The 219,485-nt window shown below is 64.5% G+C and carries 235 protein-coding genes, 3 tRNA genes, 1 pseudogene and 1 riboswitch (2 of these 240 only partly in view); of the genes and pseudogenes, 152 read left to right on the top strand and 87 right to left on the bottom strand.

The window, feature by feature from the left end; translation table 11 throughout:
* A protein-coding gene (gene purC, locus BSL82_RS06605; protein ID WP_072596572.1) for a phosphoribosylaminoimidazolesuccinocarboxamide synthase crosses the window boundary here: on the bottom strand, window positions 1–240 show its start. 543 nt of this gene lie to the left of the window's left edge; only the first 240 of its 783 coding nucleotides appear in the window; the start codon lies at window positions 238–240; its stop codon lies off the left edge, out of view.
* 233 nt (window positions 241–473) lie between these two features.
* On the opposite strand from purC, the gene BSL82_RS06600 reads away from it, so the two are divergent.
* From BSL82_RS06600 to BSL82_RS06580, 5 genes are all read left to right on the top strand, one after another.
* Window positions 474–797 carry a DUF1476 domain-containing protein gene (locus tag BSL82_RS06600; RefSeq protein WP_072598640.1) on the top strand — a complete coding sequence of 108 codons (324 nt, stop codon included), beginning with the start codon at window positions 474–476 and terminating at the stop codon, window positions 795–797.
* An 11-nt stretch (window positions 798–808) separates the two neighbouring features.
* Window positions 809–1,042, top strand: coding sequence for a BolA family protein (locus tag BSL82_RS06595; protein ID WP_072596571.1), 234 nt, complete (start codon window positions 809–811; stop codon window positions 1,040–1,042).
* A gap of 11 nt (window positions 1,043–1,053) precedes the next feature.
* On the top strand, window positions 1,054–1,389 hold the full coding sequence (grxD, locus tag BSL82_RS06590; protein WP_072596570.1) for a Grx4 family monothiol glutaredoxin: 336 nt from the start codon (window positions 1,054–1,056) through the stop codon (window positions 1,387–1,389).
* Window positions 1,389–2,975 carry a DUF389 domain-containing protein gene (locus BSL82_RS06585; protein WP_072596569.1) on the top strand — a complete coding sequence of 529 codons (1,587 nt, stop codon included), beginning with the start codon at window positions 1,389–1,391 and terminating at the stop codon, window positions 2,973–2,975. Before grxD ends, BSL82_RS06585 begins: the two co-directional genes overlap by 1 nt.
* Window positions 2,976–3,198: 223 nt before the next feature.
* The gene (locus BSL82_RS06580; protein WP_158010726.1) at window positions 3,199–3,993 is read left to right on the top strand and encodes a hypothetical protein; all 795 of its coding nucleotides are present in this window, start codon (window positions 3,199–3,201) and stop codon (window positions 3,991–3,993) included.
* On the opposite strand, the gene BSL82_RS06575 is transcribed toward BSL82_RS06580, so the two are convergent.
* Genes BSL82_RS06575 through BSL82_RS06565 form a run of 3 tightly spaced genes read right to left on the bottom strand, consistent with a single transcriptional unit; the run spans window position 3,969 to window position 5,871 of the window.
* On the bottom strand, window positions 3,969–4,577 hold the full coding sequence (locus tag BSL82_RS06575) for a GNAT family N-acetyltransferase (RefSeq protein ID WP_072596567.1): 609 nt from the start codon (window positions 4,575–4,577) through the stop codon (window positions 3,969–3,971). The genes BSL82_RS06580 and BSL82_RS06575 overlap by 25 nt on opposite strands.
* Window positions 4,578–4,580: 3 nt before the next feature.
* Complete coding sequence (gene hemF, locus BSL82_RS06570) at window positions 4,581–5,426, bottom strand: oxygen-dependent coproporphyrinogen oxidase (protein ID WP_072596566.1); 846 nt, start codon at window positions 5,424–5,426, stop codon at window positions 4,581–4,583.
* Window positions 5,419–5,871 (bottom strand): tRNA (cytidine(34)-2'-O)-methyltransferase, encoded by a 453-nt coding sequence (locus tag BSL82_RS06565; RefSeq protein ID WP_072598639.1) that lies wholly within the window; start codon window positions 5,869–5,871, stop codon window positions 5,419–5,421. The genes hemF and BSL82_RS06565 overlap by 8 nt, the downstream gene beginning before the upstream one ends.
* Before the next feature lie 164 nt (window positions 5,872–6,035).
* On the opposite strand from BSL82_RS06565, the gene petA reads away from it, so the two are divergent.
* The 5 genes from petA (at window position 6,036) to BSL82_RS06540 (ending at window position 10,210) form a co-directional block, all read left to right on the top strand.
* The gene (gene petA / locus BSL82_RS06560; protein WP_072596565.1) at window positions 6,036–6,599 is read left to right on the top strand and encodes a ubiquinol-cytochrome c reductase iron-sulfur subunit; all 564 of its coding nucleotides are present in this window, start codon (window positions 6,036–6,038) and stop codon (window positions 6,597–6,599) included.
* A gap of 11 nt (window positions 6,600–6,610) precedes the next feature.
* Window positions 6,611–7,912: a cytochrome b gene (locus tag BSL82_RS06555; RefSeq protein ID WP_072596564.1), complete on the top strand. Its 1,302-nt coding sequence runs from the start codon at window positions 6,611–6,613 to the stop codon at window positions 7,910–7,912.
* A 15-nt stretch (window positions 7,913–7,927) separates the two neighbouring features.
* Window positions 7,928–8,740 carry a cytochrome c1 gene (locus BSL82_RS06550; RefSeq protein ID WP_072596563.1) on the top strand — a complete coding sequence of 271 codons (813 nt, stop codon included), beginning with the start codon at window positions 7,928–7,930 and terminating at the stop codon, window positions 8,738–8,740.
* A 67-nt stretch (window positions 8,741–8,807) separates the two neighbouring features.
* Window positions 8,808–9,671: an S-methyl-5'-thioadenosine phosphorylase gene (gene mtnP, locus BSL82_RS06545; protein ID WP_072596562.1), complete on the top strand. Its 864-nt coding sequence runs from the start codon at window positions 8,808–8,810 to the stop codon at window positions 9,669–9,671.
* Window positions 9,671–10,210, top strand: coding sequence for an adenine phosphoribosyltransferase (locus tag BSL82_RS06540; RefSeq protein WP_072596561.1), 540 nt, complete (start codon window positions 9,671–9,673; stop codon window positions 10,208–10,210). Before mtnP ends, BSL82_RS06540 begins: the two co-directional genes overlap by 1 nt.
* Window positions 10,211–10,225: 15 nt before the next feature.
* Here BSL82_RS06540 and BSL82_RS06535 read toward each other — a convergent pair whose 3' ends face one another.
* The 4 genes from BSL82_RS06535 to BSL82_RS06520 all read right to left on the bottom strand — a co-directional run bounded on the left by BSL82_RS06535 (window position 10,226) and on the right by BSL82_RS06520 (window position 12,790).
* On the bottom strand, window positions 10,226–10,561 hold the full coding sequence (locus BSL82_RS06535; protein ID WP_072596560.1) for a DUF2794 domain-containing protein: 336 nt from the start codon (window positions 10,559–10,561) through the stop codon (window positions 10,226–10,228).
* The gene (epsC, locus tag BSL82_RS06530) at window positions 10,561–11,265 is read right to left on the bottom strand and encodes a serine O-acetyltransferase EpsC (RefSeq protein WP_072596559.1); all 705 of its coding nucleotides are present in this window, start codon (window positions 11,263–11,265) and stop codon (window positions 10,561–10,563) included. Before epsC ends, BSL82_RS06535 begins: the two co-directional genes overlap by 1 nt.
* A gap of 375 nt (window positions 11,266–11,640) precedes the next feature.
* Window positions 11,641–12,162, bottom strand: a complete 522-nt coding sequence (gene ahpD, locus BSL82_RS06525) for an alkylhydroperoxidase, AhpD family (RefSeq protein WP_072596558.1) — start codon at window positions 12,160–12,162, stop codon at window positions 11,641–11,643.
* An 85-nt stretch (window positions 12,163–12,247) separates the two neighbouring features.
* Window positions 12,248–12,790, bottom strand: a complete 543-nt coding sequence (locus tag BSL82_RS06520; RefSeq protein ID WP_269466292.1) for a peroxiredoxin — start codon at window positions 12,788–12,790, stop codon at window positions 12,248–12,250.
* A 115-nt stretch (window positions 12,791–12,905) separates the two neighbouring features.
* Between BSL82_RS06520 and BSL82_RS06515 the strand changes: the two genes are divergently transcribed.
* The gene (locus BSL82_RS06515; RefSeq protein ID WP_072596556.1) at window positions 12,906–13,802 is read left to right on the top strand and encodes a hydrogen peroxide-inducible genes activator; all 897 of its coding nucleotides are present in this window, start codon (window positions 12,906–12,908) and stop codon (window positions 13,800–13,802) included.
* Window positions 13,803–13,824: 22 nt separating this feature from the next.
* Here the strand turns inward: BSL82_RS06515 and BSL82_RS06510 are convergent.
* Together BSL82_RS06510 and BSL82_RS06505 are read right to left on the bottom strand one after the other, a co-directional pair.
* A tRNA-Leu gene (locus tag BSL82_RS06510) sits at window positions 13,825–13,913 on the bottom strand.
* A gap of 106 nt (window positions 13,914–14,019) precedes the next feature.
* Window positions 14,020–15,513, bottom strand: a complete 1,494-nt coding sequence (locus tag BSL82_RS06505; RefSeq protein ID WP_072596555.1) for a helicase HerA domain-containing protein — start codon at window positions 15,511–15,513, stop codon at window positions 14,020–14,022.
* Window positions 15,514–15,628: 115 nt separating this feature from the next.
* Between BSL82_RS06505 and BSL82_RS06500 the strand changes: the two genes are divergently transcribed.
* From BSL82_RS06500 to dnaE, 6 genes are all read left to right on the top strand, one after another.
* Window positions 15,629–17,227: a peptide chain release factor 3 gene (locus BSL82_RS06500; RefSeq protein ID WP_072596554.1), complete on the top strand. Its 1,599-nt coding sequence runs from the start codon at window positions 15,629–15,631 to the stop codon at window positions 17,225–17,227.
* Window positions 17,228–17,592: 365 nt separating this feature from the next.
* A complete protein-coding gene (gene proS / locus BSL82_RS06495; protein WP_072596553.1) occupies window positions 17,593–18,906 on the top strand; it encodes a proline--tRNA ligase in 1,314 nt (437 codons plus the stop codon).
* A 145-nt stretch (window positions 18,907–19,051) separates the two neighbouring features.
* Window positions 19,052–20,305, top strand: coding sequence for a lipoprotein-releasing ABC transporter permease subunit (locus BSL82_RS06490; RefSeq protein ID WP_072596552.1), 1,254 nt, complete (start codon window positions 19,052–19,054; stop codon window positions 20,303–20,305).
* Window positions 20,298–20,969 carry an ABC transporter ATP-binding protein gene (locus tag BSL82_RS06485; protein ID WP_072596551.1) on the top strand — a complete coding sequence of 224 codons (672 nt, stop codon included), beginning with the start codon at window positions 20,298–20,300 and terminating at the stop codon, window positions 20,967–20,969. The genes BSL82_RS06490 and BSL82_RS06485 overlap by 8 nt, the downstream gene beginning before the upstream one ends.
* 43 nt (window positions 20,970–21,012) lie before the next feature.
* Entirely contained in the window at window positions 21,013–21,663 is a 651-nt protein-coding gene (locus BSL82_RS06480) for a hypothetical protein (RefSeq protein WP_158010725.1), read from the top strand.
* A gap of 190 nt (window positions 21,664–21,853) precedes the next feature.
* Entirely contained in the window at window positions 21,854–25,339 is a 3,486-nt protein-coding gene (gene dnaE / locus BSL82_RS06475; RefSeq protein ID WP_072596549.1) for a DNA polymerase III subunit alpha, read from the top strand.
* 12 nt (window positions 25,340–25,351) lie between these two features.
* On the opposite strand, the gene BSL82_RS06470 is transcribed toward dnaE, so the two are convergent.
* Genes BSL82_RS06470 through BSL82_RS06450 form a run of 5 tightly spaced genes read right to left on the bottom strand, consistent with a single transcriptional unit; the run spans window position 25,352 to window position 29,740 of the window.
* Window positions 25,352–25,648, bottom strand: a complete 297-nt coding sequence (locus BSL82_RS06470; RefSeq protein WP_072596548.1) for a hypothetical protein — start codon at window positions 25,646–25,648, stop codon at window positions 25,352–25,354.
* Between the two features lie 29 nt (window positions 25,649–25,677).
* Window positions 25,678–26,754, bottom strand: a complete 1,077-nt coding sequence (locus tag BSL82_RS06465; protein ID WP_072596547.1) for a PA0069 family radical SAM protein — start codon at window positions 26,752–26,754, stop codon at window positions 25,678–25,680.
* Between the two features lie 31 nt (window positions 26,755–26,785).
* Window positions 26,786–27,325: a molybdenum cofactor biosynthesis protein B gene (gene moaB, locus BSL82_RS06460; protein WP_072596546.1), complete on the bottom strand. Its 540-nt coding sequence runs from the start codon at window positions 27,323–27,325 to the stop codon at window positions 26,786–26,788.
* A complete protein-coding gene (locus BSL82_RS06455; protein ID WP_083579078.1) occupies window positions 27,315–29,099 on the bottom strand; it encodes a lytic transglycosylase domain-containing protein in 1,785 nt (594 codons plus the stop codon). The genes moaB and BSL82_RS06455 overlap by 11 nt, the downstream gene beginning before the upstream one ends.
* Complete coding sequence (locus BSL82_RS06450) at window positions 29,099–29,740, bottom strand: uracil-DNA glycosylase family protein (protein WP_072596545.1); 642 nt, start codon at window positions 29,738–29,740, stop codon at window positions 29,099–29,101. Before BSL82_RS06450 ends, BSL82_RS06455 begins: the two co-directional genes overlap by 1 nt.
* Window positions 29,741–29,852: 112 nt before the next feature.
* On the opposite strand from BSL82_RS06450, the gene BSL82_RS06445 reads away from it, so the two are divergent.
* From BSL82_RS06445 to ilvD, 5 genes are all read left to right on the top strand, one after another.
* Window positions 29,853–31,505 (top strand): electron transfer flavoprotein-ubiquinone oxidoreductase, encoded by a 1,653-nt coding sequence (locus tag BSL82_RS06445; RefSeq protein ID WP_072596544.1) that lies wholly within the window; start codon window positions 29,853–29,855, stop codon window positions 31,503–31,505.
* A gap of 13 nt (window positions 31,506–31,518) precedes the next feature.
* The gene (locus BSL82_RS06440; RefSeq protein WP_083579077.1) at window positions 31,519–33,141 is read left to right on the top strand and encodes a tetratricopeptide repeat protein; all 1,623 of its coding nucleotides are present in this window, start codon (window positions 31,519–31,521) and stop codon (window positions 33,139–33,141) included.
* On the top strand, window positions 33,138–33,980 hold the full coding sequence (locus tag BSL82_RS06435; RefSeq protein ID WP_072596543.1) for a 4-(cytidine 5'-diphospho)-2-C-methyl-D-erythritol kinase: 843 nt from the start codon (window positions 33,138–33,140) through the stop codon (window positions 33,978–33,980). The genes BSL82_RS06440 and BSL82_RS06435 overlap by 4 nt, the downstream gene beginning before the upstream one ends.
* Window positions 33,981–34,229: 249 nt before the next feature.
* Window positions 34,230–34,961 carry an N-formylglutamate amidohydrolase gene (locus tag BSL82_RS06430; RefSeq protein WP_072596542.1) on the top strand — a complete coding sequence of 244 codons (732 nt, stop codon included), beginning with the start codon at window positions 34,230–34,232 and terminating at the stop codon, window positions 34,959–34,961.
* A 70-nt stretch (window positions 34,962–35,031) separates the two neighbouring features.
* A complete protein-coding gene (gene ilvD, locus BSL82_RS06425; RefSeq protein ID WP_072598636.1) occupies window positions 35,032–36,756 on the top strand; it encodes a dihydroxy-acid dehydratase in 1,725 nt (574 codons plus the stop codon).
* Here ilvD and BSL82_RS06420 read toward each other — a convergent pair.
* Window positions 36,753–37,085: a hypothetical protein gene (locus tag BSL82_RS06420; protein WP_158010724.1), complete on the bottom strand. Its 333-nt coding sequence runs from the start codon at window positions 37,083–37,085 to the stop codon at window positions 36,753–36,755. The genes ilvD and BSL82_RS06420 overlap by 4 nt on opposite strands.
* 31 nt (window positions 37,086–37,116) lie before the next feature.
* Between BSL82_RS06420 and BSL82_RS06415 the strand changes: the two genes are divergently transcribed.
* Complete coding sequence (locus BSL82_RS06415; RefSeq protein WP_072596540.1) at window positions 37,117–38,541, top strand: bifunctional ADP-dependent NAD(P)H-hydrate dehydratase/NAD(P)H-hydrate epimerase; 1,425 nt, start codon at window positions 37,117–37,119, stop codon at window positions 38,539–38,541.
* A complete protein-coding gene (locus BSL82_RS06410; RefSeq protein WP_072596539.1) occupies window positions 38,529–39,746 on the top strand; it encodes a class I SAM-dependent RNA methyltransferase in 1,218 nt (405 codons plus the stop codon). The genes BSL82_RS06415 and BSL82_RS06410 overlap by 13 nt, the downstream gene beginning before the upstream one ends.
* 53 nt (window positions 39,747–39,799) lie before the next feature.
* On the opposite strand, the gene BSL82_RS06405 is transcribed toward BSL82_RS06410, so the two are convergent.
* From BSL82_RS06405 to glpD, 6 genes are all read right to left on the bottom strand, one after another.
* Window positions 39,800–40,171: a hypothetical protein gene (locus tag BSL82_RS06405; protein ID WP_072596538.1), complete on the bottom strand. Its 372-nt coding sequence runs from the start codon at window positions 40,169–40,171 to the stop codon at window positions 39,800–39,802.
* Between the two features lie 405 nt (window positions 40,172–40,576).
* Window positions 40,577–41,650, bottom strand: a complete 1,074-nt coding sequence (locus BSL82_RS06395) for a 1,9-bis(guanidino)-5-aza-nonane synthase (protein ID WP_072598635.1) — start codon at window positions 41,648–41,650, stop codon at window positions 40,577–40,579.
* Between the two features lie 141 nt (window positions 41,651–41,791).
* The gene (locus BSL82_RS06390; RefSeq protein WP_072596536.1) at window positions 41,792–42,985 is read right to left on the bottom strand and encodes a type III PLP-dependent enzyme domain-containing protein; all 1,194 of its coding nucleotides are present in this window, start codon (window positions 42,983–42,985) and stop codon (window positions 41,792–41,794) included.
* A 234-nt stretch (window positions 42,986–43,219) separates the two neighbouring features.
* A complete protein-coding gene (locus tag BSL82_RS06385) occupies window positions 43,220–43,462 on the bottom strand; it encodes a hypothetical protein (RefSeq protein WP_072596535.1) in 243 nt (80 codons plus the stop codon).
* A gap of 64 nt (window positions 43,463–43,526) precedes the next feature.
* On the bottom strand, window positions 43,527–43,781 hold the full coding sequence (locus tag BSL82_RS06380; protein ID WP_072596534.1) for a hypothetical protein: 255 nt from the start codon (window positions 43,779–43,781) through the stop codon (window positions 43,527–43,529).
* 72 nt (window positions 43,782–43,853) lie between these two features.
* Entirely contained in the window at window positions 43,854–45,359 is a 1,506-nt protein-coding gene (glpD, locus tag BSL82_RS06375; RefSeq protein WP_072596533.1) for a glycerol-3-phosphate dehydrogenase, read from the bottom strand.
* Window positions 45,360–45,399: 40 nt separating this feature from the next.
* Here glpD and BSL82_RS06370 point away from each other — a divergent pair, with 40 nt between their 5' ends.
* The gene (locus tag BSL82_RS06370; protein ID WP_072596532.1) at window positions 45,400–45,579 is read left to right on the top strand and encodes a hypothetical protein; all 180 of its coding nucleotides are present in this window, start codon (window positions 45,400–45,402) and stop codon (window positions 45,577–45,579) included.
* 11 nt (window positions 45,580–45,590) lie between these two features.
* Here the strand turns inward: BSL82_RS06370 and BSL82_RS06365 are convergent, their stop codons facing one another.
* Window positions 45,591–46,766 carry a vWA domain-containing protein gene (locus tag BSL82_RS06365; protein ID WP_072596531.1) on the bottom strand — a complete coding sequence of 392 codons (1,176 nt, stop codon included), beginning with the start codon at window positions 46,764–46,766 and terminating at the stop codon, window positions 45,591–45,593.
* A 102-nt stretch (window positions 46,767–46,868) separates the two neighbouring features.
* Between BSL82_RS06365 and BSL82_RS06360 the strand changes: the two genes are divergently transcribed.
* Window positions 46,869–48,284: a methyl-accepting chemotaxis protein gene (locus BSL82_RS06360; protein ID WP_083579076.1), complete on the top strand. Its 1,416-nt coding sequence runs from the start codon at window positions 46,869–46,871 to the stop codon at window positions 48,282–48,284.
* Between the two features lie 8 nt (window positions 48,285–48,292).
* On the opposite strand, the gene BSL82_RS06355 is transcribed toward BSL82_RS06360, so the two are convergent.
* The 6 genes from BSL82_RS06355 to BSL82_RS06330 form a co-directional block, all read right to left on the bottom strand.
* Window positions 48,293–49,135, bottom strand: a complete 843-nt coding sequence (locus BSL82_RS06355; RefSeq protein WP_072596530.1) for an AAA family ATPase — start codon at window positions 49,133–49,135, stop codon at window positions 48,293–48,295.
* 79 nt (window positions 49,136–49,214) lie between these two features.
* Complete coding sequence (locus BSL82_RS06350) at window positions 49,215–49,862, bottom strand: DUF6975 family protein (protein ID WP_072596529.1); 648 nt, start codon at window positions 49,860–49,862, stop codon at window positions 49,215–49,217.
* A gap of 212 nt (window positions 49,863–50,074) precedes the next feature.
* A complete protein-coding gene (gene rpoD / locus BSL82_RS06345; protein ID WP_072596528.1) occupies window positions 50,075–52,123 on the bottom strand; it encodes an RNA polymerase sigma factor RpoD in 2,049 nt (682 codons plus the stop codon).
* Between the two features lie 41 nt (window positions 52,124–52,164).
* Entirely contained in the window at window positions 52,165–53,964 is a 1,800-nt protein-coding gene (gene dnaG, locus BSL82_RS06340) for a DNA primase (RefSeq protein ID WP_072596527.1), read from the bottom strand.
* Entirely contained in the window at window positions 53,961–54,362 is a 402-nt protein-coding gene (locus tag BSL82_RS06335; protein WP_072596526.1) for an endonuclease domain-containing protein, read from the bottom strand. Before BSL82_RS06335 ends, dnaG begins: the two co-directional genes overlap by 4 nt.
* Before the next feature lie 40 nt (window positions 54,363–54,402).
* Entirely contained in the window at window positions 54,403–54,855 is a 453-nt protein-coding gene (locus BSL82_RS06330; protein ID WP_072596525.1) for a GatB/YqeY domain-containing protein, read from the bottom strand.
* A gap of 135 nt (window positions 54,856–54,990) precedes the next feature.
* Here BSL82_RS06330 and carA point away from each other — a divergent pair, with 135 nt between their 5' ends.
* The 5 genes from carA (at window position 54,991) to BSL82_RS06305 (ending at window position 61,153) form a co-directional block, all read left to right on the top strand.
* On the top strand, window positions 54,991–56,223 hold the full coding sequence (gene carA / locus BSL82_RS06325) for a glutamine-hydrolyzing carbamoyl-phosphate synthase small subunit (RefSeq protein ID WP_072596524.1): 1,233 nt from the start codon (window positions 54,991–54,993) through the stop codon (window positions 56,221–56,223).
* The gene (locus BSL82_RS06320) at window positions 56,220–56,489 is read left to right on the top strand and encodes a hypothetical protein (RefSeq protein ID WP_072596523.1); all 270 of its coding nucleotides are present in this window, start codon (window positions 56,220–56,222) and stop codon (window positions 56,487–56,489) included. Before carA ends, BSL82_RS06320 begins: the two co-directional genes overlap by 4 nt.
* 108 nt (window positions 56,490–56,597) lie before the next feature.
* Window positions 56,598–59,954 carry a carbamoyl-phosphate synthase large subunit gene (carB, locus tag BSL82_RS06315; RefSeq protein ID WP_072596522.1) on the top strand — a complete coding sequence of 1,119 codons (3,357 nt, stop codon included), beginning with the start codon at window positions 56,598–56,600 and terminating at the stop codon, window positions 59,952–59,954.
* Window positions 59,955–60,032: 78 nt separating this feature from the next.
* Window positions 60,033–60,512, top strand: coding sequence for a transcription elongation factor GreA (gene greA, locus BSL82_RS06310; protein ID WP_072598633.1), 480 nt, complete (start codon window positions 60,033–60,035; stop codon window positions 60,510–60,512).
* Window positions 60,513–60,529: 17 nt separating this feature from the next.
* On the top strand, window positions 60,530–61,153 hold the full coding sequence (locus BSL82_RS06305; RefSeq protein ID WP_083579075.1) for a rhomboid family intramembrane serine protease: 624 nt from the start codon (window positions 60,530–60,532) through the stop codon (window positions 61,151–61,153).
* Between the two features lie 13 nt (window positions 61,154–61,166).
* Here the strand turns inward: BSL82_RS06305 and BSL82_RS06300 are convergent, their stop codons facing one another.
* The 5 genes from BSL82_RS06300 to BSL82_RS06280 form a co-directional block, all read right to left on the bottom strand.
* Window positions 61,167–61,397 carry a DUF4170 domain-containing protein gene (locus BSL82_RS06300; RefSeq protein ID WP_072596520.1) on the bottom strand — a complete coding sequence of 77 codons (231 nt, stop codon included), beginning with the start codon at window positions 61,395–61,397 and terminating at the stop codon, window positions 61,167–61,169.
* A 73-nt stretch (window positions 61,398–61,470) separates the two neighbouring features.
* Complete coding sequence (locus BSL82_RS06295) at window positions 61,471–62,082, bottom strand: MlaC/ttg2D family ABC transporter substrate-binding protein (RefSeq protein WP_072596519.1); 612 nt, start codon at window positions 62,080–62,082, stop codon at window positions 61,471–61,473.
* 84 nt (window positions 62,083–62,166) lie between these two features.
* Window positions 62,167–63,015: a hypothetical protein gene (locus BSL82_RS06290; RefSeq protein ID WP_158010723.1), complete on the bottom strand. Its 849-nt coding sequence runs from the start codon at window positions 63,013–63,015 to the stop codon at window positions 62,167–62,169.
* Window positions 62,999–63,457 (bottom strand): phage holin family protein, encoded by a 459-nt coding sequence (locus BSL82_RS06285; RefSeq protein WP_072596517.1) that lies wholly within the window; start codon window positions 63,455–63,457, stop codon window positions 62,999–63,001. Before BSL82_RS06285 ends, BSL82_RS06290 begins: the two co-directional genes overlap by 17 nt.
* Window positions 63,444–63,920 carry a hypothetical protein gene (locus BSL82_RS06280; protein WP_072596516.1) on the bottom strand — a complete coding sequence of 159 codons (477 nt, stop codon included), beginning with the start codon at window positions 63,918–63,920 and terminating at the stop codon, window positions 63,444–63,446. Before BSL82_RS06280 ends, BSL82_RS06285 begins: the two co-directional genes overlap by 14 nt.
* 170 nt (window positions 63,921–64,090) lie before the next feature.
* On the opposite strand from BSL82_RS06280, the gene eno reads away from it, so the two are divergent.
* The 7 genes from eno (at window position 64,091) to lpdA (ending at window position 72,915) form a co-directional block, all read left to right on the top strand.
* Window positions 64,091–65,368, top strand: a complete 1,278-nt coding sequence (eno, locus tag BSL82_RS06275) for a phosphopyruvate hydratase (RefSeq protein WP_072596515.1) — start codon at window positions 64,091–64,093, stop codon at window positions 65,366–65,368.
* Window positions 65,369–65,409: 41 nt separating this feature from the next.
* Window positions 65,410–65,721 (top strand): FtsB family cell division protein, encoded by a 312-nt coding sequence (locus BSL82_RS06270; RefSeq protein ID WP_072598632.1) that lies wholly within the window; start codon window positions 65,410–65,412, stop codon window positions 65,719–65,721.
* Window positions 65,722–65,821: 100 nt separating this feature from the next.
* Entirely contained in the window at window positions 65,822–66,907 is a 1,086-nt protein-coding gene (gene pdhA / locus BSL82_RS06265; protein ID WP_072598631.1) for a pyruvate dehydrogenase (acetyl-transferring) E1 component subunit alpha, read from the top strand.
* Entirely contained in the window at window positions 66,907–68,319 is a 1,413-nt protein-coding gene (locus BSL82_RS06260) for a pyruvate dehydrogenase complex E1 component subunit beta (RefSeq protein WP_072596514.1), read from the top strand. Before pdhA ends, BSL82_RS06260 begins: the two co-directional genes overlap by 1 nt.
* Window positions 68,316–70,088 (top strand): GGDEF domain-containing protein, encoded by a 1,773-nt coding sequence (locus tag BSL82_RS06255; RefSeq protein ID WP_072596513.1) that lies wholly within the window; start codon window positions 68,316–68,318, stop codon window positions 70,086–70,088. The genes BSL82_RS06260 and BSL82_RS06255 overlap by 4 nt, the downstream gene beginning before the upstream one ends.
* Before the next feature lie 58 nt (window positions 70,089–70,146).
* Window positions 70,147–71,460 (top strand): pyruvate dehydrogenase complex dihydrolipoamide acetyltransferase, encoded by a 1,314-nt coding sequence (locus tag BSL82_RS06250; protein ID WP_072596512.1) that lies wholly within the window; start codon window positions 70,147–70,149, stop codon window positions 71,458–71,460.
* Window positions 71,461–71,517: 57 nt separating this feature from the next.
* Window positions 71,518–72,915 (top strand): dihydrolipoyl dehydrogenase, encoded by a 1,398-nt coding sequence (gene lpdA, locus BSL82_RS06245; RefSeq protein WP_072596511.1) that lies wholly within the window; start codon window positions 71,518–71,520, stop codon window positions 72,913–72,915.
* Between the two features lie 67 nt (window positions 72,916–72,982).
* Here the strand turns inward: lpdA and BSL82_RS06240 are convergent, their stop codons facing one another.
* Window positions 72,983–73,666: a carbonic anhydrase gene (locus BSL82_RS06240; RefSeq protein ID WP_072596510.1), complete on the bottom strand. Its 684-nt coding sequence runs from the start codon at window positions 73,664–73,666 to the stop codon at window positions 72,983–72,985.
* Between the two features lie 67 nt (window positions 73,667–73,733).
* Here BSL82_RS06240 and lipA point away from each other — a divergent pair, with 67 nt between their 5' ends.
* Both lipA and BSL82_RS06230 read left to right on the top strand, forming a co-directional pair.
* The gene (gene lipA, locus BSL82_RS06235) at window positions 73,734–74,651 is read left to right on the top strand and encodes a lipoyl synthase (RefSeq protein WP_072596509.1); all 918 of its coding nucleotides are present in this window, start codon (window positions 73,734–73,736) and stop codon (window positions 74,649–74,651) included.
* A 1-nt stretch (window position 74,652) separates the two neighbouring features.
* Entirely contained in the window at window positions 74,653–75,147 is a 495-nt protein-coding gene (locus tag BSL82_RS06230; protein ID WP_072596508.1) for a type II toxin-antitoxin system RatA family toxin, read from the top strand.
* On the opposite strand, the gene BSL82_RS06225 is transcribed toward BSL82_RS06230, so the two are convergent.
* Both BSL82_RS06225 and BSL82_RS06220 read right to left on the bottom strand, forming a co-directional pair.
* Entirely contained in the window at window positions 75,075–75,605 is a 531-nt protein-coding gene (locus tag BSL82_RS06225) for a CinA family protein (RefSeq protein ID WP_072596507.1), read from the bottom strand. The two genes, BSL82_RS06230 and BSL82_RS06225, sit on opposite strands and share 73 nt — an antisense overlap.
* Entirely contained in the window at window positions 75,602–76,765 is a 1,164-nt protein-coding gene (locus BSL82_RS06220; RefSeq protein ID WP_226998652.1) for a bifunctional 2-C-methyl-D-erythritol 4-phosphate cytidylyltransferase/2-C-methyl-D-erythritol 2,4-cyclodiphosphate synthase, read from the bottom strand. The genes BSL82_RS06225 and BSL82_RS06220 overlap by 4 nt, the downstream gene beginning before the upstream one ends.
* A gap of 82 nt (window positions 76,766–76,847) precedes the next feature.
* On the opposite strand from BSL82_RS06220, the gene dusB reads away from it, so the two are divergent.
* The 7 genes and pseudogenes from dusB to hflX all read left to right on the top strand — a co-directional run bounded on the left by dusB (window position 76,848) and on the right by hflX (window position 85,821).
* Window positions 76,848–77,861, top strand: a complete 1,014-nt coding sequence (dusB, locus tag BSL82_RS06215) for a tRNA dihydrouridine synthase DusB (protein ID WP_072596506.1) — start codon at window positions 76,848–76,850, stop codon at window positions 77,859–77,861.
* Complete coding sequence (locus BSL82_RS06210) at window positions 77,837–78,976, top strand: two-component system sensor histidine kinase NtrB (RefSeq protein ID WP_072596505.1); 1,140 nt, start codon at window positions 77,837–77,839, stop codon at window positions 78,974–78,976. The genes dusB and BSL82_RS06210 overlap by 25 nt, the downstream gene beginning before the upstream one ends.
* A complete protein-coding gene (ntrC, locus tag BSL82_RS06205; RefSeq protein ID WP_072596504.1) occupies window positions 78,973–80,418 on the top strand; it encodes a nitrogen regulation protein NR(I) in 1,446 nt (481 codons plus the stop codon). The genes BSL82_RS06210 and ntrC overlap by 4 nt, the downstream gene beginning before the upstream one ends.
* Window positions 80,419–80,474: 56 nt before the next feature.
* Entirely contained in the window at window positions 80,475–82,751 is a 2,277-nt protein-coding gene (locus BSL82_RS06200; protein ID WP_226998651.1) for a sensor histidine kinase, read from the top strand.
* Window positions 82,741–84,132 carry a nitrogen assimilation response regulator NtrX gene (gene ntrX / locus BSL82_RS06195; RefSeq protein ID WP_072596503.1) on the top strand — a complete coding sequence of 464 codons (1,392 nt, stop codon included), beginning with the start codon at window positions 82,741–82,743 and terminating at the stop codon, window positions 84,130–84,132. The genes BSL82_RS06200 and ntrX overlap by 11 nt, the downstream gene beginning before the upstream one ends.
* A gap of 118 nt (window positions 84,133–84,250) precedes the next feature.
* A pseudogene (gene hfq / locus BSL82_RS06190) lies at window positions 84,251–84,490 on the top strand (RNA chaperone Hfq); the annotation flags it as partial.
* Window positions 84,491–84,501: 11 nt separating this feature from the next.
* The gene (gene hflX, locus BSL82_RS06185; RefSeq protein WP_072598628.1) at window positions 84,502–85,821 is read left to right on the top strand and encodes a GTPase HflX; all 1,320 of its coding nucleotides are present in this window, start codon (window positions 84,502–84,504) and stop codon (window positions 85,819–85,821) included.
* Window positions 85,822–85,836: 15 nt separating this feature from the next.
* On the opposite strand, the gene mazG is transcribed toward hflX, so the two are convergent.
* Window positions 85,837–86,607, bottom strand: a complete 771-nt coding sequence (mazG, locus tag BSL82_RS06180) for a nucleoside triphosphate pyrophosphohydrolase (RefSeq protein ID WP_226998650.1) — start codon at window positions 86,605–86,607, stop codon at window positions 85,837–85,839.
* A 173-nt stretch (window positions 86,608–86,780) separates the two neighbouring features.
* Between mazG and BSL82_RS06175 the strand changes: the two genes are divergently transcribed.
* Together BSL82_RS06175 and BSL82_RS06170 are read left to right on the top strand one after the other, a co-directional pair.
* The gene (locus tag BSL82_RS06175; RefSeq protein WP_072596501.1) at window positions 86,781–88,376 is read left to right on the top strand and encodes an alpha-amylase family glycosyl hydrolase; all 1,596 of its coding nucleotides are present in this window, start codon (window positions 86,781–86,783) and stop codon (window positions 88,374–88,376) included.
* Complete coding sequence (locus tag BSL82_RS06170; RefSeq protein ID WP_072596500.1) at window positions 88,376–89,392, top strand: glycosyltransferase family 4 protein; 1,017 nt, start codon at window positions 88,376–88,378, stop codon at window positions 89,390–89,392. The genes BSL82_RS06175 and BSL82_RS06170 overlap by 1 nt, the downstream gene beginning before the upstream one ends.
* 3 nt (window positions 89,393–89,395) lie before the next feature.
* On the opposite strand, the gene BSL82_RS06165 is transcribed toward BSL82_RS06170, so the two are convergent.
* Both BSL82_RS06165 and BSL82_RS06160 read right to left on the bottom strand, forming a co-directional pair.
* The gene (locus BSL82_RS06165) at window positions 89,396–89,875 is read right to left on the bottom strand and encodes a DUF421 domain-containing protein (RefSeq protein WP_072596499.1); all 480 of its coding nucleotides are present in this window, start codon (window positions 89,873–89,875) and stop codon (window positions 89,396–89,398) included.
* Window positions 89,875–90,375, bottom strand: coding sequence for a hypothetical protein (locus BSL82_RS06160; protein ID WP_072596498.1), 501 nt, complete (start codon window positions 90,373–90,375; stop codon window positions 89,875–89,877). The genes BSL82_RS06165 and BSL82_RS06160 overlap by 1 nt, the downstream gene beginning before the upstream one ends.
* Before the next feature lie 277 nt (window positions 90,376–90,652).
* Between BSL82_RS06160 and BSL82_RS06155 the strand changes: the two genes are divergently transcribed.
* From BSL82_RS06155 to BSL82_RS06145, 3 genes are all read left to right on the top strand, one after another.
* Window positions 90,653–91,036, top strand: a complete 384-nt coding sequence (locus BSL82_RS06155; RefSeq protein ID WP_072596497.1) for a hypothetical protein — start codon at window positions 90,653–90,655, stop codon at window positions 91,034–91,036.
* Window positions 91,037–91,150: 114 nt separating this feature from the next.
* The gene (locus BSL82_RS06150) at window positions 91,151–91,738 is read left to right on the top strand and encodes an SRPBCC family protein (protein WP_072596496.1); all 588 of its coding nucleotides are present in this window, start codon (window positions 91,151–91,153) and stop codon (window positions 91,736–91,738) included.
* Window positions 91,738–92,925 carry a zinc-dependent alcohol dehydrogenase gene (locus tag BSL82_RS06145; RefSeq protein WP_072596495.1) on the top strand — a complete coding sequence of 396 codons (1,188 nt, stop codon included), beginning with the start codon at window positions 91,738–91,740 and terminating at the stop codon, window positions 92,923–92,925. Before BSL82_RS06150 ends, BSL82_RS06145 begins: the two co-directional genes overlap by 1 nt.
* Window positions 92,926–92,954: 29 nt before the next feature.
* Here the strand turns inward: BSL82_RS06145 and BSL82_RS06140 are convergent, their stop codons facing one another.
* The 7 genes from BSL82_RS06140 to BSL82_RS06110 all read right to left on the bottom strand — a co-directional run bounded on the left by BSL82_RS06140 (window position 92,955) and on the right by BSL82_RS06110 (window position 99,300).
* Window positions 92,955–93,629, bottom strand: coding sequence for a Crp/Fnr family transcriptional regulator (locus BSL82_RS06140; protein WP_083579073.1), 675 nt, complete (start codon window positions 93,627–93,629; stop codon window positions 92,955–92,957).
* A 233-nt stretch (window positions 93,630–93,862) separates the two neighbouring features.
* Window positions 93,863–94,906 (bottom strand): Gfo/Idh/MocA family protein, encoded by a 1,044-nt coding sequence (locus BSL82_RS06135; RefSeq protein ID WP_072596494.1) that lies wholly within the window; start codon window positions 94,904–94,906, stop codon window positions 93,863–93,865.
* The gene (locus BSL82_RS06130; RefSeq protein WP_226998649.1) at window positions 94,903–95,862 is read right to left on the bottom strand and encodes an MDR/zinc-dependent alcohol dehydrogenase-like family protein; all 960 of its coding nucleotides are present in this window, start codon (window positions 95,860–95,862) and stop codon (window positions 94,903–94,905) included. Before BSL82_RS06130 ends, BSL82_RS06135 begins: the two co-directional genes overlap by 4 nt.
* Window positions 95,859–96,980, bottom strand: a complete 1,122-nt coding sequence (locus tag BSL82_RS06125; RefSeq protein ID WP_072596493.1) for an inositol-3-phosphate synthase — start codon at window positions 96,978–96,980, stop codon at window positions 95,859–95,861. Before BSL82_RS06125 ends, BSL82_RS06130 begins: the two co-directional genes overlap by 4 nt.
* A 12-nt stretch (window positions 96,981–96,992) precedes the next feature.
* Complete coding sequence (locus tag BSL82_RS06120) at window positions 96,993–97,916, bottom strand: glycosyl hydrolase (protein ID WP_072596492.1); 924 nt, start codon at window positions 97,914–97,916, stop codon at window positions 96,993–96,995.
* Complete coding sequence (locus BSL82_RS06115; RefSeq protein WP_072598624.1) at window positions 97,913–98,710, bottom strand: TIGR04290 family methyltransferase; 798 nt, start codon at window positions 98,708–98,710, stop codon at window positions 97,913–97,915. Before BSL82_RS06115 ends, BSL82_RS06120 begins: the two co-directional genes overlap by 4 nt.
* Window positions 98,711–98,715: 5 nt before the next feature.
* Window positions 98,716–99,300, bottom strand: coding sequence for a histidine phosphatase family protein (locus tag BSL82_RS06110; protein ID WP_072596491.1), 585 nt, complete (start codon window positions 99,298–99,300; stop codon window positions 98,716–98,718).
* A gap of 206 nt (window positions 99,301–99,506) precedes the next feature.
* Here BSL82_RS06110 and BSL82_RS06105 point away from each other — a divergent pair, with 206 nt between their 5' ends.
* From BSL82_RS06105 to BSL82_RS06075, 7 genes are read left to right on the top strand one after another with little or no spacing between them, the layout of a single operon-like run.
* The gene (locus tag BSL82_RS06105) at window positions 99,507–100,631 is read left to right on the top strand and encodes an NAD-dependent epimerase/dehydratase family protein (protein ID WP_072596490.1); all 1,125 of its coding nucleotides are present in this window, start codon (window positions 99,507–99,509) and stop codon (window positions 100,629–100,631) included.
* On the top strand, window positions 100,628–101,728 hold the full coding sequence (locus BSL82_RS06100; RefSeq protein ID WP_226998648.1) for an SDR family NAD(P)-dependent oxidoreductase: 1,101 nt from the start codon (window positions 100,628–100,630) through the stop codon (window positions 101,726–101,728). The genes BSL82_RS06105 and BSL82_RS06100 overlap by 4 nt, the downstream gene beginning before the upstream one ends.
* Window positions 101,725–102,837 (top strand): glycosyltransferase family 4 protein, encoded by a 1,113-nt coding sequence (locus tag BSL82_RS06095; RefSeq protein ID WP_072596488.1) that lies wholly within the window; start codon window positions 101,725–101,727, stop codon window positions 102,835–102,837. The genes BSL82_RS06100 and BSL82_RS06095 overlap by 4 nt, the downstream gene beginning before the upstream one ends.
* Window positions 102,834–103,949 (top strand): CgeB family protein, encoded by a 1,116-nt coding sequence (locus BSL82_RS06090; RefSeq protein ID WP_072596487.1) that lies wholly within the window; start codon window positions 102,834–102,836, stop codon window positions 103,947–103,949. Before BSL82_RS06095 ends, BSL82_RS06090 begins: the two co-directional genes overlap by 4 nt.
* The gene (locus tag BSL82_RS06085) at window positions 103,946–105,037 is read left to right on the top strand and encodes a CgeB family protein (protein ID WP_072596486.1); all 1,092 of its coding nucleotides are present in this window, start codon (window positions 103,946–103,948) and stop codon (window positions 105,035–105,037) included. Before BSL82_RS06090 ends, BSL82_RS06085 begins: the two co-directional genes overlap by 4 nt.
* A complete protein-coding gene (locus tag BSL82_RS06080; RefSeq protein ID WP_072596485.1) occupies window positions 105,034–106,116 on the top strand; it encodes a CgeB family protein in 1,083 nt (360 codons plus the stop codon). Before BSL82_RS06085 ends, BSL82_RS06080 begins: the two co-directional genes overlap by 4 nt.
* A 43-nt stretch (window positions 106,117–106,159) precedes the next feature.
* A complete protein-coding gene (locus tag BSL82_RS06075; RefSeq protein WP_158010722.1) occupies window positions 106,160–107,194 on the top strand; it encodes a UDP-glucuronic acid decarboxylase family protein in 1,035 nt (344 codons plus the stop codon).
* 10 nt (window positions 107,195–107,204) lie between these two features.
* Here BSL82_RS06075 and BSL82_RS06070 read toward each other — a convergent pair whose 3' ends face one another.
* Window positions 107,205–107,384 carry a hypothetical protein gene (locus BSL82_RS06070; RefSeq protein ID WP_072596484.1) on the bottom strand — a complete coding sequence of 60 codons (180 nt, stop codon included), beginning with the start codon at window positions 107,382–107,384 and terminating at the stop codon, window positions 107,205–107,207.
* A gap of 224 nt (window positions 107,385–107,608) precedes the next feature.
* Between BSL82_RS06070 and BSL82_RS06065 the strand changes: the two genes are divergently transcribed.
* The 10 genes from BSL82_RS06065 (at window position 107,609) to BSL82_RS06020 (ending at window position 116,407) form a co-directional block, all read left to right on the top strand.
* The gene (locus BSL82_RS06065) at window positions 107,609–107,881 is read left to right on the top strand and encodes a hypothetical protein (RefSeq protein WP_072596483.1); all 273 of its coding nucleotides are present in this window, start codon (window positions 107,609–107,611) and stop codon (window positions 107,879–107,881) included.
* Window positions 107,882–107,937: 56 nt separating this feature from the next.
* Window positions 107,938–108,552 (top strand): retropepsin-like aspartic protease family protein, encoded by a 615-nt coding sequence (locus BSL82_RS06060; RefSeq protein WP_072596482.1) that lies wholly within the window; start codon window positions 107,938–107,940, stop codon window positions 108,550–108,552.
* A 235-nt stretch (window positions 108,553–108,787) separates the two neighbouring features.
* Window positions 108,788–110,044 (top strand): tyrosine-type recombinase/integrase, encoded by a 1,257-nt coding sequence (locus tag BSL82_RS06055; protein ID WP_072596481.1) that lies wholly within the window; start codon window positions 108,788–108,790, stop codon window positions 110,042–110,044.
* 142 nt (window positions 110,045–110,186) lie between these two features.
* Window positions 110,187–110,459, top strand: coding sequence for a helix-turn-helix transcriptional regulator (locus BSL82_RS06050; RefSeq protein ID WP_158010721.1), 273 nt, complete (start codon window positions 110,187–110,189; stop codon window positions 110,457–110,459).
* Entirely contained in the window at window positions 110,456–110,782 is a 327-nt protein-coding gene (locus BSL82_RS06045; protein ID WP_072596480.1) for a hypothetical protein, read from the top strand. The genes BSL82_RS06050 and BSL82_RS06045 overlap by 4 nt, the downstream gene beginning before the upstream one ends.
* Window positions 110,775–113,192 (top strand): bifunctional DNA primase/polymerase, encoded by a 2,418-nt coding sequence (locus tag BSL82_RS06040; protein WP_072596479.1) that lies wholly within the window; start codon window positions 110,775–110,777, stop codon window positions 113,190–113,192. The genes BSL82_RS06045 and BSL82_RS06040 overlap by 8 nt, the downstream gene beginning before the upstream one ends.
* Before the next feature lie 315 nt (window positions 113,193–113,507).
* The gene (locus tag BSL82_RS06035; protein WP_072596478.1) at window positions 113,508–113,975 is read left to right on the top strand and encodes a hypothetical protein; all 468 of its coding nucleotides are present in this window, start codon (window positions 113,508–113,510) and stop codon (window positions 113,973–113,975) included.
* Window positions 113,968–115,353, top strand: a complete 1,386-nt coding sequence (locus BSL82_RS06030; RefSeq protein WP_072596477.1) for a phage terminase large subunit — start codon at window positions 113,968–113,970, stop codon at window positions 115,351–115,353. Before BSL82_RS06035 ends, BSL82_RS06030 begins: the two co-directional genes overlap by 8 nt.
* A gap of 14 nt (window positions 115,354–115,367) precedes the next feature.
* Complete coding sequence (locus BSL82_RS06025) at window positions 115,368–116,195, top strand: hypothetical protein (RefSeq protein WP_072596476.1); 828 nt, start codon at window positions 115,368–115,370, stop codon at window positions 116,193–116,195.
* Window positions 116,192–116,407 carry a hypothetical protein gene (locus tag BSL82_RS06020; protein ID WP_072596475.1) on the top strand — a complete coding sequence of 72 codons (216 nt, stop codon included), beginning with the start codon at window positions 116,192–116,194 and terminating at the stop codon, window positions 116,405–116,407. Before BSL82_RS06025 ends, BSL82_RS06020 begins: the two co-directional genes overlap by 4 nt.
* A gap of 315 nt (window positions 116,408–116,722) precedes the next feature.
* On the opposite strand, the gene BSL82_RS06015 is transcribed toward BSL82_RS06020, so the two are convergent.
* The 7 genes from BSL82_RS06015 to BSL82_RS05985 form a co-directional block, all read right to left on the bottom strand.
* Complete coding sequence (locus BSL82_RS06015) at window positions 116,723–116,920, bottom strand: hypothetical protein (RefSeq protein WP_072596474.1); 198 nt, start codon at window positions 116,918–116,920, stop codon at window positions 116,723–116,725.
* A complete protein-coding gene (locus BSL82_RS06010; protein WP_072596473.1) occupies window positions 116,917–117,192 on the bottom strand; it encodes a hypothetical protein in 276 nt (91 codons plus the stop codon). The genes BSL82_RS06015 and BSL82_RS06010 overlap by 4 nt, the downstream gene beginning before the upstream one ends.
* A gap of 262 nt (window positions 117,193–117,454) precedes the next feature.
* Window positions 117,455–119,377, bottom strand: coding sequence for an AAA family ATPase (locus BSL82_RS06005; protein ID WP_072596472.1), 1,923 nt, complete (start codon window positions 119,375–119,377; stop codon window positions 117,455–117,457).
* A gap of 22 nt (window positions 119,378–119,399) precedes the next feature.
* Window positions 119,400–119,476, bottom strand: a tRNA-Arg gene (locus tag BSL82_RS06000).
* Between the two features lie 139 nt (window positions 119,477–119,615).
* Window positions 119,616–119,897, bottom strand: a complete 282-nt coding sequence (locus BSL82_RS05995; RefSeq protein WP_072596471.1) for an ETC complex I subunit — start codon at window positions 119,895–119,897, stop codon at window positions 119,616–119,618.
* A gap of 54 nt (window positions 119,898–119,951) precedes the next feature.
* Window positions 119,952–122,405, bottom strand: coding sequence for an ATP-dependent helicase HrpB (gene hrpB / locus BSL82_RS05990; protein WP_072596470.1), 2,454 nt, complete (start codon window positions 122,403–122,405; stop codon window positions 119,952–119,954).
* Window positions 122,402–123,415, bottom strand: coding sequence for a polyprenyl synthetase family protein (locus BSL82_RS05985; RefSeq protein WP_072596469.1), 1,014 nt, complete (start codon window positions 123,413–123,415; stop codon window positions 122,402–122,404). The genes hrpB and BSL82_RS05985 overlap by 4 nt, the downstream gene beginning before the upstream one ends.
* A gap of 162 nt (window positions 123,416–123,577) precedes the next feature.
* Here BSL82_RS05985 and BSL82_RS05980 point away from each other — a divergent pair, with 162 nt between their 5' ends.
* Complete coding sequence (locus BSL82_RS05980; protein ID WP_072596468.1) at window positions 123,578–123,868, top strand: chorismate mutase; 291 nt, start codon at window positions 123,578–123,580, stop codon at window positions 123,866–123,868.
* 11 nt (window positions 123,869–123,879) lie between these two features.
* Here BSL82_RS05980 and BSL82_RS05975 read toward each other — a convergent pair whose 3' ends face one another.
* The 3 genes from BSL82_RS05975 to BSL82_RS05965 all read right to left on the bottom strand — a co-directional run bounded on the left by BSL82_RS05975 (window position 123,880) and on the right by BSL82_RS05965 (window position 126,464).
* Window positions 123,880–125,286 (bottom strand): sensor histidine kinase, encoded by a 1,407-nt coding sequence (locus BSL82_RS05975; RefSeq protein WP_072596467.1) that lies wholly within the window; start codon window positions 125,284–125,286, stop codon window positions 123,880–123,882.
* Window positions 125,234–125,896, bottom strand: coding sequence for a response regulator transcription factor (locus BSL82_RS05970; RefSeq protein WP_072596466.1), 663 nt, complete (start codon window positions 125,894–125,896; stop codon window positions 125,234–125,236). Before BSL82_RS05970 ends, BSL82_RS05975 begins: the two co-directional genes overlap by 53 nt.
* 271 nt (window positions 125,897–126,167) lie before the next feature.
* Entirely contained in the window at window positions 126,168–126,464 is a 297-nt protein-coding gene (locus BSL82_RS05965; RefSeq protein ID WP_226998645.1) for a hypothetical protein, read from the bottom strand.
* Between the two features lie 81 nt (window positions 126,465–126,545).
* On the opposite strand from BSL82_RS05965, the gene BSL82_RS05960 reads away from it, so the two are divergent.
* Window positions 126,546–128,327, top strand: a complete 1,782-nt coding sequence (locus BSL82_RS05960; protein WP_072596464.1) for an ABC-F family ATP-binding cassette domain-containing protein — start codon at window positions 126,546–126,548, stop codon at window positions 128,325–128,327.
* Between the two features lie 80 nt (window positions 128,328–128,407).
* Here BSL82_RS05960 and BSL82_RS05955 read toward each other — a convergent pair whose 3' ends face one another.
* The 3 genes from BSL82_RS05955 to BSL82_RS05945 all read right to left on the bottom strand — a co-directional run bounded on the left by BSL82_RS05955 (window position 128,408) and on the right by BSL82_RS05945 (window position 131,475).
* Window positions 128,408–129,430, bottom strand: a complete 1,023-nt coding sequence (locus BSL82_RS05955) for a GGDEF domain-containing protein (protein ID WP_158010720.1) — start codon at window positions 129,428–129,430, stop codon at window positions 128,408–128,410.
* 134 nt (window positions 129,431–129,564) lie between these two features.
* Window positions 129,565–130,953: a DEAD/DEAH box helicase gene (locus BSL82_RS05950; RefSeq protein ID WP_072596462.1), complete on the bottom strand. Its 1,389-nt coding sequence runs from the start codon at window positions 130,951–130,953 to the stop codon at window positions 129,565–129,567.
* An 84-nt stretch (window positions 130,954–131,037) separates the two neighbouring features.
* The gene (locus tag BSL82_RS05945; RefSeq protein WP_158010719.1) at window positions 131,038–131,475 is read right to left on the bottom strand and encodes a hypothetical protein; all 438 of its coding nucleotides are present in this window, start codon (window positions 131,473–131,475) and stop codon (window positions 131,038–131,040) included.
* A gap of 127 nt (window positions 131,476–131,602) precedes the next feature.
* Between BSL82_RS05945 and BSL82_RS05940 the strand changes: the two genes are divergently transcribed.
* The 4 genes from BSL82_RS05940 (at window position 131,603) to BSL82_RS05925 (ending at window position 135,647) form a co-directional block, all read left to right on the top strand.
* Window positions 131,603–132,625 (top strand): IS1595 family transposase, encoded by a 1,023-nt coding sequence (locus BSL82_RS05940; protein ID WP_048575010.1) that lies wholly within the window; start codon window positions 131,603–131,605, stop codon window positions 132,623–132,625.
* A gap of 174 nt (window positions 132,626–132,799) precedes the next feature.
* Window positions 132,800–134,218, top strand: a complete 1,419-nt coding sequence (locus BSL82_RS05935) for an FAD-binding oxidoreductase (RefSeq protein ID WP_072596460.1) — start codon at window positions 132,800–132,802, stop codon at window positions 134,216–134,218.
* A gap of 81 nt (window positions 134,219–134,299) precedes the next feature.
* The gene (locus BSL82_RS05930; protein ID WP_072596459.1) at window positions 134,300–135,118 is read left to right on the top strand and encodes a SapC family protein; all 819 of its coding nucleotides are present in this window, start codon (window positions 134,300–134,302) and stop codon (window positions 135,116–135,118) included.
* On the top strand, window positions 135,102–135,647 hold the full coding sequence (locus tag BSL82_RS05925; RefSeq protein WP_226998644.1) for a cytochrome b: 546 nt from the start codon (window positions 135,102–135,104) through the stop codon (window positions 135,645–135,647). The genes BSL82_RS05930 and BSL82_RS05925 overlap by 17 nt, the downstream gene beginning before the upstream one ends.
* Before the next feature lie 159 nt (window positions 135,648–135,806).
* Here the strand turns inward: BSL82_RS05925 and BSL82_RS05920 are convergent, their stop codons facing one another.
* Window positions 135,807–136,712: an N-formylglutamate amidohydrolase gene (locus BSL82_RS05920; RefSeq protein WP_072596457.1), complete on the bottom strand. Its 906-nt coding sequence runs from the start codon at window positions 136,710–136,712 to the stop codon at window positions 135,807–135,809.
* Between the two features lie 100 nt (window positions 136,713–136,812).
* Here BSL82_RS05920 and cpdR point away from each other — a divergent pair, with 100 nt between their 5' ends.
* Entirely contained in the window at window positions 136,813–137,187 is a 375-nt protein-coding gene (gene cpdR / locus BSL82_RS05915; RefSeq protein ID WP_072596456.1) for a cell cycle two-component system response regulator CpdR, read from the top strand.
* A 65-nt stretch (window positions 137,188–137,252) separates the two neighbouring features.
* Window positions 137,253–137,327 (top strand) — tRNA-Val (locus BSL82_RS05910).
* A gap of 34 nt (window positions 137,328–137,361) precedes the next feature.
* Here BSL82_RS05910 and BSL82_RS05905 read toward each other — a convergent pair.
* The 12 genes from BSL82_RS05905 to BSL82_RS05860 all read right to left on the bottom strand — a co-directional run bounded on the left by BSL82_RS05905 (window position 137,362) and on the right by BSL82_RS05860 (window position 143,125).
* A complete protein-coding gene (locus tag BSL82_RS05905; protein ID WP_158010718.1) occupies window positions 137,362–138,657 on the bottom strand; it encodes a phage integrase SAM-like domain-containing protein in 1,296 nt (431 codons plus the stop codon).
* A gap of 154 nt (window positions 138,658–138,811) precedes the next feature.
* Window positions 138,812–139,249, bottom strand: coding sequence for a DUF4326 domain-containing protein (locus tag BSL82_RS05900; RefSeq protein ID WP_072596455.1), 438 nt, complete (start codon window positions 139,247–139,249; stop codon window positions 138,812–138,814).
* Window positions 139,242–139,502 (bottom strand): hypothetical protein, encoded by a 261-nt coding sequence (locus tag BSL82_RS05895; RefSeq protein ID WP_072596454.1) that lies wholly within the window; start codon window positions 139,500–139,502, stop codon window positions 139,242–139,244. Before BSL82_RS05895 ends, BSL82_RS05900 begins: the two co-directional genes overlap by 8 nt.
* The gene (locus BSL82_RS05890; protein WP_072596453.1) at window positions 139,499–139,954 is read right to left on the bottom strand and encodes a hypothetical protein; all 456 of its coding nucleotides are present in this window, start codon (window positions 139,952–139,954) and stop codon (window positions 139,499–139,501) included. Before BSL82_RS05890 ends, BSL82_RS05895 begins: the two co-directional genes overlap by 4 nt.
* On the bottom strand, window positions 139,951–141,027 hold the full coding sequence (locus tag BSL82_RS05885) for a phage Gp37/Gp68 family protein (RefSeq protein ID WP_072596452.1): 1,077 nt from the start codon (window positions 141,025–141,027) through the stop codon (window positions 139,951–139,953). The genes BSL82_RS05890 and BSL82_RS05885 overlap by 4 nt, the downstream gene beginning before the upstream one ends.
* Window positions 141,020–141,316 (bottom strand): MarR family transcriptional regulator, encoded by a 297-nt coding sequence (locus BSL82_RS05880; RefSeq protein ID WP_072596451.1) that lies wholly within the window; start codon window positions 141,314–141,316, stop codon window positions 141,020–141,022. The genes BSL82_RS05885 and BSL82_RS05880 overlap by 8 nt, the downstream gene beginning before the upstream one ends.
* Window positions 141,309–141,869: a 3'-5' exonuclease gene (locus tag BSL82_RS05875; RefSeq protein ID WP_072596450.1), complete on the bottom strand. Its 561-nt coding sequence runs from the start codon at window positions 141,867–141,869 to the stop codon at window positions 141,309–141,311. Before BSL82_RS05875 ends, BSL82_RS05880 begins: the two co-directional genes overlap by 8 nt.
* A complete protein-coding gene (locus BSL82_RS05870; RefSeq protein WP_072595878.1) occupies window positions 141,862–142,095 on the bottom strand; it encodes a hypothetical protein in 234 nt (77 codons plus the stop codon). The genes BSL82_RS05875 and BSL82_RS05870 overlap by 8 nt, the downstream gene beginning before the upstream one ends.
* Window positions 142,092–142,343, bottom strand: coding sequence for a hypothetical protein (locus tag BSL82_RS05865; RefSeq protein ID WP_072596449.1), 252 nt, complete (start codon window positions 142,341–142,343; stop codon window positions 142,092–142,094). The genes BSL82_RS05870 and BSL82_RS05865 overlap by 4 nt, the downstream gene beginning before the upstream one ends.
* Window positions 142,336–142,491: a hypothetical protein gene (locus BSL82_RS20410; RefSeq protein ID WP_158010717.1), complete on the bottom strand. Its 156-nt coding sequence runs from the start codon at window positions 142,489–142,491 to the stop codon at window positions 142,336–142,338. Before BSL82_RS20410 ends, BSL82_RS05865 begins: the two co-directional genes overlap by 8 nt.
* 11 nt (window positions 142,492–142,502) lie before the next feature.
* A complete protein-coding gene (locus tag BSL82_RS20405) occupies window positions 142,503–142,670 on the bottom strand; it encodes a hypothetical protein (RefSeq protein ID WP_158010716.1) in 168 nt (55 codons plus the stop codon).
* Window positions 142,670–143,125 (bottom strand): hypothetical protein, encoded by a 456-nt coding sequence (locus BSL82_RS05860; protein ID WP_072596448.1) that lies wholly within the window; start codon window positions 143,123–143,125, stop codon window positions 142,670–142,672. Before BSL82_RS05860 ends, BSL82_RS20405 begins: the two co-directional genes overlap by 1 nt.
* A 120-nt stretch (window positions 143,126–143,245) precedes the next feature.
* Between BSL82_RS05860 and BSL82_RS05855 the strand changes: the two genes are divergently transcribed.
* The 3 genes from BSL82_RS05855 to BSL82_RS05845 all read left to right on the top strand — a co-directional run bounded on the left by BSL82_RS05855 (window position 143,246) and on the right by BSL82_RS05845 (window position 144,553).
* The gene (locus BSL82_RS05855; RefSeq protein ID WP_072596447.1) at window positions 143,246–143,614 is read left to right on the top strand and encodes a hypothetical protein; all 369 of its coding nucleotides are present in this window, start codon (window positions 143,246–143,248) and stop codon (window positions 143,612–143,614) included.
* A 61-nt stretch (window positions 143,615–143,675) separates the two neighbouring features.
* Entirely contained in the window at window positions 143,676–144,062 is a 387-nt protein-coding gene (locus BSL82_RS05850; protein ID WP_072596446.1) for a hypothetical protein, read from the top strand.
* On the top strand, window positions 144,059–144,553 hold the full coding sequence (locus BSL82_RS05845) for a hypothetical protein (protein WP_072596445.1): 495 nt from the start codon (window positions 144,059–144,061) through the stop codon (window positions 144,551–144,553). Before BSL82_RS05850 ends, BSL82_RS05845 begins: the two co-directional genes overlap by 4 nt.
* A gap of 26 nt (window positions 144,554–144,579) precedes the next feature.
* On the opposite strand, the gene BSL82_RS05840 is transcribed toward BSL82_RS05845, so the two are convergent.
* Together BSL82_RS05840 and BSL82_RS05835 are read right to left on the bottom strand one after the other, a co-directional pair.
* On the bottom strand, window positions 144,580–144,900 hold the full coding sequence (locus BSL82_RS05840) for a helix-turn-helix domain-containing protein (protein WP_072596444.1): 321 nt from the start codon (window positions 144,898–144,900) through the stop codon (window positions 144,580–144,582).
* Window positions 144,901–145,199: 299 nt separating this feature from the next.
* Window positions 145,200–145,637, bottom strand: a complete 438-nt coding sequence (locus tag BSL82_RS05835; protein WP_158010715.1) for a helix-turn-helix domain-containing protein — start codon at window positions 145,635–145,637, stop codon at window positions 145,200–145,202.
* A gap of 111 nt (window positions 145,638–145,748) precedes the next feature.
* Here BSL82_RS05835 and BSL82_RS05830 point away from each other — a divergent pair, with 111 nt between their 5' ends.
* From BSL82_RS05830 to BSL82_RS05640, 40 genes are all read left to right on the top strand, one after another.
* Window positions 145,749–146,003, top strand: a complete 255-nt coding sequence (locus tag BSL82_RS05830; RefSeq protein WP_072596442.1) for a transcriptional regulator — start codon at window positions 145,749–145,751, stop codon at window positions 146,001–146,003.
* Window positions 146,000–146,182 carry a hypothetical protein gene (locus BSL82_RS05825; protein WP_072596441.1) on the top strand — a complete coding sequence of 61 codons (183 nt, stop codon included), beginning with the start codon at window positions 146,000–146,002 and terminating at the stop codon, window positions 146,180–146,182. Before BSL82_RS05830 ends, BSL82_RS05825 begins: the two co-directional genes overlap by 4 nt.
* The gene (locus tag BSL82_RS05820; protein WP_072596440.1) at window positions 146,179–146,646 is read left to right on the top strand and encodes a hypothetical protein; all 468 of its coding nucleotides are present in this window, start codon (window positions 146,179–146,181) and stop codon (window positions 146,644–146,646) included. The genes BSL82_RS05825 and BSL82_RS05820 overlap by 4 nt, the downstream gene beginning before the upstream one ends.
* Before the next feature lie 19 nt (window positions 146,647–146,665).
* On the top strand, window positions 146,666–147,313 hold the full coding sequence (locus BSL82_RS05815; RefSeq protein ID WP_158010714.1) for a PLP-dependent aminotransferase family protein: 648 nt from the start codon (window positions 146,666–146,668) through the stop codon (window positions 147,311–147,313).
* Window positions 147,310–147,741 (top strand): YfdP family phage-associated protein, encoded by a 432-nt coding sequence (locus BSL82_RS05810; protein WP_072596438.1) that lies wholly within the window; start codon window positions 147,310–147,312, stop codon window positions 147,739–147,741. Before BSL82_RS05815 ends, BSL82_RS05810 begins: the two co-directional genes overlap by 4 nt.
* A gap of 13 nt (window positions 147,742–147,754) precedes the next feature.
* Entirely contained in the window at window positions 147,755–148,696 is a 942-nt protein-coding gene (locus BSL82_RS05805; protein WP_072596437.1) for a DUF2303 family protein, read from the top strand.
* Window position 148,697: 1 nt separating this feature from the next.
* A complete protein-coding gene (locus BSL82_RS05800; protein ID WP_072596436.1) occupies window positions 148,698–149,042 on the top strand; it encodes a hypothetical protein in 345 nt (114 codons plus the stop codon).
* Between the two features lie 3 nt (window positions 149,043–149,045).
* Entirely contained in the window at window positions 149,046–149,939 is an 894-nt protein-coding gene (locus BSL82_RS05795; RefSeq protein WP_072596435.1) for a hypothetical protein, read from the top strand.
* A gap of 4 nt (window positions 149,940–149,943) precedes the next feature.
* Entirely contained in the window at window positions 149,944–150,159 is a 216-nt protein-coding gene (locus BSL82_RS05790; RefSeq protein ID WP_072596434.1) for a hypothetical protein, read from the top strand.
* Window positions 150,156–150,449, top strand: coding sequence for a hypothetical protein (locus BSL82_RS05785; RefSeq protein ID WP_072596433.1), 294 nt, complete (start codon window positions 150,156–150,158; stop codon window positions 150,447–150,449). Before BSL82_RS05790 ends, BSL82_RS05785 begins: the two co-directional genes overlap by 4 nt.
* Window positions 150,446–150,604: a hypothetical protein gene (locus BSL82_RS20400; protein WP_158010713.1), complete on the top strand. Its 159-nt coding sequence runs from the start codon at window positions 150,446–150,448 to the stop codon at window positions 150,602–150,604. The genes BSL82_RS05785 and BSL82_RS20400 overlap by 4 nt, the downstream gene beginning before the upstream one ends.
* Complete coding sequence (locus BSL82_RS05780) at window positions 150,601–152,505, top strand: DNA cytosine methyltransferase (protein WP_072596432.1); 1,905 nt, start codon at window positions 150,601–150,603, stop codon at window positions 152,503–152,505. Before BSL82_RS20400 ends, BSL82_RS05780 begins: the two co-directional genes overlap by 4 nt.
* Window positions 152,502–153,077: an MT-A70 family methyltransferase gene (locus BSL82_RS05775; RefSeq protein ID WP_226998643.1), complete on the top strand. Its 576-nt coding sequence runs from the start codon at window positions 152,502–152,504 to the stop codon at window positions 153,075–153,077. Before BSL82_RS05780 ends, BSL82_RS05775 begins: the two co-directional genes overlap by 4 nt.
* A complete protein-coding gene (locus BSL82_RS05770) occupies window positions 153,077–153,415 on the top strand; it encodes a helix-turn-helix domain-containing protein (protein ID WP_083579068.1) in 339 nt (112 codons plus the stop codon). Before BSL82_RS05775 ends, BSL82_RS05770 begins: the two co-directional genes overlap by 1 nt.
* The gene (locus BSL82_RS05765; protein ID WP_072596431.1) at window positions 153,412–154,269 is read left to right on the top strand and encodes a hypothetical protein; all 858 of its coding nucleotides are present in this window, start codon (window positions 153,412–153,414) and stop codon (window positions 154,267–154,269) included. The genes BSL82_RS05770 and BSL82_RS05765 overlap by 4 nt, the downstream gene beginning before the upstream one ends.
* On the top strand, window positions 154,241–154,726 hold the full coding sequence (locus BSL82_RS05760; RefSeq protein ID WP_072596430.1) for a hypothetical protein: 486 nt from the start codon (window positions 154,241–154,243) through the stop codon (window positions 154,724–154,726). Before BSL82_RS05765 ends, BSL82_RS05760 begins: the two co-directional genes overlap by 29 nt.
* A gap of 166 nt (window positions 154,727–154,892) precedes the next feature.
* Window positions 154,893–155,249 carry an HNH endonuclease gene (locus tag BSL82_RS05755; RefSeq protein WP_226998642.1) on the top strand — a complete coding sequence of 119 codons (357 nt, stop codon included), beginning with the start codon at window positions 154,893–154,895 and terminating at the stop codon, window positions 155,247–155,249.
* A 115-nt stretch (window positions 155,250–155,364) separates the two neighbouring features.
* Entirely contained in the window at window positions 155,365–155,946 is a 582-nt protein-coding gene (locus BSL82_RS05750; RefSeq protein WP_072596428.1) for a P27 family phage terminase small subunit, read from the top strand.
* Between the two features lie 3 nt (window positions 155,947–155,949).
* A complete protein-coding gene (locus BSL82_RS05745; RefSeq protein WP_083579067.1) occupies window positions 155,950–157,644 on the top strand; it encodes a terminase large subunit in 1,695 nt (564 codons plus the stop codon).
* Between the two features lie 88 nt (window positions 157,645–157,732).
* On the top strand, window positions 157,733–158,917 hold the full coding sequence (locus BSL82_RS05740) for a phage portal protein (RefSeq protein WP_226998641.1): 1,185 nt from the start codon (window positions 157,733–157,735) through the stop codon (window positions 158,915–158,917).
* A complete protein-coding gene (locus BSL82_RS05735; RefSeq protein ID WP_072596426.1) occupies window positions 158,895–159,737 on the top strand; it encodes a head maturation protease, ClpP-related in 843 nt (280 codons plus the stop codon). The genes BSL82_RS05740 and BSL82_RS05735 overlap by 23 nt, the downstream gene beginning before the upstream one ends.
* A 12-nt stretch (window positions 159,738–159,749) precedes the next feature.
* Window positions 159,750–161,036, top strand: a complete 1,287-nt coding sequence (locus tag BSL82_RS05730) for a phage major capsid protein (protein WP_072596425.1) — start codon at window positions 159,750–159,752, stop codon at window positions 161,034–161,036.
* Between the two features lie 74 nt (window positions 161,037–161,110).
* A complete protein-coding gene (locus tag BSL82_RS05725) occupies window positions 161,111–161,548 on the top strand; it encodes a hypothetical protein (protein WP_072596424.1) in 438 nt (145 codons plus the stop codon).
* Between the two features lie 61 nt (window positions 161,549–161,609).
* Window positions 161,610–162,011, top strand: a complete 402-nt coding sequence (locus tag BSL82_RS05720) for a hypothetical protein (RefSeq protein ID WP_072596423.1) — start codon at window positions 161,610–161,612, stop codon at window positions 162,009–162,011.
* Window positions 162,012–162,026: 15 nt separating this feature from the next.
* Window positions 162,027–164,537, top strand: a complete 2,511-nt coding sequence (locus BSL82_RS05715; RefSeq protein WP_072596422.1) for a hypothetical protein — start codon at window positions 162,027–162,029, stop codon at window positions 164,535–164,537.
* Entirely contained in the window at window positions 164,534–164,824 is a 291-nt protein-coding gene (locus tag BSL82_RS05710; protein ID WP_072596421.1) for a phage fiber-tail adaptor protein, read from the top strand. The genes BSL82_RS05715 and BSL82_RS05710 overlap by 4 nt, the downstream gene beginning before the upstream one ends.
* On the top strand, window positions 164,821–165,366 hold the full coding sequence (locus tag BSL82_RS05705) for a head-tail connector protein (protein ID WP_072596420.1): 546 nt from the start codon (window positions 164,821–164,823) through the stop codon (window positions 165,364–165,366). Before BSL82_RS05710 ends, BSL82_RS05705 begins: the two co-directional genes overlap by 4 nt.
* A 16-nt stretch (window positions 165,367–165,382) precedes the next feature.
* Window positions 165,383–165,883 (top strand): hypothetical protein, encoded by a 501-nt coding sequence (locus tag BSL82_RS05700; RefSeq protein WP_072596419.1) that lies wholly within the window; start codon window positions 165,383–165,385, stop codon window positions 165,881–165,883.
* A gap of 6 nt (window positions 165,884–165,889) precedes the next feature.
* Window positions 165,890–166,213 carry a phage head closure protein gene (locus BSL82_RS05695; RefSeq protein WP_158010710.1) on the top strand — a complete coding sequence of 108 codons (324 nt, stop codon included), beginning with the start codon at window positions 165,890–165,892 and terminating at the stop codon, window positions 166,211–166,213.
* Window positions 166,213–166,725 (top strand): HK97-gp10 family putative phage morphogenesis protein, encoded by a 513-nt coding sequence (locus BSL82_RS05690; protein ID WP_072596417.1) that lies wholly within the window; start codon window positions 166,213–166,215, stop codon window positions 166,723–166,725. Before BSL82_RS05695 ends, BSL82_RS05690 begins: the two co-directional genes overlap by 1 nt.
* Window positions 166,725–167,120 carry a DUF3168 domain-containing protein gene (locus tag BSL82_RS05685; RefSeq protein ID WP_072596416.1) on the top strand — a complete coding sequence of 132 codons (396 nt, stop codon included), beginning with the start codon at window positions 166,725–166,727 and terminating at the stop codon, window positions 167,118–167,120. The genes BSL82_RS05690 and BSL82_RS05685 overlap by 1 nt, the downstream gene beginning before the upstream one ends.
* A gap of 60 nt (window positions 167,121–167,180) precedes the next feature.
* On the top strand, window positions 167,181–167,618 hold the full coding sequence (locus BSL82_RS05680; RefSeq protein WP_072596415.1) for a phage tail tube protein: 438 nt from the start codon (window positions 167,181–167,183) through the stop codon (window positions 167,616–167,618).
* On the top strand, window positions 167,618–167,974 hold the full coding sequence (locus BSL82_RS05675; protein WP_072596414.1) for a phage tail assembly chaperone: 357 nt from the start codon (window positions 167,618–167,620) through the stop codon (window positions 167,972–167,974). The genes BSL82_RS05680 and BSL82_RS05675 overlap by 1 nt, the downstream gene beginning before the upstream one ends.
* 50 nt (window positions 167,975–168,024) lie before the next feature.
* Window positions 168,025–168,297, top strand: coding sequence for a phage tail assembly protein T (locus tag BSL82_RS05670; protein ID WP_072596413.1), 273 nt, complete (start codon window positions 168,025–168,027; stop codon window positions 168,295–168,297).
* Complete coding sequence (locus BSL82_RS05665) at window positions 168,294–169,844, top strand: phage tail length tape measure family protein (RefSeq protein WP_072596412.1); 1,551 nt, start codon at window positions 168,294–168,296, stop codon at window positions 169,842–169,844. The genes BSL82_RS05670 and BSL82_RS05665 overlap by 4 nt, the downstream gene beginning before the upstream one ends.
* A 21-nt stretch (window positions 169,845–169,865) precedes the next feature.
* A complete protein-coding gene (locus BSL82_RS05660; protein WP_072596411.1) occupies window positions 169,866–170,579 on the top strand; it encodes a hypothetical protein in 714 nt (237 codons plus the stop codon).
* The gene (locus BSL82_RS05655; protein WP_072596410.1) at window positions 170,576–171,133 is read left to right on the top strand and encodes a hypothetical protein; all 558 of its coding nucleotides are present in this window, start codon (window positions 170,576–170,578) and stop codon (window positions 171,131–171,133) included. Before BSL82_RS05660 ends, BSL82_RS05655 begins: the two co-directional genes overlap by 4 nt.
* Window positions 171,134–171,532 carry a DUF6950 family protein gene (locus tag BSL82_RS05650; protein ID WP_072596409.1) on the top strand — a complete coding sequence of 133 codons (399 nt, stop codon included), beginning with the start codon at window positions 171,134–171,136 and terminating at the stop codon, window positions 171,530–171,532.
* Window positions 171,529–173,334, top strand: a complete 1,806-nt coding sequence (locus BSL82_RS05645) for a phage tail protein (protein ID WP_072596408.1) — start codon at window positions 171,529–171,531, stop codon at window positions 173,332–173,334. The genes BSL82_RS05650 and BSL82_RS05645 overlap by 4 nt, the downstream gene beginning before the upstream one ends.
* A gap of 64 nt (window positions 173,335–173,398) precedes the next feature.
* Complete coding sequence (locus BSL82_RS05640; protein ID WP_072596407.1) at window positions 173,399–174,823, top strand: hypothetical protein; 1,425 nt, start codon at window positions 173,399–173,401, stop codon at window positions 174,821–174,823.
* 7 nt (window positions 174,824–174,830) lie between these two features.
* On the opposite strand, the gene BSL82_RS05635 is transcribed toward BSL82_RS05640, so the two are convergent.
* Entirely contained in the window at window positions 174,831–175,589 is a 759-nt protein-coding gene (locus BSL82_RS05635) for a class I SAM-dependent methyltransferase (protein ID WP_072596406.1), read from the bottom strand.
* Window positions 175,590–175,695: 106 nt separating this feature from the next.
* Here BSL82_RS05635 and BSL82_RS05630 point away from each other — a divergent pair, with 106 nt between their 5' ends.
* From BSL82_RS05630 to BSL82_RS05610, 6 genes are read left to right on the top strand one after another with little or no spacing between them, the layout of a single operon-like run.
* Window positions 175,696–176,859 (top strand): right-handed parallel beta-helix repeat-containing protein, encoded by a 1,164-nt coding sequence (locus tag BSL82_RS05630; RefSeq protein ID WP_072596405.1) that lies wholly within the window; start codon window positions 175,696–175,698, stop codon window positions 176,857–176,859.
* 26 nt (window positions 176,860–176,885) lie between these two features.
* On the top strand, window positions 176,886–177,245 hold the full coding sequence (locus BSL82_RS05625; RefSeq protein WP_158010708.1) for a hypothetical protein: 360 nt from the start codon (window positions 176,886–176,888) through the stop codon (window positions 177,243–177,245).
* A complete protein-coding gene (locus BSL82_RS21540) occupies window positions 177,238–177,366 on the top strand; it encodes a hypothetical protein (RefSeq protein WP_257786822.1) in 129 nt (42 codons plus the stop codon). Before BSL82_RS05625 ends, BSL82_RS21540 begins: the two co-directional genes overlap by 8 nt.
* The gene (locus tag BSL82_RS05620; RefSeq protein ID WP_072596403.1) at window positions 177,353–177,952 is read left to right on the top strand and encodes a glycoside hydrolase family 19 protein; all 600 of its coding nucleotides are present in this window, start codon (window positions 177,353–177,355) and stop codon (window positions 177,950–177,952) included. The genes BSL82_RS21540 and BSL82_RS05620 overlap by 14 nt, the downstream gene beginning before the upstream one ends.
* Window positions 177,949–178,269, top strand: coding sequence for a hypothetical protein (locus BSL82_RS05615; RefSeq protein ID WP_072596402.1), 321 nt, complete (start codon window positions 177,949–177,951; stop codon window positions 178,267–178,269). Before BSL82_RS05620 ends, BSL82_RS05615 begins: the two co-directional genes overlap by 4 nt.
* Complete coding sequence (locus tag BSL82_RS05610; RefSeq protein WP_072596401.1) at window positions 178,266–178,691, top strand: hypothetical protein; 426 nt, start codon at window positions 178,266–178,268, stop codon at window positions 178,689–178,691. The genes BSL82_RS05615 and BSL82_RS05610 overlap by 4 nt, the downstream gene beginning before the upstream one ends.
* A 114-nt stretch (window positions 178,692–178,805) precedes the next feature.
* Here BSL82_RS05610 and BSL82_RS05605 read toward each other — a convergent pair whose 3' ends face one another.
* On the bottom strand, window positions 178,806–179,492 hold the full coding sequence (locus tag BSL82_RS05605; RefSeq protein WP_158010707.1) for a hypothetical protein: 687 nt from the start codon (window positions 179,490–179,492) through the stop codon (window positions 178,806–178,808).
* 64 nt (window positions 179,493–179,556) lie between these two features.
* Here BSL82_RS05605 and BSL82_RS05600 point away from each other — a divergent pair, with 64 nt between their 5' ends.
* On the top strand, window positions 179,557–179,904 hold the full coding sequence (locus BSL82_RS05600; RefSeq protein WP_226998640.1) for a hypothetical protein: 348 nt from the start codon (window positions 179,557–179,559) through the stop codon (window positions 179,902–179,904).
* 7 nt (window positions 179,905–179,911) lie between these two features.
* Here the strand turns inward: BSL82_RS05600 and BSL82_RS05595 are convergent, their stop codons facing one another.
* Entirely contained in the window at window positions 179,912–180,505 is a 594-nt protein-coding gene (locus tag BSL82_RS05595; protein ID WP_072596398.1) for an SOS response-associated peptidase family protein, read from the bottom strand.
* Between the two features lie 470 nt (window positions 180,506–180,975).
* Here BSL82_RS05595 and BSL82_RS05590 point away from each other — a divergent pair, with 470 nt between their 5' ends.
* Window positions 180,976–181,725 carry a sulfite exporter TauE/SafE family protein gene (locus tag BSL82_RS05590; protein ID WP_072596397.1) on the top strand — a complete coding sequence of 250 codons (750 nt, stop codon included), beginning with the start codon at window positions 180,976–180,978 and terminating at the stop codon, window positions 181,723–181,725.
* A 9-nt stretch (window positions 181,726–181,734) separates the two neighbouring features.
* Here BSL82_RS05590 and greB read toward each other — a convergent pair whose 3' ends face one another.
* Complete coding sequence (gene greB, locus BSL82_RS05585; protein ID WP_072596396.1) at window positions 181,735–182,214, bottom strand: transcription elongation factor GreB; 480 nt, start codon at window positions 182,212–182,214, stop codon at window positions 181,735–181,737.
* Window positions 182,215–182,228: 14 nt separating this feature from the next.
* Complete coding sequence (locus BSL82_RS05580; RefSeq protein ID WP_226998639.1) at window positions 182,229–184,292, bottom strand: lytic transglycosylase domain-containing protein; 2,064 nt, start codon at window positions 184,290–184,292, stop codon at window positions 182,229–182,231.
* 117 nt (window positions 184,293–184,409) lie between these two features.
* On the opposite strand from BSL82_RS05580, the gene dapA reads away from it, so the two are divergent.
* The 6 genes from dapA to alaS all read left to right on the top strand — a co-directional run bounded on the left by dapA (window position 184,410) and on the right by alaS (window position 192,924).
* On the top strand, window positions 184,410–185,288 hold the full coding sequence (gene dapA, locus BSL82_RS05575; RefSeq protein ID WP_072596394.1) for a 4-hydroxy-tetrahydrodipicolinate synthase: 879 nt from the start codon (window positions 184,410–184,412) through the stop codon (window positions 185,286–185,288).
* A complete protein-coding gene (gene smpB / locus BSL82_RS05570) occupies window positions 185,288–185,770 on the top strand; it encodes an SsrA-binding protein SmpB (protein ID WP_072596393.1) in 483 nt (160 codons plus the stop codon). Before dapA ends, smpB begins: the two co-directional genes overlap by 1 nt.
* A 17-nt stretch (window positions 185,771–185,787) precedes the next feature.
* Window positions 185,788–186,333, top strand: coding sequence for a DUF2062 domain-containing protein (locus BSL82_RS05565; RefSeq protein WP_072596392.1), 546 nt, complete (start codon window positions 185,788–185,790; stop codon window positions 186,331–186,333).
* A 93-nt stretch (window positions 186,334–186,426) separates the two neighbouring features.
* On the top strand, window positions 186,427–188,871 hold the full coding sequence (locus tag BSL82_RS05560; protein ID WP_083579062.1) for an ATP-binding protein: 2,445 nt from the start codon (window positions 186,427–186,429) through the stop codon (window positions 188,869–188,871).
* A gap of 103 nt (window positions 188,872–188,974) precedes the next feature.
* Window positions 188,975–190,054, top strand: a complete 1,080-nt coding sequence (gene recA, locus BSL82_RS05555) for a recombinase RecA (protein WP_072596390.1) — start codon at window positions 188,975–188,977, stop codon at window positions 190,052–190,054.
* Window positions 190,055–190,254: 200 nt separating this feature from the next.
* On the top strand, window positions 190,255–192,924 hold the full coding sequence (gene alaS, locus BSL82_RS05550) for an alanine--tRNA ligase (protein WP_072596389.1): 2,670 nt from the start codon (window positions 190,255–190,257) through the stop codon (window positions 192,922–192,924).
* A 2-nt stretch (window positions 192,925–192,926) separates the two neighbouring features.
* On the opposite strand, the gene BSL82_RS05545 is transcribed toward alaS, so the two are convergent.
* Entirely contained in the window at window positions 192,927–194,726 is a 1,800-nt protein-coding gene (locus BSL82_RS05545) for a cation:proton antiporter domain-containing protein (protein ID WP_072596388.1), read from the bottom strand.
* Window positions 194,727–194,881: 155 nt separating this feature from the next.
* Entirely contained in the window at window positions 194,882–196,102 is a 1,221-nt protein-coding gene (locus BSL82_RS05540; protein WP_072596387.1) for an NADP-dependent isocitrate dehydrogenase, read from the bottom strand.
* A 164-nt stretch (window positions 196,103–196,266) separates the two neighbouring features.
* Here BSL82_RS05540 and BSL82_RS05535 point away from each other — a divergent pair, with 164 nt between their 5' ends.
* From BSL82_RS05535 to fabZ, 13 genes are all read left to right on the top strand, one after another.
* Window positions 196,267–196,998, top strand: a complete 732-nt coding sequence (locus tag BSL82_RS05535) for a phosphatidylserine decarboxylase (RefSeq protein WP_072596386.1) — start codon at window positions 196,267–196,269, stop codon at window positions 196,996–196,998.
* Between the two features lie 24 nt (window positions 196,999–197,022).
* Window positions 197,023–197,856: a CDP-alcohol phosphatidyltransferase family protein gene (locus BSL82_RS05530; protein ID WP_072596385.1), complete on the top strand. Its 834-nt coding sequence runs from the start codon at window positions 197,023–197,025 to the stop codon at window positions 197,854–197,856.
* Between the two features lie 331 nt (window positions 197,857–198,187).
* Window positions 198,188–198,952 (top strand): 30S ribosomal protein S2, encoded by a 765-nt coding sequence (gene rpsB, locus BSL82_RS05520; protein ID WP_072596383.1) that lies wholly within the window; start codon window positions 198,188–198,190, stop codon window positions 198,950–198,952.
* Between the two features lie 91 nt (window positions 198,953–199,043).
* Window positions 199,044–199,967 (top strand): translation elongation factor Ts, encoded by a 924-nt coding sequence (gene tsf, locus BSL82_RS05515; RefSeq protein WP_072596382.1) that lies wholly within the window; start codon window positions 199,044–199,046, stop codon window positions 199,965–199,967.
* A 115-nt stretch (window positions 199,968–200,082) separates the two neighbouring features.
* Window positions 200,083–200,805 (top strand): UMP kinase, encoded by a 723-nt coding sequence (gene pyrH / locus BSL82_RS05510; protein ID WP_072596381.1) that lies wholly within the window; start codon window positions 200,083–200,085, stop codon window positions 200,803–200,805.
* A 3-nt stretch (window positions 200,806–200,808) separates the two neighbouring features.
* Entirely contained in the window at window positions 200,809–201,366 is a 558-nt protein-coding gene (gene frr, locus BSL82_RS05505) for a ribosome recycling factor (RefSeq protein WP_072596380.1), read from the top strand.
* Window positions 201,363–202,103 (top strand): isoprenyl transferase, encoded by a 741-nt coding sequence (locus BSL82_RS05500; protein WP_072596379.1) that lies wholly within the window; start codon window positions 201,363–201,365, stop codon window positions 202,101–202,103. The genes frr and BSL82_RS05500 overlap by 4 nt, the downstream gene beginning before the upstream one ends.
* Window positions 202,100–202,882 carry a phosphatidate cytidylyltransferase gene (locus tag BSL82_RS05495; RefSeq protein WP_226998638.1) on the top strand — a complete coding sequence of 261 codons (783 nt, stop codon included), beginning with the start codon at window positions 202,100–202,102 and terminating at the stop codon, window positions 202,880–202,882. The genes BSL82_RS05500 and BSL82_RS05495 overlap by 4 nt, the downstream gene beginning before the upstream one ends.
* Window positions 202,883–204,040 (top strand): 1-deoxy-D-xylulose-5-phosphate reductoisomerase, encoded by a 1,158-nt coding sequence (locus BSL82_RS05490; protein ID WP_072596378.1) that lies wholly within the window; start codon window positions 202,883–202,885, stop codon window positions 204,038–204,040.
* 12 nt (window positions 204,041–204,052) lie between these two features.
* Window positions 204,053–205,192, top strand: coding sequence for an RIP metalloprotease RseP (rseP, locus tag BSL82_RS05485; protein WP_072596377.1), 1,140 nt, complete (start codon window positions 204,053–204,055; stop codon window positions 205,190–205,192).
* 90 nt (window positions 205,193–205,282) lie between these two features.
* Window positions 205,283–207,928: an outer membrane protein assembly factor BamA gene (gene bamA / locus BSL82_RS05480; protein ID WP_072596376.1), complete on the top strand. Its 2,646-nt coding sequence runs from the start codon at window positions 205,283–205,285 to the stop codon at window positions 207,926–207,928.
* Window positions 207,928–208,509, top strand: a complete 582-nt coding sequence (locus BSL82_RS05475) for an OmpH/Skp family outer membrane protein (protein ID WP_072596375.1) — start codon at window positions 207,928–207,930, stop codon at window positions 208,507–208,509. Before bamA ends, BSL82_RS05475 begins: the two co-directional genes overlap by 1 nt.
* A 3-nt stretch (window positions 208,510–208,512) precedes the next feature.
* Complete coding sequence (fabZ, locus tag BSL82_RS05470; protein WP_072596374.1) at window positions 208,513–208,983, top strand: 3-hydroxyacyl-ACP dehydratase FabZ; 471 nt, start codon at window positions 208,513–208,515, stop codon at window positions 208,981–208,983.
* Here the strand turns inward: fabZ and mobA are convergent.
* Window positions 208,949–209,506: a molybdenum cofactor guanylyltransferase gene (mobA, locus tag BSL82_RS05465; RefSeq protein ID WP_226998637.1), complete on the bottom strand. Its 558-nt coding sequence runs from the start codon at window positions 209,504–209,506 to the stop codon at window positions 208,949–208,951. The genes fabZ and mobA overlap by 35 nt on opposite strands.
* A 6-nt stretch (window positions 209,507–209,512) precedes the next feature.
* Complete coding sequence (locus tag BSL82_RS05460) at window positions 209,513–211,396, bottom strand: TonB-dependent receptor plug domain-containing protein (protein ID WP_072596372.1); 1,884 nt, start codon at window positions 211,394–211,396, stop codon at window positions 209,513–209,515.
* Between the two features lie 106 nt (window positions 211,397–211,502).
* Window positions 211,503–211,695: riboswitch (cobalamin riboswitch) on the bottom strand.
* 105 nt (window positions 211,696–211,800) lie between these two features.
* Between BSL82_RS05460 and rpmE the strand changes: the two genes are divergently transcribed.
* From rpmE to BSL82_RS05435, 5 genes are all read left to right on the top strand, one after another.
* On the top strand, window positions 211,801–212,031 hold the full coding sequence (rpmE, locus tag BSL82_RS05455; RefSeq protein ID WP_072598616.1) for a 50S ribosomal protein L31: 231 nt from the start codon (window positions 211,801–211,803) through the stop codon (window positions 212,029–212,031).
* Between the two features lie 90 nt (window positions 212,032–212,121).
* Window positions 212,122–212,517, top strand: coding sequence for a cell envelope integrity protein TolA (gene tolA / locus BSL82_RS05450; protein ID WP_072596371.1), 396 nt, complete (start codon window positions 212,122–212,124; stop codon window positions 212,515–212,517).
* A gap of 54 nt (window positions 212,518–212,571) precedes the next feature.
* Window positions 212,572–213,156, top strand: a complete 585-nt coding sequence (locus tag BSL82_RS05445) for a TetR/AcrR family transcriptional regulator (protein WP_072596370.1) — start codon at window positions 212,572–212,574, stop codon at window positions 213,154–213,156.
* Between the two features lie 104 nt (window positions 213,157–213,260).
* Window positions 213,261–214,994, top strand: coding sequence for an acyl-CoA dehydrogenase C-terminal domain-containing protein (locus BSL82_RS05440; RefSeq protein WP_072596369.1), 1,734 nt, complete (start codon window positions 213,261–213,263; stop codon window positions 214,992–214,994).
* 165 nt (window positions 214,995–215,159) lie between these two features.
* Window positions 215,160–216,935 carry an SLC13 family permease gene (locus BSL82_RS05435; RefSeq protein WP_072596368.1) on the top strand — a complete coding sequence of 592 codons (1,776 nt, stop codon included), beginning with the start codon at window positions 215,160–215,162 and terminating at the stop codon, window positions 216,933–216,935.
* A 144-nt stretch (window positions 216,936–217,079) separates the two neighbouring features.
* On the opposite strand, the gene BSL82_RS05430 is transcribed toward BSL82_RS05435, so the two are convergent.
* Together BSL82_RS05430 and BSL82_RS05425 are read right to left on the bottom strand one after the other, a co-directional pair.
* Window positions 217,080–218,657 (bottom strand): cisplatin damage response ATP-dependent DNA ligase, encoded by a 1,578-nt coding sequence (locus BSL82_RS05430; protein ID WP_072596367.1) that lies wholly within the window; start codon window positions 218,655–218,657, stop codon window positions 217,080–217,082.
* Window positions 218,657–219,485, bottom strand: the 3' portion of a protein-coding gene (locus tag BSL82_RS05425) for a ligase-associated DNA damage response exonuclease (RefSeq protein ID WP_072596366.1). The gene runs 173 nt beyond the window's last position; 829 of the gene's 1,002 nt are visible here — the last part of the coding sequence; its start codon lies beyond the right edge, outside the window; it ends in the stop codon at window positions 218,657–218,659. The genes BSL82_RS05430 and BSL82_RS05425 overlap by 1 nt, the downstream gene beginning before the upstream one ends.

Below are 219,485 nucleotides of genomic sequence, written 5' to 3'. Positions count from 1 at the left end.
AAGCTGCTCGCGCATGTTGAGACGGCGGATGAAGTGGGTGGGCACGCCGATGCCGCCGAGCAGCGTGAAAATATGCTCCGAAATCCGGTTGTTGAGCACGCCCTTGCCGGAAATCGTCCCTTTTTTCTGTGCGTTGAAGGCGGTCGCGTCGTCCTTGAAATACTGGATCAGCGTCCCGGGCTCGGGGCCTTCATACAGGATCTTGGCTTTGCCTTCATAGATCTGGCGGCGGCGCGACATCAGCTTCAGCTCCTCACCCGGACACGGCCCGCGCCGGTCTCGGCGAAAATGCTCAAAAAATAAGCACGCCCCGGACGCGGCGTCGAATCTGACGCGCAGCCGAGGCGGACGGCCGGAGCCTATACATGAGCGGCGCCCCGCTGGCAATCCGGCCCTTTTCGCGTCCCTTGCCGTTGCGCTTGCGGCGTGCCGTGCTTATCTCGGGCCACGGGTTTCAACTTAAGGGCGGCAGCATGACCACGTTCGACAATCGCGAAAAGGCATTTGAGGATAAGTTCGCGTATGACGCGGAAACCGCTTTTCGCATCGCCGCGCGTCGCAACCGTCTGCTGGGGCTCTGGGCTGCAGAACAGATGAAGCTCACCCCCGAAGAGGCCGACGCCTATGCCAAGGCCGTGGTTCAGGCCGATTTCGAGGAAGCGGGCGACGACGACGTGATTCGCAAGCTGGTGGGCGATCTGACGGCGGCCGGGATCGATGTCACCGACCATGCGGTCCGCCGCGCGCTTGAGGAAAAGACGGTGGAGGCGCGCCGTCAGCTCCTCGAGTCGAAATAGGGGCTGATCCGATGGCGATGGCTGCCGAAGACATAGAACGGCTGATCCGCGAGGGGATTCCCGACGCGCGGGTGGAAATCACCGATCTGGCGGGCGACGGCGACCATTATGCCGCCCGCGTGGTGAGCGCCTCTTTTCGGGGGCTGCCCCGCATCAAGCAGCACCAGCTGGTTTATGGCGCACTGGGCGGCCGCATGGGCGGGGCGCTGCACGCGCTTCAGCTGACCACTGCGGCCGAAGATTGAAGGACAGGAACATGACGGACGACATTCATCAGCGGATTCGGGAAGCGGTGGACAGCTCGGACGTGCTGCTGTTCATGAAAGGCACGCCGCTGTTCCCGCAGTGCGGCTTTTCCAGCCGCGCCATCGCGATCCTTGATCACCTGGGCGTCGATTACGACACGGTGGACGTTCTCCAGGACGCCGCGATCCGCAACGGAATCAAGGTGTTCTCCGACTGGCCCACCATTCCCCAGCTCTATGTGAAGGGGGAGTTCGTCGGCGGGTCGGACATCATGATGGAAATGTTCGAGGCCGGTGAGCTGCATACGCTGATGGAAGAGAAAGGTGTTGCGCGCTCAGCCGCCTGATGCGGGGGGCGGGGGATTTGGAGGTCCAGTCCTGGAACGCCAGGGTTGAGCGCTATTGGGCGCGCGCGCCCGCCTGGATAAGACTGATCAGGCGGCGCTGGCGCGACCGGGTGGTGGAAACGGTCGACCATGCCGGCGTCATTGTCGCGGTTCGCGACACCGGTGGCCTCACGCACCGCTATATATTGATGACGATCGCGTCGGCCGGGATCGCCATCCTCGGCCTGCTCCAGTCGTCGCCGGCCGTCGTCATCGGCGCGATGCTCGTGTCGCCGCTGATGGGGCCTATCGTCGAGTTCGGCTTTTCCTTCGCCGTCTTCGACCAGCGCCAGCTCCGGCATTCGCTCAAGACGATTGCCGTAGGCGCGGTCCTCGCGGTGGGGCTCTCGGCGATCATCGTCGCGCTGTCGCCGCTTGCCCAGGCCACGACCGAGATCATGGCCCGCACCCGCCCCACGTTGCTGGACCTGCTGGTGGCGGTCTTTTCGGCGGCGGCAGGCGGCTATGCCACGGTGCGGCGCAAGTCCGACACGCTCGTCGGCGTTGCCATCGCCACCGCCCTGATGCCGCCGCTGGCGGTCGTCGGCTTCGGCCTATCGACTCGCGACTGGCCGATCTTCCTCGGCGCATCCTGGCTGTTCATGACCAATCTGCTGGCGATCGCCCTCACCATCGCGATTGTCGCCCGCTGCTATGGGTTTGGCAGTCAGAACAGTCCGCGCCAGTCGCTGTGGCAGCTGGGCGTCCTCGCTTCGACCTTCCTTCTGCTGTCGATACCGCTCGGCATTACGCTCCGGGATCTGGCGCGCGACGGCCAGCGCAGCTTTGCCGTGCAGGCCGCCTTGCTCGACACGCTGGGCGCGGGCGCGCGAATCAATTCGCTGTCCGTCACCCCCGGTAGCGATGGAGGGGTGCGCGTCGAGGGCATCGTCTTCGTTCACAAATATCGGCCGGAGGCGGGGGCGAAGCTTCGCGATGAAATCGCCCGGAGGCTCGATGCGCCCGCCGAGGTCGCGGTCGAACAGGTGGTGATCGCGGCCGGTGCAGAGCCGGTTCTTCGCGCCTCCGCGACGCAGCGCACCGAAACGATCGACAGGCAGGTGGCGCGGCGCATCGCCAGCCGCTCCGGCATCAGCATTGCCGACATAAAGGTGAACCTCGACAGCCGCGAAGTGCTGTTGCGGCCAACCGGGACAGACCGCACCATTGCCGAATGGCGCGAGCTGGAACGCGATCTCGCGCTCGCCGAGCCCGGCTTTGCAGTGAAGATCATACCCGCTTCGGGCACGCGCCTTGCGGTGCGGTTCGAGAATGGCAGCACCGAGGCCGATCCGGCCGCCCTGTCGCTCCTCCAGTGGATGATGACGCGGATGGATCACCCTCCGGTCGATCTCGTCAGCTATCCTGATTTCGCCACGGGGAGCCGGAACGCCAATCTGCGCATTGCCGACCGCCGGGCGGAAGAGGTGGCGCGGTTCCTGCGCGCGTCGTCGGAACGCAATACGGTGCTTGCAACGGTGATCGTGCGCGACGAAGAGGAACTGCTCGCCGGTTTGCCGCGTAGCGTGGAGATCAGGGTGAGGTAGAAAAAAAGGGCCCGGTTTCCCGGACCCTCCCCGCACGAAACGGGCAGACCAGACGAGCAACAGGCAGCAATAAACGTGCCATCGCATTGGGCTTATATGAAGACACTGAATTATCCGGATTTTTGCAGGAAATCGAATTGCTGCGGCGATCATGATGTAAAACTTCTCGACAGAAGTCGTGCCCGATATTCCGACGACAGCAGACGCCAAGGATGACCGGCGAATGACACAACGGCTTCGCCCCTCCGCCCTGTGGGACCGGACCGCCGCCTGCCTGCGCGAGAATCTGACGGTCCTGCTGCCGGTGGGGGGCGTGTTCTTCTTCCTGCCCTCCGTCATCATGGCCCGCCTGATGCCCGCTGGGCCGGTGGGATCGCTGGACCTCGGCATATTGCTGCCGATCGGCGTCATGCTGCTGTTTCAGACGATCGGTCAGCTCACGGTCCTGCTGATGGTGCTCGATCCGCACAAGCCGACCGTTCGGGAAGCGCTGAACGGCGCGATGCGCGCCCTTGCGCCCGCCATCGGCGTGCAGTTCGCGATCCTGTCGGTGGTGTGCGCCTTTCTGATCGTGGGGCAGTTGATCGCGATGTTGTTCGCGGGCGGCGCGGCGCAGGCCGGCGACACGGCGGCGATGACCCGGCTTGCAGTGATCGGGATGGTGATCGCAGGCCCGGCCATTCTCTATGCGCTCGCCCGGCTTGCCGTGGTGTTTCCCGCGCTGCTGCTGGAGCGCCTCACCCCGCTCGAGGCGTTGCGCCGCGCCTTCCGCCTCACTTCGGGAAGCGCAGTGCCGATCCTGGCGCTGATCCTGGTTGCGACCTTCCTTTATCTCTTCCTCCAGCTTGCACTCGGCACGGCGGTGGGCGGCGTGTTCATGCTGCTGGGCCGTTTGATCGGCGTCGAGTCGCTGGGCCTGCTCTTCACGCTGGTGTTGACCGCGGCGCTTGGAACCGTCGCCAATCTCGTGATCACCGTCGCGCTTGGTTTCGCCTATCGCGAGCTTGCCCGCACCTGACCGATGAGCGGCAGTCCGGGCGCGGCCGTCTCGGGAAGGATGCCCGCCACGCGGGGATCGGCAAAGCTTTCCACCGCGCGCGCATAGGGGGCAAAACCATGCGCGCGGTAGAAGTCCAGCGCGGCGGGGTGGTCGAGCGTGCAGGTGTGGACATGGACGCGGCGGATGTTATCCGTCCAGGCGAGGGACAGCGCGCGCTGCATCAGCCATTTGCCATGGCCGCGCCCGGTCATTTCCGGCACCAGTCCGAAGTACGCCAGTTCGCATTCGCCGTGTTCCCGGAAATCAAGCTCCAGCAGGCCAAGCTCCGCTCCCGAGCGGTTGGTCACGGCGTGCACATGGACATCGGGGTGGTGAATGATCGCCGTCAGCGCGTCATCGTCCATCACCAGCCGTGAAAACCACAGCCATGGCTCGCCCACGCGCCGGAAGAGCGCCCGATAGCGCTCCGGCTCCGCCTTGCTCCAGCGGGCGAGCTTCAGCGGCGACATGGCCGGCCGTGAGGGCGGGGACGGACGCTCGGTCATTTCCAGATAGGTGACCAGCGCCGCGACCATGCCGGGGGGAAGCATCTCCAGCGGCATCGGCTATTCCCAGATCGCGACCGGCGGCAGGCTCATCAAAATGGCGTCGACATTGCCGCCCGTCTTGAGACCGAACAGCGTGCCCCGGTCGTAGACGAGGTTGAACTCGGCATAGCGGCCCCGATAGGCAAGCTGGCGGCGCTTGTCCTCGTCGTTGAAAGGGGTGTCCATCCTTCGCCGCACCAGCTGGGGGAAGATGTCGAGAAAGGCCTCGCCGACCGATCGGGTGAACGCGAAATTCGCTTCGAAATTGCCATCCAGATGATCGTAGAAGATGCCGCCCACGCCGCGATGCACCTGGCGGTGAGGGATGTAGAAATAATCGTCCGCCCATTGCTTGAATTGCGGATAATGACCCGGGTCATGGGCGTCGCAGGCCCGCTTCATCGCGGCATGGAAATCGGCCGTGTCGTTATCATAGGGAATTGGCGGGTTGAGATCGGCCCCGCCGCCGAACCAGCGCTTCGTCGTTGCAAGAAAGCGCGTGTTCATATGCACGGCCGGGACATGCGGATTGGCCATATGCGCCACCAGGCTGATGCCGGTCGCGAAAAAGCGCGGGTCGTCTCCCGCTCCGTGGATGGTGGCGGCGAATTCCGGCGTGAATCGGCCCGCGACGGTGGAGACGTTGACTCCCACCTTTTCGAAGACGCGGCCCTTCATCAGCCCCTGCACGCCGCCCCCGCCCGGACTTCCGTCCGGATCGCTCCGCTCCCATGGCGTGAAGGTGAATCGGCCTGGCGTATCGGACGCCTCATCCTCGATCCGCTCGAACTCGACGCAGATCCGGTCGCGCAGCGATTCGAACCAGGCGCGTGGGCGCTGTTGCTCTTCGTCCAGTTCAATCACTCGGAAATCCCTTCGTCTGCCTCAATGCTTCGCCAAGTACGATTCCGGCCGCCACGGCGACATTCAGCGACCTGAAGCCGGGTTGGAGCGGAATGCGAACCCTCAGATCGGCGGCTTCATGCACATGATCCGGCGCTCCGGCGCTTTCCTTGCCCAACAGGAGAATGTCGTCCGGCCGATATGTCACCTGATGATAGGGCGTCGATGCGCGGGTCGTCAGCAGCACCAGCCTGCCGCGCCTCAGCCTGCTGAACGCCTCCCAATCGGCGTGGCGCTGGACCTCCGCCTGCGCTGCGTAATCCATGCCGGCGCGCTTCAACTTCCTGTCGGAAAAGGGAAAACCGCATGGTTCGATCACGTCCACGGCCACGCCAAGACAGGCGGAAAGCCGCAGGATCGTGCCCAGATTTCCCGCAATATCCGGCTCCAGCAAGGCGATGCGCATGGCCATATCGCATAGGTCGCGGGCGGCCATGCAACAAGAAGCAGAAATATGCTGTTGGCATTTTGTGCCTCTCGCGGCTATCAGGCGGCGCAACGCCGGGGGGTAATCCGGTATTGCGGGTTGCGCGGGGTTTACCGCTACACCGGGTCACGCAGGGAATGGGAATGGCCACGACCGAACAGTCGACTGCCGACACGCACGCCGAAACCGGTGTCCGTCGTCGCGATTTCATCAACATCGCCGCGGTTTCTTTCGCCGGCGTTGGCGCGGCGACAGCCGTGATACCGCTCGTCAACCAGATGAACCCGTCGGCCGACGTGCTGGCGCTCGCTTCGATCGAGGTCGACGTCTCGGCGATCCAGCCGGGCCAGGCCATCAAGGCGAGCTGGCGCGGCAAGCCGGTGTTCATCCGCAACCTGACCGCCGCCGAACAGGCGGAAGCCAACAAGGTGCCGCTAAGCGAACTGCGGGATCCGGCGTCGCTTGCCGACCGCACGGCGGAAGGCAAGGCCAACTGGCTGATCACGCTTGGCGTCTGCACCCATCTGGGCTGCGTTCCGCTGGGCGCGGCAGAAGGCGAGAACAAGGGCGATTACGGCGGCTATTTCTGCCCGTGCCACGGATCGCACTACGACACCGCCGCGCGCATCCGTAAAGGCCCCGCGCCGACGAACCTCGAGGTTCCGGAGTATGCGTTCAAGTCCGACACAGTCGTCCAGATTGGCTGAGGTATAGAACAATGAGCTTCCCCTGGGCTGAACATTACGAGCCGAAGCACCCGTTGATGCGCTGGATCGACCAGCGCCTGCCGCTTCCCCGTCTCGTCTACAACGCTGTCGGCGCGGGCTATCCCGTGCCGCGCAACCTGAACTATTTCTGGAATTTCGGCGTGCTCGCCGGGTTCGCGCTGGTGCTGCAGATCGTCACCGGCATCGTGCTCGCCATGCACTATGCCGCCAATACGGCGGTGGCGTTCGATTCGGTCGAGCACATCATGCGCAACGTCAATTCGGGCTGGCTCCTGCGCTATGCCCATGCGAACGGCGCGAGCTTCTTCTTCATCGTCGTCTACATCCACATCTTCCGCGGCCTTTACTACGGTTCCTACAAGCCGCCGCGCGAGGTGGTGTGGATGCTTGGCCTCGTCATCTTCCTGCTGATGATGGCCACCGCCTTCATGGGCTATGTGCTTCCCTGGGGGCAGATGAGCTTCTGGGGCGCGACCGTCATCACCAACCTGTTCTCGGCCATTCCGGTCGTGGGCGATGCGATCGTCAGCTGGCTGCTCGGCGGCTTTGCGGTGGACAATGCGGCGCTCAACCGCTTCTTTTCCCTGCACTTCCTGCTGCCGTTCGTGATTGCGGGCGTGGTCATCCTCCACATCTGGGCGCTGCATATTCCGGGCTCGTCCAACCCGACCGGCGTTGAGGTGAAGGGGCCGCAGGACACGCTTCCGTTCCACCCCTATTACACCGCCAAGGACGGCTTCGGGCTGGGCGTGTTCCTGATCGCGCTGGCGCTGATGGTGTTCTTCGCGCCGAACTTCCTCGGCCACGCGGACAACTACATCAAGGCGAACCCGCTCTCCACGCCCGCGCACATCGTGCCTGAATGGTATTTCTGGCCGTTCTACGCGATCCTGCGCGCCTTCACCGTGGATTTCCTCTGGATCCCGGCGAAGCTGTGGGGCGTGCTTGCGATGTTCGCCGCGATCCTTCTGCTCTTCTTCCTGCCGTGGCTGGACAAGTCGCCGGTGCGTTCGGGAAGCTATCGTCCGCTGTTCAAGCAGTTCTTCTGGCTTCTCGTCATCGACGTCCTGATCCTGGGCTATTGCGGCGGCGCGCCGGCGGAAGAGCCCTATGTGCGGATCAGCCAGTTTGCTTCCGCTTATTATTTCGCGCACTTCCTCATCATCCTGCCGTTGATCGCCAGGATCGAAAAGCCGTTGCCGCTGCCGAACTCGATTTCGGAATCGGTGCTGCACGGTGAGAGGCGGGAAGCGGCACCCATCGGCGCTGCCAGCGCAAGCGCAGCCGAATAAGGGGGGATTGAAACAATGGTCCGCTTGATCGGCGCACTCGCCGGCATCGTCTTCGTCGTGGCCCTCGTCATCGCGGCGCTGATGCCGCGCGAGGCCTCGCCTGAAGACGCCACACATCTCTTCCACAAGCACCCGAAGGAGCTTCACCTGGCTTCGGACGGCCCGTTCGGGAAGTTCGACCGCCAGCAGCTCCAGCGCGGCTTCCAGGTCTACAAGGAAGTCTGCTCGGCCTGCCACAGCATGGAGCTGGTTGCGATCCGCAGCCTTCAGGACATCGGCTTCAGCGAGCCGGAAGTGAAGGCGCTCGCGAAGACCTTCACCGTTCCTTCGCTCGATCCGAACACGGGTGAGGCCGCGACCCGTCCGGGCCTGCCGTCGGATCGCTTCCCGTCGCCCTATGCGAACGAGATCGCAGCGCGTGCTGCGAACAACAACGCGCTTCCGCCCGACCTGTCACTGATGACGAAGGCGCGCCATGACGGCCCGGCCTATGTCTACTCGCTGCTCACCGGCTATCAGAACCCGCCGGCCAACCTGCCGGAGGACAAGCGTCCGGGCACGGGGCTGCATTACAACCCCTATTTCCCGAACCTGAACCTCGCCATGGCTCCGCCGCTCAGCGACGGGCAGGTGACCTATGCCGACGGCACTGAGGCATCGGTGGATCAGATGGCGAAGGACGTCGCCGCGTTCCTCGTCTGGACGGCCGAACCCAAGATGGAGAACCGTCATCGCACCGGCATCGCCGTGGTGATCTTCCTCATCATCGCGACGGCTCTGGCCTATCTGTCGTACCAGAACATCTGGCGGGGCAGGAAAGGCCACTGAAAAAGGCCGTTGATTAGTTAAAGAGGCCGGGCGAAAGTCCGGCCTCATTCATTTGGGGGCGTGGCGAATGAGACTTGGCATCGTCGGGGGAAGCGGTCTGTATCAGATGGCCGCGGTCGAAGATGCCGAGCTTGTCGAGATCGAGACGCCCTGGGGCAAGCCTTCGGACTCGCTTCTGCTGGGGCGGATCGGGGATACGCCCGTCGCCTTTCTTCCCCGCCATGGCCGTGGGCACAGGCTGACCCCGACGGAGCTGAACTATCGCGCCAACATCGCGGCGCTGAAGATGGTCGGCTGCACCGATGTGCTCTCCATCTCCGCGTGCGGATCGTTCCGTGAGGAATTGCCGCCCGGCACTTTCGTGCTCGTCGATCAATATGTGGATCGCACGCGGCGGCGGACCAACAGCTTTTTCGGCGATGGCGTCGTCGCCCATGTGTCGCTGGCGCAGCCCAGTTGCGGGAGCCTGGCCGATGTCACGGAAGACGCGCTGAAGGCGCTTGGCCTCTCGCACCGCCGGGGCGGCAGCTATCTGGTGATGGAAGGACCGCAATTCTCCAGCCGGGCCGAATCGCTGCTCTATCGCGCCGCGGGGCTGGATGTGATCGGCATGACCGCAATGCCCGAGGCGGCGCTCGCGCGGGAGGCGGAGCTTTGCTACCAGACGGTTGCGATGGTGACCGATTTCGACGCCTGGCACGGCGAGCATGAGGCGGTGGATGTCGCGCAGGTTCTGGAAGTGCTCCACAGGAATGTCGCCAACTCCCAGTCGCTTGTCGTCGCGGTGGCCGAGCGCCTTGGCGGCCGCGCGACGGCTTGCGCGAGCGGGTGCCGCACCGCGCTGGATCATGCGGTCATCACCGATCGCAGCGTCTGGCCGGAAGATACGGTCGCGCGCCTTGCGGTTGTCGCCGGACGGGTGCTGAAATGATGCAGGACAACGCCGATCTTCTTGCGCTGGTCCGCACGATCCCCGATTTTCCGAAACCCGGCATCCAGTTCCGCGACATCACCACGCTGATCCACAATGGCTGGGGCCTGCGCACCGCGATCGATCGGATGGCGACGGCGTCCGCGCCTTATCAGCCGACGCTGGTCGCCGGAATAGAGGCGCGCGGCTTCATATTCGGAGCCGGCATCGCCCATCAGCTTGGCCTTGGCTTCGTGCCGGTGCGCAAATCGAAGAAGCTGCCGGGTGCTGTGATCGGCATCGATTATGAACTGGAATATGGGGTGGACCGGCTGGAGATCCACAATGACGTGCTCGGCCCCGACGACCGCGTTCTCATCATCGACGATCTGATCGCGACGGGCGGCACCGCGACGGCGACCGTCAACCTGATCCGCATGGCGGGCGCAAAGGTTTCCGCCGCCTGCTTCCTTGTCGATCTGCCGGACCTTGGCGGGACGGATCGGCTGCGCGCGCAGGAGGTGCCGGTCGAGACGCTTCTGGTGTTCGAAGGCCATTAGGCCGCAGTTAGCCGGTCAGGCCTGCACCAGCTTCAGCAGCCGCCGCTCCAGCGGGGCCAGCACATTTGCGAGATCATGTCCCCGCTTCAGGGTGATTCCCGCTTCCCCGACCAGCGCCCACATGCCCTGGCGATGACGGAGTTGGGGGCGCTTTTCGATGCGGATTTCGGGGCGCTCGGCTGCGCGGCGGAAGGCGCTGAACACGGCCGCATCGGCGCCAAGGTCGATCGCATAGTCGCGCCAGTGGCCCGCCGCCACCATGCGTCCGTAAAGATCGAGAATCCGGTTCATCTCCAGCCGGTCAAACGCAATCTGCAGCGCACGTCGCGGGAGGGGATGGACGTTATCCATCAGGCGCGGCTGCGTTCCTTGTTCCCGCCGGTGGATTTCCCGCCGTTCTTCTCGTCGATCAGCGCGGCCAGCTTGGTGCGCAGTTGCTCGACTTCGCATTTCAGCAGTTCAAGCCGCTGGGTCTGTGGGTCGAACATTTCGCTGCACGGGGTGCCATAGGGCACGAACGGCTTAGAATAGTTCTCCGCATCCACCAGCGTCGGCCGCGCCGGGATGCCCGTCATCACAGCACCTTCCGGCACATCGCGCGTGACGACCGCATTCGCCCCGATCCGCGCCCGCTCGGCGACCGTGATAGGCCCCAGCACCTGCGCGCCCGATCCTATGATGACGCCATCCTCGATGGTCGGATGCCGCTTGCCGGCGACGCCGTTGTCGGGGCTGGTGCCGCCCAGCGTCACGCACTGATAGATCGTCACATTGTCGCCGATCTCGGCGGTTTCGCCGATGACGGTAAATCCGTGGTCGATGAAGAAGTTGCGACCTATCTTTACACCGGGGTGAATGTCGATGGCGGTCAGAAACCGGGAGAAGTGGTTCACCATACGGGCCAGGAAATACAGCTCGCCCCGGAAAAGCCAGTGAGCGACGCGGTGAAGCGCAAGCGCATGAACCCCCGGATAAAGCAGGATTTCCCACCGGGATCGCGGCGCGGGATCGCGAGCCTTCACAGAATCAAGATATTCCACCAGTCGATCGAACATGGCGCTTGCCCCTTGGTATCAGTCGCCAATCTAATGTCTGGGGTTGGAAAGCGCTAGGGTCAGGACTCATTAAGCGCATGGCCGTGGCTTGAGGCGAAAAGCGCCACGACCAGAAGGGAGTGAGGAGCATAGTGGCGCTATGTGACGAACGATCGACGCCGTGGCGGCGCTTTTGGGCCAAGCCGCCTTGCGGTGGTCCGCTGCGGGCGACCTGCTTCGTCGAACGGCTTTTCCGGGGAACAAGCCCCGCAATGCGCCGTTCTCCTCGCATTTCATCCCGCATCGGGCCACCACGGCTCATGCGATTAATGGGTCCTGACCCTGGGGGCGGGCCATTCTCCCCCGGCAAGGGGAGGAACGGCCCGAAGACCGCACCTAAACTGCGGTCGCATGCACCTTGGCGACGGCCGCCATCACCGCGCCGACCCGGGCCGCCGTCTGGATGATGTCGGCGTTCACATTATGGTCGCGCAGCACCTTTTCGTGGCTGTCGATGCACGCGCCGCAGCCGTTCATTGCCGAGACCGCGAGGCTGAACAGCTCGAAATCCGCCTTGTCGATGCCCGGCGATCCGATCACGTTCATGCGGAGCTTGGCGGGCATTTTCGCATATTCCTGATTGGAGGCGAGATGCACGAAGCGGTAATAGACATTGTTCATCGCCATCACCGCCGCCGCGGCGCGCGCCGCGTTCTTGGCCGCGTCCGAAAGCTTTTCCTCCACCTCCCGCTCGGTGGCCTGCACGATCGGCTGATAGCCGGTTCCATGGGCGCAGGCGAGCAGCAGCCCGTATTTGCGCTGGTCGCCAAGCATCTGGTCGTTGAGCAGCGAGCTGATGTTGAGCCTGATGTCCTTGGCATAGTCAGGCAGCGTGTCGGCAAATTCCTTCAAAGACATGATTGTCCTCCGTTCCGCATGAAAAAGGGCGTGGGGAGACTGGTCTCCCCACGCCCTCGCGAGAGCCACAGGGCCTGAGGGGGGATCAGGCCGCGGGCTTCAGAACTTCCTCGCCCTGCTGCCAGTTGCAGGGGCACAGTTCGTCCGACTGAAGCGCATCGAGCACGCGAAGCGTTTCCTGAGGGTTGCGGCCCTGGTCGAGACCGTTCACCGTCACATGCTGGATCACATTGTGCGGATCGACGATGAAGGTGGCGCGATAGGCGACGCCTGCGTCCTTGGCGATGATGCCAAGCGCGTCGGCGAGTTCCTTCTTGTTGTCGGCGATCCAGGGGAAATCGCAGTTGGCGAGCCGCTCGTCCGACTTGCGCCATGCGAAGTGGACGAAATCGGTGTCGGTGGAAGCGCCGATCAGCACCGCATCACGGTCGGCGAAGTCGCTCTTCAGATCGCCATAGCCGATGATCTCGGTCGGGCAGATGAAGGTGAAGTCCTTCGGCCAGTAGAACACGATCTTCCACTTGCCGCCGGTATCGCCCAGATTCAGTGTCTCGCCGGCAGGAAGCGCGCTGACGCCCTGCTGCACAGGAACGGTAATCGCCGGAAATTTATCGCCAACAGTCAGCACAGTCATTTCTCCCTTGGTTTCCATCGATGGAATAAGTTTCGCAGCCGCTTATGACGGACTGGCTTCAAGTGATCAAATAAATTATTCCGTGTACATTGATCGATTGGAGCGATGAATGATTCTCCCCACCCTCAAGCAGCTTCAATATCTCGTCGCCTTGCACGACCATGGCCATTTCGGACGGGCGGCGGATGCGACTTTTGTGACGCAATCCACGCTGTCGGCGGGCCTCAGGGAACTTGAGGGCCTGCTGGGCGTGGTTCTGGTCGAACGCACGAGGCGGGTCGTGCGTTTCACGCCGCTGGGCGAAAGGATCGCTTCCAAGGCGAGGCGGGTCATCCGCGAGGCGGAGGAACTGTCGGACATGGCGCGGGCGGCGGGCAAGCCGCTGTCGGGCGAATTGAGGCTGGGCGTCATCCCCACCATCGCACCCTTCCTGCTGCCTAAGGTGTTGCCGCCGATGCGGGCGAAATGGCCGGACCTGAAACTCTATCTGCGCGAGGAGACCAGCCCCCAGGCCTGCGAATCGCTTTCGCGCGGCAATCTGGACTGCGTGCTTCTGGCGCTGCCCTATGCCTGTGGCGATGTGGACAGCAGCGTCCTGTTTCAGGACAGACTTTTCGTCGCCGTGCCGGGAAACCACGCGGATGGTCTCGGCGCAAGCATTCCGGCCGAAGCGATCGAGCCGGATCGCCTGTTGATGCTGGAAGACGGACATTGCCTGAAGGACCACGCCCTTTCCGCCTGCAACAGGCCGGAACTCAGGGCGGAGGCGCAGATGCTGGGCACCTCGCTGCATACGCTGGTGCAGATGGTGGACAACGATCTTGGCGTGACACTGCTTCCGGAAATGGCGATCGACGCGGGCCTGCTTCAGGGCACCAGCGTCGTTGCGCGACCGCTGGGGGCCGACCGCGCCTTTCGCGAGATTGCGCTGGTGTGGCGCGCCAACAGCCCCAGGGCCAAGGAGTTTCAGATGCTTGCCGGGGAACTGAAGGCCGCGATGGCCTGAAAAGGCGGGGTGGAGGGAAATCTGGTACGGGTGGTCGGACTCGAACCGACAATCTGATTCCTCAGAGGCGGATTTTGAGTCCGCTGCGTCTACCAATTCCGCCACACCCGCATCTCGACCGGCGCTCAGAAGGGCCAAGGATCGACTGTGCACGCCCTATAAGTGGGTGGGCGCGCGATTGCCAGCCGGTTTATGGTCTTCCGACACGAGCCGGTTCCTATAGGGCCATGTCGCTTTGTGCCGCCGCGTCGCCGGGGGCGGTGGTCCAGCCAAGCTCGGGCAAGGCGATGATCCGGTTTCCGCGCAGGTCGTTGCGGCAGACCAGCAGGCCCTGGCTTTCCATATAGGCGAGAAGCCGTTTCGCCCGCCCGGTCGAGCGGCTGCCGCAGACGCGGGCAACCTCTGCGTCCGAAGGGCAGGGCGCCTGGTCCAGCGCGGCGCGGGCGATCAGCAGGAACAGCCCCTGTATGTCTTCCGAAAGGCCGCCCGCCATTTCGGTCGCGCGCGACCATTCGACGGAACTCTCGGTGTCGTTGCCTACTCCCGCGCGGGCGATGGTCAGGCGGCGGCGAAAGGCTGGAAGGTCGAGCGGCTCGCCCGGCAGCCGGTGGATTCGGCAGCGGACGAGAAAATCCTGATAGAGCACCGCTATGGAGCGATAGGAGGCGTCCGGATCGCTGATGATCTCGCGCAGAACGGCGTCGATCAGCGCCTTTCGGTCCGCCTCCGGCATGTCCGGCGCAGCCGGGGCAGGCGTTGCCGGTTCCAGCGCCGGGCGGCGCGAGAGGGCCTGAAGGAGATCGTCGACACCGGGCGGCGGTGGAGGCGGGGGCGGCGCGGCCCTGCGCGGCTCTGCCGGTGCGGGCGCGAAGATCAGATCGCGCAGGTCGTCGCCCGATGTGGCCGGCGGGGGCATGAGCTTGGGGCTGGTGCTTCGGGTCGAGGTCTGCACCTCTCCGATGCGGATCGGCAGCGGCCGACGCGACACCGCCGGGCCGAGCGCGACGAAGTGGCCGCGCTCCAGATCGCGGAACATCTCGGCGGTGCGCTTTTCCATGCCCAGCAGATCGGCGGCGCGGGCCATGTCGATGTCGAGAAAGGTGCGCCCCATCAGGAAGTTGGACGCTTCCGCCGCGACATTCTTCGCCAGCTTTGCAAGCCGCTGGGTGGCGATCACGCCTGCAAGCCCGCGCTTTCGGCCCCGGCACATCAGGTTGGTCATCGCGCCGAGCGAGGTCTTGCGCGCCTCGTCCGATACCTCGCCGGCCGCTGAGGGGGCGAAAAGCTGCGCCTCGTCGACCACCACCAGCACCGGATACCAGTGATCGCGATGGGCGTCGAACAGCCCGCCGAGGAAGGCGGCGGCGGAGCGCATCTGCGCTTCCACATCCAGGCCTTCCAGGTTCAGGACCACCGACGCGCGATGCTCGCGCACACGGGCGGCGACGCGCTGCACATCGGCTTCGGAATAATCCGCCGCCTCCACCACGATATGGCCGTAGTGATCGGCCAGCGTCACGAAATCGCCCTCGGGGTCGATGATCGCCTGCTGCACCCATTCGGCGCTCTGCTCGATCAGGCGGCGCAGCAGGTGCGATTTGCCCGAGCCGGAATTGCCCTGCACCAGAAGACGGGTGGCCAGCAGTTCCTCCAGATCGAGCATCGCCGGCTTGCCGCCCGGCTCCAATCCCATATCGATGCCGACCTTCACCGTCTGCCCTTGCCCCTTTTTCCGAATCCCTGACCGCGCGTGGATAGCATGGCTGCTCGCATTTTGCGCAAGACCTGCTAGGAGCGGCCGCAAAGCGAAACACGAGATTTGCGACATGGCACTGGCAGACAGAGACGCGGCGGCGGTGGCCGACCGGCGTACCTTTGCGATCATCTCCCACCCCGACGCGGGCAAGACGACGCTGACCGAAAAACTGCTCTATTTCGGCGGCGCGATCCATCTGGCGGGCGAGGTCAAGGCGCGGGGGCAGAACCGGCGCGCGCGGTCGGACTGGATGAAGATCGAGCAGCAGCGCGGCATTTCGGTCACATCGTCGGTGATGACGTTCGAGCGCGACGGAATCACCTTCAACCTGCTGGATACGCCGGGCCACGAGGATTTTTCGGAAGATACCTATCGCACGCTGACGGCGGTGGATTCGGCGGTCATGGTGATCGACGCCGCAAAGGGCATCGAGCCGCAGACGCGAAAACTGTTCGAGGTCTGCCGCATCAGGAACGTGCCGATCATCACCTTCGTCAACAAGGTGGACCGCGAGGGCAAGGAGCCGTTCGCGCTGCTGGACGAAATCGCCGATGTGCTGGCGCTGGACGTCGCGCCGATGAGCTGGCCCGTGGGCATGGGCGGCACCTTCAAGGGCATATACGACCTGCGCCGCAACCGGCTGTTCCAGCGCGCGCCCGACGCGACCGGGGCTTATGAGGGCGGCAAGGCCAATCTTTCCGGGCTGGACGATCCCAGGCTGGAAGAGCTGGTGACGCCGGAAATCGCCGCCCATGTCCGCGACGAGGCGGAGCTTGCGATGGCGGGCTATGCCGCGTTCGACGCCGCGGCCTATCGGCACGGCGATTTGACGCCCGTCTATTTCGGATCGGCGCTGAAGGATTTCGGCGTCGAGCAGCTCATCGACGCGCTTGCCGAGTTCGCGCCGCCGCCGCGCGAGCAGCCCGCGACCCCGCGCGTGGTGGAGCCGGGCGACCCCGCCGTTTCCGGATTCATCTTCAAGGTGCAGGCGAACATGAACCCGCAGCACCGCGACCGCGTGGCGTTCATGCGGCTGTGTTCAGGCAGGTTCAGGCGCGGCATGAAGCTGACCCAGGTGCAGACCGGCAAGACGATTGCCGTTCACAGCCCGATCTTCTTCTTCGCGCAAAGCCGCGAACTGGCGGACGAGGCCTTTCCCGGCGACATCATCGGCATCCCCAATCATGGCGCGCTGCGGGTGGGCGACACGTTGACCGAAGGCGAGCAGATTCGCTTCACCGGCCTGCCGAGCTTTGCGCCCGAGATATTGCGCCGGGTGAAGCTGGGCGATCCGACCAAGACCAAGCAGCTCAGGAATGCGCTGAACGATCTGGCCGAGGAAGGCGTGACCCAGGTGTTTCGCCCGATGATCGGGTCGAACTGGATCGTCGGCGTGGTCGGCCAGCTTCAGCTCGAAGTGCTGATCTCGCGGATCGGCGCGGAATACAATGTGGACGCCGGTTTCGAGCCGTCGCCCTGGGAGACCGCGCGCTGGATCGCCGCCGATGACGAGGCAAAGCTCAAGGCCTTCATCGAGGAAAAGCGCAGCGCCATCGCCGAGGACAGGGACGGCGCGCCGGTGTTCATGGCCAAGGATGCGTGGGAACTGAACTATATCTCCCAACGCCATGCCGATATCCGCTTTACCGCGACAAAGGAACGGCACTAGCCCGAATGTGGGCGCTGCCCGGCCCCTGAATGCGAAGACGCCCGGGTTCGATGAACCCGGGCGTCCCGTGACGAACCTAATCGTCAGCCCCCTTGTGGCTCTCGCCAACTGTGCCGCGCTTCTGTTCGGTTCCGTGGAACCGCGAGCTGCGATCTGTCCCCCCTGAACCGTGGCCAGCGAGCCAAGCTTCAGAGATCGCCACGCTAGGAGCGATGGGCCGATTTGTCATCCCGCCAACCCGGCAAAGGTAAATTAAACGCACCCCCTGTGGTCAGAATGCAACATACGCCGCGCGCGCCCCGGCGTTGCCAAAGCGGGCCGCCGTGCTAGATGCGGGAAACATCATTTTCAGAAAAAAGCGATCCATGCGCCTTTCCAGACACTTCCTCCCCGTTTCCAGGGAAACCCCGGCCGACGCGCAGATCGTCAGCCACCAGCTGATGCTTCGCGCCGGGCTCATCCGCCAGACTGCCGCCGGCATCTATGCGTGGCTGCCCGCCGGTCACCGCGTGCTGCGGAAGATCGAGCAGATCGTGCGGGAGGAACAGGACCGCGCGGGCGCGATCGAGCTGCTGATGCCGACGGTCCAGTCTGCCGATCTCTGGCGCGAAAGCGGGCGCTATGACGCCTATGGCCCTGAAATGCTCCGCTTCAAGGACCGCCACGAGCGGGAGATGCTGTACGGCCCGACGGCAGAGGAAGTGATCACCGCGATCTTCCGCGATTCCGCCAGAAGCTATCGCGACCTGCCGCGCACGCTCTACAACATCCAGTGGAAGTTCCGCGACGAGGTGCGCCCCCGCTTCGGCGTGATGCGCGGACGCGAGTTTTTGATGAAGGACGCCTACAGCTTCGATCTGGACGAGGCAGGCGCGCGCCACAGCTACAACCGCATGTTCGTCGCCTATCTGCGCACCTATGCCCGCATGGGCCTGTCGGCGATCCCGATGCAGGCCGACACCGGTCCCATCGGCGGCGATCTGAGCCATGAGTTCATCGTGCTGGCGCCCACCGGGGAGAGCGAGGTCTTCTACCACCGCAACTGGGAGCAGCTTCGGTCGCTGGACGTGGATGCGGACGATCCGGCCGCGCTTCAGGCGTTCGTGTCGGGGCTGACCGCCGACTATGCGGCCACCGACGAAAAGCGGGATCCTGCGCGCGAGGCCGCGGCTGGCGATGCGCTGCGCCAGTCGCGAGGCATCGAGGTGGGGCACATCTTCTTCTTCGGCACCAAATATTCCGCCGCCATGGGCATGACGGTGCAGGGGCCGGACGGAAGCGCGATCACGCCCCAGATGGGGAGCTACGGCATCGGCGTGTCGCGGCTGATGGGCGCGATCATCGAGGCGAATCACGACGCGAACGGAATCATCTGGCCGGAATCGGTCGCGCCCTATCAGGTGGCGCTGATCAACCTGCGCGCCGATGACGCGGCCTGCGCGGCGGCCGCCGACGAAATCTACGCAAAGCTGATGGCGGCGGGCAAGGACACGCTCTATGACGACCGAGACGAGCGGGGCGGCGCGAAATTCGCCACTGCCGACCTGCTGGGCCTGCCCTGGCAGCTTGTGATCGGGCCGAAGGGGCTTGCCTCCGGCGTTGTCGAGATGAAGAACCGCCGCACCGGCGAGAAGGCGGAACTGTCGCCGGAATCCGCGCTTGCGAGGCTCATCGGGTGATCCCTTTAACCGTCATTCCCGCGAAGGCGGGAATCCATGAACGCCTATGTCCTGAGATGATGGACGCAGGATTGCCGTATTCATACGAAGCCGTGTTCATGGATTCCCGCCTTCGCGGGAATGACGAAATTGAGGCGTCGGCGCGATGATGCTGTCCCGTTATGAACGGATGATCGCCAAGCGCTACCTTGTCCCCGGCGGGCAGGGCGAAGGCTTCATCTTCCTCGTCGCCTCGATCAGCCTTGTGGCCGTGATGCTGGGCGTCGCCGCGCTCATCGCCGTGATGTCGGTGATGAACGGCTTTCGGGCCGAACTGTTCGACAAGATCATCGGCCTCAACGGCCATGCGGTGGTGCAGGGCTATGGCGGACGGCTGGACGACTGGCGGGAGGTGCGCAAGCAGGCGCTGGCCACGCCGGGCGTCACCGAGGCGCTGCCGCTGATCGAGCAGCCGCTGATGGCCTCGTTCGGCGGGCGGGTGGAAGGCGTGCTGGTGCGCGGCATGGAGATGGACGACATCCGCACCAATCCCACGCTCAACGAAAAGGTCATCGACGGCAGGTTGCGCAACCTTGCGCCCGACCGGCCCGTTGTCGCCATCGGCGTCCGGCTGGCGGAGGCGCTTGGCGCGACCGTCGGCTCGTCGATCAGCCTCATCAGCCCGCAGGGGCAGGTCACGCCTTTCGGCACCGCGCCGCGGATCGTCAGCTATGAGGTCGGCGCGATCTTCGAGGTCGGCGTCTACGACTATGACAAGGCGTTCGTCATCATGCCGATGGAGCAGGCGCAGACGCTGCTGATGCTGGGCGATGCGGTCGGCATGATCGAGGTGATGACCACCGACGCCGACAATGTGCGGCAGATACTCGCGCCCCTGGCAGACAAGGTGACGGGCAGGGCGGTCGTCACCGACTGGCAGACGATGAACGCCTCGTTGTTCGACGCGCTGAAGGTGGAGCGGGTCGTCATGTTCTGGGTGCTGTCGATCATCATATTGGTGGCGGTGTTCAACATCCTGTCGTCGCTCATCATGCTGGTGCGCGCCAAGACGAAGGACATCGCGATCCTGAGGACGATGGGCGCCAGCCGCATCGCGATGATGCGCATCTTCATGACCGTGGGCACGCTGATCGGCGCGCTCGGCATCGTCGCCGGGCTGATCCTGGGCTTTGCGATCCTCTATTTCCGCCAGTCGATCGTGGGCGGCATCGGCTTCATCACCGGGCAGAACCTGTGGGACCCGTCGATCCGTTATCTGACCGAACTTCCGGCCAAGACCGATCCGGTCGAAGTCGTCGCGATCGTCGTCATGGCGATGGTGCTTTCCTTCCTCGCCACGCTCTATCCCGCGTGGAAGGCGGCGAGTACCGATCCCGTACAGGTGCTGCGCTATGAGTGACGTGCTCCAGATCCGCAATTTGAAGCGCAGCTTCACCCAGGGCGGGCAGACCATCCATGTGCTACGCGGCGTCGACCTGACGGTGAAGGCGGGGGAGATTGTCGCGCTGCTGGGGCCGTCCGGCTCCGGCAAGTCCACGATGCTCCAGGCGGTCGGGTTGCTGGAAGGCGGGTTCGAAGGCGAAATCGTCATCGACGGCGAGCACTGCGAGCGGTTGGACAGCGGCGACCGCACCCGTGTGCGGCGCGAAAAGCTGGGGTTCGTCTATCAGTTCCACCATCTGCTGCCCGATTTCACTGCGGCCGAGAATGTGCTGCTGCCCCAGTTGGTCCGCGACACCGATCCGGCGGATGCGGGGCTGAGGGCAAAGCAGCTTCTGGCTGGCCTTGGCCTCGGCCATCGCCTCGACCACCGCCCGTCGCAGCTTTCCGGGGGCGAGCAGCAGCGCGTCGCCGTCGCCCGCGCGCTCGCCAACCGGCCGGTGCTGGTGCTTGCCGACGAGCCGACCGGCAACCTCGACGAGCACACCGCCGATGTGGTGCTCACCGAGTTCCTGCGGCTGGTGCGGGAGCATAATTCGGCCGCTCTCGTCGCCACCCACAATCAAAGGCTTGCGGCGCAGATGGATCGGGTGATCCGGCTCCATGACGGGCGGTTGGAGTAGGCCTATTTGTTGTTAGTTGGGTAAGGTTGCTCGAAAGCGCTGCATGGATTTTCGGTCCATCTCTATCGTTGCAGTTATGAGTGCTGCACTCATCGTATTGAAGCGATCGCGTGATAAGATGGCGGTGATGGCACGCTATTTGCCGCCTAGCCGGACACCCACCCCGCACGAATTGATAACCTATAGCGATTCGTTTGTTTATTGCCCCGGCAGGCCAACGGGATATGCCGGCTATACCGATTACACCGCCATGGCCTGCGAGATGAATGACTGCTTGGTCGGTTATTCGCCTCAGGAACAATTTCAATTCGTGGGATTTGGAATGGGTTTTCTCCAATCAGCATTGCAGCGAGCCGATATATCGTCTCGTGATGAGAAATGTTTCATCACGGTGCACGATGCGTCGGAGGATGATGAACTTCGTATTGGCTGGTTGAACCTGATGCAGAAGATCGGGGTCGATAACGCACCGGCTTCCAGCGCGAACTTGAGCAATGCTATTTTAGCGGCCGCCAGACATATGCAAAAAGATGGGCCGTATATGATGAAGTTTTGGGACAAGTTTCATAGCAAAGAGGCGGAGAGCGTTACAAAAAGTGGTACGTCGCCCGAGAACCTTGAGGCGCTCGTCGAACTAATGGGTCAATTGGAAGAGCGTGGGAGGCAATTAGCCTTGGGTGCTCGTATATCTTAGCGCTCGGGCGCTGCCCTTCCTTCGTCATTCCCGCGAAGGCGGGAATCCATGAACGCCTAGGTCTTGAGATGATGGACGCAGGATTGCCGTATTCATACGAAGCCGTGTTCATGGATTCCCGCCTTCGCGGGAATGACGTTAGGGCGAGGAATCGGTCGCCAAGCTGGTTCTGACACCCTAAAGTCCCGCCATGCCCCATGCCGATTTCGTGCCGCTCCGTGTCTTTTCCTCATACACCATGCTGGAAGGCGCGATCGACCCGAAGGTGCTTGCCAAGCACGCGCGCAAGCTCGGTTTTCCTGCGTGTGCGATCACCGACAGGAACGGCCTTTACGGCTCCATGGCCTTTTCGGAAGCGGCGATGGGTGCCGGCGTGCAGCCCGTCATCGGCAGCCTGCTTGCAGTCGCGCGTCCGGGAAGCGGGGCGGACGGCAAGCCGCCCGTCATAGACTGGCTGGCGCTCTATGCGCAGGACGAAAAGGGCTATGACAATCTGTGCGCGCTTGTGTCGTCGGCCCATCTCAACCGGCCGGTGCACGAAGCGCCGCACGTCGCGCTCCATGCGCTTGCAGGGCGCACCGATGGGCTGATCGCGCTCTCCGCCGGGCGCGCGGGGGCCGTAACCCAGCTTCTGGCGGACGGGCAGGCGACCGCCGCAACGGCCTATCTGGACCAGCTTCAGCAGCTGTTCCCGAACCGGCTCTATGTCGAGATCGTGCGCCGTGACGATCCGGTGGAAACGGCCGCCGAAAACGCGCTGATCGACCTTGCCTATGCCCGCGACCTGCCGTTGGTCGCGACCAATCCGGTCTGTTACGCCGAGCCGGATTTCCATGCCGCGCATGACGCGATGCTCTGCATCGCCGACAGCGCCTATGTGGAATCGAACGATCGCCGCACCTCGTGCTCCCATGCCTGGATGAAGCCCGCCGAGGAGATGGTCCGGCTGTTTGAGGATTTGCCGGAAGCGATCCGGAACACGCTGGTGGTGGCGCAGCGCTGCGCGGTGGCCGCGCCGAAGCGCAAGCCGATCCTCCCCAGCCTTGCCGGCGACCGCGAGGCGGAGGCGCGGATGCTGGCGGAAGAGGCGCGGGCGGGGCTTGCCCGCCGCCTCGATGCGGCCAGCATTCCCGAGCATGAGCGCGGCCCCTATCAGGAGCGGCTCGCGTTCGAGATCGACGTCATCACCCGCATGGGTTTTCCCGGCTATTTCCTGATCGTCGCCGAGTTCATCCAATGGGCGAAGTCGCAGGGCATTCCGGTGGGGCCGGGGCGCGGATCGGGCGCTGGTTCGCTCGTCGCCTGGGCGCTGACGATCACCGATCTCGATCCACTGAAGCTGGGCCTGCTGTTCGAGCGGTTCCTCAACCCCGAGCGCGTGTCGATGCCCGACTTCGACATCGATTTCTGCGAAACCCGGCGCGACGAGGTGATCCGCCACGTCCAGGAAAAGTACGGGCACGATCATGTCGCCCAGATCATCACCTTCGGAAAACTGAAGGCCCGCGCCGTGCTGAAGGACACCGGGCGCGTCCTTCAGATGAGCTATGGGCAGGTGGACAGGCTCGCCAAGCTGATCCCCAACCACCCGACCGATCCGTGGACGCTGGACCGCACGCTGAACGGCGTCAGCGAATTCGTGGCGGAATACAAGCGGGACGAGGAGGTGAAGCGCCTCGTCGACCTTGCAATGAAGCTGGAAGGTTTTCCGCGTCACAGCTCCACCCATGCAGCGGGCGTGGTGATCGGCGACCGTCCGCTGGCGCAGCTTGTACCGCTCTACCGCGATCCGCGATCCGACATGCCGGTGACCCAGTTCGACATGAAATATGTCGAGGCGGCGGGGTTGGTGAAGTTCGATTTTCTGGGCCTGAAGACGCTGTCCGTCCTCCAGCGCGCGGTGGACCTGCTTGCCGAGCGCGGTATCAGCCTCGATCTGGCGGCGCTGCCCTGGGATGACCCCAAGGTCTATGAGCTGCTCCAGCGCGGCGAGACTGTGGGCGTGTTCCAGCTGGAATCCGAAGGCATGCGCCGCACGCTGTCGGCGGTGAAGCCCACCTGCTTTGAAGACATCATCGCGCTGGTGTCGCTCTACCGCCCCGGCCCGATGGACAATATCCCGACCTTCGGCGCGCGCAAGAACGGACGGGAGAAGATCGAATATCCGCATCCGCTGCTGGAGACGGTGCTGAGCGAGACCTACGGCATCTTCGTCTATCAGGAACAGGTGATGCAGGCCGCCCAGATACTGGCGGGCTATTCGCTTGGCGAAGCCGATCTGCTGCGCCGCGCGATGGGCAAAAAGATTCAGGCGGAGATGGACGCCCAGCGGTCGCGCTTCGTGCAAGGCTGCGCCGACCAGCAGATCAGCGAGGCGAAGGCGAACGAACTGTTCGACTTGATCGACAAGTTCGCGGGCTATGGCTTCAACAAGAGCCACGCCGCCGCCTATGCGCTGGTCGCCTATCACACCGCCTGGCTGAAGGCGCATCACCCGGTGGAGTTCTTCGCCGCCTCCATGGCCTATGACATCGCGCTCACCGACAAGTTGTCGGTCTTCGTGGACGATATGCGGCGGCTGAACGTGCGCTGCCTGCCGCCCTGCGTGAACCGGAGCGGCCCGGATTTCACCGTGGAGCAGGACGCGGAGGGGCTTGCCGTCCGCTATGCGCTGGGCGCGCTGAAGGGCGTTGGCGAAAAGGCCATGGGCGATCTTGTGGCGGCGCGGGAGCGGGGCGGGCCGTTCACGAGCCTTGACGATTTCGCCGGGCGGATCGATCCGCGCCAGCTCAACAAGCGGCAGCTTGAAAGCCTGGCGGGCGCGGGCGCGTTCGATTGCATCACGCCCGACAGGGCCAGTGTCCATGCCTCGGCCGAAACGATCATGGGCCATGCGTCCGCCGCCGCCGATCAGCGCGAGAGTGGGCAGCACGCCCTGTTCGGAGACGGCGGGGCGGGGCTTGCGCCGATAAGGCTGGCGGCTGTCAGTCCCTGGTCGCTGTCAGAGCGAATGACTCAGGAAAAGGATGCCTTCGGTTTTTATCTGTCCGCGCATCCGGTGGACCGCTACCGGCATCTGCTTGCCGCCAATGGGGTGCGCAGCTTTGCGGCACTTGCCGAAGCGGGCGGGCCGGTGGGCGGGGGCCGCACCAGCGCCTCCATGGCGGCACTTGTCGAGGAGGCGCGCTGGCGCACTTCGGCCAGTGGAAAGCGCTATCTGCTTGCGACCTGCTCGGACGAATCCGGCCAGTTCATCGCCAGTATCTTTGACGACGACGCGCAGGAAGCGGTGGAAGCGGCCGCCCGTGACGGCGAATGCGCGCTGCTGTCGGTCGAGCTTCTGTGGCGGCCCGAGGAGGATACGCCGCGCGTGACGATCAGGGGCCTGAGCCTGCTCGACAGCCTGTCCAGGCGGACGCGGATCAACCTTGAGGTTGTGATTGCCGATGCCGCCGCGCTGCCTGCGCTCTCCGACGAGCTTGAGCCCCTGCGCGGCGGGCGCGGCGAGGTGATGCTGCGCCTTTCCGACGGGACCATTGAAGCGGTGCTGAACCTTGGCCGCAAATATGTGCTGGACGCGGAAGTCGCCGCGCGGCTGGAATATGTAAAGGGCGTGTCGTCGGTGATGCTCAAGGCCGACGAGCAGCCAAGGCTGGCGCTGGTGTCCAACGCCTGATTCCGCCGCCGGTCAGAAGATACCGACCGCGCCTTCCGCCCAGATGATCAGCACCGCCGCCACGATGACGCTGCCTACGATGATCCGGTATTTCCTGTCGGCCATTCGCCGCGCGGCCAGTTCATAGAGGATATTGGCGCCGACCAGCAGAATGCCTGCGACGGCGAAATCTGCTGCTGTCCAGGCGACCTCATCGGTCCATTGCATCGCCAAGAACGGCAGTACGAGAATCGCCGCTATCGCGATCCACCGTGCGCGCCACCAGAAGTTTGCGCCTTCCGGCCCGCGATGCTCAATTGGGTTCGTCATCCTCTTCTTCCCTAGATGGGAATATCCTATCAGAACAAACGCATCTGGTCGCCCTCCGGCGGGCGAAACAGGTCCGTCCGCAGAACGGTCATTTCCTTGCCAAGGCCCAGCTTGCGGCAGGCGATGTTGAAGCGGGTGCGCATCAGATCCACCCACGGGCCTTGCCCGCGCATGCGGGTGAAGAAATCCGGGTCGTTGTCGCGCCCGCCCCGGATCGACTGGATGATGTGCATCACCTTGCCCGCCCTGGCCGGGAAATGCGCGTCCAGCCAGGCGCGGAACAATGGCGCGACTTCATGGGGAAGGCGGACGGGCAGGAAAGACGCCCCCTTAGCGCCTGCCTCCGCCGCGCGCTCCAGAATATGCTCGATCTCATGGTCGGTGATCGCGGGCACGACCGGCGCGATTGACACATGGACGGGAACACCGGCGTCAGCCAGCGCGCGAACCGCAGCGAGCCGTTTTTCCGGCCTTGGTGCGCGCGGCTCCAGCGTGCGGGCGATCTCGGGGGTGAGCGATGTGATGGAAATCATCACCGACACGAGCTGTCGCGCTGCCATCGGGGCGAGAATGTCGAGGACGCTCGTCACCCTGTCCGATTTGGTGGTGATGGTGAAGGGGTGGCTGCATTCGGCCAGCACCTCCATGCAGGCGCGCGCCACCCTCCATTTCGCCTCGATCGGCTGGAACGGGTCGGTGTTGGTGCCAAAGGCGATAGGGCGAACCTCATAGCCCTTTTTCGCAAGCTCCTTTTTCAGCAGCTCCGGCGCGGTTGGCTTGGCGAACAGCTTCGTCTCGAAATCCAGGCCGGGCGACAAGTCGTGATAGGCATGGGTCGGCCGTGCAAAGCAGTAGATGCAGCCATGCTCGCAGCCGCGATAGGGGTTGATCGAGCGATCGAAACCGATGTCGGGCGAATTGTTGCGGGTGATGATCGTGCGCGGCCGTTCCACCGTGACGCTGGTCCGGAGCGGCGGCGGCGCGTCATCCAGCGCCTCCCGCGCGTCAAGCCACTCGCCGTCCACCTCCCGCGCGGGAAGGTTGAAGCGCGCGCTCAACGCATTTTGGGTGGCGCCGCGTGCGGGAGGGGGCGGGGGCTTGGGCACCCCGACATGCTGCGCTCAATAATAGAACAAATCAAGAACGATCTTCATGCTCGCGCAGGCGGGGCATCAGTTCCACGAAGTTGCAGGGCCGGTGCCTGCTGTCGAGCTGGGCGGCCAATATGCCGTCCCATCCGTCCTTCACCGCGCCGGTCGATCCCGGCAGGGCGAACAGATAGGTGCCCCGCGCGACCCCCGCGCAGGCGCGCGACTGAATGGTGGAGGTGCCGATCGACTGATAGGACAGCCAGCGGAACAGCTCGCCGAAACCGGGAATGTCCTTGTCCCACACGCGGGCGAACGCCTCCGGCGTGACATCGCGTCCCGTCACGCCCGTGCCGCCGGTGGAGATGACGCAATCGATCTGCTCGTCATCGATCCAGCGGTGAAGCTGGGCGACGATCAGGTCCGCGTCGTCAGGCACGATCGACCGGTCGGCGAGGATGTGACCGGCATCGACCAGCCGCTGGGCCAGCGTATCGCCCGAGCGGTCGTCGTGCAGCTGTCGCGTGTCGGACACCGTCAGCACCGCTATTCGGACGGGCTTGAACGGGAGCTGTTCGTCAATTGGCACTTGCTACGGGCCTCACAGGGTCGACACGGATCGCGGACTGGCCGGAAAGGCCGGGAAAACGCGGCCACATGCCCTGCGCCAGCGCATCCAGGCTTTCGGCGTCCGCGCCATCCCCCTGTTGATACATCCAATAGTTCCGCAGCACCACCTCCACATAATGGCGCGTCTCCACGAAGGGGATCGATTCGATGAACAGCAGCGGGTCGTTTCCGTCGCGCAGTTCCTCGTTCCACTTCTTCACCGATCCAGGCCCGGCATTATAGGCGGCGATCACCTTGGGCAGCAGCCCGCCGGTCCAGGGCGAATCGCGCAGCTCCTCCAGATAGGTCTGGCCGAACTCGATGTTGAACGACGGGTCGGCGAGGCTGGATTCATCGGACGGCAGGGACGATGTTCCGGCGATCTGCCGCGCGGTGCCCGGCATCAGCTGCATCACGCCGCGCGCGCCTGCGTGAGAGCGTGCGTCGGTCACGAAGCGGCTTTCCTGAAGCGCATGGGCATAGACCAGCGATCGGTCCACTCGCCACCCGCGCGACGGCGCCCACTCCGGCGCAGGATAGCGGCTGAAAATGGGCGGGGTGACTCCGGCGGGCGCATTGTGGGAAAGCCAGAATTGCGTGGCCGGCAGATTGAGCTTGGCCGCCAGATAGGTGAGCGCCACATGATTTTGGGCAGGGCCGATCATGGCGAGGTGGCGCAGTTCGCGGTCGGCAAGGCCCAGTTCGCCAATCTCGACCAGCGCTGCGGCGCGGCGCGCGCCCGGCAGCTGATCGACATGCTTCCAGTCCGCCAGAAGAAAGTCGGGCTTCGGCGTGCGCGGCGGCGGCTCGATGCCGAGCGAGCGCCGCGCGAGAAGACCGTAGAAGCTGTCGACATGGCGGGCGGCTGATCGCAGGCGGGGCGACACCAGATCGGGCCGTCCCGATGCAATGAACGCGCGGGCGGCCCAGAAATGCCCCGCCGCGGCAAGGTCGCCGCTGTGGGCGTTGCTCGCCACGCTCGAAAAATATCTCGCCGCCAGCGCATATTGGCGGCTGCGGAAAGCGGAGAGGCCCGCCACCCAGTTGGCCATCGCCGACCATTCGCCCCCGTCTCCGGCCGCCTTCTGCGCCAGCACAAGCGCCCGCCGGTCGTCGCCCGCATTATACCAGGCCCAGGCGATCCGCTGGGTCCATTGCGTCCGGCTTTCGCTGTCGAGCGAGGTCCGCTCAAGAAGGTCGGCCGCCTCGGCGACACGATTGGCCATCAAAAGAGGCCGGACATGTGCTGCAAAGGCGGCGGTGGCCGCATCGGCACGGGCCGGACGCGGCTTTTCGCGCCCCGCGCCACCCACGCGCTGCAAGCCCCGGCGCGGAGGAAGCGCCGGAACATCCTGCACCCCCGCTCGATGCGCGAGCGCCGCTATGCGCTCTGCCTGTGGCAAGGCGATGTTCGTGGATAGCCACCCCGACAACGCGCCCGCCGATGCACTGGGGCTTCCGGCCGCAAGCCAAAGCTCGGCCCAGCCGGTGCCGGTGAGCAGCCCGTTCGAAGGCATTGTGTTGAGCGCGGCGGCGGCGGCGGCGAACTGGTTCCCCCTGATAAGGGTGAAGATGCGGCGATAGGCGGCGCGTTGCGCCGGAGTCATCTGGTCGGGCATCCGGCTGTCCACCCGCGCCCTACCGTCGACGATGATCGGTCCGGGGGTCGCGGCCGGCGGCTGCGCACGGTCCGCCGATGCGGGCGACGGAAAGGCGGCGATGCACGCCGCAACGATGGCGAGCTTTTTCATCATCAGGCGATCAGTGTGGCGAACAGCCGCAGATCGGCCCAGGCAAGCGCCTTCATGCGCGGCTGCCGGATAAGGAAATGGGGGGCGAAGGTCGCGACTGCCGAAAGCAGCCTTCCGCCCAATTCGATTTGGTGAACCGTTCCGCGCGCCTGACCCGCCGCCTTGCCGAGCAGCGCCTTTGAAGGTCCGTCGCCAAGCAGCAGGAGCGCGCGCGCGCTCGGAATGGAGACTGGCGGCGGACCGGCTGCGTCAGGTTCGACGCCCCCCGGCAGCCCCAGCCGGAGCAACTCGTCAAGGTTCAGCCCGATCGCGGCCATCATCCGGCCGAGCAGCAGCGCTTCGGAATCACCGAGGATGCGACCCTCTCCGGCGCGCGGGTCGGCTGTCAGCATCAGCGCGACGCCCGCTTCCGCCATCCCCTCTGTGATGATTTTCGGCTCGGGCTCACCGGTTCTTTCGGGCTGCGCGGCCGGGTTGCGCGCGACGACCGGCTCCGGCAGACCCGTATCAGGCGCGGAAAGGGTGGGTTCCTTGAGCCATTTTCCGGGTCGATCGGAGACGACGGTATCGACCCCGGCGTCCATGAGCCAGGCAAGCGCATCCAGCGCTTCGTGGCGCGACCATCTTGCAACCCCGCTCTCCATCGTTATGGACTGACGACATCAGTGTGGTGGTGGTCAACCCCATAATTTGTCTTCTCTGCCGGAATGGTGGGTGCGCACGACAATTGGTCCGGAAAGGGCTGGGAGGATTAGAGTGTCTGAACGTGAATCGATGCCATATGATGTGGTTATTGTCGGCGGCGGCCCGGCCGGCCTTGCCGCCGCGATCCGGCTGAAACAGCTTGCCAATGACGCGGGCGGCGAACTGTCCGTCTGCATTCTTGAAAAAGGCTCCGAGATCGGGGCGCATATCCTTTCGGGCGCGGTGGTCGATCCAAAGGCGCTTGACGAGCTGATCCCGAACTGGCGCGAGCTTGACAGCCCGATGACGGTGCCGGTCACCGAAAATCACCATTGGGTGCTGACGGCGAAGAAGAAGTTCGGCATGCCGCACATCTCCATGCCGCCTTTCATGAACAACAAGGGCTGCTACACCGTGTCGCTCGGCAGCCTGTGCCGCTGGCTGGCGGGGCAAGCAGAGGCGCTTGGCGTGGAGATTTTCCCCGGCTTCGCCGCCGCCGAAGTGCTGTTCAACGAAGACGGCTCGGTCAAGGGCGTGGCGACCGGCGACATGGGCGTCGCGCGCGACGGCAGCCACAAGCCCGATTATCAGCCCGGCATGGAACTGCATGGCAAGTACACGCTTTTCGCGGAGGGTGCGCGCGGGCACCTGACGAAGGAATTGAAGCGCATCTTCAACCTTGAAGCGAACTGTGCTCCGCAAGTCTATGGAATCGGACTGAAAGAATTGTGGGACATCGACCCGGCAAAGCATGTTCCGGGCCGGGTGATCCACACCCAGGGCTGGCCGCTCAGCGACGCATGGGGCGGCGGTTTCCTCTATCACCAGGCCAATGGCCAGGTCGCTCTCGGCTTCGTCGTCGCGCTCGACTACAAGAACCCTTATCTCTCGCCGTTCGAGGAATTCCAGCGCTGGAAGACCCATCCCGCCATCCGCGAGGTGCTGGAAGGCGGCAAGCGCATTTCCTATGGCGCGCGGGCGATCAACGAAGGCGGCTGGCAATCGGTGCCGAAGCTTGCCTTCCCGGGCGGCGCGCTGATCGGCTGCTCGGCCGGTTTCGTCAACGTGCCGCGCATCAAGGGCAGCCACACGGCGATGAAGTCCGGCATGCTTGCGGCCGAAGCCGCCTATGCCGCGGTCGCGGGCGGCTCCGAAGGCCGTGATGAACTGACGGCCTATCCCGACGCGCTGAACAAGAGCTGGGTGGCCAAGGAACTGAAGATGGTCCGCAACGCCGAGCCGGCCGTGGCCAAGTTCGGCGGCACATGGGGCACGCTCTATTCGGGCCTCGACCTGTGGCTGCACCAGATCGGCCTCGGCGTGCCATGGACCTTCGGCCATGAGCCCGACCACAAGCAGATTTCGCGCAAGGACCACGCAAGGCCGATCGAATATCCCAAGCCCGACGGGAAGATCACCTTCGACCGGCTGTCGTCGGTGTTCCTGTCGAACACGAACCATGAGGAAGACCAGCCGGTTCACCTGACCCTGAAGGACGCATCCGTGCCCATCGAGGTCAATCTCGCGCTCTATGACGCTCCGGAGCAGAGATATTGCCCGGCCGGGGTTTACGAAATCGTCGGAACCGAAGAAGGTGACCCGCGTCTGCAGATCAACGCGCAGAACTGCGTCCATTGCAAGACCTGCGACATCAAGGATCCGACGCAGAATATCAATTGGGTGGTGCCTGAAGGTGGCGGTGGGCCGAATTATCCTAACATGTAGCGCCGTTGCGCTGATGGCGCTGGGCGCGCCGCTGTCTGCGGCGGCGGTCCAGCAGGATTTCGGCGCATGGCGCGCCTATATGCGGGGCCGCGTCGCCATCAGCCAGGACAGGTTGGGCGAGGCCGTCCGCCAGTTCCAGACCGCGCTCCAGGCCAGCGAGCACGACCGGATATTGAGGCAGCGCACCTTCGGGCTGGCGCTGCTTTCGGGCGATGAAAAGCTCAGCTTTGAACTGGCCCGGGCGCTTGAAAAGGCAGGTCAGTCCGGCTTCGACACCCGGCTCGTGCTGCTGGCGCAAGCGGTCCAGGACAAGGAGTGGGACAGGGCGGTCGAGATCCGAAACGGGCTCTCGAAGGAAAATCAGCTTCTGTTCGCGCTGCCGGTGATCGATTCCTGGCTTGCCCTTGGCCGTGGCAAGGATGATCCGCTGGCGCCGATCGCGGGCGTGGGCGGTAATGCCCTTGCCGAAAGCTATGCGGCCGAGCATCGCGCCTTCCTGCTCGGGGCGACCGGCAGGACGGACGACGCAATGGCGGCGTTCCAGCCCCTGATCACGGGCGAGACCGGGCGGGCGACGCGTATAAGACTGGTCGCTGCGGCCATGCTGCAACGAAAAGGGCGCAAGGAAGAGGCGGCCGCGCTGTTGACAGGGCGGGATCCGGTCATCCGCGCCGCGCACGCGATGGTTCAGGGGGGCAAGCGGCTGCGCACCGGCATCGCCACGCCTGCCGAGGGAATGGCCGAGCTGTTCGTGCGGTTGGCGGCAGACGCAGGGCGGGACCACACGTCGCAGGCGGGGCTTGTGATTGCGCGGCTGGCGACGTTCCTTGCCCCCCAGAATGCCGAGACCTGGCTCGTGACCGCAAGCCTGCTTGCCGATGACGACAAGCCGCAGGCGGCGCTCGACGCGCTTGCCGGAATATCGCCCACCGATCCTTTCGCGGCGCAGGCGACAGGCTTTCGCATCAGCCTGTTGCAGCGGCTGAACCGGCAGGCCGAGGCGCTCGGCATCGCGCAGGCGGCTGCGGCGGCCGCGGGGGCGGGTGTGCCGGAATGGAGCCAGCTTGGCGATGTCCTGAACATGGCGGAGCTTCATGAAGATGCGGCAAGGGCCTATGCCAGGGCGATCGAACTCACGCCTTCCGACCAGCCCGACTGGCGGCTCTATCTGTTGCGTGGCGGCGCATATGAACGGCTCGGCGACTGGACGCGGGCGGAGCCCGATCTGCGACGGGCGGTCGCGCTTGCCCCTGACGAGGCGGTTGCGCTCAACTATCTAGGCTATGCGCTGCTCGATCGGGGGCTGAAACTGGAAGAGGCGCAACGGCTGATCGAAAATGCCAGCGCCAAGCGGCCCGGCGACGGGGCGATCACCGATTCGCTCGCCTGGGTCCATTACCGGCGGGGCAATTTCGCGCGCGCGATCGATCTGCTGGAACAGGCCGTGCAGCTCGAACCGGCCGAACCGACGATCAACGAACATCTGGGCGACGCCTATTGGCAGGTCGGCCGCAGGTACGAGGCGCGCTATAGCTGGCGGGCGGCAATGGTCGGCGCGGAAGAGGAAGACGTGCTTGCACGACTGCGGCGCAAGATCGACTTCGGCCTCGCCGCCGGGGACGATTCCGCCCAGTGAGGCAGAGCGAAGCCGCGCCTGCAAAGCTCAACCTCGCGCTGCATGTCCGCCGCCGCCGTCCGGACGGCTATCATGAACTCGAGACATTGTTCGCGTTCGTCGCCGACGGTGATGTCGTGGCCGTGGATGAGGGCGAGGCGCTTTCCCTCACCATCGAAGGGCCGATGGCGGACGGTCTCTCTGCGACCGACAATCTGGTGCTGAGCGCCGCAAGGCGGCTTGCGACAAGCGCCAGCATCGCGCCGCGCGCCAGACTGACGCTGACGAAAAACCTGCCGGTCGCAAGCGGGATCGGCGGCGGATCGGCGGATGCGGCGGCAGCACTCCGGCTGCTCAACCACTTCTGGGGCCTGGATTATTCTCTGGGGCGGCTGGCCGAACTGGCCGAGCCGCTGGGGGCAGACGTTCCGGCCTGTGTATACAGCCGCACCATGTGGGGCGGGGGGAAGGGCGAGACGCTTGTTCCCGCGGATGTCGCAGGTCTGAATGACATGCCCGTGCTGCTCGTCAACCCGATGGTTCCGCTCGCCACCGGGCCGGTCTTCGCCGCCTGGGACGGGGTGGACCGGGGTCCGCTCGACAGCCGCCCCGCCATTGATGATCTGGTCCGGGCGCGCAACGATCTTCAGTCGGGCGCGATCTCCCTGTGCCCGCCGATCGCCGATGTGCTGACGGCGCTTGCCGCCTGTGGGGGCGCATTGCTCAGCCGCATGTCCGGCTCCGGCGCGACCTGCTTTGCGCTGTTTGAAAGCGAGGCGGCGCTCCGCCTTGCGCATGATGATCTGGCGGCGCGAGAGCCGGGATGGTGGCTCCTGCCAACCAGGGTTAAGATCGCCTAAACCCTGTTTGCTGCGACTTTCTTTACCCGTTCCTGCGAATCCGGGCCGTGGCGGGTCGTCGTCGCGCCTGGGCGCGGCTCCATCCGTCACAGGCTTCGCACATGCCTTCAGGGCATTGGCAGCTTCAACTGCGGCGGTGGACGCTTGCGTCCCCGCCGCTGTTTTCCCCAAGAGCAGAGATTCAGCGGCTTGCAACCGGCGCTTCTTCATGGAATCGGACTCCGGTCTCCTTGCGGATATTGCTGATCGATGATCGTCGACACTCATGAACTGATCCCCGGCCGCCCCGATTCCGGCCTGCTGATTGTTGCCGACCATGCGTCCAGCCGCGTGCCGGAGGGGCTAGACCTTGGCATATGCCCGACCGTGCTGGACCGGCACGTGGCCATCGACATCGGCGTCGAGCCGCTGGTGCGCCTGCTTGCGGCGCGGCTGGAGGCGACGGCCGTGGTTGCAAGGCTGTCCCGCCTCATCGTCGATTTCAACCGGGAGGAGGACGCGCCCGGCCTTATCCCCCACGTCAGTGACGGCATCGCGATTCCGGGCAATGCGGCCCTCTGTGCGCAGAGGCGGGAGGATCGCCTCATCCGCTATCACCGCGCCTATCATGGCGCGCTTGCAGGACTGGTGGAGGAAAACGCCCCGGCGTTGATCGTCTCGGTCCACAGCTTCACGCCGCGCCTTGAAACCCGCCCGGAAGAACAAAGGCCGTGGCAGGTGGGCGTGCTCTACAACCGCGACGACCAGGCCGCGCGGATCGCCATTCCGATGCTGGAGGCACAGGGCTGGATGGTCGGGGACAACCAGCCCTATTCCGGGCGTGACCTCAACTATACGATGAACCGCCATGCCGAAGGGAACGACATTCCCTATCTGGGGCTGGAGATCAGGCAAGACGGGATCGCCGACCCGGCCGGGGTGGAGCGCTGGGCCACGCATCTGGAGCCGGTGATCCGGTCGGTGCGGGACATGTTTGCCTGAGCTTATTGCTTGACCCGCCCCGCCTGCCGGAGCCAAGAGCGTGGTCAAAATGTCACGCAAGGATGAGCAGATGACTTCGCCCCGCTTTGACAAGTCGAAACTGCCGAGCCGCCATGTCTCGGTCGGTCCGGAGCGCGCCCCGCAACGCAGCTATTATTACGCGATGGGCATGACCGAGGAAGAGATCGCCCGTCCGTTCGTGGGCGTGGTTTCCGCCGGGAATGACAGCGCGCCCTGCAACACGACGCTCAACGACCAGGCGGACATCTGCCGCGAAGGCGTGATCGCGGGCGGCGGCACGCCCCGCCGGTTCAACACCATCACCGTCACCGACGGAATCGCCATGGGCACACAGGGCATGCGCTCCTCCCTCGTCAGTCGCGAAGTGATCGCCGATTCGATCGAGCTTTCGGTGCGAGGCCACAGCTATGACGCGGTTGTGGGATTTGCGGGGTGCGACAAATCGCTGCCCGGCATGATGATGGCGATGCTGCGGCTGAACGTGCCGTCGATCTTCGTTTACGGCGGCTCCATCCTGCCCGGCCGCTATCAGGACCGGGACCTCACGGTGCAGGACGTGTTCGAGGTGGTGGGCCGGTACAGTTCCGGCGCATGCCCGCTGTCGGAACTCAAGGCGATCGAGCGGGCGGCCTGCCCCGGTCATGGCGCGTGCGGCGGACAGTTCACCGCCAATACAATGGCTTGCGTGGGCGAGGCGATCGGCCTGTCGCTGCCCAATTCCAACATGATGCCCGCGCCTTATGAAGGGCATGCGGACATCTCGCGCGCGGCCGGCCGTCAGGTGATGGAACTGATCGCGCGGAACATCCGGCCCCGCGACATCTGCACGCGCGATGCGTTTGAAAATGCGGCGCGCATCGTGGCGGCGACCGGCGGCTCCACCAACGGCGGGCTGCACCTTCCGGCAATGGCGCACGAGGCGGGTATCGAGTTCACGCTTTTCGACGTGGCGGAGATCTTCAAGACGACGCCCTATGTCGCGGACCTGAAGCCCGGCGGGCAATATGTCGCCAAGGACATGTACGAGGCAGGCGGCGTCTATATGGTGATGAAGACGCTCTTGAGCGAAGGCCTGCTGCATGGCGACTGCATGACCGTCACCGGCAAGACGCTGGGCGAGAACATCGAGCAGGTAACATGGAACCCGGACCAGAAGGTGATCCATGACGCGCGGACGCCGATCACCGCGACCGGCGGCGTCGTGGGTCTCAAGGGATCGCTCGCGCCGGAGGGGGCCATCGTCAAGGTGGCGGGCATGCACCGCCTGCAGTTCAGCGGCCCGGCGCAGGTGTTCGAGTGCGAGGAGGATTGCTTCGCTGCGGTCGAGGCGCGTCAGATCAAGGAAGGTTCGGTCATCGTCATCCGCAACGAAGGGCCGAAGGGCGGCCCCGGCATGCGCGAGATGCTGGCGACCACGGCGGCGCTTTACGGCCAGGGCATGGGCGAAAAGGTGGCGCTGATCACCGACGGGCGCTTCTCGGGCGCGACGCGCGGCTTCTGCATCGGCCATGTCGGGCCGGAGGCGGCGGATTGCGGGCCGATCGCACTCGTCAAGGACGGCGACACCATCTCGATCGACGCCGAGGCGGGGACCATCGAGCTTGAAGTCGATGCGGACGAGCTTGCGCGCCGCAAGGCGGAGTGGCGGCCTCGCCAGACCGATTATCAATCAGGCGCGCTCTGGCGCTATGCGCAGAATGTCGGCCCGGCATGGAAGGGCGCGGTGACGCATCCCGGCGCTCAGGCCGAGACGCACGTCTACGCGGACCTTTAGGGTCGAACGCCTGCGGGGTCGCCGGGATTTGTGTCGGCGACCCGCTGCGGCCGGTCCGAATAGCGCAGATCCTCGAAATAGATGATCCGGTTGGCGTTCGAGGAAACGACCGGCCTGCCGGTAATATCGCTGGAAATGCGCGGCGCGGGCGGCGGCAGATCATAGACCAGAGCCTCGCCATCGATCACCGGCCGACCCAGCCCGTCGCGCGGCACCGCGCCCGGCGCAAGGCTTTTCGACCCGGTGTAATAGGGCGACGGCGAGCAGGCGGCGAGGCCCATCGCCACGGCCGGGCAGATCAGAACGATGCGGAACAGTGATGGCTTCATATCGGCCATGTTGATACATGCTGGAGAAGTCATGACAAGCATCGTTTTGGAACAGGCCGTCGCCACCGCCGATGAAATGCGGCGCGCGGATGCCGCTGCGATTGCGGCGGGAACGCCGGGCGAAGCACTGATGGACCGCGCGGGCCGCGCTGCGGCATCAGCCATTGCGGCCTTCACCGGTCCCGATCATGTGCTTGTCCTTTGCGGACCCGGCAACAATGGCGGTGACGGCTATGTGATCGCGCGCGAACTCGCCGAGCGCGGCTGGCCCGTCACGGTCGGCCAGCTTGCGCCGCCCTCGTCGCGCGAAGCGGTGGCTGCGGCTGCCGCCTGTCCTGCGCCGGTCGAGCCATTGGCCAGCGTGCAACCGGCTCCGGTGCTGGTCGATGCGTTGTTCGGCACCGGCATGAAGCGCAAGCTGAAGCCGCAGGTAGCGGGCCGTCTGGCGGATTTAATGGGGGCCGCCAACGCCAGGATCGCAATCGACCTTCCAAGCGGAGTCGGCACGGACGACGGCGCGCTCCTTGGCGCGTCGCTGCCTTTCGACATGACGATCGCGCTCGCAGCGCTGAAGCCCGCGCATCTGCTCTATCCGGCGGCGGGCCTGTGCGGCAGGATCGTCACCGCAGACATCGGCATCCCGGTTGAAACCCGCTGCTGGCGGATCACGAAACCCCGGCTGTCGGCTCCAACATTTGCCGATCACAAATATACACGCGGCTTTGCGCTGGTCGTCGAAGGCGCAATGCCCGGCGCAGCCATGCTCGCCGCCCGTGGCGCGCAGGCGGCAGGCGCCGGCTATGTCGTGGTCGCGGGCACGGGCGCGGCACCTGGCGGCCCGGACTCCGTCATTCAGCGGCAAACGGATGAGCTGGAGCTTGAACAACTGCTGGAGGATGGCCGCATCGGCGCGGTGGTGGTCGGGCCGGGACTTGGCCGCGACAGGGAGGCGTCCGTCCGTCTCGATGCGGCCTTGTCCGGCCCCGGCTGTCCCTTGGTGCTGGATGCCGATGCGCTGGTCCTGCTTGGCGCAAGCGCAATCCCCGTCGCCCGCCGCCTCCACGGCCGGGCTGCCGTGCTGACGCCCCATGAGGGCGAGTTCGTCCGGCTGTTCGGTGCGCAGACGGGAAGCAGGGTCGACCGGGCGCGCAAGGCGGCCGCCACCGCTCAGGCGGTGGTGGTACTGAAAGGCCCCGACACGATCGTGGCCGCGCCGGACGGAAGGGCGGCAATCTCCGGCTCCCCCAGCTTCTGGCTTTCGACCGCAGGCACCGGTGATGTGCTTTCCGGCGTGATCGCGGCAATGCTGGCGCGTGGGCTGGAGCCGTTCGAGGCGGCCTGCGCGGGCGTGTGGCTGCATGGCGAGGCGGCCCGGCTTGCAGGTCCGCTCATCAACGCCGACGCGCTTGTCCCGGCATTGAACCGCACGCTGGCCGATACCGCATGCAGCAACTGAGCGCGCCCGGCGAAGGCCGGATCATCCGCATCGCCTCACGCGGCGACGGCGTGACCGCCGATGGGCTGCATGTGGCCGGCGCGGCTCCGGGCGATCTGGTCAATGCCGATGGCGAGGTGGTGGAAAGGGGGCCGCATCATGCGTCGCCGCCCTGCCGCCATTACGGGCGTTGTGGCGGGTGCCAGCTTCAGCATGTGGATGACGCCGCCTATCGCGCCTTCATATCCGACCGGATTCGCCATGCGCTGGCCCAGCAGGGGATAAGCGCTCCCGATATGGAGGAACCGCATCTCTCCCCCGCCGGATGCCGCCGCCGGGCGAGCCTCCGCGTGCAGAAGCGACAGGGCCGGGTGGTGCTTGGCTTCAACGAGGGGGAAAGTCACAGGCTGGTCGACATTGCCGAATGTCCGGTGCTGGACCCGGTGCTTTTCGCGCTGGTGGAGCCGTTGCGAAAGCTTTCCTCAAGGCTGTTTGCCGAACGGTCTGCGGGTGGGATCACGCTTACGCGCTGCGATCAGGGAGTGGACGTGCTGATCGGTCCGGTCACGGCCGATGGGCTGGGCGCGCTGGAAGCGATGACCGATTTTGCGGTGAAGCATGGCCTCGCGCGGCTGTCGGTCGACCGGGGATATGGCGCGGAACTGGTGCATATGCCGGACGCGCCGACCATATCCTTCGACGGCATACCCGTTGCGCTGCCGCCGTCCGCCTTTCTTCAGGCGACGGTCGACGGCGAGCGGGCGCTGGTTTCAGCGGTTCAGCGGTCCGTTGCGGGCGCGCGGAGGATCGCCGATCTTTTCGCCGGGCTCGGCACATTTTCGCTTCCGCTTTCCCGGCAGGCGCATGTCACCGCCGTGGACGCGGCAGGCAATGCGATGGAAGCACTCCAGCAGGCGGCGAACCGGTTCCAGCGGCCGGTGACGGCGCGGCACCGCGACCTGTTCCGCGCCCCGCTCGATATGAAGGAGCTTCAGCCCTTCGACGCCGTGGTGGTCGATCCGCCGCGCGCCGGAGCCAGGGCGCAGGTAGAGATGATCGCCCGCTCGGCCGTGCCGCGGGCGGTCATGGTGTCCTGCAATCCAAACAGCTTTGCGCGCGATGCAAAGGCGCTTGTCGATGCAGGGTTCCGGCTGGAGCGGCTATGGCCGGTGGGCCAGTTCCGCTGGTCGATCCATGTGGAGCTGGTCGCCAGCTTTGAGCGGTAGAAAAATCCCCGGAGCCATGCCCCGGGGACCCAAAAATCGCGGATCAGTCGGAATCAGGCCTTGCAGCTCTGCTCGGGCTTGTCCGGCGTTGCGATCTTCGTTTCCTCGGCGTTCCCGCCGACCGAATAGCCTTCGGCGACATAAGGTCCGCCCTGCTCTTCGGCGGTGAGCGTGGTCGGCAGGCCTTCGCGTTCCGTCCGCAGATTCACGGTTTTGCCGTCCGCGAGGAAATCCACAAAGAAAACGCTTCCGTCCGCGCAGCGATAGGGACGGCTATCGGCGATTGCCGGCGGCAGCGGCGTGGCCTCGTCCACGGTCTGGTTGGCTTCGGCGATATTGGCTTCTTCGCTGCCGGTATTGCCGTTGCCGCAGGCCGACAGCGCAAGGCCGCAGGCCGCAAGAGAAACGATAAGGGGAAGCTTCATAAAAGGGGACTTTGCTTTCATTGGAGAGACACAGCTTCACGGACGGGGGAAGCCCGTGAACAGGTGCCTACATAAAGCCCACGGGCGGGATGTGGCAACGCCCTGTCCCGGCAGCCAACCGTTCCATCGCAATATTAGAGCGGCGTGCGTTAAATCAAAACCACCTGCGTTGTCCTGGGGCGGGATGATCCGCAAGGCGCGGCGCGCAGCGCGATGCGGGTCCATCGTGCAAGCGACGCAATGTCGCGGGCGCGCGCCACAGGACAACCCGAAGGGCCGCGTCGTTTCGCGCTGTGGGTTCGTCGACGGGCTTGATCGTAGCCACCACTACGTCCTGCGCCCGCCTCCTGCCCACAGGCGCGAAATCCTCGCGGTGCAGGTCAATCCGATCTGACGTACCCCGCTCTAACCTTTCGGTGCCTGCACCGCGCGGTCGAACATCGTCGCATAGGCCCGTTTGGCGCGGGTTTTCCAATGACCGCGATGATAGGCGTCCGACGCCAGCAGCGGGATGACCGAGCCCGCTTCGGCAAAGACCATCTGCTCCATTGCGGTCGAAACCTTGCCCCAGCTCGCGGCCTCCTGAAGCGTGGAGGACGAGCAGGCCCCGTCGCGCACATCGGCGACGGTGATCTGCACCGCATATTTGTGAACATCCACCTCATGGCCCAGGATTTCGGCGCAGACCACCGTGTCCTGGATGAAGTTCTTCGGCACGCCGCCGCCCACCATCAAAAGGCCGGTCACGCCCGCCTTGATCTTGATGTCGGTCAGTTCGCGGAAGTCCGCGATGGAATCGAGCGTCATGTAATGGCCGCCGCGCTTCATCGCATCGACCTGATGCTTGACGAGGCCAAAGCCCGCCGAGCTGTCGGTGAAGGCGGGGCAGAAGATCGGCACGTCATGCTCATAGGCGAGCTTCACGAGGCTGTTTTCCTTCTTGCCGTTCTTCGCCAGCCACTTGCCCATTTCGCGGATGAACGCGCGCGAGGAATAGGGGCGGGGCTCCAGGCTCTCGGCGATCTCGAAAATGGTGTGGTCGCAATCCTGAAGCGCCACCTCGTCGATATAGGTGTCGTAGATGCGATCGATGTAGAGCGAGCGCAGCGTGTCGTCGTCGGGGATTTCCTGCGCCTGATAGTGCTTGTGGCCCAGGCCCTCGAAGAAATCCATGTCGACGATGGTCGCGCCGGTGGCGACGATGCCGTCCACCATGTTGTTGCGCACCAGTTCCGCATAGAGGTCCATGCAGCCGCCCGCCGAGGTGGAGCCGGCGATCACCAGAAAGATCGAGCAGTCCTTGTCCTCCAGCATCTGGTTGTAGATGCGGGTCGCCCGCGCCAGGTCGCGGCTGGTGAAGCTCATGCCTTCCATCTGGTCGATGATCGGCCGGGCATCGAAGCTCTTGATGTCGATATGGCGAACCTGCTTCGACAGCAGTTCGGCCTTGCGCTGGTCGTTCACCAGAGGTTCGGTCATTTCAAACTCCAGAATCAGTTCGGTTCCGATCAATTCACCCGCACCCCGGTGAAGTCCGGAGTCCATGCCGAAGCAGAATGGATTCCAGCTATCGCCGGAATGACGAAGTGCGTGAATCGATCCGTTTCTATCCGCGTGCTGTTACAGCTTGCGGGCGATTTCCACCACGGTCGAAGGCTGCTCGGCAGGCATGTAGAGGCTCGCCATCGGCTCGTCGGTGACGGTCACCGTGTCGCCTGCGGTAAAGCCGTTGAAGCCGGTGCGCATCGCCGCGCCATAGGCCCCGAGCATCCCGACCTCGATATAGTCGCCTGCCTGGACATCGGCGGGCAGGGCGAACGGCCCCGCCATATGGTCCATGTCGTCGCAGGTCGGCCCATAGAAGCTGAAGTTCAGCGGTCGTGCAGCGCTTTCCTTTTCGCGGACCAGCTTCACCGGAAAGCGCCATGCGACATGCGCGGCATCGAACAGCGATCCATAGGCGCCGTCGTTGATGTAGAGCACATCGTCGCGCCGCTTTTCCACGCGCACCAGCACGCTGGAATATTCGGCGCAGAGCGCGCGTCCCGGCTCTGCCCAGAGTTCCGCCGAATAGCTGATCGGCAGGCTCTCGAAGCCCCGGTGGATCGTGTCGAAATAATGTTCGAGGTCCGTCGGCTCCATGCCGGGATAGACGGACGGAAATCCGCCGCCGACATCGACGACATCCACTGTCACCGCCGCCGCTACAATCGCCGCGCGCACGCGCTCCAGCGCATTGCCATAGGCATGCGGCGTCATCGCCTGGCTGCCGACGTGAAAGCAGATGCCAAGTGCATCGGCGACCTGCCGGGTGGCGAGCAGCAGCGCGGGCGCTTCGTCCACGCCCACGCCGAACTTCGATGCAAGGCTGAGCTTGGAATAGTCGGACGACACGCGCAGGCGCACGCACAGCGTCAGGTCGGTCGCGCCGTTGGTCGCGCGGACGATCTTGTCCAGCTCTTCGCGGCTGTCGAGCGAGAAGGTGCGGACGCCGTGATCGAGATAAGCTTCGGCGATTGCCTCCTCGGCCTTCACCGGATGCATGAAACACAGCGTTGCCGCATCGCCCAGCGTCTGGCGGACAAGGCGCACCTCGGCGATCGACGCCACGTCATAATGCGTGATTCCGCCCGCCCAAAGCTCCCTCAGAAGTTCGGGCGACGGATTGGCCTTCACGGCATACATCGACGTGCCCGGAAACTTCTCGACAAAGAAGCGGGCAGCACGGCGAGCGGCGTGCGGACGGACAAGCGTGACCGGCTGAACCGGACGAAGGGTAGCAGCTACCCCCAACGCGCTATGATGCGTGTGCAACTCAAGGGACCTCCAACGGGTAGTTGACAGTAAGCTGCCTTGCGGTTGGAAGTCCCATGGGGCAGCGGACTGGCGATATAGGGTTTGCACACCCGCGTGTAAAGATGATTCCCCCACAGGCCGTCAAATGGAATTGCTGTTGGAAAACAGTGGCTTAGGTCGCTCGCATGCGCGGTTTTGCGCGAAGAGCCGTTGGTTTTATGCGTTGAAAAACCGGCTTTTTATTCGCGGGTGTCAGGCCGCGCGGCTGTGACTCGCCTGCATCTTGCGATGATGCGCGGCCACCATCAGTTCGCCGATCTCTCGGCTGGCCCGTTGGGCCTGGTCCGCCAGCATGCGGATGTCGGTGGCGTAGCGAAGCCCGTCGATCCCGGGACGTGCGCCCTGGGCCGAATCGATCAATGCATCCAGCATCGACGCGATGGTTGGCATGATCGCCTTTTCCACATTGGCGAGCGTCTGATCGATTTCGGCCATGCGACGTCCTCCACGGCGGTTCCTTGCGCCGGGGGAAGTGTCCGATGTTCAGGTTAACAGGCCGTTACCCGGTCGGCTGGACTGTTTCGTCCTTCGCGGCTTCCCGCTCCTGGAAATGCCGCACCGCATCCAGAATCTTGCCGCCGCCCATGAAGACCGCGCACAGGCAGGCGGCGAACAGCAGATAGCCCGGCAGGCCGGGATAGGAGGTGAGATAATGAGCGCCGCGTTCGACTGCGCCAAGCGCCAGCGCATAGATCACCGCGCAGGCTTCAAGGCGTGTGCGGATCTGGAACAATCTGAGAAAGCGTCTGAACATCGCTCTAAATCAAGCAAGTTTCAGACCAGTGGCGGATTTGCGTGGCCGCGTTCGAGTCATGGGTGCGGAGTGTCAGCTTTTCCGACGCTTGCCGGGGCCTGCCGCTTCAAGCGTGAAGCGGGAAATCCAGTGGTCGATATCCCGCTCGGCGTTCGGCGAGGCGGAAATGCCTACCCTTGTTCGCCGCCACAATATGTCGTCGGCCGTCGCCGCCCATTCCCTCGTCACGAAGTGGCGAAGTTCGGCTTCGAACAGCCCTGCCGTTTCAGCGCCGATGCCGTCGGTCAGCATCTGCTCCGCCTCGCGCCCGAACCGCCGGGCGAACCGCCGCACGATCGCCGGGTCGTAATCCGAAAAGCGGCGGGGCAGGCCCTCCAGCCAACGGGCATGGGCGTCGCGGTTGCGTTCGCCCGGCCGCGGCTGGAAATCGCCGCCCGGAAGGGTCTCGCCCGCAGTCCAGGGTTTTGTCGACGGCTGAAGCCGGGCGAGCACGTCCTCGGCCAGCAGCCGGTGAGTGGTGATCTTGCCGCCGACGACGGTCAGTGCGTCGCCCGCCTCATGCATGTGAAGCCGCCAGTCGCGGCTTGTCTCGCGCGCGTCCTTGCCGGGGTCCACCACCAGCGGCCGCACCCCTGCGACGGTGTGGACGATGTCGGCGACGGCGATCGGCTTTGCCAGCACCTGATTGGCGGCCATCAGCAGATAGACGATTTCATCCCGCGTCGGGCTTGGCGTTGCGGGCATTGCGGAAAGCGGCGTTTCGGTGGTGCCGATCATCAGATGTTCGTCGCCCAGCGGCACCATGAAAACGACGCGCTTGTCCGGCTGCTGGATCATCAGCGCATCCTCGGCCGAAGTAGGCCGTTCGACGACGATGTGGCTGCCCTGAACGAGGCGGAGCGCGGGCAGGTCTTCCACCTGCATGATCTCACGCGCGGTCCTTTCCGCCCATGGCCCGGTGGCGTTGACGAGGTGGCGGGCCTCCACCGTCCGCTCGTCCGAAAGGGTGATCCGCCAGCCGCCGCCCGCGCGCTCCGCATGGGTCGCCGCAATGCGCGGGAATAGGGTCGCGCCGCGCGCCTCGGCGTCGCGCAACAGGGCGATCACCATTCGCGCGTCGTCGATCCAGCCGTCCCAATAGCGCCAGCCCTTGAAGATGCCGGGGTCCAGCCCGCGTCCCGCCCGGTCCTGCCGCAGCCTGATAGTACGGCTCTTCGCCATGCCGCCCCGGTCGCCCAGATGGTCGTAGAGCAGCAGCGCGAGGCGGATCTGCCATTCCGGCCGAGCGTCGCGCATGCGGGGAATGACGAAAGGCATCGGCCAGGCCAGATGCGGTGCCGAATCGAAGATGACGGACCGTTCGTTCAGCGCCTTTTTGACCAGGCCGAAATCGCCGAACTCCAGATAGCGAAGCCCGCCGTGCAGCAGCTTGGTGGAAGCCGACGACGTGCCGCCGCCAAAATCGCCGCGTTCAGCCAGGCCAACGCTCAGCCCGCGTCCGGCGGCGTCCCGGGCGATGGCGGCGCCGTTGATGCCGCCGCCGATAACAAAGATGTCGAACGAATCCCCCGAACCCATTGTTACTAGCTAATTGGCAAAACTCGCTTAGAGAAGCGTCATGACGTCATTTTCCTCGCTCGCCTATTCCATCGCCATGATCGCTTCATTCGCGCTGGTCGGCGGCGGGCTGTATTTGGGGCTTGCCCGAAAGGACTGGAAACGCGCCGGGCTGATGCTTCTGGTCGCGGCCGTCCTCATCGCCAATGTGGTGATCTGGACCATGCCGTCGCCCGCCTGAATTGCGCTTTTCTAATGCTTGCGCGTCAGTTCGCGCATCGCCTCATCCAGCCCATCGAGCGTCAGCGGATACATCCGCTCGTCCATCAGTTCGCGGATGAGCCGATTCGATTCGCTATAGCCCCAGTGCGCTTTCGGAATGGGGTTAAGCCAGACCGCCGCATGATAGACTTCGGTCAGGCGCTTCATCCAGACGGCGCCCGGCTCCTCGTTGAAATGTTCGACCGATCCGCCCTTCTGCACGATTTCATAGGGGCTCATCGATGCATCGCCGACGAACACCAGCTTATAGTCGGCGCTGAACTTGTGGAGCACGTCCATCGTCGGCGTTCTGGCGGTGAAGCGGCGGCTGTTGTCCTTCCACACGCCCTCATAGGGGCAGTTGTGGAAATAGAAGAACTCCAGATGCTTGAACTCGCTGGTGGCGGCGGAGAACAGTTCCTCGCACAGCCTGATATGCGGGTCCATTGATCCGCCGACATCCAGGAACAGCAGCAGCTTGACCGCGTTGTGCCGTTCCGGCCGCATCACGATATCCAGCCAGCCTTGTCGGGCCGTACCCCTGATCGTGGCGTCCAGGTCAAGCTCGTCGGCCGCGCCCTCGCGCGCGAAACGGCGCAGGCGGCGAAGCGCCACCTTGATGTTGCGGATGCCAAGCTCCACCGTGTTGTCCAGGTTCCTGAACTCGCGCTTGTCCCAGACCTTGATCGCGCGGCCATGCTTGCCTTTTCCGCCTATGCGGACACCTGCGGGATTGTAGCCGCTGTTCCCGAACGGCGATGTGCCCCCGGTGCCGATCCATTTGTTGCCGCCGTGATGCTGCTCCTTCTGCTCTTCCAGCCGCTTTTTCAGCGTCTCCATCACCTCGTCCCAGCCGAGCGCCTTGATCTTTTCCATCTCCTCGGGCGACAGATATTTCTCGGCGATGGCCTTCAGCCATTCCTCGGGCAACTCGGCCTCTTCGCCGTCCGGATTTCCCTCCAGCCCTTTGAAAACCTTGGCGAACACCTGGTCGAAGCGGTCCAGCAGGCTTTCGTCCTTCACGAAGGTCGTCCGCGACAGATAGTAAAAGTCTTCCACCCGGGCGGGGATGACGCCGTGCTTCATCGCATCGAGCAGCACGAGATGCTCCTTCAGCGATGCCGGAATGCCTGCGCGGCGCAATTCATCTACAAATGACGTAAACATCAGGCCACTCTAGAGCCGCACCCGCGCGAGGGCCAGCGTTTCGCGCTTGCAACATTTTCTGTGGCATTGCAGCATTCATTAACCAACCGTGGTTAACGTGGGATGATGCAGCCGGGACATGCGATGATCGTGGGGGCGCAGGAAGACGCACTTGACCCCTTGGCGGCCGTGGGAGAAGCCTGCGGCCAGTTCGCAATCGAATGCAGCGATGTGGCCGGACATGTGAACCGGGTGGCCGAACGCATCCGTGCCAACACCGTCCTGCTGTCGCGCCTGCGCGCCACCTCGGCCGAGCTTCTGGACGGGCAGCAGGATGTCGCCGACGCTACGCTGGATGCGCAGGCATTCGCCAACCAGGCGCAGCAGTCGATCGCGTCCAGCCATGCGGTGATCGAACGGGCAATGGATTCGGTGAACGGCATGATTGATCTGGTGGTGGGGCTGGACCATCGGCTGAATGCGCTTGGCGAGGCGCTTGGCCTGGTCGGCACCCTGTCCGGCACCATCGACGCGCTGGCCCGGCAGACCGATTATCTGGCGCTCAACGCGACCATCGAGGCCGCCCGCGCGGGCGAGGCGGGACGCGGTTTCCGGGTGGTCGCCGGCGAAGTGAAGAAGCTTGCGCAGGACACGCGCGCCGTCACCGGTGATATCGACCGGCGCATCCGCCTCCTGAACGACGAGGCCGTGGCGATCATCGAGAATCTGAAGACCGGCATCACCCTGGGGCAGGAAGCGCGGACCGGCGCGTCGGAGGTGACCAGCGCGCTTGAAGTGATTTCCCAGTTCGTCCGTCAGTTCGAGCACCGCACCGCGCGGGTCGCGGAACGGGTGGATGCAAGTCGGGTGGCCGTGGAATGCGTGCAGGGCGGGCTCGAAACCTTCGCATGCTCGGCCGAAGCGCATGTGCAGAGCCTTGGCGACGCCCAGGAAAGGCTGAACGCGCTCGAGTTGCTGTCAAACCGCATGCTCGACAGGGTCGCCCATAGCGGCATCAGGACGCCCGACACGCCCTATATCGAGCTTGCGCTTGTCGGCGCGGAGGAGGTGCGGGCGATCGTCGAGACGGCGCTCGCTACGGGCGAACTTCAACTCGGCCAGCTGTTCGATACCAGCTATGTGCCGTTGCCGGGGCATGAGCCGCGAAAGTACATGACGGGCCTCGTGCCCTTTGCCGACCGGATGTTGCGCCCGGTTCTGGACCGCCAGACGGCGGCGCGCGCGTCGATCGTCGGCTGCTGCATGATCGACATGAACGGCTTTCTGCCCACCCATATCAGCGAGCGCAGCCAGCCGCAGGGCGAGGACGAGGAGGAAAACCACCTCTACAGCCGCAACCGCTGCATCTTCATGGATTCATCCACGCGCGCCGCGCTGGACAGCGAGGGCGACTATTTCCTCTTCACTTATCGCCAGGATTTCGGCGAGGGGCGCTATCGGGCGCTTCGTTCGGTGTTCGTGCCGCTGATGTTCAGCGGCAGGCAGTGGGGCCTTTACGAACTTGGCTATCTGATCTGATCAGAGGATCAGCCGCCCCGGCGGTTGAGAAAGGCCAGCCGCTCGAACAGCATGACGTCCTGCTCATTCTTCAGAAGCGCGCCGTGCAGGGGCGGAATCGCCTTTTTCGGATCCTGCGATTGCAGAACCTCCAGCGGCATGTCCTCGTGCAGCAGCAGCTTCAGCCAGTCGAGCAGTTCCGAGGTCGAAGGCTTTTTCTTGAGTCCCGGAACGTCGCGAAGCTCGTAGAAGACGTCGAGCGCCTTTGCGACCAGCATCTTCTGGATGCCGGGGAAGTGAACGTCGATGATCGCCTGCATCGTCTCCCGGTCGGGAAACTTGATGTAGTGGAAAAAGCAGCGCCGCAGAAATGCGTCGGGCAGTTCCTTCTCGTTGTTCGACGTGATGACGACGATCGGCCGCTCGGCCGCCTTCACCGTCTCGCCGGTCTCGTAGACATGGAACTCCATGCGGTCGAGTTCCTGCAGCAGGTCGTTAGGAAACTCGATGTCGGCCTTGTCGATCTCGTCGATCAGCAGCACGGGCAGGGTGGGGGAGGTGAAGGCTTCCCACAGCTTGCCGCGCCGGATGTAATTGGCGATGTCGTGAACGCGCTCGTCGCCCAGCTGGCTGTCGCGAAGGCGGGCGACGGCGTCATATTCGTAAAGGCCCTGCTGCGCCTTGGTGGTGGATTTGACGTGCCATTCGATCAGCGGTGCGCCGACGGTGGCCGCGATCTCATGCGCAAGCACCGTCTTGCCGGTGCCCGGCTCGCCCTTCACCAGCAGCGGGCGGCGGAGCGCGACCGCCGCGTTCACCGCGACCTTCAGGTCCTGGGTGGCGATATAGGCGCTGGTACCTTCAAATTGCATCGTGCGGCCTTCCCGATCAAAGCTTGGCTTGACGCATAGGAAGGAGCGGCCTGCAAGGCAAGCGCGCGGCCGAAGAGCTTTACGCCGTCGCGCGGGACTGGACGATGTTCCAGAACGCGCGGTGCTGCGCCAGCAGCGTCTGGAAGCCGAACCGCACCGCGCGCTCCCCGCCGGGCAGGGCGGCGGCCGTCTCAGCCATCCGCATCGTCTCGGCCGGCGATGGCCAGGCCTGATGGCGCCGCCCGGCGTCGGCTCCAAGGCGCTGCGCAATGCCGGCAAGCGCTTCCGACACGCCGTCCCAGTCCAGCAGAAGAGCAGCCGCAGCGCCTATGGCGCAGCCCAGCCGGTCGGACCCGGCAAGGGTCAGAAGCGCGGTCCGCGTCCCGCTGACGGTTTCCTGTACGCTGGTCTGGCCGAGTCGGCTTGGCGGCGGCCCTGCCGCCACCATCAGCCGGGACATGAGGTCCCGTTCACCGGCAAAGGCGCGCATGGCGGCGTTCAGCCATTCCGGCGCAGGAACCAGCGCGGATTGGGCGACCACTTCAAAAACGCTGGGCCGGTTGCCGTGGAGCAGGCTCAGATGATGCAGCGTATCGGCCATGGTGGGGCGCGAGACCGGGCCGGAGCCGGCAAGGAGGCCGACAAAGTCATGATTCGCCGATCCCGACGAGGCGATCGTCTCCTCGACGAACGCCCGAAAGGGTGCTTCGCTTGAATCAGCAGGCACCGGCTGTGGTCGGCTTGCTGGCAACTATGCTTCCTCTCTGTGTTGCGGCCCCGAAGCGGCCGCACCATCCCCGAACAAATGGCCGGCGAGGCACGGAAATCGCGCCCGTGCCGCCGACGTTTGTCAGATGAATAGAGAGAAGGCTGTAAACACGACGTTTATTTCGGTCCCGATTTGTAACGCCTTGGGCATTATCCGCCGGGACCGGCCAACTATTGGTCCAGAAAGCTCCGCATCTTGCGGCTGCGCGACGGGTGCTTGAGTTTCCTCAGCGCCTTGGCCTCGATCTGCCGGATGCGCTCGCGCGTCACCGAGAACTGCTGGCCCACTTCCTCCAGCGTGTGATCGGTGTTCATGCCGATTCCGAAGCGCATGCGCAGCACGCGCTCCTCGCGCGGGGTGAGCGAGGCGAGCACGCGGGTCACCGTTTCCTTGAGGTTGGCGTGGATCGCGGCATCAATTGGAATGACTGCGTTCTTGTCCTCGATGAAATCGCCGAGGTGCGAATCCTCCTCGTCGCCGATCGGCGTTTCCAGGCTGATCGGCTCCTTGGCGATCTTCATCACCTTGCGGACCTTCTCAAGCGGCATCGACAGACGCTCGGCCAGTTCCTCCGGCGTCGGTTCGCGGCCGATCTCGTGAAGGATCTGGCGGCTCGTGCGGACCAGCTTATTGATCGTCTCGATCATGTGGACCGGAATGCGGATGGTCCGCGCCTGATCGGCGATGGAGCGGGTGATCGCCTGCCTGATCCACCAGGTCGCGTAGGTGCTGAACTTGTAGCCACGGCGGTATTCGAATTTGTCGACCGCCTTCATCAGGCCGATATTGCCCTCTTGAATCAGGTCCAGGAACTGCAGGCCGCGGTTGGTGTATTTCTTCGCGATGGAGATGACGAGGCGCAGGTTCGCTTCCACCATCTCCTTCTTGGCGATGCGGGCCTCGCGCTCGCCCTTCTGCACCATGTTGACAATGCGGCGGAACTCGCCAAGCTCCATCCCGGTCGCCTGTGCGATCTCGGCGATTTCCGCGCGGATCTTTTCGACCGCCCCTGATTCGCCCTGGGCGAACGCGGCCCATTTCTTGTCGATCTGGCCCACGCGCTGGAGCCAGTTCTCGTCCATCTCGCTGCCCATATACTGGGTCAGAAAGTCCTTGCGCGGCACCTTGTGCCGTTCGGCCAGCCGCAGGATCTGCCCGCCCAGAGTGGTGAGGCGGCGGTTGTAGCTATAGAGCTGGTCGACCAGATACTCGATCTTGGCGTTGTGGAAGTGGACGGCCTCCACCATTTCCGTCAGCTCTTCGCGCAGCTTCTGGAAGCCATGCTCGTCGCGGTCGCTGATGTCCTCGCCATTGGCCAGCGCGCCGAGGCGGCTGTCCTGAAGGCGGGTGAACTTGGTATAGGCGTCGGTGATCGCGGAGAAACGCTCCAGCGCGTCCGGCTTCAGCAATTCTTCCATCGCCGCAAGCGAAAGCGCGTTGTCTTCCTCATCCTCCTCGGCGGGGCGGGGCGCGCGGCGCTCGGTGTAATTCTCCTCATCCTCGTCGGCCGTGGCGGAGGGCTCCTCCTCTTCGTCCTCGTCCTCCTTGAAGCTGGGACCGGCGGTCTTGGCGCTGATCTCGCCGTCGCCGGTGTCCTCGTCGCCTTCCACCTCATCGGGGGTCGGGTCCTTCGAGAGCATCGCCTCTAGGTCGAGAATCTCGCGAAGCTGCATGCGCCCTTCGTTCAGCGCGACAGCCCAGTCGATGATGGCGTTGAAGGTCAGCGGGCTTTCGCACAGCCCGGCGATCATCGTGTCGCGACCCGCCTCGATGCGCTTGGCGATCGCGATTTCGCCTTCGCGGGAAAGCAGTTCCACCGCGCCCATTTCGCGCAGGTACATGCGCACCGGATCGTCTGTGCGATCCAGCGTTTCCTTCTTCGTCGCGGTCGGGGTGAAGGTGGTCGAAGCCTCGCCTTCATCAAGCGAGGTTTCTTCTTCCTCGCCTTCGGCGCTTTCCTGGCCATCGCCCTCGCGCTCGTCGTTTTCCACGATGTTGACGCCCATTTCGGAGAGCGCGGACATCACGTCCTCGATCTGCTCCGAAGACATCTGATCCTGCGGAAGCGCCTCGTTCAGTTCGTCATAGGTGATGACGCCCCGCTTCTTCGCGCGCGCGATCAGCTTCTTGATTGCGGTTCCGTTCAGGTCGATCAGGGGCGCGTCGCGCTCTGCCTTGCCGTCGATGGATTCCGTTGCGACTGCTTCGCTTTTCGCCATGCCTGTCGTTCGCCCTGCCGTTCCGGCGTTGCCGCCTATCTTCAATCTTCAGTTCGCGCCAGCGCTTTAAGCCTGGCGTCGAGCCTGTCCTTCTGGCGGAGCAGCTTCTGCTGCTCGTCCAGATCATTCTGCGCCGCGCTTGCCCGAAGCCTATTGGTGGCTTCGTTCAGCGCCGCGTCCACTGTTTCAAGCGCCGCCAGCACCTCCAGAACGGCACCAAGCTCCTGTGCCGCCCGCTCGCTGTCGTCACCCTGCCGCGTGAAGAAAAAGGCGAGCCTGTTTGAACGGCGCACCTGTTCTGCCAACGCGCCCACGCCCGCCGAGGCTAAATTGTGGTCAAGCGTGCTCTTGTCAAGGTGGGGATCGCGCATCGCGGTTTCCAGAAGCACATCGCGGAGCCGGGCCAGTTCGGTGTCCCCAATCTGGAGGCGGCCGAGCGTTTCGGCATTTGGCACGATCAGTTCGGGATGTTCCAGCAGGCCCACGACCAGTGCGAAAAGGATGGTGTCGGCGGGCTTGCGCGCCGCCACGCGCGATTGCGGCGGTGACGGGCGGTAACCGGGCGAGAAGCGATTCGGCGTGCGGAAATGCTGATAGAAGCGCTCGCGGAAGTTCTGCTCATAGGCCTGGCGGACATCAACGTCTTCCACCGACCGAGCAAGATCGCGCAGCCGCGCCTGCAGGCCTGCCCGCTGCTCCGGCGTGGAAACCGGCAGTGCGGCCAGTTCCGACTGCCAGAGCCGCTCCACCAGCGGTTCGGCCCGCGCCGCCAGCCTATCGAACGCCTCGGCCCCGCCCGCGCGGACCAGATCGTCCGGATCCTGCCCCGGCGGCAGGGTGATGAACGCCAGCGATTTGCCCGGCTTCAGCAGCGGCAGCGCCCGCAGCGCCGCCCGCAGCGCCGCCCGCTGTCCCGCCGCGTCGCCGTCGAAGCAGAGCAGGGGCGTGTCGACCACCCGCCACAGCAGCGCCAGCTGGTTCTCGGTCAATGCGGTGCCGAGCGGGGCGACGGCTTCGATGACGCCTGCCTCGTGCAGCGCGATCACGTCCATATAGCCTTCGACCACGATCAGCCGGCCCGATTTGCGGCCGGCGGGTCCCGCCCGATCCAGGTTGAAGAGGGTCCGTCCCTTGTCGAACAGCGGTGTGTCGGGCGAGTTCAGATATTTCGGCTCGCCATCGCCGAGGATACGGCCGCCAAAGGCGATCACGCGGCCTCGGGTATCGCGAATTGGGAACATCAGCCGGCCACGGAACCTGTCATAGGGCTCGCGGCCGCTGTCTTCCGGCCGGATCAGCAGGCCCGCTTCGACGAGCGCGGGCACGCCATAGCTGTTGAGCGCCGCTTTGAGGCGTGTGCGGCTGTCGGGCGCATAGCCGAGCGCGAACGTCGTGATCGCGGTCGCGCTCAAGCCACGGCGCTCCAGATAGGCGCGCGCATCGACGCCGCCCGGGCTTGCAAGTTCATCCTGATACCATCTGGCGGCGGCGGCCATGACATCGGCCAGCCCCGTGCGTTTCGCCTCGACGGCGCGGCTCTCGCGGCTTTCCTGCGGCATTTCCAGCCCGGCTTCCACCGCCAGACGCTCCACCGCGTCGCGAAAGGCAAGTCCCTCATGGTCGGTGAGGAAGCGAATCACGTCGCCATGCGCGCCGCATCCGAAGCAGTGATAGAAGCCCTTGTCGTCGTTGACGTAGAAGCTCGGAGTCTTTTCGTTGTGAAAGGGGCAGCAGGCCTTCCATTCCCGCCCGGCGCGGACAAGCTTGACCGCGCGCCCGACCACGCCCGACAGCGCCACGCGGTTGCGCAGTTCGTCCAGAAAGGCGGGGGAGATCGTCATCCACCCCCCCTCCCTTCAAGGGAGGGGGTAGGGGGGTGGATGGGGCAGGAAATGGCGTCCGCCGCATGCATGATCGCCCGAAGCACGCCGTCGAGATTGGAGCGAACCTCGTCATTCGTGAAGCGCAGGACTTGATAGCCGAGCTTAATCAAGGCCTGATCGCGCCTTTCGTCCTTTGAACGGTCCGTGTGCGTTTCACCGTCGACCTCGATCACCAGTTTCAATCCGCGACAAACAAAGTCGCAGATCGCCATGCCGATCACGATCTGCCTGCTGAATTTCAATCCGGCCAGTTGGCTGTTGCGCAATGAGCGCCAGAGCATCGCCTCGGCGGGCGTGGGCGCCTTGCGCATGTCGCGCGCAAATCCTGCCAGTCTCGGGTTTACCCGACCGCCCATTACCCACCCCTTTCCCCTCCCTTGAAGGGAGGGGCGTTCACTACCCCAGCGCCGCCTTCACCAGTCCGCTTGCCCGGCTCATGTCCATCTGGCCGGCGTAGCGCTCTTTCAGCGCCGCCATCACCCGGCCCATGTCCTTGACCGAGGTTGCTCCCAGCTCAACGACCAGCGCGTCGATCGCGGCCCTTGCCTCCGCCTCGTCCATTTGCGCGGGGAGGAAGCCTTCGATGACGGCCAACTCGGCGCGTTCGGCGTCGGCCAACTCGGTGCGGCCGCCCTTGTCGAACATTTCTATCGATTCGCGACGCTGCTTCGCCATTTTCTGAAGCACGTCGGTGACCAGCGCGTCATCGTCGGCGGGCGCGGCGCCGGTGCGCAGTTCGATGTCCTTGTTCTTGATCGCCGCCTGAATCAGGCGGATTGCGGACGTACGGGCCTCGTTGCGCGCTTTCATCGACTGGACAAGCGCGGCCTTTATATCGTCACGGATCATGACGGTCCTTGTAATATGTGGAAAGAGCCAGTCTAACGCAGACTTGCATGATTTAACAGGATTGACGGGACGGCGGGGGGTGCCTAGACCACCCGCCGTTTGCCCGCCAACCACGCTGAAAGAAGGAGGCCGCCCGTGGCCGTTGCCGACCCCGAACGCGCGCCCGACAAAGCCACGGGCGTGCTGGTTTTGGCGGACGGCTCTGTCATATGGGGCCATGGCCTTGGCGCGGAGGGGCAAGCCGTAGGCGAGGTGTGCTTCAACACCGCCATGACCGGCTATCAGGAAGTGATGACCGATCCGAGCTATGCCGGGCAGATCATAACCTTCACCTTTCCGCACATCGGCAATGTCGGGGCCAATGTCGATGACGTAGAGGCGCTCAATCCTCACGCGCTTGGCTGCGCGCTGCGCGAGGACATCACCCAGCCGTCCAATTTCCGCGCGACGCAGAACTTCGACGCATGGCTGAAATCCAACGGCCGGATCGGCATCGCCGGGGTCGATACGCGGGCGCTCACCCGCCGCATCCGGATGAACGGCGCGCCTAACGGCGTGATCGCGCATGACGCGAAGGGCGCGTTCGACATCGATGCGCTGCTCGCCCGGGCACGGGCATGGCCCGGCCTTGAAGGCATGGACCTGGCGAAGGACGTCAGCGCCCGCCAGACCTACAAGTGGGACGAGGGCCTGTGGAAACTCGGAACGGGCTACGCGCGTCCCTCGACCTCGCGCGGGACGAACGATTTTTCTGAACAAGGCTCACCTTCGTCGTTCGTGTCGAGCGAAGTCGAGACACGCCCCCATGTCGTCGCCATCGATTATGGCATCAAGCGCAACATCCTACGCAATCTGGTGGATGCCGGGGCGCGGGTGACCGTTCTGCCCGCCAGGGCTACCTTCGAAGAGATCATGGCGCACGAGCCGGACGGCCTGTTCCTGTCCAACGGCCCCGGTGATCCCGCCGCGACCGGCGTCTATGCGGTGCCGATGATCCAGCAGTGGCTCGACACCAGAAAGCCGCTGTTCGGCATCTGCCTTGGCCACCAGATGCTCGGCATCGCGGTGGGCGCGAAGACCGCCAAGATGCACCAGGGCCACCGCGGCGCGAATCACCCGGTCAAGCGGCTGGACGACGGCCGGGTCGAGATCACGAGCATGAACCACGGCTTCGCGGTCGAGGCGGCGACGCTGCCGGAAAACGCGCGCGCCACCCATGTCTCGCTGTTCGACGGCTCCAACTGCGGCTTCGAACTGACCGACCGGCCGGCCTTCAGCGTGCAATACCATCCGGAGGCCAGCCCCGGCCCGCAGGACAGCCATTATCTGTTCGAAAAGTTCGTCGGAATGCTGGGGAAGGGCGCGTGATCGGGCGGCTGATCGCAACCGGAATGCTCACCGTCACGGCGCTTTCTCCCGCCGTTGCCGCAAGGCCGCAGGCGCAGAGTGCCGACAGCGCGCCTGTAGAGCGGTTTCAGGACTGCAAGGCGCCGCCGTCGCAAGCCCGCCTCGATACGCCCGCAAAGACGATTTTCGTGACCGACGCCGCGCTGGATGACGCGGTCCTCAAATGCCTCAACCAATGGGGCGACCGGAACAAGGTCCGCGTCGTCCTCCAGCCCGTGATACAATAATGGCGAAGTCCAGCGACATCGTCATTCGCCGCACACCCCCTCACCCCGACGCTATCGCGTCGACCCTCTCCCGCACAAGGGGAGAGGGTACACATGGTGCAACCCCAAATGCCTAAAAGAACAGACATCTCCACCATCCTTATCATCGGCGCGGGGCCGATCGTCATCGGCCAGGCGTGCGAGTTCGATTATTCGGGCACGCAGGCGTGCAAGGCGCTGCGCGAGGAGGGCTATCGGATCGTCCTCGTCAATTCCAATCCGGCGACGATCATGACCGATCCGGAGTTGGCGGACGCGACCTATGTGGAGCCGATCACGCCCGAGATCGTCGCGAAGATCATCGAGAAGGAACGGCCTGACGCCGTGCTTCCGACCATGGGCGGGCAGACGGCGCTCAACACCGCGCTGGCGCTTGCGAGGGACGGCACGCTCGACAAGTTCGGCGTCAAGCTGATCGGCGCGGACGCCGAGGCCATCGACAAGGCCGAGGACCGGCTCAAGTTCCGCGACGCGATGGACAGGATCGGGCTGGAATCGGCGCGCTCGCGCATCGCCCATTCGCTGGAGGAGGCGCTTGCGGCGCTTGAATTTACCGGCCTTCCGGCGATCATCCGCCCCAGCTTCACCCTTGGCGGCACCGGCGGCGGCGTCGCCTACAACAAGGAAGATTTCGTCCGCATCGTGACCGGCGGGCTTGATGCCTCGCCCACCACGGAGGTGCTGATCGAGGAGTCGCTTCTCGGCTGGAAAGAATATGAGATGGAGGTCGTCCGCGACAGGAACGACAATGCCATCATCGTCTGCTCGATCGAGAATGTCGATCCGATGGGCGTCCACACGGGGGACAGCATCACCGTCGCGCCCGCGCTCACGCTCACCGACAAGGAATATCAGATCATGCGGAACGCGAGCATCGCGGTCCTGCGTGAAATCGGCGTGGAAACAGGCGGTTCGAACGTACAGTTCGCAGTCAATCCCAAGGACGGGCGGCTGGTCGTGATCGAGATGAACCCGCGCGTCTCGCGGTCGTCCGCGCTTGCATCCAAGGCGACCGGCTTCCCGATCGCCAAGGTCGCGGCGAAGCTGGCGGTCGGCTATACGCTGGACGAGATCCAGAACGACATCACCGGCGCGACGCCCGCCTCGTTCGAGCCGACGATCGATTATGTCGTCACCAAGATTCCGCGTTTTGCGTTTGAAAAGTTCAAGGGCGCGGAGCCGCTTCTGACCACGGCCATGAAATCGGTCGGCGAGGTGATGGCGATCGGCCGCTCGATCCACGAAAGCATGCAGAAGGCGCTGCGGGGTCTGGAGACGGGCTTGTGCGGCTTTGACGATTATCAGCCGCTGGAAGGCGCGTCGCGCGCTGCGATAGAGGCGGAGCTTGTAAGGCCCACGCCGGACCGGCTTCTGGTCGCCGTGCAGGCGCTGCGCGAGGGCTTCACCGTGGCCGAAGTGCAGAACTTCACCCATTACGACCCCTGGTTTCTGGAGCGCTTTGCCGAGATCGTGGCGGCGGAGCGGGGCGTGATCGAAAATGGCCTGCCCAACGATGCGGCGGGGCTCAGGCGGCTGAAGGCGATGGGCTTTTCCGACAAGCGGCTGGCGCAGCTTGCGCTCAAATCCGCCAATCTCCGCAATGGCGACAATCATCTGAACGCACGCGCACAGGCGCGCGGATCGGGCATCGTCCATGATGCGGTAAAGGCGATGACGGGCGGCATCACCGAGAAAGAGGTGCGCGCGCTTCGTCACAAGCTGGGCGTCCGCCCCGTCTTCAAGCGCATAGACACCTGCGCGGCCGAGTTCGAGGCGAAGACGCCCTATATGTATTCCACCTATGAAGCGCCCAGCTTCGGCGAGGCCGAATGCGAGGCCGGGATCAGCGACCGCAAGAAGGTGGTCATCCTGGGTGGCGGACCGAATCGCATCGGCCAGGGGATCGAGTTCGACTATTGCTGCTGCCACGCCTGCTTCGCGCTGGACGAGGCCGGGTTCGAGACGATCATGGTCAACTGCAACCCCGAGACCGTCTCCACCGATTATGACACCTCCGACCGCCTCTATTTCGAGCCGCTGACCGCCGAGGACGTGCTTGAGATACTGAAGCTGGAGCAATCACGGGGCACATTGCTGGGCGTGATCGTGCAGTTCGGCGGGCAGACGCCGCTCAAGCTGGCGCAGGAGATCGAGGATGCGGGCATTCCCATCCTTGGCACCAGCCCCGATGCGATCGACCTTGCCGAAGACCGGGAGCGCTTCGCCGCCCTTATCGAGCGGCTGGGACTGAAACAGCCCGCCAACGGCATCGCCCGGTCGCGCGAGGAGGCCCTGGCCGTCGCCGAGCGCATCGGCTATCCGGTACTGATGCGGCCAAGCTATGTGCTTGGCGGCCGCGCCATGGAGATCGTCGAGGACGCCGAGCAGCTCGACAATTACATCCAGTTCGCGGTGCAGGTGTCGGGCGACAGCCCGGTGCTGATCGATCGCTATCTGCGCGACGCGATCGAGGTAGATGTCGATGCACTGGCCGATGGCGAAACCGTCGTCGTCGCGGGCGTGCTCCAGCACATCGAGGAAGCGGGCGTCCATTCCGGCGACAGCGCATGCACCCTGCCGCCCTACAGCCTGAGTGCAGAAATTGTCTCTGAAATCAAGCGTCAGGCGGATGCTCTTGCCAGAGCTCTTGAAGTGCGCGGGCTGATGAACGTCCAGTTCGCGGTGAAGGATGGCGAGGTCTATCTGATCGAGGTGAACCCCCGCGCCAGCCGGACCGTGCCCTTCGTCGCAAAGGCGACCGGCCGCCCGATCGCCAAGGTCGCGGCGCGCGTGATGGCCGGAGAGGCGCTCTCGTCCTTCCCCGACCTTGCAGTCGATTACAGCAACTTTGGCCATATAGCTGTAAAGGAAGCGGTTTTTCCCTTCGCCCGTTTCCCCGGCGTCGATCCGGTGCTTGGGCCGGAGATGCGCTCGACCGGCGAGGTCATGGGAATCGACCGCGATTTCGCGACGGCGTTCGCCAAGGCGCAGATCGGCGGCGGCACGATGCTGCCCACCCAGGGCACGGCGTTCGTATCGGTCAAGGACAGCGACAAGACGCATATCGTGCCCGCCGTCGCCAAGCTGCTGGAGTTGGGCTTTGGCGTCATCGCCACCCAGGGCACCGCCGATTATCTGCTGGGCCAGGGCTTGCAGGTGGAGCGGGTGAACAAGGTTCAGCAGGGGCGGCCGCATATCGTCGACAAGATCAAGGACGGCCAGGTCGCCCTGATCTTCAACACCACCGAGGGTTGGCGGTCGCTGCAGGACAGCCAGTCGATCCGGGCGTCGGCGCTTTACGGCAAGGTGCCCTATTTCACCACGGCGGCGGCAAGTCTCGCTGCGGCGCAGGCGATAGAGGCTCTCAGAGGCGAGACCCTTGAAGTCAGGTCGCTCCAGTCTTACTATTCATCGATCGACGCATAGATTTCCTGCATTGCTGCTGATGTGCGCCCCGCGTTGGGGCGGAGGGCAGTTTTGGCGGTTGCGGACGAAAGGATTGAGATGGCTACGGTCGAAAAGGTGCCAATGCTCGCTGAGGGCCACGCAAGGCTGACGGAGGAGCTTCATCGTCTGCGGACGGTTGAACGTCCTTCGATCGTGGAAGCGATCGAGGAAGCGCGCGCGCATGGCGACCTGTCGGAAAATGCCGAATATCATGCCGCCAAGGAGCGGCAGGGCCAGGTCGAGGCGATGATCGCCGACATCGAGAACAGCCTGTCGCGCGCGCAGGTGATCGATCCGACGATGCTCAGCGGCGACAAGGTGGTGTTCGGCGCGACCGTCCACCTGCTCGACGAGGACGACAAGCCGGTGAAGTACCAGATCGTGGGCCATACCGAAGCCGACGCGAAGATCGGCCGCATCTCCTATCTGTCGCCGCTCGGGCGCGCCCTGATCGGCCGCCAGGTGGGCGATGATGTGGAAGTCTCCACTCCGTCGGGCGACCGCTATTACCAGATCGCGAAGCTCGAGTTCATCTGACGCCGGATAGCGGTCTGATGTTGCCTGCGCCGCGTGTGACGCAGGGGATCGCATGGGCCACCATTGCGGCCTTCGTTCTCCTCTTCGTCTCCGGTTCCGGGGCGAGGGAAGCCTATGCCTATATGGCGGGCCTGGTTCCGGCGCGCATCTCCGGCACAATCACCGTGCCCGGCGGGTTTCCGATCATCCTGACGCCCATCACCGCGACGCTGCTGCATGGGTCGATCGCCCATCTGGGCTTCAACATGGTGATGTTCTACTATCTCGGGCGGATGGTGGAAGGGGTGCTGGGCTCCGGCCGGCTGCTCATCCTGTATGTCGCCGGCGCCTATGCGGCGGCTTTTGCCGAATATATCGTCTCTCCGGAATCGACCGTCCCGGTGATCGGCGCAAGCGGCGCCGTGTCCGCGGTCCTCGGCGCCTATGCCATCTATTTCGGAAATCGCACCGCGCCCAGCGGCCGGTTCCTGTCGTCCGAAACCCGGACCGTGTTGTGGCTCGCCGCGGCGTGGATCGGCCTTCAGCTTTTGATCGGGCTCGTTTTGAACGGTCCCCAGGGCGGCATCGCGATCTGGGCGCACATTGGCGGGTTCATCGCCGGTCTGGTGCTCGCAAAGCCGCTGGCGACCCTGCGCGCCTGACCTCCGCCGCCTGTCACGCCTTCAGATTGGGTTCTGGATCGAGCAGGCGATGAAGGTGGACGATGACATAGCGCATTTCGGCATCGTCGACCGTCCGCTGCGCGCTGCTGCGCCAGGCTTCTTCGGCGGACCTGTAGTCGGGAAAGATCCCGACCACGTCCAGCTTGTCGAGATCGACAAAATCCAGACCCTGGGGGTCGGTCACACGTCCGCCGAAAACGAGATGCAGCTTGCTGTCCGCCATTGATAACTTCCTTGATACCGAAGCGGCTCACTAGGCGGTAAGGCCGCAGGAGTTCAAGGCGGTAACGCCAGCTTTAGCTCTTTTTCGATTCCATGAACCGGACCAGGGCGTCAAAGCCGTTGCGCTGGATGACGCTGCGGAAGTCGGCTTCCTGGGTAAGCGCAAGGTTGACCCCGGCCACCGTCAGGTTTGTGATCTGGAACTTGTCGCCGATCTTCATCACCGACCAGATCGCCTCGAACGGCCGCGACTGGCCCGGCTGCGTCACGCGGGAGAACACCGCATATCCGCTTCCCACCGGCTGCACCCGGACGATCGTCAGATCGGCGTTGGCATAATCATAAAGCCTGTCGGCATAGGTGCCGACGACATAATCGGGGAAGGCGGCGCTATATGCGGCATATTGCTGCGGCGACACCTGCGAGCGGTGCGATCGGATCAGCCGGTCTCCCACCTGCTTCACCGCGACATGCTGCTTCAGCATTGCGCGGAACTGCCGCCGCGCCTCGTCCCGGCTGAGCGACTTGTCCCTCAATATCGCAAAGGCCCTGTCGGCGAGCTGGTCGACGAATTGCCCGGCGGCCTGGGACGATGCGGTCTGCGCATGGGCGGGAGCAACAACAGCCACAGCCGGGACGGACGCCGCGGCCAACGCAAGCAGGGAAGCTTTCAGGATCGATCGCATTCATTACTCCAACGTAACGCGGAATTACGATCCGCATTCTGGACAGATTAGCAAAGGCGCGTGAATAACGGTTGAACGCGCGGTTCAGAAGTCTTTTCTGATCCTGTGCAGCGCGTCGCGGGCCGCCGATGTGGCGATTGCGCTCACGTCACTGGCTGCCGTCCACGCCTTGTCCAACGTCTCCCGGGCGTGTTCGCGGTTGACGCCCAGCTCGTCCAGCCGACCGCTGATGTCGTGCAACGTGCCGGTCGCCCGCTCGCGGTAGCGGCCGAGCGCGTCCGAGGCTGCATGACCTGCCCGGACGGAGCGGTTCCGCAGGGCGGGGATAAGGGCGGCTGCAAGCACGCCGACCGCCAGTCCGCCGATGATCGCGGTTACGGGCCTTTCCCTTACCCGATCAACGATCCGGCTGCCGCGCTCCCTGGCATAGGAATAGGCGGAGTTCGCCCGCTCGCCTGCGGTTTCGCGGACATGCGCCGCCCGCTCCGACGCTGAATCGGCGGCCGCGCGGATGCGTTCGCGCGTGATTTCAGCGGATTCCTTCAAGCTGTTCGTCATCGTCGATACTCCTCTACCCGATTTGCGCTGCCGTTCGCTTCTGCCGCGCCGCGAAAGGAACGGCGAAAAAAGAGCCATACTCCGTGCCCTGTCGGCCTCGCGTCGCGCGGCTGTCGCCTCCTGCTCGGCCGCCTTGCGCTTTTTCCGGGCCTTGAGATTGGCGATAAGGCCCAGAACGGTCAGCGCCGTCGCGCGATAGCGATAGACCCGAAACGCCACCGAAACCCAGCCCGCCTTGCGCGCGCCCGAAAACGCCTGGTGCGCCAGCCCCGATGGCTTGATGCGCGACACCAGTGCATTGACGGAGCCGTTCAACTCCTGCCGAGCAAGCGCCGCCCGTGCCTGTGCCTCGGCGATTTCACTGTGCCGGGTCATGACCATAACTCTCCTGAGGCTCGCGCGTTTCATCCATGATCGGCGCGGAGAATTCGGCCTTGAGACGCCCGGCGGCGTAAATGGCGAGGATCGCCCCAACAGCCAGCGCGCCGAGGCTTACCGCAAAGGTAGCGACAAAGGGACCGATGATCGGTCCCAAGGCCATCACGAGCCCGACCAGAAGGGCGGTCAGCGCCGACAGGCACAGCAGGGCGGCCGCCACAAGCGCGATCGCCGATGCCTGCACCGCTTTCAGCCTGGCGAGGCATATCGCCCGCACCAGATCGATCTTCGCGTCTGCAAAAGAGCGGACATTCTGGAGCATGTTCCGGAACAGGTCGCCCAGTCCCGGATCAGGCGCAGCCTCGTCTTCGGTTACGGTCTCGAACGGCGCATCGTCGGTCAGGGGTTCTGGTGGCGCGACCGTGTCAGTCCTTGTCATTGCCGCCGCTACCGCCCAACAGCCGCGCCAGGACGAAACCGACGGCAGCCGCCGCGCCAACGGCAATCACCGGACTTTTACGGACGAACTCCCGGGTGCTTTCGGCAACCTCGTTCAGGTCCTTCTCGCGGAGGGAAGCGGCGGCGCCGGAAATCGCATCCGCGGTCTTGCGCGCATATTGTCCGTAATTCTCGCCCAGCCGCTGGTCCACCGAGACCGCTGCATCCTGAAGAAGCCTGGACAGCCCGTCCAGCGCATCGGATGCCTTTTCCTTCCCGACGGCCGCGTATTCGGATGCCTTTTCGCCGGCCTTGCCCTTCAGCTTCTGCGCTTCGGCGGAGATCTTGTCGCGGGTGCCCGCCTTCGACGAACTGGTGTCCGCGCCGTCGTCAAGCTTGATGTCGGCGGCCGTGGGAGTTGCGGAAGAGGTTCCCGGCTCTGGTGAAAGCGTTGTCTGGTTCATCTTTGCACTCCAGGTTCTTGAGTGGACGTCAGCACTGTAACCGATCAGCGGCCCGTGCGTTCCGGTTTTTTGGTGGCCGCGAAGTTGAGACGGATGCGCGGTTGCCCTTTATTCCGCCGCCCGCTATCGCGCTGCCACATATTAAGATGACATACCCGGAAGGATATTCAATGACCGCCATCATCGACATCCATGGCCGCGAGATTCTCGACAGTCGAGGAAATCCGACGATCGAGGTCGATATCCTGCTGGAAGACGGCAGCTTCGGCCGCGCGGCGGTGCCCTCGGGCGCGTCCACGGGCGCGCATGAAGCGGTCGAGATGCGCGACGGCGACAAGGCGCGCTATCTCGGCAAGGGAGTCCTGAAGGCAGTCGAGGCGGTCAATTCCGAAATCGCCGAGGCGATCATCGGGCTGGAGGCCGAAGACCAGGAAGATCTGGACGCCACGCTGATCGAGCTGGACGGCACGCCCAACAAGTCGCGGCTGGGCGCGAATGCCCTGCTGGGGGTCAGCCTGGCCGTCGCAAAGGCGGCCGCCGATGCCCGGGGCCTGCCGCTTTATCGCTATGTCGGCGGCGTGTCGGCGCGCACCCTGCCGGTGCCGATGATGAATATCGTCAACGGCGGCGCACATGCCGACAACCCCATCGATTTCCAGGAGTTCATGGTGATGCCGGTCGGCGCGGACAGCATCGCCGAGGCGGTGCGCTGGGGCGCTGAGATTTTCCATACGCTCAAGAAGGACCTGGCCGACGCCGGGCTTTCCACCTCTGTGGGTGACGAGGGGGGCTTTGCGCCCAAGCTTGCGAGCACGACCGACGGTCTGGACTTCGTGATGAAATCCATCGAGCGGGCGGGCTACAAGCCGGGCGAGGAGGTGGTGCTTGCGCTGGACTGCGCCTCCACCGAGTTCTTCAAGAACGGCCGCTATGAGATGACGGGCGAGGGCAGGACTCTCACTTCGGCCGAAATGGCGGAATATCTCGCCGAGCTTTGCGACCGCTATCCGATCATGTCGATCGAGGACGGCATGGCCGAGGATGATTTCGATGGCTGGAAGCTGCTCACCGACCGAATCGGCAGCAAGGTGCAGCTTGTGGGCGACGATCTTTTCGTCACCAATCCGGCGCGGCTGCGCGACGGCATCGGCCGTGGCCTCGCCAATTCGCTGCTCGTCAAGGTCAATCAGATCGGGACGCTCAGCGAGACGCTGGAGGCGGTCGAGACGGCACATCGCGCGCGGTATACGGCGGTGATGTCGCATCGGTCGGGCGAGACGGAGGATTCGACCATCGCCGATCTTGCCGTCGCCACCAACTGCGGACAGATCAAGACCGGCTCGCTCGCCCGGTCGGACCGGCTGGCAAAGTACAACCAGCTCATCCGCATCGAGGAAGAACTGGGCACCGCGGCCACATATGCGGGAAATAGCATCTTTTCCCGATAATAGGCTTGATATGGGACAGAAGCTCTGATTCAATCGGCGCCATGGGCAGAAACGGAAGCTTGCTGAATATGGCGCGGAGCGCGGTGGTGCCCGCGCTTTGCGTCGCGTTCATCGGCTATTTCGCCTATCACGCGATCATCGGGCCGTCGGGGCTGCTCGCCTGGGGTGGCTACACGGCCGAACGGACGGAGCTTGAAACTCGGCTCGCTCACCTGGATGGTGAGCGCAAGAAGCTGGAGCAGCGCGCCCGGCTGCTCAATCCGCGCAAGGTCGACCCGGACCTGGCCGATGAACTGGTCCGCAAGAATCTGGGCGTGGTTCGTCCTGACGAAGTGGTGATCCCGCTCGGCTGACTTTGTTCGTCGGCTTTCGTACATTGCGTTGATATTTGCCGGAGAGGGCGGCTATAGGGGGCTTGTGTCTTCCTCGCTGTGCTGAAAGGTGGCGTCGATCGTGGCGAAACCCCCGTCTCCCGCTCGTTCCCGAAAAACCCCGGCGCCCAAGCGCGCAAGCCGTTCCCCGGCCCCTCCAGCAACCAATCGCGAACGGCCAGACGAACCAGATAGGTACAAGGCGAGCAAGCAGGAGCTGGTTGATCTCTACCGGCAGATGCTTCTCATCCGCCGGTTCGAGGAGAAGGCCGGGCAGCTCTACGGGCTTGGGCTGATCGGCGGCTTCTGCCACCTCTACATCGGTCAGGAAGCGGTCGCGGTGGGTTTGCAGTCGGCGCTCACGGTCGGCAAGGACAGCGTCGTCACCGGTTATCGCGACCATGGCCATATGCTGGCCTATGGCATCGACCCCAAGGTCATCATGTCCGAACTCACCGGCCGCGCCGCCGGCATTTCGCGCGGCAAGGGCGGCTCGATGCACATGTTCTCGGTGGAGCACGGGTTCTACGGCGGGCACGGCATCGTCGGCGCGCAGGTGCCGATCGGCGCGGGGTTGGCGTTCAAGCACAAATACGCCGGGGACGGCGGGGTCAGCGTCGCCTATTTCGGCGACGGCGCAGCCAATCAGGGCCAGGTCTACGAGGCCTTCAACATGGCCGAGCTGTGGAAGCTGCCGATCATCTTCGTGATCGAGAACAACCAATATGCGATGGGCACCAGCGTGAACCGCGCCAGCGCCGAGGACCAGCTTTACCGGCGGGGCGAGAGCTTCCGCATCCCTGGCCTCCAGATTGACGGCATGGATGTGCTTGCGGTGCGCGGCGCGGCCGAAGTGGCGGTCGAATGGGTGCGATCGGGCAAGGGGCCGATCCTGCTTGAGATGAAGACCTATCGCTATCGCGGGCATTCCATGTCCGATCCTGCGAAATACCGCTCGCGCGAGGAGGTTCAGTCCGTTCGCGAAAAGTCCGATCCGATCGAACATGCAAAGCGCGATCTGGCCGAAGCGGGCGTGTCCGAGGATGAGCTTAAGCAGATCGAGAAGGAGGTTCGGGCACAGGTGGCAGAGGCAGCCGATTTCGCGGAAACGTCTCCGGAACCGGAGCTTTCGGAATTGCACACCGACGTTCTGGTGGAGCGTTACTGATGGCGATCGAAATCAAGATGCCCGCGCTCTCCCCCACAATGGAGGAGGGAACGATCGCCAAATGGTTCGTGAAGGCGGGGGACAAGGTCGCCTCCGGCGATATTCTCGCCGAGATCGAGACCGACAAGGCGACGATGGAGTTCGAGGCCGTGGACGAAGGCACGATCGCCGACATTGCCATTCCCGAGGGAACGGACGGCGTGAAGGTCGGCACTGTCATCGCGCTTATTGCCGCCGAGGGTGAGGACGTCTCCGCTCCGAAGGAAAAATCGCCTGCGCGGAAGCAGAAGGTGACTGAACCCGAAAAAGGCCCCGCTCCGGAACCGGAATCCGCAAAGCCCGCCAAGGCCGAATCGGCCGCGCAGACGCTCGCCGCCGCGAGCGAGGCGACATCGTCGGCCGCCGAGCCGCAGCTGGCCGAAGGGGCGGAGCTTGTCCGCACGACCGTTCGCGAAGCGCTGCGCGATGCGATGGCCGAGGAAATGCGCGCCGACGAGCGCGTGTTCGTGATGGGGGAAGAAGTCGCCCAATATCAGGGGGCCTACAAGGTCACCCAGGGCCTGCTCGATGAGTTTGGCGAAAAGCGGGTGATCGACACCCCGATCACCGAATATGGCTTCGCAGGGATCGGCGTCGGCGCGGCGATGGGCGGCCTGCGGCCGATCGTGGAGTTCATGACCTTCAACTTCGCCATGCAGGCGATCGATCACATCATCAATTCGGCGGCCAAGACCAACTATATGTCGGGCGGCCAGATGCGCTGCCCGGTCGTGTTTCGCGGCCCCAATGGCGCGGCGTCGCGCGTTGGCGCGCAGCACAGCCAGAATTACGGCCCCTGGTATGCGAGCGTGCCGGGCCTGGTCGTGATCGCGCCCTGGTCTGCCGCCGACGCCAAGGGCCTGTTGAAGGCGGCGATCCGGTCCGAAGACCCGGTCGTGTTCCTGGAGAACGAGCTGCTCTATGGGCAGAGCTTCGACGTGCCCAGGGTCGATGACTATGTGCTTCCGATCGGCAAGGCCAAGATCGTCCGCGAGGGCAGCGACGTCACGCTGGTCAGCTATTCGATCGGCGTGGGCGTTGCGCTGGAAGCGGCCGAGCGCCTGGCCGAAGAGGGCATCGACGCGGAAGTGATCGATCTGCGCACGCTTCGGCCGCTCGATCACGATACTGTGCTTGCTTCGCTCGCCAAGACCAACCGCATGGTCGTGGCGGAAGAAGGCTGGCCGGTCTGTTCGATCGCGTCGGAGATCAGCGCGGTTGCGATGGAAAGGGCGTTCGACGACCTCGACGCGCCGATCCTTCGCGTCACCAACGAGGATGTGCCGCTGCCCTATGCGGCCAAGCTTGAGAAGGCCGCGCTGCTGAAGGCCGACGATGTGGTCGAGGCGGTTCGGAAGGTCTGCTACAGGTGAGGCCCCGCGAGCTGTCCCTCGGGATGCTCGGCCGTGCTGCCTCACGGATTGCTGCGCTGATTCCGGCGCTTCTGCTGCTCGTGCTCTGGACCGGTCCTGCACGGGCGGAATCAGGCCGCTTTGATCTTCTGGCGGACGCCTGCGCCGCGGCCGGGGCGCAGGACGCGGGCGTGTCCCCGTCATATGTCCGGCAGCTCGACTATCATTGCCGTGGGGAAGAGCCCCACAAGGGCGACCGGCTGTGGCTTCGGATGGAGCCGCCGCCCGCCGCCCGCACATCCGACGGCTCATGGTCGATACTGGTCAATGAAACCCGGTTCGATTCCGCCCGGCTGCTGATCGAGCGCGAACGGGGCGAAGCCCAGATCGTGACATTCGATGAGCCGGGGCTAGGGCGGAACTGGTTGCTGGGCAACAACGTCCACCTGCCCATTCCGGCCGGAGAGTCCGCGATCACCGCCATCTATCTCGGCGTCGACGGCCTGCCGGCGTCGCGCCTGTTGCAGCGGGTCGAACTGGCGGCGGAGCCTGCGGTCAAAAGCGCCCATGACAGCTGGCTGCTGCTGAGCGGGGTATTCGGCGGCGCGCTGGCGGCAAGCATGCTCTACAACCTGCTGCTGCTGGGCGGGGTCCGTCACAGGCTTCAGCTGATCTACCTGTCATGGATGACCGCGATGCTGGCCTATGGGCTGGGCTGGACGGGGCTGATCCATTATGTCGCGCCCGGAATGGCGACGGCGGACGTATCGCAATTCACCTATTTCGTCGCGGCGACGGGCATGGCGATGGGCGTCATCTTCTTCGTCGAGTTCTTCAGCGAAGGTCAGCTGCCCTTCTGGCTGGAGCGCGCGCAGCGTGTGCTGGCGATCATGCTTTTGGGCGCGGCTCTGGTCGCGACCTATGCCGGCCCGGCCCTGTTTCCCGCAGTGGACGGAATTGTCCTGACGCTGGTTGTCGTCACCCAGCTGCTGATCGCCGTCGGGCTGCTTCGCGCGCTGAAGCGGGAGCGAAAGCCGGCCACGCTCTATGCGCTGGGGTGGAGCTTTCCGTTCCTCGCGGTGATGCTGAACATCCTGCAAGGTCATGCATCCTTTGGACCTGGCATCGCCGCCCATCTGCACATCTTCATCGCCACGGTCCTCCAGGCGCTGCTGCTCTCGGCGGCGGCGGCCGTCCGCCTGAGCGGCATCCGGCGCGAGCGCGACACCGCCCGGGCGGAAAGCGAGCGGCTACGGTCGCTGGCCGAGACCGACCCGCTGACCGGCCTGCTGAACCGAAGAGGACTGGTCCATCGCGCGCGCGCCATCATGAGCAAGGAGATGGGCTCCGCCCTTGTCCTGATCGACGTCGATCACTTCAAGGAGGTCAACGACGGCTTCGGCCATGACATCGGCGATCGCGTTCTGATGCGGATAGGCGAGCTGCTGGAGCAGCAATGCGGCTCCAGATACCCGGTGGGCCGGATCGGCGGAGAGGAGTTCGCCGTCGTGCTCCCGCCCGAAGCCGCGGTAGACGCCATGAACTATGCCGACGGCGTGCGCCGCCAGCTGGCCGGGGCGAGCTTCGCCGATCTGCTCGGCGCGGGCAGGGGCATCACCATCAGCATCGGCCTTGCCGTTGCGCCGGCGTCTTTCTCGGCCGTGTTCGAGCGGCTCTACGTCGCCGCCGACCACGCGCTCTATCTCGCCAAGCGCGGGGGACGGAATCGCGTGGAGCTTGCTTCGCTTGAGGATATTCGCCGCGCCGAGATACGGCTGGCCGCCGTGTAACGGGTCCTGATCCGGGTCATGTCATCGATGCAAGCCGCTGCATCCACTGGAGTAAGAAATGCCGATTGAAATCAAGATGCCAGCCCTGTCCCCCACGATGGAAGAGGGAACGCTTGCCAAGTGGCTGGTGAAGGAGGGCGACAAGGTCGCGTCCGGGGATCTGCTGGCGGAAATCGAGACCGACAAGGCGACGATGGAGTTCGAGGCGGTCGACGAAGGCATGATCGTGAGCCTCGCAGTGGCCGAAGGCGCCGATGGCGTGAAGGTCGGCACGGTGATCGCGCTTCTCGCGGCCGAAGGTGAGGACGCCGGGGCGGCTCCCTCAAAGCCCGCGAAAGCAGAAAAGTCCGAGAAGGCGCAGGCGACTGAAAGCAAGCAAGCCGCGCCGCAACCCCGGCCGGAACCGGAAGTGGCCAAGGCTGCCGATGCATCGTCGGTCGCTCCGGAAAAGGCGTCCGCCGCGCCCGCGCAAAAGGGTGATCGCGTCAAGGCCAGCCCGCTCGCCAAACGGCTGGCCGAGGCATCCGGCATTGATCTGAGCAAGGTCCAGGGCTCCGGGCCGGGCGGCCGTGTCGTGAAGGCGGACCTTGAAGGCGCTGCTGCATCGCCTGCTGCGGTGGACAAGGCCGCATCGGCCCCGGCCGGGCAGGCACCCGCACCGGCGGAAGCGGCCGGCGGCGAAATCCCGCATGAGGTGATCAAGCTGTCGAGCATGCGCAAGGTGATTGCGCGTCGCCTGACCGAATCGAAGCAGACGGTGCCGCACTTCTACCTGACGATGGACTGCAATCTCGATGCGCTGTTGAGGCTGCGCGCCGAACTCAACGCCGGGCTTGAAAAGACGGGCGTGAAGCTGTCCGTCAACGATCTTCTCATAAAGGCGCTTGCGGTCGCGCTGGTCGAGGTGCCCGACGCCAATGTCGCCTTTACGGGCGATACGCTGCTGAAATACAGCCGGGTGGACATCTCCATGGCCGTCGCCATCCCCGGCGGCCTTATCACGCCGATCGTCACCGACGCCGCGAACAAGCGGCTTTCGCAGATCGCGACGGAGGCGAAGGACCTTGCCGCCCGGGCGCGGGACGGCAAGCTGCAACCCCATGAATATCAGGGCGGCACGGCGTCCATCTCCAACCTCGGCATGTACGGCATCAAGCAGTTCGACGCCGTAATCAATCCGCCCCAGGCGATGATCCTCGCGGTCGGCGCGGGCGAGAAGCGGCCACATATCGTCGACGACGCGCTTGGTATGGCGACGGTGATGAGCGCCACCGGCAGCTTCGATCATCGCGCGGTCGACGGCGCGGTCGGGGCGGAGCTGATGCAGGCGTTCAAGCGTCTGGTCGAAAAGCCTCTCGCAATGCTCGCCTAATCAATAGTTGGTCGCTCCGGCGGGATGCCGGATAAGGCGACGACAAAAGGGAAAATCATGGCTGACACCTTTGATCTTGTAGTCCTGGGATCGGGACCGGGCGGCTATGTCGCCGCCATTCGCGCCGCACAGCTCGGGCTGAAGGTTGCCATCGTCGAGCGGGAGAAGCTGGGCGGAATCTGCCTTAACTGGGGCTGCATCCCCACCAAGGCGCTGCTCCGGTCGTCCGAGGTCTATCACTACATCACCCATGCCGATGCCTATGGCCTGTCGGTGGAAAAGCCGTCGTTCGATCTGGCGAAGGTGGTCGACCGCTCACGCAAGGTCGCCGGGCAGCTCAATTCGGGCGTCAAGGGCCTGATGAAGAAGAACAAGATCACCGTCGTCGAGGGCGAGGGGAAGATCGTCGCCAAGGGCAGACTTTCCGTCGCCAAGGATGGAAAGACTACGGAGCTTGAGGCAAAGAACATCATCATCGCCACTGGCGCGCGGGCGCGCGACCTGCCGTTCGCCAAGGCGGACGGCAAGCGCATCTGGACCTATCGTCACGCGATGGTGCCGCCGGAAATGCCCAAGAAGCTGCTGGTCATCGGATCGGGCGCGATCGGGGTGGAGTTCGCAAGCTTCTATTCCGACATGGGCGCGGACGTGACGATCGTGGAGATGCTGGACCGTATCCTGCCGGTGGAAGACGCCGAAGTGTCGGACTTCATGGCCAAGGCGCTCACCAAGCAGGGCATGACGATCCTGACTGGGGCGGGCGTCGAAAAGCTGGAAGCGACGGGCAGCGGCGTCAAGGCCACGATCAAGGGCGCGGACGGCAAGGTCATGAACCAGGAGTTCAGCCACGCGATCGTCGCCATCGGCATCGCGCCCAACACCGAAAACATCGGTCTGGAGGCCCTGGGGGTGAAATCCACCAAGGGCCATATCGACACCGATCCCTATGGCCGCACCAATGTGGACGGTATCTGGGCGATCGGCGACGTCACCGGCCCGCCCTGGCTGGCCCATAAGGCGAGCCATGAAGGCGTTGTCGCGGCCGAAGCGATCGCCGGGCACAAGGGCGTTCACCCGATGGACAAGGGCAACATCCCCGGCTGCACCTATTCACGCCCGCAGGTCGCGTCCGTGGGCCTGACCGAAGCCAAGGCAAAGGAGGGCGGCCGCAAGGTGAAGGTGGGCAAGTTCCCCTTCATCGGCAACGGCAAGGCGATTGCGCTCGGCGAGGCGGAAGGCTTCATCAAGACCGTTTTCGACGAGGCGACGGGCGAGTTGCTGGGCGCGCACATGATTGGCGCGGAAGTGACGGAACTCATTGAGGGCTATGTCGTCGCCCGCCAGCTTGAGACGACCGAGGCGGAACTGATGCACACCGTCTTCCCGCATCCGACGCTGAGCGAGATGATGCATGAAAGCGTGCTCGGCGCTTATGGCCGCGCGCTGCATTTCTGATGGACATTCGTCATGCTGAACCTGGTTCAGCATGACGACATTCAAGGACTTCGGGAGAACGGAACGCTCAGTCGCCGCTTCCGTCGTCGTCGCCCGCCGTCCAGTTGAGAGGCACGGGTTCGAACCTGTCCGTCGCCGTGTCCAGAAGGTGCAGGATTCCGTCGGAGATCGCGAAATAGGCCCCGCGCAGCGTCAGCCTGCCTTCGGCCTCGCGCTCCGGAATGCAGGGGAAGGTCCGCAGGTTACGGATGCTGACGCGAACGGCCGCCTGTTCCAGCGCCCGTTGTGCGTCAAGGTCGGGGTGCAGCGCGGCGGCGGCGCGGACCCGGTCCCGCTCTTCGTCGAGAAGGTCGATCCAATGGGCGATGAAGCCGCCTTCGCCGGGCTTTGCGTCCTTGAACGCCTCGCTCAGCGATGCCTTCACGCCGCCGCAGCCGCCATGGCCAAGGATGACGATGTCGCTCACCTCAAGCTGGGTGACCGCAAACTCCAGCGCCGCCGACACGCCATGCCGTCCGCCCCCGGTTTCAAACGGGGGGACGAGATTGGCGATGTTGCGAACCACGAACATTTCGCCCGGTCCGCTGTCGAAGATCATGGTGGGGTCGACGCGGCTGTCGGAACAGGCGATCACCATCACCTTGGGCGACTGGCCCTGGTTGGCGAGAACGTCGAAACGGGCGCGCTGGGTGGAATAGGCGCCCCGGCGGAACCGGCGGTAGCCGGAGACAAGATCATCGATGCCATTCATGCGACATCCGGTATCGCGGGCAAAGAGGGGTGGCAAGAGGCGATCGAAACGCCTATCTCGCATTCATATGGCCACCAACCTCATCCCGCCCGCACCGCGTCAGCGCAAGCCTGACTGGATTCGTGTCAAAGCCCCCGTCGGCGCGGCCTTCGACCAGACCCGTTCGCTGATGCGACGCCTGAAGCTGGCGACCGTCTGCGAGGAAGCGGCCTGCCCCAATATCGGCGAGTGCTGGACCAAGAAGCACGCGACGGTGATGATTCTGGGCGATGTCTGTACCCGCGCCTGCGCCTTCTGCAACGTCAAGACGGGCATGCCCCGCGCGGTCGATTCGCAGGAGCCGCAGCATGTCGCCGATGCGGCGGCCGAGCTTGGGCTTGAGCATATCGTCATCACATCGGTGGATCGCGACGATCTGCCCGATGGCGGCGCAAGCCAGTTCGTGAAGGTGATCGAGGCGCTGCGGCGGACCACGCCGGATACGACCATCGAGATTCTGACGCCCGATTTCCGCAACAAGGCGGATGCCGCGATAGAGGCGATCGTCACGGCCCGGCCGGACGTCTACAACCACAATCTTGAAACCGTGCCGAGGCTCTATCCCACCATCCGGCCCGGCGCGCGCTATTATGCCTCGCTCCGGCTGCTGGAGACGGTGAAAAAGCTCGATCCCACCATCTTCACCAAATCGGGCGTGATGGTCGGGCTGGGCGAGGAACGCATGGAAATCCACCAGGTGATGGACGACATGCGCTCGGCCGACATCGATTTCCTGACCGTCGGCCAGTATCTCCAGCCGACGCCGCGCCACGCCAAGGTCGCCGATTTCGTGACTCCGGCAACGTTCAACGCCTATGCCTCCATCGCGCGCGCCAAGGGCTTTCTGCTCGTCTCGGCCTCGCCGCTCACCCGTTCCAGCTATCATGCGGGGGAAGATTTCGCCCGGTTGAAGGCGGCGCGAGAGGCGCAACTGGCCAAGCGCTGACGTGTTGAAGCATTCCGAGACTCGCGAACTGCCCTACAGCCCCGATCAGATGTTCGATCTGGTGTCGGACATCGGAAGCTATGCGCAATTCCTGCCGTGGGTGGTGGGCGTTCGCATCCGGTCGCGCACCGAGCAGGAGATTCTGGCCGATCTGCTCGTCGGCTTCGGCCCGCTGCGGGAAAAGTTCACGTCGCGCGTTACGCTGGACCGCCCCGGTTCGATCGATGTGGAATATATCGAAGGGCCGATGAAATATCTGCACAACGACTGGCGGTTCCAGCCCGACGGCAAGGGCGGGTCGATCGTCGATTTCAACGTCGAGTTCGCGTTCCGCAACCGGATGCTGGACACGCTGGCGGGCCGCTTCTTCGATGAGGCGCTGCGCAAGATGGTGAAGGCGTTCGAGGCGCGGGCGAACAAGCTCTATGCGGCGGGCGCGGTGTCCGGCGAAGGCGCTTCCGGCAGCAGCAGTTCAAGCGCGCACAGCGCCGCCTGACGGCGTATTTCGTGGCGTCCCCGGTCCTCGAAGGTCTGGAGATCGGCGATCACCTCTTTCGGGTCCGCGCCACGGCGCGCGCGGGCGAACACCACCGTCCCGACCGGCTTCTTCTCCGAGCCGCCGTCCGGCCCCGCGATGCCAGTGATCGCGACGGCCACATCGGCATTGCTCCGCGCCAGCGCGCCCTGGGCCATCGCCCAGGCGACGGCGATCGAAACCGCCCCGAATGTGTCGAGCACGTCGCGATGGACGTTCAGGACTTCCTCTTTCGATTGATCGGAATAGGTGACGAATCCCGCCTCGAACACGTCGGACGCGCCCGGAAGTTCGGTAAGCGCCGCTGAAACAAGGCCGCCTGTGCAGGATTCGGCCACGGCTATGCGCTTGCCGGCGGCCCTGTTCGCATCCAGGACGCGCCGGGCGAGTTCGATCAGGTCCTCGGAGATCATGTTCATTCCAACTTGTCTGGCAGGCGAATGGTTGCAATGGCCTGCGCCGCAATGCCTTCGCGGCGGCCGGTAAAGCCAAGCCGTTCGGTCGTCGTCGCCTTGATGCTAACCCTGTGCGGGTCCACCTGCAACATGCCGGCCACGCGCGCCCGCATAGCGGCGCGGTGCGGGCCGACCTTAGGTTCCTCGCAGATCAGGGTCACGTCGACATGATCGATCACGCCGCCGCGCGCGCCGATCAGGTCCCGCGCATGTTCGGCGAACAGATGGGAGGCGGCTCCCTTCCAGCGCGGCTCGGAGGGCGGGAAGTGCGTCCCGATATCGCCTTCGCCCACCGCGCCGAGCAGGGCGTCGGTCAGCGCATGCAGCCCCACATCGGCGTCGGAATGGCCGACGAGGCCCCGGCTATGCGGGATTTCGACGCCGCACAGCCACACCGAAGCGCCCTCGCCAAAGGCGTGGACATCAAATCCCATGCCGGTGCGCGTCGTCATCGCCGCCGTAATGGTCCGTTCGGCCCAGCCGAAATCGTCCGGCGCCGTCAGTTTCTTCAGCATTTCATCCCCGGCAACCTCCGCTACCCTGAGGCCCGCCGCGCGCGCAACTTCGGCGTCGTCGGTCGGCTCGCTCCCGGTCCAGGCGCGATGGGCGGCAAGAATGGAATCGAAGCGGAAAGCCTGTGGCGTCTGCACCCGCGTCAATCCCGCCCGGTCGATGTTGACGCCGTCGCGAATGATGGTGTCGACCACCGGCAGCACCGGAATGGCCCCATCCGAGGCCCGCAGCGCCTGAAGCAGACGGGCAACCACTTCGCCCGGGATGAATGGCCGGGCGGCGTCATGGATCAGCACGACATCAGCCCCGCCGCTTGCGGCGATCGCCTCCAGCCCCGCCAGCACCGACTCACGCCGCGTCGCCCCGCCATGCACGGCAGCGGCGAGGCTCTGCCCGGCGGTCGCGCGCTCGTAAAGTTCTATATCGTCCGGATGGATGACCGGAATGATGGTGTCGACCACGCTCGAGGCTTCAAGGCCGGCAACGGCGTGCGCAAGCACGGCCCTGCCGCCAATCCGGTGGTATTGCTTCGGCCCGTTAAGTCCGGAACGCGCCCCGCGCCCCGCCGCCACGAGCAGAGCAACAACCCGCCCTGTCGAATCCCTGTTCACGCGGCGCGGTCTAGCGGTTCGTTCCCTTGCCCGCCAGCACGTTTCGCGTTAAGGGCGGGTGCCCGTTTTTTAGGCAGATTGCGTGAGATCCACAAACCAGCCCCTTCTCCGGCCGATCGACATCGGGCCGGTGCGCGTCGAGACGCCCGTCATTCTTGCGCCGATGACGGCGGTGACCGACCGTCCCTTCCGCGCGATCGTGAAGCGCTATGGCGCCGGCCTGACCGTGACGGAGATGATCGCAAGCCAGGCGATGGTGCGCGAGACTCGCCAGTCGCTGCAAAAGGCGGAGTGGGACCCCATCGAGCATCCCGTGTCGATGCAGCTTGCCGGGTGCGAGCCGCATGTGATGGCGGAGGCAGCGAAGCTCAACGCCGACCGGGGGGCGGCGATCATCGACATCAACATGGGCTGCCCGGTGAAGAAGGTGGTCAACGGCCACGCCGGTTCCGCCCTTATGCGCGACCTGAAGCTGGCGGCGTCGCTGATCGAGGCGACGGTGAAGGCGGTCGATCTTCCGGTCACGCTCAAGATGCGGATGGGCTGGGATCACGCCAGCCTCAACGCGCCTGAACTGGCCCGCATCGCCGAGGATCTGGGCGTGAAGCTCATCACCGTCCACGGCCGCACACGCTGCCAGATGTATCGCGGCGAGGCCGACTGGGCGTTCGTCCGAAACGTCAAGCAGGCCGTGTCGGTGCCCGTCATCGTCAATGGCGACATCTGTTCCGTCGAGGATGCCGATGCTGCGCTTCGCCAGTCGGGTGCGGACGGCGTTATGATCGGGCGGGGCGCTTATGGCCGGCCCTGGCTTCTGGGGCAGTTGATGCGGTGGCTCGAAACCGGGGAGCGTCTGGCCGACCCGTCGCTTGACGAGCAATACCGCGTCATCGTCGAGCATTATGAGGCGATGCTGAGCCTGTATGGCGAGCACACCGGCGTCAATCTCGCGCGCAAGCATCTCGGCTGGTACACAAAGGGCCTGCCCGGATCGGCCGACTTCCGGAACCGCGTCAATCAGGAAGAGAGCAGCCGCGCCGTGCTTCAGATGCTCCACCTTTTCTATGAACCATGGCTGTGCGCCCAGGCCGCCTGAGCGCGGTTTTGTGGCCCTTCGGGGGCGGTGACTCCTCGCCGTCGGCGGTCGAAGTCCTGTTTTCGCTGCCCACGCCGGTGCTGGTGATCGACAGTGAAAACCGCGTGCGGCTGGCCAATGCGGCGGCCGAGACGCTGTTCAACCGCAGCCAGAGTTCGCTTTCGCAGGTCACGCTCGCCCAGCTTATCCCGGAAGCCGAAGCGATGCTGGCCAGAGCGCCCGCGTCAAAGCCCGAGGATGCTGGCGTCGCCGTTTATGGCCTGGAGATCGAGCCGGTCGAAGGCCGCCGCCATCGCGCCGACCTGATGCTCTCGCCGCTGGTGGAGCGTCCGGGCTGGCGGGTGGTCGCGATGCACGCCCGCGCCGCCACCTCGCTGATCGACCGCAACGCCGTTGGCAAGGGGGCCGCCCGCGCGGCAACCGGCGCGGCGCTGATGCTTGCTCATGAAATCAAGAATCCGCTGTCGGGGATCAGGGGGGCGGCGCAGTTGCTGGAGCGGGCGGCCCCCAAATCCGCCGAATCGCTCACCCGGCTGATCCGCGACGAGGTGGATCGAATCACAGCGCTTGTTGACCGGATGGAAGGGTTCACCGACGACCGGCCCGTGCTTTACGAGCCGCAGAACATCCATGCCATTCTGGGTCATGTCCGGGAGATCGCCAAGAGCGGCTTCGCGCGGGATCTGACGGTGCGCGAACTCTATGATCCGTCGCTTCCCGAGGTGAGCGGCAGCCGCGACGGGCTGATCCAGATATTCCTCAACCTGTTGAAGAATGCGGCCGAAGCTGTCGGCCTGCCGGGCAGCGGGGACGAAATTGTCGTCACCACCGCCTATCGCCACGGCTATAGCGTGACCGGACCGGACGGGGGGCGGCTGTCTCTCCCGATCGAGGTGTGCGTGATCGATACCGGACCGGGCGCGCCCGCCGATGTCGTCGATCATCTGTTCGAGCCGTTCGTCACCAGCAAGCCAAAGGGAAGCGGGCTTGGCCTTGCTCTCGTCGCCAAGCTGGTGGCAGATCATGGCGGCGTGGTGGAATATGCGCGCGAGGGCCGGCCCGCCCGCACGGTATTCCGCATCCTGCTGCCCCGTCATCTGGAACCGCGCAAATGAGCCCCGGCAAGATTCTGGTCGTCGATGATGACGCGGCGATCCGCACCGTGGTGAGCGAGGCGTTGAAGCAGGCGGGGCATGAGGTGAGGGCCGTGCCGGACCTTGCTTCGATGCGTCTCGCCCTTGCCGAAGGCTATGGTGAGGTGCTTGTCACCGACGTCATGCTGCCCGACGGCAACGGCCTTGACGTGGTGCCGGAGATCATCAGCAGCTATCCGAACCTCCCGGTCATCGTGCTGTCGGCCCAGAACACGCTTGCAACGGCGGTGCGCGCGACCGAGCGGGGGGCATTCGAATATCTGCCGAAGCCGTTCGATCTGGATGAGTTGGCGCGCGCCGTTCAGGACGCGCTCGTCCTCTCCCGCAAGGAAGAGAGCTCGACGGAGGGCGACGACCATCACGAGCCATTGCCGCTGATCGGCAGGTCGGCCGCAATGCAGGAGGTCTATCGCACGATCGCGCGCGTCGTGCCGAACGACCTCACCGTGCTGGTCCTGGGAGAATCCGGCACCGGCAAGGAACTGGTGGCCCGCGCCATTCACGATCTCGGCCCGCGCAGCAAGAAGTCCTTCGTCGCCATCAACATGGCGGCCATTCCGCGCGAGCTGATCGAATCCGAGCTGTTCGGGCATGAACGGGGCGCGTTCACCGGGGCGCAGGCGCGCACATCCGGCCGGTTTGAACAGGCGCAGGGCGGCACGCTGTTCCTGGATGAAATCGGCGACATGCCCATGGATGCGCAGACGCGGCTGCTGCGCGTCCTGCAATCTGGAGAGTTCACCACCGTGGGCGGCGCGCGCGCGATCCGCGCCGACGTCCGCATCATCGCCGCGACCAACAAGGATCTGCGCAAGCTGGTGGAGGCAGGGCAGTTCCGCGAGGATCTGTTCTATCGCCTGAACGTCGTGCCGGTCCGGATTCCGCCGCTCAGGGCCCGCGCGGACGACATTGCCGAGCTTGCGCGCTATTTCCTGGATCAGGCGGCGGCGCTCGGCCTGCCCCGCAAGACCCTGAACCCCGATGCCGTCAACCGGCTGATGGCGCACCCCTGGCCGGGCAATGTCCGGGAACTCGAAAATCTGATGCGTCGCCTTGCCGCCCTCAGCCGCGAGGAGGCGATAACCGCCGGCGCCGTGGAGCAAGGGCTGCTGGAAGGCGTTGAGAACAAGGAGAGTCTGGGGCAGACGGCCGGCTCGCTCGGCGAGGCCATGGAGCTTTATCTTGCGCGGCTGTTCGCCGCCTATGACCGGTCGCTTCCCCCGGACGGCCTTTATGAGCGCGTGCTGGCGGAGATCGAGCCGCCGCTGCTGTTGCTGAGTCTGGCCGCCGCGCGCGGGAATCAGGTCCGCGCCGCCCGGCTGTTGGGGATGAACCGCAACACCTTGCGCAAGAAGCTGGCCGAACGCGGCATCGACGCGCCAACCGTCCGTCGCATGGGATAGGCTGGCTGTCGCCCGGGTGTTGTTTACATGCAACGCACTGTTGCTAAGGTGCAGGCATGGAAAATCCGGGGATCAGGCCCGATGCCGAGAAACGGCGCTCGTGGAGGCGCGCCCGCAGGCGGCTGAGCCGCATGGTGTCGCGCGTCGATCTCTATCCGCGTGTGGAAATCGCAACGGCTGTCGTCGCCGTGGTGATCGGGCTCGCGAGCTATGCGATCGTCACGGGCGTGCGCGCGCCCGCAGCCGGATTGCCGCCGTCGCTCGTCACCGTGCTGCTGGTGGCCAATCTCACGCCGCTGATGGTGCTTATCACGCTGATCGCCCGGCGGCTGGCGCTGCTTGTCGGGCATCGCAGGCGGGGCACGGCGGGGGCCAGGCTCCATGTGCGGCTGGTGGCGCTGTTTTCGGTCGTCGCCGCGGTGCCAAGCCTGCTGGTGGTGATCTTCGCATCCATGCTTTTCCAGTACGGCGTGGAGTTCTGGTTTTCCGACCGCGCGCAGACCGTCCTCGAAAACGCCGACCGCGTCGCACAGGCCTATGTGCAGGAGAACAAGCAGCGCATCGTCAACGATCTGCTTGCCATGGCGAGCGACGTAAGCGGCTATGGTCAGGAATTCGGCCTTGAATCGCAAAGCTTTGCGCAGGGCCTTGCGTGGCAGGTGGCGGCCCGCAACCTGTCCGAGGCGGCCGTCGTCGTCCAGGCGGACGGCGAGCTGAACCTGATCGCGGGGGCCAATCTCGACCGGCGACCGTTGGACCGCCGTATCCGCCCCCAGGACGTCAGCGCCGTCTCGACCGGCTCCGCCCGGGTCATCACCGATGCGGGGGATCGGGTGGAGGCGCTGATCCGGCTCGATCCCGAAACGCCCGTGTTCCTCTATGTCTCGCGCAAGGTGGACCCGCTGGTGCTGGCGCAGGTGGCGCGCACCCAGACGGCGCTGAGCGATTACAAGACGCTCGTCACTCGTTCGCGCGCACTTGAACTCAGGTTCAACATCATCCTGCTCGTCGTGTCGCTGCTGATCCTCGCCATTTCCATCTGGGTGGCGCTCTGGCTCGCCAACCGGCTGGTCAGCCCGATCCGCAGGCTGGTGACCGCGGCCGAGCGCGTCGGCGCGGGCGACCTGTCGGCCCGCGTCTCCGTCAGGCATTCTCCCGACGAGATCGGAACGCTGGCGCGCGCCTTCAACCGGATGACGACCCAGCTTCAGGCGCAGACGCGGCAGCTTATCACCGCCAACGATCAGCTCGATGACCGCCGCGTTTTCACCGAGGCCGTGCTGGCCGGGGTGACGGCCGGCATATTGTCGGTGGACGGCGACGGCCGGATTCAGCTCGCCAACCGGTCGGCGGAAGTGCTGCTGGAGGCGGAGGAGGGCGCGCTTGTCGGCAAGCCGCTGGCCGATGCCGCGCCCGAGCTGGCGCAGATCATCGACGCCGGACAGGGCGAGATGATCGTCCAGATCGAACGCGGGCTGGAAACGCAGACGCTCGCCGTCAAGCTGGTGGAAGTGGCGGGGGGCCATGTCCTCACCTTCAACGACATTTCGCAGCAGCTTGCGGACCAGCGCCGCGCCGCCTGGGCGGACGTCGCCCGGCGCATCGCGCACGAAATCAAGAACCCGCTGACGCCCATCCAGCTTTCGGCCGAACGGCTGCAACGGAAATACGGCGGGCAGATCAACGACGATCCGCAGACCTTCGCGCGGCTGACGGGAACGATCGTGCGGCAGGTGGGCGACCTCCGGCGGATGGTGGACGAGTTCTCGTCCTTCGCGCGCATGCCGAAGCCGGTCTTCCGCGAGGAGCCGGTGCTGGACATCGCCCGCCAGACGCTGTTCCTGCACGAGGTGGCGCATCCGGCGATCGAATATCGCGTGACGGTGGGCGAACCTGCGCCGGTGCTGGTGTGCGACAGGCGGCAGATCGCCCAGGCGCTCACCAATCTCGTGAAGAACGCGACCGAGGCGGTGGAAGCGAGGCGCGAGACGGATTCCGCCGCCGGCTCGGTGGAAATCGCGATCGCGCAGGAAGCCGGCAGGCTTGTCGTCTCGGTGCTGGACGACGGCGTCGGCCTTCCCCGCGAGCGGGACCGCATCACCGAGCCCTATGTCACCACCCGCATGCGCGGAACGGGGCTGGGCCTCGCCATCGTCAAGAAGATCGTCGAGGAGCATTTCGGAAACCTCGAGTTTCTGGACCGGCCCGGCGGCGGAACGATCGCCCGCATGACATTCGACATGCATCTGCTTGCGGCCGCGCGCGACGAGCCGGACCCGACGAACGACAATCCCGAAGAACAACAAACAAACCGGAGGGCTGATGGCTCTTGAAGTATTGATCGTCGACGATGAGGCGGACATCCGCGAGCTGGTCGCCGGCGTCCTTGAAGACGAGGGCTATCAGACGCGAAGTGCGGCGAACAGCGACGACGCGCTCACCGCCCTGTCGGAGCGCCGCCCCTCGCTCGTCCTGCTGGACGTCTGGCTTCACGGTTCGAAGCTGGACGGGCTGGACCTGCTCGCCGAGATCAAGCAGCGCGATCCGACGCTGCCGGTGGTGGTGATTTCCGGCCATGGCAATATCGAGACGGCGGTCACCGCCATCAAGCGCGGCGCGTCGGACTTTCTGGAAAAGCCGTTCGAGGCCAGCCAGCTTGTGCTGGTGGTCGCGCGGGCGACCGAGACCGACCGGCTGCGGAGAGAAAACGAGACGCTCAGGAGCAGGGTAGGGGCCGATGAGGAACTGACCGGCAATTCCCCCGCCATCAACAATGTCCGGGCGACGTTGAAGCGAGTCGCCGTTACCGGCAGCCGTGTTCTGATCAGCGGTCCCGCAGGCGCGGGCAAGGAAGTCGCGGCGCGAATCCTCCACCTCTGGAGCGCGCGCGCCAATGGCCCCTTCATCGTCGTTTCTTCCGCCCGGATGGAGCCTGAATGGGTGGAAGAGCAGCTTTTCGGCAAGGAGGAAGGCGGCGAGCTTGTCCGCCCCGGCCTGCTGGAACAGGCGCATGGCGGGACGCTGTTCCTCGACGAGGTCGCCGACATGCCACTCACCACCCAGGGCAAGATCCTGCGGGTGATGACGGAGCAGACCTTCTCCCGCATCGGCGGCAGCCGCCTGGTTAAGGTGGACGTCCGGGTCATATCCTCCACCGCGCGTGATCTTCAGGACGAGATCGCGCACGGCCGGTTCCGCGAGGACCTGCTCTATCGGCTAAACGTGGTGCCGGTGCATCTTCCCGCCCTGTCGGAGAGGCGCGACGACATCATGCCGCTGATCGACCATTTCCTGACGCGCTACGCCGCCGAACGGCGTGTGCCGGTGCCCGAACTGGCATCGGAGACGGTTGCCGCGCTGCAGTCCTACGACTGGCCGGGCAATGTCCGGCAACTCCGGAACGTCGTGGAACGGACGCTGATTCTCACCCCGCCGGAGCGGCTCGGCCGGATCGATCCCGATCTCCTGCCCGCCGAGGTGCTGAGCGATCAGGAGCGGCTTTCGCCCGAACAGGCGGTCAAATCCATTATCGCCACGCCGCTGCGGGAGGCGCGGGAATCCTTCGAGCGCGAATATCTGAAAGCGCAGATCAGGCGATTTTCGGGAAACGTCTCGCGGACAGCCGCGTTCATCGGCATGGAAAGGTCTGCGCTTCACCGCAAATTAAAGGCGCTGGGGCTCACCGAAAATGAACGGGAGGAAGAAGAGGAATAGCTTTCTTCGCAACCGCAACATGCTATGATAGACTTGCTTCGAAGGTGTCGAAGCGTTTCGTCGCCGATCCACGGCGCAATTGCGGGCCAGAGCAGCCTGCCAACAAAGGAGCCTAACTATGGCCGACAAGTCCAACAACCTTCAGGACATTTTTCTCAACACTCTCCGCAAGACGAAGACGCCGGTGACCATGTTCCTGGTCAATGGAGTGAAGCTCCAGGGCGTGATCACCTGGTTCGACAACTTCTCGGTGCTGCTCCGCCGCGATGGACATTCGCAGCTTGTCTACAAGCATGCGATCTCCACCGTAATGCCGGCAAGCCCGATCAACCTTGCGGAGATCGACAGCAAGGCTGACGATTGACCGATATAACCATCGCCCGCACCGATGATGCGGGCATTGCACGCGGGGCACGGGCGCTCGTCGTGGTTCCCGATCTTGGAGCGGGTGGAAGGCGTTCCGGCGAAGCGAGGCTGGAGGAGGCGGTTGGTCTGTCCGCCGCCATCTCCCTCGACATCGTCGGGGCTGAAGTCGTGCGCGTGCGCAGCCCGCGCCCGGCCACCCTGTTCGGCACCGGACAGGTGGAAGTTCTTGCGGCGACCGTCGCGGGGCATGAGGCGGAACTTGTCGTCGTGGACGGCAATGTCAGCCCTATCCAGCAGCGCAACCTTGAAAAGGCGCTTGGCGCAAAGGTGATCGACCGGACCGGGCTGATCCTCGAGATATTCGGGGAGCGGGCGGCCACGCGCGAAGGCACGCTTCAGGTGGAGCTTGCCCATCTGGACTATCAGGCGAGCCGGCTGGTGCGCTCCTGGACCCACCTTGAGCGCCAGCGGGGCGGCTTCGGCTTCCTGGGGGGTCCGGGCGAAACCCAGATCGAGACCGACCGGCGGCTGATCCGCGATCGCATGGCGAAGCTCCGGCGCGAACTGGAGGGCGTCAAGCGCACGCGGACCCTCCACCGTTCGCGGCGGCAGCGCGCGCCATGGCCGGTGGTGGCGCTGGTGGGTTATACCAACGCGGGGAAATCCACGCTTTTCAACCGGCTCACCGGCTCGGATGTGATGGCGGAAGACCTGCTGTTCGCCACGCTCGACCCGACGCTCAGGGCCATCCGGCTGCCGGGCCATGACAAGGTGATGCTGTCCGACACCGTCGGTTTCGTGTCGGACCTGCCGACGCAGTTGGTCGCCGCGTTCAGGGCCACGCTGGAAGAAGTCCTTAGCGCCGACCTCATCATCCATGTGCGCGACATTTCCCATGCCGACAGCGACGCGCAAGCCGCCGATGTCGAAGAGGTGCTTGGCACGCTGGGCGTCCGCTCGGGTGGGCCGGATGCCGTGCCGATGATCGAAGCGTGGAACAAGCTGGACCGGGTCGATGAAGATCGGCGCGCTGCGCTGGTGGCGGAGGCAGATCGCCGCGACGATGTGGTCGCCCAGTCCGCGCTCACGGGAGAAGGGCTGGAGCGGCTGATTACGGCCGTCGCCGACCGGCTGACCGCGGCCGCCAGGGTCCATCGCATTCAGCTCTCCTCCAGCGACGGCGAGGGTCTGGCGTGGCTTCGCGCCCATGGCACGGTCGTCCGTGAGGAGGCGAGCGAGGACGGGACGACCCGGTCTGTCGACGTGCGCCTCAGCGACGTGGACCGGCGGCGTTTCGAGGCGCGCTTGGCCGTCAGGACCTAATGCCGATCGGCGCGGTTATATCGCGTCGCGCTTCTCGCGCACCTTGACCTCCATCCAAAGCCGGTCCTTTTCCTCAAGCGAAAGATCGGCAAATCCGTCGCCGCCAAGCGTCTCCATCGCCTGAAAGCGGCGGGTGAACTTGGCGTTTGCATGGCGCAGCGCACTTTCCGCGTCGACGGCCAGATGCCGCCCGAGGTTGACCATGGCGAAAAGCAGGTCGCCATATTCCTCGATCCGGTGATCGTGGGATGCGGCCTCGTCCAGTTCCTGAAGCTCTTCCAGCACCTTGTCGCGAGGCCCGTTGGCGTCGGGCCAGTCGAACCCGACGCGCGCCGCCCGCTTCTGGAGCTTTTCGGCGCGTTTCAGCGCGGGCAGGGCCAGCGCCACGCCTTCAAGCGCGCCGTGCTGGCTTGAGGAGGCGCGTTCGGCCGCCTTGATATTTTCCCAACCCGCGCTTTCGCCCTCGCCGAACACATGCGGGTGGCGGCGGATCATCTTGTGGGTGATCGCGGAAATCACGTCGTCTATGGAAAACGCATCGGCTTCCGACGCCATCTGGCTGTGATAGACGACCTGCAGCAGAAGGTCGCCCAGTTCGTCTTTCAACGCGGGCAGATCGCGGCGCTCTATGGCGTCCGCCACCTCATAGGCCTCTTCGATGGTGTAGGGCGCGATCGAGGCGAAATCCTGCTGCACGTCCCATGGGCAACCATTCTCCGGATCGCGCAGGCGGCGCATCACCTCGCACAAGGCCTGAAGGTCGGCGGCGGTGGGCTTGTCTGGCACTGGAAAACGCCTCGCTTGTGAGAATGAGCGACTGTCTGACCTTGCGGCGTGGTACGAACTGAACGCCCGGCGCGCAAGGAGCCGGGTCCGAACCCTGCCGAATACGAACCCTGATGGTGATGAGGAACCAATGGCGGTATTGATCGCTTCTTCACCCGCGACTGGAGGCTGGCTTGACGAAGCGTTGGTGGGAAGGCGGTTGCGTCTACCAGATATATCCCCGGTCGTTTCAGGATTCCGATGGCGACGGCGTCGGCGATCTGAGCGGCATCGCGCGGCGGCTCGATCATCTGGTCGATCTCGGCGTGGATGCGGTCTGGCTTTCGCCCGTCTATCCCTCGCCCATGGCCGATTTCGGCTATGACGTCGCCGATTACCGCGACATCGACCCGATGTTCGGGACGCTTGCCGATTTCGACGCGCTGATTGCCGCCGTCCATCAGCGGGGCCTGAAGCTGCTGATGGATTTCGTGCCCAATCACAGCTCCGACCGCCACCCCTGGTTCGTCGAAAGCCGCTCGTCGCGCGCATCGCCCAAAAGGGATTGGTACATCTGGCGCGACCCTGCGCCCGGTGGCGGCCCGCCCAATAACTGGACCAGCGATTTCGGCGGGTCGGCCTGGGAATATGACGGCCCAAGCGACCAATATTATCTCCACGCCTTTCTAAAGGAGCAGCCGGACCTCAACTGGCGCAATCCCGATGTGCGCGCCGCCATGCTCGACGCCATGCGGTTCTGGCTGGATCGCGGGGTGGACGGCTTCCGGATCGACGTATTGTGGCACATCGTGAAGGCGGCGGGCCTCCCCGACAATCCGTTGAACCCGGACTATCACCCCACGATGGGAGAGAAGTTCAAGGTGCTGCAGCTTCATTCCACCGACCAGCCTGAAACGCACGAGATCATCCGCGAGATGAGGCGGATCGCCGATAGCTATGACGGCGGCGACGAGCGGGTGCTGATCGGGGAAATCTTCCTCCCGCTCCCCCGGCTGATGGCCTATTACGGTAACGAGAGCGACGGCGTGCACCTGCCATTCAATTTCCAGCTGGTGGAATCGGACTGGCACGCCGAAGCCATCGCCCGGTTCATCCTCGACTATGAAGCGGCGCTTCCGGCGCACGGCTGGCCCAATTGGGTGACCGGAAGCCATGACGCGAAAAGAATGGCGGCAAGGGTGGGCGAAGCACAGGCGCGGGTCGCGGCGATGCTGCTGCTGACGCTGCGTGGCACGCCCACGCTCTATCAGGGAGACGAGATCGGGATCGGCGAGGTGACGATACCGCCCGATCAGTTGAAGGACCCGCGCGAACTGCGCGAGCCGGGCCTCGGCCTTGGGCGGGACCCATCCCGCACGCCAATGGCATGGGACGCCTCGCTGAACGGCGGCTTTTCGGAAGGAACGCCCTGGCTGCCGCTCCATTCGGACTGGCAAAGCCGCAATGTGGAGGCGCAGCTTGGGGACACAGGCTCGATGCTGCATCTGTACCGGCGTCTGCTCCGGCTGCGTCGTGGGCATCCCGCGCTGTCCATCGGGGAATGCGCCGATGTGCGGGCCTCGGGCGATGTCCTCAGCTATGATCGCCATCATGAGGGCGAGCATATGCGCATCATCCTGAACCTGTCGGGCAGGGACCAGCCGCTGCCGGTGGACGTCACTGGCTTTCGCCCGCTGCTCACCACGATTGCGGACGGCCAGCCCGTCTCTCCGGCTGGCGGGCTGCGCGCCGACGAAGGCCTGCTGCTGATCATGGACGGCAGGACGTGATGCGGGTCGGGATGCTCGGTTCCATCTCCTGGCGAACACCCCCGCGCGGCTATGGCCCGTGGGAGCTTGTCACCAGCCTTCTGACCGAAGCGCTCGTCGCGCGTGGGCTGGACGTGACCCTGTTCGCAACCGCCGATTCCATCACTTCCGGCAAATTGCAGGCCGTCGTCCCGCGCGGCTATTCGGAAGAGCCGAGCGCCGACGCAAAGGTTCTGGAAATCCAGCACATCGCCAATTTCTTTGAACATGCGGGCGCGTTCGACATTCTCCACAACCAGGCGGATTTCGTTCCGCTCGCCTTTTCGCGGCTGGTGTCGACGCCGATGGTCACGACCATCCACGGCTTTTCGTCGGAGCGGATCGTGCCGGTCTATGCGCGCTATAATGATCGCGGCACCTATGTCTCGATCAGCGATGCCGACCGCCATCCCGCGCTTCGCTATGCCCGGACGATCCATCACGGCATCCGGCTGGAGGACTTTCCCTTCAACTCGGCGGGGGGCGAGGATCTGCTGTTCTTCGGGCGCATCCATCCCGACAAGGGCGCGGCGGAAGCCATTGCCGCCGCAAGGGCGACGGGCCATAGCCTGACCATGGCCGGGATCGTTCAGGATCAGGCCTATCACGACCGGCAGGTGCTGCCCTTTCTCGACGGTGAAAGCGTCCGCCACATCGGCATGGTGGGCGGCGCGGCGCGTGCCGCAACGCTGGGGAACGCAAGGGCGCTGCTCCATCTCATCAACTTCGACGAGCCCTTTGGCCTGTCGGTGGTGGAGGCGTTGGCTTGCGGCACGCCCGTCATCGCCTTCAGGCGCGGGTCGATGCCCGAACTGATCGAGGACGGCGTGACCGGGTTTCTGGTGAATAATCTGGATCAGGCGATCGCAGCCATCGGCCAGATCGACCGGATCGACCGGCGGGCCTGCCGCGCGGCGGCGGTGAAGCGCTTTTCGGTGGACCGCATGGCCGACGAATATATCGCGCTGTACGAGGAGATTCTGACCTCGCGGCGCTGACGGCTAAACCGACTTCTCGTCCTGCTGGCTGGCCTGTCGCTGCCCCGTCTTGCCGATGAAGCTGATCTTTCCGTCCGTCTCCAATATTGCCCAGGCGACATCGCTGGTCCGCGCGATCCCCGCCAGGCGCATCTCGGCCTCCAGCTCGCTTGGCGTGATCCGGTCATGCTTCATATTTTCCCTCAATATTTCGCCGTCGCGGATCAATATGCGCGGTTCGCCTTCCAGCAGCCGCTCCGCCCGGGGAAAGCGATAGCTCAACCAGCTGAGGACCAGCGCCCAGAAGGCAAAGGTGCCGATCGCCAGCGTTGCGCCCGTGAGGCTGAAATCATTGTGGGTAACGCCCTGCTGGATCAGATCGCCCATCACGATGAGCAGAACCAGCTCGAACGGCGTCATCTGCGACAGTTCGCGCTTGCCGAGCAGGCGCAGCAGCACAAACAGCACCACGAACATCACGGTCGCGCGGATGACGATATCCATCAGGGAAGCACCGTCAGTTCGATGGGCGTCTGCGCGACCGGGGTCTCGCCGTCCAGCAGCGACACCAGGCCCCTGCTTCCGCCCATCCGCGCGGGATTGATCTGCCCGTCGATCTTCATTTCCAGCCGGTCGCCGGCCTTCAGCGCCTCGTATTTGAACTGGAACGCATCACCTGAAAACGTCTCTTCCGCGGGGGCGGGGACCATGGTGTTGATCGTGACGTCCCGCCAATAGGGGGCGGAGATGGTGATCACAGGCTCGGCAATGTCGCGCCGGGCCGTAATCTGGACACGAAACTCGAAGAACTCCCCGTTGCGCAGCACGGCGGGCGCATGGACGCGCATTGCCGCTGCCGGAGTATCGATGCTCAAGTCCCGGTTGTGAACGCCGCCGAGCAGCCCGGACAGCGCCCCTGCCATCAACAGCGAAAGCACGACAAAGGCCAGCCAACCCCGATTTCTTCTGAAGCTCCCGCCCGCCGTGGCGTGACGGTCGGCCATCCCATCTGGAAGTTCTCGGGACGTTGGACGGTTCAATAGCCTGCTCGTCATCCTTCCGGGCGCTTGCGTCGCCGGTCTGGAAAACGGCCGCCGCTCGTGATGGTTCCGGTATGGAAATCATCGCCCTGTCGAGGGATGTGTTCCGCCTTGAACCAAATCCGCCTTCAAAGGTTCCGATAACAATGGCGCAAGAACAGCACAGGTCCGGCCGGTCCGGGTCGCCGGTTCAGCCTTTTTCATTTTGGTCGACGACAATCCTTTGCGCGGGAGAACTATCGTGAATTACAAGAAGATAAGTCTTGGTCTTGGCTATTTCTCGCTTGCCCTCGGCGCGCTGGAACTGCTCGGTGCGAGGCGCATCGCCCGCACGCTGGACGTGCCGAAGCGCGGCAACATCGTGCGCGCCTTCGGAGGCCGCGAAATCGCCGCCGGGGTTGGCCTGATCCAGAGCCCGGCGCACGCGCCCCGCATGTGGCACCGCGTGCTCGGCGACGCGATGGATCTGGGCGCGCTCGGGCTGGTCGCCCGCAAGTCGCCGGGGAACCGCGTGGCCCTGGGGGCGCTGGCGGTCGTTGCCGGCGCGACGGCGCTCGATATCTGGGTGGCTCGCGGGCTGGACCGGACGACGGGACGCACCTTGCCGGCGCGCGCGGCCGCATAGGCGGCCGCCAGCCGCAGATGCAATCACTGCCCGGCGATCCCACTCGCCCCACCGATTCTTCGGGAACGGGTCGCGGGCAAGATGGTTAGGCGATCACCCTTCAGGAGAAATAAAATGGCGACGACCCCAACCCGCGAAAGCGGGGACGATGCCTCTTTGTCTTCCCCGAAGCAGAACATCGATGTTGATGGCCAAGAATTGGCAAAGACGAAAAGCGACGCATTCACTGCGGCCGCAGTCACGATCGATTGCCCCCGAAATGAAGTTTTCGCCTTCTGGCGCGATTTCTCCAACCTCGCTTCCTTCATGGACAATGTCGAACGGGTCGAGGTGCTGGACAGCCGCCGCTCTCACTGGGTGGTAAAGGCCCCGGCGGGCAGGACGGTGGAGTGGGAGGCCGTCGTCACCGACGAGGCGGAAGGGCAGCACATCGCCTGGCAATCGGTGGAAGGCGCGGATATCCGCAACGAGGGCCGCGTCGATTTTCGCGATGCCCAGGGTGATCGCGGCACCATCGTCACCGCGACCATCGCATATGATCCGCCGGCCGGAGCAGTCGGCAAGCTCATCGCCAAGCTGTTCCAGCGCGAACCTGCGATCCAGGCGCGGCGCGACCTGAGGCGGCTGAAACAGCTTTTGGAGGCGGGCGAGATCGCCACCTCCGCGCGCACCAGGGCGCAACACCAGCAGGAGATCGGGTGATGCGGGCACTTACATGGCATGGAAAGCACGACGTCCGCGTGGACACGGTGGACGATCCTGAAATCATCAATCCGCGCGATGCGATCATCAAGGTCACGTCGACCGCGATCTGCGGATCGGACCTCCATCTTTATGACGGCTATATTCCCACGATGAAGGCCGGGGACATACTCGGGCACGAGTTCATGGGCGAGGTGGTGGACACCGGCTCGGCCAGCACGCTCAAGAAAGGTCAGCGCGTGGTGGTTCCGTTCACCATCTCGTGCGGACGCTGCTATCATTGCTCGAAACAGCAATATTCGGGCTGCGACAACGGCAACCCCGCCGACAATCAGGACATCGCCCAGACCCTTTACGGCCATCCCATGGCGGGCCTCTTCGGATATTCGCACATGACCGGCGGCTATGCGGGCGGGCAGGCGGAATATGTCCGGGTGCCCTTCTCCGATGTCGGGCCGATCGTCGTTCCCGACGGCGTGGATGACGACAAGGTGCTGTTCCTGTCCGACATCCTGCCGACCGGCTGGATGGCCGCCGAAAATTGCGAGATCGAGCCGGGCGATACGGTGGCCGTATGGGGCTGCGGCCCGGTGGGGCTGTTCGCCGTTCAATCGGCGTTTCTGCTGGGGGCGGAGCGGGTGATCGCCATCGACCATTTCCCCCGGCGGCTCGCGCTGGCGAAGACGTTCGGCGCGGAGACGATCAATTATGAGGAAGCGAAAACCTATGACGTCTTAATGGAGATGACGGGCGGCATCGGTCCCGACGCTTGCATCGATGCCGTGGGGCTGGAGGCCCACGGTCTCTTCGTCGACAATGTGGTGGATCAGATCAAGGCGTCCACCTACCTCGGGACCGATCGAATCCACGCGATCCGACAGGCGATCATCGCCTGCCGCAAGGGCGGCCGGGTCTCCATGCCCGCGGTCTATGGCGGCTTCGTCGACAAGTTCCCGCTGGGCGCGCTGATGGAAAAGGGCCTGACGCTGAAGACAGGGCAGACGCACGTCCAGCGATATACCGAGCCGCTTCTTGCCGCGATCCTGGAGGACAAGATCGATACGACCTTCCTCATTAGCCACCGCATGCCGCTAGAAGATGCGGCCGAGGGCTATCGCATGTTCCACGACGAGCAGAACGAAGCCACCAAGATCGTACTGAAAACGGGCGCGGCCTCGCTGCATTAGGAGATTTGCCCTGATGGCGTCGTTGCCGGCTAGCGGCCCTCGGGCTGGAACAACGCGACCTTCCGCAGTTCGGGCATGTCGACGATGCGCAGCCATTTGGATTGCAGCTCGATCAGCCCCTTTTCGCGCATCTGCTTGAGCGTGCGGTTGACATGAACCGACGTCAGCCCGGTGATGTCTGCCAGATCGGTCTGGGTCAGCGGCATCACGAACTGGTCGTCATAAGTCAGGTTTATGGTGCGAAGGCGCTCGAATATTTCACAGAACAGATAACTCAGGCGTTCGAGTGCAGTCTTTCTCCCCAGATTTGTTATCCATTCTGAGAGTTGGTAAGAACTCGAAACGATCTTCGACCATATTTTCATTTCCAGTTCATGATCTTTCGACAAGGCATACAGAAGATCGTCGCATTCGATACGCAAGGCGCGCAGGTTGGTCAGCGCCACGATCGGCTCCCTCGATCGGCCGTTCTGCGCCCATTCCATTTCACAATAGTCGCCGGGCAGGAAAAGCCGGGTCACCTGTCTTCTGCCATCTGGGAGGAGCCGGAAGCGGTGCGCCCAGCCTTCCAGTATCCGATAGATCGCGGGCTGGCTTTCGTTCTCGCGCGCTAGAAACTGGTGCGGACGCAAGTATAGTTTCGTATATGAAACGCTGTCCGACAGATCATCGGCTATAACATCCCGAATATCTGAATGGACCATGCTAAAGCCGCCGCAATCTATCGCCGAATTACGATATGGTCGTCCGTCCGTCTGACGCGCGTTTTCCACGGTCTGAATGTTCGCAGCGCCTCGCCCATGGGCGATCACTCCCCTATGTCGAAGTTTTCGATGGGCGGGAGGCGGCCCAGCGACCGTCCGCCCTCGCCATGCACAACGCGAGACGCCGGTTCTTGATCCATTTTGTAACAGACTGGCCTGATATAAGTAGGCGGTCACCCGGCGGACGGGCAAGCTGCATAGATCAGGTCCAGCGCACGGGCCACGTCGGTCAGTCGATCCGCCTCCCGCCGGTAGCGGGGGCTGACCGTCAACTGCTGCGCCCATGCGATCGCCGCGCGGCCGCCCCATTCGTCCGGCGGGGATGCGAGCGTCAGGTTCGACGTCCCCTGATGATGTTCGGCGACGAAATCATAGAAGGAACCATTGACGTTGCGCAGCGTCGCGCCGCCGTCCGTGCCGAAGAAGCTTGCGGAGATGACGGCGTCGCACCCTGCATGCAGCCGCCACGAGCAGGCGAGGCGCACGACCGCGCCATTGCCGAGGTGAAGAGTGGCGACGGCATAGTCCTCAACCATCGCCGTCCGGTTCGCCAATGGCTCCCCGCCCGCATAGAGCGCGGAGGAGACTTGCACGATCTCGGGAAAATCCAGCGCCCAGAGCGCCAGGTCCACCAGATGGATACCAAGGTCCATCACGCAACCACCGCCCGAAAGGCGCGGGTCGTAGAACCAGGGCTTGTCCGGTCCATAGGCATTGTGGAAGACCAGATCGAGCGCATGGACGCGCCCAAGCGCGCCTGTGGACAGCAGGTTTCGGATCTGCCGCATCGCTTCGGTATGGCGATAGCAGAGGTCTACCCCCAAAAGCCGGTCGGCGGCGCGGGCGGCGGCGATCACCTTCTGCGTCTCGGCGCCGTTGCGGCCAAGCGGCTTCTGGCAGAAGACTGCAAGCCCATGTTCCAGCACCCTGATCGCCTGTTCGGCATGAAGCGCGCTTGGCGTTGCGATGACGACGCCGTCGAGATCAAGGCCGAGCAGTTCGTCCAGCGAAGTTGCGGCAGCCGCGCCGGGGGCGAGACGCTGCGCTTCGGCAAGGCATTCGTGCGACGAATCCGCGCATGCCACGGCATCCACCAGCCCGCTTCCGCAAAGCGCCTCCATCCGGTGCCGCCCGATCCACCCGGTGCCGAGAAAGCCGATCCGGGGACGCGGCCGCGCGGCCATGGCCGGCGCTGTGGCAAGGGCTGCCTCGGTCATGGCGTCACCAATGCCTTGACGAAACCTTCCGGACGGTCGCGCGTCGCGTCCAGCGCCTCGCCCAGCCGCTCCAGCGGGTAATAATGGGTGTAGAGCAGCGAGGGGTCGATCCGCCCCGACACGACCGCCTCCACCGCATCGGCGATCCCCGCGACATAGGCGGACGGGTCGCGTTCATGCGCGTTGATGACGTCGATGCCCCGCCAGTTCCACAGCCACATGTTGATCTGGCGGGGACCATCCTGATGATAGCCCGCCACGACAAGGCGGCCGCGCTCGGCGGTGAGTTCGGCGGCAAGGTCGAGAGGCCATTGCTTGCCCACCGCCTCGATCACCCGCTCGCAGAAGCGGCCTTGCGTCAGCTCACGGACCTTTTCGATGATATCGTTGTGGTCCTCCATCGCGATGGTTTCCGCCGCGCCGAACGTCCGCGCCAGGTCCAGGCTGGACCGGCGGCGCGAGATGGCGATCACCCGCGCGCCCGCCTGGCTTGCGAGCCGCGTCAGCAGCGCGCCCAGAAAGCCGATGCCGATGATCGCGACGGTCTGCCCCGTCGCAATGCCGCTGCGGCGGAAGATGTTCATGGCGCAGCCCAGCGGCTCGCCCGGGAATGGCGTTGCGTCTAGCTCCGGCGGGAGGCGCACGACGGCATTCGCCGCCGCCAGATCATATTCGGCATAGCTGTTGTACGACAGCGCGGCGACCCGGTCGCCCGGCTTCACCTCTGCGACGTCCGGCCCCACCGCATCGACGATGCCCCAGCCTTCATGGCCCAGCGCACCTCCCTCGGTCGGGAACTGCATCCATTCCGGCCCCGCCCACGGCGTGAGGTTGGACGCGCAGACCCCGCATCCCTCCAGCCTCACCCGCACCTGTCCGGCGCCGGGAGCGGGCAGGGGCGCTTCCTCCACGCGTACTTCGCCGGGTGCCGTCAGCACTGCGACCCTCATCATCATGCGCTCACCTTCGCGCCTTCGTTCAAAAAAGCCTCCAGCGCATCATGGGCGGCGTCATCGGTCATCTGGCGGGGCGGATGCTTGCAGAACAGCGCCGCCGCCGGTTCGATGGGGCCGGCCAGCCCGCGATCCAGCGCGATCTTGGCGCAGCGGATCATGTCGATCGCCACTCCGGCCGAATTGGGGCTGTCTTCCACCGACAGGCGCAGCTCCAGGTTCAGCGGCACGCCGCCGAACATGCGGCCTTCCATGCGCAGGAAGCAGACCTTGTTGTCGTTCTGCCAGGCGACGTAATCGGACGGGCCGATGTGGATGTTCTCATCCTCCATCCGGCGCGCGGCGACCGATTGCACCGCCTCGGTCTTCGATATCTTCTTCGACGTCAGCCTTGTGCGGTTCAGCATGTTGAGGAAGTCGGTGTTGCCGCCTGTATTGAGCTGATAGGTGCGGTCCAGCGTCACGCCCCGCCGGCGGAACAGGTCGGTCAATGCGCGGTGGACGATCGTCGCGCCAAGCTGCGCCTTGATGTCGTCGCCGATGACCGGAACGCCCGCCTCGGCGAAGCGCCGCGCCCATGCCGGATCGCTGGCGATGAACACGGGCATTGCGTTCACGAACGCAACCCCGGCCTTCAGCGCGCATGTGGCGTAGAACTCCGTCGCTTGCTGGCTTCCGACCGGCAGATAGTTGATCATCACGTCGACGCGCTCGTCGCGCAGCCGCTCCGTCACTTCGTCCTCGGAAGGCTCCGGCAGTTCGGCGGGGACAAAGGTGCGGTCGGCCGGATAGTCGCTCATATGATCGGCGACGCCGTCCAGCAGCCGGCCCATTTCCACCAAGGTTCCCGTATCCGCCACCGCTTCGCAGAAGCGGGTGGTGCAGTTGGGCCGTGCGAAGATCGCGCTCGCGACGTCCTGTCCCACCTTCCGCCGGTCGATGTCCCAGGCCGCCACCACGCGAATATCGTGCGGGCGATAGCGGTCCATCTCATATCGGGTCAGGCCGATCGGGTCGTTCAGGCCTTCGCCATAATGGGCAAGGCCCTGCACGAGCGAACTGGCGCAATTGCCGGTTCCGACGATGGCCAGGTTGATCGGGTTTGCGGCAGGCGCGAGCATCGGCCGTCTCCTTCAGGCGCGGATCGCGACCCGTTCCTCGATAACCGCGGGGGCATAGCGTTCGATCATCCAGCCGCAGAAATCGGCAAAGGCCTGCGGTTCGCGCGCGGGGCTGGTGTGGTGGGGGACAATCCCCAGATGCTCGGGCGTGAAGCAGAAGGTGAGGGTCACGTCGAAGTCCGTGAGCGCCTCCATCTGCCGGTCGAACCAGTCGAGCGCGCCGGGGCGGAAGCTGTCCGCCCAGCTCAGCCCGGTGCGCAGATGGCGGACGCCCAGCTGCTTCATGCACGCGACTGCGTCGTCCAGCCTCGGGTCCTCGAAATGGAACCACTGCATCAGGCCCATGTCGGCGGCGTGGCGGTCGTAACGGGCAAGCGCGGGTTTCGGGCTTCCGTCCTCGCGCAGCAGGCCCATGTAGAAATGCCGGTAATAGCTCGATCCTTCCGCCTCCCTGTGGCGGGTGGTAGCTCCCCAGCTTTGCGGCAGGTCATAAAGCGAATACCAGAAGACGCGCGGCGCGCGGCCGATCAGCAGTTCGGCCGTGCGCTCCAGCCCGAAGACCTGCACTTCCTCCGCCCCAAAGGAACTCACGCCCACTTCGGTCACCCAGACCGGCTTGTCCGGCACGACCTGTTCGATCTCGGCGATCTTTTCGGGCCAGGCGTGGATCGGCCACAGGTTCCAGTCCAGCGGAAAGCCGTGGACCGCAACCACATCGACGGCGTCCAGCGCGCCCTGTCCGCGCATCAGATTGACCCAATGGGGGTCGATCGGCGACATGCCGCCCAATACCTTGGTGATGGCCGGATTCGCCGTCTCGATCGCAGCGCCCGCCCGGATTACCGTGTCGGCGTAGATCGCCCATTCGGGGTCAAGCTCGGGGTCCCAATGCGATTTGTTGTTGGGCTCGTTCCAGATCATCGCTGCTTCAATCATTCATGGTCCTCCTGAGGGCGAGCCGGGTAGACGGCGCCGCTTTCCATGCCCCATCCGGCACAGGGCATTCCGGCGACGCGGCAGATGTAGACTTCCTCTTCCGGCCGGCTTTCGATGGAAAAACCGGCCGCGCGCAGCATGGCTTCGGAACAGGCGCGGTTGGGCGCCCACCAGTTCGTCCAGTCGCCTGCATATTTGCGCTCGATGAAGTGCAGGCGCGGATAGCCCGGATCGTTGAAATAGTCGGGCGGCCGCGTGGTCCCCGGCATGTGGAACGGGTGGTCGGCCGGAACGTCGACCACCTCCTCGCTGCCGCGCTGCATCGTCTGGAACAGCAGCAGGTCGCCCGCCACATGTTCGCGGATCAGGTCCAGCGCAAGCAGCGGGTGCCGCAGGTGGTAAAGCACGCCCATGAAGATGACGAGGTCGAACCGGCGGCCCAGTCGGGCCACGTCATAGACGGACAGCTTTTCAAAGCCGATGTCGAGGCCCAGTTCATCGGCGACGAAGCGCGCCTGATCCAGATAATGGTCGTCCCAGTCGATGCCCAGCACTTCGGCTGCGCCGCGCTGCTTCATCTCCACTGAATAGAATCCGGCGTTGCAGCCGATGTCCAGCACCGTCTTGCCGGTAAGATCGGCGGGGAGGGCATCGGCAAAGCGGCCGAACTTCACATCCGGATAATTGCCCAGGAAATGGTCGGGCGCGGTCCACACGCCGTCGATGCAGATGTTGTGAAACCAGGGGCCAAGCTCGGCCACCCGCTGGCGCACATGGCTCTGGCGCTTCGTCATCACGCTCACGGTGCGCCTCCGTTCAGCAGCGTCAGGCGTCCGCCCCAGGGGCCGGCTTCGATCACGCTGACGGACGCCGGATCGACGTCGAAGCGCAGCAGATGATCGAGGCTCAGCCCCAGATAACGGGCGATGCCGGCCTTGATGACGTCGCCGTGGCTCACGCACAGCACCGGCGCGCCGTCGGTCCTCGCCAGTTCTTCCAGATGGCGCCCGATGCGTTCGGCCACCGCGTTCATGTCTTCACCGCCGGGCGTGGCCGCCGCTGCGCGCATGTCGTTCCAGCGATGCCAGCGTGGGTCTGCGTCGAGGGCGGAATAGCTCTTGCCGGTCCACTCGCCGAAATCGATCTCGTCCAACGCATCCGCCACCTCCACTTCCACGCCCAGCCGCCGGGCGATGATGTCCGCCGTCCGCCGGGTGCGCGGGCGGGGACTGGTCTCAATCCGGGCGATGCCCTTGTCCGCGAGTTGCTCGGCCAGCCGCGAAATCTGCCTTTCGCCTTCGGCATCCAACGAAATCTGGCTGCGGCCGCTCAGCACCTTGCCAAGCTCTGAATGTGCGCCATGCCGAACAAGAAAGATCTTCATTAACTCGCCGAAACCAAATGCATCAAAGTAGATGCTGGTTTACGTCTCGAAGGTAATGCTGGTTCCCGAAACGATTAAACTTTCGATGTGATGGGATATTCAAGTCAATCGTCGTTAACATGGATCAATTCTGGTTATTTGTTTCGGAACAAGATGAAGAAGGAGCTGTTCTGTAGAAGATTAAACAGGTGATTTAGCGATACTTTATGGAAAATGTTCTGGTCACTGGCGGCGCGGGCTTCATCGGGCGCTCCGTCTGCAAAGAGCTTCTGCGGCGCGGCTATTCCGTCCGCGTCCTCGACAGCCTGATCGAGCAGGTACACGGGGACACGGACGGCGACACGGATCGGCCCGCCGACCTGCATCCCGATGTCGAACTGATCCGGGCCGACATCCGCAACTCCGGCGCGGTGGATCGCGCGCTCTGCGGCATCGACTGTGTCGTTCACCTCGCGGCCGAGGTGGGCGTCGGCCAGTCGATGTACGAAGTGGAGCGATACACTTCGGTCAACGACCTTGGCACGGCGATATTGTTCCAGCGGCTCATCGAGCGGCCGGTGCGGCGGATCGTGACCGCGTCGTCCATGAGCATCTATGGCGAGGGCCTTTATCGCGACGCGGAAGGCAATCCGGTGGAAGACGCTGCGCGCCCCATGCTGCGCGACGGCCAGCGCAACTGGGAGCCGGTGGACGGGAAGGGCAGGCCGCTCGCCCCGCTCGCCACGCCGGAATGGAAGCGGCCCAGCCTCGCCTCCGTCTATGCGCTCAATAAATATGTCCAGGAGCGCACGACGCACATCATGGCCGAGCCCTATGGAATGGAGGGCGTGTGCCTGCGGCTGTTCAACGTCTATGGGCCGGGGCAGGCGCTGTCCAATCCCTATACCGGCGTCCTCGCCATATTCGCCGCCCGGCTGCTCAACGGGCAGCCGCCGATGATCTTCGAGGACGGCGAGCAGCGGCGCGACTTTGTCCATGTTCGCGATGTCGCCCGCGCCTTTGCCGATGCGCTGGAGCTTCCGGAGGCGGCAGGCGAAACCTTCAATATTGGCTCGGGTCGCGACCGCTCGGTGGCCGAGGTCGCGGTCGAACTGGCGCGCGCCATGGGCCGGGAGGATCTGAGACCCGAAATCGTCGGCAAGGCGCGGGTGGGCGATATCCGGCACTGCTTTTGCGACACCACGAAGGCGGAGCGCGAACTGGGCTTCAGCGCGCGCGAGGATTTCGGGCGAGGCCTGCAGGAGCTTTCCGAATGGGTCGCACAGCAGACCGCGTCCGACCGTGTGGCCGAGGCAAGGGCGGAGCTTGAGGCCCGGGGGCTGGTCGCGTGACCGCCCGCCCTCCCGCTCCGATGGACGATGGCCGCCCCGTGCTCGTGACCGGCGGCGCAGGCTTCATCGGCTCGAACATCGCCGCCCGGCTGGCAGACTCCGGGCGCGACGTCATCGTCTATGACTCGCTCGCCCGGCCGGGGGTGGAGCGCAATCTGGAATGGCTGCAATGGCGGCACGGCAAACGGATCATGCCCGTTCTTGGCGACATTCGCGACGCGGCGCTCCTGTCGGATGCGGTGAAACAGGCATCGGCGGTCTTTCACATGGCCGCGCAGGTGGCCGTCACGACCAGCCTTGACGATCCGCGCGGCGATTTCGAGGTCAACGCCATCGGCACGCTCAATCTGCTGGAGGCTGTGCGTCGCCGCAGCGATCCGCCGCCGGTGATCTTCGCCTCCACCAACAAGGTCTATGGCGATCTCGCCGATGTCGCGCTGGAGCTTGGCACAGGCGGATATGCGCCCGTCGATCGCGTGATCGCGGGTCGCGGCATCGGCGAGGACCGGCCGCTCGATTTCCATACGCCCTATGGCTGCTCCAAGGGGGCTGCCGATCAATATGTGCTGGATTACGCGCGCAGCTTCGGCATCCCGGCGGCAGTGCTGCGGATGAGCTGCATCTATGGCGAGCGCCAGATGGGGACCGAGGATCAGGGCTGGGTCGCCCACTTCCTGATCCGCGCGATGGAGGGGCGCGAGATCACCCTCTATGGCGACGGCCATCAGGTGCGGGACGTGTTGAATGTCGCCGATGCGGTGGACGCCTATCTGGCGCTCTGGCGCAACATCGGCGCGGCAAGCGGCCACGCCTTCAATCTTGGTGGCGGCCCGGCCAACGCCGTCAGCCTGCGCCAGCTGATCGCGCACATCTCCGATCTTCTGGGGCGGGAGGTGAAGCTTGGCTTCGCTCCCTGGCGCGAGGGCGACCAGCGCTATTTCGTCGCCGATACGCGACGCATCGATCGCGCGCTCGGTCTTGGTGGGAAGGTCTTCTGGCGGGAGGGCGTGGCCCGGCTTGCCCTCTGGCTCGCCGATGAGCGCACATCAGGCGGCCCGGCATCTCCCCGGCTTGCAATAGTGGGAGGGGTGGCATGACGCGCGCCGCGCGGCATCTCTTCATCACGACCGACGCGGTCGGCGGCGTGTGGCAATATACGGCCGATCTCGTGGCTGCGTTGAAGCCGCTCGGCTATCGCACGACGATTGCGGTGCTCGGGCCTTCGCCCACGGCCGAACAGCGCCGCGCCGTGACCGACGTCGGCGACGTGCGGATCATCGAAACCGGCCTGCCGCTGGACTGGACCGCCAAAACCCCTGCGGAAGTCGTCGCGAGCGCAAGCGCGATCGCAGAGTTGAGCACCGGCATCGCGCCCGATGTGGTCCAGCTTCATGCCCCGGCGCTTGCCGTGTCGGGCCGGTTTGAAGCGCCCGTGGTCGCGGTGGCGCACAGCTGCGTGGGGACATGGTGGCGCGCCGTCAATGACGGGCCATTGCCGCTTGATCTTGAGTGGCGTGCAAAGATGACGGCTGAAGGCATTGCAACGGCCGACCGCGTCGTCGCGCCTTCGGTCAGTTTCGCCGATGCGTTGAGCGGCTGCTATCGCCTCTCCAGACGCCCGCTGGTGGTCTACAACGGCCGCTCGACAAGCTGCGCCCCGGCCGGAATGCATGACTTCGCCTTCACGGCCGGACGGCTGTGGGACAAGGCCAAGAACGCCCGGGTTCTCGATGCGGTGGCGGCAGGCCTCGCCATTCCCTTCAAGGCGGCGGGAAGCGTGCGCGGCCCGCATGGCGAAGCGGTGAAGCTCTCGAACCTGCACCTGATGGGGCAGGTGGAGGAGGAGGTGCTTCTTTCCTGCCTTGCCGCTCGTCCCGTCTTCGTGTCCGCCGCCCGGTACGAGCCGTTCGGCCTGGCCGTGCTGGAGGCGGCCAATGCCGGATGCGCGCTGGTGCTGTCCGATATCCCGACATTCCGCGAACTGTGGGACGGGGTCGCGACCTTTGTCGCGCCCGATGACGTCGCCGGCTTCACCTCTGCGATCGGGGAGCTTGTCGGCGACGTCTCGTTGCGTCTTGAAAGCGGCAAGCGCGCGATGCTGCACGCGCGGCGCTACAGCCCGGCGCGGATGGCGCGCGACATGGCCGCCATCCATGACGGCCTCGCCCGATCCGCCGCTCCCTTGCGCAGGACGGCGGCAGCATGAAGATCGTCTATTTCACCCATTCGCTCGCTTCATGCTGGAACCACGGCAACGCGCATTTCCTGCGCGGCGTACTGCGCGAACTGGCGTTGCGCGGCCATGATGTGGTTGCGCTTGAGCCCTGGCACGGCTGGAGCCTCGCCAATCTGCTGGCGGACCACGGCGTTGAAGGACTGGAGCCGTTCCGCACAGCCTATCCGGAGCTTCAGGCGCGGGCCTATACGCCGGAGGACGATTGCGCCGCGCTGATCGGCGACGCCGATCTGGTCGTCGTGCATGAATGGAACGAGCCCGGCCTTGTCACCGCGATCGGTCAGCTCAGGAAGCGGGGCGGCCGGTTCAACCTGCTGTTCCACGATACGCACCATCGGGCGGTGAGCGACCCAAAGGCAATCCGCGCCTTTAATCTTTCGGGCTATGACGGCGTGCTCGCTTTCGGCGAAGCGCTGGCCGAGGTCTACCGCCGCTGGGGCTGGGGTGATCGCATCTGGACCTGGCACGAGGCTGCCGACACGCTGCTGTTCCGCCCACCGGCCGGGGCGGGCCACCGCGATGGCCTGGTCTGGATCGGCAACTGGGGCGACGGCGAGCGCACGCAGGAACTGACGGACTTTCTGTTCGCCCCCACGAGGGCGGCCCAGTTGCCGCTCGACGTCTATGGGGTGCGCTATCCCGAAGCGGCGCGGAGGACGCTTGCCCGGTATCATGCGCGCTATCATGGCTGGGCGGCCAATGCGCGCGTGCCGGAAATCTTTGCGCGGCATCTGGCGACGGTACATGTGCCGCGCCGCTATTACGCGACGATCCTGCCCGGCATTCCGACGATCAGGGTGTTCGAGGCGCTCGCCTGCGGCATTCCGCTGGTGTCCGCCCCCTGGGAGGATTCCGAAAATCTGTTCAGGCCTGGCACGGACTTTCTCGTCGCCCGCGACGGGGCCGAAATGGCCGGTCATCTCCGGATGCTGAAGGAGGAACCGGCGGTGCGTGCCGCGCTGATCGCGAGCGGGCTGGAGACGATCCGCGCACGTCACAGCTGCGCCCACCGCGCCGACGAACTCCTCGGCATCGTTCAATCGCTCGCTCCTTCCGCCGAATTCGCGAGGAAATCCGCATGAAAATAGCGTTCTACGGTTCCAGCCTGCTCTCATCCTACTGGAACGGCGCGGCCACCTATTATCGCGGCATATTGCGCGATCTGGCCGCGCGCGGACATCAGATCAGCTTTTACGAGCCCGACGCGTTCGACCGGCAGCAACATCGGGACATGGATCCGCCCGACTGGGCGAAGGTCGTCGTCTATCCCGCCACCGCGCAGGCGGTGCGACAGGTTCTTGCAGAGGCAGGCGACGCGGATGTCGTCGTCAAGGCAAGCGGCGTCGGCGTCTTCGACGATGAGCTGCTGGATGGCATGATCGAGCCGGCGGCCCCGCGCGCCATCCGCATCTTCTGGGACGTGGACGCAGCCGCGACGCTGGATGAAATGAAGGCCGATCCCGCCCATGCGGTGCGCCGCGCGCTGCCGGAACTGGACCTGGTCCTCACCTATGGCGGCGGCGATCCGGTGGTGAACGCCTATCGGGAGATGGGCGCGCGCGCCTGTGTGCCGGTCTACAACGCGCTTGACGCGACCACCCATTTCCCGGTGCCGCCCGATGCGCGCTTTTCCGCGGATTTCGCCTTTCTCGGAAACCGGCTGCCGGACCGCGAGAGCAGGGTCGAGCAGTTCTTCCTGAAGCCCGCCGCCGCGCTGCTCGACAGGCAGTTCCTGATCGGCGGCAGCGGTTGGGAAAGCAAGGAAATGCCGGAAAACGTCCGGCATTTGGGCCATGTCTATACGGCTGATCACAACGCCTTCAATTCAACCCCGCTGGCTCTCTTGAACGTGGCGCGCGACAGCATGGCGCAGATGGGCTTTTCGCCCGCGACCCGCGTGTTCGAGGCGGCGGGCGCAGGGGCCTGCCTCATCACCGATGCATGGGAAGGGATAGAGATGTTCCTGACGCCGGGCGAGGAGGTGCTCGTCGCTCGCGACGGCATGGATGTGATCGAGCATCTTTCCACCCTCACGCCGGAAAGAGCGCGGCAGATCGGGGATGCGGCCTTGCGGCGCGTGCGGGCGGAGCACAGCTATGCGCTGCGCGGCGCGCAGGTCGACGGGCTGCTCACCCAATATCGTGCGCGCGTGATGGAGGCGGCGGAATGAAGCTCGTCGTCCTCGGCCTCAGCCTGTCCTCCTCATGGGGGAACGGGCACGCCACCACCTATCGCGCCTTGCTGACTGCCTTTGCCGCGCGCGGCCATGAGGTGCTGTTCCTTGAACGCGACGTGCCCTGGTACGCCAGCCACCGCGATCTTTGGCATCCGGATTATTGCGATCTGGCGTTCTACGGCAGCGTCGACGAGCTTTCCCGCTGGCACAGCGAGATCGCATCGGCGGACGCGGTGATCGTCGGCTCCTATGTGCCGGACGGGATCGCCGTCGGCCGGCTCGCCCAGCAATGGGCAGGGGGCGTGACGGCCTTCTACGACATCGACACGCCGGTCACGCTCGCCCGCATCGCGGACGGCGACTGCGATTATCTGTCGCCGCAGCTCATCGCCGGCTATGACCTTTATCTGTCCTTCACCGGCGGGCCGACGCTGGAGCTGATCGAGCGGCGCCATGGCGCTCCGGCCGCGCGCGCTCTCTATTGCTCGGTCGATCCGGACGCCTACCGGCCCCGGCCGGTCGAGAAGCGGTGGGATCTGACCTATCTCGGCACCTACAGCGTCGACCGCCAGCCAACGCTTGAGCGCCTGCTCATCGATGTCGCGGCACGGATGCCGGACCGCCGTTTCGCCGTAGCCGGTGCGCAATATCCGGCAGGCATTGCATGGCCCGCCAATGTGGAGCGGATCGACCACCTTCCCCCCGCGCTGCACGCTGAGTTCTATTCGGCGTCCGGATATGCGCTCAACGTCACGCGCGCCGACATGATCCGTGCCGGCTGGTCCCCGTCCGTCCGGCTGTTCGAGGCTGCGGCATGCGGCACGCCGATCATTTCCGACATCTGGCCCGGCCTTGATGAGCTTCTGGCGCCGGGGGAGGAGATCATCCTTGCCGCCGACACCGAAGATGTCGTCGCGGCGATCATCGACGGCGATGGCGAGGCGATGGGGCGCAAGGCCCGCAGCCGCGTGCTTGCGCTGCACACCGCATCCGCCAGGGCCGCCGAGCTGGAAGCGCATATCCGCGAAGCAACGCCGGTGAGGGCGAATGCATCCCTGGCCGAAGCCGGATGACGACGCCGGCAGGGAAGCAAAGGGCCATATGGAGAATGGTCGGATGAAGAACGGACATGACAGCGTAACAGTGGTTGCCGGCGGCGCCGGTTTCATCGGATCGCACCTGTGCCAGGCCCTGCTCGACAAGGGGCAGCAGGTGCTCTGCATCGACAATCTCCAGACCTGCCGTCCCGTCAACCTGAAGCAGTTGAAGGGCCAGCCGGGCTTTTCCTTCATCCGGGCCGACATCGTCGATCCGCTGCCACTCTCGGTCTACGAATATGCAGGCAGGATCACGCGCATCTACAATCTCGCCTGCGCGGCCTCGCCGCCGCAATATCAGGCGGACCCAGAGCATACGATGCTCACCAACGTGATGGGCGCAGACCGCCTGCTGCGGCTGGCGGAAGAGACCGGCGCGCGATTTCTGCTGTCGTCCACCAGCGAAGTCTATGGCGATCCGGAAGCCCATCCGCAGCACGAGGATTATCGCGGCTGGGTGAACTGCACCGGCCCGCGCGCCTGCTATGACGAGGGCAAGCGGGCGGCAGAGGCTATGGCGTTCGATTTCGCGCGCATGGGCCGAGCCGAGGTGCGGGTCGCCCGCCTGTTCAACACCTATGGCCCGCAGATGCACCCCGACGACGGCCGCGTCGTGTCGAACCTTGTCTGTCAGGCGCTGTCTGGAAGCGACATCACCATCTATGGCGACGGCTCGCAGACGCGCAGCTTCTGCTACATATCCGACATGGTCGAAGGGCTGATACGGCTGATGGAGCGCGACGACATGCCGCATTCGCCGGTCAACCTCGGCAATCCGGACGAATACACCATCTCGGAATTGCTGGAGCAGGTGATCGCGCTCACCGGCAGCAACGCGCCCGTCATCCACAAGCCGCTTCCTGTCGACGATCCCCGGCGGCGTCGGCCAGACATCGGCCGCGCCAAGGCGCTGCTCGACTGGGCGCCGCAGGTGCCGCTGAAGGAGGGGCTGGCCGCCACCTGCCGGTGGTTTGCAAAGGAACTGGGCGTGGATCGCCGCTCGCGCGCGCTGCATGAAGCAGACCGGCCGATCGCCACCGTCGCGCTGGGCTAGAAGCGTCGCCTCAAGCGCCGCCGATCCCCTCGATCACCTTCCCCGTCCCGTTGCAAAGCGGGCATTGCTCGCCTTCATAAACGCCCGACCCGCTGCACCTCGGGCAGATATTCTCGCCCGTGCCCGGCGTGCCGGGGGGTGCCACGTCTCCCGGATTGGTGGGCTCTTGCGGCTGCTGCTGATCGTTCACGATGCTTCTCCTTGGGGATATGCGGACAACGCCTGCGCGACGGCTTCGTTCGATACACCGGGACGGCACAGACCAATGCGGCGGCGGTGGGCTGACAGGCGCGTTTACTCAGGTTAGCGATCGCCCCCTTTTGGGCGGATGGGCGGAACAGTCGCACCTGCATTCCGTTAGGCAGGGAGGTCGCGCGCGCATGAAGGAGCGACGCTCGGCGGCAGGAGGTGATCATGGCGCGCAAGCAACCGATGCAGGCGGACGGCGGCGGCAGGAGAAAGGGCGCGCCCGATGGCGTGAGCCAGCGCGAAGCCGGGGGCACACGCACTCCGGGTGAGAGCGGCGGCGGCCCCTATCCCAATCCGCACAGCAGGAAGAAGCGCAAGGGTCCGCGCTTCATGGATCATGGCGGACAGAGCGAGATCGCCTATCACGGCACCGGCCAGCTTGGCGAAACCGATGTGAAGGGGCAGGAAAACCGCAACGCCCCCGCCAAGGAGGACTGACCGCTGCGGGGCCGGCGGCGGGATCGAATGCCGCCGCCTGTGGTTGAACGTCTGACATGCCGATCACGACCACGCCTGAATGGCAGCAACTCGCGCTCTATGCGATTGGCGGGGCCGCGCTGCTCCTCCTCCTCTTCAACATCCCCTATGTCGGGCGCGTGCTGCGCGCGCTGTTTTCATTCGCGCTGCTGGCCTTCTGCCTGTTCCTCCTGTTCCAGCAAGCGCCCTTCGAGCCGAGCCTCGCGCGGCTCACGGCGCGGCTTGGCCTGGACGGTCAGCAGATTGCGGGCGACGAAGTCCGCATCCGCATGTCGCCCGACGGGCATTTCTGGGCGCAGGCCACCATCAACGGGCTTGAGCGGCGGATGCTGATAGACAGCGGCGCGACCATCACCGTCCTTTCGGAGCAGACGGCGCAGCGCGCCTCGGTGGACCGTGGCGAGAACATCGTCCCAATCGTGATGCGAACCGCCAACGGCATCGTCCCGGCCGAAGCGGGCACGATAGATCAGCTGGCGCTTGGCGGCATAACAACGCGCGATCTCAAGGTGGCGATTTCCCCCGCGCTCGGGGACATCGATGTCCTTGGCATGAACTTCCTGTCGCAGCTTGCGTCATGGCGGGTGGAAGGGCGGACGCTGATCCTCGTCCCGCCGGGCGGCACGGCCTGATGATGGAGTGTGGTGAGGCGAATTGGCGACCCCGGCGTGACTCGAACACGCAACATCCTGCTTAGAAGTCCCTTCCCAAGGGCACCGCTGAGCCCGCTGTAGCACTCTAAACGATTGTCTGCACTCGCATTCTTGGAGATGAGTCCCCTCGTTCACCCTTTGTGCCACTCCCAGCACCCGGTTCGAAAACGGTTCGCTGGCGTGGCGCAGACGGTTCGCAACGTAGGAGCCGAGAATGTCAGTAAACCCACAACCGCGCCGCCTTACCGAGGGCTACATCCGCACCTTGGGCTATTTGGACCGTCCCTACACCGTGCGCGACACGGCCGTTACCGGATTGCTCGTCCAGATAAACCAGAAGAGCAAAAGCTATAAGGTCCAGCGTGACCTCTATACCGGGGAGCGCGGCCGCCGCCGCTTCGTCAAGACCGTCCGCCGCACCCTGGGCACCACCGACGACATCACTCTGGATGATGCACGGACGCGGGCCCAAGAGCTGATTGCCCAGGTGAAGCGGGGCGAAGACCCCAACGCCCGCCCCGACGACAAGACCGCCAACCCGGATGCATGGACAGTGCGGCGCATGTACGATGAATATGCCGCCGATATGCGCGCTCGTGATTGCCGCGAACGGACCATTGAGGATGTGTTGTCCCGGCGTGACCGGCATCTCAAGGCCTGGCTTGATATTCCGATCAGCGAAATCAAGCGGAGCATGGCGCGTGAGCGGCACAAGGAGCTGACGCGGGAAAGCGGCAAGCGCGCTGCGAACATGGTGTTCAAGGAGTTCCGCGCAGCCTTCAATCTCGCGATCAAGGCGGCGGACGATCCCGACGCCATTGGCGACAACCCGGTCAAGGCCGTCACCTTCAATAAGGAGCGGGCCAGCAACCGCGTCATCATGCCCGACGACCTGCCTCACTGGTGGGAACGGGTGCAGGCAATCCCCAACCCGATCCGGCGCGATATGCATGTGCTGGGCCTGCTGAGCGGCCTTCGTCCGGGGACACTGGTATCGCTGCGCCGCGAATGGGTGAACCTGAACGAGCGCGCCATTGTGATCCCGCGCATGAAGTCCGGCCGGTCCTTCGCACTGCCATTGTCGCCATACATGGTCGAGCTTGTGAAGCGGGTAATTGCGGCGGGCGACCTTCTCTATGCAGGCACTCCCTGGCTGTTCCCGACCCGCGCGAACAGCAGCCGGGACGTGATCGCTACGCAGGTCTGGAAGGAAAAGACGCTGCCAAGCGAAACCGGCCACATCCTTCGCCACACCTACCGCACCGTCGCGCAGCGCGTCGGCATTGACCGGATCAACGCTCGCCTGATGCTCGACCATGCCGTGCCCGGCATCGACGGCGTATATGTCCATGAAAAGGCGCTGTTTGACGGCTTGCTCGACACACAGGACAAGATGACCGAGCACTTGTTGGCGCTCTGTACACCGCAGCGCACGCAGCATGCCGAAAAGTGTTGCGACGAATCTCTCTGATCGGCATGTAAACATCATCTAGGCGGCGGTCGGTCATCATCAGGTGCCATAACGTCCTGACCGCGCCACAGATGGGCAGCCAGCCAAGGCCCAGGCCACTGCCATCTCCGAAAAGACCGCCGGACGCGGTCGGAGATGGCCTATGTCTGTTGATCCGGCTCTTATGGAGCTTGCCCAGCGAATTGGCGACCAGATCGCCGTTCGCCTTGTTGAGCGCTTGCGCCAAGGGGAGCTTCCCGTTGCCCCCGAATACCTCACCTCCTTTCAAGTGGCCCAGCTAACCGGCTTCACGCCAAAGGGACTGGAAACGATGCGCGCGAAGCGCACGGGGCCGAAATACATGAAGGTCGGAACCAGCGTCCGCTATCGCGCCGCCGATGTGCGGGCATGGATGGATGCGGGCGGTGACGCATGAGGAGCGTCCCATATGAAAAGCCCGCCCCGGTGGGGACCGGAGCGGGCCTGACCGAAGCCAACCATCGGGCACCATCATCGCCAGAGGACCGCAGGCCCGCAATCAGCGAATTGCCTTTCGCTCTCCATTATGCGGCCGAACGGGCCGTGGAGTTCGCGGAAATCGTGTTCGACATGGACCGCGAATTTGAGGACGAGCTCGACTGGGCAGGCCGCGCGCAAGCGCGCTGCTATGCTCCCTACGCCGCCCTCTACCGTTGCCTGCCACCAAGCCTGCCGGAGCCAGTGCGCCGCGAAGCGGAAAGGATGCTGGCGCATGGCTGACGGCAATCCGCACGAAACCCGCATGGTCGATGCGGCAATGGCGTATATCGGCGCGGGCTTCCGGCTGGTGCAGTTGAAGCCCGACAGCAAGCAACCGTTGAGCGAGAAAGGCTGGCAGAATGCCACACCCGCCGCTCGCGACTTCGAGGGCGGCAAGAATATCGGTGTGCAGCTCGGCGCGAAGTCGGGCCACCTTGTGGATATCGACCTCGACATTCCCCAGGCGCGCTCGCTCGCTGGCATGGAGTGTTTCTTTGGCCACCTGCCATCGTTCCGGCGGTCGAGCCTCGCAGCAAACGCGCCGGGCCATCGGCTGGTGGTCTGCCGCGATGCACCGGACAAGGTTGAGAAATTCGGCTTCACCAAGCAGGGCGAGCTGGACGCGATCGAGCCGCTGAACCTGGCGAAGGCGATGGTCCTTGAGGTCCGTGCGGGCCGGGGCTTTACCGTCTTTCCCCCATCGGTGATTGATGGTGACGCGCTGGTGCATAATCCGCCGCCGGGCGGCTCTGCCGATGTGCCGGAAATGGAGTGGGACGAGCTGCGGTTTCGCGCCGGTCTGCTCGCCTTCGTCTCGTTCGCCGCCGCCTGCTATCCGCCAGAGGGCGGCCGGGATTGGTTCTGTTTCCACCTGGCGGGCTCACTGGTCCATCTTGGCGTCGAGCCCGACACGGCCGACGATATCGTGGTGGCCGTCGCGCAACTGAACGGCGACATGTCCGATGAGCGACGCGGCAAGGCGCGAGCGGCCGCTGCAAAGCGTGACGCGGGCGAGCCGGTTACGGGCCTGCCTGGCTTCCTCGAACACATCGGAATGCAAGTCTGTGAGAAACGCCTTCGCGCGTGGCTTCGGCACGATGACGCCGACGCGGACGGCGGCGGTTACGAACAGCCGCCGGGAGACGCCGTTGTCCTTGGCCGCCCTGACCTGCACGGGATGCTTGGCGAAATTGAGGAGCTGCTGAATGAGAAAAGCGGCCGGGTCTTCCGCCGCCACGCCGACCTGGTCCGCGTTAGCCAGCTTGAGGAAGCCAGCGAAGAAGACGGGGTGATCCGCCATGCTGGCTTAGTCGAGCTCCGCACGGCCACGCCTGGCTGGCTGACCGTTGAAGCGAGCCGCGTCGGCACGTTCGTTGAACGCCGGGGCAAGAAGCTGCACCGCGTTTCGCCGCCCGTGGGCCTTCTGGGAATGCTGCACGCAATTGCAGACGAAAGTAGCTTCCCGGCAATCAAGGGGTTGTCGATGACGCCGACGCTGACGTGCGAACGGCCTGGCTACGATCCCGACAGCAAACTGTTCCTCGCGTTCCCCGAAGGCATGTTCCCCGCCGCGCCAATGCAGCCGACCCGCGAACAGGCTGAGGCTGCGATGGCAAGGCTTGTCCATCCCCTGCGCGGCTTCCCCTTCCTGAACGACGCCGCCCGGTCGGTTGCCTTGTCGGGGATGATTTCGGCCGTGGTTCGCGGCGAGCTGCGAACCTGCCCGCTGCATGAGATCGACGCGCCCGCCGCCGGGACAGGCAAGACCAAGCTGGCGGAGATTATCGGTATTATGGGCACCGGCGTCCCACCGTCTGGCGTGACGCACAGCACGGATAGCGAAGAGAATGAGAAGCGGCTGGTGTCGATCTTGCGCACGGGCGACCCGGTCGTGCTCATCGACAATGTCTCGAACGAGCTGGAGGGCGACTTCCTCTGTTCCATGCTGACGAACGAGACGGTGCAGGCGCGCATCTTGGGGCAGAGCGAAAGGGTCCGGCTGAGCACCCGCGTCCTGATGTTGGCGACGGGAAACAACATCCGATTGCGGGGTGACATGGCCCGCCGCGCGGTAGCCTGCCGTCTCGATGCGAAGATGATGAACCCCGATGAACGGGCATTCGATTTCGACGCCGTGGAGGATGTGCGGGAGGCCCGGCCGCAACTTGTTGCCGACGCCTTGACCGTGGTTCGCGCATACATCGCTGCCGGGCGGCCGGTGAAGGTGCCGCCGTTCGGGAGCTTTGAAGATTGGGACCTGGTGCGTGGCGCTCTTGTCTGGCTCGGCCATGCCGACCCCGCTGATACGCGGCTGGCAGTGAAGGACGACAACCCACTGGTAGAAGAAAAGGCCGAGCTGTTCCGGCTGTTGCTTTCTCATGTTGGCACCGGGCAGCGGATGACGATCAGCCAAGTCGATAGCAAGGCAGGCCTTGAGCCGCTGCGCTTCGCTCTCGGTCGGCATCTCGACCGTGGCGAATGGGACAAGAAGCGCGCCGGGCACTTGCTGCTTCGGCACAGGGACGTGCCGTTCATGGGCGTCACGCTGAGGTCGAAGGCCAATCGCGTTGGGGTGCAGGAATGGTGGCTTGAGGGCGAGCCGGAACCGGCACTGGCCGATGACCAAGGGGATAGGCCATGTCCGTTCTGAACCAAGGGCGCAGGGTTCGCAGGGTTCTGCTGGGTTCTTCCCTAGCCCCAAATCGGCCGAACCATATTTCTGTTGTTGTTAACAACAACAAGAAGAGGGGGAGTAGGAGTAGGGGGTGGCAGGGACCGCCAAACAACCCTGCTAACCCTGCGGGCTGCCTCCCCTGGCATTGGGCCGAGCTTCCGCCCACCCCGCCCTCGTGCCTTCTAAAAAAGGCCCCGGCTAAGGGCATCGTACAGCTGAAAACACACCCATTTCCACCGTCTCCCGCTCCTGAGGCTCCAAACCTAGAGCCGTAACCACATGGAAAAGCGTATGGAACATATCATGAACAATGTCGTCGAACCGTCTAGCGAACCGCCTACCGGCGAAATCGCCCTCCCGACCACACGCGGCCACGATGGCATGGTCACGGTCCACGCGCCGGGGCTGGAGGTCATCCGCACGATGGCGCGGAACGGTCACCCTGTCACCTCCATCGCCGCTGCCCTGGGCATGTCGGCCAGGGTGATGCGCGAGTGCCGGAAGCGCCAGCCTGAGGTCGAGGCGGCCTTTGCCGAAGGGCTTGGGGGCCTCGAACACGAGCTGGTCCACACCCTGTTGGAGGCGGCCCGGAAGGGGCAGGTCGCGGCAGCCATGTTCCTCCTCAAGTGTCGCCACGGCTACCGTGAAACGGGCCAGGCTGACAGCGCTCCGACGGTCGCGGTGCAGATCAACCTGCCCGGCGCGATGGACGAGCGGTCCTACGCCAAGATGATCGAAGCGGAGGCGGTCCATGGGTAAGCTCGCCACCGCAACGCCCTGGCAAGAGCGGGTGCTGGCCGTCCCTGAGGACATCAACCTCGCCATGCTTGGCGGCCGTGGCTCCGGCAAGACCACGGCGCTGGCGCTCCTCGTCCTGCGTCACTGCGTCCAGTACGAGGACAAGGCCCGCGTCCTGATCCTGCGCGCCACCTACAAGAGCCTGGCGAACCTGTGGGATGAGATGGAAGCGCTGTTCCGGGACGCCTTCCCCGGCGGCATTAGCTCCAATCGCGCCGATTTTGTGATCCGCTGCCCGAACGGTGCAGTCGTGACCATGGGCAACCTCTCCGGGGCCAAGGACGTCGCCAAGTGGCAGGGCCAGGAAGCGAACCTGCTGGCGGTGGACGAGATCACCAACTTCACCACCCTGCGCCACATCAATATGCTGCGCGCCAACCTGCGCGGCCCGGCGGGCATCCCGACCCGTATGATCGTACTCGGCAACCCCGGCGGCCCGCTCCACGCCACCATCGCCCGGATGCACGTCACCAGCCGGTTGCCCTGGCGGCCCTACGAGCTCGAAGATGGCTCGCGCTGGGTTTACGCCCCGTCGACCTACCTTGATAACCCGACCATCGACACCGAGCGTTATGCCCGGTCGATCATCGCATCATCCGGCGGCGACCGTGCGCTGGCCGAGGCTTGGCTGAACAACAACTGGTCCGATCTTGCGGGCGCGTTCTTTGCGGACGTGTTTGGCGACCACTGCATCATCCCCGAAAGCGATTTCCGCGTCCCACAGGGCCCAGTGTCTCAACACGGCTGGTACAGCGGCGTGTCGCTCGACTGGGGTTGGTCCGCTCCAACCGCCGTCATGCTCGCCATCCATGCCCGCCAGCCCGGCCTCATCGGCCCCGGCGGCCGGGTGTTCCCGAAAGGCTCGTGGATCATCTTGGACGAGGTGCATAGCGCCCGCTCCGACGATCCGAACGTGGGTAAGGGCTGGCCGCCGCAGATGGTGGCGGAGGAAGTGCTTGCCGCCTGCGAGCGCTGGAACGTCCGCCGCTATGGCGTGGGCGACGACGCGCGCGGGCTCCAGAACGACACGTTGCTGGAACAGCTCGGCAAGCATGGCCTCCACCTGGTCAAGCCCCGCAAGGATCGCATTTCCGGCTGGGTAAAGGTCAAGTCGATGATGGCCGCCGCGCGCGATGGCGACCCCGACACCCCCGGCCTCTGGATTTCGGAACGCTGCCGCTACGCGCTCGAAACCCTGCCGCTCCTCCCCCGCGACGACGTGCGGCTTGAGGACGTGGACACCACGGCGAACGACCATGCCGCCGACGCCATCCGATACCTCGTCAATTCCCCCGTGATGCTGGCCAGTCACGGGCGGCTTTCCGCTGGCTACTACTGAGAAGGAAACCAACCATGCCCCGTATCCTTGATGAAAGCACCCCGATCCGGCCGGATGTGCCGATCAGCCTGCACCCCGATAGCCTGTTGGGCATCGGAGAAACGCTCGACGCCGAAGGCACCCTGGGCACGTCCGTTCTGGCCGCCGCGCGCGAAGCGCTGCGGAGTGGGTACGACCTGTTCGGCCGGATGAATGAAGCCGAGCGTGACTTGCAGGCGATGGCCGATCCGGCGCGCCGTCGCCAACACGCCGCCGAACGTGGGGGCCGCACGGACTACAGCGACAACGTGCGGATGAAGAACGGCAAGCCGACGCGGGTTGTGGATGCGGAGGATTTCATCACCGCCGCCGAACAGGCCTTTGCCCGTGTCAGCCCAGCCATCGACCGGCGGATGAAGGAGCTGAACGGCTACCGCGACGTACTCGCCACCCGCGTTGCCACCGCGCTCGATCACCCGGCGCGCAAGACGCCCGAAGGGCTCGCCCTGGCAGCCGAGGTGCGGGCGCACGTGAAGGCGATGAAGAAGCCCGAACAGCGGATGCAATTTGTGGTGCAGGCGGTGGAGGCGGGAGATATCCCGACCGTGGCGGCCGTGCTCCATGCCCAGCCATTCCTCTCTGGGCTTGATGCCCCCGCCCATGCCGTTGTCCGGTCGCGCGCCGCCGCCAAGTTCGCGCCCGTGGATAATGCCCAGCTCGGCGCGACCGAGGCGGCAATCAACCATGTCGCCGCGTCGAGCTCGGCCTTGGTGAAGCGCTACGGCGACATCCTCGCCCTGCGGAACGCCCCGGCTGCGAAGGCCGCGAAGAGCCTCAAGGCACTGGAAGGGGCGGGGCGGTGAGCCGCTATCACGCAAGCATCAGCGCGCAAGCTCGCCGGAAGGCGGCGAAGAACCAGCGGAGCGATGCCTTCCGGCTCGCCATGCTCTCGGTACGCGGCCGGTTCGAGCCCCCGCGCTGGGTATTGCAGCGGCTCTCGCCTGGCGACCTTGCCGAATACCGCGCCGCTCTGGCGGCAGAGCGGGAGAAACATCAGCAGGAGAAGCAACCATGATGCGCTCGCCACGACCCCCGCGCTACACGCCGCCGCGCCAGACGAAGGCAATTCAGGGGCCGGGGACGACCCCGCCGCGTCCCCTGGGCAAGGGAGGCCACAAGCCCGCGAAGGGGAGCACTAAGCGGTGAGAGGGCCGGGAATCATCGCAGCGGATGCGGACGGCACGGGCGTCAAGCATGTCAGGCCAGCCGAGCAAGAGCGCCCCTGCCTACGCTGCCGCAAACCCTTCATGAGTCACGGACCCGGCAACCGCCTGTGTGGTGATTGCCGGACCCGTGATGTGAGCCCGTTCGAGCCAGGGTGATCGAGCGATCAGGTGAGGCGGACTGTCTCCACAGTATCGTTCAACATCCGCGCGACGGCCTTCGCTTCTTCGAGGCCGGTACCCTCTGGCAGGTTGAGCGTAACCCAGCGGTCGGCAGGCAGGCCGATATCGCCCTTGAGTTCGAGCGCCACGTAGCAGGGCTGGCCAACCTCGCGCTCCTTCACGGTTGCGGTGAAATTCCTCATACTTCCTCCTCGCTCATATCGGTGTAATGCAACCCCGCGATCAGGTCCGAATAGTCATTCGGGATACCAAGGATCAGCCCCTCCAGGTTGCCGCCATTGTGAAGATCGCAAGCCTGCACCACTAAGACAATCGCCTCTGCCACGTCGCATGTATCCCATTGTTCATTGTTCACGACGTCCCACAGTTCCTCGATCGCATCGCGGGCCCGGAGCCGTCTCGCTTCGATTTCGGCGCATTCGCGCCGCTCCTGCAAACTGACGATAACGCCCATAATCAATTCCTTCTCATGCGAAGGCGCTGGCGACAGGCATGGGTTGGTTATCAGCCGACGACCAGCGCACGATTGTGCAAATTGGTTCGTCGGCTCGCAGGGTCCACGCGGCACATGGGATCGCCCTGGGCCTGCAACGCGAATGAAGGGCTTGTCGTGTCGCCCACCGGCTCGGACCCGGACTGCACCGGCGATGGTCGCGCTGTCCCGAGCGCATTGACGGTAGGCACTCTTGGGCTTGCACGTCTACAGGTTTTTGCTGTTACGAAGCTGTGAGCTGCTCGCGGAGTTGACGGACCTCATCTGGCAAATGCCCGCCATCGGTATCCCAATAAGTCGTTACTGCGCGCTCCAGAGCATGGTGATCCGAGAAGCCAAGCGCTCTCGCCATTGCTTTCATCACTTCCTTTCCTTCGCAGACCTTCCAGAGTTCATCTGTATTGCGTTTGCGCCCATATATATTGGCAAATACAGTCAATCGTTTGACCAACTTTCCCTTCCGAGTTTCATCGAAGCCAGCCCGATCGCCAATTTCCTTCATGGCTGCATCAATGTTGGCTTCTATCTGTTGCCATGTCTTGCCATAGGCCAAACTTCTCGCCTCACTCGGCAACTCGGAAATGTCGCTACAGCTTTCATCCGAAAGTGCGCTCTGAATGATCCAGCCCCCGGCTCGCTCATCACATGCCTGACGCAGAACATCAGTATATCGGAATTGCGTGTGGCCTAGTCGTGCTGCCAGATCGTTCAGTGTCGCCTCGTGAAGAAAGAAATTCTCGACCTCATGAACAGGAAGAGCAAACAAGCTCTCTTGAGACATTAACGCATCAATTTCTGTTTTGGTGCGCCAATCCCTATCTATCACACCAGCGATACGAATTGGCTGACCGGCCTCCTTTGCGATGCCCTGTATCGCAGATAGACGACGCACAACTTCGCTACATGACCCGCATTCAATGAACCGGGTGTCTGCGCCGAGACCCGTGACACGGCGGTATCTCTCCCGCTCACCGATGGTCTCCTCTCCTTCGATGAAAACAAATCGAAGACCAGAAATCGAGAATGCAGGTGTTCCGACCGCGCGGGATAGCGCAGAAAGAACCGGCCGTTCTGTCAGACTGCCTACGTGATCGACCAGCTTGGTGTCCGGGTCGCGCTCCAGAAGCACAGTCGAACTTAACCCAGCAGCCTCAACGGCTTCCAATGAATGGGTTGCCAACCACACCTGGCCAGTCGCTACCGTGTTGGCCAAGTAGGTGACCCAAGCCCGAACAAGGTCGGGATTCAGATGCAATTCTGGTTCATCAAGCAAGAACAGCCCGTTTCTCAAGCCAAACCGATCTATTTGGCCAATCAGGAACGCAATCTCCCGTTCGCCCCCGCTAAGCTGATCGAACCGTAGCTCCATGCCGGACGTGTCAAAGAGAATGGCCTTTCGTTCCTGATCTGCACCTGCGAACAGGAGATGAGGCATCACCTCTCTAAGGGATGTCCTGTACGAGCCAAATGCGTCCGAAAAAACCGGGCCAGCTGCGCCATCTTCGGCAGCACGTCGCGCATGTTGGTAAAATTGATTTGCAGCTTTATTCTCTCGTGCAAGGCAATACTTAATCCATTCCTCATAGAGAGTTCTGGTTGTTTGAAAGGCCCTACCCTTATTCCAACTTTCATCCATCCAATTACGTTCGAATGCCTGGGCCATTTCGTGAGCTGGCAAGTCTCTTTTTGGAAATGCCCTGTCTGCATCAAGCGTTAGATGATGTACTTCTTTGGATTCCCTCAGTTTTTGAACGACCTGCTGGGCAAACCGCCTGCTTGTGTTTACGTCAGCGATCCCGCCTGCTGCAACGGTCTGCGATTGCCCCTCAAATCTTATGGTACGGTCCCATGCTGCATAGGTTTCAGCACTATCGAAGGGAACGTCCAAGGCGTCACTTACCCCTTGCGCCAAGAATATCTCGACCGCAAAGTTTCGGACCTCATCAGCGAGCGGATTACCGCGCGGTATTTCAATGCCGGATGACAAGCCGATATGATGGGCGCAGGCAGAAATTAGTTCGAGAACGTGCGTTTTGCCGGTGCCGTTAGCACCCACTAGGCATACCAGCCCAGCGTCAGGGGGAAGAGTTATCGAGACATTGCGGAAGTTCCGCCACTCGGTGATCTCTATCTTCCTAATCCGCAATTAAGCCCCCTGTTTCTCAGAATGGCGACCCCGGCGTGACTCGAACACGCAACATCCTGCTTAGAAGGCAGGTGCTCTATCCAGTTGAGCTACGGGGCCCCAATACGGTTCGCTACACGGTTCGCTGGAACACCGGCAACGCATAACCTACACTACTCCCATCCCTTTCACGGCCCAGACCCTCCGCTTAGAAGGCAGGTGCTCTATCCAGTTGAGCTACGGGGCCGTTGACTGCATCCTAGCGGAAATTGTCGGCGTAGGCCTGAATCTTCATCACGCGCGGCGCGGCGGGCGTCACCGTGGCGGCAAGGCCCTTTTTCTCGGCATAGGCTCTGGCTGCGTCCAGCGAAGGGAAGCTCAGGCGTATCTGGCGGCGGGTGTCGCCCGATCCGGCCCAGCCGGTCAGCGGGTCCGCCCGGCGCGGCTCGCTGGGTTCATATTCCAGCAGCCACTCCTCGGCGCGCGCGCGCCCGGACTGCATCGCATTCTTCGCCCGCTGATAGATTCGCGCCGTCGGCATGATCGGTCCCGCAAGTTGAACGTGGAGGGGAAGTGCGACAGCCCGGCCCGCACGTCAAGAGGAGCGTCGCGCATCCGCCTTCTTTGTCCGCACGGTGGCGGCAGCGGCGGCGGGGTCGTCCGGCCAGGGATGCTTTGGATAGCGGCCGCGCATTTCCTTGGCCACCGCCTGCCAGCTTCCCGCCCAGAAGCCGGGCAGGTCGCGCGTGGTCTGGATCGGCCGCCCGGCGGGAGAGGTCAGCGCCAGCGTCAGCGGTACCGCTCCGCGCGCAACCATGGGGTGCGCCTTCAGCCCGAACAGCGCCTGCACGCGCACATGAACGGTTGGGCCGCCGTCCGCCGCATAGTCGATCTCGTGGTTCGATCCCGCCGGGGTCGCGAGCCGGGCAGGGGCCATGCGCTCCAGCGCGCGGCCGCCCTCCCAGCCAAGCATGTCCTGAAGCACGCGGTTCAGCCGCTCGGGCGATATGGCGTCCAGCCGCCGGATATTCTGAAGCAGCGGCGGCAGCCATTCGGCAATGCTCCGGCCAAGCGCTTCGTCCGAAAGATCGGGGAGGCTGGAGTCATGCCCCCGCACAAAGCCGACGCGGGCCTGAAGCGCGCGCGCTTCCTCGGGCCAGGGGAGCAGGTGGAGGCCATGTTCGCGCACCGCCTCTTCCAGCGCGGCGCTGACGGCGGCGGGTTCGGCGCTGCTGTCCGGCCCGCGCGAAAGCGTGATCGCGCCCAGCCTGCGGCGGCGTTCGGGCGTGACCGCGCGTGTCGCCGGATCATATCGGGCGCTCCGTTCGGTCACGATCCGGCTGGCGAAAAGCCGCTCCACCAGCGCGGCGTCGATGGGTGCCGCGGCAAGGATGCGGGCGGATGCGGCGCTGCCCTGCGCCTCGGCCACGGCAAGCCATTCGTGCCGGGCGAGCGGATCGGCGGGGTCCAGCTTCAGCCCTCGTCCACCCACCGTCAGCCACTCCGCGCCATCGGCCCCCCGACGCCGGGCGACCCGGTCCGGAAAGGCAAGCGCCACGCACAGCCCGGCGTCGTCTTCCACGGGCGCGCTCCCGCCCTCGGGCTCCACCAGACCTTGCCACCGCGAGGCAAGCCTTGCCGCCGATGCGGCGCGGGGATCGCGCGACTCCGCCCAGCGGCGCAGGCGGGTGGAAAGATCGGCATGCTTGCCGCCCAGCCCCCGCTCACCGAGCAGCACGGCGACGCGGGCGGCGGTGGCGACCGCATCATGGTCGCGGGCGGCGATCAGCATATGGCCAAGGCGCGGCGGCAGCGGCAGTCGCGCGATCTCGCGTCCGTGCGCTGTCGGGCGGCCGTCCGCATCAAGCGCGTCCAGCCGCGCCAGCCGGTCCCGCGCTTCGGCCACGGCGGCGGCGGGCGGCGGATCGAGCCAGCGCAGGCTCGCCGGATCGTTCACGCCCCAGAGCGCAAGGTCCAGCACCAGCCCGCTCAGGTCCGCCTCAAGGATTTCCGGCGGATCGAAGGGCGGAAGGCTTGCCGTCTGCTGCTCGTCCCAAAGGCGATAGGCGATGCCCGGCGCTTGCCTTCCGGCGCGTCCCGCCCGCTGATTGGCGGCGGCCCGGCTGACGCGCTCGGTCACCAGTCGCGTGAGGCCGCTGCCACGGTCATAGCGCGGGCGGCGCGCAAGGCCTGAATCGACCACCACCCGAACACCGTCGATCGTGAGGCTGGTCTCCGCGATCGCAGTGGCGAGCACCAGCTTGCGAGTGGAGCCGGCACGGACGGCGGCCCGCTGCTCTTGCGGCGAAAGCGAGCCGTGCAGCCGGTGAAGGGCAATGCCGGGCATGTCGCCGACCCGTTCGGCCGTGCGTTCGATCTCGGCGACGCCGGGGAGGAAGGCCAGCACATCGCCCTCGTTCTCGCGCAGTGCCTGACGGATCGCGCGCGCCATCGCGTCCTCGATCCGCTCGCCCGCATCTCGGCCCAGATACCTGTATTCCAAAGGGAAGGTTCGGCCTTCGCTCTCGATGAGGGGCGCATCCTGCATCAGCCGCGCATAGGCGGCCCCGTCGAGCGTGGCGGACATGACGAGCAGCCGCAGGTCCGGCCGCAGCGCGCTTTGGGCGTCGAGCGCCAGCGCAAGCGCGGTGTCGCCCTCCAGACTTCGTTCGTGCGCTTCGTCGAACAGCACGGCGGAAACGCCGGCAAGCTCCGGGTCGGCCTGAATGCGGTTCGCGAATATGCCCTCGGTGACCACTTCTATCCGCGTCGCGGCCGAGGTCTTGCTGTCCAGCCGCGTGCGATAGCCGATGGTGCGCCCCACGGCTTCGCCCGCAAGTTCGGCCATGCGTTCGGCGGCGGCGCGCGCTGCAAGGCGGCGGGGGGCGAGGACGATGATCTTGCCGTCGCGCCACGGGCGGCCGAGCAGCGCTGGCGCCACTGCGGTCGTCTTGCCCGCGCCCGGCGGGGCGATGAGGACGGCGTTCGACGCAGCGTCAAGCGCTGCGATCAGATCGGGAAGGGCGGCTTCGACCGGAAGCGCGGTCAATACGCCCGCGCCACCGCGAATTCGGCAGTTTCGACCATTGCAGCGCGCGCGGCCGATGGCGCAAAGCTGCCAAGCGCGTCGATCGCCCGCTGGCCATAATGGCGCGCCCGGTCCAGCGTATCGGCAATCGCCTCGGTCGATTTCAGGAGGCCGAAGGCATGGGCGAGATCGGCGTCGCCCGCGCGCTCGCCCGACATCGCCTGACGCCAGAACCGGCGGTCCGCGTCGCTGCCCCGCGCATAGGCGAGGATCACCGGCAGCGTCACTTTGCCGTCGCGGAAGTCGTCGCCCTGGTCCTTGCCCATGGTCGTTTCGTCCGATGAATAATCGATCGCGTCGTCGACAAGCTGAAAGGCGATCCCGAGATAACGGCCATAGGATTCCAGCGCCGTCTCGACCGCTTCCTCCCGCTCGGCCACCACTGCTGCGATGCGGGTGGCGGCGGCGAAAAGCGCTGCCGTCTTTGCCGAAATAATGTCGAGATAGCGGTCCTCGCTGATCTCCACCTGCCGCTGGGCGGTCAACTGGTTGACCTCGCCCTCCGCGATCGTCGCGGACGCATTGGACAGGATGCGAAGGACTCGAAGCGACCCGTCCTCCACCATCAGCTCGAACGAACGGGCGAACAGAAAATCGCCCACCAGCACGCTTGCCGGGTTGCCCCAGATGATGTTGGCCGTGCGTCGCCCGCGACGAAGCCCGGAGCCATCGACCACATCGTCGTGGAGGAGCGTGGCGGTGTGGATGAACTCGACACAGGCCGCCAGCTTGTGGTGGCGCGCGCCCGCGTAATCCAGCAGGCGGGCCGCCGCCAGCGTCAGCATGGGACGCATCCTTTTGCCGCCGCTTGCGATCAGATGCCCGGCAAGCTCCGGAATCAGCGGCACCTCGCTTTGCATCCGTTCGAGGATCACCGAATTGACGTGATTGAGGTCGGTTGCGACCAGGCTCATCAGCGGATCGAGCGAGGGCGCGCGACGCGCGGGGAAGGGATGAACTGACGCTGTCATGACATAGGGCTAAATAAGGTTCTGGCAGGCTAAGGCAAGCGGGCTCCGGCTTTCACGCAGAGATTTCGCGCTTTGGCCTCTGTGGTTTGCGCACCCAAGGCTTGCACTTTGGCCGGAAGGCCGCGACAAGCATGCTCCCGATTGCGGCGGCGTGGAGGAATTGTGTCCGGAGAGGCGGCGAACACACTGGAGTCATATCGCGAAAGCATCGACAATATCGATGCGGCGCTCGTCTTCATGCTGGCTGAACGGTTCAAGATCACCCAGGCCGTCGGGCGTTACAAGGCAAGCCACGGCCTGCCCCCCGCCGATGGCGCGCGCGAGAAGGCGCAGGTCGAGCGGTTGCGATCGCTCGCCAAGAGCGCGAACCTGGACCCTGAGTTCTCGGAAAAATTCCTGCGCTTCATCATCGATGAGGTGATCCGCCATCACGAGCGGCTGCGCGATCAATAGCGCCCGCCGCTCTACCCCTCGGCCGCCGGAAGCCGCAGCGTGGCGGCAAGCCCGCCCAGGTCCTCGCTTTCGGCAAGGATTATCTTGCCCCCATAGATTTCGACGACGTCGCGGACGATGGACAGGCCAAGGCCGGTCCCGGGTTTGGAGGTGTCCAGCCGCGCGCCGCGTCCGAACAATTCGGCCCGCCGTTCTTCGGGAATGCCGGGGCCGTCATCCTCGATCAGAATGTCGATGAACTCGCCATTGCGTTCCACCGTCACGAACACCCGGCCGCTGCCATATTTGGCGGCATTCTCGATCAGGTTGCCGAGCATTTCCTCAAGGTCCTGCCGTTCGCCCGCGACGGCCGCGTGCCGGTCTCCGGTGATATCCACGGTGGCGTGCGAATGCATCCGCGACACGGCGCGGGCGACCGCCTCCAGCGAAGGCCACACCTCTGCGCGCGCATGCCCTGCCGCACGGCGGCCGATGGCGCGCGCGCGGGCGAGATGATGGTTGATCTGGCGGCGCATCACGCCGGTTTCGCGGATCACGGTTTCCGCCAGATCCGGCTCGCGCGCCATGGCCTCGTTCATCAGCACCGCCATCGGCGTTTTCAGCGCATGGGCGAGGTTTCCGGCGTGTCGCCGGGCCGCTTCGGATTGCGCTTCAGTGTGCTCGATCAGCGCGTTCAGTTCGGCCACCAGCGGCTCGATCTCGGGCGGGAAGTCGGTCGGCACCCGGTTCATGCGGCCGGATCGGATTTCCGAAATGGCGCGCCGCACCTTGCGCAGCGGCCATAGCCCATAGGCCGCCTGCAACGCGGCGAGCACCACCAGCCCAAGGCCAAGCGCCGCGAACGACCAGCCCAGCGTGGACCGCAGGACATGGATCTGCTCGTTCAGCCCAACGCGTGTTTCGGCGACCTGGAAGCGCCACAGCCTGTCGCTGCCGGGCAGCCGCACATCGCGTTGCAGCACGCGAAGCGGCTCCTGCGGAAACTCATATGTGTCATGGGCGTACAGCTCTTCGCTTGCCGGAGCTTCCTCGGTGTCGATCGCCCGGTCCCAGAGCGAGCGGGAACGGAACGGCTCTGCTTCCGGGGCCGTGACCTGCCAGTAAAGGCCGGAATAGGGCTCCAGAAACCGCTGGTCCCCAAGCGGCCGGGAAAAGCGCACCTCGCCGTCGGGGCCGATCTCGGCCGATGCGATCATGGCGTTCAGCGCATAGGAAAGCTGCGCGTCGAAATTGCGGGTTATGGCGTTGGTCAGCACCCGGTCCAGCGCGAACGCGCCGCCCGCCAGCAGGACGAAAATCCAGGCTGCGGCAATCACGATCATCCGCTGGGTCAGCGACCCGCGCATGATCGTCCTCAGCCGGCCGTCAGGCGGGTTCGTCGAGGCTGTATCCGAGGCCGCGGATTGTGGTGATGACATCGGCCCCAAGCTTCTTCCGTATGCGGGTGACGAAAACCTCGATCGTGTTCGAATCACGGTCGAAATCCTGATCGTAGATATGCTCGATCAGTTCGGTGCGGGAAACCACCTTGCCCTTGTTGTGAAGCAGATAGCTGAGCAGCTTGTATTCCTGGGCGGTCAGCTTCACCGGCTCGCCGTTCAGCGTCACGCGGCCGGAACGGGTGTCGAGCCGCACCGGCCCTGCGGTCAGCTCTGACGAGGCATTGCCCGTGGCGCGGCGGATCAGCGCGCGCAACCGGGCGATCAGCTCCTCGGTCTGGAACGGCTTGGCGAGATAGTCGTCCGCCCCGGCGTCCAGCCCGGCGACCTTGTCCGACCAGCTGTCCCGCGCGGTCAGCACCAGCACGGGCGTGGTCTTGCCTTCCTTGCGCCAGCGGTCGAGCACGGTCAGCCCGTCCACCTCGGGCAGGCCGAGGTCGAGGATCACCGCGTCGTAATTCTCGGTGGAGCCGAGATAATGCCCGTCCTCCCCATCGGTCGCGAGGTCTATGGCATAGCCCGCGCCTTCAAGCGTGGAGCGGAGTTGGCGGCCCAGGTTGGGCTCATCTTCAACAATAAGGATTCGCATAAGGAGGGTCAGGACCCATTGATCGCATGAGCCGTGGTGGCCCGATGCGGGATGAAATGCGAGGAGAACGGCGCATTGCGGGGCTTGTCCCCCCGGAAAAGCCGTTCGACGAAGCAGGTCGCCCGCAGCGGACCACCGCAAGGCGGCTTGGCCCAAAAGCGCCACGACGGCGTCGATCGTTCGTTACATAGCACCACTATGCGCCTCACTCTCTTCTGGTCGTGGCGCTTTTTGCTTCAAGCCACGGCCATGTGCTTAATGGGTCCTGACCCTAGTTACCAGAACGACCGACGACAGCGCCAGTGCGCGCGTCCACATCCACCCAGATCTTCGATCCGTTCCTCAGATATTTCAGACGATAGGTGCGTGACGCGGCGTCATATTCCTCATTGCCGAGGGGTTCCGCGCCGCGCATCCGGGGATGGACACGCGCTCGTATATCGGGCAGCGAGCGGATCTCGCCGCTGCGTGCCGCCCGATAGGCCTCGTCCTGATCGCGGCGCGCCTCTGCGGGGGCAGCGCCAAGGGCAAGGCTTCCAAGGCCGAACGCGGTTACTGCCAATCTCATCCACATGGCTTTTGACATGTCCTTTTTGGCGTGAATAGGCCCTGAATAGCGTGTTCATCGTTAGAAAAGCGTTGTTGCATCATGGCCGCACCCATTCTCGCATTTGAAGGATTAGGACTGGTTCAGGGCGCCGGCTGGCTGTTCCGTGGGCTGGACATTTTCATCGAGGAACGCGACCGGCTGGCCCTGGTCGGCAGGAATGGTGCTGGCAAGACCACGCTGCTGAAGCTGCTCGCGGGACGGATCGAGGCGGACGAGGGCAGGCGCACGGTGCGGCCGGGCGCGCGGGTCGTGCTGCTGGAGCAGGACCCGGCCGTCGCGGGATTCAGCAGCCTGCAGGATTATGCGCTGCAAGGGCCGGACGCCCCCGCCCTGCACGAGGTGGCGGCCGTCGCAGATCAGATCGGCGTCGATCTCAGCCGGGAAGCGGCGACCGCGAGCGGTGGGGAGCGCAGGCGCGCCGCCATCGCAAGGGCGCTGGCGATGAACCCCGATGTCCTGCTGCTTGACGAGCCGACCAACCATCTGGACCTGGCCGCGATCGACTGGCTGGAGAACTGGCTCTCCCGCTACAACGGCGCATTCATCGCGATCAGCCATGACCGCACCTTCCTGACCCGGCTGACGCGTTCGTCCCTGTGGCTGGAGCGCGGCGGCATCAGGCGGGCGGAGGTGGGTTTCGGCGGTTTCGAGGCATGGACGGAAAAGGTCTATGAGGAAGAGGCGCGAAACGCGCAGCGGCTCGACACCAAATTGGCGCAGGAACTGCACTGGCTTCAGCGCGGCGTCACTGCGCGGCGCAGGCGCAACCAGGGGCGGCTCCGCAAGCTGGAGGAAATGCGCGAGGTTCGCCGTTCCATGCAGGGCCCGGCCGGCGTCGCCCGGCTGGCGGCCGAAAGCGGCGAGAGCAAGACCAAGATCGTCATTGATGCGGAGAATGTGACGAAGCGCTTCGGCGACCGCACGATATTGAAGGATCTCACCCTTCGCGTGCAGCGGGGCGACCGCATCGGCATCGTCGGCGCGAACGGCACCGGCAAGACGACCCTGCTCAGGCTCCTGATGGGGGAACTGGAGCCGGACGAGGGCACCGTCCGCCGCGCAAAGACGCTGGATCGGGTGGTGATCGACCAGCAGCGCAAGCTGCTTCAGCCCGGCAAGACCGTGCGCGACATATTGGCCGACGGCGGCGACTGGGTGGAGGTGCTGGGCCAGAAAAAGCACATCCAGGGCTATCTGAAGGATTTCCTGTTCGAGCCGGGCCTTGCCGACGCACGGATAGAAACATTGTCGGGCGGCGAGCAATCCCGCCTGCTGCTTGCGCGCGAGTTCGCCCGCAGGTCCAACCTGATGGTGCTGGACGAACCGACCAACGATCTCGACATGGAGACGCTGGACCTGCTGCAGGAAGTGATCGCCGACTATGATGGGACGGTGCTGATCGTCAGCCATGACCGCGATTTCCTTGATCGCACGGTAACGGCGGTGGTGGGGCTGGACGGGTCGGGCAAGGCCGATATCGTGGCGGGCGGCTACAAGGACTGGGAATCGAGGCGCAAGCCGCAGCCCGCCGAAAGCAGCGCCGCCCCGAAGGGCCGACCCGCCCCCTCCGCGCCAAAGGTGCAGACGAAGCTCAGCTTCAAGGAAAAGTTCGAGCTGGAGCAGCTGCCGGAGCGGATCGAGGCGCTGAACGCGGCGATCGCGCGGGACGAGGCGCTGCTGTCCGATCCCGCGCTTTATGCCCGCGACCCCGCGGGTTTCGAAAGGCTCACCGGCGCGGTCGCGGATGCGCGCGCAAAGCTGGACGCGGCCGAGGAGCGCTGGCTGGAGCTTGCCGAAAAGGCCGAGGCGCTCGGCGGCTGATGCAGTATCGGCTGGGCTGTCCTGACTACATCGAAGCGCTCAGGGTGAGCGGAGGTGATTCCACCTAAACCGCGCTGACCTTAGGCAGCCACCTCGGTCGCGGGCGCTTCGATGGCCACCTGGTTGCGGCCGCCCTGCTTGGCTGCATAGAGCGCGGTGTCGGCGCGGTCGATGAAGCTTTCGAGGCTGTCGTCGCGGCGCATCTGCGACACGCCCAGCGACAGCGTGATCTTGCCGACATCCTCGTTGCGCTGCTTGGAGCGGATCGTGCGTGAGCCGATGAAGTCGCGGAACTGTTCGGCGATGTCGCCCGCCGCTTCCAGGTCCTTGCCGGGCAGCACGATGACGAACTCCTCGCCGCCATAGCGCGCCGCGAACCCAAGCCCGTGGAAGAAATGCTCCATGCTCTGCGCGACCAGCCTCAGCACTTCGTCGCCCAGCGCATGTCCCCAGCGGTCGTTGAAGTTCTTGAAATGATCGATGTCGAGGAAGCACAAAGTCAGCGGCTTTCGGTCCGCCAGCGCGCGGGCGGTCTGCGCTTCCAGATAGGCATTGAAGGCCTTGCGGTTCGGAAGGCCGGTCAATGGATCGGTGCGGCTTTCCGAGCGCGCCTTTTCCAGATCGCGCCTCAGGCTCAGGATCTCCTTGCTCGACGACACAAGCTGATCTTCAAGCTGCGACGTCTTCTCGATCATCGCCTGTGTCGCGGCAGCCATTTTCGTCAGCAGGGCGCGATGCGTGTCAGGGTCCAGCCCTTTTTCCAGCGACCTGCTGCTGCCGTCGAGCGCTTGCTTGTAGAGCCGGGCGTCCCCGCCGGACGACTCGACATGCTCGGCGATGCGATCCAGCTGATCCTTGGTTTCGTCCATCAACTCGGCAAGTACATCCTCCTCGGTCTGCCCGAAAAATGTCGCGCGCAACCGGGTTGCTGTCCTGCCGTTGAACTTGCCCTCGCGCCGCGCCGCATCCACCGCCTTGACGAAACCGGCGTCGGTCGCGGCGACATAGCGGTAGCAGAGATCATAGTTGATCGGCGTCGGGGGCAGTCCGCCCTCGATCATCAGCGCCTTGACGCGCTCCAGAGTCTCAACCGTGTCCGTCACCCGCACTGCACCTTTCCAGCCGCTAGGTGTGCGGCACATGGATTTACGACTGCGCAGCGGTCAATTTGAGGACAAAGCGTAAATTAAACACCAATTCCGGTGCATTTTTATTTCGGGAAAGGAACGTTATTCCTTCAGCCGTGGAGCCGCACCTGAAGAAATGCGGGGACCGGCCCGTTCCACTCCGGGTTGGCGTCTACCGGTAACGGCGGGGCCTGCTCTGCCCGAACGGGTTCGGGAGCGGTCTGTGCCCGTGGCTTTGCAGGGGCGGCGCCTGCGGTCTGTACCCGTGGTTTCGCAGGGGCGTCGCCTGCGGGCTTGGCAGCGGAGCGGGAGCGGCCGCGCCTTGGCTGGCTGCGGGGCTGGTCGTCCGCCTCGTCGGACGGGCCGGAAGGGGCGGCGGGCGCTTGTCCCGAAAGCGGCGTCCGGTCGATGTTGGTCTTGGTCAGCTTTTCGATCTGGTCGATCGCCTCGGCATCCTCGGCCGTGTAGAGGGTGATCGCCGTGCCGGTCGCCCCGGCGCGGCCAGTGCGGCCGATCCGGTGGACATAATCGTCCGGGTGCCACGGCACGTCGAAGTTGAAGACGTGGCTCACGCCCTTGATGTCCAGCCCCCGTGCCGCGACATCGGACGCGACGAGGACGTTGATTTCATCGGCCTTGAACCGGTCAAGCTCGCGCAGACGCTCGGCCTGTTCCATGTCGCCGTGGATCTGCCCCACCGCAAAGCCGTGGCGCTTCAGGCTTGCGGCAAGGTCGCGCACCGTGGTCTTGCGGTTGGCGAAGATGATCGCGTTCTTGACGCCTTCCCGCAACAGGGCGCGCAGCGTGTCGCGCTTGCCGCGCACGGTCGATTCGACCAGCCGCTGGGTGATGAGCGCGTTGGCGGCGGCGGGGCGGGCAACCTCGATATGGCGCGGCTCGGTGAGGAAGCGGTCGGCCAGCTTCTTGATCGGCGGCGGCATCGTCGCGGAAAAGAGCAGCGTCTGGCGGCGGGGTGGAAGCTTGGAGCAGATCGCCTCGATGTCGGGCACAAAGCCCATGTCCAGCATCCGGTCGGCCTCGTCGATCACCAGAATGTCGACGCCCGACAGCAATATCTTGCCGCGCCCGAACTGGTCCATGAGGCGACCGGGTGTCGCGATCAGCACGTCGACGCCCTTTTCCAGCGCCTTGTCCTGGTCGCCAAAGCCGACGCCGCCGATCAGAAGCGCCATCGAAAGCTTGCTGTTCTTGCCGTATTTCTCGAAGTTCTCGGCGACCTGCGCCGCCAGTTCGCGCGTCGGCTCCAGGATGAGCGAACGCGGCATCCGCGCCCGGGCGCGGCCGTGGGACAATATGTCGATCATCGGCAGCACGAAGGACGCGGTCTTGCCCGTGCCGGTCTGCGCGATGGCAATCAGGTCCTTGTTCATCAGCACCGACGGAATGGCCTGACGCTGGACCGGCGTCGGCTCGGTATAGCCGCTGTCCTCGACGGCGCGGAGCAATTCGTCTGAAAGGCCTAGGTCGGCAAAGCTCATTTGGTTTCCGGATGCTGGGGCGCGGCAAGCCGCACATGGGTGGCGCTTGACCACACAAGCGGCGCTTGTCAAGGAATCCGGAGATTAATCGTCGATTTCGGCCTTCAGCAGCCTGAAAGTCCGGATTTCGCATTCGCCGCCGGATCGCGGGTGGATCACGTCGCGCTGCGCGCAGATCTGCCGGTCGGTGGCGGGGCGCAGGTAAAAGCCCTCGTAGAAGCTCAGGCCGGGGCATTCCTCCTTGAACTTCATCCGCCAGCGTTCGCCGCCCCGGAAGATGAGGTCCAGCGCATCGGGGGAAGAAAGGCTCGCCCCCGCGATCTCATCGACATTGATGCACTTGCGGCTTTTCTTTTTTTCGGTCCATTTCAGCGGCGGACCCTGCCGGTGAACGGGCACGCGGACGATGATCTTGCGCCTGACGGTGATCTCGCCCTGCTGGACATAGCCCGGCTGCGGCGAAGCGCCTTCGGCGCGGCCGTGCGCGGACGCCGGGGTCGCCGTCGGGCCCATGCCGATCACGGCAAGAAAGAACCGTGCCTATCCGCTTGACGCATACACCCACTACATCTAGTGGCTGCCTTGTGGCGCGCGCCTGACTTTTCCTGCGGCTTGGTGCCACCCAAAGCGGTTGTAAAGGGTGGGGATTGTGGACGTTCTTGACCGCGACAAGCTGCCGTTCCCGAAATCCCTCCCCGAGTTCCAGCGGCTTTTCCCGGATGATGGCGCTTGCGCGTCCTGGCTTGAAAAAGCTCGCTGGCCTGATGGATTTGCGTGCCCACGCTGTGGCGTCGTCGGCGATCCGTTTCGTTTCACCACTCGGCCTGTCATCCTGATGTGCCGCTCGTGTCGCCGTCAGACCGGCCTGATGGTCGGCACGGCCATGGAACGAAGCCACATCCCGCTCAGCGTGTGGTTCTGGGCCGCTTACCTGGTTGCGAGTCAGACGACCGGCATATCTGCCGTCCAGTTGCAGCGCCAGCTTGGCCTGACCCGGTACGAGACGGCCTTTGGCCTGCTCCATAAACTGCGCGCCGCGATGGTGCGCCCCGATCAGGATCGGATCGGCGGGCAGAGCGGTCAGCATGTCGAGGTCGATGAGACCTGGATCGGCGGGCGAACGCGCGGCGAAGGCCGGGGAACCCACCACAAAACGCTGGTGGTCGCCGCCGTCGAAGTTCGTCACCGGGAGCCTGGCACTGGCCAGGACCGCCGCCGGAACGGACGCTATGCCGGAAGGGTTCGATTGGCCATCGGTGCAGACCGCAGTGCCGGTGCCCTTGGTGGCTTTGTACAGAGCGCGGTCGAGCCGGGAACGCTGGTCATCACCGATGATTGGAGCGGCTATAGCGGGTTGCAGGGCGGCGGTTACGACCATCACGCCATCGCCCAGTGTGGCGACCCGGAGGTGTCCGAAGAGTTCCTGCCCATCGTCCATCTGGTGTTCTCAAACCTCAAAGCGTGGCTCAACGGCATCCACCACGGCGTCAGCACCAAGCATCTGCAAGCCTACCTCAACGAGTTCACTTTCCGCTTCAATCGCCGCTTCTACCCGTTCAACGCCTTCCGATCCCTCCTCGGGATCGCCAGTGATATCGAGGCGCCGACCTTTGCCGAACTCTACTCAGGCCAATGGACCCACCATACCATATCTAGTGGGTGTATGCCTTAAGCGGATAGGCACGGAAAGAACATCAACAAGACAGTCACGCCGTACCGGATACGCTCCCTGGGGTTTGCTGCCCCTTATTCGCCTTGCGCTTGAATGGCGGCTGAACCTTGACCGTCGGGGCACATTCAGGTCAACGCCTTTCGACATGATCCGCCAATATCCGGCGCGCTGCTGATGCTGCCGTTTCTGCGCAGGCTCCGCGAGCGATTGGGTCCGCAAGGCTATGCCGATGCGGCGGACGAGCTTGCGCCATGGCTCACCGACTGGCGGGGCAGGGTGACGGGCAAGGCGCTTGCGATGGTGAGCCCGGCCTCGCTCGAAGAAGTCCGTTTCGTGGTGCAGGCGGCGGCGCAAGAAGGCGTGCCGCTGGCGCCGCAAGGCGGCAACACCTCGATGGTCGCCGGGGCGACGCCCGATGCCGATGGCCGCGCGCTGCTGCTCTCGATGCGGCGGATGCGCAAAATCCGCTCCGTCTCGGGGGAGGACAACGCCCTCGTCGCCGAGGCCGGGGTGATCCTGTCCGATGTGCATGACGCCGCCGAAGCGGGCGACCGCTTCTTTCCGCTGTCACTCGCGGCCAAGGGATCGGCGACGGTGGGCGGGCTGGTGTCGACCAATGCCGGCGGGGTGCAGGTGCTGCGCTACGGCACGATGCGCGCGCTGACGCTCGGGCTGGAAACGGTCCTTGCCGATGGCACGGTCCACCATGGCCTGAAACCGCTGAGGAAGGACAATCGGGGCTATGACCTGAAGCACCTTTTGATCGGCGCGGAAGGGACGCTGGGCGTGGTCACGGCGGCGACGCTTGCGCTTGTGCCGCGCCCGGTGGAGCGGGTGACGGCATGGGCGGGCCTCGCCCGGCTACCCGCCGCTCTCGCGCTCCTCAGGCGGATGGAGGCGGCGACGGGCGGGCAGGTGAGCAGCTTCGAGCTTCTTCCCCAATGCGGCCTTGACCTGGTGCTGGCGCATCTGCCGGCCGCGCGTTCCCCGCTTGGCGGCCGCCATGAGTGGCAGGTGCTGATCGAAGCGGATACGGCGCGTCCGGGCGATCCGCTTGCCGCTATCGTGCAACAGGCGCTGGCCGATGCGCTTGAGGCGGGCGAGATCGCCGACGCCGTGATCGCGCAAAGCGCGGCGCAGGCCGAGGCGTTCTGGCTGCTGCGCGAGTCGATGTCGGAGGCGGAGCGCCGCGAAGGCCCGGCCGCCAAGCACGACGTCGCGGTGACGGTGGGCGACATGCCCGCGTTCATCCTGCAGACCACGCCCGAGGTCGAAGCCGCCTTTCCCGGCGCGCGCGTCCTTGCGTTCGGCCATCTTGGCGACGGCAACGTCCATTTCAACGTCAGGCCGCCATTGGGCGACGGCGGCGAATGGCTGGGGCGGCACATCGACGCAATCAACCGCTTCGTGCACGATGCGGTGACGGCGATGGGCGGCACGCTTTCCGCCGAGCATGGAATCGGCGTCACGAAGCGCGACGAGTTCGCCCGGCTGGCCGCCCCTGGTCAGCTTGAGTGGATGCGGTCCATCAAGCAGGCGCTGGACCCCAAGGGAATCATGAACCCGGGCAAGCTTCTGCCGCCTTGCGAATAGGCCCGGCTTTCCATAGTGAGGACGGCAAGACCTGTGGTGAGCGGCGCTGCCGGATCACCTCCGCGCCTAGAGAGGAACCAAATGGCCAGCGCTGCACAGAATGCCCTTCCGGTTTTATACGTCGAGCTTGAGCCTCTGTCGTCGACCAACCACGCAGGGCATCGGCTGAATCCGAAAGACGCGCTGCAGGCCGTCGCGTCGCTTCACGCCGTGCCGCTGACGGTGGACGAGTTCGTGCTTGCCCAGCGCGATTACCCGATCATCTTCACGAGCGGTCCCAATCCGGTGCCGCTGGCGCTGATGGGCCTTCACGAAGGCATGAACCTGTTCGTCGACGCGGAGGGCCGCTTCAGGGGCGAGAGCTATATCCCCGCCTATCTCAGGCGCTATCCGTTTCTTCTGGCGCGACTGCGGCCTGATTCAGAGGAGCTTTCTTTGTGCTTCGATCCGTCGTCGGGCATCATCTCCGCAGAGGGTGAAGGCGATCCGCTTTTCAGCGAGGGGCAGCCGAGCGAAACGACAAAGGCGATCCTGAACTTTTGCGAACAGTTCGAGCAGTCCGGCGCGCGCACCGCGGCGCTGATTGCCGACCTCGACAAAAACGGCCTGCTCATCGACGGCGAGGTTTCGATCCAGCCGGAAGGCGCGGACAAACCCTTCGTCTATCGCGGCTTTCGCATGGTGGCCGAAGACAAGCTTCGCGAACTGCGCGGCGATGTCTCCCGCAAGATGATCCAGTCGGGCGCGATGGGGCTGATCTACGCGCATCTCTTCTCGCTGTCGCTGATCCGCGATCTGTTCACGCGCCAGATGGCGGAAGGTAACCTGCCGCCGTCGACCCCGGCGGGCGATGCGCCTGCGTCGGTGGAAGGGGCGGACCAAGGTGTTGCAAACGACTAGCCGCTATTCGGCGGTGGCGATCGCCCTTCACTGGGTGATCGCGCTGCTGATCGTGGCCAACATCGCGCTTGGCCTCGGACACGAACTGTTCGGTCGCGCCAATGAGTTGGCGATCATGGCGGCGCACAAGTCGATCGGCCTCACCATTCTGGCGCTCAGCCTGTTGCGGCTGGCGTGGCGGCTTTCACACCGGCCGCCGCCGCTTCCGGCAGCGATGCCCGGCTGGCAGGTGCTGGCGGCGCGCGCGACTCATCTGTTCTTCTATGTCGCAATAATCGCGTTGCCGCTCACCGGGTGGCTGACGGCCTCGGCGTCGCCGCTCCGATTTCCGCTGGAATACTTCGGCATGTTCCAGCTTCCGTTCCTGCCGGTCGAACAGAGCAGAAGCGCGACGGGTTTATGGAGCGAGGCGCATGAAATACTGGCTTTTACGACGATTGCGGTGCTTGGCCTCCACATCGCAGGCGCTCTGAAACACCAGTTTTTCGACCGTGACGACGTGCTTGCCAGAATGTTGCCAAAAGTCTGAACGGCTCGCCTTGAAAAGATCAGCCAATCGTCCTATCTTGATTTTGCACGGTGTCGCGTTCCCCTTTCGCACCCGTGTAACGTGCCGCAAGGCGCGTTTCCTCCCTGAACCTTGGCCACCCTGTGATTTCACAGGGTGGTCCTTTATTTGATCAGGGTATCATTCCGCCGCAAGGCGCGTCCCCGAATCGGTATCAAGGCACTCCTGCAGCACCCGCGCTAGCCCGGCGATCAGCCTGGCGACGCCCGGCGCGTTGCGGCTGAGCGTGCGTCCGTCGGATTCCAGATACAGTTGCCGGTCGAACTCGATCTGGATCGCATGGCATGCCCGTTCGGGCCGGCCGTGCAGCTCCACGCTATGCCCCCCGGCATAAGGGCGGTTGCGCGTGACGCGATAGCCCTGTTGCGTCAGCCAGGCGGCCGCCGTGTCGACCAGCGCCGGGGCTGCGGTGCGCCCATGACGATCGCCCAGGACGATGTCCGCCGCCTGCGCTGCGGGCAGGGGAGGCATGGAGTGCAGGTCGCAAAGCAATGCGGCGCCGAACCGCTCCTTCATCGCGCCCAGCCCGGCGGCGATCCGCGCATGATAGGGGCGGTGGACCCGCTCGATCCGACTCGCGATCATGTCCATCGCCAACGGGCCGTCGTACAGCGCGCGGCCTGATCCCGACGTCAGCGGGATGAGGCCCAGTCCCGCCACCACGCGGGGGGACCGCTGATCGATATGGGCGGCGGGGCGGGGCGAAAGCTGGCGCGGGTCAAGCTCGGTCTCGCGCCGGTTCAGGTCTATCCATGCACGGGCGTAGTTGTTCGTTATGGTGTGGACATTCCGGCCGATCGCCTCCTCGATCAGATGATCGACAAGCAAGTCTTCAAGCATCCGCAGATCATCGATCGGGAGCCGGACCTGCTCGACCAGTTCGCGCGGATAATAGCGCCCGCTGTGAGGGACGGAGATCAGCACCGGACCGCCCGCAACGCCCCCCGTCTCCACGAAAGGCTGGGGCGGGTGTTCGATATATACCGTCCCGGGCTGGCCGGGAACCGGCGGGTCAAGCTTCGTCAATCGGGTCTCTCGGCAAATGCTGTGGCGACTTTGTTAATCTATTCTGGCATAACGGCAACCCGGGCAAAGGTAGCGGTTCTGTGGGAGCGTGTCAGCGGAAATGCCAAGAATACTCCTCGCTGAAGACGATGAGTCGATGCGTGTCTATATCGGCCGTGCGCTGGAGCGGGCGGGCTACACGGTCACTTCGGTGGATCGCGGCACGGCCGCGCTGCCGCTGGTTGCGACCGGCGGTTTCGACCTGCTTCTCACCGATATCGTCATGCCCGAGATGGACGGGATCGAGCTTGCCCAGCGCGCCGTCGCGCTTGCGCCTGCGATGCGGGTGATGTTCATCACCGGCTTTGCCGCGGTTGCGCTGAACCGGGGCGAAGGGCCGACCAGCAACGCCAAGGTGCTCTCCAAGCCGTTCCATCTCCGCGATCTGGTGGCCGAGGTGGACCGGCTGTTCGAGCTTGGCGCCACTCCCGCCTGACGCGAGCAGATTTTGTCGAAGGGGCGCTTGCGCGGGCATCGCGCCTTGGCTAAGAGCGCCCGCGTGGACGCGTAGCTCAGTGGTAGAGCACTGTGTTGACATCGCAGGGGTCGCAAGTTCAATCCTTGCCGCGTCCACCACTCCCAACCCGTTGAAATGTCTCGTTTAAATCGCTCATTGTGCGGCCTTGATCGGCACCACGTTGGGCTTCTCTCCGGTGTCGCTCCGGTGAAACGCGCCGGGAACAACGGCTTCAATCTCATCAATGATCGTCTCGATCGCGCGTCTGGCGTCGGGCAGATAGTCCGGCTGGAACGGCGCATACAGTTCTGACGTGGACTCGATGCGGCGGTGGCCCAGCTGCAATTCCACCTGCTCGACCGGCACCTTCAGGTCGGGCCGGCGCAGCAGCTGCGCCATCGATCGGCGCACAAGCTTCATCCCCGCTTCGCCCTCGCCCGGCAGGCCGATCTCGGCCGCCATTGCTTCCCATGATTTCTTGACGCTGAGCGGCCCGACGAAAAAGCCTTTGGTGGCGTCCAGATGCGGGCGCACCTGGTAGGGCATCCAGACCGTCGCCCGATACTTGCGGGTCTGGCGTCGACCGCGCGGATTCAGATCCAGCACGCCATGCGTTGCGTCCCATTGCGACCGCCTTGGATCTAGCGACACATCGTGCGCCGCATCCGGGCGCGCCAACGTGGCCACGGAGACGATCAGGAAGCGATGGAGGGCCTGACGCTCCCGAATGCGCCGCTGGCGCTCCTCCGGGCTTCTGGCGGCATCTGGCGCAGGATCTATGCAATAGCGGAACATCGCCGCCAGCTGATCGACATCGGCGCGGTGGCGCGGGGTGCGGTTCACCTGCTTGGCGGCGATCGGCCGGAACTGGGCGGGCTTGCGGGCGTCGCCCCGCGCATGGGCCGCGTTGATGACCGCCTGGAGCTGCAGCACGCTGTTTTCGACTGTGGCCGGCGATCGGGGCCGTGTCTTGCCGGTCGGGCTGACGATCGGCCGGGCGATCATCCATTTGCGGAACCGCGCGACCCATGGCTCATCGACCTGGTCGCAGCTGATGTCGGCGCTCTGGAGCGTGCCCAGATAGTTCACGATATGGGCGAGGCGGTGACGGATGGCCTCGGCCGAGGCCTTCTCATCAACTTCGGTCGCCAGATAATTGCCGATGGCGGTGGCGAGCAGAATAGACCCGCCGTGGCCGTTCAGCGCCTGGCCGCATGCGTGGCAGACGGCTTCGCCCTGGCTGTTCTGGAGGTAGAGCGCGTCGAGGAATTTCCGGCCAGCGACAGCATCGCCTGTGCGCGTTGAAGCGCTTCGGATGCGTCGGGTCGCTGCGTCATACCAGAAGACGGCGAGGAAGGGGGACCGGAGCGAGCCGTCGGCCTTTCGGTCCCAGTCGAGTGTGTATCCGCCACGGTGATAGATTGGCGGCGTCTTTGCGCGTTTCGGCATTTTGCCTGGTTCCTCAGTTCCTGCTCTGCGGCACGGTGGATGGCGTCATAAGCGCCCGTTGCGCAGACAAGATCAACCTCTTCCGGTGACAGCCGGATGCCGCGCCCGGTTTCCAGCGCGCGCGACAGGTGTCGATCGAGGGAGAGAAGCGGGTTCATTTGGATGCCTCGTCAATGTTCCGGCGTTCGAGGGCGACGGCCAGATCGCCCCGTTCGAAATTGGCGATTATGCCAACGATATCGGCATGGCATGGGGCGCAGTCAGGGCAGTTTTCGAGAAACGGCTTGCCGTGCTTGTGCCGCTCGCAGAGCTTGCACCAGCAGCCCAGATCATAGCCGCGCAGCGGTTCGAAGAAATCCGGGTCATGCTCCAGCTGGGTGTGAGCATGCGCTGTGTAGAGGTCGAGCGCTCGCTCAAGGCTGGGCGGTTCCCGCAACGGAAGGATCGGCGCCGGATATCCCCAAGAGGTGACGCATATTCCGATCTGCTTTGGCCCATAGGGATTGCCGTAGCGGGTCGAGCGATCGACCTTCTTTGCGTTCGTCGGCATGCGCCAGCCCTTCGTGCGGCCGAGCTTGATACGCTTAGGCATCGCCGTACCCCATGGATTTGAGCGCCTTTGCGACAAGGTTCCAGACGTGCTGCGTCAGGCGCGGGTGATCGCGCACGTTGCCGGAGCGCTGGATCTGGCGGCGCGAAAGCGTGTCGGAACTGCGGCCCTTGAAGGTCTGCGCCACATAGTCGCCGCGCTCTACGGTGCCGCCGGTGTTGCAGATGTGCATGCGGGCGATCTCGCTCACCTTGCCGGTGACGGCCGACCAGAGTTCTACGCGGATGACGATCATTCATCGCTCCAAGGTTCGGCAGGGACATCGGCCGCATGCTCGCGCATCCGCTTGCCGACGCAGGCGTTGAGAAAGCCGCGGCATAGGCGCAGCTTGAGCGGGTTCTTGCCGTCTTCGGGATAGTCGAAGCCGTTCTCGCTGTCGGGAGAGATCGGCACGCCCTTGTGGCAGTGGAAGCTGGCCCCGCGCTCCAGCTGGTAGAGCTTCTTCGCCCATTCGGCCTTGTCGGCCTGCTCGGGGCTGCCTTTACGGAATGCGCAGTTGTTGCACGGCTCCCGAAAGGCGGAGCGGGGTTCGCCGGCAATGCCGATATCGGCCGGGTCGAACGGCTCCCATGCAGTGCGGCAGTTCGCGCAGATGCGGATATCGCTCGCATAGAACTGGTCGTGGGGATTCTTGATCGCGGTCCAGCGGCGGCTGGCGCAGCGCGGGCATTGGTCGGCGCCCTTCATGCCGGCACCTGCTGCGGGAATGCGCTGTGCAGGACGCCGTCCAGCAGGCGGCCGGCGCGCTTCTTGCCGACGCGCTCGTGTACGCAAATGTCGTCGCCGTCATAAAGACAGGAGTCGGTCCATCCCTTTAGATCAACATCGTTGAAGTCCGGGAGGTGGTGGCGGTCCATCAGACGGCCATCCTGCGCCTTCCAATCAGGAAGATGCTCCGGTTGCCACGGAAGCCAAGCACCCCATTGCTTGAAGAAATAGGCTATGTCGTTGGCGGCGCAGAAATCACGCGTAGCGCGGTGCCAATCTGGATGCGACGGGCGTGCGTCTGGACCGCTCTCGCCGCCGCTAATGATCTGGTCGACGAAATCCCATCCCGCCCAGTCCACGGGGCCGAGCGCGGGTTCGTAGCTGACAAACTTGATCGCGGCCGGGGTGTTCGCGAAGTCTTCCCGGCGCTCATCCGCGCGCACCTGATCCTCGACCGACACGCCCAGCCAGACGTTGGGGAGGGGCCAGCGAGGCTGCGTGCCATCAAGCGAATTGTGATCTGGCGGAGCATGGCGCCAACGGGAAAGCCCATTGATCCAGTTTGCGACCGCGCAGCATCCGTCTTCGTCGATCCCGATGTCACGGGCAGCGTCTGACAAAATGTCAGCTGCCCAGCGCGTCTGACCTTCGGCCGAAAGGCGAGCCATATACGCCCGCATCCGGTCGGCGCGCTTGGTGAGCACCTGGAAAATGTGCGGCGGGGCGAGCGCCATGACGGCGAACACCCGATCGATCCATTCGTCGGGCACCTTCTCGTGAAACAGGTCGCCATGCGCGCAGACAAATATTTTGCGCGGGCGCTTCCAGCGCAGCGGCTGGTCCAGCCATTGCTCGTTAAAGCGCACCTCGCCGTTCCAGACCGGCCCGGCCTTGCTGCCGACGGTCAGCCCATAGCGCGACGGGTGGTGCTGCAGCCGCGTGCCCGCCAGCTTCATCGCATAGCAATTGGTGCAGCCCGGCGAGACGACGCTGCAGCCGGTGACCGGGTTCCACGTCGCGTCGGCCCACTCGATTTTGGTGTTCTCAGCCATGCGCCACCTCCCGGATCTGCTCCAGCAACCACTTGCCGTCTGGCCTGATCGCGATCAGTACGTTCCGCCCATCGGCAGGGTCAGGCTCGCGCTCGACCAGGCGGCTTTCTGCGAGCGAATTGACCGCCCGCGTGATGACCGGCTTGGAGACGCCGAGCGTCTTGGCGAGGTCGCGGACCTGCTGTCTCCCGCTCGACACGACATGCAGCAGCGCGAGCTGGCGCATCGTGAGATCGGAAGGAACGCCTGCCTTGATGCAGGCCAGCGACATGGATGCGAGATCACCCATGGGCCGCTTCCTTCGCAACCATCGCTGGTTTCAGAACGCCATAGGCGGCGATCACCGCCGCAGCCTGGTTGATTGCATCGTCCAGCGCGTTGTGATGGACGCCTTTCATGCGATCGGGCGCTACGCCGGCGAGTTCGTATATGGTGCGCGTGCAGCGTGCGGCGCTGTATTTCCACGGCAGGTCCATACCAGCGGCGATAAATGCCGATTCCAGAACGGGAGCGTCAAAGTTTCCCCCATGGCCCCACAGGTGCGTGCCGTCGTTGTCCCTGTAGAAATAGGAAAACGCGTCAAGCGCGACGTCGATAGGATATGGGTTTGCCTCAAGCGCTGCCCGTGCCTCGACGGATTGTTGTGCCCACCACGCGACGGTCGCGGGATTGGTCTTCAAGCCAATCGCTTCACAGCTTGCGCGGTCGACGTTGCAGTAGAAGTTGCCTCCGATCATCCCCGACAGCGGATTGAAGGCAACGGCGCCGATGGACAGGATTGTGCATCCGGCTGCGGTGCCGAGCGTTTCCAGATCAACCATGATGTGCGTGTGATCAGCCATGGATGGTAATGCCTTTCGGTGATGCGGGCTGGTCGCCCAGATGGGCGATGGCACGATTGACCAGGTGCAGGCCGATGATGCGCCGATGCACGGGCGGCACGGCCGAGAGGATGGTGGCGAAGATGCCGATCGCCATTTCCTGCGCGGCGCGCGGATCCTCGATAATGTCCGAGGCCTCGCGGACCATGTGGCGGATCTCGCGCGAGAGGTCCTGATCGCCGCTCATGAGCGGCCTTCCTGTTGCGAAAAGCGGCCTTCCACGCGCGCCAACCACTCCTTGACCATCGTGGTCATGTCGTCGCGCTGGCCGTTGCTGATGTAGTTGACGCGCCCTCCCTCCATCTTGCCGCTTTCGGCTATGAATAGGGTGAACACGATCTTGCGGACGCTGCCGGGCGGGTTGAATTGTCTGTCGAGTACGTCCGCGATTGCGTTCATGTTGGCGCGGTGGCGCTGTTCAATCGAATCAGCCATTGCGCAGGACCTCGCCCTTGGCGGGGAAGGCGAAGACCTTGCCCCGGATGAGCCGGATCGGCGGGTTGCGGTCGCCCGCCAGATGGACGCGCCGCCAGCGGTCGGCGTCGAGGCGCTCAGGGCAATCGGTGGATGCTTGCTGCTGCATGTCGATCCTTCTCAGAACGGGTTGCAGTGGATGCAGGAGGCGCTGTCGCAGCCGCCGCAGGGCGGTGGCGCATCCGGATCATGGTTCCAGAGCGTGGCGACGATGAGCGCGGCGATGATGGCGACGATCACCGTCAGGCCGATCAGCTCCAGCGTCTCTGGCGTGAACAGGTGCGCCATCACAGCACCCGCACCAGCGCGCCGATGAAGATCAGCGTCGCGCAGGCGGCAAAGCCGAGCGCGAAATTGTGCACGGCGCGGGCCAGCCTGACGCCCGCGCGGGCATCGGCGCGGCGCTGCGCGGCTTCAGGAGATGGCGGTTCGGCCCGGTCGCGGTCGCGGCGCGGCCCCAGTACGGCGGGCCTTCCGGGGGTGCTGCCGGGAAGCACCACGGTGTCAACGCGGGCGATGGCGATGATGCGGCCTTCGTTCAGATCGCAAGCGAAGGCGTCGGCAAGCGCGCCACCCCGGCTTTCGCTGACGCCGATCACCTCGCCGGTGTCATGCAGCCGATCGAACTGGAGCACGAGCCAGTCGGACGTCAGGACATCGGGCTGCTCGTGCGCGGGGGGAAGGACAATGGAGCCGTCGACAGCGGCAAGCCGCGCGGCGGGAATGACCGGATCGTGACGCATGATGTGCTCCCATGGGTTGATGGGGCCGGAAGAAATAGCATTCTATTATCTAAGTCAATAGCAAACTATTAGGGCGGGACCATGCCGCAGGCGATATGATCCTGCCGCAGGGGGTTCAACGTGATCGAACTTATTCTGGCGGCGGTCGTGTTTCCAGCTGACCGATCCTATGTGGCAGCTACCTCGGCAGCGCCGCTCACCGAGATTCAGGCCTGCGTCACCGAGACCTGGGCAAAGCGCGGAACGGCGACGCCGGTCCCGATTGCCGACGGCGTCAAGATCAACTGGTACATGCGGATCATGTTCGCTGCGCCCGGCGACCCGATAATGAGCATGGAAATCCATGAGGGCGAGCAGCGACAGCTCGTGCTCTATGGCCATGGGACGTGGCGTGGGAATGTCAAAGGGATCTGGCGGGACACGGCGAAGCGCTGCTTCCCCGAGCTGCGCGACGTCGATGTCGTGAAGCCCACCAGGCCGGCCGATTGAGTGGGCCGGACCATCTGGTTCGCGAGGGATATGTGACCCGGCTGCGTTATGGATCGCGTCAGTGAGCGATACCGGGGACCAGCACTGGAGCTGGTGGAGCTATCTCAAGAGACTGGTCGCGGAGATTGTTCTCGTGCTCGGCGGCCTTCAGGTCATCGAGCGCTTTTTTGCGCCGGTGATGGCCGCCAACGATTGGCTATTTGACCACCCCATGGCGTTCCTCGGGCTTATGTGCGCGTGGTCGCTCGCTCACCTCTTCGCCTATTATCGCAAACTTCACAGCGACATGGACCAGCTCATGCGGCGTTTGCCCGCAGCACTCCGACAGCGGATTGCCACTTTTACCTATGCACGTTTGACCTATATTAGTAAGGCGAAGGTGGATGAAGCGGAGCCTGAATTGCCTTTGATTCCCTCCCACAACAGGGTGGAGGAAGATGGAAAATGACTGACGCTGAAGCTCATGGGCTGATCACCGTTCTGGCCATAATTTTTGGGTACATCGCACTTTTGCGGGTGTTGGCGAACCTGGTTTATCCGATGCGAGAACGATTGTTCGACCTGGGTGCGAGCCTGCTCAGCAAACCCGATCTCGCGAACAAGGACAGGGCGTTTGTCGAGCATGCACTGCATACGGCGCTGTCATTTCGGGCAAGCATATTTCTGTTGTTGACAGCCATTGTCGGCACGGTCGATTCAATCGCGCGCGCGGTAGGTCTGAATTTCCTCAAGTTTGACGAACCTGACCGAAAATATGCAGACATGAAGTCCAGTTTCGCGCTGCGTTATTTCGCGTCAGCCCTAGCGGCAAATCCGATTGTTGCCGCTATATTAATCATGATTGCGCCCGTGTGCATTTTGATCGTGAGCTTGTGGGGTCCGGTTCGAATTCAAATAACGACGGAAAAGATGGTTCGATTGGCCGTGCAACGCGCCTAGCCCGGACGAATCGGCTTCATCCAACTTTACTCGGGCAAGCCCGCGCTTCGCCGAAGGCGCTTGCATAGGGCATCGGCGATGGTGCGGCGATCGGCGGCGGGAAGCGCCCGGCGGCCGATCATGGCCTCGTCGATGATCTTCAACAGATAATCAGCGCTCGGAACCGGCTGCCGTCCGAGCAGCGCATCGGCCGAAACGCCCAGCGCGTCGCACAGCTGGACGAACATCGGCAGCGTCTTGGGTGCGGATTTCCCGGCTTCCCAGCGCTGGATCGTGGGCTGTTCGCGTCCGAGAAGTTCAGCAAGCCTTTGCTGCGACAGGTTCCGCCTCTTGCGGGCGGCCTTCATTACCGCAGTGTCGAGGCTTGGCATAAGCCGCGATATGACACAGCCGTAAATTCACGGTTACGTCCGTAACAGTATAATTCTGTTAAGATTCATGGCACATCAGTGCCGCGCGGGGGTGGGAATTCAGGTGTCAGCGGGCGTTAACGCATTCCCCATCTTTTTCGTTCTGGTATAAGAACGAACAAGGAACATCGGGGGAAAGATGGTCGACGCAATCTATCTGGATGAGCCAGCCTGTGAAGAGCATTGCAGTGCCTGCCTCATGGCCTGCGCGACAATCAAGGGGGTGTGCGAAGACCTCAGGAATGAGATCGAGCAGCTGTCTGGCGCTGACCAGGCGTGCGATGTCGACGGCTATCAGCGGAGCGAATTGCGGCTTGCTCAAGAGCGCCTGGCAGCAGCCGAGCGAGCGTTGCGGCACGTTCATCCACATCATCCGTCACGCCAGCGATTTGCAATAGGCCCTCAAACATGCCCCGCAACAACCGTTCACTAGGCAACGCAACGCCGAGCAGGATGGTTTTTGGCGGGGGCTCGGCCTTGGCCCTCGGCGCGGCGCTTTGCGCCGGATCGTCCGTGCGTCCTTTCAGATAATCGAGCGAGACGCCAAGCGCATCGGCAATATCAGGCAAGAGGCGGCTGCGGCGCACCCTCCCGTCGAGGATCTGCCAGATAGCCCCTTGGGTGCAATCCACCTCCCGCGCAAGCCGGCTCTGATCCCAGCCCAGCTTGTCCATGGCTTCCTTGATCCGGTCAACGCGCATGCCACGGTAATAGCAGCTTGTTAATAGCCTGCTATTGTAGTGTCCTATTGACGAAGCTAATAGCATTCTATTACACCATCCGGCATGAGCGAAATTGGCATATCTCCCGAACACGCCGCGTTCCTTGAAGCGCTGGAGGCGGCAGGGTCACAAACGGCGCTGGCGACGATGTGCGGCTGTACGCAGGGCAACATCTGGCAGCTGCTCCAGAAGGGATCCGCGCTGCCCGCAAAATATGTGCTGAAGGTCGAGGCCGGGACGGGCGTTCCGCGCCATCGGCTGCGGCCTGACCTATATCCGCCCGAACCCGCGGGCAACGCCGAAAGCGAAGCCGCGTGAGGGGCGGGCGCATCGTCGTCGCGCCGCGATGTGGCGGCAGCAGCAGCATGGTTGAGCAGGCGGCTCGGGAGTCCACCGGAGACGACGCCGATCTGCGCCGCCAGGTGGTGGCGGAGCTGCTGATCGCGCTGGCGAATGGACGGTCGGGTTCCAGTCATGGTGGAGGTTCTATCCAATGAGCGGCGGTAAAGTCCTTCCCGCACCGCAACGTCTGACGGAATCGGAGGCCCGGCGCATGCTGGCGCTGGGGCTGCAGCGGGTGGTGAAGGCGCATGGCCCGTCTCGCGTCGCGTTGGATGCGGGCTGCGATGAAAAGACCATCCGCAACGCGCGCGACGAAACCACCAGCCTGAAGCTGCATACCACGCTGAACCTGCTGGCGCTGGACGCGACCGCGCTGGACGAACTGCTGGCGGCCTATGGCTTTCGGCTCGCGCCGCTCTACGCCGACGAAGCGCATGACCTGCGGATGATCTCGGGCCTAGCGAGCGTCGCGGGCGCGCTGGCCGAAGCCAATGCCGATGGCGTCCGCGACCATCGCGAGACGCTGGCTGTGGCCGATGCGCTGCGGCCGCTGCTGCCCCAGCTGGCGGCGATCATCGAACAGGCGGACCGGCTGCGATCGGGCAGGGCGGGGGGCTGAGCCGATGCTGGGGGGGACGATGTCGACACCGGAACGGCCGAAGGGCGCGGCGCGGCAGGCGCGGCAGGGGGCGGGATCGCCGGGGACATGGCAGGCGCTGGTCGCCGAACGATGTGTCGCGATCGACCGGTCGCTGTCCGGCATCGCGCCCGATGCGCTGGTGGCGACGGCCTGGCTGGCGCGCGAGCTGGTGCCATGCCGCGTCGGCAATATCGCGGCGGGGTGCGGATTCTATCATGACCGGGCGCGGGCGGCGCTGAAGATCGCGGTGCGGCACCGGCTGATCCGCGAGATCGCGCCCGCCTATCAGGGGCAATCGACCTATTGGGAAGCGCTGATGCGGAGCGCGCCGCTGGCCGATGCGATCACGGACGCTCGCGAGCCGGACCATGTGACAGGGGCGCAGGTGAGGGCGGAGCGGCTGCGCGACTGGCTGAAGGCCGATCCGGGCCTGCACAGCGAGCAGCATATCGCGGGCTTTTTCCTGTTCACCCGGTTCGACCTGATCGACGCGCTGGAGCTGCTGGAGGAAGCGGGGCTGGCGCGATCGGAGATCGCCGAATTCGGCAAGCGCCGCTGGGGCGCAACGGACTTCGGCGGGCGCGTGGCGTCCACCGCCATGACAGCCGGAGAGACGGCAGCATCCCACGAAAGGGCAACATCATGAGCCAGAAGGAAGGCGACGACATGCCGCAGGCAGAACCCGAAATCATACCCCCCGAACGCGCCGCCGATGGCAACCGGCTGATCCCGGCGGCAGGCACGTTCAGCCAGCTCGTGGCGTTTCTGGAAGGCGGACAGCTGGACCAGGACGTGGCGGGCGAGCTGCGCGAGCTGGTGAGCGAAATGCGCGACAGCGCGATCAGCCATGGCGGCAAGAGCAAGGGGCAGCTGACCCTGACGCTGGACTTCATGCTGGAAGGATCGGCGTTTTTCGTGACCGCCAAGACGAAGGTGAAGCTGCCGGAGGAAAAGCGGCAGCGATCGATCACCTGGGCGACCGAGGACGGCCGCCTGACCCCCCATGCGCCCAACCAGGGCCAGCTGTTCGGCGTCCGCGATGTGAGCGGATCGGGCGGCTTCCGCAACATCTGAGAAAGGACGTCCAATGACCGACAGTTCAATTATTCCGCCCGAGCGCACCGGAGACGTGATCCGCGCTGTGCGTGAAGTCGTGGAACAGTATTATGAACCGCGCATCGAAGTCGTGAAGGATGCGACCGGCGAGGAAATACCGGTGCTGGTCACCGGGCAGCAGCAAAACGTCAAGCTGTTCAGCCCGCAGGACTTCGACCCGTTCCGCGAAAAGCCGCTCAGGCGCAGCGGCACGGCGGTGCTGACCGCGCTGGAAAGCTTTGTCGGTCACGTCAACCGCTTCAAGGATGAAGACTCGATCATCTTCGCCAGCGACGATCGCGCCGCGCCCAGCCTGACGGCGGTGATCGACTATCACCGGCAGGGGCATGAGGGCGACCCGCGCTTTGGCAAGCACCGGGCGCATTTCGCCTTTCCGCTCTCCGACGAATGGCAGGCTTGGCAGGAGGCCGACAAGGCACCGATGTCGATGATCGAATTCGCGGCGTTTCTGGAAGACCGGGTGATCGACGTGCTGCAGCTGATCCCCGGCGAGGATGAGCTGAACCGCGAACAGCAGATGTTCGTCGACGCGACGGGCGGGGCGGTCGCAACGCCATCGCAGCTGATCGCCATGTCGCTGAGCCTGAAGGTGAACGAGAAGGCGACCGTCAACGAAGTGCGCAACCTGTCGACCGGCGAAGGCGAGGTGCAGTTCACCAGCACGCATGACACGGCGATCGCAGGCGACCGCGTGCGCGTGCCGACGGTGTTCATCATCGGCATTCCGGTTTTCCGGAACGGCGCGTTCTATCGGGTGCTGGCGCGGCTGCGCTATCGCCAGATGCAGGGGCAGCTGAAGTTCTGGTACGAGCTGTGGCGCACCGACCGCGTGTTCGACCATGCCTTCAAGGAAGCGTGCGAGCAGGTGCGGGTGGAGACCGAACTGCCGCTGCTGCTCGGCAAGGCCGAATAAGATGACCGACGCAGCGGATCTGGAGATCGCCAGGGACGTGCGCCCGCGTGACCGGCGGGCGGTGCTGGAAATGCGCGCCGATCATCCGGTGTGGGTGATCGCCGCCTATCTGGAGATCGAGGTGATCCAGGTCGAGGCGGTGATCCGCTGCGCCGATGACGGCACGCTTCCGTGCCCCGGTGATGACGACATCCTCGCGCACGAGGCGGTGGCGGGCTGGCAAGGCGCGCTGACGCATGAGGGGGCGCTGCATGGCAAGGGCGCACCGGTAATCTTGGGCATGGACCTTTCGTCCTCGCCGGATGTCTCGATTTCGACAGTCTATCCGGCGCGGGGGAAGCCCTGAACCATGGCCGCGCCCGCGCCAGTGCAATCGCCCCTTCGCCGCCAGCGGCCGCTGGTGGATTCGGGCGTTGTGGCGCGGGTGATATGGGACTCGGCCTGGCCGCTTTCCGAGCGGCGATTTCACGCGCCGGAAATGTGGCTGCGCCGGCAGGGCCTGCAGCTGGACGGCGTGCCCGGCGCGGTGGACCGGATGCGCTGGCACCCGCATTGCCCGACCGGGCCGTGGCGCGCGGGCGGCGGGCCGGACGATGCGCCGAGCGCGCCTGCGCTGTTGCTGCCGCTGGAGCCGCTGCCCGGCACATTGGCGGGGGTGATGGCGCTGTACTTGACCGGCGATGGGCGGACGCTGCGGCGCTTTGCCGGGCCTGACGGGATGCCCCGGCCCGCGATCAAGACTTTCGGCCAGCAAAAGGGAGCCGGGTTCTGGCTGACCGACCCGTGGGCGCCTGCGGACGGACCGCTGATCGTGGGCCTCGGCCTTCGGGCGGTGTGGCTGCATGCGCAGGCGCTGATCGCCTGCGGACAAAAGGTGCGGGCCGTGGCGGTGCCGAGCGTGCACGAGCTGCAGGGCGGTGCGGTGCGCGACGCCGAGGGCGCGCTGCCGATCTGGCAGCCGGAGGCGGACCCGGGGCGAAGGCCGCTGATGATCGACCGGCCCGGCGCGGTTGTGATCCTCGCGCCCGGCGAACTGGCGGATATCGACCTGAAGGTGCGGCCAGAGCAGGACGCCGACGCGCGCGTGGAGCGGATTTCAGGCGCGATGCGGGGATGGCTTGCCGGTCATCTGGCCGCCGCGCACTGGCGCGCGAGCGGGGCGACGGACGTGCGGGTTGTGCAGGCGCTTCACGACCCGGTTGGGCCGGGCTGGGGCTGGAGCTGGAGTGGCGAGGGGGAGTGACGACATGATCGATGGGGGCAGGGGCATCGCAGTCAGCATCGCCTGCGACAGGCAGCCGTGCGCTGCGGTGCACCGGAGCTTTGAGGCGGCAATCAGCGTCGCGCTGGAGGCGGCCAAGCGCGCGGGCTGGGCCGTGGCGCGCGAAGGCGGGCAATGGGTGCATCTGTGCCCTGATCACAAGGCGCGATCGGCCAAAGCCGCCGGGCGGGGGCTGTTGTGAGCGTGAAGACTGTCTCCGACACCATCCGTGGGCTGAGTGAGGCGCAGAGGCGCGCCGTCCAGTGGATGCTGGATCACGGGTCTGACGTCGCCGTCGCAAGAGTGAACGGAGGTGGGCGCATCTTCCTGGGACAGGGAGAGCATGCACCGTTTCTGCCGTCGACGGCTCGCGCGCTGATCGAGGCGGGCGTGGCAGAATATGTCGACCTGAATGGCAAAAAGTCGGTTCGCTTCAGGCTGGTCGGTGATCTCAAAAAGCTGGCGGGCTCAATGCGGGAGGCGCGGGCGTGAGCCGCTGGTTTCACATCGGGCTGCCGCTGCACACCACGATGGATGAGCGCGACCGCACATTCGACGGGCGCGTGCTGGTGGTGCGCGTGGGCCAGTTCCAGCTGGAGATCAGCCTGTCGCGCTGGTGCAAATATGAGCGGGAGCGGCGGGCGTGACCGGCCTGATCGTCGACAATTTCGCGGGCGGGGGCGGGGCTTCCACCGGGATCGAGACGGGGCTTGGCCGCGCGGTCGACGTCGCCATCAACCATGACGAAGCGGCGGTCGCGGTGCATGCGGCGAACCATCCGTCGACGCGCCATTACTGCCAGTCGATCTTTTCCGTCGATCCGCTCGACGCGACCGGCGGCGCGCCGGTGCTGCTCGCCTGGTTCTCGCCCGACTGCAAGCATCACAGCAAGGCCAAGGGCGGAAAGCCGCGCGACAAGAACATCCGCGACATGGCCTGGGTGGTGCCGCACTGGATCGAGCGGCTGCAGCGATCTACGCCGATCGGCGCTGGCGCGCCGCAGGTCATCATGCTGGAGAATGTCGAGGAATTCCGCCAGTGGGGGCCGCTCGACGCCGAGGGCAAGCCGATCAGGGAACGGCAGGGCGAGGAATTCAACCTGTGGGTGCGCCGCATCAAGCGGCTTGGATACAAGGTGCAGCACCGCGAGCTTCGCGCCTGCGATTTCGGCGCGCCCACCTCGCGCAAGCGGCTGTTCCTGATCGCGCGCCGCGACGGCTTGCCGATCACATGGCCGAAGCCGACGCATGGCCATCCCGAATCCCGCGAGGTGAAGCGCGGCAAGCTGCTGCCATGGCGGACGGCCGCCGAGTGCATCGACTGGTCGATCCCGTGCGCGTCGATCTTCGACCGCAAGCGTCCGCTGAAGGATGCGACCTGCCGCCGCATCGCCGCAGGCGTGATGCGCTATGTCGTCAACAGCGCCAAGCCGTTCATCGTGCCGCTGACGCATCATGGCGGACCGGGCCGGGTATATGACGTGGACGCGCCGCTGTCGACGGTGACGGGGGCGCATCGGGGCGAGATGGCAGCTGTTTCCCCCGGGATCGTGCCGATCACCCACACGAAGAACGGCGCGACGGCGCATTCGATCGAAGAGCCGTTGCGGACGATCACGACGGCCAAGGGTGGCGAACTGGCGGTCACGGCGGCGAACCTGATCAAGCTGCGCCGCCATAGCGAAGGCGAGGATGTGGAAGCGCCGCTGGGCGCGATCACGGCGGGCGGCCTTCATCATGGCGTGGCGAAGGTGGTGCTGGCACCGCACGTTATGACAAACCGCAATTCGGCCAAGCCCTACACGGCCGCCGATGAGCCGACCCACACGATCACCGCAGGCGGCGCGCACCAGAATATGGTGGCGGCGACGCTGGTGCAGGCGGGCTATGGCGAGCGCAAGGGGCAGGCACCGCGCGCGCTCGATATCGAGAAGCCGCTCGGGACCGTGGTGGCGGGCGGGGGCAAGCATGCCGCCGTCGCCGCATTCCTCGCGCAGCACAACACCGGCGTCGTCGGCCGCGCCGCCGATCGGCCGCTGTCGACGATCGTTCATCGGGGAACGCAGCAGCAGATTGTCCAGACGACATTGGTGGAAGCCGATGCGCTGCCGCCGGAGATGATGGACCGGGCGGTGAAGGTCGCGGCCTTCCTGGTCAAATATTACGGCTCGGAAGTCGGCCAGCACCAGGCGGTCGATCAACCGATCGATGTCATCACCGCCAAGCCGCGATTTGCCGTGGTGACGGTTACGATCGATGCCGTCACATTCGTGCTGGTCGATATCGGCATGCGGATGCTGACGCCGCGCGAGCTGGCGAACGCGCAGGGATTTCCGCGCGATTACGTGCTCGATCCGGTCTGCTGGTATCTGACCGAAAAGGGCAACCGCAAATATGGGCGGCTGCCGATCACCCACCAGATCGCGAAGATCGGCAACAGCGTGTGCCCGGACATGGCGGCGGCGCTGGTGCGTGCGAATTTCCCGGCGATGGCCTCCGCCAGCGGAGGGCCTGGGGACGACGGTGATGCGGCCAAGGTGGCGGCATGAGCGATTGGCCCTTTGGCGATATCCCCATGTTCGGGCACCGGGTCATCCTCGCCGATCCGCCGTGGCGGTTTGAAAACTGGTCGGAAGCGGGCGAGGGACGCAATCCGAACCAGCATTACGACTGCATGTCGATCGCCGACATCAAGGCCCTGCCCGTCGGCCATCTGGCAGCGCGCGACTGTGTGCTGTTCTGCTGGGTGATCGACCCCCTGCTGCCCGAAGCGCTGGACGTGATCCGCCATTGGGGGTTCACCTATGTGACGGTCGGCTTCACCTGGGCCAAGCAGAACCGCAGCGGCGAAGGCTGGTTCATGGGAACGGGCTATTACACGCGCGCCAATCCGGAAGTCTGCCTGATCGCCAGGATGGGTGCGCCCGGACTTCCGAAATCGCGCGGTGTCCGCCAGCTCGTGGTCGAGCCGGTGCGCGCGCACAGCCGCAAGCCTGACCGCATTCACGCCGACATCGAGGTGATGTTCGACGGCCCGTACCTGGAGCTGTTCGCCCGCGCGCCGCGTGCTGGCTGGACCGTGTGGGGAAATCAGACGGACAAGTTCGGGGCTGCCGCGTGATGGCGTCGACACCCGATCTTCAGGCCGTGCGCGCCCGCGTGCTGGGGCAGCCCGACCCGTTTCGAGAAATATTGTCGGCCGTCGCCGACGCAGCGGACGTGACGGTTTCTATGATGATCGGGCCTGCGCTCTGGCCGTCGGTCTGCTGGTGCCGCTTTGCCGTGGTGTGGGTGGCGCGGCGGCGCTTGCGGATGTCGCTGCCGGAGATCGGGCGGCGACTGGGCGACCGGCATCACACGACCATCGCCAATGCCGAGCGGCGCGCATGCGAGCTGCGGCAGAGCGACCGGGCATTCGAGGTGCTGACCGACCGGCTGATGGAAGACGGTGCCGCATGAGCATCATCGCCACGGCCTGCAAGCATCTGATCGCCGCAGGCATTACCGGCGACGCGCTGGTGGCCGCGATTGCCGAGATGGAGGCCGATCTGGCCACGCTGGGCGTGATGGGCGCTGCTGCGGGCGGGCGGGTCTATAGCGCCAACCCGGATTCAGTGCGCAAGCGGCTGTACCGTTGGCGCAGGTCGGGACATATGTCCCACCATGTCCCGCCCGTGTCCCATGGCGCCGACGCGGCGGGAGGGACGGAAAAGCCCCGGAATGCGGACGTTGCGCTGGTGGCGGGCGCGGGCCGCATGTGGGAAGTGCATAATAATGCAGCGCCCGTGGCGGGACATTGCGGGACATCGGGGACGGATGTCCCAATAAAAGAAAGTTCCCCCCAGACCCCCCTAAAAGAAAATATATCCACACACGCGCAGGGCTGGGCGCGCGTGGACGCTCGTGTGGACGCACGAGGGGGCCGATCCGGTGATGCCGAGCCAGCGGCGACGCCGCCCAGGGGCAAGCGGAAGGGCAGGCGCAGGGCCTCGGCCTCCGGAGCGGCGGAACTGCCCTATGGCTCGTCGAGGGGAGCGGTGCCCATCCGCTTCGATCATCCCGGGGAGTCGGAGTTTTGCGCGCGCGTCCGTCGGGCGCTGGCCGTGGAGCTGGGTGACGGCACCTATCGAGGCTGGATCGATCCGTGCGCGGTGGTGATCCACGACGGGTGGCTTTCGATCATCGCCGCGACGCGGGTTCATGGCGAGCACATCGGCAACAATCTGATCGGCCGCATCAGGCCGGTGGCAGGCAGGTTCGGGCTCAAGGTGGAGATCAGGCAGGATGACATGCGGCGACGTGCGGCGGGATAGCGAGGCATGGACCTTTGGCGAGGTGGAGGCGCGGCTTGTCGAGGCGATGGGGTTCTGGTGGCGGACGCCCGACCGCGAGGCGGCGTGGCTGCACATCCGCGCGTTCTGGCCCGAGTTCTGCCGACACAATCACTTCGGCGACTATGCCGACGACGAGGCGGTGCCGCGCCCGATGCCATTGACGCGCGCCCAGGTGGCAAGGCGGGACCAGGCGACCGAGTGGCTGCTGCTGGCGCCGGAGCGTGACAGGCGGCTCGTGATCCTCGCTGCGCGCGCTCTGGCACGGGGCGAGCGGCAGGTGCCGTGGCGGGCGCTGCTGCCGCAGATGGGGCTGAGGATGGGCGCGGACGGGCTGAGGATGCGCTACAGCCGTGCGATCACGGCAATCTGTCGCCAGCTAAGCCACGGGGCGCAAAGGCGAAACGCCGGTCAAGATCAACAATTTGCCGTTTCGTGAAATAAAGTTTGTTCGGATCAGGGGCTTTTCGAGGTATTCCAACGTCATCGTCGGGTTGTTGCGTGTTCAACCCTTCGGTCCTCTCCTTGTTTGGCAACTATGCGGCTCGTGCGGTGCTTCGGCCCTGTGCGGGCCGCATGCTTTTGGGGATCATCCGATGCCAACGATGCCGCCAGTGTTTCGCGCAGGCGGTGGCGCTCGGCAGGGAGAGCGGGAGCGCAAGCGGGAGCATGATCGCTGGCGCGGGTCGGCGTTCAAGCGCGGCTATGACCGGGACTGGATGGCGGTGCGCGATCAAGTGATCGAAGAGCGCGGCTATCGGTGCGAGGATTGCGGATGCCTGGGCGTGAAGCGCAAGGCGGATGCGGGCTCCATCCTGCCGCTGCTGGAGGCCGATCACCTGCTATCGATCGAGGAGCGGCCCGATCTGAGGCTGGACAAGGGCAACCTGCGGGTGCGGTGCAAGCCGTGTCACTCCCGCCGCACGGCGAGGGAGCAGGGGTTCGCTCGCGGGCGTCGATAGGGGGGGGGCGGGTCGAAAGTTCAGGGCCCTTCGGCCTGGAGACCGCCGCCTAACCAAATTTTTATGCGCGCAGGTTTCCGGAAACTTTTTTTCTGAGGATCAAGAGGTTAGTTCGATGTCGCGACGTGGGCCCAAACCAGAACCTGCGGCGGTGAAGGTCGCCAAGGGCAATTCTGGCCGCCGCCGGATCGGCGCGGACCCCGCTGTCGATGCGCCAGCGCAAGACGATCATCGAATGGCCGCGCCGGCGTGGCTGAAAGATTCGGCGCTGGAGGTGTGGAACGACCTGATGCCGCGCCTTGTGGCGATGAAACTGGCTGCGCCCGTCGATGCGTTCACGCTGGGGAGGTACTGCAAGAACTTCGCGCTGTGGCTCTCGGCGATGGCGACGCTGGATGGCGAACAACTGTTCTACGAGGTCGGTTCGCAACATCTGACCACGCCATTGAAGCGCCGCCACCCGGCACTGGACGCGGCGATTGCGTTGGACCGCCGTCTGGAATCCTTCGAAGATCGTTATGGGTTGAACACTGCCGAGCGGCAGCGGATATTCGCAGCCCGCGCATCGGCGGGCAATTCGCCGGATCTGTTCGGTGGGCAGACGCAACCGTCGCCAGCGGCAAAGCCCGCTGCGCCATCGGTGGCGGCCAAGGTTTCGGCGAAGAACAAGCCTGCGGTCGGCTTCCTGATGAACTGATCCATGGCCGTTCAATGCGGTGCTGCCCGCCGCACGCGCTCGCGAAAGCGGCCGCGCGCAGTAGGGCCAGATGCCATCTGGGACACCAAGGCGCGGCTCTGGCGCGACGGTGAGTATTGGTATGACGAGTCGGCTGCCGCCGCGGCCGTCGCGTTCTTTGCCGAACATGTCTGTCTGACGGAGGGTGAATGGGCAGGCCGCCCGTTCATTTTGGAGGGCTGGCAGGAACACGACATCATCCGCCCGCTCTTCGGGTGGAAGCGCGCGGACGGAACGCGGCGTTATCGGCGCTGCTATGTGTGGGTGCCGCGAAAGAACGGCAAGACCGAGCTGGCGGCGGGCATAGCGCTGCTAATGCTGCTCGGCGATGCCGAGTTCGGCGGCCAGGTCTATTCGATCGCGACCGACGCCAACCAGGCGCGGCTCGTGTTCGACAAGGCGGCGGCGATGGCGGGTAAATCCGCGACGTTGTCGGACGCGCTGGAATGCCTGAAGACGGCGATCTACTGCCCCGCGCTGAATGCATCGTTCAAGCCGCTGTCGGGACGGCCGACGGGCAAGCATGGACTGTCGGCCTCGGGGTTGATCGGAGACGAAATTCACGAATGGGTGTCCGGCGAGCTGTACCAGTTCGTCCACGATTCCGAGGGCGCGAGACGTCAACCGCTGGAATTCCTCATCTCCACCGCCGGAAAGAAGGGCGGCTATGGCGAGGAAGCCTGGGAAGAGTGCGAGAAGATCCTCGGCGGTGAGCTCGACGATCCAGAGACGCTGGTTGTGGTCTATGCCGCCAATGCCGACGACGATTGGACCGATCCGAAGGTGTGGGCAAAGGCCAACCCGAACCTGGGCATTTCGAAGAAACTGGAGACGCTGGAGGCGGAATGCCGACGCGCTCGCCAGCTTCCGCGCCTGGAGAACGGATTCAAGAGCTATCATCTGAACATCTGGACCGAACAGGCCACGCGCTGGCTGCCGATCGATGCGATCGACGACGACGGCCGGAAGTTCGGATGGGATTATTGCCGCACGGATCGGACGTGGAAGGAATTGGAGCCTTACCTGCGCGGCAAATATTGCTGCGGCGGGCTGGACCTTTCTTCGACAACGGATCTTTCCGCGCTGGCATGGTGGTTTCCGATGCAGGACGGACTGGAGATGCCGGCGCTGCTGCTCCGGTTCTTCAAGCCCGCCGCGCTGATCGGCCTTCACGAGAAGCGCGACAAGCTGAAGTACGGCCAATGGGTAACGGAAGGCGCGATCACCGCCACTCCTGGCAATGTGATGGACTATGCGTACATCAAGGACCAGGTCTACCGGGACGCTGAACAATTCCGGGTCGGCACGCTGGCGATCGACCGGTGGAATGCCACGCAGATTTCGACCGAGCTCATGACTGAGGGTTTGAGCGTCAACCTGTTTGGTCAGGGCTTCGCCTCGATGGCGGCGCCGTCGAAAGAGCTCGAGCGCCTGGTGCTGTGCAACGGGTTCGAACATGGCGGGCACCCGGTGCTTCGTCGTCATGCGCAGGTGGTGGCGGTGGAAACCGACCCTGCCGATAATCTGAAACCGGCCAAGAACAAGTCGACCGAACGGATCGACGGCATCGTGGCCACGATCATGGGGCTGGGAGTGGCGATGGGGACCGAGATTGAGAAGCCATCGGTCTATGAAACCCGTGGCCTGATGATGGTCTGAACGGATGAACTGGATCAGTCGTCTATTCTCGTGGTCGCCCCCCGACGCGCACCCTCGCGCATCGGTCCAGTCATCTGGCGGCGGCGTCGTGATCACCACGCCGCAGCAGCTTGAAGATGCGTTGCGCGCCGGCGCGGTTTCCGGCTCCGGCGAGATCGTAAATGCCCACACGGCGATGTCGGTTGCGGCGGTGTACGCCTGTGTTCGGATCATTTCGGGGGCCGTGGCGACCTTGCCCTTGCATATCAAGCGCCGGGTCGATGAGCGGACGAGGGAGGATGCATCCGACACCGATCTGTGGCGGGTGCTGAGGCGCAAACCGAACCGCTGGCAGAAGCCCGCGCAGTTCCGGCGAATGATGCAGGCGCACGTCCTGCTGCGCGGGAATGCCTACGCGATGATCGTCTGGTCGCGTGACAAGGTGCAGGAGCTGATCCCGCTGCATCCCGACCGCGTGCAGGTGAAGCAGAAGGATGACCTGGGCCTCGAATATATCTGGACGCGCAAGGATGGGCGTCGGGTGGTGTTCGGCCAGGCGGATATACTGCACCTGTACGGATTGACGCTCGATGGCATTGGCGGCGTGACGCCGATCACCTATGCGCGCGAAAGCATCGGCCTCGCGCTGTCGATGGAACGGCATGGCGCGATCGTGTTCAAGAACGGCGCGACGGCGAGCGGCGTCCTGAAGGTCGACAAACAGCTGACTCCCCAAGCGCGAGAAAATCTGCGGGAATCACTTGAGGAATACCGCGCCGGCGGATCGCGAGAAGGTAAGGCGCTGGTCCTGGAGGAGGGGCTTGACTATAAAGAAATATCGATGACTGCCGAAGATGCGCAGTGGATTGAGGCGCGCAAGTTCTCGCGCTCCGATATTGCGATGTTCTTCGGCGTGCCGCCGTCAATGATGGGCGACAATTCGGGAAATGATTCGAACTGGGGCACCGGCCTAGAGCAGAAGTCCAATGGCTTCCGCACCTATTGTCTCGAAGATCATCTCACCATGTGGGAGGAGGGGGTCACCTGTGACCTCATCCGTGATGATGACACGCTATATGCCAAGTTCAATCGCGCCGCGATGGCGCAGGCTGACATCAAGACACGGAACGCCGCCTATGTGCAGGCGCTGCAATGGGGCTGGATGTCGCCAAACGAGATTCGCGCGCTGGAAGATATGAACCCGCGCGACGGCGGCGACATCTTCTATCCGCCACCCAATACCGCCGGGAAATCAGAACAGGAAAAGCCAGATGACGATCCGCAACCTGCCTGAAGCCAAGACGTTCGCCCGTCCGCAGAATTTCCAGTGGGACGCGCCGTCGGACGTGCTCGCACAGTGGGCTGAAAAGCCGCTGGCCGCAGCCGATGACAAGGATAACAGCATTTCGATATACGATGTGATCGGCGAGGACTGGTGGACCGGCGGAGGGTTCACGACCAAGCGCATGTCCGCCGCGCTCCGTTCCATCGGCAAGAACGACGTCGTGGTGAACATCAATTCGCCGGGCGGCGATATGTTCGAAGGCATCGCGATCTACAATATGCTGCGCGAGCACGAGGCGAAAGTTACCGTCAACGTCATGGGCTGGGCGGCTTCGGCCGCCTCGATCATCGCAATGGCGGGCGACGAGATCCGCGTGGGGCTTGGCACGTTCGTGATGGTTCACAATGCCTGGGGCGCCGTCATCGGAAACCGTCACGACATGCGTGAAGCCGCCAAGCTTTTCGACGGTTTCGACAACGCCTTGGCGGACATTTACGAGGCGCGGACCGGGCTGGCCCGGGCCGAAATTGTTAAATTGATGGATGCCGAGACGTTCATGGGCCCGTCCGATGCGGTGAAAAACGGCTTCGCCGATACGGTCGCACCGGACATCAAAGCGCCTGACGGTGACGCGAAAAATATGGATCGCGGGCTGATGGCCCGCCGCCAGACCGAGGCCGCGCTCGCAAGAGCCGGCTTCTCCCGCAACGATCGCTCTGAAATGATCGCTGCAATGATGGCCCCGCGCGATGCAGGCCGTTCCGCCGAGCGTGATGCAGGCTTCGAACCCGCCGCCTTTCAGCGGCTGATTGAAACCATCCGGTCCTAAGGAGGCCACCATATGACTGCCAATCTCAACCTGCGGGCTCGCGGGCTCGTCGGCGTGCGTGCCGACGCCAGCGCGGCTACCAAGATCCTCAATGAACTTCAGTCCACCTTCGAGGCGTTCAAGGCCGAGCGCACGAAAGAGCTGGCCGACATCAACGCCAGGCTCAGCGATGTCGTTCAGACCGAAAAGGTCGACCGCATCAACGCTGAAATCACCTCGCTTCAGAAGTCGCTCGATGGGGTGAACGCCTCGTTGGCCGCGCTGAAGGTCGGCGGCTCAGACGGCGATGTTGATCCGGCCAAGGCTGAGCACTCGAAGGTGTTCAACACCTGGTTCCGCAAGGGCGACCGCGCGGTCGACGCCGATATGCGCACTCTCGAGGTCAACGCGAAGCTGACCACGCAATCGGATCCGGACGGCGGCTATCTCGTGCCGGAAGAGATGGAATCGACCATCGACCGCGTGCTGGGAACTGTTTCAGCCGTACGAAGCGTTTCGCGTGTCATCCCTGTGTCGACCAGCACCTATAAGAAGCTGGTGAATATGGGCGGAGCGGCATCCGGCTGGGTTGGCGAGGAAGCTGCCCGGGCCGAAACCGATACCCCGACCCTGCGCGAGATCCTGATCAACACCGGCGAGCTTTATGCAAACCCGGCAGCCACTCAGACATCGCTCGATGACGCGGTGATGGATATCGCGCAGTGGCTAGCCGATGAAGTGTCGATCGAATTCGCTGAACAGGAAGGCGATGCCTTCATTAACGGCAACGGCGTCAACAAGCCGCGCGGCATCCTGCAATATGCCACGGTCGCCAATGCGTCCTACAGCTGGGGCAACATCGGCTATGTCGCGACAGGGGCGGCGGCGGACTTTGTGACGCCTACCGCGTCGGTCAATCCGGCGGATGCGCTGGTCGATCTCTATTACGCGCTCAAGCAGGGCTATCGTAATGGCGCATCGTTCATCACCTCGGACGCGACTCTCGGCAAGATCCGGAAGTTCAAGGATGCCAACGGTTCATTCATCTGGGCCCCGCCCAGCGCGACGGCGGAACTCGGCACCATCCTCGGCAAGCCTGTCGTTACCGACGACAATATGCCCGCGGTGGGCGCCGGCGCTCTCGCTGTTGCATTCGGCAATTTCCAGCGCGGCTATCTGATCACCGATCGCCTCGGCATTCGTGTTCTGCGCGATCCGTACACCTCGAAGCCGAACGTGCTGTTCTACACCACGAAGCGCGTGGGTGGTGCGGTAGTCAATTTCGAGGCGATCAAGCTGCTGAAGGTCGCCGCCAGCTAGTCGGCGCGCCATTTACAATCCGAAATGTGGCGGGAGGCTTCAGCTTTCCGCCTTTCTTTTGAAAGGATCATCCCATGCGGGACATTCATTCCGATATCACGGTGGTTTCGGCCATCGGCGCGGTGGTGCTGGCCGCCGACAACACACCTGCGGCAATCGATCTTCAGGGCTACAACGCTGCTGAGATCGTGCTTTCGATTGGCATCGGCGGCATCACGTTTTCGGGCACGAACAAGATCGAGTTCAAGCTGACGCATTCCGATGACGACAGCGCATATAGCGATGTCACCACGGATGACATGCTCGGCGTGACGGTCGCCGGCGCCGGCATCATCAAGTCGCTGGTCGCGGCCCATGCGGCGGCGGCGGTCTATCGCTTCGGCTACAAGGGTGGAAAGCGATACCTGAAGCTGCTGGCGGACTTCAGTGGCACGCACGGCGCGGGCACGCCGATCGCGGCCAATGTGATCAAGGGGCATGGCTTCAATCAGCCGGAAGCCGCGCAGGCTTGAAGATTTAGCAGGTAAAGGGCCGTCCTTCGGGGCGGCCCTTTTCATATCATGAGGTTTTGACATGCAGCTATCGGTGTCGGTGCGCAATGCGCGCCTGGATGCGTTCGAATCCGCCATTGGCGCGGACGCGATCCTGAAGATCAGGACCGGCGCTGCCCCTGCCAGCTGTGCGGCGGCCGACAGCGGCACGGTGCTGGCGACGCTGAACCTGCCTTCGGACTGGATGGCTGCGGCTTCCGGTGGCACGAAGGCCAAATCCGGCACATGGGAAGACGCGGAGGCGGACGCCGCCGGCGTTGCGGCCCACTTCCGCATCTATGCTTCCGATGGCACCACCTGCCATGCCCAGGGGACGATCACCGCGACGGGCGCCGGCGGGGAACTGACGCTGAACAACACCAACATCGCCCTGGGGCAGCCTGTTGAGATCACCGGCTTTACCCTTACCGAACCCGGCGCCTGATAGGATCTGAAGCCCGTGGCTGCGCTTAACGCTACCTTCACGGCGGCCGATGGTACGCTGCTGACGGCGCTGACCGCCGACAGCGGCGAATCATGGACGGCGCTGACCGGCAATTTCGTTGTCCGCAGCAACCGCATCAGGGCCAACACTACCACGGCCGTTGTTCAGTCGAACTGGACGCCCGCCGGTGCAGAATACGATATCGAAGTCGATTTCTACGTTCACACCACGATATCGCAAAGCACCTTCATCGCGGCCCGCATCCAGAGCAGCAATACCTACGTCGTTTTCGGGTGGCTGAACGGCTCTGGCTGGACGATAGGCCACACGGTCGACGGTTCGTTCGCGAACAACAATTCGTCGGCCTTTACGCTGGTGGCAGGTACTACCTATCACCTGAGGTTGGAGGTCCGGAACGGCACCAAGCGGCTGTACGTCGATGACGTTCTCAAATGTTCGACAACGGCCAACACCATTACCGATGCCGGAAAGGTCGGCTTCCGCAATTCGGGCGGAGCGCCCACCGATTCGACGGGTTATCACTGGGATAATCTGACGGTCACCGATTACGCATCGGCCACGCTCATCATGCCGCAGCTGCCCGATCTGCGGATCTTTCAGCGGTCGACGAAGACCGGCGGGGAGAACGGCAAGGGCATTGGCACCGTGCCCGTTCCGGTCACCGTCAATGCCCCGATCACGTCCAGCGTCAAATACCGGCTGCGCGACGCGGAGACGGGCGGCAATCCGGTGGTGCAGGATTGGACCGTTGCCCATAGCGGCGCGCTTTCGGTGGGTGCGGCAACGATCAGCTGCCCGGATGTTCCGGCGGCAACCGGATGGTATTATCTGGACCTGATGCCGGACGACGACACCGGCCAGATCGTGCTTGGCACGTCGCGTGTCATGGTCGGGCGGATTATCTCGCTGCAAGGGCAGAGCCAGGCCGCGCGCCAGTTCGGCAAGATGCCTGCATATACGGGCACGAACGCCAGCCTTGGCGTGACGATCAGCCCCTATTGCTCGATCTATGCGCGGTGCGGCGAAACCGGCATCAGCGTCACGACGCCCGCATGGGAGGCCCCGGCGGACGGCGGGAATTGGGGCAGCGCCTTCGCCTCTGAATTCCTGCGGCGACAGGTGGCCGCGTCGGGCGTCAACTGCGCCATGACCGGCCATTCGCAAGGCTCGACCGCGACAGGAGACTGGCTGCCGGACACCACGCTGAACAACCAGCTGCGCGGCGTGTGGGATGCGGTCGGCGGCTTTGAGACATGGATGATCCACCAGGGCGGCAATGACGCCGGGGATGGCGTCAGCCAGGCGGCGTTCGAGAGCAATCTGGACGCGATCGTGGCGGATGCGGCCGCCCATAATGCCGTGCTTGGCTCCGCCTTCGATACCATTGTCTGCACCATGGCCACCCGCACCTCGGGCGCGGCGGGAACGATCGCGCAGATCCATGAGATACGGCGAGCGGGGAGGCATTGGGCGACCGTCAACGGCGGCCAATATGTCGAGCCGCATGACGTGACACTGGAAGATGCCGTGCATCAGGGGCAGCCAGGCAACATCACGCTGGCCCATCATTTCCACCGTGCGGCACTGCCGGGCCTGGGCCTGTCGGGTAGCAACGAGGGACCGGCGATCACTGGCGCGCGGCGTGCGCCAGGCAGCACGGATATCGTGCTGTCGGTGGCATTGCCCAGCGGTGCAAGCGCGCTGGTGTCGGTCGGATCGCCCGCGCCGCGCTTTGTGGTGTATCCGGAAGGCGCGCTCAGCGGTGCGCTGTCGCTGGACGGATCGACGCCGATCACGGTCGGCACCGATACGATCACGCTGAAGCTCGCGAGCGATCCCGGCAATGTCGTCGTGGACGTATATGCGCTGGGTCATCCTGACCCCAGTGGGACGACGGCCGATCAGAACATGATCTATGACGATCATGTCGACGGCGACGGCATCACGAACGGGCGGCAGATCGCACCGACGATCGATGCGGTGGCGGCGCTGGTCGCTTATTCAGGGTCGGCGGCGGTCACCATGGAGGCCATGACGGCGTCGGGGGCCGGTGGATCCACCGTTGACGGTTCAGCCACAATCTCGATGAGCGCAATGGAGATCGCGGCATCGGGGGTTCAACCTGCCCAGGGCGCGGCATCGATCGACATGGGCGGGCCGGTCGTCACCGGCAGCGGCAACGTGCCGGTCAGCGGCGCAGCATCGATCACGCCGGGTGCCCTGGCGGCGGTCGGCACCGGCTCTGTGAGGGTTCAGGGTGCGCTCGCCATCACGTTCGCGCCGATAGAGGTGTCGGGGGCAAGCGCGGGCGGCATCGCTGGCGCGGCCAGCGTGCAGCTCGCCCCGCCGGTGCTGGTGTCGTCGGGGTCAGCACCAATCAGGGGTCTTTCGTCGATCAGTCTGTCGCCGATGGCTCTGGCGGCGGTTGGCGCCGGGCCATCCTCGCCGCCGCCTGTGCCGGGCTGGCGCTGGCGGGTCCGCCGGAACTGGAGGATGGCGGCATGAAGCTGAAGGACGCGCTGGCGGTGCTGCCGGTCGAGATCGACTGGACGGACGCGCTGGCGGAGGGAGATTCGATCCAGACCGCGAGCTGGGCCGTGGCCCCGGCGGAGGATGGCGGCCTGGTGGTAGACAGCCATGAGAAAACCGACACCGTCGCAACCGCCGTCATTTCGGGCGGGATCGAGGGGGTGATGTACCGGCTGACCAACACAGTCGTGACGGCGCTTGGCTATGCGGATTCACGGTCGATCAGCGTGCGCATCGGGGCGACACGCGCGGAGGTGTCATGAACGAGGAGCTGGTGCAGCTGACGGCTCCCACCGATACCATTTCGGTTGATGAGGCCGCTGCGATGCTGCGGATGGACACGACCGACGCGGACCCGTTGCTGGCGGGGCACCTGCTGGCTGCGCGAGAAATGCTGGAGAGCGACACGGGCCGGCTGTTCGGATCACGCACGCTGCGCTGGACGATTGACGCCTGGCCGAGTTGCGCGGGCGAGCTGACCATCCCTCGCGCGCCGGTCACGGCGGTGACGTCGGTCAAGTACGACGATGCCGACGGCGTGGAGCAGACGCTCGCCACCGACGATTATCTGGTGCGCCAGCGCCACGGCCTTACCCGGATCACCCTGGCGGCGGGCAAAAGCTGGCCGACGCTTGGCGATGACGGGCAGGTGCGCATCGCCTTCACCGCAGGCGAGAGCCCGATCAGCGAAATTGCGCGACGGGCGATCGTGCAGCTGGCGGCGTTCTGGTTCGACAATCCGATCGGCGCGGTTTCGGAAGGCTACACGTCGATGATGACGCGGCTGAGGGTGCGATGGCTTTAATCAGGGAGTTTTTGCCATGACGGTTTCTGCAAATGTTTTCGCCGGTATCGAAGGCGCGCTCACCTCGGCGCGCGATGGTGGAGATGCTGTCCAGCCATTCAACGAAGGCTTGTCCAAGCTGTTCACCGACGGCACGGGCGCGGGGCAGGCGAACGGGGTCTACATTGATGATTTCAGCATCGAGGCATCGGGCACGCTGAGCATCGATCTATCCGGCTCGTTGGAAGACGCGCACGGCAATGCTTTGGTGTTCACCGCGATCAAGGCAATCCTGCTGATTGCCGACGCCGCAAACACGAACAACGTGATCCTGGGGAATGTGGCCAACGGCTTTGTCGGGCCTTTCGGCGCGGCGACGGAATCGCTGACCGTTCCGCCCGGCGGCTGCGTCCTGCTGTCGAATCCATCGGCCGCGGGCTGGGCGGTCACCGCCGGCACCGTCGATCTGATCAAGCTGGCGAACAGCTCGTCGGGATCGGCTGTGGGCGGCACGATCGTCATTCTCGGCGAAGTTTAAGCCATGATGGCGGCGTTCAACCCGGGCTGGCTTGACCGCCGCATCAAGCTGTTGTCGTTCACGTCGTCGCAGGATCCGGACAACGGCGAAGTGACGCAGGCGTGGTTCACGCTCGCGACGGTCTGGGCGGCGAAATGGCAGCTATCGGCGAAGGAAGTCGACCGGGCGTCAGCGACCACGGCCACGGCCGAGCTGAAGTTCCTGATCCGGTATCGCGAGGACGTGACGACGGACATGCGGGTGGAGTGCGCCGGGGTGCAGTATGTCATCACCGGCGTCGCGGAATATGGGCGCAGGCAGGGCCTCAACCTGTTCGCGCGGGTGGCGTAATGGCGCGCCGCCATCAGGGTGGTCCGCGGTCATTTACGCAGGCGACGCGCACAGAGCTTCAGGGGGTTCCGGAGCTGAAAGCGGCGCTTGAGGAGCTGGGGGCCGAGGTTGCGACCAAGATCGGCGTTTCTGCAAACCGCAAGGCGGCGGTCATGATGCGCGACAAGATGAAGCAGGCCGCGCCGCGCAGCACTGGTTCGACCCGCAAATCGTGGCGACGCAAGGACGGCTCGGTACAGACCGCTGACTACGGGCACCTTCAGGATAATCTCCGCGCATCCCGGCGAAAGGCGCGTAAAGAGGGCAGCATTGTTCATCTCGTGACGGTGGGCAAAGCCTGGTGGGGCCTGCTCGTCGAATACGGCACGATCAAAATGGCGGCGCGGCCATGGATGCGCCCGACGTTCGACGCGAACGTGCAAGGCGCGATCGACGTGCAGGTAGAGGAACTGAACAAAGGCATCAGGAGAGCCGCCCGCAGGATCAAGGGCGCGAAGGTGAAGGGGGCGTGATGCTCGCAGACGCCATTTTCCAGCGCCTCTCAGGCTATGCCGGGCTGTCGGCGCTGGTTGGGTCCAGAATATACCCGTCGCGCGCGGCTGACGGCGCTGGGACGCCGTATGTGGTCCATTCCGAGGCCGCGCCGATCGACCAGGTTCCCGATCTGGATGGCGTCGGCGATCTGGTGGAGGTGCGGGTTCAGGTTGATGCCTGGGCGGAAACGGCGATCACGGCCAGGCAGGTCGGCGATCAGGTCCGCGCCGCGCTCGATGATTTTACCGGCACCGTCGGGGGCGTGGCGATTGCGCATGTCACGATCGCCGGCGGCTTTGACGATTACGACGCGGACGTGTCGCCGATTCTGTATCGGCGCACGACCGATTTCACGGTGACGATGAACGTCTGACGATGTCGGCAATGCGATCAACACGGCCCGCTTCGGCGGGCTTTTTCATGGAGAAATGACATGGCGCTCCTGTCCAAAGGCACCCTTCTCAAGCTCGGCGACGGTTCTACGCCGACGGAAGTTTTCACCGCGATACCCGGCGTCCAGAACATCACCGTCCCTGCGGTCGTGCTGGACGATCACGAGGTGACGGACCTCGACAGCACGGCGAAGGAATATATCGCGGGCCTCGGCGATGCCGGCGAATTCAGCTTCCAGCTGGTCCTGAAGAAGGCGGCGGCCGGCAATGGCTATCATGCGCAGCAGGCGGCGCTTGAATCCTATGTCGGCGACGGCGAACTGCACAATTTCCAGGTCGTGCTTCCAGCACCGTTCAGCACGACCTATGAATTTGCCGCGTTCGTCAAGTCGTTCACCCCTTCGTCCGCGACTAATGCCGCGATCACCGCGACCGTGACGCTACGCGTGTCGGGCGATGTCACGAAGACGGTGGCATAATGGCGCTGCTCACTCGTAACGCCATCCTGAGCGCGGATGATTTGCCGACGAAGGATGTGCCCGTACCGGAATGGGGCGGCACAGTGCGGGTTCGCAGCCTTATGGCAAGGGACCGGGATGCGATCGATGCGGCGCTTCATGATGCCCGAAAAGACAATTCGGATGAGCCGCTGAACCTGCGGGCCATGTACGCAGCTGCGGGAATAGTTGACGAGAAGGGCGTGCAGCTGTTCTCGCTCGACGACGTGGAAGCCTTGGGCGCGAAATCCGGCGCGGCGCTGGACCGGGTTTATTCGGCCATCACCGAACTGAACCGGATCGGCCCGGGTGAAGTGGACAAAGCAGCGGGGGAATAGCCCGCCGCTCCGATCTCAGGTTCCGCTTCAGGCTGGCCGGTCATCTCGGGATGACGCTCGCGCAGCTTGAGGCGTCATTGTCGCACGCCGAACTGGTCCGGTGGATGGCATATGACGCCGTGGAGCCGATCGGCCAGCGGCGTATCGACGACGGGTTCCGGCTGCTCGCGGCGCTGATCTATTCGGCAAATCGCGGCAAAGACAGCCCGGAGCTTGGACCTGAAGATTTCCTGAAAACCTATGAACCGCCCGTCGAGCAAGACCCGATGGCCGAAGCTGCGGCGCTCGCCGCGTTCCTTGACCGGATGGTGGAGAAATCATGACGACAGCCGCCAGTCTTCACACCTCATTGGTGTTGGAAAGTTCGTCGTTCGTCGTCCCGCTGCGCAATGCGGTGACCGAGACAGAGCGGGGATCGCGGCGCATCAACGATTCGCTCCGGCGGGTCGACCGGGCGGCGGCGCAATCGCAGCAGCGCATGCGGCTGATGGGCTATCAGATTTCCGATATCGGCGCGCAGCTTGCCGGTGGGCAAAGCCCGTTCCTCATCCTTGCCCAACAGGCTCCGCAGATGGCCAACGCCATGGACGGCGCAAAAGGGGCGGTCGGGAGGCTCGCGGCGTTCTTTTCCGGCCCATGGGGAGCGGCCTTGCTGGCGGCGGGGTCGGTTACAGCCGTGCTGGCGAGCAAGCTATGGGATTCAAAGGACGCCACCGACGCGCATTCCACCGCGTCGATGACATTGACCGACGTTCTTAAAAATCTCGACGCGATCATGGAAAAGAACGCGGTCACGCTCAAGACCCGCCACGTCGAGAACATTGATGCTGCACAGGCGCAGATTCTCTATGCGGAATCAGCCCTGAAGGCTGCCGAGGCCGAACTTGCACTGGCCCAGGCGCGTCGCCAGTCCGCGTTGGAGGGGGCCGTTGGCGGTCGGTCGGCCAATCTTGGAGGCTTTGGCGCCGTAGATGCGGCGGACGTGGCCGTCGCGCGCGCGGAAGAACAGATTGCCAAGGTGCGCGGCGCAATCGCTGGCTCACGCTTGCAGCTCGACACCCAGATCCGGGTTCACAATCGCAAAGTCGACGATGATCTGAAGCGTACCGACGAGCAGCTGTCCAAGCGGGAGTCCGCCGCCGCGCGGCGTGCGAAAGCCGAACGCGAGCGCGCAGAGCGCGAGGCGCTGAAAGATTATGCATTTCAGGCATCCCTTGACGGCCAGCGCGCCGGGGCGGTGGCCGACACCATCGAACGCCTCTCCGAAACCAAACTGACCGACGTTTATGGCGGCGATCTTTTCCAAAAGATGGCGGATGACGCGCAGCGCGCCATTGGCGAATTTACCGAGGCGACCGGGCGACGTTTCGATGAACTGAACAAGAGTGCGGAGTCCTTCAATCAGGGGCTGTCCGATGGACTTGCGGATGCGCTGGTCGACGGCAAGAGTCTTGGCGACGTGCTGGTCAACAGCTTCAAACGTGCGGCGGCAGAGGCGCTTTCCAGCGGCATCTTCAACCTGATCGGCGGGGCCAATGGCAGCAGCGGCGTTGGTGGATTCCTGGCCAGTACATTCGGCGGGTTCTTCGCTGATGGAGGTACGCTCGGGGCGGGCAAATGGGGCATCGCGGGTGAGCGCGGGCCGGAATTGATCAAGGGGCCCGCGAGCATCATTCCCGCTCATGCCCTGAAGGCGATGAACGACAACTATGGGGGCGGCAACGTGACCGTCATGCAGACGATCGCGCCGAATTTCGCGGGCAATGCGGCGACCCGGGAAGAGGTGGCGCAAATGGCGGTCTATGCCCGCCAGTCGGCGATTGCCGGAGTGAAAGAGGCCCAGGCGCGCAGGGGCCCGTGGCGGTCGTGATCGAAAGCGCGGAGCAAGTGAATGGCTGATTTCACCTGGCCGGATGATCTCGTGCCCCATGCGATGTCATTCTACCATCAGCACAACACCATTGTTCACGAAAGCCCGTTCACCCGGCAGCAGCAGGTGCTTGGCCGATCGGCCCCGCGCTGGATCTGCAAGATGTCGTTCCGGGGCGGCGCGGGCGGGGTGACGCGGTCGCACGAGGTGGGCGCGAAGATCGAAGCGCTGCTGCTGCAGATCAAGGGGCCGCAGAAAACGGTGGCGATCTACGATTTCCGGCGCTCCGGGCGCGGAACCCCTCAGCTGGCGTTCGATGATTATGCGGCGACGATCGCCGAAACCTTCTTCGACGACGGCACCGGATTCGACGACGACACCGGCTTCATCGTCACGCCGGTGGGCGCGCCATCCAATTCGGCGATATCGGCCGGATCGACGCAGATCGCCTTGTCCGGCATCTGGCCGGGCACCAGGCCCAACCTGGTCGGCGATTATGTGGACGTCGGCGACGGCCGCCCGCACATGATCACCGATGTTCCGGCGGCCGATATCGACGGCAATCTGGTCCTGACGTTCGCGCCGCCGGCGGCTGCGGTGGCTGCGGCAAGCGCCGTCAGCTTTGAAAAGGTGCGGGGCACGTTTCGGCTGACGTCGGACGATGCAGGGCAGAATCCGACCGATGTTTCCGGGATCGCCAGTTTCGAGCTGGATTTTATCGAGGTGCTGACATGAGCCGCGATCTCGGGACGGCGCTTTCCAGAGAAGTCGTAAAGCCATCGCTCAACCCGTTCTTCGCGGTCGAGCTCGCGCTCGATGACCCGATCCGCGCGTGGACGGGGATCGGCGAGCTGAGCTTTGGCGGGCACACATGGCTGGGCACCGGCGCGCTCGGGACCGTCAGCGGGATCGGGGAAGACGCCGACGGCGCGGCGACAGGCGTTTCCGTCACCCTGTCGGGCATCGATCCGTCGTTCGAGGCCGACCTCATGGAGCAGGACTATCGGGGCAAGGGTTTTTCGCTCTACGTCGGCGCGCTCGATGAAGCGTTCAAGACGGTCGCGGCGGGGCCGAAGCTGCTCTGGAAGGGGCGGGTGGACAGCGTCGAGGTGCAGGACGGCGACACGCTGGCGATCACGATCACGGCGGAAAGCCGGATGCGGGACCAGGGCAGGCCGCGAATCCGCCGCTATACCGACCAGGAGCAGCGGCGGCGGTTTCCGGGCGACAGGTTCTTTGAATATCTGACGCAGATGGTTGAAGTCTCGATCCTGTGGGGCAAGGCCTGAATGCGCGTCATCGGCTGGGAGAAGCGGCTGCAGCAGGTGCTCGACGCCTGGGGCGATCGGGAGCACGGCTGGCAGGCGACGTGCGGTGATTTTGCCGCCGAAGTCGTCGAAGCCGTGGCCGGGCGCGATGTTCGCCCGCTGATCGGCCTGCCGGTGCGGTCGGCGCGCGAGGTGGCAGAGCTCTATCGCCACGCAGGGGTGCGGTCGCTCGCCGGCGCCGTGACGAAGGTGCTTGGGGAGCCGAGATCGCGCCTGATGGCCCGCCGGGGGGATATCGTCGAGGCCGACGGCGACATGGCGCTGGGCGTGTGCCTGGGCGAGCGCGCCGCATTCCTGCTCGACCGGGGGCTGGTCTTTCTCCCGATGTCGGCCGCCGTGCGCAGCTGGAGCGTCGAATGAGCAAGGCGGTGAAGGTGCTTGCCATCGCGACGGCGGTGGCGGTGAACGTCATCCCCGGCGCGGGGCAGGCGATTTCCAGCGCAATCCTGGCGACGATCGGGACTTCGTTCGCGGCGGTCGCCGCAGTCAGCGCGCTGGGGACGGCGCTGGTCGCCTATGGATCGCTCTCCGCCGTCAACCTGCTCAACAAGCAACTGGCGCCGACGCCCAATTCGCAAGGGGCTGCGCCGACGACATACCGGCAGACGCTGGGCAATACGCAGATCGTCTATGGCAAGGCGCGGGTCGGCGGGCTGATCAACTTCTATCACGCCGTCCAGTCTTCAGACGAATATCGCTATTTCGTCGTCACGATTGCAGGCCACCCGATCAATGCCGTCACCAAATACTGGCTGAACGATGAAGAGGTGACGCTCGACGGGTCGGGCATGGTGACGACGGGCAAATATGCGAACGGCGCGTGGATATGGCCCGATCTTGGCGATGACGACGCGACCGCCAATGCGACTTTCGTTTCGGAATGCGCGGGCAAGTGGACCACGGACCATCGCGGGCGCGGGATCGCCAAGCTCTATCTCAAGTTCGAGCTGACCGACGACCTGATCGTCAACGGCATGCCGAACATGACCTGCGAGATCGAGGGCAAGCGCGACATCTACGACCCGCGCGACGGATCGACCGGCTATTCCAGCAATGCGGCGCTGTGCTTTTACGACTGGCTGTGCCTGCCGCGCGCCGATGGCGGCTTTGGCGCGGATGCCGACGAAGAGGTGGACTGGGATTTCGTCGCCGCGCAGGCGAACATCTGCGACGAAGCGGTGCCTCTCAAGGCGGGCGGAACCGAGCCGCGCTATTCAGTCGACGGGCTGATCCAGACCGGCGCTGCACCGGATAACACGCGCGACGTGCTGGTGATGGCGATGGCGGGCTCGTTCACCTATGCGGGCGGCATCTACAAGGCCTATGCCGGCGCGTTCCGGACGCCCAACGCGGACGCGCTGTCGGAAGACGATCTGGTCCGCAACATCAACATCACCGCGCTGCTGCAAGGCGACAGGATCGCAAATGAAGCGCGTGGGACATTCAACGACCCGCGCCAGAAATATCAGGCGACAGATTTCCCGACGATCGCGCTGGCCAGCGGGGATGATCTCAAGTCCGTCGACATCGACCTGCCATTCACCAAAAGCTACACCGCCTGTCAGCGCATAGCGAAGATCCTGTTGAACAGGACGGCGGCCGAACGCGCGGTGACATGGCCGATGAACCTGGCCGGGCTGAAGATCGAGACGCTGGACAATGTGCAGCTGGCGACGACGCGCTACGGGCTTTCAAACTACACCTGGCAGGTGACGGGCTGGATGCTGGGCTCTGATTTTTCCGTGCAGCTCCAGCTGCGCGAGGAACAGGCGGACTGGTATGACTGGACGCCCGCCGTCGACGAGCAGGACCTGCCGGTCGCCTCGGAAGGCCTGTCTCAGCCGATAGCCTGGCAGATCGGTGCTGGCGCGGCGCCCACCAGCCTTGCGACCGGATCGACCAGCACCAGCTCGATCGATATCAGCTTCACGATGCCGGCGACGAACGCGATCGGCTGGCAGGTGCTCTACAGCGAAACGGCAGACATAGGGACGGCCACGGTCGGCGCGACCGGCACGGGCTATGCGCTGGGGCCGGTGGCCACCTCCGTCGGCGGGCTGGACAACGACACGACCTATTATTTCTGGGCGCGGGCGGTGAACCTGAACGGGACACTTTCGCCGGTGGCAGGGCCAGTGAGCGACACGACAGACCTGATCTGACCGGGACACGAGTTACTGAAGCACGGGCGGCCCTCATCGGCCGCCCTTTTTATGGGGAACATGAATGGCTTTGATCGACAGCATCCTGGTCGACGCGTCGCCGGTCTCGAAGAACGATCTGCGTCAATATCTGGCGGCGCAGGAATTCGCCGCGGTGAAAGGCCCTGCGTTCGGCGCAGTGGGCAATGGCTCGGCAATCGACACCCAGGCGTTTCAGGATGCTTTCGACAGTGGCAAGCCGCTGCTCGTAGCGGACGGCCATTACATGGTCGATGACGAGATTCTGGTAGGCAATCATGCTTATCTGGTGGCGCAGAGCATGCATGGGGTCATCATTGAAGGTACGCATTCCGGTGCTATCTTCAGGCTCAATGGCGGGGCATACGATCCGATCTTCAGCGACTTCTCGATGGCGGGCGCTGGATGCACCGGCTTCGCTGTTGGGGCGGGCGGCGGATCGGTGGAAACCTATCTTCTGCGGCCGAGACTGAGCCGTATCAGCTTCCATGATGAAATGACGTATGCGATCGATGCGCCGATCATCTATGGGGTGCTCGACACCTTGGATCTGGGCTATGAATACACCGGATCGCGCACCGGAGGTGCTCGCATCAGGTCTCATCATTCGGTAGGTAGCAACTACACGAACATGACGCGGCTTTTGAACAGCCGCGTTTTCTCAGGCACCGCGACCGAGGCAGCCATTGACATTGACGGTGGTCAGGGAATTGAAATCCTCGGCACCGGCTTCGAGCAGGGCGGCAAGGCGCTACGCATCAATAATGTCAACGGCTTCAAGCTGGGTGGCGGGTCATGGCTTGAGCATATGGCGGTCGGCACCAGTGCGGGTGATGCTATCATTGAAGTTGGGGAAACCATCATTGCCCCAGAAATCGCTGGTGTGACAGCGTCGAACAATAAAGGTCACGCGCTCATCAGGTACGCGGGTTGGCATCCGGGACAGACCACGCCCACGGACCCCGGCGCGACGTTCGGCCTTGACATCCACCACAATGTTTTCGCGCTCGGCTGGGACCATGGCGGCGGTGATACGGGCGACATCCTTCCGATCTACAATACCGAAGGCGTTTCCGCACTGCTTCCCGCTGACGGTTCCGTCAGTTGGTACAAGAACACCGTGACAGGCGGGCCTGCCGGAAACAAGCTGGTCACCAAAACGGATTTCAGGGGAGGGCCGCACTCGCCCCGCCTCATTGCGAAGGTCAACACGGCGGGTGCCGGGACGCTCATATACTGCTCCGATCCCGCAGGGACGTTGAGCTACAACGGCACGGGCGACGTCAGCATCACCAATCTGTCTCACCCGCTCGGCCGCGACACCGACCACATTTTTCCGCAGGTCCACAATGGCGGCGGGACAGAATGCCGCGCTCTATTTAGCAACACGCAATCCGTGCGCCTCCAGAGCTTCGATTCGGCAGGTGCCGCGATCGACGGGGAGCTGACCGTTGTGATCTATGGGTCGTAAAGTCGCGTCAGGCTGCCACCCTCAAGGCATTCGGCCAGTCCTTGTCGAACGGAAGGACTCCATCCGAGGCCATGAAGTAAAGATTATGTCGCTCCGGATAGGCGGTCTCGAAGGCGAGGACATTTTTAAAGTAGGGCTTGAACACTCGCGTCATGTCTTCGAGCGATTTAAACTCGTACTCGTGCTCGTGGTGTTGCTCGCCTCCGTCGTCGCGCTCCTTGATCGTGTAGCCGGAGAGAATAGCCCCGGGGTTCATGGCAGCCTTGATGCGCCCCATGATCGCGGCCATTTCGTCTTCGGTGAAGTGCTCGATCGCCGCATCCCAAATGATGTGATCGTATTGTCCTGCAGGCAAACGCTCTCGGATATCACACAGTTCATAGCGGACATTGGGTGCGCGGTTGAATCTGTTGGCGTGCCTAATGGCGGTCGGGTCGAAATCGCACGCCGTAACGTGAGCCGCCCGCCCTGAATAGAAATTTCGGGTGAAGAAACCGCCACCACAACAGATTTCAAGGACGTTTGCTCCAGCTGGCATCCCCAGCACGCTGTAGACGCCACGATCCCAGAGCCAGGACGTTCGTTTCGCGGGCCATTCGTAGTGCTGAGCAAGGTAAGTATCGAACCACTCCGGGTTCGGGTGAACTCCCCACTGCATGAGAAATTGCGCTTTGTGGGTGAGGCGGGACAATGCGCGCACCCAACCGTTGACGGTGACGGCGACAGGAAGGGTCGTGGCCCTGATGGCTCGCAGCATTGTGCTCATTCGATTTCCCCCTTTGTACACAACAATCTCGAACGTCATCCGGCCCTCTAGAGTCAGCGCGGCCTAGAAACAATTCAAAATCTGATCCGACGCGAAAGGATTAACCATGAAAATCGTCAAATGCCTGATGGCGGCGCTGCTTGCGTCCGTCATTGCTTCGCCGTGCCTATTTCCTGCGCAGGCCGCGACCTATCACGCAGCGACTGCCGCCGAGGTGAGGGCGCTGCTGCCGAAGCTTGCCGATGGCGATGTGGTGGAGCTGGGCGACGCGCCGATGGGCGTGGTGCGCTGGGGCGGGCTGAAGGCCGTGACGATCCGGGGCGGCGTGTTCGACCAGATCACGCTCGACAAGCCGCAGGGGCCGACCTTCGACGGCCTGCGGGTGTTGATGCCCGCCACGGCCGCGACGCCCGCCTATCAGCGCGCGGTGCAGCTTTATGGCGGCCATGCCACCATCCGCAATTTCGAGATTTCGGCGACGGCTTACGACGCGGCGCAGCCGCGCAAAGGGCTGGGCCTGATGTTCGACGGCCGGGCCGGTGCCAATGGCCAGATCACCGTCGAGAATGGCGTGCTGCATAATCTGGACCAGGGCCTTGGCTGGCTGGAGCAGCCGGTGGGCGTGACGGTGCGCAACGTCACCGTGCGCGACTTGTCGACCGATGGGATCCAGTTCGGCGGCGCGGACAATGTGCTGATCGAGAATTTCACCTGCGGCGCGCGGGTGGCGACCTATGCCGGCGCGCACCCGGACTGCATCCAGATCGCGTCGACCGGCGGGCCGGTGAACAACCTCACCATCCGCAATGTCGCGATCGATGGCTGGATGCCGACGCAAGGCGTGTTCCTGGTCAACAACCCCACGGTGCGCGGCCGGAACTGGACGATCAGCGGCGTCCGCATGCTGGGCTATTTCTATCGCGGCCTGACCATCATGAACGCCGATGATGTGAAGATCAGCGACGTGGTGCTGACGACGCCGATCAACGCCGTCCATTTCTCGATGCTGACGCTCGACAATGTCGACGGGGCCGAGATCCGCGACACCATCGCCTGCAGCCATGCGCGCAACAATGTGACGGGCCTTGTCGAGAGCGGCCGGGTGACGATCCCGTGCCGCAGGCCCGCCGCCTATGTCGGGGTGGGCGCCGGCGGCAATGGCGCGGCGCTGCCCGACACCTCGGCGCTGGATGCGACGATCGCCGTGCTGAAGGCGGAGGTGGACCGGCAGGGGCAGGTGATCACGGCCGTTCGCGCCGCGGTGCAGTGAGTTTCGGATAAAAGGGGGCGTCATCGGTGGACTGGAAAGATGTTGTGCTCTGGCTGCTCGCCTGGGGCGGCGGGCTGGCGATCTGCGGGGCGAAGCTCGCCTATATGCTGTTCGGCATATCGTCTGAGCCGCCCGACGATCCGACCGCGCTTCGGGCATGGGTGCGCAAGCGCAAGTGGCTGGTGATCAGCGAGCTGGCGGCGCTGCCCGCCTTCGCCTCGATCGCCGTCATCGTCGGCAAGCTGCGCGCCTGGCCGCTGGAAGGCGTGGTGCTGTTCTCCATGCTGCTCGGCGCGCTGGGCTTTGCATTCTTCCTGGACGCGCTGCGCACATTGGTGAGCCGCCGCCTTGGGCTGAACCAGGGGCAGGGAGGCGCAAATGGTTGAGCTGCTGATCGTGCTGGTGGTGGGCTTCGGCCTGGTGTCGGCGGGCGCGCTTGGCAAGGCGTGGAAACATGGGGCCGAATGCGATCGGGCAAAGGGGGTGTGCGACGATGAACGCCGTTGAAATCGCGGAAATTCAGCGGCGCATAGGCGCCGCGCCGGACGGGATATGGGGGCCGCTCACATGGGCGGCCCTTTTCGCATTTGCGGGGTGTCGCGATGCGGGCCGCGCCGAGGCGCTGGGGCTTGGCGGGCACCGGCATCTGAAAGCCTATGGCATCTTCACGCCGCTGCGGATCGCGCATTTCATGGCGCAGGCAGCGCACGAAACGGGCGATTTCTGCTGGCTGGAGGAAATCTGGGGGCCGACCAATGCGCAGCAGCGCTATGAGGGGCGTCTCGACCTTGGGAACACCCAAGCGGGCGACGGCTATCGCTTTCGCGGCCGGGGCATCTTCCAGCTGACCGGACGCGCCAACTACCGCGACATGAGCGTGGCGGTGCGGCGCGACCTGCTGGCCGAACCCGAGCTGGCTGCCGACCCGGAGATATCGGTGCAGATCGCCGCCAGTTTCTGGAAATCGCGGCGGCTCTCGCCATTGGCCGATCAGGACCGGGTCGAGGCGATCACCAAGAAAATCAACGGCGGTCTGAACGGCTTCCCGCGTCGGGTGGCGAAGCTGGAGCGCTTGAAGGAGGTATTGCTGTGACTACGATCAATCTGTTCGCATACACCGCGCCGGGTGCTGACTATCCGGGCTATGTGTCCATAAACCGAAATGCTGCCGGCGACGTCGAAGTGACGGTTCGGTCCGCGCCGACAGAGGTCGACGGTATTCGGATCTGCGGGCAAACTTGCCGCCCGGGCGGGGATTTCTGCAACAACTACTGCAATCTGGCTCCCGAGAAGGGACCGATGGCGGATCGGGCGCTGCCCCATACCTTCGTTCGCGAAGGGATCACCAGCAGCTTCACGATTCCTGCGGCGGAGTGGGCTGCCTTTGCCGATGGGCCAAAGGCCCGGTGATCGGCCAGCCTTACCTTGCGCTGGTCGGCGTGCTGGCGCTGGTCGCCGCCTACGGCGCGGGCCGGTGCGACGCTCACAAGATCGAGGCGGGCAAGCAGGCGGCCATCGATCGCGCCGAGGCGGCGGCCGAGGCGAAATACCAGCGCGCCAGCGCCGATCGGGCGCGGCAGGAACTTGAAAGGGAAGCGCGCGATGAGACCGCCAGCAACACCATCACCCGCACGATCGAGCGGATCGTCACCCAGCCTGGCCCTACTGTTTATCGCAATGTGTGCTGGGATGGGGACGGCGTGCGGGCCTACAACCTCGCGGTCGAACTTGCGAATGACCGTCCAGGAATCCTTCCTGCGGCCGTGCGAGAAACTGGAAACCCTGCCGCCGGGCGAAAAGACCGGGGCGATGACGCTGATGCCGGCGACTGAGGTGGTGCACCTCTATGGCATTTGCGCCAAGCGCATGGATGCGCTCGCCCGCGAGGTGCGGAAGGCGCAGGCGGACTGACTGCGGCGAGCGCAGGTCCTGCCCTCAGGGAGAGTTCAACCCTCCCAGATCGACATGCATCCAAACGGTGGGTTGGTCGTGACATAGAGGTTATCTTGTATCTCGTTCCGATGCGGGACGAGAACGATGCGATATTCATTGTCGTCGGCGTATCTCGGGCGCTTCCGCATAACGACGTCCGCTAGAGGTACGTCGGCCATATAATGGAAGTTGTTTTCGCCGTACTGCACCTTTCCCCAGCTTATCGACTTCATTCGATGGGCAATAGCTTCGCCAGTGAGTAGGCGGCCTGTGCGCGATATGAAGTCTGCGAGCCATTCCGGATCAGGCAATTTAACAGCGCAATCGTAAGGATCGGGCCGGCTATTTTGCTTAGCAAAATGTTTCAGCAACTCTCGCGGTTTGCCATAGGAAAAGGAAAACACATATGCATCGGCCGTATGGGTCGATCTGCATCTATTTATTGATATATGGCCCGCGGTGGACCGAATGTCGAAGCCCAAGGATTTCAGCCTCGCACGTTTCCGAGGCTCGACCGAACCTGCTTCAAAGTAGTCAGTGATGTCGAAGTGGGTGAGGCCTTCCTCTGCGTCACCGATGTGCGCGTCGCCTTCTGCTTCGAGCTGTCGATATCTAGCGAATGATCCAAATTGGAAAGAGCCGCCGATCTGTTTCGGCGCATGAACCCGATGCATCAGGCGGTAGAATCCTTCCTCATTCATGCCGCCGCAATGCCTGACCGTGCAACATTTCACAAGCGTTTTGTTCCCTTGATGTTCCGCATCCATGGCAGATGCTGGCTGCATGGGACCACCGCCGATTCGCACAATCAAGGATCTGGACGATGCCGGGCACGATCTCCGGCTCTGGTGCTATGCGTGCGAGCGGGAAGGGATGATCGATAGCATCATCTGGGAGGCGTTCGTCGCCAAGGGCTGGCCGATAGAGCTGGATCAGGCGCGGCGGCGCTTCAAATGCAAGAAGTGCCGATCGTCGCGCGACGTGCTGCTGGTGGCGGCGACGCGGCCGAAGCCCGATCGGGAAATCACCTGGTCGAATGTCGTTCACGCCTGGTTCTTCAGCCGGAAGTCGAAGCGGCTGTTCAAGGGCGCGGTGGAAGAGCGGCGGCGCTAGAGCGTCGTCAGGCCGCGATCCGCATCAATTGCGTCGGGAAGCACGTCTGAAACTGCTCGACCGGCTCGCCATCCAGCCAGGGCTTGTATTGCTCTTCGTGCAGGATCACCGGCATCGCCTTGGCGTGGATCGGCCGCACGAGATCATTGGGCGCGCAGGTGAGAAAGGCGAAGCGCGGGCCGAAATCCGTCGGCCGCCATGCGCCGGCGAACATGAACGGCTGATCGTCGACCATCGAAAACCAGGCCTCGCGCTTCCTGCCCGTTTCAGGATCTGGCTCTGGCGTCCATTCGGCGAAGCGGATCGCCGGGACCATGCACCTGAAATCGGCCTTGGCGAGCGTGCCGCGCCAGAATGGCGAGCTGAGGTTCCGGATATTGGTGACCGGCTTGGTGGTGGTGCCGGTCGCCAGCGGGATGCCCCAGCAAATTTCCTCGACGATAATCTCACCCTGCGCCCGTCGCAGGATGGGCGCGGGCCTGTCCTTCCCGCCCGGCCAGGACGGATAGGCGTCGCCGCCGCGCAGCTTTCGCGGGCCGCGCCATTCCAGGTCGCGCGGCAGCTCGCGAAACTCGTAGGGCACTTCATAGTGGTTGCACATCGTTCAGCGCTCCGGTGCATCTCCGGTGCAACTGCCTCAGAATCGCGATTCGTTCCATGCCTGTTCGCGGTCGTGTTCTCGAGCGAATGTCGGAAATCCGCCGAAAATTGCCTTAGCCCCAGTGTTGACATCGCAGGGGTCGCAAGTTCAATCCTTGCCGCGTCCACCATTCAATCAACGCTCGTCTCCAAGGTTCAGGGCTTCACCGCCCGACACATTTTTGGATGCAAATAATGTCTCAGCGGTTCGTGTCGGACAGGACGAAACGCGCCCTAATGATCACTGTCCTACAACTCCGCCGTTGATTATCCTTGGCGGCCGGCGCGCCATCGCTATGGACCGATATTCTGAAAAACGCCCGTCAACGACCTGTGCATTGGTGCAACTTTCGTCACTTTCGGTTCATTTCGGGACATGCCGAGCCATAAGCGCGGCTGTCCTACCGGGCTTCGGTTCGTTATCAGCGCCGCATGCTTGTTGATCCCTGGTTCTACGCCATCGCCGTTCCGGCCGTTATCCTGCTCGGCTTGTCAAAGGGCGGGTTCGCCGGCGTCGGCAGTATCTCAATGCCGCTGATCGCGCTGGTGATCCCGCCTGTGCAGGCCGCCGCAGTCGTCCTGCCCATCCTGATCGTGCAGGACGTGGTCGGTGTCTGGGCGTTCCGGAGGACGGTGGACTGGCGGATGCTCGCCGTATTGATGCCGGGCACCGTCATCGGCGTGGGGCTGGGCTATCTGTTCGCGACGCAGGTTTCGGTAAAGGGCGTGCTCGGCATGGTGGGCGGGCTCTCTGTTCTCTTTGGCGTTCATCGCCTGTGGACGGAGGGGCGCGGCCCGCCCGCCGCGACGCGCGGCCTTCCTGAATGGATGGGAAGCCTCTTTGGCGCGGCGTCCGGTTTCACCAGCCAGATCGCCCATGCGGGCGCGCCGCCGTTCCAGATGTGGGTGATGCCGCGCAAGCTGTCGCGGGACCTGCTGGTCGGCACCACCGCCGTCTATTTCGGCGCGACCAACTGGATCAAGGTGCCTGCCTATATCGCACTCGGCCAGTTCACCGCCGCCAATATGCTGATAACGGCCACGCTCATTCCCGTTGCCATCCTCTCGACCTTTGCGGGCGTGGCTCTGGTGCGGCGCGTCTCTCCCGACAAGTTCAACCGCATCATCTATGTTCTGATGATTCTCGTCGGCTTGAAGCTGTGCTGGGACGCGGCCTTCTGAAAAGGGCGTTCACTCGGGATAGCGGATGGCGATGATCTCAAGCTCTTTCGCTCCGCCCGGAAGCTGGACGATGCGCAGATCGCCTACCGCCGCGCCGCGCAACGCTTTGGCAATTGGTGTGTTCCAGCTTATCCGTCCGGCGGCGGCGTCCGCCTCGTCCACGCCGACCAGCGTGTAGGCGCTTTCCCGGTCGTCCTCGTCCGCCACGGTCACCGTCGCGCCGAAGAAGACGCGGTGCTTGTCGGGCTGGCGACGCGGGTCCACCACCTGCGCGTCCTTCATGCGCTTTGCCAGCCGGTTCAGCTCGCGGTCGATCTCGCGCAGCCGCTTGCGGCCGTAGATGTAGTCGCCATTCTCGGATCGGTCGCCATTGCCCGCCGCCCATGACACCACCTCCACCATCTTCGGGCGCTCCTGGTCGAAGAGCTGGTGGTGCGCCGCCTGCAACGCGGCAAAGCCTGCCGGGGTGATGTAATTTGGCTGCGACATGGCCGGTCAGGCAATCAGCATTGGGCGCTTGCGGCGGCGCTCTGCATCGGCGTTCCGGGGACGGCGCAGCGTTCCGCGGCGAGCGATGCAGTGGCGCCGCGCGCCCGGCCCAGATAGGCCGACAGCCGCCGCACGCCTGCCCGCATGCTCGCCTTCGCGGGGTTCAGCACGTCATAGATCACTGCATTCTCAAGCACGCGCTGCACATAGTTGCGCGTCTCGTAGATCGGGATCTTCTCGATCCATTCGATCACGTCGACTCCAGCCAGGCGCGGGTCGCCGTTCGCCGCCACCCATTTGTTCACATTGCCCGGCCCGGCGTTATAGGCCGCCACCGCCATCACATGATTGCCGCCATAGCGGTCCAGCAGATTGGCGAAATAGGTGGAGCCAAGCATGATGTTGTAATTGGTGTCCGTGGTCAGCCGGCTATAGTCATAGGGCAGCCCCACCTTGCCCGCCGTCTCCCGCGCGGTGCCGGGCATCAGCTGCATCAGCCCGCGCGCGTTCGCATGGCTCACCGCTTCCTTGTAGAACTCGCTTTCCTGGCGCGTGATGGCGTGGATCATCGTCCAGTGCCGCTCCATCAGCGGGCTGAGCGGCAGGCGCGGATAGCCTGCGGTCCAGAGCCAGCTGTCGCTCGATTTGCGGGCGTTGCGCGCCAGCCGCACGCCAAGGTCGGGCCGGCTCACCGATCGGGCAAGCTCGGCCACCATCAGCTGCTCCTGCTCGTTCCAGGAGTTGTCGGCAAGCGCGCGGACAAAGGTCGTCAGCCGCTTCTGGTCGCCAAGCTCGGCCAGAAGGCGGGTGGCGCGCACCACTTCCTTCCCCTCGAAAGCGGATCGGTCATAGGGCGCGATCGTCGCCTGCGGGGCGGGAGGAGTGGCCACAGGCCGGCCAAGCTGTTCCAGCGCAAGCTGACCATAGAAATGATCCGGGTGCGACCCGGCCTTCTCATAATAGCTGCGCGCCTGCGCGACCTGCCGCGCGGCTTCGGCGGCGCGTCCGGCCCAATAATCGCCCTTCGACTGGGTCTGGGGCGTCTGCGCCGCCAGGCTGTATCGGTCGAAATGCACCACGGCGGACGCGGGGCGGCCAAGGTTCTTGTACGCTGTCCATCCGGCCAGCCATTCCAGGCTGGTCAGAACGTCGCGTTCGGCATACGGCTGGTCACGAAGCACGGTGCCGGGGAAATAGGCGTTGGTATCGGCCGCGATCCGATAGGCAAGATCCCACTGGCTGTCGTTGGCCGCGGCCCGTGCGTAATCCAGGTGCAGCTTCATCCAGGGCAGCGGATAGCGCACCGATCCGGGCGCGACACGGGCCTCGGCCAGCGTTCGGCGCGCCCCAATCCAGTCGCTCGTGTCGCGCTGCCAGCGCGCCTTGTCGGCGATGAGGCCGGGATCATTGGGGTAGAGCGACCACACCGACGCCAGCCGGGCGGCGGCATCGGGCCACTTCAGCTTCATTGCAAGCCGCGCGTCATAATAGCGCCTGCGCTGCGGAGTGACGAAGCTGATCTGCCGTTGCGCGGCCGACAGCGCGTCGTCCCACAACAGTCGTTCCATCCGGCTGTCGTGGTCGGCAGGCGCGAGATCGGCGGCAAATCGCGCCAGCAGCCGGTTCTCGTCGTCGGGCGCCAGTGTGCCGCCTACCCAGGCCGCCCGTGCGTGGAAGATCGCGTCCGCCCTGCGCCCCATCGCAGACAGCGCTTCGGCAAAGCGCAGGCTGCCGGTGTTCGTCATTGGCGGAAAGCGGGTGAAATGATCCACCACCAGCGACGGCGATGTCATGTCGGGCCTGACGTTCCGCTCTGCTGCGCGTCGCATGGCCGATTCGCCGGGCCAGCCGGGGTGTTGGCGCAGGAAAGCGGCGTAGCTTTCAAACGCAAGGCTGTCGGACTGTCTCAGCGAATCCCATTGCAGGATCGCTTCGGCCAGCGGGTCCGCCTGGGCGGGCGGCTGCGACGGAGCGGCCGAAAGCCCCAGCCGGGCGCGATACCATTCGCGCGCCTGGGGCGTCACGGACGCCGCCGTCAGGGCAAAGCCGGACAGGCCCAGCAGCAATAGAGTCGACAAACGACGGAGCCTTCTGGACAGAAGGGGATTGGCGTCCTTATCAGGCGCGAGGATTCGGGCACGCAATAACATGGGTGCATGATAGCGTATTTGCGGCCGGGGTGAAGGAGCAATGCCATGTTTCAGGGTTCCATCCCTGCGCTTGTGACACCATTTCGCGACGGCCGTTTCGACGAGGCGGCGTTCACGTCGTTCGTGGACTGGCAGATTCGCGAGGGTTCTTCCGCTTTGGTGCCGTGCGGCACGACGGGCGAAAGCGCCACGATGACGATCGAGGAGCATAATCACGTCGTCGACATCTGCATCAAGGCGGCGGCCGGCCGGGTGCCGGTGATCGCCGGCTGCGGATCGAATGATACGGTGATCGCGGCACTTCACATGAAGCACGCGAAAGAAGCCGGCGCCGCGGCGGCGCTGGTGGTGACGCCCTATTATAACCGGCCCAACCAGGACGGGCTCTATCGCCATTTCGCCTATCTGGCGGAACAGTCGGACCTGCCCATCATTATCTACAACATTCCGGGCCGCGCCGCCGTCGACATGACCGTTGCGACAATGGCGAGGCTTGCCGCCGACTATCCGACGATCATCGGCGTGAAGGACGCGACCGGCGCGATCGCGCGCGTCTCTTCCCAGCGCCATCATTGCGGGCCGGATTTCTGCCAGTTGTCCGGTAACGACGACATGGCGCTCGCGTTCAACGCCGGCGGTGGCCGGGGGTGCATATCGGTGACCGCGAATGTCGCGCCGGGGCTGTCCGCGAAGTTTCAGAAGGCGATGCTCGAAGGCCGCTGGGCCGACGCGCTTTCGTTTCAGGACCGGCTGTGGCCGCTGCATGACGCGCTGTTCACCGATGCTTCACCCGGACCTGTCAAATATGCGCTTTCGCGCGTGCGTGCTGAAATGCCGGGGGAACTCAGACTGCCTATGACCTGGCCTTCCGAAACGTCGCAAAAGGCTGTTGACCGGGCGCTGGAGCATGCAGGGCTTATCTGATGGCGCGTCCCCAGAATGCCTCTTTCGACAAGGCGAAAACCGTCGCCGAGAATCGGCGCGCGCGCTATGAATACGCCATAAACGAGGTGTTCGAGGCTGGCATCGCGCTGACCGGGACCGAGGTGAAATCCCTTCGTTTCGGAGAGGGTACGATTGCCGATAGCTATGCCGAGGTGAAGGGCGACGAGCTTTGGCTGGTCAACGCCAACATCCCGGAGTTCAGCCACGGCAACAGGTTCAACCATGAGCCGCGCAGGCCGCGCAAGCTGTTGATGAAGGGCCGCGAAATCGCCAAGCTGGGCGGGGCGGTGACGCGGCAGGGCATGACGCTGGTTCCTCTGTCGATCTATTTCAACCAGCGCGGCCGGGCGAAGGTGGAACTGGCGCTCGCCAAGGGCAAGAAGCTACACGACAAGCGCGAGGCGGAAAAGGCCAAGGACTGGAAGCGCGAGCAGGCGCGCCTGATGCGGGACAGAGGATAGGACAAATCGCCGTGGGCATGCCGGGCTGGATCAGGAAGAACATGCCGCAACGCGAGGAGGTGGCGAGGAATCGCTGGCTTCGGCCGGTGGCGCACCGGGTCTTGCGGTCCGAACTGTGGCGGTTCACGCGCCGCTCGGTCCCGCGCGGAGTCGCGCTGGGCGTGGTCGTCGGAATCCTCGTCCCGGTCGCGCAGACCATCGTCGCGGCGTTTCTGGCGCTGCCCTTCCGCGCCAATGTGCCGGTCGCGGCGGTCACGACCTTTCTCACCAATCCTCTCACCACGCCGCCATTGTGGGTCGCCGCCTATTATCTCGGCAGCTGGATGCTGAAGTTTGATTCCATGACTCCCGATACCGAGGTCACCCGACAGGCGCACGGCTGGATCAGCGATTGGTTGGCTTGGCTGCTCTCCAACGCGGCTCCGGCGACGGTGACCGGCCTTGTCACCCTGGCCCTGGTGTGTGCGGTGATCGGCTACTTTCTGTCGGCCCTTGGTTGGCGGATTTGGATCGCCCGCAAATGGCGCAGGCGCCAGCATTGCCGGACTTGCCGGAGCCATTGACCGTTCTCATGGTGCGCCTTCCCTTTGAGGGGGTGGACGCTGGCGCTCGACGCGTGTCTTATGGGTGGCAGTGAGAAGAGGTTTCCGTCCGGCATGAAGGGCTTACCGACCGATCCCGTTCGTGAGCAGGCATCCCGCCGGGACCGGGTTATGCTCACCATGGCGGCTGCCGCGTCGACGGTCGCCGCGCTCGCGTCGGCCGTCCTCATAAGCTGGGCACTTCAGGATGTGGCGTCGGGCGCGATCTTCGGGGCCGTGATTCTCGGCGCTTCCGCACTGACCTTTGCCGTCACGCGCGGACGCACCGCCGCGCGGGTGGCGGCGACGGCGACGGACTGGACGGCGACCCGCCTGACGCTGGATGCAATGGGCGGCGCGGCGGCGATTTGCGACGTTAACGGCCGCCTCGTCTGCGCGAACCAGGCCTGGGCGGAAAAGGCCGGGGGCTATCGCGCGCCCGCCGAGCTTGCCGGCACTGACGCAGAGGCGGTCGACGCGGTCGCCCGAGCGCAGCAGCAGGCATGGCAACAGGGAAGCGCTACCGTCGTTTTCGCCCCGGCCGAAGGGTCCGGCCGCCGCGTGCTTTCCATAAAAAGGATGGAGGGCAAGGACGAATGCTGCCTCTGGCTGCTGGAAGAACGGATCGGATCGGCCGTCCGGGACACCGCGCGCGCATTGATCTCGGGCGATGTGGGGGAATGGTTCTCGCGCGCCGGCGTCTCGGCCGTCATCACCGACAGCGAAGGCCGGATCATTGCGGCCAATGCGACGTTCAGGACCACCATCGGCCGGGATGATCTGGTGGAGCAGGAAGCCACGCTCACCAGCCTGCTCGACCTCGATCAGTCGGGCGTGGTCCGGGTGCTTGACGGAGAGGGGCGGCGCGATCCGGTGCGGGTGGTGGAGCTTGCGCTGGGCGGGGAGCCGCACGAGCCGCGCACCTATCTGTTCCTGCTGCTGGATGAAACCGGCGGCGACTATGGGCGCGCTGCAGGGGCCGCCGAATCCTCTGCCTCCATTCCGGCGCTGCTCGGAACGCTCCCGCTTGGACTGGCGCTGACGGATCGCGACGGTCGCTTCCGCTTCATGAACCAGGCCTTCTGCAGGGCCGCCGGCATCGGCGAGGGCGAGGAGGTGCTCTATCCCAGCGATCTGGTGATGGAAGACGAAAAGGCGATGGTCGCCGACGCCATTCGCAAGATGGCGACTGGCCAGCCCACGCTTCGCGATCTGCGGATAAGGCTGAAAGCCGCGCCCGAAGAGCCGATCGTGCTCACCCTGGCGCGGGTGACGGGTTTCGGCCTGCCCGCCGTGATCCTCTACCTTGCCGACAACAGCGAGCAGGAAAAGCTGGAGCGGCAGGTCGCGCAGGCCACCAAGATGCAGGCCGTGGGCCAGCTCGCCGGTGGCGTCGCGCATGATTTCAACAACATCCTCACCGCCATCATCGGCTATTGCGACCTGATGCTGCTGCGCCACGGGCCGGGCGACAGCGATTTCGACGACATCACCCAGATCAAGCAGAACGCCAATCGCGCCGCCAATCTGGTGCGTCAGCTTCTGGCATTCTCGCGCCAGCAGACATTGCGTCCGCAGGTGCTGCAGATCTCCGATGTGGTGGGCGAACTGTCGCACCTGCTGAAGCGCCTGCTGGGCGAGCGGATTACGCTGACCGTGAAGCATGGCAGAAGCCTGGGTGCAGTGCGTGCAGACCCCGGACAGCTGGAGCAGGTGATCGTCAACCTCGCCGTCAACGCGCGCGACGCGATGCCCGAAGGGGGCGAGCTGTCGATCTCCACCTTCGCCGTGTCGGCCGCCGACGCCCGGCGGCTGGGCGCGGATATCCTGCCGCCCGCCGACTATACGGCGCTGAAGGTCTCCGACACGGGAGCCGGAATACCGGCCGATATTCTCGCCAACATCTTCGAGCCCTTCTTCACCACCAAGGAAGTGGGCAAGGGGACCGGCCTTGGCCTTTCGACCGTTTATGGAATCGTGAAGCAGACGGGCGGCTATATCTTTGCCGAATCGGAGCCCGGCCACGGCGCGAGCTTCACCATCTATCTGCCCGTCCACGCGGCGCGGGAAGGGACGGAGCGGCCCGCAGTGCCCACCGGCTCCAAGGCGCAGGGCAACGAGCTTTGGGGTGTCGGCACCATTCTTCTGGTGGAGGATGAGGCGACCGTCCGCGCGGTGGCGGAACGCGCGCTCGTTCGCAAGGGCTACAGGGTCGTCACGGCGGCCAATGGCGTGGAGGCGCTGGAGCGGCTCGCCGAGGAAGATCACATAGACCTGCTCATATCGGATGTGGTGATGCCTGAAATGGACGGGCCGACGCTGGTAGCGAAAACGCGCGAGGAACGGCCGGACCTGCCAATCGTCTTCATGTCGGGCTATGCCGAGGAGCAGTTGCGCCGTTCGATCTCGGTGCCGGGATTCGCCTTTCTGCCGAAGCCCTTCTCGGTCCAGCAGCTGGGCGAGGCGGTTCGCGACGCACTTGCAAGGGCGCAGGAAAAGCGGGAGCGCGAGGGCGCCTGACGGCGTTGTTCGCACTCAAAAGTTCCCCTCTTGTTCTCATGGAACAAAACGGGTATGCCAAATCCGTTGATGCGTGGCTCGCGCATGTTTACGGGAGGCTCAGATGTCGGCTCAATTGCGGGTGGTGGAATCCAAGAACATGACTTCAGCTTCAGATCGTCAAAAGGCGTTGGACGCCGCTCTTGCGCAGATCGACCGGGCGTTCGGCAAGGGTTCGGCCATGAAGCTGGGCTCGCGGGAAGCCATGGAGGTGGAGGCCGTCTCCACCGGCTCGCTGGGGCTGGACATCGCGCTCGGCATCGGCGGCCTGCCGCGCGGCCGGGTGGTCGAGATTTACGGGCCGGAAAGCTCGGGCAAGACCACGCTTGCGCTCCACGCCATCGCCGAAGCGCAGAAAAATGGTGGAACGGCGGCTTTTGTCGATGCCGAACACGCGCTTGATCCGGTCTATGCCAAGAAGCTGGGCGTCAATATCGACGAGTTGATCGTCTCCCAGCCCGACACCGGCGAACAGGCGCTGGAAATCACCGATACGCTGGTGCGGTCCAACGCCATCGACGTGCTGGTTATCGATTCGGTCGCGGCGCTGGTTCCCCGCGCCGAAATCGAGGGTGAGATGGGAGACAGCCATGTCGGCCTTCAGGCGCGGCTGATGAGCCAGGCGTTGAGGAAACTCACCGGCTCGATTTCCCGCTCGCGCTGCATCGTGATCTTCATCAACCAGGTGCGAATGAAGATTGGTGTCATGTACGGCAATCCGGAAACGACCACCGGCGGCAATGCGCTGAAATTCTATGCGTCTGTCCGTCTCGACATTCGTCGCACCGGGCAGATCAAGGACCGCGACGAGATTGTCGGCAACACCACGCGGGTGAAGGTGGTGAAGAACAAGGTCGCTCCGCCGTTCAAGCAGGTGGAGTTCGACATCATGTATGGCGAAGGCATCTCCAAGGTCGGCGAAATCCTGGACCTGGGCGTGAAGGCCGGGCTCGTGGAGAAATCGGGTGCCTGGTTCAGCTATGATTCGCAGCGGATCGGCCAGGGGCGCGAGAACGCAAAGACCTTCCTCAAGGAAAATAGAGAGCTTCTCGACCGGCTCGAGCAGGCGATTCGCGCGAATGCGGCCGGCGTTTCGGAAGCATTGATGGGCGATCCGGAAAGCGACGGCGACGAAGAGCCCTGATTTGTCAGTGGAATAGTTCAGCGAACGGCGCGGCGGCGGCCACGCCGTTCTTGGCGTGGCGCATGCCGACGCATGAGCGGCCATCGCCTGCGCAAAGGACTGACGCTTGCCGCCCACACTCCCGGCGAATCTTTCATCCGGCCTTTTCACCGGCGCGTTTCGCCCCTAAGTCCGCCTCGAATGTGCATTGGAGACGGGTCTTGACCTCGACGAACGACATCCGCCGATCATTTCTGGACCACTTCGCGCGCGAAGGTCATCAGATCGTGCCCTCGGCGCCGCTCGTTCCCCACAATGATCCGACGCTGATGTTCGTCAATGCGGGCATGGTGCCCTTCAAGAATGTCTTCACCGGGCTGGAAAAGCGCCCCTACAGCACCGCCACGTCCTCGCAGAAATGCGTCCGCGCCGGCGGCAAGCACAATGATCTCGACAATGTCGGCTATACCGCGCGCCATCACACCTTCTTCGAGATGCTCGGCAATTTCTCGTTCGGCGACTATTTCAAGGAGCGGGCGATCAGCCTCGCCTGGGATCTGGTCACACGCGGCTGGGGCATCGATCCCGCCCGGCTGACGGTCACCGTCTATCATACCGATGACGACGCCTTTAACCTTTGGCGCAAGATCGCGGGGCTTCCCGAAAGCCGCATCATCCGCATAGCGACATCGGATAATTTCTGGGCGATGGGCGACACCGGTCCGTGTGGCCCCTGTTCCGAGATATTCTTCGATCACGGAGAGCACATCCCCGGCGGGCCTCCCGGTTCGCCGGATGAGGACGGCGACCGGTTCGTAGAGATCTGGAACCTGGTCTTCATGCAATATGAGCAGATGGACAAGGAAACCCGGGTCGATCTGCCGCGCCCGTCCATAGATACCGGCATGGGGCTGGAGCGGGTCGCGGCCGTGCTTCAGGGCGTTCATGACAATTATGATACCGACACGTTCAAGGCGCTGATCGCTGCTTCCGGCGAATTGACGAAAAGCGATCCCATGGGGCCGATGAAGGCCAGCCACAGGGTGATCGCCGATCACCTGCGCGCGGCCGGTTTCCTCGTGGCCGATGGCGTGCTTCCCGCAAACGAAGGCCGCGGCTATGTGCTGCGGCGGATCATGCGCAGGGCGATGCGCCACGCCCATCTGCTTGGCGCGGCCGAGCCGTTGATGCACCGTCTTGTGCCTGAACTCGTCGCCGAGATGGGCGGCGCCTATCCGGAACTGGTGCGCGCGCAGCCCCTCGTCGAAGAGACGCTAAAGCTGGAGGAAACCCGCTTCCGCCAGACGCTGGACAAGGGGCTGAGGCTGCTGGAGGACGCGACGGCGGGCCTGAAGGCGGGCGACACCATGGCCGGGGACATCGCCTTTCGCCTCTATGACACCTATGGCTTCCCCTATGACCTGACCGAAGACGCGCTTCGCGCCCAGAATCTGGCCGTGGACAGGGCGGGGTTCGACGCCGCAATGGCCGAGCAGAAGCGCAAGGCGCGCGCGGCCTGGAGCGGGTCCGGCGAAAAGGCGTCGGACGCCATCTGGTTCGATATCGCCGAAGAAGGCGGCTCGACCGAATTCACCGGTTATGTCTCCGACAAGGCGGAGGCGCAGGTGATCGCGCTGGTGAAGGACGGGCAGCGGGTCGACAGCGCGGGCGCTGGCGATATGGTCGACATCATCGTCAACCAGACGCCGTTCTATGGTGAAAGCGGCGGCCAGATGGGCGACGCGGGGACCATCACCGGCGACAATGGATTGAAGGCGGCGGTCAGCGATACGGCCAAGCCGCTCGGGCGGGTCCACGCACATCGCGCCGCGATCGAGGCGGGAACGGTCAAGGTCGGCGACAGCGTGCATCTCGCGATCGACGCTGAACGGCGCGCGCAGATTCGCGCCAATCACAGCGCTACCCATTTGCTGCACGCGGCGCTGCGCGCGCGGCTGGGTGGCCATGTGACGCAAAAGGGCTCGCTGGTCGCAGCCGACCGGCTACGGTTCGATTTCAGCCATCCAAAGGCCCTGTCGGCCGACGAAATCGCCGCGATCGAAGCGGATGTGAATGCCCATATCCGGTCCAACGATCCGGTCGGTACGCGGCTGATGACCGCGGATGAGGCGATCGCCGCCGGGGCAATGGCGCTCTTCGGCGAAAAATACGGCGAGGAAGTGCGCGTCCTCTCCATGGGCCGCAAGGACGAGGGTTCCTATTCGGTCGAACTGTGCGGCGGCACCCATGTGGGGGCGCTGGGCGACATTGCTCTCTTCAAGATCTTGAGCGAAAGCGCGGTCGCCAGCGGCGTCCGGCGGATCGAGGCGCTGACCGGCGAGGCCGCGCGCCAGTGGCTGACCGCACGCGAGGACAAGCTGCGCGAGGCTGCTGCAGCGCTCAAGACCTCCCCCGATGAAGTTCCGGCCCGTGTCGCCTCACTGGTGGAGGAGCGGCGCAGGCTGGAGCGCGAGCTTGCCGATGCGAAAAAGCAGCTTGCGCTTGGCGGCGGTGGAAACGCCGGGGCGGAGACGGCGAGCGGACCGGAGCAGGTCGGCGGCCATGCGTTCATCGGTCAGGTGATCGAGGGGCTTGATCCAAAGGGCCTGCGCGGCCTGGTGGACGACGCGAAGAAGCGGCTTGGCTCGGGCGTCGCAGTGCTCGTGGCGGTGAACGAAGGCCGGGCGAGCGTCGCCGTCGGAGTCACCCAGGACCTTGTCGCCACCCACAGCGCGGTCGATCTGGTGAAATCGGCCGTAGCCGCGCTTGGCGGGCAGGGCGGCGGCGGCCGTCCCGACATGGCGCAGGGCGGCGGTCCCGAAGGCGACAAGGCGCAGGCGGCCGTGCAGGCGGTGCGACAGGCGCTGGAGCAGGTCGCGGCAGCCGCCTGATGTTATTCGTGGGGGTCGTCGCCGGTCCCCGCCGCGTCACGCAGCCGCCTTCGTTGCAGCGAGGGCGCACGGTCCATCTCGGGTGCGAGCGCCTTGATCTCCTCGCGTAGTTCGGCCCGGCGCTCGTGGATCGAGGCGATCACCGGACCCATCGCAACGCCCAGGTCCACAAGCACGGCCTCCGATAGCTGGAGCGAGGATTCCAGCGTCTCCGGCACGGCGTCGGTCGCGCCCGCCCGGTAGAGTTCGCCCGCATGGCCGGAATCGCGCGCACGCGCCACGATGCACAGCTCCGGCCAGTTTTCGCGCGCGCGGGCCGTGGTCGCCACATTCTGTACTGGATTGTCCATCGTCAGCACCAGCGACGCGGCATGGCCAAGGTCCAGCTTTTCGACGAAGCCGGGCCGCGCGACGTCCCCGAAGACGATCGGATAGCCTTCGTTGCGCGCGCGCCGGACGGTGTCGGCATCGGCATCCACGGCGATGAAGGTCTTGCCGTGCCGCTCGAGCATCTGCGCCACCATGCGGCCCACGCGGCCGAAGCCGATGATGACGGTTCGGCCGTTGTGCCCCTGTTCCAGAAGCTCCAATCCCGCGTCGCTCCGGCTGTCCACGCGCCGCGCGACGTCGCGGCCAAGCCGGGCGAGCAATGGCGTCGCGGTCAGCCCGATCGCGGTCACGACCTGCCAGAAGCTGGCCGTGTCCGGCCCGATCAGCCGCGCCCCCTGCGCCGCCGCCAGAACGATGAGAGTCGTTTCCGAGGGTGAGGCCATCAGTAGCCCGACTTCGGCCGAGACACCGCCCGGCGTCCGGATCAGCCGCAGCAGCCCCGACGTGACCAGCGCCTTCAGCAGCAGCACGCCGACCGTCGCCAGAAGAAGCATCGGCCAGTTGGAGATGATGAACGGCAGGTCCAGGCTCATGCCTACGGTGATGAGGAAGACGCCAAGCGCCAGCCCCTTGAAAGGCTCCGTCATCACCTCGACCTGGGCGCGATACTCCGTCTCGGCGATCAGGAGTCCGGCCAGCAGCGCGCCGACGATCGGTGACAGCCCGGCAAGCGTCGTCGCCATGCTCGCAAGGATGATGACGAGGAGCGCGGCCGAGAGGAACAGCTCGGGGTTCTTGGTCCGCGCGGCCTGTCGAAACAGCCGCGGCAGCAGCATCCGCCCCAGCAGCAGAAGCGCGATGACGGTCGCGCCGCCCATCCATAGCACCCTGAACAGACTGTCCAGATCGTCGCCGCCACCCAGCGGCCCCAGCACGCCGAGCGCGAAGATGATCGGCACCAGCATCACATCCTCGAACAGCAGCATCGAGAAGGAGGCCCGCCCGACCGGGCTTTGCGTGCCGACCATCGGCAGCACCAGGGCGGTGGACGACAGCGCGAGCGCAAGGCCGAGCGCCGTCGCGGTCTGCCAGCTTGACCCGGTCGCGAGGATAATTCCCCCGATCAGCAGCGACGACAGCAGCAGTTCAGCAGACCCTATGCCGAACACGAGTTGTCGCATGTCCCACAGGCGGCGGAACGAGAGTTCAAGCCCGATGGAGAACAGCAGCAGAATGATGCCGATTTCAGCGAACGGCTCTATCCGTTCGGCGTCCGAGATCGAAATCCAGGCGACCCATGGAAGATCGTCGGTGAGCGCCCCCAGGCCATAGGGGCCTGCGAACAGGCCGACGAGGATGAACCCGATGACCGGGTTGACGCGCAGCCGGTGAAACGCGGGAATGACAAGCCCCGCGCTGCCGAGCACAACCAGAGTTTCACGAAAGCCGGGGGAGTCGATCGGCAGGGCCATTGGTTCATCTTGGCGGCTGCGCGCGCAAAATGCCAGCGGGGAGGAATGACCATCGCCAGGTTACGGAAGGCTGCCGACGGTGGGGCTGCGCGACGCCGCCGCGACCGGGATGGCGTCCGGCCGGTGCTGTACGCTCCCGGCCGGAAAGCTTGCGGTCAGACGCCCGCGGCCATCGCCTTTTCAAGATTGACGCGGATCGCCTCGAAAAACTGTTCCGTCGTCATCCATGACTGATCCGGACCGATCAGCAGCGCCAGATCCTTCGTCATCTGACCCTGTTCGACCGTTTCCACGCAGACCCGCTCCAGCGTTTCGGCAAAGCGCGTGACCTCGGGCGTATCGTCGAACTTGCCGCGATATTTCAGGCCGCCGGTCCAGGCGAAGATCGAGGCGATCGGATTGGTCGACGTCGATTTGCCTTGCTGGTGCATACGATAGTGGCGCGTGACGGTGCCGTGCGCTGCCTCGGCCTCGATGGTCCTGCCGTCGGGACTCATCAGCACGGAGGTCATCAGGCCAAGCGAGCCAAAGCCCTGCGCGACCGTGTCCGACTGGACGTCGCCGTCATAATTCTTGCAGGCCCAGACGAACTTGCCCGACCATTTCAGCGCCGATGCGACCATGTCGTCGATGAGGCGGTGTTCATAGATAATGTTGGCCTTCTTGAACTGGTCGGCGAATTCGGCGTCGAACACCTCCTGGAACAGGTCCTTGAAGCGGCCGTCATAGGCCTTCAGGATCGTGTTCTTGGTGGAAAGATAGACCGGCCAGCCGCGATTGAGGCCGTAGTTGAAGCTGGCGCGGGCGAAGTCCCGGATCGAATCGTCCAGATTGTACATGCCCATGGTGACGCCGGCGCTGGGGAAATCGAAGACTTCCTTTTCGATCTTCTCGCCGTTCGTGCCTTCCCAGACCATGCGCAGCTTGCCGGGGCCGGGGACTCGGAAATCGGTGGCGCGATACTGGTCGCCAAAGGCGTGACGGCCGATCACGATCGGGTCGGTCCAGCCGGGCACCAGCCTCGGTACGTTCTTGATAACGATCGGCTCGCGGAAGACCACGCCGCCCAGGATGTTGCGGATGGTGCCGTTGGGCGATTTCCACATCTGCTTGAGGTTGAACTCCTCGACACGGGCCTCGTCCGGGGTGATGGTGGCGCATTTGACGCCAACGCCGTACTTCTTGATCGCATTGGCGGAATCGATGGTGATCTGGTCGTCCGTCTCGTCGCGCTTCTCGACGGAGAGATCGAAGTAGACGAGATCGATGTCCAGATAGGGCAGGATCAGCTTTTCGCGAATCCATTGCCAGATAATGCGGGTCATCTCGTCGCCGTCGATCTCGACGACAGGCGTCTTCACCTTGATCTTCGCCATCGGTTCCTCATGTCTGCAAACAGGTTGCGAGCCCTGTAGGTGCTGCTTGGAGGATTCACAATGCCCGGCGTCCCGACAGGCGTCATTTTTGCATTTGCGTCTCTTTCCGCACCGCACCGAAGGAGGGCGTTGTCAGTCGGCTTGCCGCGCCCTACAACCGCCTCATGGCATCTATCAAAAGCGCACCGGGCACGACCGTGAAATACCGCATGCCTTCGGTTCATCCCGAAGGCGTCAAGTTCGTGGTGATTGCGGCCGTCATCTGCGCCGCCCTCGCCTTTTTTGGATGGGAGACGCTCGCCTGGCCGATGGCCGGCATCACCCTGTGGGTGGCCGCGTTTTTCCGCGACCCCGTCAGGGCGACGCCTTCCGGCGAGGGCGTGATCGCTTCTCCCGCCGATGGACTGGTGACGATGATCCAGGAGGTCACGCCGCCCCATGAACTGACGAGCGGGGAGGGCGGGCTGGAGCCGGAACCCGTCATCCGCGTTTCCATCTTCATGAGCGTGTTCGACGTCCACATCAATCGCGCGCCCGTGGGCGGGCGGGTGTCCCGCGTGGTGTACGTGCCGGGCAAGTTCCTGAACGCCGATCTGGACAAGGCGAGCGACGACAATGAGCGGCAGTATTTCGTCGTCGAGCGGCCTGACGGCGTGAAGGTCGGCTTCACCCAGATTGCGGGGCTGGTCGCCCGGCGCATCGTCAAATTCGCCAAGGTGGGCGATATCGTGGTGGCCGGGCAGCGGATCGGCCTTATCCGCTTCGGGAGCAGGGTGGACGTGTTCCTGCCGAGCGGCACAGCCCCCAAGGTGGTGCTCGGGCAGCGTGCGATCGCGGGCGAGACCGTTCTGGGCATAATTGGCGATTTCGTGCCTGCCGCCGGCGTGCTGCAGTGAACAAGGCATGAGGTGGTCGCTGGCATGATTGTGGAGGGCCACGAAAAACGCCGCCGGTTCGGGCGGGTGATGCCGTTGCGCGTGCTTATACCGAACGCGGTCACCGCGCTTGCCCTGTGCTTCGGGCTGACCGGCATACGCTTTGCGGTGGGCGGCGAATGGGAAAAGGCGGTCACCGCCATCATCATCGCCGGCATTCTCGACGCCACCGACGGCCGGATCGCCCGGCTGCTGAAAGGGCAGAGCCGGTTCGGCGCGGAGCTGGATTCACTGTCCGATGTCATCGCCTTCGGAGTCTCTCCGGCAATCATCATCTATCTCTGGTCGCTCCAGCATTTCGAACGGCTGGGATGGATATTCGCGCTGGCCCATGCGGTGTGCTGCGCGCTGAGACTCGCTCGCTTCAACGCCAATCTCGACGTGGACGACCAGCCGCACAAATCGGCGGGATTCTTCACCGGCATCCCGTCCCCGGCGGGGGCAGGCGTCGCGCTTGCGCCCGTCTATCTGTGGCTGGTGACGGGGCTCGATGTGTTCCGTTCCCCGGCGGTGACGGCCCCCGTGCTTGCCGCGACCGCCTTTCTGATGATCTCGAACCTGCCGACCTATTCATGGAAGTCGATCCGGCTGCCCAAGGGCTGGCGGCTGACCGCGCTTGCGGGGGTCGCGCTTTTCGGCGGCGCGCTGCTGGTGGAACCATGGGTCACGCTGTCGGCGGTCACCATCGCCTATCTGGTGGCGATCCCGTTCAGCCTCAACAGCTATCGCCGCATCAGGCGGCAAGCGGCAGTTGCCGGGCCCGCGCCTGAGGCCCCGATCGAACTGGACGAGCACGAACGAGCCGGACCGGCGGAATAGGGTCTGGCCCAAGCGCGATTTCGGCGTTGAGCGCCATTCTGATCTGCCGCCAATGCGCCGTGAACATGTGAACGATCACGCCGAGCGAGAGGACGAGCACTGCGGCGCTGGCCGTAACTGCAATCAGATCAAGGAGCATGTCGTCTACCTCCCTTATGCTGCATCAAGCAGCTTTAACGGGAATGTTCACTATTTGTTCCAACGAGTCAAGCTTGATTTCATCATCCCCTCGCGCTAAGCGCACCGCCATCACGCACACGGGGGATCATACCGGTGCCGGGCGATGCCTGGTTCCTCCCCGTGGTGGATCAACCGGGTAAGGAGAATGAATATGGCGGCACCTGTCGTCACCATGGCGCAACTGCTTGAAGCGGGCGCCCATTTCGGTCACCAGACGCATCGCTGGAATCCGCGGATGAAGCCGTACATCTTCGGCGACCGCAACGGCGTGCACATTATCGATCTTTCGCAGACGGTTCCGCTGTTCGCCCGCGCGCTGGATTTCGTGCGCCAGACGGCGGCCCATGGCGGCAAGGTGCTGTTCGTCGGCACCAAGCGCCAGGCGCAGGACCCGATCGCCGAGGCGGCCCGCCGCTCCGGCCAGCACTTCGTCAACCACCGCTGGCTGGGCGGCATGCTCACCAACTGGAAGACGATTTCGGGTTCGATCAAGCGGTTCAAGACGCTGGAAGAGCAGCTTCAGGGCGACACGCACGGCTTCACGAAGAAGGAAGTCCTTCAGATGACGCGCGAGCGTGACAAGTTTGAGGCGTCGCTGGGCGGCATCCGCGACATGGGCGGCCTGCCCGACGTGATGTTCGTCGTCGACGTCAACAAGGAAGAGCTGGCGATCAAGGAAGCCAACACGCTTGGCATTCCGGTGATCGCGGTGCTCGACACCAACACCGATCCGAGCGGCATCGCCTTCCCGGTTCCGGCGAATGACGACGCGAGCCGCGCCATCCGCCTCTACTGCGATGCGGTGGCCGACGCCGTTCTCGCCGGTCGCCAGGGTGGCGCAGCGGCGCGTGGCGAGGATCTGGGCGCGCGCGACGAGCCGCCTGCAGAGGAAGCGCTGGCTGGCGCAGCGGCGTAACTCTCCGCCTTTGGTAATCGCGGGGAGCGCCGCCGGGATCGGAACCCGGTTGGCGCTCCTCCAGTTTAGACAGACGATGAAGGATTGAACGATGGCCGATATCACCGCCGCAATGGTGAAGGACCTTCGCGAGCGCACCGGCGCTGGCATGATGGACTGCAAGAAGGCGCTTGGTGAAACCGGTGGGGACATGGAGGCCGCGGTCGACTGGCTGCGCACCAAGGGTCTCGCCGCCGCCGCCAAAAAGGCAGGCCGCACCGCTGCCGACGGACTCGTGGGCGTTGCCGTGAAGGGCAATCGCGGCGCAGTCGTTGAGGTGAACGCCGAAACCGATTTCGTCGCCAAGAACGATCAGTTCCAGCAGTTCGTGCGCGAAGTGACCGAAATCGCGCTTGAGACGGGCGACAGCGTCGAGGCGCTGCTCGCCGCGACCCACCCGGCGGGCGCGACCGTCAAGGACGTGCTGACCGGCCATATCGCGACCATCGGCGAGAACATGAACGTTCGCCGGGCGGCGGTGCTTGCCGTCGATCCGGGCGTCGTCGTCTCCTATGTCCACAATGCGGCCGGCGAAGGGCTGGGCAAGATCGGCGTGCTCGTCGCGGTTCAGTCCTCGGCCCCGGCCGATCAGCTTGCGGCGCTTGGCAAGCAGCTTGCCATGCACGTCGCCGCCGCCAATCCGCTGGCGCTGGATGAAGGCGGCATCGATCCTGAAGTGGTGGAGCGCGAGCGCGCCATCGCGCGCGAAAAGGCCGCCGGTTCCGGCAAGCCCGCCGATATCGTCGAAAAGATGGTCGAGGGCGGCGTTCGCAAGTTCGTGAGCGAATCCACGCTTATGGGTCAGGTGTTCGTGATCGACGGCAAGACCAAGATCGCCGATGTGATCGCCAAGGCCGGCAAGGATCTGGGCGCGCCCGTTTCCGTACCCGCCTTCGTGCGCTTCCAGCTTGGCGAAGGCATCGAGAAGGAAGTGGGCGACTTCGCGGCGGAGGTTGCCGCCGCCGCCGGCGCCTGATCCCTCCTGACGGACGGCGGGCCGTGCGCCCGCCGTCATTCCCCGGCTTGGCAGGGGAGCATGCGCGCAATAAGGTGCGCCGCCTCAACCTCCAGATCAGGTGAATATCGCGCCCATGTCCCGATCCCGCTTCAATCGCATTCTGCTCAAATTATCGGGTGAGGCGTTGATGGGTCCGGGCCAGTTCGGAATCGATCCGGATACAGTGGCCGGGCTTGCGCAGGAGATTGCGCAGGCGCGCGAGGGCGGTCAGCAGCTTTGTATCGTGGTGGGCGGCGGAAACATCTTTCGCGGCCTTGCCGCCGCTGCCAAGGGATTCGACCGGGCCAGCGCCGATTACATGGGCATGCTGGCGACGGTGATGAACGCGCTTGCAATGCAGAACGCGCTGGAAAAGATCGGCGTCGAAACGCGCGTGCTGTCGGCGATTCCGATGGCGAGCGTGTCCGAACCCTATATCCGCCGCCGCGCCATGCGGCACATGGAAAAGGGCCGGATCGTCATCTTCGCGGCGGGGACGGGCAATCCCTTCTTCACCACGGATACCGCCGCTGCATTGCGCGCGGCCGAAATGGGTTGCGACGCGCTGTTCAAGGGAACGTCGGTCGACGGCATCTATGATGCGGACCCGAAGAAGGTGGCGGGCGCAACCCGCTATGAGCGGCTGGGCTATGGCCAGGTGCTCGCAGACGACCTGAAGGTGATGGACGCAAGCGCCGTGGCGCTGTGCCGCGACAATGATATTCCGATCGTGGTGTTCAACATCCGCGAACAGGGCAATCTTGCCCGGGTGCTGGGGGGCGGGGGCACCGCGACAATCGTAGATAATGGAGACTAGGGGATGGCTTCATACAGCAAGGCCGATCTGGAACGGCGAATGACGGGCGCCGTCGAATCGTTGAAGCATGACCTGGGCGGCCTGCGCACCGGTCGCGCGTCGACGTCGCTTCTCGATCCGGTGACGGTCGAGGTCTACGGCGCGAATATGCCGCTCAACCAGGTGGCGACCGTGACCGCGCCCGAACCGCGCATGCTTGCGGTGCAGGTGTGGGACCGGTCGAACGTGCAGCCGGTGGAAAAGGCGATCCGCTCGGCGGGGCTTGGACTCAATCCCGTCACCGACGGGCAGAACATCCGCCTGCCCATTCCCGATCTGACGGAGGAGCGGCGCAAGGAGCTGGCGAAGCTTGCGTCCCAATATGCGGAAAAGGCGCGCATCGCCGTGCGCAACGTGCGACGCGATGGCATGGATGGCCTGAAAGCCGATGAAAAAAAGGGCGAAATCAGTCAGGATGAGCAAAAGCGGCTTGAGGCCGAAGTGCAGAAGCTGACCGACAAGACCATTGCCGAAGTGGATGCCGTGGCCACTGCCAAGGAAAAAGAAATCCTGGGCAAATGAGCACGGCCCCTGCGCGCAGGAAGACAATGGCGGGCGGGCATTCCGGCCCCCGCCATGTCGCCATCATCATGGATGGCAACGGCCGCTGGGCGAAGCGGCGTTTCCTGCCGCGCATCATGGGTCATCGCAAGGGCGTGGAGGCGGTGCGCCGCGTCGTGGAGGCCGCGCCCGACCTCGGCATAGAGGTGCTGACGCTCTACGCCTTTTCCAGCGAAAACTGGAAACGCCCCGCCGATGAGGTCAGCGACCTGATGGGGCTGCTTCACGAATATCTTCGCAAGGAAATCGCCGAGCTTCACGCAAAGGGCGTGCGGCTGAGCGTTATCGGCGATTATCAGCGGCTCTCCCGTGATCTAGTGAGCCTGATCGAGCATGGCATGGAAATGACGCGGGGCAACGCGCGGCTCAATCTGGTGCTGGCACTCAACTATGGCGCGCAGGACGAGATCGTTCGCGCGACCCGCGCGATCGCCGCCGCCGCCCGGGCGGGCCGGATAGACCCCGACAAGATCGAGGCGGCGGACGTCGACTCCTTTCTGGACACCCGCGACCTGCCGCCGCCGGACCTGATTGTCCGCACCTCGGGCGAGGTTCGTCTCTCCAATTTCATGCTCTGGCAGGCGGCCTATGCCGAACTGCTGTTCGTCGACACGCTCTGGCCTGATTTCGACGCAGACGCGCTTGCCGCGGCGGTTGAAAGCTTTGCCGGGCGCGACCGGCGTTACGGAGCGCTGTGATCCAGCCGGGCGCGCGCCTTGCCGATGTCCGACTGCGCACCGTCACCGGCGTGCTTCTGGCCGCTGTCGCATTCGCCGCGGTGTGGATCGGCGGGCTTGTCTTTGCAGCCCTGATCGCGGTCGCGGCCGCGCTGGTGCTGGGCGAATGGCGCGGGCTGACTCGGTTGAAGCTCTGGGCCTATCGCGCGGCGCTCGCGTTTCTGGCGGCTGGGCTTGCCCTGGCGATCGTCGATGTGCGGCTGGAAGGCCTGCTGATGGCCGCCGCGCTGATCGGCGCAGGCAGCCTCCTGCTCCTGCCGTTTGCGGGGCCGCCGGCCTTCGGGCTGGCCTATGCCGGCCTTCCGGCGGTGGCGCTCATCTGGCTCCGCGCCTTGCCCTGGGGTCTGGAAATCATCGTCTGGGTTCTTGCGGTGGTGATCGCGACCGACGTGTTCGCCTATATCGCGGGCCGATCGATCGGCGGGCGAAAGCTTGCCCCCGCGATCAGTCCAGCAAAGACCTGGGCCGGGCTGTTCGGCGGGGTTGCGGCGGCGCTGGTCGTCGGCTGGCTGACGGCGCATTATTTTGCACTTCCCGGCTGGTTGGGGCTAAGTGGCGGTCTGATGGCGGTGTTGGCGCAAATTGGCGATCTTTTCGAAAGCTGGCTGAAACGGCGGGCGGGAGCGAAGGATTCCGGCAATCTGCTGCCGGGGCACGGTGGGGTGATGGACCGAGTCGATGGATTCATGCCCGTGGCGCTTGCGACTGCTGCGGCCGTGGTCGTCGGAATGGGTCTCTGAATGGCCCGCCAGGTATCGATTCTGGGCGCAACCGGCTCCATCGGGCGATCCACGGTGGACCTGCTGGCGCGCGCGCCGCAGGATTTCGCCATAGAGGCGCTAACCGCAAATCGCGACGTTGCAGGGCTGGCGGCCACCGCAAGGCGACTCCGCGCGAAGCTGGCGGTGATCGGCGACGAAGCGCTCTACCAGCCGCTGAAGGAGGCGCTGGCGGGCTCCGGAGTGGAAGCCGCAGCCGGGCAGGGCGCGGTGGAGGAAGCCGCCAGCCGCCCCGTCGACTGGACGATGTCCGCGATCGTCGGCAGCGCGGGCCTGAAGCCGACCATGGCTGCTATAAAGGCCGGGGCCACCATCGCGATCGCCAACAAGGAGTCGCTGGTCTGCGCCGGCCCGGTGGTGACATCGGCCGCAGCGAGGCACGGCGTGCGGCTTCTGCCGGTCGATTCCGAGCATAACGCCATTTTCCAGTGCTTCGACCATGATTGGCCGAGCCGGGTGGCGCGCGTGATCCTGACTGCAAGCGGCGGGCCGTTCCGCGATGCGGACATCGAGACCATGCGCCACGCAACGCCGGAACAGGCCGTCGCCCACCCGGTCTGGTCGATGGGCGCGAAAATCTCGGTCGATTCAGCAACGCTGATGAACAAGGGTCTTGAACTGATCGAGGCGAAATATCTCTTTCCCGTGTTGGCCAACCAGCTCGATGTGCTGGTCCATCCGCAATCGGTCGTCCATTCGATGGTCGAATATGTCGATGGCTCGGTGCTTGCGCAGATGGGCACGCCCGACATGCGGACGCCGATATCCTATGCGCTGGCCTGGCCGGACCGTATGGAGACGCCTTGCGAGCGGCTGGACCTGGCGAAGATCGGTCGGCTGGATTTTCAGGCTCCGGATGAAGACCGCTTTCCGGCGCTGGCGCTGGCCAAGGCGGCACTTGCCGCCGGGGGCGCGCGGCCCGCTGTCCTCAATGCCGCCAATGAGGTGGCCGTCGCCGCGTTCCTGTCCGGCCGGATCGGCTTTCTCGACATTGCGGCGGTGGTTGCCGACGCGCTCGCCTGCTATGATCCGCCCGCTCCGGACGACGTGGACGGAGTCCTGAACATCGATCTTGAAGCGCGCGACCATGCCGAACAGGCGGTCCGCCGCCTCAACTGAAGGGAAACGAGAGTGGTTGAGGCGGCCCAGCCGGGACTGTTACTGACGCTTGCCAGCTTTGCGCTGGTGATCGGCCTGCTCGTTTTCGTTCACGAGCTTGGCCATTATCTGGCGGGTCGCGCCTTTGGCGTGAGGGCGGACGTGTTCTCCATCGGCTTTGGGCGGGAGCTGTTCGGCTGGACCGACCGGCGCGGCACGCGCTGGAAGGTGGCCGTGCTGCCGCTGGGCGGCTATGTGAAGTTCGCAGGCGACATGAGCCCGGCGAGCACGCCCAACGCCGAATGGCTGTCGCTGCCGGCCGAAGAGCGGGCGCAGACGTTTCAGGCAAAGAAGCTGTGGCAGAAATCGATCATCGTGCTGGCGGGGCCGGCAAGCAATTTCCTTTTCGCCATCCTCGTCTTTGCGGGCTTCTTCATGGCCTATGGCGTACCGCAGACGCCTGCCGTCGTCTCGCAGGTGATCCCCGGATCGGCGGCGGAGCGGTTCGGAATGCTTCCGGGCGATCGGATTTTGTCGATCAACGGCAAGGGCATCGATCAGTTCGAGGAGGTCGCCGACTATATCCGCCTGCGTCCGGGCGAAATGGCCGACATCCGCATCGTCCGCAACGGCGACCATGAAGTGCTGAACGTGCGCTTCGACGCGGAGGAGCAGGTGGACCGGTTCGGCAACCGCTTCCGCATGGGTCGGCTGGGAATCGCGCCGGTGGAGCGCGTGGTCGTGGAAGAGCCGGTCGGCACGGTTCTGGCGAAATCCGTCACGCACACCTTCAATCTGGTGGGCATGATGATCGAGGGGCTGGAGCAGGTCATCACCGGCCGCCGGGCGGTGGACGAACTGGGCGGCCCCATCAAGATCGCGCAGTTCGCGGGGCAGACGGCCTCGCTTGGCTGGGAGCCGCTGATCGAGTTCATGGCGTTCATCTCAATTAATCTCGGATTCATCAATCTTCTGCCAGTTCCGATGTTGGATGGAGGCCATCTTCTGTTCTATGCCATCGAGGCTGTGAGGCGGCGACCGGTAAAGGCGAAGGCGCAGGAACTGGCCTTTCTGTCGGGCTTGGCGCTGCTTGTCTCCCTCATGCTGCTCGTGACGCTGAACGACCTTTCGACGCTCGGGCTATGGGAAAAGCTGGCGAACCTCGCCGGATAGGCTAAACGAAAGCGCCTGGTGGCCAAATCGAATCAAAGGGGTGGAATTTTGGTTCTCCAAGTTCGCGCAAGACCTGAACATTCATCGTCAATGACAAGAGGTTTTGCGGCGGCGCTGCTCCTGGGGGGCACTGCGCTTGCGCCGGTCGCCCCGCTGTGGGCGCAGGCGACCGCACCCGCACCCGCGCCGGATGCCGCGGCCCCCGCCGTCGTCTCCCCCCCAGCCGCCGTGCCTGACGTGCAAGGGACGGTCCGCTCGATCACGGTCACGGGGTCGGAACGGCTGGAGCCTGAGACCGTGCGTTCCTATGTGTCGCTGAAGGTCGGTGATCGTTATGACCGGGCGATATTGGACCAGGCGCTGAAGGAGCTTTACGGGACCGAATTGTTCGCCGATGTGACGATAAGGGACGACGATGGCGCGATCACCATCGCCATTCGTGAAAACCCCGTCATCAACCGCATCGTGCTTGAAGGCAACAAGCGGCTGAAGGATGACAAGATCCGTCCCGAGATCAAGCTCGCTCCGCGCCAGATCTTCACCCGCTCGCGAACCCGCGCGGACGTGGCCCGGATCATCGAGCTTTACCGCCGCCAGGGCCGGTTCGCCGCAACCGTCGAACCGCAGCTGGTGCAGCTCGACCAGAACCGGGTCGATGTCGTGTTCGAGATCAACGAAGGGCCGAAGTCGAAGGTCCGCGCGATCAACATCATCGGCAACGAGGTGTTCTCCGACGGCGATCTCAGATCGGAAATGGCCACCAAGCAGGCGCGCTGGTTCCGCCTCTTTTCGTCGGGCACGAGCTATGACCCCGACCGCATGGCCTATGACCAGCAGAAGCTGCGGCAGTTCTATCTGACCAACGGCTATGCCGATTTTCGCGTCGCTTCCGCCGTCGCGGAACTGACGCCCGACCGCCGCGATTTCGTGATCACCTATGTGGTGGAAGAGGGCGAGCGCTATAAGTTCGGTGACGTTACGGTCGAAAGCGACATCCGCGACCTGAAGGCCGAAACGCTGCAGGAACTGGTAAGGGTCGAAAAGGGCGACTGGTACGACGCCCAGAAGATTGAAAACACTGTTGACGCGATGGCGGAAGCCGCCGGTCTGCAAGGCTATGCCTTTGCCGATGTGCGGCCGGAGTTTATCCGCGACAAGGACGACCTGACGATGACGATCACCTTCAAGGTGGCCGAAGCGCCTCGCGTCTATGTGGAGCGGGTGGACATCAACGGCAACACGCGCACCAAGGACAAGGTGATCCGGCGCGAGTTCCGCCTTGCCGAAGGGGATGCGTTCAACAGCTTCAAGGTCAAGCGCTCGCGCGACCGTATCCAGTCGCTTGGCTATTTCCAGGAAAATCTGGAGATAGAGCAGAAGCCCGGCTCCACCCCCGATCGCGTGGTGCTGGAAGTCAATGTCCAGGAAAAGCCCACTGGCGAGCTGCAGGTGTCGGCAGGTTTCTCCAGCCTTGAAAAGTTCATCGTCAATCTGTCGATCACCGAACGCAATTTCCGCGGCAAGGGCCAGGAACTGCGCGCAAGCGTCGATTATTCGAGCTATTCTAAATCGGTGAACCTGGGCTTTACGGAGCCTTACATGTTCGACCGGAACATCGCCCTGGGCGGCGACGTGTTCCGTCGCGATTACAACAGCTTCAACTACATAGGCCAGGGGCGCGACCGCAACACCACCTATGAGCAGACCACGACCGGGTTCCAGATCAGGGCGGCGACACCGCTGACCGAGTTCTGGTCATTCGCGTTGCGCTATGGTTTGAGCCAGGACGAGGTGTCGCTCGACAAGAACACCTTCTATTTCGACAACAACAATGATGGCGTGCCGGAGTGCGACCCCTTGCTTGCCGGCCGTTATCTCTGCGAGGCGGTAGGCGATTTCACCACCTCGTCGCTCGGTTACAGCCTTGTCTTCGACAATCTGAACAATCGGCTGCGTCCCAGCGCGGGCCAGCGCGTGGTGATCAGCCAGGACATCGCCGGGCTGGGCGGCAGCGTGAAATATCTCCGCACCCGCGCCGAGGCGAAGAAGTTCTGGGGGCTTGGCGACAGCGGGTTCATTTTCTCGCTGGGCGCGGAAGGCGGCTATATCAAGGGGTTGGGTCAGGACGTGCGCCTTACCGACCGCTTTTTCCTTGGCGAGCCGCAGATCCGCGGCTTCGGCATTCGCGGAGTGGGGCCGCGCGTCGTGCGGCGCTATTACGACACCGCCACTGCGGACCCGAACGATTTTCTGGCAGACGACAACAGCCGAACCGACGACGCGCTTGGCGGCAAGCTCTATTATCTGGGGCGGGCAGAGCTTGAGATACCGCTCGGGTCCGGCGCGCGCGAAATGGGTTTGAGGCCGTCGATTTTCGTGGATGCCGGCGCTCTCTGGAGTACGAACCGCCCACCTCTTGATGACCGCACTACCGCAACTGTTCGCCCGATTTTGAACAGCGCCGGGCAATTCCAGTGCAGCGATGCTTCTGGTGGAGTGGTAGCATCCGCGACTCAGACCTGCCCGGGTAGCCATCCCACGCTGGTGGCCAACACGATTCCGCCGTTCAGGGAATTCTATTTCGGCGATACGCCCAAACCCCGCTTGTCGGTTGGCTTTGGCATCAACTGGAACTCTCCCTTCGGGCCGTTCCGGATTGATATAGCCAAGGCGCTGCTGAAAGAACCGGGGGACAACACAAAGCTCTTTTCCTTCAACATAGGGACACAATTCTGATGAGGAACATCCTGAAGGCCGCCATGCTCGCGGCGACCGCACTTGCCGTTTCGCTTCCCGTTGCGACGCCCGCCTTTGCGCAGGCAGCGCAGGCGCAGATCGTGATCGTCGACATGGAAGAAGTGATCAGCACCTCAAGCGCAGGCAAGGGCGCGCAGGCAGTGCTGCAGGGGCAGGCAAACTCGCTTCAGGCACGGGTGAAGACGCTGACAGAGGGCTTCCAGAAGGAAGAGGAAGCGCTTCGTACCGGCTTTCAGAACAAGACGCTGACCCAGCAGGCGGCGGAAGCCAAGGCGAAGGACATCGAAGGCCGCAAGCAGAGCGCCCAGGCCGAGATTTCCGGCCGTCAGCGGACGCTTCAGGCCAGCCAGGCTCATGTCCTCAAGCAGATCGACGACGCCGCCCAGCCGATCATCACCGCGATCATGCGGGAAAAGGGCGCGAATATCGCCCTTGCCCGCGGCGCCACCATCCAGGCGGCAAACTCGCTCGATATCACTGCCGAGGTCGTCAAGCGGCTGAACGCGGCCAAGCCCAGCGTATCGACCACGCCTCCGGCGCAGCCCGCCCAGGCGAAGTGATCCATGGCTGAAACGGGGGCTGCCGCCGGACAGATGGATGTCCGGCGGATCATGGCGATGTTGCCGCATCGCTATCCGATGCTTCTGGTGGATCGGGTGCTTGAAATCGTGCCCGACCAGTCGATCAGGGCGGTGAAGGCGGTTTCGATGAACGAGCCGTTCTTTCAGGGGCATTTCCCCGGCCGTCCGATCATGCCCGGCGTCTTGATCGTGGAAGCGCTGGCCCAGGCGGCTGGCGTGCTCGCAATCGATGCGCTGGGCCTGGAGGGATCGGGCAAGCTCGTCTACTTCATGGGTATCGAGGGGGCGAAATTCCGCACGCCTGTGGAACCCGGCGTGCTGCTGACGCTGGATGTGGAGTTCGTCCAGAAACGGGCAAGCGTCTGCAAATTTGCGGGCAAGGCCTCCATCGATGGAAAGCTGGCAGCCGAAGCAAGCTTTACGGCGATGATCGCGGACCCGCCCGCCGCGTGAACGCATCGAGGTCGGCGCTCGTGTTGATGTTGCTCATCACCTCGCCGATCTCCACCTGCCGCGCCCCGGTGCGGCCCATCCACGCCCTTACCGAATAGTCGCCGGTTTCATCGAGATGCGCTTCCAGCTCGGCCGCGAGGCTGGCGGGCCATAGGCCGACGAGCTGCTGCCCCTTTACCACCGAGGGGGCGGGGCCGAGCCGTTCGACAAGGCCCGGCGGAATGTCGGGCATATCGCAGGCGGCGGTCAGCACCAGATCGAAACCATGATCGCCAGCGTGACGAAGCGCGCCGGCAAGCCCGCCAAGCGGCCCCATGCCCGGACGGGGCCGGTCGGCGACGGTGCGAAGGCTACCCCAGCTTCGCCCGCAGATCACCAGTCCATCGGTCTGAGGGGAAAGCCGATGCGCCACATGGAACAGCATCGGCTCGCCCGCGATCAGCGCTTCGGCCTTGTCGGACCCGAAACGGCGCGAAGCGCCGCCGGCAAGAATTGCGCCCAGCACCTTCATGGCCGGGCGCATGTTGCTCTAGTCACCGAAGCGGACACGGACGCCGCCGAAGACCGTCCGGCCCTCGGTCGCATAGCCGACCGCATCCTGATAGCGCTCATCGGCGAGATTGGCCCCTCGAAGATAGATTTCCACCACATCGGTCAGCTTATAGGCCAGATTGAGCGATGCGAGGAAATAAGGATCAAGCCGCACATCGGCTGCCGGGGACACGTCGAAATCCGTGTCGCCCCGCGCGCCGACATAGCTGAGGCCTAGCCCGGCGGAGAAGCGGTCGAAAGCGGCATCTGCCGAAAGCGCCGCCGAATGTTTCGGCCGGCGGATTTCCCGGACCAGCGGCGTACCCGCGACCTTCTGTTCGTCGGCATCGATATAGCTGTAGGACGCCGACAGCCTCAGCCATTCGGCCGGGCGCGCCTCCAGCGTCGTCTCTATACCCCTTCTCCGGCTCTTGCCGGTGGCGTTGGCGGTGGAGGAAAGGAAGGTGAAGGGGTCGAAAACGTCGACGATCTCGTCCTTCAGCCGCGCGGTGAACGCGGTGACGTCGATCCCGATCGTGCCGTTCGTCCACCCGATTCCCGCCTCGGCGTTCCACCCCCGTTCGGCCTTCAGATCGGGATTGCCGACGAAACTGCCGGGGAAGAAGCCGTAGAGATCGAAGAAGGTCGGCTGGGCGAAGCCCTCGCCATAGCCACCGTGGATGGTCAAGCCATGGCCCAGCTTCCAAGCCGCGTCGGCCTTCAGCGTCGTGGCGGAGCCAAAGCGATTGCTGTCGTCGTGGCGAACAGCTGCGCCCAGGTCGATCGCATCGCCGAACTGCCCCTGCCATTCGGCCACCAGCGAGACGGTCTCGCGGGTGCGCCGCTGATCGGTCGCGCCGAAATACTGGCTGTCCGACGCCTTGAGTCGTTCGAACTCGTCCTCGACCGCCACTGTCAGCCGATGGTTGGAGTCGCCCAACGCGAAGCGGTGCGTGGCCTGTCCGCCGATCCGCACCCGCTGCCCATCGGTGCGGTTGAGCGGGGTCGCGCCGTCTCGATTGCGATTCGCCGAATCGACCAGCGTGCCATGGGCGGTGAAGGTCCAGGGCGCATCCTGGCCGGTTCCATAGGTGGCCCAGCCGCGCAGGGCGCGGGTCTTTATCCTGCTCGCCTCATCGGTCTGGTCGCGCAGGAAAAAGGCGTTGTAGCCGTCGAACTCGGTGTCGGAGCGGATATAGCGTCCGACCAGCCCCAGTTCGCCGTCGGGCGCGGGGCGGACCACGGCCTTCGCGCCCAATGACAGATTCTCATGGCCGTCGCGCTCGCCGCCCCGGCCAAGCGTGTCGATGCCGTCGGTCTTCAGCCATGCGCCGTCCAGCGAAACGCCGCCCTTGTCGTTGCCGGCGGAAAGAAGGGCCGAGCCGCGGCGGCTGTCGTGGGAGCCATATTCGCCGCGCGCTTCCGCGCGGATACCCTGGGTGGGCAGTGGCGTGGTGACTGCGATTACCCCGCCCAGCGCTTCTGCTCCCCACAGCGCCGATTGCGCGCCGCGCAAAAGCTCTACCCGTGCCGCATTGTCGGCGCTCAGCGTTTCGAACCGGGTTTCGTTGCCCGATGCGGGGTCGTTGATCTCGATCCCGTCGACGAAGGTCAGTGTGTGATTTGCCTCTGCCCCCCGGATGCGGATCTGGGTGAGGCTACCCTGCGGCCCTTGCACATTGACCGACACACCCGGCATCAGGCGCAAAAGGTCGCTCACCTGCGGCAGGTTCAGCGCTTTGATCCGGCGGTCGTCCAGCACGGTCAGGGCATCGGCGGCGCTGGAAAGCTCCTGCTCCCTGCCTGCGGTGACGGTGATGACCGGCTCCATGCCGGCAGACGCGGCGGCGGCCGCAGCGGCCGAGAACAATATGACAGACATAAGGACATTCCCCCTTTTCAGATCGACACCATGTCGTCTCAAGGGGTGGGGCCGGCAGAATGAGAGAGCCGGTCGCTCCCCCGTGCTTGCGGCTAGACCCGGCCGGGCACGGACGACCGCGAAGGCAGGTCTCCTGGCTTGCGGTTCAGCGCCCTTGCTCCGCCTTCCCGGTTCCCGGAAGAACCAGTGGCCCTGGAGCAGGGCTCGCCGCGCACAGTTGCGGGTACAGCGCCGGCATTGAACCGGCTTCCCTTTTCACCGTCCCTTGCGGGAGCGGCACCTTCACGCGGGGCGGCAGATGCGCCACGTCGCACGGCTTGTCAACCGGACATGGTTCGTCTAGAGGCGCTGCTTCGCGATTGACCCCGGCTGGTCGGAAACCAGCCATGCAAAGGATCAGCACCATGAAGGCCGACATTCATCCCGATTATCACACCATCAAGGTGCAGATGACCGATGGCACCGTGTTCGAAACCCGCTCCACCTGGGGCAAGGAAGGCGACACGATGCAGCTCGACATCGATCCCAAGGTTCACCCGGCATGGACCGGCGGTCACGGCCGCCTGCTGGATCAGGGCGGTCAGGTCGCCCGCTTCAACAAGCGCTTCGGCGGTCTTTCGCTGAAGAGCAAATAAGCACCCCCATCCGGTGGGACAGGCAAGGGCGGCTTCGGCAGCCCTTTTCTTTTGACCATATCGTGGCGAGCGGATGATAATGCGCCCGCCATGCATCTGTTTGTCGCATTGTCGATCGTTACCGCGAGCATGGGCGCCGCACGGCCCGATGTCTCGGTGGTCCCGCCGCCCTCGGTCGCCAGCCTCGTTGCAGGGGCGGCGGAGCAGGTCAAGCGCTGCTACCGATCCCCCAGGGTGAGCAGGGCGGCGCGCCGGATCACGACGCGGCTGCTGGTACGCTATACGAGTGACGGAATGCTTGCCGGGCTGCCGGTCGTGCTTTCTCAGGAGGGCGTGACGCCCGAAGGCAGTCCCTTTGCCGACGCGATGGCGGAGGCGGCGATCCTCGCCGTGATACGCTGCACGCCGTTACGCCTGCCTGCAGAGCAATATACGGGCGGCTGGGACGAGTTTGAGCTGACCTTCAGCCTGGGCGCCTCGGCCTGATCGCCATCGCGACAATTTCGCCCATTTTGCCGGGGAACATGCTACCGGACCTGAATGACCGGCTCCATCCCATCTTTTGCTCCTGGTGACGAGGGTTCCAGCCGACGCCGTCAGATCATGGAGATTGCTGCGCGGTTATTCGCCCGAAAAGGCTATCGCGGGGCATCGATGCGCGACATCGGCGAACAGGCGGGCGTGCTGGGTGGATCGCTCTACCACCACATCAAGTCGAAGGACGCGCTCTTCATTGAACTGCACAACGCCGCGCTGGACGTGGCGGAACTGAGGATCGCCCAGGCGATCGAAGGCGCGCGCGATCCGTGGGAGAAGCTTGAACGGGCATGCGCCACATTGCTGGAAATCCAGCTCGCGCCTGACTCGCTGACCATGCCCATGATGAACGATTTTCGCGAAGTGCCGGAAGATGTGCGGCAGCAGTTGATTGCGCGACGGGATGCGTTTGAAGATCAGTTCAAATCTCTGGTCGCCGAGCTTCCGCTACCGAGCGGGATCAACCGTTCCATCTACCGGAACCTGTTGCTGTCCCTGCTCAATGCCGTCGGCGACTGGTATCGCGCGGGCGACCTCACCCCCGGCGAAATAGCGTCTCAAATCGTGATGATATTTCGCCACGACTAGGCGCGCGCTTCTCGTCGCGGCCAGGAATTTGCAGCCGGACAGACGCTTTTTGACTGTAACACACGTTTGGTGTAGCGCGGCGAAGTGCTTTTTGGAGAGCTGACATGTTCGACTATGTGCCGCCCATTGAGGATTACCGTTTCCTTCTGTCCCAGGTGCTTGGCTTCGATGAGGCCATGGAAGAGCTGTCGATCGAGGTTGACGCGAACCTCGCGGTCACGGTGCTGGAAGAAGCCGGCCGGCTGTGTGCCGAACGGCTCCATCCCTTGAACCGGCCCGGAGACGAGCAGGGCAGCACATTGGTGAACGGCGCGGTGCAGACGCCCGACGGCTTTGCCGAAGCCTATCGCGAATTCGTCGCCGCGGGCTGGCCGGCGATGTCGGCAAAGCCCGAATATGGCGGGCAGGGGCTTCCGTTCATCCTCCAGCTCTGGCTCGATGAAATGATCTCCGCCGCCAATCTGTCGTTCGGGCTGTTCCCCGGCCTTACGCGCGGCGCATGCGAAGCGGTGATGGCGCATGCAAGCGCCGAGCTGAAGGACATGTGGCTGCCCCGGCTGGTGAGCGGCGAATGGACGGGCGCAATGGCGCTGACCGAAAGCGGCGCCGGCACCGACCTTGCGCTTCTGAAGACCAAGGCCGTTCCCAATGCCGACGGCAGCTATGCAGTCACCGGAACCAAGATCTTCATTTCATCGGGCGACCATGATCTTGCCGGTAATATCGTCCATCTGGTGCTTGCCCGGCTGCCCGACGCGCCGGAAGGGGTGAAGGGGATCAGCCTTTTCCTCGTCCCCAAATATCTGCCTGATGCCGACGGCGGTTTCACGGTCCGCAACGGCATGTCGGTGGGCGCGCTGGAAAAGAAGATGGGCATACACGCCCAGCCGACCTGCGTGATGAACTATGACGGCGCGACCGGATGGCTGGTTGGCGAGCCACACAGGGGGCTGGCCGCCATGTTCACCATGATGAACGCGGAACGGCTGATGGTCGGCATCCAGGGGCTTGGAATCGCGGGCGCCGCTTATCAGCAGGCGGTCGGCTACGCCAGGGAGCGGCTTCAGGGCCGCAGCTCCGACGGATCACGCGGGCCGGTGCCGATCATCGAACATGCCGATGTGCGAAGGATGCTGCTCAACATCCGCGGGTTCGTGGAGGCGGGCAGGGCGCTCGCCGGCTGGACCGCGCTTCAGCTGGACCGTTCCCATTCGCATCCCGACGCCGGGGAACGGGCGAAGGCGGATGCATTCGTCGCGTTGCTGACGCCTGTGGTGAAGGCGTCCTTCACCGATCTTGGCTTTGAAAGCGCCGTGCAGGCGCAGCAGGTGTTCGGCGGTCATGGCTATATCCGCGAGTCCGGCGTGGAGCAGTATGTCCGCGACGCTCGAATCGCCCAGATCTATGAAGGCACCAATGGCGTGCAGGCGATGGACCTGGTCGGGCGCAAACTGCCGTTGGCGGGCGGCGCGACGGTCGAAGCATTTCTTGCACTGATCGCGGCCGATCTGGATGCCGCCGGTGATATCGCGATTGCCGGGAAAGTGCGCGATGCGCTGTCGCTGCTTGAACGCACGACGATGGCGCTTCGCGGCAAGGGTACGGATGCGGTTGGCGCTGCGGCGGTCGACTATCTGAGGCTCTTCTCGCTTGTGGCCTATGGCTGGATGTGGGTCCGCATGGCGGCGGCCGCTGCCGGCGATACGCCGCAGCACAGCGCCAAGCGCGCCGTTGCCGATTATTTCGTCGAGCGCATGCTGCCGCAGGCACACGCGCTCGCGGCAAGCGTGGCGGCTGGCGAAGAGACGATCATGGCGCTTCCCGCCGACTCTTTCTGAGCGGGGCATCTTGAGAAGATTGCCGGGTCGGGCGCGCGAAAGCATAGTCGCGCGCCCGGTTCGTTACGGTTTTTCCGGCATGACGCATGACGAAATCCGTGCTCGTGCGTTTCAGCGCGACATGAACGACTTGACGCACGCCTCGCCACTTCAGCACATATCCGGATGACGCTTCCGCAAACGCTGTCGATCCTCACTCTGGTGGGCATGATGGCGCTCTTCGTCTGGGGGCGCTTCCGCTATGACGTGACGGCGATCCTGGCGCTGATGGCGGCGCTTGCGCTCGGCATCGTCAAGCCCGAAGACGCCTTCACCGGCTTTTCCGACGACATCGTGATCATCGTCGGCTCGGCGCTGGTCATATCCGCCGCCGTCCAGCGGTCCGGCCTGATCGAGGAGGCGCTGGCCCTTGTCATGAAGCGCGTCACCCGCGTCCGCTCGCACCTGTTCGTGCTGATGGCATCGGTGGGCTTTGCCTCCGCGCTGGTCAAGAATGTCGGCGCGCTCGCCATGCTGATGCCTGCCGCGTTTCAGCTGGCGAAAAAGGACAAGGTCAATGCATCCGTCTTCCTGATGCCGATGGCGTTCGCCTCGCTGCTTGGCGGGTTGATGACGTTGGTCGGGACGTCGCCGAACATCATCGTCAGCCGCGTGCGCGAGCAGATGACCGGCGAGCCATTCCGCATGTTCGATTATCTGCCCACCGGCCTCGGGTTGCTGCTGGTGGGCCTGCTGTTTCTGCGCTTCGGCTATCGCCTGCTGCCGCGTGATCGTCAGGCGGCTCCCACGATGGGAGATGCGCTCGACATCAAGGGCTATGTCACCGAAGCGAAGATCGGCGAAGGCTCGCCCGCGATCGGCAAGACCGTGGCCGAATTCGTTGAGCGGCACGACCATGCGGTCGGCGTCATGAGCGTGCTTCGGTCCGGCATGCGAAGCTTCCCGTCTCCCGACATCGTGCTGCGCGATGAGGACACGCTTATCCTGGGAGGTGATCCGGATGCGCTGGAGCGGGCGATCGCCACGGACAAGCTGGCCCTTGAAGGCCAGCACCGCGACCAGCCCGAAGGCAGCGATGACAGCGATATCGGCGTGATCGAGGCGGTGGTGAACACCAACTCCATACTCGTGGGCCAGACGGCGGGGCGTCTGCGGCTTCAACGGCGTTTCGGCGTGAACCTGATCGCGATATCGAGGTCCGGCGAGCGCCTGACGCGCAAGCTCGGCGCAACGGTGTTGCGCGCGGGCGACGTGATCGTCCTCCAGGGGCCGTTGAACCTGCTGCCCGAGCGCTTGCGGGATTTGGGAGCCTTGCCGCTGGCGGAACGTGCGCTTCGGCTTGGCATCACGAAACAAGGATGGTTGCCGGTCGTCATTCTGGCCGTTGCCATGGCTGCGACCGCAACCGGGCTTGTGCCGGTGGCGGTGGCGTTCTTCGTTGCGGCGGGACTGGTGATGGCGGTTGGCGCACTGCCGCTGCGGGACGCCTATGAAAGCGTCGATTGGCCCATTCTCATCATGCTTGGCGCGCTTATCCCGGTCAGCGATTCACTGCGCACCACCGGCGCGTCGGACCTCATTGCGACACAGCTTGCCCATATCGCGGCCCTGTTGCCGGCATGGGGCGCGGTGGCGCTGATCCTGGTGACCGCGATGGCCGTGACTCCGTTCCTCAACAACGCCGCCACCGTGCTCGTCATGGCCCCTATCGCGGCGGTGTTCGCGAATGATCTCGGCTATCGTCCCGAAGCCTTTCTGATCGCGACCGCCGTCGGCGCGGGCTGCGATTTCCTTACCCCCATCGGGCATCAGTGCAATACGCTGGTGCTTGGCCCCGGGGGGTACAGGTTCAGCGACTATGCGCGTCTCGGCGCGCCCCTGTCGCTCCTCGTGATCCTGGTCGGAACACCCCTGATCATATGGACTTGGCCGCTCAACTGACCGGCGAAATTATCGCTTCTTCTAGATGGGAACCAGATCCGCAAGAAAGCGTATTTACTTTGCTTGGCTTTGAGAGAGACAAGTGGACGTCGGGCTCCGGTGTAGTGTCACAGCCACCGGGGCTCGACATTTATTTGTGCCACTTCAGTTCGCCATCCGCTTCAGCGTTTCTATGCGGTCAGCCTCCGCCGCCGGTTTATCGGTGCGGATGCGGCTGATGCGGGGAAATCGCATCGCGAGCCCCGATTTGTGCCGCTTTGATGCGTGGACTGAATCGAACGCCACTTCCAGCACCAGCGTTTTCTCAACCTCCCGCACCGGGCCGAAGCGGTTGACGGTGCTGTTCCTCACGAACCGGTCGAGGAAGATCAGTTCCTCGTCGGTAAAGCCGGAATAGGCCTTGCCCACCGGCAGAAGCTCACCGTCTTCGGTCCAGCATCCGAATGTGTAATCGGAATAATAGCTCGATCGCTTGCCGTGGCCGCGTTGGGCATACATCATCACGCAATCGGCGGTCAGCGGATCGCGTTTCCACTTGTACCAGAGGCCGGTCTTGCGTCCCGCGACATAGGGGCTGTCGCGGCGCTTCAGCATCAGTCCCTCGATCGCTGCGTCGCGCGCGCCCATGCGCCACTGCTCCAGCGTTTCCAGATCGGGCGCGTCGAGGATCGCCGACAGGTCGAAGCGCGACGGATCGAGCCGGGGCATGAACGATTCCAGCCGCGTGCGGCGTTCGGCCCAGGGCAGGGCGCGCAAATCCTCGCCATCGTCGAACAGCATGTCATAGACCCGCACGAATGCGGGATAATCCCGCAAGGCCTGCGCCGACACCGTCTTGCGGTTGAGCCTCTGCTGAAGGGCGTTGAAGCTGGCCGCCTGTCCGCCCTGAAAATCGCCTTTCACGAGCAGTTCGCCGTCGAGGACGGCCGGCACGTCAAAGGCGGATGCGATATCGGGAAAGCTGCCGGTGATGTCGTCGCCCGCGCGGCTGTAGAGCCTTGTCTGTCCCGTGACATGGACAAGCTGGGCGCGGATTCCGTCCCATTTCCATTCAACCGCATAGTCGGCGAGGTCGATCTGCCGTTCTTCCAGCGGATGGGCGAGCATGAACGGCCTGAATACGGGCGTATTCCCGGCGGTCGGCTGGTCGGCACGGCCCTCGGCCCAGTCGAACAGCGGCTGATAGGGTGGAGAGATGCCGTGCCAGACCTCCTCAACCGCCTCCACATCCAGCCCGAACGCCCGCGCCAGCGCGGTCTTGGCAAGCCGCGCCGAAACGCCGACCCGCAATCCGCCGGTCGCCAGCTTCAGCAACGCGAACCGGCCGTTCGCCTCAAGCCTGTCCAGCAGTTCGGCCATGACGAAGGGCGCCTGCTGCCGGGTAAGCGATTGCAGGCGTACGACGATCACGGAAAGTGCGGGGTCTTCGGGCGCTGCGGGCGGTACTTCGGGCTGCGGCCAGATAAGCGCCACGGTTTCGGCAAGGTCGCCGACATAATCATGGCTCATCGCGAACAGCACCGGGTCCACTCGCTGCTCCACCAGCGCGCGGATGATGCTGGGCTGGACGGCGGGAAGGCTCAATTCTCCGGTCAGCGCCGCCAGCGCCCAACCCCGGTCGGGATCGGGCGTGGCTTTCAGATAGCGGGCGATCAGCTCCAGCTTGCTGTTGCGGGAGCGGGTATAGACCAGCCTTTCGAGAAGGTCCGCGAACGCCTTCATCAGTCGTCCTCGTCCTCGCGGCCGATGAGCGCAAGCTCCCGCGCGCGTATCTGCCTGAGGCCGCACCAGTGGACCAGCGCTTCCTCGCGGCCGTGCGTCACCCACACTTCGGCCGGGTTGATCTCGGCAATGGTCGCGGTCAGTTCGGGCCAGTCGGCGTGGTCGGAGATGACGAGCGGCAATTCGATATTGCTCTGCCGCGCGCGCTGGCGAATGCGCATCCAGCCGCTTGCCATGGCGGTGATCGGATCGGGCAGGCGGCGCGACCAGCGGTCGTTCAGCGCCGATGGCGGCGCGACGACGATCTGTCCGGCAAGGTCAGCCGGTTTCAGGCCCGTGGCGAGCCTCAATTCGCCCAATTCCACGCCGAAATCGCGGTAGAGATCGCACAGCCGCTGGAGCGCGCCATGGATAAAGATCGGCGCGTCATGTCCCGCCGCGCGCAATTCGGCGATCACCCGCTGCGCCTTGCCAAGCGCATAGGCGCCGACAAGGATGCACCGGTCGGGCTCGGCGGCAAGCGCCGCCATCAGCCTTTCGATTTCCGACCGGGTTTCCGGATGGCAGAAGACGGGCAGGGCAAAGGTCGCCTCGGTGATGAAGATATCGCAGGGAACCGGCTCGAACGGCGGGCAGGTGGGGTCGTGCCTGCGCTTGTAGTCGCCGGACACCACCGCCCGTTCGCCCCGATATTCCAGCACGATCTGCGCGGAGCCGAGCACATGGCCCGCAGGCACGAAGCGCACGCTGACATCGCCGATCCAGACCTTTTCGCCATAGCTGATGGCCTGCGCATGTCCCGCCTCGCCATAACGCGCGCGCATGATG

Source organism: Tardibacter chloracetimidivorans, assembly GCF_001890385.1.
Lineage (GTDB): Bacteria > Pseudomonadota > Alphaproteobacteria > Sphingomonadales > Sphingomonadaceae > Tardibacter > Tardibacter chloracetimidivorans.
This window is presented reverse-complemented; position numbering and strand designations above follow the sequence as displayed.

Coding starts and splice junctions, on each gene's coding strand:
- BSL82_RS06600 (WP_072598640.1), top strand. CDS start 474: ATGACCACGTTCGACAATCGCGAAAAGGCATTTGAGGATAAGTTCGCG.
- BSL82_RS06595 (WP_072596571.1), top strand. CDS start 809: ATGGCGATGGCTGCCGAAGACATAGAACGGCTGATCCGCGAGGGGATT.
- grxD (WP_072596570.1), top strand. CDS start 1,054: ATGACGGACGACATTCATCAGCGGATTCGGGAAGCGGTGGACAGCTCG.
- BSL82_RS06585 (WP_072596569.1), top strand. CDS start 1,389: ATGCGGGGGGCGGGGGATTTGGAGGTCCAGTCCTGGAACGCCAGGGTT.
- BSL82_RS06580 (WP_158010726.1), top strand. CDS start 3,199: ATGACACAACGGCTTCGCCCCTCCGCCCTGTGGGACCGGACCGCCGCC.
- BSL82_RS06575 (WP_072596567.1), bottom strand. CDS start 4,577: ATGCCGCTGGAGATGCTTCCCCCCGGCATGGTCGCGGCGCTGGTCACC.
- BSL82_RS06565 (WP_072598639.1), bottom strand. CDS start 5,871: ATGCGCATCGCCTTGCTGGAGCCGGATATTGCGGGAAATCTGGGCACG.
- petA (WP_072596565.1), top strand. CDS start 6,036: ATGGCCACGACCGAACAGTCGACTGCCGACACGCACGCCGAAACCGGT.
- BSL82_RS06555 (WP_072596564.1), top strand. CDS start 6,611: ATGAGCTTCCCCTGGGCTGAACATTACGAGCCGAAGCACCCGTTGATG.
- BSL82_RS06550 (WP_072596563.1), top strand. CDS start 7,928: ATGGTCCGCTTGATCGGCGCACTCGCCGGCATCGTCTTCGTCGTGGCC.
- mtnP (WP_072596562.1), top strand. CDS start 8,808: ATGAGACTTGGCATCGTCGGGGGAAGCGGTCTGTATCAGATGGCCGCG.
- BSL82_RS06540 (WP_072596561.1), top strand. CDS start 9,671: ATGCAGGACAACGCCGATCTTCTTGCGCTGGTCCGCACGATCCCCGAT.
- BSL82_RS06535 (WP_072596560.1), bottom strand. CDS start 10,561: ATGGATAACGTCCATCCCCTCCCGCGACGTGCGCTGCAGATTGCGTTT.
- epsC (WP_072596559.1), bottom strand. CDS start 11,265: ATGTTCGATCGACTGGTGGAATATCTTGATTCTGTGAAGGCTCGCGAT.
- ahpD (WP_072596558.1), bottom strand. CDS start 12,162: ATGTCTTTGAAGGAATTTGCCGACACGCTGCCTGACTATGCCAAGGAC.
- BSL82_RS06515 (WP_072596556.1), top strand. CDS start 12,906: ATGATTCTCCCCACCCTCAAGCAGCTTCAATATCTCGTCGCCTTGCAC.
- BSL82_RS06500 (WP_072596554.1), top strand. CDS start 15,629: ATGGCACTGGCAGACAGAGACGCGGCGGCGGTGGCCGACCGGCGTACC.
- proS (WP_072596553.1), top strand. CDS start 17,593: ATGCGCCTTTCCAGACACTTCCTCCCCGTTTCCAGGGAAACCCCGGCC.
- BSL82_RS06490 (WP_072596552.1), top strand. CDS start 19,052: ATGATGCTGTCCCGTTATGAACGGATGATCGCCAAGCGCTACCTTGTC.
- BSL82_RS06485 (WP_072596551.1), top strand. CDS start 20,298: ATGAGTGACGTGCTCCAGATCCGCAATTTGAAGCGCAGCTTCACCCAG.
- BSL82_RS06480 (WP_158010725.1), top strand. CDS start 21,013: ATGGATTTTCGGTCCATCTCTATCGTTGCAGTTATGAGTGCTGCACTC.
- dnaE (WP_072596549.1), top strand. CDS start 21,854: ATGCCCCATGCCGATTTCGTGCCGCTCCGTGTCTTTTCCTCATACACC.
- BSL82_RS06470 (WP_072596548.1), bottom strand. CDS start 25,648: ATGACGAACCCAATTGAGCATCGCGGGCCGGAAGGCGCAAACTTCTGG.
- BSL82_RS06455 (WP_083579078.1), bottom strand. CDS start 29,099: ATGATGAAAAAGCTCGCCATCGTTGCGGCGTGCATCGCCGCCTTTCCG.
- BSL82_RS06450 (WP_072596545.1), bottom strand. CDS start 29,740: ATGGAGAGCGGGGTTGCAAGATGGTCGCGCCACGAAGCGCTGGATGCG.
- BSL82_RS06440 (WP_083579077.1), top strand. CDS start 31,519: ATGGCGCTGGGCGCGCCGCTGTCTGCGGCGGCGGTCCAGCAGGATTTC.
- BSL82_RS06430 (WP_072596542.1), top strand. CDS start 34,230: ATGATCGTCGACACTCATGAACTGATCCCCGGCCGCCCCGATTCCGGC.
- ilvD (WP_072598636.1), top strand. CDS start 35,032: ATGACTTCGCCCCGCTTTGACAAGTCGAAACTGCCGAGCCGCCATGTC.
- BSL82_RS06420 (WP_158010724.1), bottom strand. CDS start 37,085: ATGAAGCCATCACTGTTCCGCATCGTTCTGATCTGCCCGGCCGTGGCG.
- BSL82_RS06415 (WP_072596540.1), top strand. CDS start 37,117: ATGACAAGCATCGTTTTGGAACAGGCCGTCGCCACCGCCGATGAAATG.
- BSL82_RS06410 (WP_072596539.1), top strand. CDS start 38,529: ATGCAGCAACTGAGCGCGCCCGGCGAAGGCCGGATCATCCGCATCGCC.
- BSL82_RS06405 (WP_072596538.1), bottom strand. CDS start 40,171: ATGAAGCTTCCCCTTATCGTTTCTCTTGCGGCCTGCGGCCTTGCGCTG.
- BSL82_RS06395 (WP_072598635.1), bottom strand. CDS start 41,650: ATGACCGAACCTCTGGTGAACGACCAGCGCAAGGCCGAACTGCTGTCG.
- BSL82_RS06385 (WP_072596535.1), bottom strand. CDS start 43,462: ATGGCCGAAATCGATCAGACGCTCGCCAATGTGGAAAAGGCGATCATG.
- BSL82_RS06380 (WP_072596534.1), bottom strand. CDS start 43,781: ATGTTCAGACGCTTTCTCAGATTGTTCCAGATCCGCACACGCCTTGAA.
- glpD (WP_072596533.1), bottom strand. CDS start 45,359: ATGGGTTCGGGGGATTCGTTCGACATCTTTGTTATCGGCGGCGGCATC.
- BSL82_RS06370 (WP_072596532.1), top strand. CDS start 45,400: ATGACGTCATTTTCCTCGCTCGCCTATTCCATCGCCATGATCGCTTCA.
- BSL82_RS06365 (WP_072596531.1), bottom strand. CDS start 46,766: ATGTTTACGTCATTTGTAGATGAATTGCGCCGCGCAGGCATTCCGGCA.
- BSL82_RS06360 (WP_083579076.1), top strand. CDS start 46,869: ATGATGCAGCCGGGACATGCGATGATCGTGGGGGCGCAGGAAGACGCA.
- BSL82_RS06355 (WP_072596530.1), bottom strand. CDS start 49,135: ATGCAATTTGAAGGTACCAGCGCCTATATCGCCACCCAGGACCTGAAG.
- rpoD (WP_072596528.1), bottom strand. CDS start 52,123: ATGGCGAAAAGCGAAGCAGTCGCAACGGAATCCATCGACGGCAAGGCA.
- dnaG (WP_072596527.1), bottom strand. CDS start 53,964: ATGACGATCTCCCCCGCCTTTCTGGACGAACTGCGCAACCGCGTGGCG.
- BSL82_RS06335 (WP_072596526.1), bottom strand. CDS start 54,362: ATGGGCGGTCGGGTAAACCCGAGACTGGCAGGATTTGCGCGCGACATG.
- BSL82_RS06330 (WP_072596525.1), bottom strand. CDS start 54,855: ATGATCCGTGACGATATAAAGGCCGCGCTTGTCCAGTCGATGAAAGCG.
- carB (WP_072596522.1), top strand. CDS start 56,598: ATGCCTAAAAGAACAGACATCTCCACCATCCTTATCATCGGCGCGGGG.
- greA (WP_072598633.1), top strand. CDS start 60,033: ATGGCTACGGTCGAAAAGGTGCCAATGCTCGCTGAGGGCCACGCAAGG.
- BSL82_RS06305 (WP_083579075.1), top strand. CDS start 60,530: ATGTTGCCTGCGCCGCGTGTGACGCAGGGGATCGCATGGGCCACCATT.
- BSL82_RS06300 (WP_072596520.1), bottom strand. CDS start 61,397: ATGGCGGACAGCAAGCTGCATCTCGTTTTCGGCGGACGTGTGACCGAC.
- BSL82_RS06295 (WP_072596519.1), bottom strand. CDS start 62,082: ATGCGATCGATCCTGAAAGCTTCCCTGCTTGCGTTGGCCGCGGCGTCC.
- BSL82_RS06290 (WP_158010723.1), bottom strand. CDS start 63,015: ATGACCCGGCACAGTGAAATCGCCGAGGCACAGGCACGGGCGGCGCTT.
- BSL82_RS06285 (WP_072596517.1), bottom strand. CDS start 63,457: ATGACAAGGACTGACACGGTCGCGCCACCAGAACCCCTGACCGACGAT.
- BSL82_RS06280 (WP_072596516.1), bottom strand. CDS start 63,920: ATGAACCAGACAACGCTTTCACCAGAGCCGGGAACCTCTTCCGCAACT.
- eno (WP_072596515.1), top strand. CDS start 64,091: ATGACCGCCATCATCGACATCCATGGCCGCGAGATTCTCGACAGTCGA.
- BSL82_RS06270 (WP_072598632.1), top strand. CDS start 65,410: ATGGGCAGAAACGGAAGCTTGCTGAATATGGCGCGGAGCGCGGTGGTG.
- BSL82_RS06260 (WP_072596514.1), top strand. CDS start 66,907: ATGGCGATCGAAATCAAGATGCCCGCGCTCTCCCCCACAATGGAGGAG.
- BSL82_RS06250 (WP_072596512.1), top strand. CDS start 70,147: ATGCCGATTGAAATCAAGATGCCAGCCCTGTCCCCCACGATGGAAGAG.
- lpdA (WP_072596511.1), top strand. CDS start 71,518: ATGGCTGACACCTTTGATCTTGTAGTCCTGGGATCGGGACCGGGCGGC.
- BSL82_RS06240 (WP_072596510.1), bottom strand. CDS start 73,666: ATGAATGGCATCGATGATCTTGTCTCCGGCTACCGCCGGTTCCGCCGG.
- lipA (WP_072596509.1), top strand. CDS start 73,734: ATGGCCACCAACCTCATCCCGCCCGCACCGCGTCAGCGCAAGCCTGAC.
- BSL82_RS06225 (WP_072596507.1), bottom strand. CDS start 75,605: ATGAACATGATCTCCGAGGACCTGATCGAACTCGCCCGGCGCGTCCTG.
- BSL82_RS06210 (WP_072596505.1), top strand. CDS start 77,837: ATGGCTGTGCGCCCAGGCCGCCTGAGCGCGGTTTTGTGGCCCTTCGGG.
- ntrC (WP_072596504.1), top strand. CDS start 78,973: ATGAGCCCCGGCAAGATTCTGGTCGTCGATGATGACGCGGCGATCCGC.
- BSL82_RS06200 (WP_226998651.1), top strand. CDS start 80,475: ATGGAAAATCCGGGGATCAGGCCCGATGCCGAGAAACGGCGCTCGTGG.
- ntrX (WP_072596503.1), top strand. CDS start 82,741: ATGGCTCTTGAAGTATTGATCGTCGACGATGAGGCGGACATCCGCGAG.
- BSL82_RS06170 (WP_072596500.1), top strand. CDS start 88,376: ATGCGGGTCGGGATGCTCGGTTCCATCTCCTGGCGAACACCCCCGCGC.
- BSL82_RS06165 (WP_072596499.1), bottom strand. CDS start 89,875: ATGGATATCGTCATCCGCGCGACCGTGATGTTCGTGGTGCTGTTTGTG.
- BSL82_RS06160 (WP_072596498.1), bottom strand. CDS start 90,375: ATGGCCGACCGTCACGCCACGGCGGGCGGGAGCTTCAGAAGAAATCGG.
- BSL82_RS06150 (WP_072596496.1), top strand. CDS start 91,151: ATGGCGACGACCCCAACCCGCGAAAGCGGGGACGATGCCTCTTTGTCT.
- BSL82_RS06145 (WP_072596495.1), top strand. CDS start 91,738: ATGCGGGCACTTACATGGCATGGAAAGCACGACGTCCGCGTGGACACG.
- BSL82_RS06140 (WP_083579073.1), bottom strand. CDS start 93,629: ATGGTCCATTCAGATATTCGGGATGTTATAGCCGATGATCTGTCGGAC.
- BSL82_RS06135 (WP_072596494.1), bottom strand. CDS start 94,906: ATGACCGAGGCAGCCCTTGCCACAGCGCCGGCCATGGCCGCGCGGCCG.
- BSL82_RS06130 (WP_226998649.1), bottom strand. CDS start 95,862: ATGATGATGAGGGTCGCAGTGCTGACGGCACCCGGCGAAGTACGCGTG.
- BSL82_RS06125 (WP_072596493.1), bottom strand. CDS start 96,980: ATGCTCGCGCCTGCCGCAAACCCGATCAACCTGGCCATCGTCGGAACC.
- BSL82_RS06120 (WP_072596492.1), bottom strand. CDS start 97,916: ATGATTGAAGCAGCGATGATCTGGAACGAGCCCAACAACAAATCGCAT.
- BSL82_RS06115 (WP_072598624.1), bottom strand. CDS start 98,710: ATGACGAAGCGCCAGAGCCATGTGCGCCAGCGGGTGGCCGAGCTTGGC.
- BSL82_RS06110 (WP_072596491.1), bottom strand. CDS start 99,300: ATGAAGATCTTTCTTGTTCGGCATGGCGCACATTCAGAGCTTGGCAAG.
- BSL82_RS06105 (WP_072596490.1), top strand. CDS start 99,507: ATGGAAAATGTTCTGGTCACTGGCGGCGCGGGCTTCATCGGGCGCTCC.
- BSL82_RS06095 (WP_072596488.1), top strand. CDS start 101,725: ATGACGCGCGCCGCGCGGCATCTCTTCATCACGACCGACGCGGTCGGC.
- BSL82_RS06090 (WP_072596487.1), top strand. CDS start 102,834: ATGAAGATCGTCTATTTCACCCATTCGCTCGCTTCATGCTGGAACCAC.
- BSL82_RS06085 (WP_072596486.1), top strand. CDS start 103,946: ATGAAAATAGCGTTCTACGGTTCCAGCCTGCTCTCATCCTACTGGAAC.
- BSL82_RS06080 (WP_072596485.1), top strand. CDS start 105,034: ATGAAGCTCGTCGTCCTCGGCCTCAGCCTGTCCTCCTCATGGGGGAAC.
- BSL82_RS06075 (WP_158010722.1), top strand. CDS start 106,160: ATGAAGAACGGACATGACAGCGTAACAGTGGTTGCCGGCGGCGCCGGT.
- BSL82_RS06065 (WP_072596483.1), top strand. CDS start 107,609: ATGGCGCGCAAGCAACCGATGCAGGCGGACGGCGGCGGCAGGAGAAAG.
- BSL82_RS06060 (WP_072596482.1), top strand. CDS start 107,938: ATGCCGATCACGACCACGCCTGAATGGCAGCAACTCGCGCTCTATGCG.
- BSL82_RS06055 (WP_072596481.1), top strand. CDS start 108,788: ATGTCAGTAAACCCACAACCGCGCCGCCTTACCGAGGGCTACATCCGC.
- BSL82_RS06050 (WP_158010721.1), top strand. CDS start 110,187: ATGTCTGTTGATCCGGCTCTTATGGAGCTTGCCCAGCGAATTGGCGAC.
- BSL82_RS06045 (WP_072596480.1), top strand. CDS start 110,456: ATGAGGAGCGTCCCATATGAAAAGCCCGCCCCGGTGGGGACCGGAGCG.
- BSL82_RS06040 (WP_072596479.1), top strand. CDS start 110,775: ATGGCTGACGGCAATCCGCACGAAACCCGCATGGTCGATGCGGCAATG.
- BSL82_RS06035 (WP_072596478.1), top strand. CDS start 113,508: ATGGAACATATCATGAACAATGTCGTCGAACCGTCTAGCGAACCGCCT.
- BSL82_RS06030 (WP_072596477.1), top strand. CDS start 113,968: ATGGGTAAGCTCGCCACCGCAACGCCCTGGCAAGAGCGGGTGCTGGCC.
- BSL82_RS06025 (WP_072596476.1), top strand. CDS start 115,368: ATGCCCCGTATCCTTGATGAAAGCACCCCGATCCGGCCGGATGTGCCG.
- BSL82_RS06015 (WP_072596474.1), bottom strand. CDS start 116,920: ATGAGGAATTTCACCGCAACCGTGAAGGAGCGCGAGGTTGGCCAGCCC.
- BSL82_RS06010 (WP_072596473.1), bottom strand. CDS start 117,192: ATGGGCGTTATCGTCAGTTTGCAGGAGCGGCGCGAATGCGCCGAAATC.
- BSL82_RS05995 (WP_072596471.1), bottom strand. CDS start 119,897: ATGCCGACGGCGCGAATCTATCAGCGGGCGAAGAATGCGATGCAGTCC.
- BSL82_RS05985 (WP_072596469.1), bottom strand. CDS start 123,415: ATGACAGCGTCAGTTCATCCCTTCCCCGCGCGTCGCGCGCCCTCGCTC.
- BSL82_RS05975 (WP_072596467.1), bottom strand. CDS start 125,286: ATGTCATCACCACAATCCGCGGCCTCGGATACAGCCTCGACGAACCCG.
- BSL82_RS05970 (WP_072596466.1), bottom strand. CDS start 125,896: ATGCGAATCCTTATTGTTGAAGATGAGCCCAACCTGGGCCGCCAACTC.
- BSL82_RS05965 (WP_226998645.1), bottom strand. CDS start 126,464: ATGAGATTGGCAGTAACCGCGTTCGGCCTTGGAAGCCTTGCCCTTGGC.
- BSL82_RS05960 (WP_072596464.1), top strand. CDS start 126,546: ATGGCCGCACCCATTCTCGCATTTGAAGGATTAGGACTGGTTCAGGGC.
- BSL82_RS05950 (WP_072596462.1), bottom strand. CDS start 130,953: ATGAGCTTTGCCGACCTAGGCCTTTCAGACGAATTGCTCCGCGCCGTC.
- BSL82_RS05935 (WP_072596460.1), top strand. CDS start 132,800: ATGCTGCCGTTTCTGCGCAGGCTCCGCGAGCGATTGGGTCCGCAAGGC.
- BSL82_RS05930 (WP_072596459.1), top strand. CDS start 134,300: ATGGCCAGCGCTGCACAGAATGCCCTTCCGGTTTTATACGTCGAGCTT.
- cpdR (WP_072596456.1), top strand. CDS start 136,813: ATGCCAAGAATACTCCTCGCTGAAGACGATGAGTCGATGCGTGTCTAT.
- BSL82_RS05905 (WP_158010718.1), bottom strand. CDS start 138,657: ATGCCGAAACGCGCAAAGACGCCGCCAATCTATCACCGTGGCGGATAC.
- BSL82_RS05900 (WP_072596455.1), bottom strand. CDS start 139,249: ATGCCTAAGCGTATCAAGCTCGGCCGCACGAAGGGCTGGCGCATGCCG.
- BSL82_RS05895 (WP_072596454.1), bottom strand. CDS start 139,502: ATGATCGTCATCCGCGTAGAACTCTGGTCGGCCGTCACCGGCAAGGTG.
- BSL82_RS05890 (WP_072596453.1), bottom strand. CDS start 139,954: ATGAAGGGCGCCGACCAATGCCCGCGCTGCGCCAGCCGCCGCTGGACC.
- BSL82_RS05885 (WP_072596452.1), bottom strand. CDS start 141,027: ATGGCTGAGAACACCAAAATCGAGTGGGCCGACGCGACGTGGAACCCG.
- BSL82_RS05880 (WP_072596451.1), bottom strand. CDS start 141,316: ATGGGTGATCTCGCATCCATGTCGCTGGCCTGCATCAAGGCAGGCGTT.
- BSL82_RS05875 (WP_072596450.1), bottom strand. CDS start 141,869: ATGGCTGATCACACGCACATCATGGTTGATCTGGAAACGCTCGGCACC.
- BSL82_RS05870 (WP_072595878.1), bottom strand. CDS start 142,095: ATGAGCGGCGATCAGGACCTCTCGCGCGAGATCCGCCACATGGTCCGC.
- BSL82_RS05865 (WP_072596449.1), bottom strand. CDS start 142,343: ATGGCTGATTCGATTGAACAGCGCCACCGCGCCAACATGAACGCAATC.
- BSL82_RS20410 (WP_158010717.1), bottom strand. CDS start 142,491: ATGCAGCAGCAAGCATCCACCGATTGCCCTGAGCGCCTCGACGCCGAC.
- BSL82_RS20405 (WP_158010716.1), bottom strand. CDS start 142,670: ATGGCGCACCTGTTCACGCCAGAGACGCTGGAGCTGATCGGCCTGACG.
- BSL82_RS05860 (WP_072596448.1), bottom strand. CDS start 143,125: ATGCGTCACGATCCGGTCATTCCCGCCGCGCGGCTTGCCGCTGTCGAC.
- BSL82_RS05845 (WP_072596445.1), top strand. CDS start 144,059: ATGACTGACGCTGAAGCTCATGGGCTGATCACCGTTCTGGCCATAATT.
- BSL82_RS05840 (WP_072596444.1), bottom strand. CDS start 144,900: ATGAAGGCCGCCCGCAAGAGGCGGAACCTGTCGCAGCAAAGGCTTGCT.
- BSL82_RS05835 (WP_158010715.1), bottom strand. CDS start 145,637: ATGGACAAGCTGGGCTGGGATCAGAGCCGGCTTGCGCGGGAGGTGGAT.
- BSL82_RS05830 (WP_072596442.1), top strand. CDS start 145,749: ATGAGCGAAATTGGCATATCTCCCGAACACGCCGCGTTCCTTGAAGCG.
- BSL82_RS05820 (WP_072596440.1), top strand. CDS start 146,179: ATGAGCGGCGGTAAAGTCCTTCCCGCACCGCAACGTCTGACGGAATCG.
- BSL82_RS05815 (WP_158010714.1), top strand. CDS start 146,666: ATGTCGACACCGGAACGGCCGAAGGGCGCGGCGCGGCAGGCGCGGCAG.
- BSL82_RS05810 (WP_072596438.1), top strand. CDS start 147,310: ATGAGCCAGAAGGAAGGCGACGACATGCCGCAGGCAGAACCCGAAATC.
- BSL82_RS05805 (WP_072596437.1), top strand. CDS start 147,755: ATGACCGACAGTTCAATTATTCCGCCCGAGCGCACCGGAGACGTGATC.
- BSL82_RS05800 (WP_072596436.1), top strand. CDS start 148,698: ATGACCGACGCAGCGGATCTGGAGATCGCCAGGGACGTGCGCCCGCGT.
- BSL82_RS05795 (WP_072596435.1), top strand. CDS start 149,046: ATGGCCGCGCCCGCGCCAGTGCAATCGCCCCTTCGCCGCCAGCGGCCG.
- BSL82_RS05790 (WP_072596434.1), top strand. CDS start 149,944: ATGATCGATGGGGGCAGGGGCATCGCAGTCAGCATCGCCTGCGACAGG.
- BSL82_RS05775 (WP_226998643.1), top strand. CDS start 152,502: ATGAGCGATTGGCCCTTTGGCGATATCCCCATGTTCGGGCACCGGGTC.
- BSL82_RS05770 (WP_083579068.1), top strand. CDS start 153,077: ATGGCGTCGACACCCGATCTTCAGGCCGTGCGCGCCCGCGTGCTGGGG.
- BSL82_RS05765 (WP_072596431.1), top strand. CDS start 153,412: ATGAGCATCATCGCCACGGCCTGCAAGCATCTGATCGCCGCAGGCATT.
- BSL82_RS05760 (WP_072596430.1), top strand. CDS start 154,241: ATGACATGCGGCGACGTGCGGCGGGATAGCGAGGCATGGACCTTTGGC.
- BSL82_RS05755 (WP_226998642.1), top strand. CDS start 154,893: ATGCCGCCAGTGTTTCGCGCAGGCGGTGGCGCTCGGCAGGGAGAGCGG.
- BSL82_RS05750 (WP_072596428.1), top strand. CDS start 155,365: ATGTCGCGACGTGGGCCCAAACCAGAACCTGCGGCGGTGAAGGTCGCC.
- BSL82_RS05745 (WP_083579067.1), top strand. CDS start 155,950: ATGGCCGTTCAATGCGGTGCTGCCCGCCGCACGCGCTCGCGAAAGCGG.
- BSL82_RS05735 (WP_072596426.1), top strand. CDS start 158,895: ATGACGATCCGCAACCTGCCTGAAGCCAAGACGTTCGCCCGTCCGCAG.
- BSL82_RS05730 (WP_072596425.1), top strand. CDS start 159,750: ATGACTGCCAATCTCAACCTGCGGGCTCGCGGGCTCGTCGGCGTGCGT.
- BSL82_RS05725 (WP_072596424.1), top strand. CDS start 161,111: ATGCGGGACATTCATTCCGATATCACGGTGGTTTCGGCCATCGGCGCG.
- BSL82_RS05720 (WP_072596423.1), top strand. CDS start 161,610: ATGCAGCTATCGGTGTCGGTGCGCAATGCGCGCCTGGATGCGTTCGAA.
- BSL82_RS05710 (WP_072596421.1), top strand. CDS start 164,534: ATGAAGCTGAAGGACGCGCTGGCGGTGCTGCCGGTCGAGATCGACTGG.
- BSL82_RS05705 (WP_072596420.1), top strand. CDS start 164,821: ATGAACGAGGAGCTGGTGCAGCTGACGGCTCCCACCGATACCATTTCG.
- BSL82_RS05700 (WP_072596419.1), top strand. CDS start 165,383: ATGACGGTTTCTGCAAATGTTTTCGCCGGTATCGAAGGCGCGCTCACC.
- BSL82_RS05695 (WP_158010710.1), top strand. CDS start 165,890: ATGGCGGCGTTCAACCCGGGCTGGCTTGACCGCCGCATCAAGCTGTTG.
- BSL82_RS05690 (WP_072596417.1), top strand. CDS start 166,213: ATGGCGCGCCGCCATCAGGGTGGTCCGCGGTCATTTACGCAGGCGACG.
- BSL82_RS05685 (WP_072596416.1), top strand. CDS start 166,725: ATGCTCGCAGACGCCATTTTCCAGCGCCTCTCAGGCTATGCCGGGCTG.
- BSL82_RS05680 (WP_072596415.1), top strand. CDS start 167,181: ATGGCGCTCCTGTCCAAAGGCACCCTTCTCAAGCTCGGCGACGGTTCT.
- BSL82_RS05675 (WP_072596414.1), top strand. CDS start 167,618: ATGGCGCTGCTCACTCGTAACGCCATCCTGAGCGCGGATGATTTGCCG.
- BSL82_RS05670 (WP_072596413.1), top strand. CDS start 168,025: ATGACGCTCGCGCAGCTTGAGGCGTCATTGTCGCACGCCGAACTGGTC.
- BSL82_RS05665 (WP_072596412.1), top strand. CDS start 168,294: ATGACGACAGCCGCCAGTCTTCACACCTCATTGGTGTTGGAAAGTTCG.
- BSL82_RS05660 (WP_072596411.1), top strand. CDS start 169,866: ATGGCTGATTTCACCTGGCCGGATGATCTCGTGCCCCATGCGATGTCA.
- BSL82_RS05655 (WP_072596410.1), top strand. CDS start 170,576: ATGAGCCGCGATCTCGGGACGGCGCTTTCCAGAGAAGTCGTAAAGCCA.
- BSL82_RS05650 (WP_072596409.1), top strand. CDS start 171,134: ATGCGCGTCATCGGCTGGGAGAAGCGGCTGCAGCAGGTGCTCGACGCC.
- BSL82_RS05645 (WP_072596408.1), top strand. CDS start 171,529: ATGAGCAAGGCGGTGAAGGTGCTTGCCATCGCGACGGCGGTGGCGGTG.
- BSL82_RS05640 (WP_072596407.1), top strand. CDS start 173,399: ATGGCTTTGATCGACAGCATCCTGGTCGACGCGTCGCCGGTCTCGAAG.
- BSL82_RS05635 (WP_072596406.1), bottom strand. CDS start 175,589: ATGAGCACAATGCTGCGAGCCATCAGGGCCACGACCCTTCCTGTCGCC.
- BSL82_RS05630 (WP_072596405.1), top strand. CDS start 175,696: ATGAAAATCGTCAAATGCCTGATGGCGGCGCTGCTTGCGTCCGTCATT.
- BSL82_RS21540 (WP_257786822.1), top strand. CDS start 177,238: ATGGTTGAGCTGCTGATCGTGCTGGTGGTGGGCTTCGGCCTGGTGTCG.
- BSL82_RS05620 (WP_072596403.1), top strand. CDS start 177,353: ATGAACGCCGTTGAAATCGCGGAAATTCAGCGGCGCATAGGCGCCGCG.
- BSL82_RS05605 (WP_158010707.1), bottom strand. CDS start 179,492: ATGAATGAGGAAGGATTCTACCGCCTGATGCATCGGGTTCATGCGCCG.
- BSL82_RS05600 (WP_226998640.1), top strand. CDS start 179,557: ATGGCAGATGCTGGCTGCATGGGACCACCGCCGATTCGCACAATCAAG.
- BSL82_RS05595 (WP_072596398.1), bottom strand. CDS start 180,505: ATGTGCAACCACTATGAAGTGCCCTACGAGTTTCGCGAGCTGCCGCGC.
- BSL82_RS05590 (WP_072596397.1), top strand. CDS start 180,976: ATGCTTGTTGATCCCTGGTTCTACGCCATCGCCGTTCCGGCCGTTATC.
- greB (WP_072596396.1), bottom strand. CDS start 182,214: ATGTCGCAGCCAAATTACATCACCCCGGCAGGCTTTGCCGCGTTGCAG.
- dapA (WP_072596394.1), top strand. CDS start 184,410: ATGTTTCAGGGTTCCATCCCTGCGCTTGTGACACCATTTCGCGACGGC.
- smpB (WP_072596393.1), top strand. CDS start 185,288: ATGGCGCGTCCCCAGAATGCCTCTTTCGACAAGGCGAAAACCGTCGCC.
- BSL82_RS05565 (WP_072596392.1), top strand. CDS start 185,788: ATGCCGGGCTGGATCAGGAAGAACATGCCGCAACGCGAGGAGGTGGCG.
- BSL82_RS05560 (WP_083579062.1), top strand. CDS start 186,427: ATGAAGGGCTTACCGACCGATCCCGTTCGTGAGCAGGCATCCCGCCGG.
- recA (WP_072596390.1), top strand. CDS start 188,975: ATGTCGGCTCAATTGCGGGTGGTGGAATCCAAGAACATGACTTCAGCT.
- BSL82_RS05545 (WP_072596388.1), bottom strand. CDS start 194,726: ATGGCCCTGCCGATCGACTCCCCCGGCTTTCGTGAAACTCTGGTTGTG.
- BSL82_RS05540 (WP_072596387.1), bottom strand. CDS start 196,102: ATGGCGAAGATCAAGGTGAAGACGCCTGTCGTCGAGATCGACGGCGAC.
- BSL82_RS05535 (WP_072596386.1), top strand. CDS start 196,267: ATGGCATCTATCAAAAGCGCACCGGGCACGACCGTGAAATACCGCATG.
- BSL82_RS05530 (WP_072596385.1), top strand. CDS start 197,023: ATGATTGTGGAGGGCCACGAAAAACGCCGCCGGTTCGGGCGGGTGATG.
- rpsB (WP_072596383.1), top strand. CDS start 198,188: ATGGCGGCACCTGTCGTCACCATGGCGCAACTGCTTGAAGCGGGCGCC.
- tsf (WP_072596382.1), top strand. CDS start 199,044: ATGGCCGATATCACCGCCGCAATGGTGAAGGACCTTCGCGAGCGCACC.
- pyrH (WP_072596381.1), top strand. CDS start 200,083: ATGTCCCGATCCCGCTTCAATCGCATTCTGCTCAAATTATCGGGTGAG.
- frr (WP_072596380.1), top strand. CDS start 200,809: ATGGCTTCATACAGCAAGGCCGATCTGGAACGGCGAATGACGGGCGCC.
- BSL82_RS05500 (WP_072596379.1), top strand. CDS start 201,363: ATGAGCACGGCCCCTGCGCGCAGGAAGACAATGGCGGGCGGGCATTCC.
- BSL82_RS05490 (WP_072596378.1), top strand. CDS start 202,883: ATGGCCCGCCAGGTATCGATTCTGGGCGCAACCGGCTCCATCGGGCGA.
- bamA (WP_072596376.1), top strand. CDS start 205,283: ATGACAAGAGGTTTTGCGGCGGCGCTGCTCCTGGGGGGCACTGCGCTT.
- BSL82_RS05475 (WP_072596375.1), top strand. CDS start 207,928: ATGAGGAACATCCTGAAGGCCGCCATGCTCGCGGCGACCGCACTTGCC.
- fabZ (WP_072596374.1), top strand. CDS start 208,513: ATGGCTGAAACGGGGGCTGCCGCCGGACAGATGGATGTCCGGCGGATC.
- mobA (WP_226998637.1), bottom strand. CDS start 209,506: ATGCGCCCGGCCATGAAGGTGCTGGGCGCAATTCTTGCCGGCGGCGCT.
- BSL82_RS05460 (WP_072596372.1), bottom strand. CDS start 211,396: ATGTCTGTCATATTGTTCTCGGCCGCTGCGGCCGCCGCCGCGTCTGCC.
- rpmE (WP_072598616.1), top strand. CDS start 211,801: ATGAAGGCCGACATTCATCCCGATTATCACACCATCAAGGTGCAGATG.
- tolA (WP_072596371.1), top strand. CDS start 212,122: ATGCATCTGTTTGTCGCATTGTCGATCGTTACCGCGAGCATGGGCGCC.
- BSL82_RS05445 (WP_072596370.1), top strand. CDS start 212,572: ATGACCGGCTCCATCCCATCTTTTGCTCCTGGTGACGAGGGTTCCAGC.
- BSL82_RS05440 (WP_072596369.1), top strand. CDS start 213,261: ATGTTCGACTATGTGCCGCCCATTGAGGATTACCGTTTCCTTCTGTCC.
- BSL82_RS05435 (WP_072596368.1), top strand. CDS start 215,160: ATGACGCTTCCGCAAACGCTGTCGATCCTCACTCTGGTGGGCATGATG.
- BSL82_RS05430 (WP_072596367.1), bottom strand. CDS start 218,657: ATGAAGGCGTTCGCGGACCTTCTCGAAAGGCTGGTCTATACCCGCTCC.